The sequence below is a fragment of the Micromonospora sp. NPDC049201 genome (assembly GCF_055586805.1).
The window spans coordinates 1-225,043 of record NZ_JBVJHM010000011.1 but is presented as its reverse complement, the minus strand read 5'-3'; the positions used below and the strand labels follow the sequence as shown (position 1 = coordinate 225,043).

The 225,043-nt window shown below is 74.6% G+C and carries 208 protein-coding genes (1 of these 208 cut by a window edge); 91 read left to right on the top strand and 117 right to left on the bottom strand.

Going from position 1 to position 225,043, the window contains the following annotated elements; all coding sequences use genetic code 11:
* On the top strand, window positions 1-288 hold the 3' portion of the coding sequence (locus ACZ6O5_RS24180) for a hypothetical protein (protein WP_465980069.1). The gene continues 129 nt to the left of window position 1, outside the view; the window shows 288 of its 417 coding nt (coding positions 130-417); its start codon lies off the left edge, out of view; it ends in the stop codon at window positions 286-288.
* A 4-nt stretch (window positions 289-292) separates the two neighbouring features.
* Here ACZ6O5_RS24180 and ACZ6O5_RS24175 read toward each other — a convergent pair whose 3' ends face one another.
* Complete coding sequence (locus ACZ6O5_RS24175; protein WP_465980068.1) at window positions 293-472, bottom strand: hypothetical protein; 180 nt, start codon at window positions 470-472, stop codon at window positions 293-295.
* Window positions 473-733: 261 nt separating this feature from the next.
* Here ACZ6O5_RS24175 and ACZ6O5_RS24170 point away from each other — a divergent pair, with 261 nt between their 5' ends.
* The 7 genes from ACZ6O5_RS24170 to ACZ6O5_RS24140 are packed head-to-tail and all read left to right on the top strand — an operon-like array spanning window position 734 to window position 4,150.
* Window positions 734-1,393: an HNH endonuclease family protein gene (locus tag ACZ6O5_RS24170; protein WP_465980067.1), complete on the top strand. Its 660-nt coding sequence runs from the start codon at window positions 734-736 to the stop codon at window positions 1,391-1,393.
* 57 nt (window positions 1,394-1,450) lie between these two features.
* Window positions 1,451-2,005: a GNAT family N-acetyltransferase gene (locus ACZ6O5_RS24165; RefSeq protein WP_465980066.1), complete on the top strand. Its 555-nt coding sequence runs from the start codon at window positions 1,451-1,453 to the stop codon at window positions 2,003-2,005.
* Complete coding sequence (locus tag ACZ6O5_RS24160; RefSeq protein WP_465980065.1) at window positions 2,002-2,340, top strand: hypothetical protein; 339 nt, start codon at window positions 2,002-2,004, stop codon at window positions 2,338-2,340. The genes ACZ6O5_RS24165 and ACZ6O5_RS24160 overlap by 4 nt, the downstream gene beginning before the upstream one ends.
* Complete coding sequence (locus ACZ6O5_RS24155; RefSeq protein ID WP_465980064.1) at window positions 2,337-2,774, top strand: MerR family transcriptional regulator; 438 nt, start codon at window positions 2,337-2,339, stop codon at window positions 2,772-2,774. The genes ACZ6O5_RS24160 and ACZ6O5_RS24155 overlap by 4 nt, the downstream gene beginning before the upstream one ends.
* Complete coding sequence (locus ACZ6O5_RS24150; RefSeq protein ID WP_465980063.1) at window positions 2,758-2,880, top strand: hypothetical protein; 123 nt, start codon at window positions 2,758-2,760, stop codon at window positions 2,878-2,880. The genes ACZ6O5_RS24155 and ACZ6O5_RS24150 overlap by 17 nt, the downstream gene beginning before the upstream one ends.
* On the top strand, window positions 2,877-3,212 hold the full coding sequence (locus ACZ6O5_RS24145; RefSeq protein ID WP_465980062.1) for a YnfA family protein: 336 nt from the start codon (window positions 2,877-2,879) through the stop codon (window positions 3,210-3,212). Before ACZ6O5_RS24150 ends, ACZ6O5_RS24145 begins: the two co-directional genes overlap by 4 nt.
* Before the next feature lie 2 nt (window positions 3,213-3,214).
* On the top strand, window positions 3,215-4,150 hold the full coding sequence (locus tag ACZ6O5_RS24140; RefSeq protein ID WP_465980061.1) for an alpha/beta hydrolase family protein: 936 nt from the start codon (window positions 3,215-3,217) through the stop codon (window positions 4,148-4,150).
* A gap of 58 nt (window positions 4,151-4,208) precedes the next feature.
* Here ACZ6O5_RS24140 and ACZ6O5_RS24135 read toward each other — a convergent pair whose 3' ends face one another.
* Entirely contained in the window at window positions 4,209-5,012 is an 804-nt protein-coding gene (locus ACZ6O5_RS24135; protein ID WP_465980060.1) for an alpha/beta fold hydrolase, read from the bottom strand.
* Between the two features lie 30 nt (window positions 5,013-5,042).
* Window positions 5,043-5,744, bottom strand: a complete 702-nt coding sequence (locus ACZ6O5_RS24130) for a DUF4097 family beta strand repeat-containing protein (RefSeq protein WP_465980059.1) — start codon at window positions 5,742-5,744, stop codon at window positions 5,043-5,045.
* Window positions 5,745-5,939: 195 nt separating this feature from the next.
* Between ACZ6O5_RS24130 and ACZ6O5_RS24125 the strand changes: the two genes are divergently transcribed.
* Window positions 5,940-6,695 (top strand): helix-turn-helix domain-containing protein, encoded by a 756-nt coding sequence (locus ACZ6O5_RS24125; protein ID WP_465980058.1) that lies wholly within the window; start codon window positions 5,940-5,942, stop codon window positions 6,693-6,695.
* Between the two features lie 69 nt (window positions 6,696-6,764).
* Here ACZ6O5_RS24125 and ACZ6O5_RS24120 read toward each other — a convergent pair whose 3' ends face one another.
* From ACZ6O5_RS24120 to metH, 3 genes are all read right to left on the bottom strand, one after another.
* The gene (locus ACZ6O5_RS24120) at window positions 6,765-8,267 is read right to left on the bottom strand and encodes an FAD-binding oxidoreductase (RefSeq protein ID WP_465980057.1); all 1,503 of its coding nucleotides are present in this window, start codon (window positions 8,265-8,267) and stop codon (window positions 6,765-6,767) included.
* A gap of 122 nt (window positions 8,268-8,389) precedes the next feature.
* The gene (locus ACZ6O5_RS24115; protein WP_465980056.1) at window positions 8,390-8,860 is read right to left on the bottom strand and encodes a hypothetical protein; all 471 of its coding nucleotides are present in this window, start codon (window positions 8,858-8,860) and stop codon (window positions 8,390-8,392) included.
* Between the two features lie 95 nt (window positions 8,861-8,955).
* Window positions 8,956-12,459, bottom strand: coding sequence for a methionine synthase (gene metH, locus ACZ6O5_RS24110; protein WP_465980138.1), 3,504 nt, complete (start codon window positions 12,457-12,459; stop codon window positions 8,956-8,958).
* Between the two features lie 253 nt (window positions 12,460-12,712).
* Between metH and ACZ6O5_RS24105 the strand changes: the two genes are divergently transcribed.
* Both ACZ6O5_RS24105 and ACZ6O5_RS24100 read left to right on the top strand, forming a co-directional pair.
* Window positions 12,713-13,582, top strand: coding sequence for a PAC2 family protein (locus tag ACZ6O5_RS24105; RefSeq protein ID WP_030504102.1), 870 nt, complete (start codon window positions 12,713-12,715; stop codon window positions 13,580-13,582).
* A 114-nt stretch (window positions 13,583-13,696) separates the two neighbouring features.
* The gene (locus ACZ6O5_RS24100) at window positions 13,697-14,488 is read left to right on the top strand and encodes a GntR family transcriptional regulator (RefSeq protein WP_465980055.1); all 792 of its coding nucleotides are present in this window, start codon (window positions 13,697-13,699) and stop codon (window positions 14,486-14,488) included.
* A gap of 65 nt (window positions 14,489-14,553) precedes the next feature.
* Here ACZ6O5_RS24100 and mshC read toward each other — a convergent pair whose 3' ends face one another.
* From mshC to ACZ6O5_RS24080, 4 genes are all read right to left on the bottom strand, one after another.
* Window positions 14,554-15,792 (bottom strand): cysteine--1-D-myo-inosityl 2-amino-2-deoxy-alpha-D-glucopyranoside ligase, encoded by a 1,239-nt coding sequence (gene mshC / locus ACZ6O5_RS24095; RefSeq protein WP_465980054.1) that lies wholly within the window; start codon window positions 15,790-15,792, stop codon window positions 14,554-14,556.
* Between the two features lie 67 nt (window positions 15,793-15,859).
* Window positions 15,860-16,678, bottom strand: a complete 819-nt coding sequence (locus ACZ6O5_RS24090; protein WP_465980053.1) for an SCO1664 family protein — start codon at window positions 16,676-16,678, stop codon at window positions 15,860-15,862.
* Window positions 16,675-17,265, bottom strand: a complete 591-nt coding sequence (locus ACZ6O5_RS24085; RefSeq protein ID WP_405094023.1) for a DUF3090 domain-containing protein — start codon at window positions 17,263-17,265, stop codon at window positions 16,675-16,677. Before ACZ6O5_RS24085 ends, ACZ6O5_RS24090 begins: the two co-directional genes overlap by 4 nt.
* Window positions 17,266-17,361: 96 nt before the next feature.
* On the bottom strand, window positions 17,362-18,075 hold the full coding sequence (locus tag ACZ6O5_RS24080; protein ID WP_465980052.1) for a histidine phosphatase family protein: 714 nt from the start codon (window positions 18,073-18,075) through the stop codon (window positions 17,362-17,364).
* 410 nt (window positions 18,076-18,485) lie between these two features.
* On the opposite strand from ACZ6O5_RS24080, the gene ACZ6O5_RS24075 reads away from it, so the two are divergent.
* Window positions 18,486-19,067 carry a hypothetical protein gene (locus tag ACZ6O5_RS24075; protein WP_405094021.1) on the top strand — a complete coding sequence of 194 codons (582 nt, stop codon included), beginning with the start codon at window positions 18,486-18,488 and terminating at the stop codon, window positions 19,065-19,067.
* A 57-nt stretch (window positions 19,068-19,124) separates the two neighbouring features.
* Here the strand turns inward: ACZ6O5_RS24075 and ACZ6O5_RS24070 are convergent, their stop codons facing one another.
* Window positions 19,125-19,961 carry an undecaprenyl-diphosphate phosphatase gene (locus tag ACZ6O5_RS24070; protein ID WP_465980051.1) on the bottom strand — a complete coding sequence of 279 codons (837 nt, stop codon included), beginning with the start codon at window positions 19,959-19,961 and terminating at the stop codon, window positions 19,125-19,127.
* Entirely contained in the window at window positions 19,958-21,010 is a 1,053-nt protein-coding gene (locus tag ACZ6O5_RS24065; RefSeq protein ID WP_396774447.1) for an LLM class F420-dependent oxidoreductase, read from the bottom strand. Before ACZ6O5_RS24065 ends, ACZ6O5_RS24070 begins: the two co-directional genes overlap by 4 nt.
* A gap of 162 nt (window positions 21,011-21,172) precedes the next feature.
* On the opposite strand from ACZ6O5_RS24065, the gene ACZ6O5_RS24060 reads away from it, so the two are divergent.
* Together ACZ6O5_RS24060 and ACZ6O5_RS24055 are read left to right on the top strand one after the other, a co-directional pair.
* Window positions 21,173-22,144, top strand: coding sequence for an aldo/keto reductase (locus tag ACZ6O5_RS24060; RefSeq protein ID WP_107155557.1), 972 nt, complete (start codon window positions 21,173-21,175; stop codon window positions 22,142-22,144).
* An 81-nt stretch (window positions 22,145-22,225) separates the two neighbouring features.
* The gene (locus ACZ6O5_RS24055; protein ID WP_107155556.1) at window positions 22,226-22,417 is read left to right on the top strand and encodes a DUF5703 family protein; all 192 of its coding nucleotides are present in this window, start codon (window positions 22,226-22,228) and stop codon (window positions 22,415-22,417) included.
* Window positions 22,418-22,471: 54 nt separating this feature from the next.
* On the opposite strand, the gene ACZ6O5_RS24050 is transcribed toward ACZ6O5_RS24055, so the two are convergent.
* Together ACZ6O5_RS24050 and ACZ6O5_RS24045 are read right to left on the bottom strand one after the other, a co-directional pair.
* Window positions 22,472-23,125 carry a hypothetical protein gene (locus ACZ6O5_RS24050; RefSeq protein ID WP_107155555.1) on the bottom strand — a complete coding sequence of 218 codons (654 nt, stop codon included), beginning with the start codon at window positions 23,123-23,125 and terminating at the stop codon, window positions 22,472-22,474.
* A 61-nt stretch (window positions 23,126-23,186) separates the two neighbouring features.
* The gene (locus ACZ6O5_RS24045) at window positions 23,187-24,506 is read right to left on the bottom strand and encodes a M20/M25/M40 family metallo-hydrolase (protein ID WP_405094019.1); all 1,320 of its coding nucleotides are present in this window, start codon (window positions 24,504-24,506) and stop codon (window positions 23,187-23,189) included.
* A 132-nt stretch (window positions 24,507-24,638) separates the two neighbouring features.
* Here ACZ6O5_RS24045 and ACZ6O5_RS24040 point away from each other — a divergent pair, with 132 nt between their 5' ends.
* Genes ACZ6O5_RS24040 through ACZ6O5_RS24030 form a run of 3 tightly spaced genes read left to right on the top strand, consistent with a single transcriptional unit; the run spans window position 24,639 to window position 26,549 of the window.
* The gene (locus tag ACZ6O5_RS24040; protein ID WP_465980050.1) at window positions 24,639-25,256 is read left to right on the top strand and encodes a hemerythrin domain-containing protein; all 618 of its coding nucleotides are present in this window, start codon (window positions 24,639-24,641) and stop codon (window positions 25,254-25,256) included.
* A gap of 49 nt (window positions 25,257-25,305) precedes the next feature.
* Complete coding sequence (locus tag ACZ6O5_RS24035; protein ID WP_405094017.1) at window positions 25,306-26,292, top strand: LysR family transcriptional regulator; 987 nt, start codon at window positions 25,306-25,308, stop codon at window positions 26,290-26,292.
* Between the two features lie 20 nt (window positions 26,293-26,312).
* Complete coding sequence (locus ACZ6O5_RS24030) at window positions 26,313-26,549, top strand: hypothetical protein (RefSeq protein ID WP_405094016.1); 237 nt, start codon at window positions 26,313-26,315, stop codon at window positions 26,547-26,549.
* Window positions 26,550-26,601: 52 nt separating this feature from the next.
* On the opposite strand, the gene ACZ6O5_RS24025 is transcribed toward ACZ6O5_RS24030, so the two are convergent.
* From ACZ6O5_RS24025 to ACZ6O5_RS24015, 3 genes are read right to left on the bottom strand one after another with little or no spacing between them, the layout of a single operon-like run.
* Entirely contained in the window at window positions 26,602-26,952 is a 351-nt protein-coding gene (locus tag ACZ6O5_RS24025; RefSeq protein WP_405094225.1) for a DUF3140 domain-containing protein, read from the bottom strand.
* Window positions 26,952-27,125 carry a hypothetical protein gene (locus ACZ6O5_RS24020; protein ID WP_281940697.1) on the bottom strand — a complete coding sequence of 58 codons (174 nt, stop codon included), beginning with the start codon at window positions 27,123-27,125 and terminating at the stop codon, window positions 26,952-26,954. Before ACZ6O5_RS24020 ends, ACZ6O5_RS24025 begins: the two co-directional genes overlap by 1 nt.
* Before the next feature lie 30 nt (window positions 27,126-27,155).
* A complete protein-coding gene (locus tag ACZ6O5_RS24015) occupies window positions 27,156-29,708 on the bottom strand; it encodes an ATP-dependent Clp protease ATP-binding subunit (protein WP_465980049.1) in 2,553 nt (850 codons plus the stop codon).
* 113 nt (window positions 29,709-29,821) lie between these two features.
* Between ACZ6O5_RS24015 and ACZ6O5_RS24010 the strand changes: the two genes are divergently transcribed.
* The 5 genes from ACZ6O5_RS24010 to ACZ6O5_RS23990 all read left to right on the top strand — a co-directional run bounded on the left by ACZ6O5_RS24010 (window position 29,822) and on the right by ACZ6O5_RS23990 (window position 34,868).
* A complete protein-coding gene (locus tag ACZ6O5_RS24010) occupies window positions 29,822-30,199 on the top strand; it encodes a hypothetical protein (protein ID WP_465980048.1) in 378 nt (125 codons plus the stop codon).
* 186 nt (window positions 30,200-30,385) lie between these two features.
* Window positions 30,386-30,646: a hypothetical protein gene (locus ACZ6O5_RS24005; protein WP_030504016.1), complete on the top strand. Its 261-nt coding sequence runs from the start codon at window positions 30,386-30,388 to the stop codon at window positions 30,644-30,646.
* A 10-nt stretch (window positions 30,647-30,656) separates the two neighbouring features.
* Window positions 30,657-31,535 (top strand): hypothetical protein, encoded by an 879-nt coding sequence (locus ACZ6O5_RS24000; RefSeq protein WP_465980047.1) that lies wholly within the window; start codon window positions 30,657-30,659, stop codon window positions 31,533-31,535.
* Window positions 31,528-34,200, top strand: a complete 2,673-nt coding sequence (locus ACZ6O5_RS23995; RefSeq protein WP_465980046.1) for an FtsK/SpoIIIE domain-containing protein — start codon at window positions 31,528-31,530, stop codon at window positions 34,198-34,200. The genes ACZ6O5_RS24000 and ACZ6O5_RS23995 overlap by 8 nt, the downstream gene beginning before the upstream one ends.
* A complete protein-coding gene (locus ACZ6O5_RS23990; RefSeq protein ID WP_465980045.1) occupies window positions 34,197-34,868 on the top strand; it encodes a hypothetical protein in 672 nt (223 codons plus the stop codon). Before ACZ6O5_RS23995 ends, ACZ6O5_RS23990 begins: the two co-directional genes overlap by 4 nt.
* A 9-nt stretch (window positions 34,869-34,877) precedes the next feature.
* Here ACZ6O5_RS23990 and ACZ6O5_RS23985 read toward each other — a convergent pair whose 3' ends face one another.
* From ACZ6O5_RS23985 to ACZ6O5_RS23940, 10 genes are all read right to left on the bottom strand, one after another.
* On the bottom strand, window positions 34,878-36,155 hold the full coding sequence (locus ACZ6O5_RS23985) for a cupin domain-containing protein (protein WP_465980044.1): 1,278 nt from the start codon (window positions 36,153-36,155) through the stop codon (window positions 34,878-34,880).
* 3 nt (window positions 36,156-36,158) lie between these two features.
* The gene (locus tag ACZ6O5_RS23980) at window positions 36,159-36,461 is read right to left on the bottom strand and encodes a hypothetical protein (protein WP_107155543.1); all 303 of its coding nucleotides are present in this window, start codon (window positions 36,459-36,461) and stop codon (window positions 36,159-36,161) included.
* 196 nt (window positions 36,462-36,657) lie between these two features.
* Entirely contained in the window at window positions 36,658-37,086 is a 429-nt protein-coding gene (locus ACZ6O5_RS23975) for a DUF2267 domain-containing protein (RefSeq protein WP_405094010.1), read from the bottom strand.
* A 5-nt stretch (window positions 37,087-37,091) separates the two neighbouring features.
* Window positions 37,092-37,277, bottom strand: coding sequence for a hypothetical protein (locus ACZ6O5_RS23970; RefSeq protein WP_465980043.1), 186 nt, complete (start codon window positions 37,275-37,277; stop codon window positions 37,092-37,094).
* Between the two features lie 111 nt (window positions 37,278-37,388).
* Window positions 37,389-37,787 carry a TraR/DksA family transcriptional regulator gene (locus ACZ6O5_RS23965; protein ID WP_465980042.1) on the bottom strand — a complete coding sequence of 133 codons (399 nt, stop codon included), beginning with the start codon at window positions 37,785-37,787 and terminating at the stop codon, window positions 37,389-37,391.
* A 176-nt stretch (window positions 37,788-37,963) separates the two neighbouring features.
* The gene (locus ACZ6O5_RS23960) at window positions 37,964-38,593 is read right to left on the bottom strand and encodes a nucleoside/nucleotide kinase family protein (RefSeq protein WP_465980041.1); all 630 of its coding nucleotides are present in this window, start codon (window positions 38,591-38,593) and stop codon (window positions 37,964-37,966) included.
* A gap of 100 nt (window positions 38,594-38,693) precedes the next feature.
* Window positions 38,694-39,299, bottom strand: coding sequence for a winged helix-turn-helix domain-containing protein (locus ACZ6O5_RS23955; RefSeq protein ID WP_465980040.1), 606 nt, complete (start codon window positions 39,297-39,299; stop codon window positions 38,694-38,696).
* A gap of 290 nt (window positions 39,300-39,589) precedes the next feature.
* Window positions 39,590-40,171: a winged helix-turn-helix domain-containing protein gene (locus tag ACZ6O5_RS23950; RefSeq protein ID WP_465980039.1), complete on the bottom strand. Its 582-nt coding sequence runs from the start codon at window positions 40,169-40,171 to the stop codon at window positions 39,590-39,592.
* A gap of 52 nt (window positions 40,172-40,223) precedes the next feature.
* Window positions 40,224-40,718 (bottom strand): rhodanese-like domain-containing protein, encoded by a 495-nt coding sequence (locus tag ACZ6O5_RS23945; RefSeq protein ID WP_465980038.1) that lies wholly within the window; start codon window positions 40,716-40,718, stop codon window positions 40,224-40,226.
* A 47-nt stretch (window positions 40,719-40,765) separates the two neighbouring features.
* Window positions 40,766-41,218: a cysteine dioxygenase gene (locus ACZ6O5_RS23940; protein WP_465980037.1), complete on the bottom strand. Its 453-nt coding sequence runs from the start codon at window positions 41,216-41,218 to the stop codon at window positions 40,766-40,768.
* Window positions 41,219-41,383: 165 nt separating this feature from the next.
* Here ACZ6O5_RS23940 and ACZ6O5_RS23935 point away from each other — a divergent pair, with 165 nt between their 5' ends.
* Together ACZ6O5_RS23935 and ACZ6O5_RS23930 are read left to right on the top strand one after the other, a co-directional pair.
* Window positions 41,384-41,776 (top strand): ankyrin repeat domain-containing protein, encoded by a 393-nt coding sequence (locus tag ACZ6O5_RS23935; RefSeq protein WP_107155535.1) that lies wholly within the window; start codon window positions 41,384-41,386, stop codon window positions 41,774-41,776.
* A gap of 37 nt (window positions 41,777-41,813) precedes the next feature.
* Complete coding sequence (locus ACZ6O5_RS23930) at window positions 41,814-42,788, top strand: DUF3500 domain-containing protein (protein ID WP_465980036.1); 975 nt, start codon at window positions 41,814-41,816, stop codon at window positions 42,786-42,788.
* Here the strand turns inward: ACZ6O5_RS23930 and ACZ6O5_RS23925 are convergent.
* From ACZ6O5_RS23925 to ACZ6O5_RS23895, 7 genes are all read right to left on the bottom strand, one after another.
* Complete coding sequence (locus tag ACZ6O5_RS23925; protein ID WP_465980035.1) at window positions 42,766-43,527, bottom strand: class I SAM-dependent methyltransferase; 762 nt, start codon at window positions 43,525-43,527, stop codon at window positions 42,766-42,768. The genes ACZ6O5_RS23930 and ACZ6O5_RS23925 overlap by 23 nt on opposite strands.
* 350 nt (window positions 43,528-43,877) lie before the next feature.
* Window positions 43,878-44,375, bottom strand: a complete 498-nt coding sequence (locus ACZ6O5_RS23920; RefSeq protein WP_465980034.1) for a DUF2231 domain-containing protein — start codon at window positions 44,373-44,375, stop codon at window positions 43,878-43,880.
* Between the two features lie 76 nt (window positions 44,376-44,451).
* The gene (locus ACZ6O5_RS23915; protein ID WP_465980033.1) at window positions 44,452-45,192 is read right to left on the bottom strand and encodes a GAF and ANTAR domain-containing protein; all 741 of its coding nucleotides are present in this window, start codon (window positions 45,190-45,192) and stop codon (window positions 44,452-44,454) included.
* Window positions 45,193-45,376: 184 nt separating this feature from the next.
* Window positions 45,377-47,671 (bottom strand): accessory Sec system translocase SecA2, encoded by a 2,295-nt coding sequence (secA2, locus tag ACZ6O5_RS23910; RefSeq protein WP_465980032.1) that lies wholly within the window; start codon window positions 47,669-47,671, stop codon window positions 45,377-45,379.
* Window positions 47,672-47,780: 109 nt separating this feature from the next.
* Window positions 47,781-49,526 carry an ABC transporter ATP-binding protein gene (locus tag ACZ6O5_RS23905; RefSeq protein WP_465980031.1) on the bottom strand — a complete coding sequence of 582 codons (1,746 nt, stop codon included), beginning with the start codon at window positions 49,524-49,526 and terminating at the stop codon, window positions 47,781-47,783.
* Window positions 49,527-49,578: 52 nt separating this feature from the next.
* Window positions 49,579-50,667, bottom strand: a complete 1,089-nt coding sequence (locus ACZ6O5_RS23900; RefSeq protein ID WP_465980030.1) for a zinc-binding dehydrogenase — start codon at window positions 50,665-50,667, stop codon at window positions 49,579-49,581.
* Complete coding sequence (locus ACZ6O5_RS23895) at window positions 50,660-51,673, bottom strand: Gfo/Idh/MocA family protein (RefSeq protein WP_465980029.1); 1,014 nt, start codon at window positions 51,671-51,673, stop codon at window positions 50,660-50,662. Before ACZ6O5_RS23895 ends, ACZ6O5_RS23900 begins: the two co-directional genes overlap by 8 nt.
* 220 nt (window positions 51,674-51,893) lie before the next feature.
* Here ACZ6O5_RS23895 and ACZ6O5_RS23890 point away from each other — a divergent pair, with 220 nt between their 5' ends.
* The 5 genes from ACZ6O5_RS23890 to ctaD all read left to right on the top strand — a co-directional run bounded on the left by ACZ6O5_RS23890 (window position 51,894) and on the right by ctaD (window position 57,694).
* On the top strand, window positions 51,894-52,874 hold the full coding sequence (locus ACZ6O5_RS23890) for a glucosyl-3-phosphoglycerate synthase (RefSeq protein WP_465980137.1): 981 nt from the start codon (window positions 51,894-51,896) through the stop codon (window positions 52,872-52,874).
* 28 nt (window positions 52,875-52,902) lie between these two features.
* The gene (locus ACZ6O5_RS23885; protein ID WP_465980028.1) at window positions 52,903-54,057 is read left to right on the top strand and encodes a glycosyltransferase; all 1,155 of its coding nucleotides are present in this window, start codon (window positions 52,903-52,905) and stop codon (window positions 54,055-54,057) included.
* Between the two features lie 203 nt (window positions 54,058-54,260).
* Entirely contained in the window at window positions 54,261-54,716 is a 456-nt protein-coding gene (locus ACZ6O5_RS23880) for a DUF4383 domain-containing protein (RefSeq protein ID WP_465980136.1), read from the top strand.
* 154 nt (window positions 54,717-54,870) lie between these two features.
* Complete coding sequence (locus ACZ6O5_RS23875; RefSeq protein ID WP_465980027.1) at window positions 54,871-55,602, top strand: ATP-binding protein; 732 nt, start codon at window positions 54,871-54,873, stop codon at window positions 55,600-55,602.
* Between the two features lie 88 nt (window positions 55,603-55,690).
* Window positions 55,691-57,694, top strand: coding sequence for an aa3-type cytochrome oxidase subunit I (gene ctaD / locus ACZ6O5_RS23870; protein WP_465980026.1), 2,004 nt, complete (start codon window positions 55,691-55,693; stop codon window positions 57,692-57,694).
* Window positions 57,695-57,810: 116 nt separating this feature from the next.
* Here the strand turns inward: ctaD and ACZ6O5_RS23865 are convergent, their stop codons facing one another.
* Complete coding sequence (locus ACZ6O5_RS23865; RefSeq protein WP_281940650.1) at window positions 57,811-58,944, bottom strand: SigB/SigF/SigG family RNA polymerase sigma factor; 1,134 nt, start codon at window positions 58,942-58,944, stop codon at window positions 57,811-57,813.
* Window positions 58,945-59,199: 255 nt separating this feature from the next.
* The gene (locus tag ACZ6O5_RS23860) at window positions 59,200-60,615 is read right to left on the bottom strand and encodes a hypothetical protein (protein ID WP_465980025.1); all 1,416 of its coding nucleotides are present in this window, start codon (window positions 60,613-60,615) and stop codon (window positions 59,200-59,202) included.
* Window positions 60,616-60,776: 161 nt separating this feature from the next.
* On the opposite strand from ACZ6O5_RS23860, the gene ACZ6O5_RS23855 reads away from it, so the two are divergent.
* Window positions 60,777-60,986: a CDGSH iron-sulfur domain-containing protein gene (locus ACZ6O5_RS23855; RefSeq protein WP_281940646.1), complete on the top strand. Its 210-nt coding sequence runs from the start codon at window positions 60,777-60,779 to the stop codon at window positions 60,984-60,986.
* Between the two features lie 15 nt (window positions 60,987-61,001).
* Here ACZ6O5_RS23855 and ACZ6O5_RS23850 read toward each other — a convergent pair whose 3' ends face one another.
* Genes ACZ6O5_RS23850 through ACZ6O5_RS23840 form a run of 3 tightly spaced genes read right to left on the bottom strand, consistent with a single transcriptional unit; the run spans window position 61,002 to window position 64,969 of the window.
* Complete coding sequence (locus tag ACZ6O5_RS23850) at window positions 61,002-62,048, bottom strand: iron-containing redox enzyme family protein (RefSeq protein WP_465980024.1); 1,047 nt, start codon at window positions 62,046-62,048, stop codon at window positions 61,002-61,004.
* Between the two features lie 55 nt (window positions 62,049-62,103).
* Entirely contained in the window at window positions 62,104-63,852 is a 1,749-nt protein-coding gene (locus tag ACZ6O5_RS23845; RefSeq protein WP_465980023.1) for a thiamine pyrophosphate-binding protein, read from the bottom strand.
* Complete coding sequence (locus tag ACZ6O5_RS23840; protein WP_465980022.1) at window positions 63,845-64,969, bottom strand: baeRF2 domain-containing protein; 1,125 nt, start codon at window positions 64,967-64,969, stop codon at window positions 63,845-63,847. Before ACZ6O5_RS23840 ends, ACZ6O5_RS23845 begins: the two co-directional genes overlap by 8 nt.
* A gap of 143 nt (window positions 64,970-65,112) precedes the next feature.
* On the opposite strand from ACZ6O5_RS23840, the gene ACZ6O5_RS23835 reads away from it, so the two are divergent.
* On the top strand, window positions 65,113-65,661 hold the full coding sequence (locus ACZ6O5_RS23835) for a hypothetical protein (protein ID WP_396774382.1): 549 nt from the start codon (window positions 65,113-65,115) through the stop codon (window positions 65,659-65,661).
* 47 nt (window positions 65,662-65,708) lie between these two features.
* On the opposite strand, the gene ACZ6O5_RS23830 is transcribed toward ACZ6O5_RS23835, so the two are convergent.
* Complete coding sequence (locus ACZ6O5_RS23830; RefSeq protein WP_431931364.1) at window positions 65,709-66,050, bottom strand: DUF3817 domain-containing protein; 342 nt, start codon at window positions 66,048-66,050, stop codon at window positions 65,709-65,711.
* Between the two features lie 225 nt (window positions 66,051-66,275).
* Here ACZ6O5_RS23830 and ACZ6O5_RS23825 point away from each other — a divergent pair, with 225 nt between their 5' ends.
* Window positions 66,276-67,754 carry a glutamate-cysteine ligase family protein gene (locus ACZ6O5_RS23825; RefSeq protein ID WP_465980021.1) on the top strand — a complete coding sequence of 493 codons (1,479 nt, stop codon included), beginning with the start codon at window positions 66,276-66,278 and terminating at the stop codon, window positions 67,752-67,754.
* Between the two features lie 48 nt (window positions 67,755-67,802).
* Here ACZ6O5_RS23825 and ACZ6O5_RS23820 read toward each other — a convergent pair whose 3' ends face one another.
* The 8 genes from ACZ6O5_RS23820 to glgX all read right to left on the bottom strand — a co-directional run bounded on the left by ACZ6O5_RS23820 (window position 67,803) and on the right by glgX (window position 78,883).
* Window positions 67,803-68,699: a hypothetical protein gene (locus ACZ6O5_RS23820; protein WP_465980020.1), complete on the bottom strand. Its 897-nt coding sequence runs from the start codon at window positions 68,697-68,699 to the stop codon at window positions 67,803-67,805.
* Between the two features lie 155 nt (window positions 68,700-68,854).
* A complete protein-coding gene (locus ACZ6O5_RS23815) occupies window positions 68,855-69,964 on the bottom strand; it encodes an FAD-dependent oxidoreductase (RefSeq protein ID WP_465980019.1) in 1,110 nt (369 codons plus the stop codon).
* A gap of 77 nt (window positions 69,965-70,041) precedes the next feature.
* The gene (locus ACZ6O5_RS23810; RefSeq protein ID WP_465980018.1) at window positions 70,042-70,653 is read right to left on the bottom strand and encodes a DUF6518 family protein; all 612 of its coding nucleotides are present in this window, start codon (window positions 70,651-70,653) and stop codon (window positions 70,042-70,044) included.
* 25 nt (window positions 70,654-70,678) lie between these two features.
* Window positions 70,679-71,596: a class A beta-lactamase gene (bla, locus tag ACZ6O5_RS23805; protein WP_465980017.1), complete on the bottom strand. Its 918-nt coding sequence runs from the start codon at window positions 71,594-71,596 to the stop codon at window positions 70,679-70,681.
* Between the two features lie 44 nt (window positions 71,597-71,640).
* The gene (locus ACZ6O5_RS23800; RefSeq protein ID WP_465980016.1) at window positions 71,641-72,288 is read right to left on the bottom strand and encodes a maleylpyruvate isomerase family mycothiol-dependent enzyme; all 648 of its coding nucleotides are present in this window, start codon (window positions 72,286-72,288) and stop codon (window positions 71,641-71,643) included.
* A 441-nt stretch (window positions 72,289-72,729) separates the two neighbouring features.
* Window positions 72,730-74,463 (bottom strand): malto-oligosyltrehalose trehalohydrolase, encoded by a 1,734-nt coding sequence (gene treZ / locus ACZ6O5_RS23795; RefSeq protein ID WP_465980015.1) that lies wholly within the window; start codon window positions 74,461-74,463, stop codon window positions 72,730-72,732.
* Entirely contained in the window at window positions 74,460-76,760 is a 2,301-nt protein-coding gene (gene treY, locus ACZ6O5_RS23790; protein ID WP_465980014.1) for a malto-oligosyltrehalose synthase, read from the bottom strand. The genes treZ and treY overlap by 4 nt, the downstream gene beginning before the upstream one ends.
* 2 nt (window positions 76,761-76,762) lie before the next feature.
* A complete protein-coding gene (gene glgX / locus ACZ6O5_RS23785; protein WP_465980135.1) occupies window positions 76,763-78,883 on the bottom strand; it encodes a glycogen debranching protein GlgX in 2,121 nt (706 codons plus the stop codon).
* A gap of 293 nt (window positions 78,884-79,176) precedes the next feature.
* Between glgX and ACZ6O5_RS23780 the strand changes: the two genes are divergently transcribed.
* Window positions 79,177-80,574, top strand: a complete 1,398-nt coding sequence (locus ACZ6O5_RS23780) for a glycosyltransferase family 4 protein (RefSeq protein ID WP_465980013.1) — start codon at window positions 79,177-79,179, stop codon at window positions 80,572-80,574.
* A gap of 178 nt (window positions 80,575-80,752) precedes the next feature.
* Here the strand turns inward: ACZ6O5_RS23780 and ACZ6O5_RS23775 are convergent, their stop codons facing one another.
* The 4 genes from ACZ6O5_RS23775 to ACZ6O5_RS23760 all read right to left on the bottom strand — a co-directional run bounded on the left by ACZ6O5_RS23775 (window position 80,753) and on the right by ACZ6O5_RS23760 (window position 85,793).
* Window positions 80,753-82,036 carry a citrate synthase gene (locus tag ACZ6O5_RS23775; protein WP_465980012.1) on the bottom strand — a complete coding sequence of 428 codons (1,284 nt, stop codon included), beginning with the start codon at window positions 82,034-82,036 and terminating at the stop codon, window positions 80,753-80,755.
* A gap of 152 nt (window positions 82,037-82,188) precedes the next feature.
* Window positions 82,189-84,231, bottom strand: coding sequence for a sulfatase-like hydrolase/transferase (locus tag ACZ6O5_RS23770; RefSeq protein ID WP_465980011.1), 2,043 nt, complete (start codon window positions 84,229-84,231; stop codon window positions 82,189-82,191).
* The gene (locus ACZ6O5_RS23765; RefSeq protein ID WP_465980010.1) at window positions 84,224-85,639 is read right to left on the bottom strand and encodes a methyltransferase domain-containing protein; all 1,416 of its coding nucleotides are present in this window, start codon (window positions 85,637-85,639) and stop codon (window positions 84,224-84,226) included. Before ACZ6O5_RS23765 ends, ACZ6O5_RS23770 begins: the two co-directional genes overlap by 8 nt.
* A gap of 4 nt (window positions 85,640-85,643) precedes the next feature.
* Window positions 85,644-85,793: a hypothetical protein gene (locus ACZ6O5_RS23760; protein ID WP_281940615.1), complete on the bottom strand. Its 150-nt coding sequence runs from the start codon at window positions 85,791-85,793 to the stop codon at window positions 85,644-85,646.
* Window positions 85,794-85,973: 180 nt separating this feature from the next.
* On the opposite strand from ACZ6O5_RS23760, the gene ACZ6O5_RS23755 reads away from it, so the two are divergent.
* On the top strand, window positions 85,974-86,372 hold the full coding sequence (locus ACZ6O5_RS23755; protein WP_465980009.1) for a VOC family protein: 399 nt from the start codon (window positions 85,974-85,976) through the stop codon (window positions 86,370-86,372).
* Between the two features lie 121 nt (window positions 86,373-86,493).
* On the opposite strand, the gene ACZ6O5_RS23750 is transcribed toward ACZ6O5_RS23755, so the two are convergent.
* The 5 genes from ACZ6O5_RS23750 to ACZ6O5_RS23730 form a co-directional block, all read right to left on the bottom strand.
* Window positions 86,494-87,231 carry a helix-turn-helix domain-containing protein gene (locus tag ACZ6O5_RS23750; protein ID WP_465980134.1) on the bottom strand — a complete coding sequence of 246 codons (738 nt, stop codon included), beginning with the start codon at window positions 87,229-87,231 and terminating at the stop codon, window positions 86,494-86,496.
* A gap of 92 nt (window positions 87,232-87,323) precedes the next feature.
* Window positions 87,324-88,547 carry a dolichyl-phosphate beta-glucosyltransferase gene (locus ACZ6O5_RS23745; protein WP_465980008.1) on the bottom strand — a complete coding sequence of 408 codons (1,224 nt, stop codon included), beginning with the start codon at window positions 88,545-88,547 and terminating at the stop codon, window positions 87,324-87,326.
* Window positions 88,548-88,550: 3 nt separating this feature from the next.
* The gene (locus tag ACZ6O5_RS23740) at window positions 88,551-90,947 is read right to left on the bottom strand and encodes an ArnT family glycosyltransferase (protein WP_465980007.1); all 2,397 of its coding nucleotides are present in this window, start codon (window positions 90,945-90,947) and stop codon (window positions 88,551-88,553) included.
* 45 nt (window positions 90,948-90,992) lie between these two features.
* Window positions 90,993-92,486 (bottom strand): sensor histidine kinase, encoded by a 1,494-nt coding sequence (locus tag ACZ6O5_RS23735; RefSeq protein ID WP_465980006.1) that lies wholly within the window; start codon window positions 92,484-92,486, stop codon window positions 90,993-90,995.
* Complete coding sequence (locus ACZ6O5_RS23730) at window positions 92,464-93,204, bottom strand: response regulator transcription factor (RefSeq protein WP_107155650.1); 741 nt, start codon at window positions 93,202-93,204, stop codon at window positions 92,464-92,466. Before ACZ6O5_RS23730 ends, ACZ6O5_RS23735 begins: the two co-directional genes overlap by 23 nt.
* A 129-nt stretch (window positions 93,205-93,333) precedes the next feature.
* Here ACZ6O5_RS23730 and ACZ6O5_RS23725 point away from each other — a divergent pair, with 129 nt between their 5' ends.
* Both ACZ6O5_RS23725 and ACZ6O5_RS23720 read left to right on the top strand, forming a co-directional pair.
* On the top strand, window positions 93,334-94,227 hold the full coding sequence (locus ACZ6O5_RS23725) for an SDR family oxidoreductase (RefSeq protein WP_465980005.1): 894 nt from the start codon (window positions 93,334-93,336) through the stop codon (window positions 94,225-94,227).
* On the top strand, window positions 94,224-95,021 hold the full coding sequence (locus tag ACZ6O5_RS23720; protein WP_465980004.1) for an alpha/beta fold hydrolase: 798 nt from the start codon (window positions 94,224-94,226) through the stop codon (window positions 95,019-95,021). Before ACZ6O5_RS23725 ends, ACZ6O5_RS23720 begins: the two co-directional genes overlap by 4 nt.
* Before the next feature lie 35 nt (window positions 95,022-95,056).
* Here the strand turns inward: ACZ6O5_RS23720 and ACZ6O5_RS23715 are convergent, their stop codons facing one another.
* Window positions 95,057-95,272 (bottom strand): hypothetical protein, encoded by a 216-nt coding sequence (locus tag ACZ6O5_RS23715; protein WP_233219498.1) that lies wholly within the window; start codon window positions 95,270-95,272, stop codon window positions 95,057-95,059.
* A 143-nt stretch (window positions 95,273-95,415) separates the two neighbouring features.
* Between ACZ6O5_RS23715 and ACZ6O5_RS23710 the strand changes: the two genes are divergently transcribed.
* Window positions 95,416-96,363, top strand: coding sequence for a serine/threonine-protein kinase (locus ACZ6O5_RS23710; protein ID WP_465980003.1), 948 nt, complete (start codon window positions 95,416-95,418; stop codon window positions 96,361-96,363).
* Window positions 96,364-96,427: 64 nt separating this feature from the next.
* A complete protein-coding gene (locus ACZ6O5_RS23705) occupies window positions 96,428-96,856 on the top strand; it encodes an OsmC family protein (protein WP_465980002.1) in 429 nt (142 codons plus the stop codon).
* 10 nt (window positions 96,857-96,866) lie between these two features.
* On the opposite strand, the gene ACZ6O5_RS23700 is transcribed toward ACZ6O5_RS23705, so the two are convergent.
* Window positions 96,867-97,817 carry an endonuclease/exonuclease/phosphatase family protein gene (locus ACZ6O5_RS23700; protein ID WP_465980001.1) on the bottom strand — a complete coding sequence of 317 codons (951 nt, stop codon included), beginning with the start codon at window positions 97,815-97,817 and terminating at the stop codon, window positions 96,867-96,869.
* A gap of 353 nt (window positions 97,818-98,170) precedes the next feature.
* Between ACZ6O5_RS23700 and ACZ6O5_RS23695 the strand changes: the two genes are divergently transcribed.
* Window positions 98,171-99,007: a hypothetical protein gene (locus ACZ6O5_RS23695; protein ID WP_465980000.1), complete on the top strand. Its 837-nt coding sequence runs from the start codon at window positions 98,171-98,173 to the stop codon at window positions 99,005-99,007.
* Window positions 99,008-99,023: 16 nt separating this feature from the next.
* Here the strand turns inward: ACZ6O5_RS23695 and ACZ6O5_RS23690 are convergent, their stop codons facing one another.
* The 5 genes from ACZ6O5_RS23690 to ACZ6O5_RS23670 form a co-directional block, all read right to left on the bottom strand.
* Window positions 99,024-99,512 (bottom strand): ATPase, encoded by a 489-nt coding sequence (locus ACZ6O5_RS23690; RefSeq protein ID WP_465979999.1) that lies wholly within the window; start codon window positions 99,510-99,512, stop codon window positions 99,024-99,026.
* A gap of 121 nt (window positions 99,513-99,633) precedes the next feature.
* Window positions 99,634-100,080 (bottom strand): response regulator, encoded by a 447-nt coding sequence (locus ACZ6O5_RS23685; protein WP_281940593.1) that lies wholly within the window; start codon window positions 100,078-100,080, stop codon window positions 99,634-99,636.
* 70 nt (window positions 100,081-100,150) lie between these two features.
* A complete protein-coding gene (locus ACZ6O5_RS23680) occupies window positions 100,151-100,519 on the bottom strand; it encodes an STAS domain-containing protein (protein ID WP_465979998.1) in 369 nt (122 codons plus the stop codon).
* 55 nt (window positions 100,520-100,574) lie between these two features.
* Entirely contained in the window at window positions 100,575-101,627 is a 1,053-nt protein-coding gene (locus ACZ6O5_RS23675) for a cobalamin B12-binding domain-containing protein (RefSeq protein ID WP_465979997.1), read from the bottom strand.
* Window positions 101,624-103,387, bottom strand: coding sequence for a PP2C family protein-serine/threonine phosphatase (locus ACZ6O5_RS23670; protein WP_465979996.1), 1,764 nt, complete (start codon window positions 103,385-103,387; stop codon window positions 101,624-101,626). Before ACZ6O5_RS23670 ends, ACZ6O5_RS23675 begins: the two co-directional genes overlap by 4 nt.
* A 256-nt stretch (window positions 103,388-103,643) precedes the next feature.
* On the opposite strand from ACZ6O5_RS23670, the gene ACZ6O5_RS23665 reads away from it, so the two are divergent.
* Window positions 103,644-103,976 carry an STAS domain-containing protein gene (locus tag ACZ6O5_RS23665; protein ID WP_465979995.1) on the top strand — a complete coding sequence of 111 codons (333 nt, stop codon included), beginning with the start codon at window positions 103,644-103,646 and terminating at the stop codon, window positions 103,974-103,976.
* A gap of 43 nt (window positions 103,977-104,019) precedes the next feature.
* Window positions 104,020-104,367 (top strand): STAS domain-containing protein, encoded by a 348-nt coding sequence (locus tag ACZ6O5_RS23660; RefSeq protein WP_465979994.1) that lies wholly within the window; start codon window positions 104,020-104,022, stop codon window positions 104,365-104,367.
* 74 nt (window positions 104,368-104,441) lie between these two features.
* Here the strand turns inward: ACZ6O5_RS23660 and ACZ6O5_RS23655 are convergent, their stop codons facing one another.
* Window positions 104,442-104,756, bottom strand: coding sequence for a hypothetical protein (locus ACZ6O5_RS23655; protein ID WP_465979993.1), 315 nt, complete (start codon window positions 104,754-104,756; stop codon window positions 104,442-104,444).
* 184 nt (window positions 104,757-104,940) lie between these two features.
* On the opposite strand from ACZ6O5_RS23655, the gene ACZ6O5_RS23650 reads away from it, so the two are divergent.
* From ACZ6O5_RS23650 to ACZ6O5_RS23640, 3 genes are all read left to right on the top strand, one after another.
* Window positions 104,941-105,912: a DUF2267 domain-containing protein gene (locus tag ACZ6O5_RS23650; protein WP_465979992.1), complete on the top strand. Its 972-nt coding sequence runs from the start codon at window positions 104,941-104,943 to the stop codon at window positions 105,910-105,912.
* Between the two features lie 85 nt (window positions 105,913-105,997).
* Window positions 105,998-106,783: a spermidine synthase gene (locus ACZ6O5_RS23645; RefSeq protein ID WP_465979991.1), complete on the top strand. Its 786-nt coding sequence runs from the start codon at window positions 105,998-106,000 to the stop codon at window positions 106,781-106,783.
* A 41-nt stretch (window positions 106,784-106,824) separates the two neighbouring features.
* Complete coding sequence (locus tag ACZ6O5_RS23640; RefSeq protein ID WP_465979990.1) at window positions 106,825-107,985, top strand: AI-2E family transporter; 1,161 nt, start codon at window positions 106,825-106,827, stop codon at window positions 107,983-107,985.
* An 11-nt stretch (window positions 107,986-107,996) separates the two neighbouring features.
* Here ACZ6O5_RS23640 and ACZ6O5_RS23635 read toward each other — a convergent pair whose 3' ends face one another.
* Window positions 107,997-109,295, bottom strand: a complete 1,299-nt coding sequence (locus ACZ6O5_RS23635) for an NAD(P)/FAD-dependent oxidoreductase (protein ID WP_465979989.1) — start codon at window positions 109,293-109,295, stop codon at window positions 107,997-107,999.
* Window positions 109,296-109,395: 100 nt separating this feature from the next.
* On the opposite strand from ACZ6O5_RS23635, the gene ACZ6O5_RS23630 reads away from it, so the two are divergent.
* On the top strand, window positions 109,396-110,841 hold the full coding sequence (locus ACZ6O5_RS23630; RefSeq protein WP_465979988.1) for a M20/M25/M40 family metallo-hydrolase: 1,446 nt from the start codon (window positions 109,396-109,398) through the stop codon (window positions 110,839-110,841).
* 10 nt (window positions 110,842-110,851) lie between these two features.
* On the opposite strand, the gene ACZ6O5_RS23625 is transcribed toward ACZ6O5_RS23630, so the two are convergent.
* Window positions 110,852-111,379, bottom strand: coding sequence for a GNAT family N-acetyltransferase (locus ACZ6O5_RS23625; protein WP_465979987.1), 528 nt, complete (start codon window positions 111,377-111,379; stop codon window positions 110,852-110,854).
* A 235-nt stretch (window positions 111,380-111,614) separates the two neighbouring features.
* On the opposite strand from ACZ6O5_RS23625, the gene ACZ6O5_RS23620 reads away from it, so the two are divergent.
* Both ACZ6O5_RS23620 and ACZ6O5_RS23615 read left to right on the top strand, forming a co-directional pair.
* Window positions 111,615-112,271 (top strand): C39 family peptidase, encoded by a 657-nt coding sequence (locus ACZ6O5_RS23620; RefSeq protein WP_465979986.1) that lies wholly within the window; start codon window positions 111,615-111,617, stop codon window positions 112,269-112,271.
* Window positions 112,272-112,441: 170 nt separating this feature from the next.
* The gene (locus tag ACZ6O5_RS23615; RefSeq protein ID WP_465979985.1) at window positions 112,442-114,130 is read left to right on the top strand and encodes a glycosyltransferase; all 1,689 of its coding nucleotides are present in this window, start codon (window positions 112,442-112,444) and stop codon (window positions 114,128-114,130) included.
* A gap of 16 nt (window positions 114,131-114,146) precedes the next feature.
* On the opposite strand, the gene ACZ6O5_RS23610 is transcribed toward ACZ6O5_RS23615, so the two are convergent.
* The 4 genes from ACZ6O5_RS23610 to ACZ6O5_RS23595 form a co-directional block, all read right to left on the bottom strand.
* The gene (locus tag ACZ6O5_RS23610; RefSeq protein WP_107155648.1) at window positions 114,147-114,440 is read right to left on the bottom strand and encodes a DUF6510 family protein; all 294 of its coding nucleotides are present in this window, start codon (window positions 114,438-114,440) and stop codon (window positions 114,147-114,149) included.
* A gap of 17 nt (window positions 114,441-114,457) precedes the next feature.
* Entirely contained in the window at window positions 114,458-115,216 is a 759-nt protein-coding gene (locus tag ACZ6O5_RS23605) for a ferredoxin reductase (protein ID WP_465979984.1), read from the bottom strand.
* Between the two features lies 1 nt (window position 115,217).
* Window positions 115,218-115,808 (bottom strand): sulfite oxidase-like oxidoreductase, encoded by a 591-nt coding sequence (locus tag ACZ6O5_RS23600; protein ID WP_465980133.1) that lies wholly within the window; start codon window positions 115,806-115,808, stop codon window positions 115,218-115,220.
* Window positions 115,809-115,870: 62 nt separating this feature from the next.
* Window positions 115,871-116,905 (bottom strand): TerC family protein, encoded by a 1,035-nt coding sequence (locus ACZ6O5_RS23595; protein ID WP_425790052.1) that lies wholly within the window; start codon window positions 116,903-116,905, stop codon window positions 115,871-115,873.
* Window positions 116,906-117,150: 245 nt separating this feature from the next.
* Here ACZ6O5_RS23595 and ACZ6O5_RS23590 point away from each other — a divergent pair, with 245 nt between their 5' ends.
* Complete coding sequence (locus ACZ6O5_RS23590) at window positions 117,151-118,308, top strand: CaiB/BaiF CoA transferase family protein (RefSeq protein ID WP_465979983.1); 1,158 nt, start codon at window positions 117,151-117,153, stop codon at window positions 118,306-118,308.
* 370 nt (window positions 118,309-118,678) lie between these two features.
* On the opposite strand, the gene ACZ6O5_RS23585 is transcribed toward ACZ6O5_RS23590, so the two are convergent.
* Window positions 118,679-119,086: a DUF2267 domain-containing protein gene (locus ACZ6O5_RS23585; protein ID WP_465979982.1), complete on the bottom strand. Its 408-nt coding sequence runs from the start codon at window positions 119,084-119,086 to the stop codon at window positions 118,679-118,681.
* A gap of 142 nt (window positions 119,087-119,228) precedes the next feature.
* Here ACZ6O5_RS23585 and ACZ6O5_RS23580 point away from each other — a divergent pair, with 142 nt between their 5' ends.
* A complete protein-coding gene (locus tag ACZ6O5_RS23580) occupies window positions 119,229-119,498 on the top strand; it encodes a DUF2795 domain-containing protein (RefSeq protein ID WP_281940558.1) in 270 nt (89 codons plus the stop codon).
* Between the two features lie 282 nt (window positions 119,499-119,780).
* On the opposite strand, the gene ACZ6O5_RS23575 is transcribed toward ACZ6O5_RS23580, so the two are convergent.
* Window positions 119,781-120,752: a pirin family protein gene (locus ACZ6O5_RS23575; protein ID WP_465979981.1), complete on the bottom strand. Its 972-nt coding sequence runs from the start codon at window positions 120,750-120,752 to the stop codon at window positions 119,781-119,783.
* A 16-nt stretch (window positions 120,753-120,768) separates the two neighbouring features.
* A complete protein-coding gene (locus ACZ6O5_RS23570; protein WP_465979980.1) occupies window positions 120,769-121,614 on the bottom strand; it encodes a hypothetical protein in 846 nt (281 codons plus the stop codon).
* A gap of 219 nt (window positions 121,615-121,833) precedes the next feature.
* On the opposite strand from ACZ6O5_RS23570, the gene ACZ6O5_RS23565 reads away from it, so the two are divergent.
* Window positions 121,834-123,189, top strand: a complete 1,356-nt coding sequence (locus ACZ6O5_RS23565) for an alpha/beta hydrolase family protein (RefSeq protein ID WP_465979979.1) — start codon at window positions 121,834-121,836, stop codon at window positions 123,187-123,189.
* Here ACZ6O5_RS23565 and ACZ6O5_RS23560 read toward each other — a convergent pair.
* The 5 genes from ACZ6O5_RS23560 to ACZ6O5_RS23540 all read right to left on the bottom strand — a co-directional run bounded on the left by ACZ6O5_RS23560 (window position 123,174) and on the right by ACZ6O5_RS23540 (window position 127,727).
* Window positions 123,174-123,926: a DedA family protein gene (locus tag ACZ6O5_RS23560; protein ID WP_465979978.1), complete on the bottom strand. Its 753-nt coding sequence runs from the start codon at window positions 123,924-123,926 to the stop codon at window positions 123,174-123,176. The two genes, ACZ6O5_RS23565 and ACZ6O5_RS23560, sit on opposite strands and share 16 nt — an antisense overlap.
* Before the next feature lie 119 nt (window positions 123,927-124,045).
* The gene (locus ACZ6O5_RS23555) at window positions 124,046-125,464 is read right to left on the bottom strand and encodes a serine/threonine-protein kinase (protein ID WP_465979977.1); all 1,419 of its coding nucleotides are present in this window, start codon (window positions 125,462-125,464) and stop codon (window positions 124,046-124,048) included.
* Between the two features lie 72 nt (window positions 125,465-125,536).
* Window positions 125,537-126,382, bottom strand: coding sequence for an SAM-dependent methyltransferase (locus ACZ6O5_RS23550; protein ID WP_465979976.1), 846 nt, complete (start codon window positions 126,380-126,382; stop codon window positions 125,537-125,539).
* A 94-nt stretch (window positions 126,383-126,476) separates the two neighbouring features.
* Window positions 126,477-127,364, bottom strand: coding sequence for a helix-turn-helix domain-containing protein (locus ACZ6O5_RS23545; RefSeq protein WP_465979975.1), 888 nt, complete (start codon window positions 127,362-127,364; stop codon window positions 126,477-126,479).
* 105 nt (window positions 127,365-127,469) lie between these two features.
* Window positions 127,470-127,727, bottom strand: coding sequence for a DUF397 domain-containing protein (locus ACZ6O5_RS23540; RefSeq protein ID WP_281940544.1), 258 nt, complete (start codon window positions 127,725-127,727; stop codon window positions 127,470-127,472).
* 220 nt (window positions 127,728-127,947) lie between these two features.
* On the opposite strand from ACZ6O5_RS23540, the gene ACZ6O5_RS23535 reads away from it, so the two are divergent.
* Window positions 127,948-128,583, top strand: a complete 636-nt coding sequence (locus ACZ6O5_RS23535) for a GGDEF domain-containing protein (RefSeq protein ID WP_465979974.1) — start codon at window positions 127,948-127,950, stop codon at window positions 128,581-128,583.
* 59 nt (window positions 128,584-128,642) lie between these two features.
* Here the strand turns inward: ACZ6O5_RS23535 and ACZ6O5_RS23530 are convergent, their stop codons facing one another.
* On the bottom strand, window positions 128,643-129,137 hold the full coding sequence (locus ACZ6O5_RS23530; RefSeq protein ID WP_465979973.1) for a type II toxin-antitoxin system PemK/MazF family toxin: 495 nt from the start codon (window positions 129,135-129,137) through the stop codon (window positions 128,643-128,645).
* Between the two features lie 74 nt (window positions 129,138-129,211).
* On the opposite strand from ACZ6O5_RS23530, the gene ACZ6O5_RS23525 reads away from it, so the two are divergent.
* Complete coding sequence (locus ACZ6O5_RS23525) at window positions 129,212-129,808, top strand: DUF4291 domain-containing protein (protein ID WP_465979972.1); 597 nt, start codon at window positions 129,212-129,214, stop codon at window positions 129,806-129,808.
* 60 nt (window positions 129,809-129,868) lie between these two features.
* On the opposite strand, the gene ACZ6O5_RS23520 is transcribed toward ACZ6O5_RS23525, so the two are convergent.
* Entirely contained in the window at window positions 129,869-130,606 is a 738-nt protein-coding gene (locus ACZ6O5_RS23520) for a class I SAM-dependent methyltransferase (RefSeq protein ID WP_465979971.1), read from the bottom strand.
* A gap of 106 nt (window positions 130,607-130,712) precedes the next feature.
* On the opposite strand from ACZ6O5_RS23520, the gene ACZ6O5_RS23515 reads away from it, so the two are divergent.
* Genes ACZ6O5_RS23515 through ACZ6O5_RS23505 form a run of 3 tightly spaced genes read left to right on the top strand, consistent with a single transcriptional unit; the run spans window position 130,713 to window position 133,132 of the window.
* Entirely contained in the window at window positions 130,713-131,333 is a 621-nt protein-coding gene (locus tag ACZ6O5_RS23515; protein WP_465979970.1) for a hypothetical protein, read from the top strand.
* Window positions 131,334-131,359: 26 nt separating this feature from the next.
* A complete protein-coding gene (locus tag ACZ6O5_RS23510; RefSeq protein ID WP_465979969.1) occupies window positions 131,360-131,872 on the top strand; it encodes an NUDIX hydrolase in 513 nt (170 codons plus the stop codon).
* A gap of 42 nt (window positions 131,873-131,914) precedes the next feature.
* Window positions 131,915-133,132, top strand: coding sequence for a hypothetical protein (locus tag ACZ6O5_RS23505; RefSeq protein ID WP_465979968.1), 1,218 nt, complete (start codon window positions 131,915-131,917; stop codon window positions 133,130-133,132).
* Window positions 133,133-133,144: 12 nt separating this feature from the next.
* Here ACZ6O5_RS23505 and ACZ6O5_RS23500 read toward each other — a convergent pair whose 3' ends face one another.
* The gene (locus ACZ6O5_RS23500; protein WP_465979967.1) at window positions 133,145-133,909 is read right to left on the bottom strand and encodes an SDR family NAD(P)-dependent oxidoreductase; all 765 of its coding nucleotides are present in this window, start codon (window positions 133,907-133,909) and stop codon (window positions 133,145-133,147) included.
* A gap of 108 nt (window positions 133,910-134,017) precedes the next feature.
* On the opposite strand from ACZ6O5_RS23500, the gene ACZ6O5_RS23495 reads away from it, so the two are divergent.
* Window positions 134,018-134,572, top strand: coding sequence for a TetR/AcrR family transcriptional regulator (locus tag ACZ6O5_RS23495; protein WP_465979966.1), 555 nt, complete (start codon window positions 134,018-134,020; stop codon window positions 134,570-134,572).
* A 115-nt stretch (window positions 134,573-134,687) separates the two neighbouring features.
* Here ACZ6O5_RS23495 and ACZ6O5_RS23490 read toward each other — a convergent pair whose 3' ends face one another.
* Entirely contained in the window at window positions 134,688-134,975 is a 288-nt protein-coding gene (locus ACZ6O5_RS23490; protein WP_465979965.1) for a DUF2277 domain-containing protein, read from the bottom strand.
* 265 nt (window positions 134,976-135,240) lie between these two features.
* Between ACZ6O5_RS23490 and ACZ6O5_RS23485 the strand changes: the two genes are divergently transcribed.
* Window positions 135,241-135,993, top strand: a complete 753-nt coding sequence (locus tag ACZ6O5_RS23485; protein WP_465979964.1) for a GNAT family N-acetyltransferase — start codon at window positions 135,241-135,243, stop codon at window positions 135,991-135,993.
* A 93-nt stretch (window positions 135,994-136,086) separates the two neighbouring features.
* Here ACZ6O5_RS23485 and ACZ6O5_RS23480 read toward each other — a convergent pair whose 3' ends face one another.
* The 13 genes from ACZ6O5_RS23480 to ACZ6O5_RS23420 all read right to left on the bottom strand — a co-directional run bounded on the left by ACZ6O5_RS23480 (window position 136,087) and on the right by ACZ6O5_RS23420 (window position 168,077).
* Complete coding sequence (locus ACZ6O5_RS23480) at window positions 136,087-141,573, bottom strand: amino acid adenylation domain-containing protein (RefSeq protein ID WP_465979963.1); 5,487 nt, start codon at window positions 141,571-141,573, stop codon at window positions 136,087-136,089.
* A complete protein-coding gene (locus ACZ6O5_RS23475) occupies window positions 141,573-144,695 on the bottom strand; it encodes a non-ribosomal peptide synthetase (RefSeq protein WP_465979962.1) in 3,123 nt (1,040 codons plus the stop codon). Before ACZ6O5_RS23475 ends, ACZ6O5_RS23480 begins: the two co-directional genes overlap by 1 nt.
* Window positions 144,692-144,880, bottom strand: a complete 189-nt coding sequence (locus ACZ6O5_RS23470) for an MbtH family protein (protein ID WP_043324625.1) — start codon at window positions 144,878-144,880, stop codon at window positions 144,692-144,694. Before ACZ6O5_RS23470 ends, ACZ6O5_RS23475 begins: the two co-directional genes overlap by 4 nt.
* A 1-nt stretch (window position 144,881) precedes the next feature.
* The gene (locus tag ACZ6O5_RS23465; protein WP_465979961.1) at window positions 144,882-145,835 is read right to left on the bottom strand and encodes a TauD/TfdA family dioxygenase; all 954 of its coding nucleotides are present in this window, start codon (window positions 145,833-145,835) and stop codon (window positions 144,882-144,884) included.
* Window positions 145,836-145,868: 33 nt separating this feature from the next.
* Entirely contained in the window at window positions 145,869-151,331 is a 5,463-nt protein-coding gene (locus tag ACZ6O5_RS23460) for a type I polyketide synthase (RefSeq protein ID WP_465979960.1), read from the bottom strand.
* Window positions 151,332-151,363: 32 nt separating this feature from the next.
* The gene (locus tag ACZ6O5_RS23455; RefSeq protein WP_465979959.1) at window positions 151,364-154,876 is read right to left on the bottom strand and encodes an amino acid adenylation domain-containing protein; all 3,513 of its coding nucleotides are present in this window, start codon (window positions 154,874-154,876) and stop codon (window positions 151,364-151,366) included.
* Window positions 154,873-157,179 carry a lantibiotic dehydratase gene (locus ACZ6O5_RS23450; RefSeq protein WP_465979958.1) on the bottom strand — a complete coding sequence of 769 codons (2,307 nt, stop codon included), beginning with the start codon at window positions 157,177-157,179 and terminating at the stop codon, window positions 154,873-154,875. Before ACZ6O5_RS23450 ends, ACZ6O5_RS23455 begins: the two co-directional genes overlap by 4 nt.
* Window positions 157,176-160,418: a thioesterase domain-containing protein gene (locus ACZ6O5_RS23445; RefSeq protein WP_465979957.1), complete on the bottom strand. Its 3,243-nt coding sequence runs from the start codon at window positions 160,416-160,418 to the stop codon at window positions 157,176-157,178. Before ACZ6O5_RS23445 ends, ACZ6O5_RS23450 begins: the two co-directional genes overlap by 4 nt.
* Window positions 160,415-163,882 carry an AMP-binding protein gene (locus ACZ6O5_RS23440; RefSeq protein ID WP_465979956.1) on the bottom strand — a complete coding sequence of 1,156 codons (3,468 nt, stop codon included), beginning with the start codon at window positions 163,880-163,882 and terminating at the stop codon, window positions 160,415-160,417. The genes ACZ6O5_RS23445 and ACZ6O5_RS23440 overlap by 4 nt, the downstream gene beginning before the upstream one ends.
* 328 nt (window positions 163,883-164,210) lie before the next feature.
* On the bottom strand, window positions 164,211-164,603 hold the full coding sequence (locus tag ACZ6O5_RS23435; protein WP_107155450.1) for a DUF2267 domain-containing protein: 393 nt from the start codon (window positions 164,601-164,603) through the stop codon (window positions 164,211-164,213).
* A 276-nt stretch (window positions 164,604-164,879) separates the two neighbouring features.
* On the bottom strand, window positions 164,880-166,223 hold the full coding sequence (locus ACZ6O5_RS23430; RefSeq protein ID WP_465979955.1) for an MGH1-like glycoside hydrolase domain-containing protein: 1,344 nt from the start codon (window positions 166,221-166,223) through the stop codon (window positions 164,880-164,882).
* Entirely contained in the window at window positions 166,220-167,038 is an 819-nt protein-coding gene (locus ACZ6O5_RS23425) for a sugar phosphate isomerase/epimerase family protein (RefSeq protein WP_465979954.1), read from the bottom strand. The genes ACZ6O5_RS23430 and ACZ6O5_RS23425 overlap by 4 nt, the downstream gene beginning before the upstream one ends.
* Before the next feature lies 1 nt (window position 167,039).
* Entirely contained in the window at window positions 167,040-168,077 is a 1,038-nt protein-coding gene (locus tag ACZ6O5_RS23420) for a zinc-binding dehydrogenase (RefSeq protein ID WP_465979953.1), read from the bottom strand.
* A 122-nt stretch (window positions 168,078-168,199) separates the two neighbouring features.
* On the opposite strand from ACZ6O5_RS23420, the gene ACZ6O5_RS23415 reads away from it, so the two are divergent.
* From ACZ6O5_RS23415 to ACZ6O5_RS23395, 5 genes are read left to right on the top strand one after another with little or no spacing between them, the layout of a single operon-like run.
* The gene (locus ACZ6O5_RS23415) at window positions 168,200-169,591 is read left to right on the top strand and encodes an ABC transporter substrate-binding protein (protein ID WP_465979952.1); all 1,392 of its coding nucleotides are present in this window, start codon (window positions 168,200-168,202) and stop codon (window positions 169,589-169,591) included.
* The gene (locus ACZ6O5_RS23410; protein WP_465979951.1) at window positions 169,588-170,547 is read left to right on the top strand and encodes a carbohydrate ABC transporter permease; all 960 of its coding nucleotides are present in this window, start codon (window positions 169,588-169,590) and stop codon (window positions 170,545-170,547) included. The genes ACZ6O5_RS23415 and ACZ6O5_RS23410 overlap by 4 nt, the downstream gene beginning before the upstream one ends.
* Complete coding sequence (locus tag ACZ6O5_RS23405; protein ID WP_465979950.1) at window positions 170,547-171,413, top strand: carbohydrate ABC transporter permease; 867 nt, start codon at window positions 170,547-170,549, stop codon at window positions 171,411-171,413. Before ACZ6O5_RS23410 ends, ACZ6O5_RS23405 begins: the two co-directional genes overlap by 1 nt.
* A 30-nt stretch (window positions 171,414-171,443) precedes the next feature.
* The gene (locus ACZ6O5_RS23400) at window positions 171,444-172,046 is read left to right on the top strand and encodes a phosphoesterase PA-phosphatase (protein ID WP_465979949.1); all 603 of its coding nucleotides are present in this window, start codon (window positions 171,444-171,446) and stop codon (window positions 172,044-172,046) included.
* Window positions 172,047-172,070: 24 nt separating this feature from the next.
* Window positions 172,071-172,673, top strand: a complete 603-nt coding sequence (locus ACZ6O5_RS23395) for a class I SAM-dependent methyltransferase (protein ID WP_465979948.1) — start codon at window positions 172,071-172,073, stop codon at window positions 172,671-172,673.
* A gap of 101 nt (window positions 172,674-172,774) precedes the next feature.
* Here the strand turns inward: ACZ6O5_RS23395 and eccB are convergent, their stop codons facing one another.
* A complete protein-coding gene (gene eccB / locus ACZ6O5_RS23390; RefSeq protein ID WP_465979947.1) occupies window positions 172,775-174,157 on the bottom strand; it encodes a type VII secretion protein EccB in 1,383 nt (460 codons plus the stop codon).
* A gap of 264 nt (window positions 174,158-174,421) precedes the next feature.
* Between eccB and ACZ6O5_RS23385 the strand changes: the two genes are divergently transcribed.
* From ACZ6O5_RS23385 to ACZ6O5_RS23335, 11 genes are all read left to right on the top strand, one after another.
* A complete protein-coding gene (locus ACZ6O5_RS23385) occupies window positions 174,422-174,691 on the top strand; it encodes a metal-sensitive transcriptional regulator (RefSeq protein WP_281940493.1) in 270 nt (89 codons plus the stop codon).
* Between the two features lie 124 nt (window positions 174,692-174,815).
* Window positions 174,816-176,216 (top strand): rhodanese-like domain-containing protein, encoded by a 1,401-nt coding sequence (locus ACZ6O5_RS23380; protein ID WP_465979946.1) that lies wholly within the window; start codon window positions 174,816-174,818, stop codon window positions 176,214-176,216.
* A gap of 85 nt (window positions 176,217-176,301) precedes the next feature.
* The gene (locus ACZ6O5_RS23375) at window positions 176,302-176,895 is read left to right on the top strand and encodes a rhodanese-like domain-containing protein (protein WP_465979945.1); all 594 of its coding nucleotides are present in this window, start codon (window positions 176,302-176,304) and stop codon (window positions 176,893-176,895) included.
* A complete protein-coding gene (locus tag ACZ6O5_RS23370) occupies window positions 176,892-177,788 on the top strand; it encodes a sulfite exporter TauE/SafE family protein (RefSeq protein ID WP_465979944.1) in 897 nt (298 codons plus the stop codon). Before ACZ6O5_RS23375 ends, ACZ6O5_RS23370 begins: the two co-directional genes overlap by 4 nt.
* On the top strand, window positions 177,775-178,335 hold the full coding sequence (locus ACZ6O5_RS23365) for a class I SAM-dependent methyltransferase (protein WP_465979943.1): 561 nt from the start codon (window positions 177,775-177,777) through the stop codon (window positions 178,333-178,335). Before ACZ6O5_RS23370 ends, ACZ6O5_RS23365 begins: the two co-directional genes overlap by 14 nt.
* A 101-nt stretch (window positions 178,336-178,436) precedes the next feature.
* The gene (locus ACZ6O5_RS23360; protein ID WP_465979942.1) at window positions 178,437-179,147 is read left to right on the top strand and encodes a polyamine aminopropyltransferase; all 711 of its coding nucleotides are present in this window, start codon (window positions 178,437-178,439) and stop codon (window positions 179,145-179,147) included.
* Window positions 179,148-179,248: 101 nt separating this feature from the next.
* Complete coding sequence (locus ACZ6O5_RS23355) at window positions 179,249-179,428, top strand: hypothetical protein (RefSeq protein WP_281940483.1); 180 nt, start codon at window positions 179,249-179,251, stop codon at window positions 179,426-179,428.
* Window positions 179,429-179,518: 90 nt separating this feature from the next.
* Window positions 179,519-181,198: a long-chain-fatty-acid--CoA ligase gene (locus ACZ6O5_RS23350; protein ID WP_465979941.1), complete on the top strand. Its 1,680-nt coding sequence runs from the start codon at window positions 179,519-179,521 to the stop codon at window positions 181,196-181,198.
* Window positions 181,199-181,287: 89 nt separating this feature from the next.
* Window positions 181,288-181,734, top strand: coding sequence for a nuclear transport factor 2 family protein (locus tag ACZ6O5_RS23345; RefSeq protein WP_465979940.1), 447 nt, complete (start codon window positions 181,288-181,290; stop codon window positions 181,732-181,734).
* Window positions 181,731-181,961, top strand: coding sequence for a hypothetical protein (locus ACZ6O5_RS23340; protein WP_465979939.1), 231 nt, complete (start codon window positions 181,731-181,733; stop codon window positions 181,959-181,961). The genes ACZ6O5_RS23345 and ACZ6O5_RS23340 overlap by 4 nt, the downstream gene beginning before the upstream one ends.
* Window positions 181,962-182,056: 95 nt before the next feature.
* Window positions 182,057-183,148 carry a winged helix DNA-binding domain-containing protein gene (locus ACZ6O5_RS23335; protein ID WP_465979938.1) on the top strand — a complete coding sequence of 364 codons (1,092 nt, stop codon included), beginning with the start codon at window positions 182,057-182,059 and terminating at the stop codon, window positions 183,146-183,148.
* Window positions 183,149-183,169: 21 nt separating this feature from the next.
* On the opposite strand, the gene ACZ6O5_RS23330 is transcribed toward ACZ6O5_RS23335, so the two are convergent.
* The 3 genes from ACZ6O5_RS23330 to ACZ6O5_RS23320 are packed head-to-tail and all read right to left on the bottom strand — an operon-like array spanning window position 183,170 to window position 185,493.
* Window positions 183,170-183,850 (bottom strand): hypothetical protein, encoded by a 681-nt coding sequence (locus ACZ6O5_RS23330; protein ID WP_465979937.1) that lies wholly within the window; start codon window positions 183,848-183,850, stop codon window positions 183,170-183,172.
* Window positions 183,851-183,868: 18 nt separating this feature from the next.
* Window positions 183,869-184,507 (bottom strand): class I SAM-dependent DNA methyltransferase, encoded by a 639-nt coding sequence (locus ACZ6O5_RS23325; protein WP_465979936.1) that lies wholly within the window; start codon window positions 184,505-184,507, stop codon window positions 183,869-183,871.
* Between the two features lie 35 nt (window positions 184,508-184,542).
* The gene (locus tag ACZ6O5_RS23320) at window positions 184,543-185,493 is read right to left on the bottom strand and encodes a LysR family transcriptional regulator (RefSeq protein WP_465979935.1); all 951 of its coding nucleotides are present in this window, start codon (window positions 185,491-185,493) and stop codon (window positions 184,543-184,545) included.
* A 91-nt stretch (window positions 185,494-185,584) separates the two neighbouring features.
* Between ACZ6O5_RS23320 and ACZ6O5_RS23315 the strand changes: the two genes are divergently transcribed.
* Window positions 185,585-186,850 (top strand): MFS transporter, encoded by a 1,266-nt coding sequence (locus ACZ6O5_RS23315; RefSeq protein WP_465979934.1) that lies wholly within the window; start codon window positions 185,585-185,587, stop codon window positions 186,848-186,850.
* Here the strand turns inward: ACZ6O5_RS23315 and map are convergent.
* Window positions 186,783-187,601: a type I methionyl aminopeptidase gene (map, locus tag ACZ6O5_RS23310; RefSeq protein ID WP_107162430.1), complete on the bottom strand. Its 819-nt coding sequence runs from the start codon at window positions 187,599-187,601 to the stop codon at window positions 186,783-186,785. The two genes, ACZ6O5_RS23315 and map, sit on opposite strands and share 68 nt — an antisense overlap.
* 75 nt (window positions 187,602-187,676) lie before the next feature.
* Between map and ACZ6O5_RS23305 the strand changes: the two genes are divergently transcribed.
* Together ACZ6O5_RS23305 and ACZ6O5_RS23300 are read left to right on the top strand one after the other, a co-directional pair.
* Window positions 187,677-187,943, top strand: a complete 267-nt coding sequence (locus ACZ6O5_RS23305; protein WP_107162431.1) for a helix-turn-helix domain-containing protein — start codon at window positions 187,677-187,679, stop codon at window positions 187,941-187,943.
* A gap of 29 nt (window positions 187,944-187,972) precedes the next feature.
* On the top strand, window positions 187,973-188,977 hold the full coding sequence (locus ACZ6O5_RS23300) for a HEAT repeat domain-containing protein (protein WP_465979933.1): 1,005 nt from the start codon (window positions 187,973-187,975) through the stop codon (window positions 188,975-188,977).
* Window positions 188,978-189,032: 55 nt separating this feature from the next.
* On the opposite strand, the gene ACZ6O5_RS23295 is transcribed toward ACZ6O5_RS23300, so the two are convergent.
* The gene (locus ACZ6O5_RS23295) at window positions 189,033-189,638 is read right to left on the bottom strand and encodes a class I SAM-dependent DNA methyltransferase (protein WP_465979932.1); all 606 of its coding nucleotides are present in this window, start codon (window positions 189,636-189,638) and stop codon (window positions 189,033-189,035) included.
* Window positions 189,639-189,804: 166 nt separating this feature from the next.
* Here ACZ6O5_RS23295 and ACZ6O5_RS23290 point away from each other — a divergent pair, with 166 nt between their 5' ends.
* Window positions 189,805-190,410 carry a YdeI/OmpD-associated family protein gene (locus tag ACZ6O5_RS23290; protein WP_465979931.1) on the top strand — a complete coding sequence of 202 codons (606 nt, stop codon included), beginning with the start codon at window positions 189,805-189,807 and terminating at the stop codon, window positions 190,408-190,410.
* A gap of 106 nt (window positions 190,411-190,516) precedes the next feature.
* Here ACZ6O5_RS23290 and ACZ6O5_RS23285 read toward each other — a convergent pair whose 3' ends face one another.
* On the bottom strand, window positions 190,517-192,607 hold the full coding sequence (locus ACZ6O5_RS23285) for a BTAD domain-containing putative transcriptional regulator (RefSeq protein WP_465979930.1): 2,091 nt from the start codon (window positions 192,605-192,607) through the stop codon (window positions 190,517-190,519).
* Window positions 192,608-192,812: 205 nt separating this feature from the next.
* Between ACZ6O5_RS23285 and ACZ6O5_RS23280 the strand changes: the two genes are divergently transcribed.
* Window positions 192,813-193,460 (top strand): hypothetical protein, encoded by a 648-nt coding sequence (locus ACZ6O5_RS23280; RefSeq protein WP_465979929.1) that lies wholly within the window; start codon window positions 192,813-192,815, stop codon window positions 193,458-193,460.
* A gap of 91 nt (window positions 193,461-193,551) precedes the next feature.
* The gene (locus ACZ6O5_RS23275; protein ID WP_465979928.1) at window positions 193,552-195,186 is read left to right on the top strand and encodes a hypothetical protein; all 1,635 of its coding nucleotides are present in this window, start codon (window positions 193,552-193,554) and stop codon (window positions 195,184-195,186) included.
* 38 nt (window positions 195,187-195,224) lie between these two features.
* Here the strand turns inward: ACZ6O5_RS23275 and ACZ6O5_RS23270 are convergent, their stop codons facing one another.
* Window positions 195,225-196,127 (bottom strand): NAD(P)-dependent oxidoreductase, encoded by a 903-nt coding sequence (locus tag ACZ6O5_RS23270; protein ID WP_465979927.1) that lies wholly within the window; start codon window positions 196,125-196,127, stop codon window positions 195,225-195,227.
* Window positions 196,128-196,185: 58 nt separating this feature from the next.
* Between ACZ6O5_RS23270 and ACZ6O5_RS23265 the strand changes: the two genes are divergently transcribed.
* Complete coding sequence (locus ACZ6O5_RS23265; RefSeq protein ID WP_405093886.1) at window positions 196,186-196,545, top strand: MerR family transcriptional regulator; 360 nt, start codon at window positions 196,186-196,188, stop codon at window positions 196,543-196,545.
* A gap of 153 nt (window positions 196,546-196,698) precedes the next feature.
* Here the strand turns inward: ACZ6O5_RS23265 and ACZ6O5_RS23260 are convergent, their stop codons facing one another.
* Window positions 196,699-196,899: a hypothetical protein gene (locus ACZ6O5_RS23260; RefSeq protein ID WP_465979926.1), complete on the bottom strand. Its 201-nt coding sequence runs from the start codon at window positions 196,897-196,899 to the stop codon at window positions 196,699-196,701.
* Between the two features lie 68 nt (window positions 196,900-196,967).
* The gene (locus tag ACZ6O5_RS23255) at window positions 196,968-197,492 is read right to left on the bottom strand and encodes a TetR/AcrR family transcriptional regulator (protein ID WP_465979925.1); all 525 of its coding nucleotides are present in this window, start codon (window positions 197,490-197,492) and stop codon (window positions 196,968-196,970) included.
* A gap of 17 nt (window positions 197,493-197,509) precedes the next feature.
* Between ACZ6O5_RS23255 and ACZ6O5_RS23250 the strand changes: the two genes are divergently transcribed.
* Entirely contained in the window at window positions 197,510-198,049 is a 540-nt protein-coding gene (locus tag ACZ6O5_RS23250) for an alpha/beta fold hydrolase (RefSeq protein WP_465979924.1), read from the top strand.
* Between the two features lie 3 nt (window positions 198,050-198,052).
* On the opposite strand, the gene ACZ6O5_RS23245 is transcribed toward ACZ6O5_RS23250, so the two are convergent.
* The 7 genes from ACZ6O5_RS23245 to ACZ6O5_RS23215 form a co-directional block, all read right to left on the bottom strand.
* The gene (locus tag ACZ6O5_RS23245; RefSeq protein WP_465979923.1) at window positions 198,053-198,487 is read right to left on the bottom strand and encodes an NUDIX hydrolase; all 435 of its coding nucleotides are present in this window, start codon (window positions 198,485-198,487) and stop codon (window positions 198,053-198,055) included.
* 186 nt (window positions 198,488-198,673) lie between these two features.
* A complete protein-coding gene (locus ACZ6O5_RS23240) occupies window positions 198,674-200,485 on the bottom strand; it encodes an acyl-CoA dehydrogenase (RefSeq protein WP_465979922.1) in 1,812 nt (603 codons plus the stop codon).
* Between the two features lie 16 nt (window positions 200,486-200,501).
* A complete protein-coding gene (locus ACZ6O5_RS23235) occupies window positions 200,502-201,989 on the bottom strand; it encodes an ATP-binding protein (RefSeq protein ID WP_465979921.1) in 1,488 nt (495 codons plus the stop codon).
* A 67-nt stretch (window positions 201,990-202,056) separates the two neighbouring features.
* Window positions 202,057-203,232 carry an alanine--tRNA ligase-related protein gene (locus ACZ6O5_RS23230; RefSeq protein WP_465979920.1) on the bottom strand — a complete coding sequence of 392 codons (1,176 nt, stop codon included), beginning with the start codon at window positions 203,230-203,232 and terminating at the stop codon, window positions 202,057-202,059.
* A 277-nt stretch (window positions 203,233-203,509) separates the two neighbouring features.
* On the bottom strand, window positions 203,510-205,069 hold the full coding sequence (locus tag ACZ6O5_RS23225; protein ID WP_465980132.1) for a glycosyltransferase family 4 protein: 1,560 nt from the start codon (window positions 205,067-205,069) through the stop codon (window positions 203,510-203,512).
* 193 nt (window positions 205,070-205,262) lie between these two features.
* On the bottom strand, window positions 205,263-206,402 hold the full coding sequence (locus ACZ6O5_RS23220; protein WP_281940415.1) for a fatty acid desaturase family protein: 1,140 nt from the start codon (window positions 206,400-206,402) through the stop codon (window positions 205,263-205,265).
* Window positions 206,403-206,414: 12 nt separating this feature from the next.
* Window positions 206,415-207,506: a ferredoxin reductase gene (locus ACZ6O5_RS23215; protein ID WP_465979919.1), complete on the bottom strand. Its 1,092-nt coding sequence runs from the start codon at window positions 207,504-207,506 to the stop codon at window positions 206,415-206,417.
* A gap of 83 nt (window positions 207,507-207,589) precedes the next feature.
* Here ACZ6O5_RS23215 and ACZ6O5_RS23210 point away from each other — a divergent pair, with 83 nt between their 5' ends.
* Both ACZ6O5_RS23210 and ACZ6O5_RS23205 read left to right on the top strand, forming a co-directional pair.
* A complete protein-coding gene (locus tag ACZ6O5_RS23210) occupies window positions 207,590-208,819 on the top strand; it encodes a PucR family transcriptional regulator (protein WP_465979918.1) in 1,230 nt (409 codons plus the stop codon).
* Between the two features lie 135 nt (window positions 208,820-208,954).
* Window positions 208,955-209,962: an Acg family FMN-binding oxidoreductase gene (locus tag ACZ6O5_RS23205; protein WP_465979917.1), complete on the top strand. Its 1,008-nt coding sequence runs from the start codon at window positions 208,955-208,957 to the stop codon at window positions 209,960-209,962.
* A gap of 124 nt (window positions 209,963-210,086) precedes the next feature.
* On the opposite strand, the gene ACZ6O5_RS23200 is transcribed toward ACZ6O5_RS23205, so the two are convergent.
* Both ACZ6O5_RS23200 and ACZ6O5_RS23195 read right to left on the bottom strand, forming a co-directional pair.
* Window positions 210,087-212,957, bottom strand: a complete 2,871-nt coding sequence (locus ACZ6O5_RS23200) for an AfsR/SARP family transcriptional regulator (protein WP_465979916.1) — start codon at window positions 212,955-212,957, stop codon at window positions 210,087-210,089.
* A gap of 71 nt (window positions 212,958-213,028) precedes the next feature.
* A complete protein-coding gene (locus ACZ6O5_RS23195; protein WP_465979915.1) occupies window positions 213,029-214,126 on the bottom strand; it encodes a right-handed parallel beta-helix repeat-containing protein in 1,098 nt (365 codons plus the stop codon).
* Between the two features lie 421 nt (window positions 214,127-214,547).
* Here ACZ6O5_RS23195 and ACZ6O5_RS23190 point away from each other — a divergent pair, with 421 nt between their 5' ends.
* From ACZ6O5_RS23190 to ACZ6O5_RS23155, 8 genes are read left to right on the top strand one after another with little or no spacing between them, the layout of a single operon-like run.
* Window positions 214,548-215,861 carry a DegT/DnrJ/EryC1/StrS family aminotransferase gene (locus tag ACZ6O5_RS23190; protein WP_465979914.1) on the top strand — a complete coding sequence of 438 codons (1,314 nt, stop codon included), beginning with the start codon at window positions 214,548-214,550 and terminating at the stop codon, window positions 215,859-215,861.
* Entirely contained in the window at window positions 215,858-217,051 is a 1,194-nt protein-coding gene (locus tag ACZ6O5_RS23185; RefSeq protein WP_465979913.1) for an MFS transporter, read from the top strand. Before ACZ6O5_RS23190 ends, ACZ6O5_RS23185 begins: the two co-directional genes overlap by 4 nt.
* Window positions 217,048-218,070, top strand: coding sequence for a sulfotransferase (locus tag ACZ6O5_RS23180; RefSeq protein ID WP_465979912.1), 1,023 nt, complete (start codon window positions 217,048-217,050; stop codon window positions 218,068-218,070). The genes ACZ6O5_RS23185 and ACZ6O5_RS23180 overlap by 4 nt, the downstream gene beginning before the upstream one ends.
* 5 nt (window positions 218,071-218,075) lie before the next feature.
* Window positions 218,076-218,906, top strand: coding sequence for an SDR family NAD(P)-dependent oxidoreductase (locus ACZ6O5_RS23175; RefSeq protein WP_465979911.1), 831 nt, complete (start codon window positions 218,076-218,078; stop codon window positions 218,904-218,906).
* A gap of 30 nt (window positions 218,907-218,936) precedes the next feature.
* Complete coding sequence (locus ACZ6O5_RS23170) at window positions 218,937-219,776, top strand: methyltransferase domain-containing protein (RefSeq protein ID WP_465979910.1); 840 nt, start codon at window positions 218,937-218,939, stop codon at window positions 219,774-219,776.
* Window positions 219,777-219,790: 14 nt separating this feature from the next.
* Window positions 219,791-220,669 carry a family 3 encapsulin nanocompartment shell protein gene (locus ACZ6O5_RS23165; protein ID WP_107155420.1) on the top strand — a complete coding sequence of 293 codons (879 nt, stop codon included), beginning with the start codon at window positions 219,791-219,793 and terminating at the stop codon, window positions 220,667-220,669.
* A 12-nt stretch (window positions 220,670-220,681) separates the two neighbouring features.
* Window positions 220,682-221,959, top strand: coding sequence for an NAD(P)/FAD-dependent oxidoreductase (locus ACZ6O5_RS23160; protein WP_465979909.1), 1,278 nt, complete (start codon window positions 220,682-220,684; stop codon window positions 221,957-221,959).
* The gene (locus ACZ6O5_RS23155; protein WP_465979908.1) at window positions 221,959-222,657 is read left to right on the top strand and encodes an aspartate/glutamate racemase family protein; all 699 of its coding nucleotides are present in this window, start codon (window positions 221,959-221,961) and stop codon (window positions 222,655-222,657) included. Before ACZ6O5_RS23160 ends, ACZ6O5_RS23155 begins: the two co-directional genes overlap by 1 nt.
* A gap of 88 nt (window positions 222,658-222,745) precedes the next feature.
* On the opposite strand, the gene ACZ6O5_RS23150 is transcribed toward ACZ6O5_RS23155, so the two are convergent.
* Together ACZ6O5_RS23150 and ACZ6O5_RS23145 are read right to left on the bottom strand one after the other, a co-directional pair.
* Window positions 222,746-223,009, bottom strand: coding sequence for a YegP family protein (locus tag ACZ6O5_RS23150; RefSeq protein WP_405093859.1), 264 nt, complete (start codon window positions 223,007-223,009; stop codon window positions 222,746-222,748).
* A gap of 17 nt (window positions 223,010-223,026) precedes the next feature.
* Complete coding sequence (locus ACZ6O5_RS23145; RefSeq protein ID WP_465979907.1) at window positions 223,027-224,808, bottom strand: N-acetylglutaminylglutamine amidotransferase; 1,782 nt, start codon at window positions 224,806-224,808, stop codon at window positions 223,027-223,029.
* Window positions 224,809-225,043 lie beyond the last annotated feature (235 nt).

The window sequence follows — 225,043 nt, the reverse complement described above, 5'->3', positions numbered from 1 at the left end:
GAGGTGTTCGCCGCGCCCGTCGGCCAGGTGCGGGGGCGGTTGACCCGGCTGGGCACGCTGCTGCTGACCGTCGACGGCCGGCGGTACGACGTGGTCGGGCGGGGGTCGGACATCTCGCCGTCGCCCAGCCCCGACCAGCGGCGCGGGCTGGACGAGTTCTGGGCGCACCGGACGCCGCCCTCCGGCGACGGGCCGGGCTTCCTCGACCTGGCGTTCAACGGGGCCGCCGCGTTCCACACCCGGTCCTGGCGGGACGCGCTGGCCCGCGCGGGCGCGACGGTGCGCTGAGCGGCTAGTCGAGGCCGCGCATGATGTGCGGCTCGCCGTCGTCGTCGCCGAAGCAGCGGTGCAGGATCTGGGCGCGGGCCCACAGCTCCAGGCTGCTGGGCGGCCCGGCCGGCGTCGACCGGACCGGCGCGGCCAGGACGGGGACCTGGTCGGGCGGCACCTTCGAGGTCACCTCGTCGGTCATCTGGTGCCCCTTTCGTCGTACCCCAGGCTCGTCACCGGGCGTCTCGACCGCGTCAATCGGACGGCGCGGGCGTGGACGCGGCGCTGCCGCCTCTTCTGCGAAGGTAGCCCGCCGGGCCGGCCGGCACAGTCGAATTCGTGTCGTCCTCGGGTCGCGGCGCCGATGGTCAGGCGATGTTCACCGAGATCGACCTGGACCATGACGTCCACATCTGTCTATATGGGTGGGACAGTCGCGCCGTTCCCGTACGGATGGAGTCCCATGTCCCACAACCTGCGCGCCACGGCCATCAGCCTCGCCGCGATCCTGGCCGCCACCCTCGGCCTCGCCCAGCCCGCCCCCGCCGCCGGCTACTCCGCGTCGCTCACCACCGCGGTCGCCGGCCTGTCCGTCGCCACCGAGGTCCGCACCGGCTACAGCCGTGACCTGTTCCCGCACTGGATAGACGCCGACGGCGACGGCTGCCACACCCGCAACGAGGTGCTCTACGCCGAGGCCACCACGAAGCCCACCATCAGCGGCACCTGCACGCTCTCCGGCGGCCGGTGGTACTCCTACTACGACAACGCCACCTGGACGGCCACCGGCGACCTGGACATCGACCACATGGTCCCGCTCGCCGAGGCCTGGGACTCCGGCGCCCGGAACTGGTCCACCAGCCGCCGCCAGTCGTACGCGAACGACCTGGGTGACGCACGCGCCCTGGCCGCAGTGACCGACAACGTCAACCAGGCCAAGGGCGACCAGGACCCGGCCACCTGGCTGCCGCCGTACGCCTCGGCCCGCTGCCGCTACGTCGGCGAGTGGGTGGCCGTCAAGATCCGCTGGCGGCTCACCGTGGACAGCGCCGAGAAGAACGCGCTGACCAGTTGGGCGAACAACTGCCCGGCCGTCACCATCTCGGTCACCTACGCGTACTGACCGCCTCCGGCGTCCCGGGCCGGCGGCGGCCCGGGAACGCTGGAATGATGGCCGGCGATGGCGGAGCACGAGGAGCTGACCACCCCGCGGCTGACCCTGCGCCGCCCCGCCCCGGGCGACGTCGGCCTGGTCCACGCCCTGCACACCGACAGGCGCGCCTGCGCGCACAACCCCGCCGACCTGCTGCGCGACCGCGCCGAGGCGCGGGAACGCCTCCGGCGCTGGGACGCGCACTGGCGGCAGCGCGGCTTCGGCTACTGGGTGGTGTGTCGCGACGACCGGCGGCTCGGCTTCTGCGGCGTCAAGGTCATGCGGCTGCACGACCGCGACGTGCTCAACCTGTTCTACCGCCTGGACCCGGCCGCCTGGGGGGACGGCGTGGCGAGCGAGGCGGCCACCGCGGTCGTGGGCTGGGCCGCCACCCACCGACCCGGGTTGCCGGTGGTCGCCCGGGTCCGCCCGGAGAATGTCGCCTCCCGGCGGGTCGCCGAACGCGCCGGCCTGCGCCGGGCCGCCCACCTCGACACCCCCGGCGAGGACGGTCTCGACCTGATCTTCATCCTCGGGGACTTGCATCCGGTACCGGGGTACGGGCCTACCGTCGACGCGTGACCGACGAACCCGGTACCTCCTGGGTGCCCGACGCCTGCACCCTGCCGACCCCCGACCGGCCGCTGCGGCTGGCCGAGTTCGACAGGCTGTTCCGCGACGCCGTCCACGACGTCGACCGGCGCTCGGCCCGACACCTGCGGCTGCGCCTCGACACCACGGCCGAGCCGGCCCTCCGGGACCTGATCGCTCGCGAGTCCGCGTGCTGCTCGTTCTTCACGTTCGCGCTCACCCGGCCGGACGGCGGTGCGCTGACGCTCGACATCCGGGTGCCGCCCGCCCACGTCGACGTGCTCGACGCGCTCACCGAGCGGGCCGCGCCCGCGCCCCGACCGTGACGGACCTGCGCAGCGGCCAGCTCGCCGACGCGGTCGGGGTGAACGTGCAGACGCTGCGCTACTACGAACGCCGAGGACTGCTCGACGCGCCACGACGGTCGCCGGGCGGGCACCGGCTCTATCCCGCCGAGACCGTCACGCTGCTGCGGGTCGTCAAGACCGCCCAACGTCTCGGCTTCACCCTCGCCGAGGTCGCCGACCTGCTCGACGCCAGCCGGCACCGGCCCGGCCGCGACGCCGGCCTGCGGGCCCTCGCCCGGGAGAAACTCGCCGAGGTGGAACAGCGGCTGACGGACCTCACCGTCATCCGCGACACGCTGCGGGCCGCGATCTCGGCCGGCTGCGACGACCTGATCGCCTGCGCCGGCAGCTCCTGCTGCCCGCTGCCCTTCGTCGACCCCGCCGAGAGGACCGACCGTGCCGAACCCCGCTGACCGGCTGCGCCGTCTGCTGCCCACCAGCCTCACCGGGCTCGCCGGCGCGGCCTGCGCCGCGTGCTGCGCAGGCGGCAAGATCCCCACGGTACGGTCGGACCCATGACCGTCGCGCGATCCATCCTGCTGTTCCTGATCGCCGCGCTGGCCGAGATCGGCGGCGCCTGGCTGGTCTGGCAGGGCTGGCGGGAGAACCGCGGCCTGCTCTGGATCGCGGGCGGGATCATCGCGCTCGGCGTCTACGGCTTCGTCGCCACGTTCCAGCCCGACCCGAACTTCGGGCGCATTCTCGCCGCCTACGGCGGCGTCTTCGTCGCCGGGTCGCTCGCCTGGGGCATGCTCGTCGACAAGTTCCGGCCCGACCGCTACGACCTCACCGGCGCGGCCATCTGCCTGGTCGGCGTCGCGATCATCATGTACGCGCCGCGCACGAGCTGACCGTGCTGTTCGCCCCGGAGACGACGGAACTGTCCTTCCGCCACGGCGACGACGTGCTGGTCGGCGACCTGGTCCGGCCACCCTGGCCGGGGCCGTACCCGGCGGTGGTCTTCGTCGAGGGCTCCGGCCCGGGCGGGCGCGACCAACGCGAGTGGCAGACCCGGCTGGCCGCCGCCGGCTTCGCCAGCCTCGCCTACGACAAACCCGGCTCCGGCGCGTCCACCGGCGACTGGACCCGGCAGAGCCTGGCTGACCGGGCCGACGAGACCCTGGCCGGGGTGAACGCGCTGCGGGCACGGTCGGACGTGCACGCGGACGCCGTCGCGTTGATCGGCGGCAGCCAGGGTGGATGGGTGGCGCCGCTCGCCGCGTCCCGCTCCCCCGCCGCCGTCGCCGCGGTGGTGAGCGTGTCAGGTCCCGGCGTCGGCGTGGTGACGCAGGAGGAGTACCGGCTGGGTCACCAACTCACCGCGACGGGCGTCACCGCCGACGACGCCCGTCAGGCGCTGGCACTGTTCCACGAGCAGATCGATCGGGTTCGGGCCGGCGACGACCCGGCCGCTGTGCACGCCGCGCAGGCCCGCTGGCACGACGCGCCCTGGTACCCGCTGCTCGCCGGCACCTCGCCCGCCTCGATCGCCTTCCTCGCCGGCATCGCCGAACACGACCCGGAGCCGGCGCTCGCCGCCCTGCGCTGCCCGTTGCTGGCGATCTTCGGCGCCGACGACGTGCAGGTCCCGGTCGGGGCCAGCGTGCGCGCCCTCGACCGGATCCTCGTCGACGCCCGGCACACCGACCACACGATCGTGGTGTTCCCGGGTGCCGACCACGGTATCCGGGTCCGGGGTGCGCGGGCGCCCGGCTTCGACGAGCTGGTCGTGACCTGGCTTCAGCACCGGCTCTCCCACCGCCGTGGCAACTCCGCGCCGGACCGCTGACCATGACGGTGGCGGTGACCGCCGTCCGACTCGCCACCGCCACCGTCATGATCGCTCGTCACCGGTCGGTCGTCGCCACGTCGGCGAGGGCGGCGACCTCGCGGACGGCCGCGACGATGGCCGGGGCGTCCTTCCTGAGCAGCGCGCCGTGGTTGCTGGCGACCTTCGCGCTGATCCGGATGTTCGGGTTGCGGGCGGTCACCGCGTCGAGCCCGGCGCGGATCCGTTCCTGCTCGTCGCCGCGGCTGCCGAGAGACGTGCCCGACGCGACCACGTAACGCACCGGGACGGTGATCCGGTCGAGCACCGGGCCCAGTTCGCCTTCCCGGGACAGTCGGCCGAGCTCGATGTTGCTCTCGGCCTGCTGCGCGGCGCTCATCCGCGGGGTCAGGCCGGTGGGGCGCAGCAGCGGCGTGAACCAGCCCATCCGCTTGAACAGCTTTCGAATCCGCAGCTCCATCGCCTCGTCGAGCCAGTCGTAGGGGAACGCGCCGTCGACCAGGACCGCGCCCACCGTACGGTCGGGATTGCGCTCGGCCCAGTGCGCGCCGACGACAGCGCCGTAGGACCAGCCCACCAGCAGCGCCCGGTGCACGCCCCGAGCCGCGAGCACGGCGTCGACGTCGCGGACGGCGGCGGCGAAGGAGTAGTCCGCCGACCGCTGCGACCGGCCGCGGGCCCGTTCGTCGTAGGTGATGTGCCGCCAGCCGTCGCCCAGGTCGGCGATGACCCGCCGCCAGTAGCCCTGGGTGGCGAACTGGCCGTTGAGGTACAGCACGGGGACGCCGTCGCCGCCGGTGTCGGTGACCGCCAGGGCGGTGTCCTCGACGGGCACCTTCCCGGTCCACGCGTTCTTCATCATGATCCTGCTCCTGCCGTTGAGTGGGGTGCGTCAGAGGCTGCGGGCGGTGATGTCGCCGTGCGAGGTGGTGGCCCGGATGTCGAGCACGGGGGCGCCGTCGTTGCGCAGGGCGTTGCTGACGCGGCCGTGGTCGGTGCCGGCGTCGAGGCTGGCCGGGACACCGCTGGCGGCGGCGACGGTGATGTCGCCGGAGCGGGTGCGGAGCACGACCGTGCCGCGTACCGCCTCGGCGATCCGGATGTCGCCCCGCGCGGTGCTGATCTCCGCCGCGCCGGTGAGTCGGCCGATCTCGACGTCGCCGTCGGTCGCGGTCAGGTGCACGCTCGCGGCCTCGTCGATCTTCACCTGCCGGTACGCGCCGTCGACGGTGACGTCGCCGAGGCGGCCGACGCCGCGTACCTCGACGGCGCCGGAGGTGGCCTGGAGGTCGGAGCCGGCGGGCATCCGCACGGTGACCTCGACGGATCCGGGGGCGCCGATGATCCGGCCGGCGGGCTCGGGGACGTGGAGCCGCAGGACGCCGTCGGCGTAGCTGACGACCGCCTGCTCCGCGCTGCGGGCGTCGCGGCTGCGGGCGGCGTCCGCGGGTCGGACCTCGACGCTGGTGTCGGCGCGGTCCGCGGCGATGACCTGGATACGCCCGGCGGGGACGTCCAGGACGGCGGAGATGGGGGCGGGGGTGGCGAACGTCGGCACGGTGCTCTCCAGGGTTTCGGTGCTTGTTTCCAGCACCGGAAACGCTACGTTGCTTTCCGCATTGCGGCAACAAACTCGTTGCACCCACAGAGCGTTTATCCAGCTCAGACCGTTTCAATCATTGCAACAGGTCGCGGCGTAATGCAACGTGGCCGACAGCTTCCGTTGCAACAGCCTGGTGGTGAACGCTATGCTGCCCACCGAACGCGGGCCGGACGGGAGGAGTTCGACGTGCCGGGAAGCAGACTCACCCAGCAGGAGCGCCAGCGGATCGCGTCGGGGCTGGCCGAGAGCCTCGCCTACGCGGAGATCGCGCGGCGGCTCGATCGTCCGACCTCCACGATCACCCGGGAGGTGATGCGCAACGGCGGCCCCACCGCCTACCGCGCCGAGCTGGCCCACCGCGCCACCGAACGTCGCGCCCGGCGGCGCACGACCGCCGCCCCCCGAGGGCCGGAGTCACTCCCCCAGCCGCGAGGACGCGACGCCGAGGCCCTGACCGAGTACGAGGAGACGCTGACCACCGTCCTCCTGGCCTCGGGCCTGCCGACGATGGCTGCCCGGGTCCTGACCTGCCTGTTCACCAGCGACGAGGGCAGCCTCACCGCGGCCGACCTCACCCGGCACCTCCAGGTCAGCCCCGCCTCCGTCTCCAAGGCGATCGCCTTCCTCGCGGGGCAGAGCCTGGTCCGCCGGGAACGCGACGACAGCCGCCGGGAGCGCTACGTCGTCGACGACGACCTTTTTTACCAGGCGACGATCGCCAGCGCACGGGCCAACGACCAACTCGTCGCCGTCGCCCGCCAGGGCGTCGCCCTGCTCGGACCCGACACCCCAGCCGCCGCCCGACTGGAGAACATCGCCCGCTTCCTCGACTTCATCAGCGAGAACATCACCCGCGCCGCCGAACAGGCCCGCGACATCCTCCGCACCGCCCCCCGGGCGCCCGGGGAGGACCTGCCGGGCGGTGAGCCCGCGCGCGACTAGGGCCTGTTTCACAAGGCGGTCGAGCAGAGGCCGAGCCCGGGCGGCGATCCGGCCGGGCGCGGCCCCGGCTCAGCAGGACGCGGGCGGGATGCTCTGCTCGTACTGGAAGACGTTGTGCGGGTCGTACCACGCCTTGAGCCGGCGGAGGCGCTCCACGTTCGGCCCCCAGTACGCCGTCTCCCACTCCTGCATACCGATGTTCGGCACGTTGACGTAGGCGCCGTCCACGTAGGGCCGCAGCGCCTGGCTGAACTCGGCGATCCACGCCTGGGCCGCCGGGGTCAGGGCGTCGCCGCTGTCCGGCACTCCCCGGGTCCCCCAGCCGGCGCCCGGCTCGGAGTAGAAGATCGCGTCGCGGTGCGGGAACGCCGAGCCGCCGGCCGGCTGCTTCGCCTGCGCGCCGACTCCGAACGCCTGGGTGAAGAAGTTGCTGTCGTCGGTGGGCGCGACCGCCATGAACGAGCGGATGATCTCGATCGCCTCCGGCGGGAACGGCCGGCGGGTGAACTGGGAGAAGAACTTCCAGTTCGCCGGTTCGTCCTGGGTCGGGATCTGGAACCCGGCGTAGATGTCGCCCCAGCCGCCGATCTGCACCGTGACCTGCGGGGCGCCGACCGACAGGACCGGCGCCAGCAGCCTCCGCGCCTCCGCCTCGGTGCCCTCGGCGAGCACACCGAACAGCAGGATCTGCGACCTGTGGATCTCCAGTTGGGAGCCGAGGCGCACGTCGGTGAACGGCGCGGTGCGCTGCCACCGGTCGAAGACGCCCCCCAGGTCACCCAGGCCCGACCAGACCGCCTGAAGGTAGGCGACGCCGCGCAGCGGGGCCACCCGGTAGGTCAGCGAGGTGACGATGCCGAAGTTGCCGTTACCCGCCCCGCGCAGGGCCCAGAGCAGGTCCGCGTGGTTTCTCAGGTCCACCTCGACCGCCCTGGCACCGTTGGCGCCCGACGCGACGACGACCTCCGCCCCGATCAGGTTGTCGCAGGCCATGCCGAGCCAGCGGGTCAGGAAGCCGAAGCCACCCCCGAGGGTCGCGCCGGACAGGCCGACAGTCCCCTCCGTACCGGTCGTCACCGCGAGACCCTGCTGGGCGAGCGCGGTGACCGCCTCCAACTGGTTGAGCCCGGCGCCGACGCGCGCGGTGAGCGTGGCCGGGTTGATGTCGGCCGACTTCAGCTCACTGACGTCGATCACGATGCCGTTGTCCACGTTCGACCAGCCCTCAAGGCTGTGCCGGCCGCTGCGTACCCGCAGCGCGACGTCGTTCTGCCGCGACCAGGCGAGCGCGTTCACCACGTCCTGGGTGTTCTGCGCGAACACGATGACCAGCGGGTTGCGGACGAACAACTCGTCCCAGCCGAGACTCGCGGTCGGATAGTCGGGGTCGCCGAACCGCACGATGCGGCCGGTCAGCTGCGCCGGCGGGCACTCCGCCCAGACGGGCGCCCCGGAGCCGTCGGTGCCGGTGACCGCCTGGGCGGGCCCACCGAGCACAGCCGGGGCGACGACCGCTCCGGCGCCTACGGCGGCCGTCGCCTGGAGCAGCTTGCGACGTGAGATGTCATGCATGGTCGTGGCCTCTCGATCGGGTCGGCGTGCGCCCTCACGTTAGGACCGGACAGTTGCCCATATAACCGGAAGAGGATGTGAGAACCCTTCCGAGTGATGCCAATCTGGGACAGAATTCGACGTCAGGTGCCGAGGGCCTCGCGTACCGCGTCCAGGAAGGCCAGCCGCGGCTGCTCGAACAGGTCCCGCGGATCCTGCCCCTCCGGCATCCCCTCCCACACGGCGCCGTTGAGCACCAGGAAGTACGCCCGGGCGGCATCGTGCACCGGGATCGGGAACAGCAGGCGAATCATCCGCTCCGCGACCCAGAGCTGGTTCATCACCGACTGCGTCTGCGTCGGCCGCTCCTCGCCGTCCTCCCACCAGTCGGGGCGGGTGAACGCGCAGCGTTCGGCGTCGGCCCCCACCGTGACGAACCGCTCCACCAGCGCCAACCGCTCGGCCCGCCGGGCCTCCGCCCGGGCGAGATCCTGTTTACGCTCCTCGGTCCGGGCCGCCATCCGCTGGGTCGAATGCTGCACCAGATAGGAGAGCCCGCCGCCGATGGCCACACCGCCCAACGACGTCACCGCCGTCCACACCTCCACCGCCACGCACGCATGGTGCCCACCCGGGCCGACCATGTCCACTCAGGACGTCAGTGTCGGCCCACCTCGACGATGTGGGTGGACCAAGCGCTGAGCACGGGCTACTTGGCGTTGAAGTAGTTCGCCTCCGGGTGGTGGACCACGATCGCGTCGGTGGCCTGCTCCGGCACGAGCTGGAACTCCTCCGACAACTGCACGCCGATCCGCTCCGCGCCGAGCAACTGCACCACCTTCGCCCGGTCCTCCAGGTCCGGGCAGGCCGGATAGCCGAACGCGTACCGGCAGCCGCGGTAGTCGTTGCGCAGCAGGCCGGGCAGGTCGGCCGGGTCGTCGTCGGCGACTGTGCCGCCGCCCGGCAGCACCAGCTCCGACCGGACACGCCGGTGCCAGTACTCCGCCAGCGCCTCGGTGAGCTGCACCGACAGGCCGTGCACCTCCAGGTAGTCGCGGTACTCGTTCGCGGCGAACATCTTCGCCGTGTACTCGCTGATCGGCTGCCCCACGGTGACCAACTGCAACGCCACCACGTCCAACTGGTCGCCCTTCGGGCGGAAGAAGTCCGCCAGGCACAGCCGACGCTCCTGCCGCTGCCGGGGGAACGAGAACCGGGCCCGCTCGCTGTGCCCGTTCTCGTCCAGCACCACCAGGTCGTTGCCCTCGGCGTACGCCGGGAAGTAGCCGTACACCACGGCCGCCTCCAACACCTGGTCGGCGATCAGCCGATCCAGCCAGTACCGCAAGCGGGGCCGACCCTCGGTCTCCACCAGCTCCTCGTACGTCGGGCCGGTGCCGCCCCGGGCGCCGCGCAGCCCCCACTGCCCCAGGAACGTGGCCCGCTCGTCGAGCAGCGCCGCGTAGTCGGCCAACGGCAGACCCTTGACCACCCGGGTGCCGAGGAACGGCGGCGTGGGCACCGCCACCTGCACCGCCACGTCCGAGCGGACCGAGGCGTCGTCCAGCTCGGGCAACGCCTCACGCACCTGCGCGCGCTGCCGCTCCCGGCGCTCCCGGCGGGCCGCCAGCGCGGCCTCCCGCTCCGGATCCACCACCGGCGCGCCGCCCCGCTTCGCGGTCATCACCCGGTCCATCAGCGACAGACCCTCGAACGCGTCCCGGGCGTAGTGCACCTGACCCGGGTAGATCGACCTCAGGTCGTCCTCGACGTACGCCCGGGTCAGCGCCGCCCCGCCGAGCAGCACCGGCCAGCGCTCGGCGACGCCGCGCGACGCCATCTCGGCCAGGTTCTCCTTCATGATGACCGTGCTCTTGACCAGCAGCCCGGACATGCCGATGGCGTCGGCCCGGTGCTCCTCGGCCGCGTCGAGGATCGCGTTGATCGGCTGCTTGATGCCGATGTTGACCACGTCGTAGCCGTTGTTGGACAGGATGATGTCGACCAGGTTCTTGCCGATGTCGTGCACGTCGCCCTTCACGGTGGCGAGCACGATCCGGCCCTTGCCGTCGTCGTCGGCCTTCTCCATGTGCGGCTCCAGGTAGGCCACCGCGGTCTTCATCACCTCGGCGGACTGGAGCACGAACGGCAACTGCATCTGCCCCGAGCCGAACAGCTCGCCGACCACCTTCATGCCGTCCAGCAACAGGTCGTTGATGATGGACAGCGGCGTGCGCCCCTCGGCCATCGCGGTGTCCAGGTCGGCCTCCAGGCCGTTGCGCTCGCCGTCGATGATCCGCCGCTTGAGGCGCTCCTCCAACGGCAGCGCGGCCAGCTCCTCGGCCCGGGTGGCGCGCGCCGACGCGGCGTCGACGCCCTCGAACGCCTCGATGAACCGCTGCACCGGGTCGTAGCCCTCGCGGCGGCGGTCGTAGACCAGGTCCAGCGCCACCTCGCGCTGCTCGTCCGGGATCCGCGACATCGGCAGGATCTTGCTGGCGTGCACGATGGCCGAACTCAGACCGGCCTGGACGCACTCGTGCAGGAACACCGAGTTGAGCACCTGCCGGGCCGCCGGGTTGAGCCCGAACGAGACGTTCGAGATGCCGGCGGTGAAGTTCACCCCCGGGTACCGGGCGACGATCTCCCGGATCGCCTCGATCGTCTCGATGCCGTCGCGGCGCGTCTCCTCCTGCCCGGTGGCGATCGGGAACGTCAGCGCGTCGATGAGGATGTCCTCCCGGCGCATCCCCCAGCGGCCGGTCAGGTCGTCGATCAGCCGGCTGGCCACCCGGACCTTCCACTCCCGGGTACGCGCCTGGCCCTCCTCGTCGATGAGCAGCGCCACCACGGCGGCGCCGTGCTCCCGCACCACCGGCATGACCCGCGCGTAGCGGGAGTCGGGGCCGTCGCCGTCCTCGAAGTTGACGGAGTTGACCACACACCGGCCGCCGAGCATCTCCAGCCCCGCCTCGATCACCGCCGGCTCGGTGGAGTCCAGCACGATCGGCAGCGTGGACGCGGTGGCGAACCGGCCGGCCAGCTCCCGCATGTCCTGCGTGCCGTCCCGGCCGACGTAGTCGACGCAGAGGTCGAGCAGGTGCGAACCGTCGCGGGCCTGGTTGCGGGCGATCTCCACACAGGCCTGCCAGTCGCCGGCGAGCATCGCCTCGCGGAACGCCTTCGAGCCGTTGGCGTTGGTCCGCTCCCCCACCATCAGGACGCTGGCGTCCTGCGCGAACGGCACGTGGTGGTAGATCGAGGAGACACCCGCCTCCGGCTCCGGCGCCCGGGCCGAGGGGCGCCGCCCGCCGAGCCGCTCCACCAGCACCCGGATGTGCTCCGGCGTCGTGCCGCAGCAGCCGCCGATCAGGCCCACGCCGTAGTCGTCGACGAACTGCTCCAGCGCGTCGGCCATCTCCTCGGGGCCGAGCGGGAAGTACGCCCCGTCGGCGGTCAGCACCGGCAGGCCGGCGTTCGGCATGACGGACACCGGGATGCGCGAATGGCGGGACAGGTAGCGCAGGTGCTCGCCCATCTCGGCCGGGCCGGTGGAGCAGTTGAGGCCGATCAGGTCGACGCCGAGCGGCTCGATCGCGGTGAGCGCCGCGCCGATCTCGCTGCCCAGCAGCATGGTGCCGGTGGTCTCCACGGCCACCTGGCAGATGATCGGCACGTCCCGGCCGGCCGCGTCGCGGGCCCGCTTCGAGCCGACCACCGCGGCCTTGACCTGGAGCAGGTCCTGACAGGTCTCGATGATCAACGCGTCGGCCCCGCCGGCGATCAGACCGGCGGCGTTCTCCTGGTACGCGTCGCGCAGCGAGGCGTACGGCGCGTGCCCCAGCGTGGGCAGCTTGGTGCCGGGGCCCATCGAGCCGAGCACGAACCGGGGCCGCTCCGGCGTCGTGTACGCGTCGGCGGCCTCACGCGCGATCCGCGCGGCGGCCTCGGACAGCTCCCGGATGCGCTCGGCGATGCCGTACTCGGCGAGGTTCGGCAGGTTCGCGCCGAACGTGTTGGTCTCCACGCAGTCCGCGCCGGCCGCCAGGTACGCCTCGTGCACGCCACGGACCACGTCCGGCCGGGTGACGTTGAGGATCTCGTTGCAGCCCTCGAGGCCGTCGAAGTCGTCGATGGTGAGGTCGGCGGCCTGGAGCATCGTCCCCATGGCCCCGTCGGCGATGAGGATCCGGTCCGCCAGCAGGTCGCGCAACGAAGTAGCCACCCGGTCAGGGTAGTGCGCCGAGCGACGGCGCGGTCACTCCCATCACGCCATCTCACATAATGTCGGCCGGATCACCGCGTACCCTTTCATCCGGTTCGGCCGGGTGGTCCGGCCGAGTGACCGGCGCGGCCGACGGGCCGGCTCCAGCGGCGACACGTAGGCTGGCGGACGTGAAGGACATCAGGGACGCGACCGTGCGACGGGGCGGCACCGCTCCCGACGAGCAGGGTGAGGTGACGGCGTGACCGAGTTCGACGGGCTGCCGGTACTCCGCTCACCGGTCGCGATCGCGGCCTTCGAGGGCTGGAACGACGCCGCGGACGCCTCCACCGCCGCCGTGGAGCACCTCGAACAGGTCTGGCAGGCCCGGCAGGTGACCGAGTTGGACCCGGAGGACTTCTACGACTTCCAGGTGAGCCGGCCGACCATCACCATGGCCGACGGGGAGACCCGCCGGGTCGAGTGGCCCACCACCCGGTTCATGGTGGCCAGCCCGGAGGGCACCGAGCGGGACGTGGTGCTGATCCGCGGCATCGAGCCGAGCATGCGCTGGCGCACGTTCTGCGAGCAGGTGCTGGAGATCTGCCACAGTCTGGAGGTCGAGCGGGTGGTGCTGCTGGGCGCGTTGCTGGCCGACGTGCCGTACACCCGGCCGCTGCCGATCAGCGGCAGCGCCTCCGACGCCGACGCGGCCAAGCGCTACCAGCTCACCCCCACCCGCTACGACGGGCCGACCGGCATCGTCGGGGTGTTGCACGACGCGTGCACCCGCGCCGAGGTCGACGCGGTGTCGTTCTGGGTGCACGTGCCGCACTACGCCAACAACCCGCCCTGCCCGAAGGCGACACTGGCGCTGTTGCACCGCGTCGAGGAGGTGCTCGACCTGCCGGTGCCGATGGCCGACCTGGCCGAGGAGGCCGCCGAGTGGGAGCAGCGGGTGCGCAGCGCCGCCGAACAGGACGCCGAGCTCGGTGAGTACGTGCGTGAGCTGGAGGAACGCGTCGGCGACGCGGGCATCACGCCGTTGACCGGGGACGAGATCGCGCAGGAGTTCGAGAAGTACCTGCGTCGTCGGGGCGGTTCCGCCGGGCCCACCGCGGGTTCCTGGTAGCTGGTTCGTTCGAAGGCCGGGTCCCCCGTGGGCCCGGCCTTCTCGCGTGTTCGGGGTGGCGGTGTCACGTTCGCTAGGGCATCCTAGGAACCTAGCTGTTCTGAGGAGGCGGACATGCAGATCAACCCCGGCGCGGCCGAGTTCCCGCACCGGCAGATCGCCGCGCAGCTCAAGGACCGGGTGCGGCGCGGCGACTGGGCGCCGGGCGAGCGACTGCCGTCCATCCCGGCCATCGCCGAGCTGTTCGGCGTGGCCAAGCAGACCGTCCAGCGCGCCGTCGACCAGCTCCGGGTCGAGGGCATCCTGATCACCAAACCGGGCTCCGGCACGTACGTCCGGGGCACCCGCCGCCGACTCAACCGCCTGGCCCGGGGCCGGTACGGCGGCTTCCGCGGCTACCACACCGACCTGGCCGCCCGGTACCGCCAGCAGCTCGTCTCCGTCGGTCGCGCCGCCGCCCCGCCGGAGGTCGCCGACGCGTTCGGCGTCGCCGACGGCACCGAGCTACTCTGCCGGCGGCACCTGGTCCGCACCGAGGACTCCCCGGTCGAGGTCGGCGCGTCCTGGTTCCTGCCCGCCGACACCGCCGGCAGCTCACTGGAACGGGCCGAGGCGTTCGGCCGGCCGCTCTACCAGGAGGCCGAGGAGGCCACCGGCCGCCGCTACGTCACCGCGACGGACACCATCAGCGCCCGCCAGCCCAGCCGGGAGGAGGCGGAGATCCTCCAGATCCGCCCGGACACGCCGGTGCTGCACCTGCTGCACGTCGCGTACGACGAGCGGCGCAAACCGATCGAGGTCGCCCAGGCCACCTGGCCGGGCCCGATGACCACGCTCACCGAGGAGTACAAGATCCCCGCCCCGACCCCCGACCCCAGCCCCGACCCGGGCCTCGTCCTCGGCTGACCCGCCCGATGGGGTGGTGAGAAGGGGCCCTGTCTATACCGGAGGCGTTAACCGGGGGCCCCTCCTTACACGCGGATGCCGAGGAGGGCGTCGAGCGCGTCGGCGAACAGGGCGGGGGCGGACGGATCGTCGGGGGCGCCGGCCAGCGTCTGGGCGGCCCAGGTGTCGGCTGTGGCCAGCGCGCCCGGGGTGTCGAGGTCGTCGGCGAGGCGGGCGCGTAGCTCGGTCAGGAACGCCTCGCCCGACGGGCCGGACGGCGCGGCGGCGGCCCGCCGCCAGCGGTCCAGCCGCTCGTGCGCCTCGACCAGCAGCTCGTCGGTCCAGGACCGGTCGGTGCGGTAGTGGCCGGCGAGCAGGGCCAGCCGCACCGCCATCGGGTCGACCCGGTCGGCGCGCAGCCGGGACACGAAGACCAGGTTGCCCTTGGACTTCGACATCTTCTCGCCGTCCAGGCCGATCATGCCGGCGTGCACGTAGTGGTCGGCGAACGGCGTCGCGCCGGTCAGCCGCTCGGCGTGCGCCGCGGAGCACTCGTGGTGCGGGAAGATCAGGTCGTTGCCGCCGCCCTGCACGCAGATCCGGTCGCCGAGCAGGTTCAGCGCGATGACGGCGCACTCGATGTGCCAGCCGGGACGGCCCGGGCCGAGGTCGCCGCCGGGCCAGGACGGCTCGCCCTCGCGGGCGCCGCGCCACAGCAGCGGGTCGAGCGGGTCCCGCTTGCCGGCGCGGTCCGGGTCGCCGCCACGCTCCGGGAAGATCTCCCGCATCTGCGCCCGGGACAGGTTGGACTCGTAGCCGAACGTGCCGGTGGCGGAGATGTCGAAGTAGACGTCGCCGGTGCCGTCGTCGAGCCGGTAGGCCGCGCCGTCCTTGAGCAGCACGAGCACCCGGTCGGCGATGTCCGGGATCGACTCGACCGCGCCGACATAGTGCGCCGGCGGGATGATGCGCAGCGACTCCATGTCCTCGCGGAACAGCGCCGTCTCCCGCATGGCCAGGACCTTCCAGTCCTCGCCGTCGCGCTCGGCGCGCTCCAGCAGCGGGTCGTCGATGTCGGTGACGTTCTGCACGTACCGCACGGTCAGGCCGGCGTCGCGCCACATCCGCTGCACCAGATCGAACGTGATCATGGTGGCGGCGTGCCCGAGGTGGGTGGCGTCGTAGGGGGTGATGCCACAGACGTACAGGGTGGCGACGCCGTCGGGCCGGGAGGGGTGGACGCCCTGCCGCGCCGAGTCGTACAACCTCAGCGGCACGCCTTCACCGGGCAGCCGTGGCACCTCGTGTCCCGTCCAAGACTCCATGACCGCCAGCCTAACGATCCGTCAGGCGCTCGGGTGCCACCCCGTGGGTGATCAACACGACACCGGTTCACATCGGCGGCCAGGGCATGGCCGGCCACTCCTCCGGTGGCAGCGGGAACCGACCGTCGCCCCGCAGGCGCGCCACCCGGGCCGCGACCGCCGCGACCTCGCCGAGCGTGAGGTGCTCGGCCAGCTCCTCGCCGAGCGCGCCGTCGAGCTGGCCGGCCAGCGCGTCGAGCATCTCCACCGCGTCCGGTGGGAGCAGGCGACCCGCCCAGCCCCAGAGCACCGTGCGCAGTTTCTCCTCGACGTGGAAGCTGACGCCGTGGTCCACGCCGTAGATACGGTCGTCGGCGCCGACGAGCACGTGCCCGCCCTTGCGGTCGGCGTTGTTGATCACCGCGTCGAGCACGGCCAGCCGGGCCAGCCGCGGGTCGTCGGCGTGCGCCAGCGCGTACGCCGCCCCGTCGTCGTCGCGGGCCGCGGCGATCGGGAACCAGCGCGGCGGCACCGACCCGGCCGGGACGAAGCCGACGAGCGGCTCGGCGTCCGCCGGCTCGTCGATCCAGAGCTGGCAGGAGCCGGGGCCGAACGGGCCGTCGCGCAGCACGGTCGGCGGCACCAGGTCCCACCCGGTGGCCCGGGAGACCAGGTAGGCGGCCACCTCCCGGCCGGCGAGCGTGCCGTCCGGAAAATCCCAGAGCGGGCGCTCGCCACGGACCGGCTTGTAGACACAGTGCGCGGTGGTCTCGCCGAGCGCGACCGCGCCGCGCAGCGTGGCGTTGGAGGCGTCGACCAGCCGCCCTTCCAGGGTCAGCTCGCCGTCGGTCAGCAGCCGCAGCGCCTGCGCGGCGTCCTGTCGGGGTTGCAGTTCCGACGAGGTCACCGGTGATAGCCGTTGTGCCGGGGGCAGAGGTGACCGGCCGGGTCGAGCGGCTGGCCGCAGAGCGGGCAGGGCGGCCGGCCGGCGTTGACCACCCGCTTGGCGCGCTCGATGAACTCGCGGGTCGCCTCGGGGGTCAGCCGCACCCGGAGCCGGTCGAGGTCGTCGTCGGGCTCGTCCGGCTCCTCGTCGATCTCGACCTCGTCGGTCTCCGCGTCGCCCAGCTCGACCTCGGCCTCCGCCTCGCCCACGGCGATCGCCTCGATCACCACGGTGGCGGTGTCCACGTCGAACGCCAGGCCGAGCGTGCCGACCCGGAACTCCTCGTCGACCGGGGTGTCGAGCGGTTCGTTGTCGCCCAGCACCACCGGAGCGGCCTCCGGCAGCTTCACCCCGAACCGGCGTTGCGCCTCGGAGAGCAACTCCTCCAGCTTCTCGGCGAGCAGCGACACCTGGACCTTCTCCAGCGCGACGCTGACCAGCCGGCCGCCGCCACGCGCCTGGAGGAAGAAGGTGCGCTCCCCCGGCGGGCCGACCGTTCCGGCGACGAACCGCTCCGGCGGCTCGAACGCATGCACCTGGTGCGTCATACCCACGACCCTATCCGGAGCGCGGAAGCACCGCGCAGCCCACCGACGCCGAATCCGCCCAGAGCGCAACACGCCGGGCCGCCGCGGCCGGCCGGCTCACCGCGCCGCCCCCGCGCCGCCGCCCACCGCCGCGTCCGACTCGGTCGCCCGCACCGCCCGCCGGCGCCGCTTGCGCGGCGGCGGGACCAGCGTCGACAGGTCGCCGCCGGTGTCGTTGAGGCGCACCAGGAACGGCCGCAGCGGCGTGTAGCGGATCGCCGTGACCGACGCCGGGTCGGCCACGATCCGCTGAAAGAGATCCAGGTGTACGCCGAGCGCGTCGGCCACGATCGCCTTGATCACATCGCCGTGGCTGCACGCCAGCCAGACCGCCTCGGATCCGTGCTCCGCCGTGACGCGCGCGTCCCACGCCCGCACCGCCGCGACCGCCCGCGCGGACATCGCCGCCATCGACTCGCCCTCCGGGAAGGCGGCGGCGCTGGGGTGCTGCTGCACCACCGGCCAGAGCGGGTCCTTCGCCAGCTTCTTCAGCGCCTGCCCCTCCCAGGCGCCGTAGCCGCACTCGATCAGGCCCTCCTCGACCACCGGCTCGACGCCGGGCAACGCCAGGTCGAGGGTCTGCCGGCAGCGGATCAGCGGGCTGCTCACCACCGCCGCGAGCGGCAGCCCGGCGAGGCGCCCGCCGACGGCCGCGGCCTGGGCCCGGCCGGTGTCGTCCAGCTCGACCGGTTGCCGGCCGGCCAGGCCGCCGTCGGCGTTCGCGGTGGTCCGGCCGTGTCGCAAGAGCAGAAGGGTCGCCACGCTGACCACCCTAGGCCGTGCCCACCCCCGACAGCGGACCCGCCACCGCGCACCCCCACCCGACGTCGCCGCCGCGGTGATCATGAGGTTGACGGTGACGGAACGGACATCGCGCGCCGACAACCTCATGGTCACCGGGGCGGGCGGGCCGTTTGGGGTGGGTGTCCGGTTCGGGGGTGGTGGGTGACACCCGCCGGGCGGAATCGGCGGGGGGTGGGCGGCGTTGTAACCGGGTGAACGGCCGCGCAGCGATCCCGCCCCGGGGGAGCCCCGGGAATGACGGTGGGGCGCCGGTCGTTGCACCCGGTTCGGCAGCCACGACGAGGCCCCCGCCCCGTGGCCCGGCCGGATCCCCCGAGACGAGCGCCTGACGGTGCCACGCACCCCAGCCGGTGCGTCGACCCCCGAACGGAGCCCCCATGAACACCATGCTGCGCAAGAGCATCCTCGGTATCGCCGGTCTGACCGTCGCCGGTGGCCTGGCCGCCGGCCCGCTGAACCACCAGGACACCACGCCCACCCCGCGCGAGAGCGCCGTGGCTGTGCAGACGAAGCTCGACACCGCCGCGCTCATCCCGCACGGCGTGCAGGGCGCCCAGTCCCGCATCGACCTCGACGACGAGCAGACCGCCAACGTCAAGGCGATCATCGCCGCCACCAAGAAGGCCGGCATGGACGAGCGCGCCGCGGTCGTCTCCATCGCCACCGCCCTGCAGGAGTCGAAGCTGGAGAACCTCGGCCACCTCGGCGACCGCAACGACCACGACTCGCAGGGCCTGTTCCAGCAGCGCCCGTCCTCCGGGTGGGGCACGGTCGAGCAGATCACCGACCCCGAGTACGCCACCCTGGCCTTCCTCAAGGGCCTCAAGCAGGTCGACGGCTGGCAGGACATGCCGCTGACCCAGGCGGCGCAGACCGTCCAGGTCAGCGCCTACCCCGACCACTACGCGCAGTGGGAGCAGCAGGCCGCCGACCTCGTCGCCGAGCACTGGAACAGCTGACACCGCGAAGGCCGGCACCCCGGGCGGGGTGCCGGCCCTCGGCGTGTCCGGACCGGATCAGGTGGCGCTGATCGTGCCGGTGAGCAGCAGGCAGAGCACCAGCGTGCCGAGCGCCACCCGGTAGATCACGAAGAGGTAGAGCGTGTGGTGCGCGACATAGCGCAGCAGCCAGGCGATGGCCGCGTACCCGATGGCGAACGCGATCAGCGTGGCCACCGCCATCTGGGCCACGCTCGGCGCGGCGGTGCCCGGCGCGGACGGCTCGAAGACGTCCGGCAGGCTGAACACGCCGGAGATCACCACGGCGGGAATGGCCAGCAGGAACGAGTAGCGGGCCGCGGTCTCCCGGGTGAGGTTGAGGAAGAGACCGACGGTCAGCGTGCCACCGGACCGGGAGACGCCGGGGATGAGCGCCATCGCCTGCCCCAGCCCCATCGCCACGCCGTCACGCATCCGGAAGTTCTCCAGCGTGCGGGTCTGCCGCCCCCAGTACTCGGCGAACGCGAGCACCAGGGCGAAGAAGATCAACGTGAAGGAGATGAGGTAGAGGTTGCGGCCGGCGGTGCGGATCTGGTCCTTGAAGAGCAGCCCGAGGATCCCGATCGGGATCGTGCCGACGATGACGTACCAGCCCATCCGGTAGTCGAGGCTGGCGCGCACCGAACGGTCCACCAGGCCCAGGCACCAGGTCCGGACGATCCGCCAGATGTCCTTGAAGAAGTAGATCAGCACCGCGGCCTCGGTGCCGAGCTGGGTCACCGCGGTGAACGACGCGCCCGCGTCGCGGCCGAAGAAGATCGCCGAGGTGATCCGCAGGTGGCCGGAGGACGACACCGGCAGGAACTCCGTCAGCCCCTGGACGACGCCGAGGACGATGGCCTCGATCCAGGTCACTCGCCGACCCCGGACAGGTCGAGGGCCTCGGCCACGGTACGCAGCGTCTGCACGCCGCTGTCCCGGTCGGCCACGAACAGCGTCACCGACAGCGTGGTCACGCCGGCGGCGGCGTACTCCCGCATCCGCTCGGCGATGCGCTCCTTCGGGCCGAGCAGCGACGTCCGGTCGATGAACTCCATCGGCACCGCGGCGGCGGCGTCGCGCTGCCGCTTGGCCAGGTAGAGATCCTGCACCTCGCGGGCCGCGTCGCCGTAGCCCATCCGGGTGGCGAGCTGGTTGTAGAAGTTCTGCTTCCGGCTGCCCATCCCGCCCACGTAGAGCGCGGCGTACCAGCGGACCAGCTCGGCGCAGGTGGCCACGTCGTCGCCGACCACCACCGGCACGGACGGCACCACGTCGAAGCCGGCCAGCTCCTTGCCGGCGGCGGCCCGCCCGGCCCGGACCGAGGCGAGCTGCTCCTCGGCGAACTCCGGGGCGTAGAAGACGGCCAGCCAGCCGTCGGCGATCTCGCCGGCCAGCTCCAGGTTCTTCGGGCCGACCGCGGCCAGGTAGATCGGGATGTGCGCGCGCGGCGGATGGAAGCCCAGCCGCAGCGCCTTGCCCGGCCCGTCCGGCAGCGGCAGCGTGTAGTGCTCGCCGTCGTAGGCGACCTCCTTGCGGGCCACCGCGAGCTTGACGATGTCGACGTACTCCCGGGTGCGGGCCAGCGGCTTGGCGAACCGCACGCCGTGCCAGCCCTCGGAGACCTGCGGGCCGGAGACGCCCAGGCCGAGTCGGAACCGGCCGCCGGAGAGCGCGTCGATGGTGGTCGCGGTCATCGCGGTCATCGCCGGGGTCCGGGCCGGGATCTGCATGACCGCGGAGCCCAGGTCGATCCGCTCCGTCTGCCCGGCCATCCAGGCCAGCATGCTCGGCGAGTCGGAGCCGTACGCCTCCGCGGCCCACACCACCGAGTAGCCGAGGCGGTCCGCCTCCTGGGCGAGCGCCAGGTGGTCGGCGGGCGTGCTCCACGCCGTCTGGTATCCGAGGCTGAGCCCGAGTCGCATGATCCTCCCACCGTCCGCACCACAGGTCGCATCAGGTTACGCAATGCCGGTGGGGCCACCGACGACCGGCTCGCCCGAACACGTCACACCCGCCTGCGGTCGCGCGGGAAGTTGACTGCGGCGAGGATATCCGTGACGCCGGCTTCGAAATAAGGTTCACGCATGCAACAGCGACCGCTCGGCCGAAGCGGGCTGGCGGTTTCGCGGCTCGCGCTCGGCACCATGACCTGGGGACGGGACACCGACGCCGACGACGCGGCCGCCCAGCTGAAGAGCTACCTCGACGCGGGTGGCAACCTCGTCGACACCGCCGACGTGTTCGCCGACGGCGACGCCGAGTCGGTGATCGGCTCCCTGCTGGGCAGCCTGGTGGACCGCGACGAGCTGCTCATCGCCACCAAGGCGGGGCTGCGGCCGGGCAGCGGCCGACGCCGGGACGGCTCGCGCGGGCACCTGCTGCGCACGCTCGACGCGTCGCTGCGCCGGCTCGGCACCGACCACGTGGACCTGTGGCAGGCGCACGGGTACGACCCGGACACGCCGCTGGAGGAGACGCTCGCCGCGCTGGACCACGCGGTGTCCAGCGGCCGGGCCCGGTACGTCGGTGTGTCGAACTTCTCCGGCTGGCAGACCGCCCGGGCCGCCGCCTGGCAGGCCGCCTGGCCGGGGCGCGCCCCGGTGGTCGCCGCCCAGGTGGAGTATTCGCTCCTGGAGCGCGGCATCGAGCGCGAGGTGCTGCCGGCCTGCGCCGAGATGGGGCTGGGCGTGCTGCCCTGGTCGCCGCTGGGCCGGGGGGTGCTCACCGGCAAGTACCGCAACGGCCGCCCGGCGGACTCGCGGGCGGTGTCGCCGCACTTCGACCGGTTCGTCGGCAGGTACCTGGAGCCCCGCTGCTCCAGCATCGTGGAGGCGGTGGCGATCGCCGCCGGCGGGCTCGGCGTGTCGCCGCTGGAGGTGGCCCTGGCCTGGATCCGGGACCGGCCGGGCGTGACCGCGCCGATCCTCGGCGCGCGCACGGTCGGGCAGCTCCTCGGCGCGCTCCAGGTGGAACGGATGACGCTGCCAGACGAGATCGTCACGGCGTTGGACGACGTCTCCGCGGTGCCGATCGGGTATCCGGAGCGGGACGGCTGACCGGTCGCCGGCGGCGGCGGGGCGACCGGGGTCACCGTCCGGGGGTGGCGGAGCGCCGCCGGGCTGGGCAGCATGGATGCCATGGACTACGAGTACGCGCCGCTGCGGTTGCCTTCGAATGTCGATCGGTTGACCGCCGCGGCGCAACTGGCGATCCAGGCGGAGTTCTCCGGTTGGGAGTTGGCCCGGGTGCGGCTCTACCGGGACGGCACCCGGCAGGTGATGCTGCGACGCCGGGTGGTGAACAAGCCGCAGCCCGGCCTGTCGTACTGAGCCGGGCCGTCCCCGGGGCCGCGCCGTGCGGTGCGGCCCCGGGGCGAGCACGGCCTAGTGGGCGTGGTCGTGCTCCTCGTCGACCTCCAGGAACGGGTGCTCGTCGAGCCGGCCGACCAGCCGGTCGTCGACGGCCGGCTGGAACGGGCCGACCGGGTCGTCGTCGTCGAACGACTCCAGGTCGACCGGGGTGCCGACCTCGCTGACCATGACCACGCCGTCGAGCGGCTCCAGTTCCGGCACGTCGAGCGCGGACAGCGAGCCGTCGCCGCTCTGCAACAGCTCCAGGACCGCCTCGCCGACGCCCTCGACCGGCGCCGGCTCGTCCTCCTCCGGGGTGCCCTCCCGGCGGGCCGCCTCGGCGACCCGCAGCAGCGCCGCGACGCTGGGGACCCGGTAGTCGCGGCGCTGCCGCACCGAGATCACCCGGGGGTGCGGGTCGGTGGGCTCGCCGCCCTCGACCGCGCCGAAGCGCTCGTCGGCCTCGTCCGGGTCGATCGACTCGACGTCCCAGGGCGTCACCTCGCCGAACGCGTCGAGCAACTGCTCGTCGTAGGCGAAGGAGGCGTTGTTCAACGCGACGTACGCCTGCCAGACGGCGTCGTCGTCGATCCGGCCCTGGGCGGCCCGGACGGCGGCCAGGTGGGCGCGGGCCGCGTCGATCACCCGCTCGAGGGCGGCGTCCAGCTCACCGTGCTGGTCGGTCATGTGAGGCAGTCCCTTCGCGATGGGGGCAGGTTCCGCGCCGGCGGCGCCGCGGCGGGCGCGGTCAGCAGTTGCGGAGGAAGCGGTCGAGAACCCGCACGCCGAACTGTAGTCCGTCCAGCGGAACCCGCTCGTCGATGCCGTGGAACAGGCCGGAGAAATTGAGGTCGGCCGGCAGCCGCAGCGGCGCGAACCCGAAGCAGCGGATGCCGAGTTGCGAGAACGCCTTGGCGTCGGTGCCGCCGGAGAGCATGTACGGCACCGGGTGCGCGCCCGGGTCCTCGGCGCGCAGCGCGGCGGACATCTGCGCCACCAGGTCCCCGTCGAACGTGGTCTCCAGGGCCGGCTGGCGCTGCACGTACTCGATCGCGATGTCCGGCCCGACCAGCTCCCGCAACTGCCGTTCCAGCTCCTCGCTCTGCCCGGGCAGGCTGCGGCAGTCGATGGTGGCGGTGGCCCGGCCGGGGATGACGTTGTCCTTGTAGCCGGCGGCCAGTCGGGTCGGGTTGGCGGTGTTGCGGATCGTCGCGCCGATGATGTTCGCGATCGGGCCGAGCTTGGCGATCGCGGTCTCCGGGTCGTCCGGGTCGATCTCGATGCCGAGCACGTCGGAGACCTCGGCCAGGAACGCGCGTACGGTGTCGGTCATCACCACCGGGAAGCGGTGCCGGCCGATCCGGGCGACCGCCTCGGCGAGCGCGGTCACCGCGTTGTCGTCGTGCATCATCGAGCCGTGGCCGGGCCGCCCCCGGGCGTGCAGGCGCAGCCAGTCGATGCCCTTCTCGGCGGTCTCGATCAGGTAGAGCCGGCGCTGCTCGTCGACCGAGTAGGAGAAGCCGCCCACCTCGCCGATCGCCTCGGTGCAGCCGTCGAACAGGCCCCGGTGGCGCTGGGCCAGGAAGTGCGCGCCGTAGTCGCTGCCGGCCTCCTCGTCGGCGGTGAGGGCGAGCACGATGTCGCGGCGGGGCCGGACGCCGGCGCGCTGCCAGTCGCGCACCACGGCCAGCACCATGGCGTCGAAGTCCTTCATGTCGATCGCGCCGCGGCCCCACAGGTAGCCGTCGCGGATCTCGCCGGAGAACGGGTGCACCGACCACTCGTCGGGGTCGGCGGGCACCACGTCGAGGTGGCCGTGCACCAGCAGCGCGTCCCGGCCGGGCTCGGTGCCGGGGATGCGGGCGACCAGGTTGGCCCGCCCGGGCGCCGACTCGTGGATCTCGGCGGCCACGCCGACCTCGGCGAGCTTCTCCGCGACGTACTCCGCCGCGCGCCGCTCCCCCACGCTGGTGTCGTTGTCCCCGGTGTTGGTGGTGTCGATGCGCAGCAGGTCCCGGCAGAGGTCCACGACCTCGTCGGTGGGCTCGGGTGAGGCGGAGGTCGTCATCGCTTCCTTATACCAGTCGGACCGGTCGCGGCGGCCGGCGCGGTGCGGCCCGGTTTCGCCCGACGCGCGGCAGGGTAACGCCGAACATCGATTCCGGCCACCACGATTCCGGCCATCCACGAGGAGGGCACCATGACCGTCCCCCTGCCGCCGCTCCCACCCGCCGCCGACGACCGGTACCGGCCGGGTGGGCGGAGCCTGGCCGACCTCGTGGACGCCGAGCACCGCTCGCTGCTCGACCTGGCCGATCGGGTGACCGACGCCGGGCTGGACCCGGCCGGCCGCGCTCGGGTGCTGGACGTGCTGACCGCCGCGGTGTCGCGGCACCTCTCCGCCGAGGAGCAGTACCTCTTCCCCGCCGCCCGGGCCGCGGTGCCGGAGAGCGCCGAGCTGGTCACCCGGGAGATCGAGGCGGACGCCGCGCTGCTGACCGCGTTGAAGGGGCTGTCCGGTCCGGACGACGCGGCGCTGGCCGACGTGGCGGAGCGGGTCCGCCGGCACGTCAGCCGGGTGGCCGCGCTGGTCACGCCGCTGCGCGAGGTGGCCAGCGACGCCGAGTTGATCCGGTTGGGCAACCGGTGGGAGATCGCGGAGGAGGCGGCGCCCACCCGGCCGCACCCGGGCACCCCGGCCACGCCGCCGTGGAACAAGATCGTCGAGCCGGCGGTGGGGGTGCTGGACAAGGTGCGCGACGCGGTCAGCGGACGGCGGACCCGCCTGGCCGACCTGGAGCCCCGCCGGGAGGCCTGAGCCGATCCGCCCCTTCCCGGACACCCGTTCGTGGTCCTACCGTCACCCTATGAATCTGGAGCTGCGACACCTGCGGGTGGTCTGCGCGATCGCCGAGACGGGGAGCGTCACCAAGGCGGCGTCCCTGCTCGGGCTGGCCCAGCCGGCGCTGACCGCCCAGCTCCAGCGGATCGAGCGGGTCCTCGGCGGGCCGCTGTTCGAACGGGACCGCCGGGGCGCCCGGCCCACCGCGCTGGGTGAGCTGGTGCTGGACCGGGCCCGGGTGCTGCTGCCGGCGATGAAGGGCCTGCAGGACGAGGCGGCCCGGCTGGCCGGCGCGGGCGACCCGCTGCGCCGCTACCGGTTCGGCGGGGTGAACAGCCCGATCCTGGGCCGGCTGGTGCACCGGCTCGCCGCCGAGCGCTCCGACGCGCAGATCTCCACGTACGCGTCGTGGTCGGTGGACGAGCTGGCCCAGTTGGTGGCCGGCGGTCGGCTCGACTTCGCCCTGGCCGGGGTGTGCGGGGACGCCACGCCGTCGCCGGTGTTCGGGTTGAGCTGGCGGGAGGTGGCCGTCGACCCGGTCTTCGTGCTGCTGCCGCAGACCCATCCGCTGGCCGCCCGCGACGAGATCGACCTGCTCGACCTCCGCCGGGAGCAGTGGGTGGCCGCGCCGGGCGACGGCTGCTTCGGCGACTGCTTCGCCGCCGCGTGCGCGCGCGCCGGCTTCACCCCCCGCAAGGTGTACGAGGCGGACGTGCGGGCCGCGCTGGACCTGGTGGACGCGGGCACCGCGGTGGCGCTGTGCCAGGCCACCTTCCGTCCGGTGGCGGGGCTGGTGACCCGCCGGCTGGCCGGGGTGCCGCTGCGCTGGCGGCTGCTGTTCGGCTGGCATCCGGAGGCGCCGGCCGCGGTGGTGGCCGAGCCGGTGCTGGAGCAGGCGGTGGCGGCGTACACCGACGCGTTGGCCAACCATCCGGACTATCTGGGCTGGCTGTTGGGCCATCCGGACTTCGGCGTGCAGCCCACCGGCACGGGTGGGGTGCGAACCGCCTGAACGCGGGTATCACCGGCGGCATGACTGATCTGTATCCGGCGGCCGACCAGCGGGAACTGCTGCGTCAGGCGGCCGCCGCGCACACCGCCGCCGCCGCCGACGTCGAGGCGTTCCTGCGCCGGCTGCCCGAGGTGCCGGACCCGGCGGACGTCACCGAGTACGCCACCCTGCTCAGCCGGGAGGAGCGGGCGCGGACGGACCGGCAGGCCGCGGCCGACGCCGCCGGCCTGGAGCTGCCCAGCATGGAGTCCGAGTAGGCCGTACCCGGTCGGCCCGGGCGGGGTGTCCGCCCGGGCATCCGGCGACGGGTCAGCGTTCCACCAGCACGTCGTGACCGAGGTCGAGCAGCGCGTGCCGCCACTCGTCGTCGGCGGCGCCCCGGTCCGGCCGGTCGGCGGCGAGTTCCCGGATCCGGGTGATCGCCTCGCGCATCACCGCGATGTCCTCCGGAGTCAGGTCCACCTTGCGCTTGCGCAGCACGGCGAGGATCTGCCGGCCGGGTTCGGGCAGGTCCAGGTCGGGGTCCGGGCCGAACGCCTCCTCCCCCGACCCGCGGGTCAGCAGCCACTGCCGTAGCTGTTCGGAGGGAACGTTCACCTCGGCGTGGAAGTCGTCCCAGATGATCTCGACCTCGGGGTCGAGTCGCGCCTCGCGTACCATCACGCCTCCTCTCCCGGCGGCGGCCCGGACGGTTCCGGCTCGCCCTCGCCGCTCGGTGTCTGCGGGGTCAGTCCCTCCGGTGGCACCCGGACCCGGGACGGGTTCGCCGTCGGCGGCGCCTCGATCGGTTCACCGGCCGCGGCGTCCTCCCGGGTCTCCTCGGGTTCGGTCATGTCCGCCCTCCGATCCTTGCGCCCGTCCCCTCACCGGGGATGGGAGGTGGTGGCGGCCGAGTAGCCGCGCTCACCGGCGGACACGTCGAGGACGAGCTGGTCGTCGCGGGCGTCGACGGTGACCTTCTGCCCCGGCGAGATCTCGTTCTCCAGCAGCATCCGGGACAGCCGGTTGTCGAGTTCGCGCTGGATCACCCGGCGCAGCGGGCGGGCCCCGAACTCCGGCTGGTAGCCGTGCTCGGCGAGCCAGTCGACGCCGGCGGTGCTGATCTCGACCTGGATGTCCTGGGCGTGCAGCCGGCGGCGGGTCTCCTCCAGCAGCAGGCCGGTGATCTCCCGGAGCTGCTCGGCCTCCAGCCGCTGGAAGATGATCACCTCGTCGATCCGGTTGAGGAACTCCGGGCGGAAGTTCTCCTGGAGTCGGCGCATCAGCCGGTCCCGCAGCTCGGTGGACTCCTGCTCGCCCGGCTCGCCGGTGGCGAACCCGACCGTGCGCTGGGTGCCGGTGATCAGCTCGGAACCGAGGTTGCTGGTCATGATCAGGACGGTGTTCTTGAAGTTCACGGTCCGGCCCTGGCTGTCGGTGAGCCGGCCGTCGTCGAGCACCTGGAGCAGGATGTTGAACACATCGGGGTGCGCCTTCTCGATCTCGTCGAGCAGCACCACCGCGTACGGGCGGCGGCGGACCGCCTCGGTGAGCTGGCCGGCCTCCTCGTAGCCGACGTAGCCGGGCGGGGCGCCGACCAGCCGGCTGACGGTGTGCCGCTCCTGGAACTCGCTCATGTCCACCCGGACCATCCGGTCCGCCTCGCCGAACAGCGCCTCGGCGAGCGCGCGGGCCAGCTCGGTCTTGCCGACGCCGGTGGGGCCGAGGAACAGGAAGCTGCCCATCGGCCGGTTCGGGTCGGCCAGGCCGGTACGCGAGCGCCGGACCGCCTCGGCGACCGCGCCGACCGCGTCGTCCTGCCCGATCACCTTCTGGTGCAGGTGCCCCTCCAGGCGCAGCAGCCGGTCGCGTTCCTCCTCGGTGAGCTGGGTGACCGGGATGCCGGTGGCCCGGGACACCACCTCGGCGATCTCCTTCGGACCGACCTCCGGCACGTGGTTGGGCCCCTCGTCGCCGCGGGCGCGACGGATCTGGTCCTCCAGCTCGGCGAGCCTGTCGCGCAGCGAGGAGGCCCGCTCGTACTGCTCGTCGGAGACCGCCTGCTCCTTGTCCCGGCGCACCTCGTCGAGCTGCTGTTCCAGGTCCCGCACGTCGGAGGCGGGGGTGCGGGTGCGCAGCCGTACCCGGGCGCCGGCCTGGTCGATCAGGTCGATCGCCTTGTCCGGCAGGAACCGGTCGGTGACGTACCGGTCGGAGAGTTCGGCGGCGGCGACCAGCGCCTCGTCGGTGAAGCGGACCTGGTGGTGCGCCTCGTAGCGGTCGCGCAGGCCGCGCAGGATGGCGACGGTGTTCTCGACGTCCGGCTCGGGCACCAGCACCGGCTGGAAGCGGCGGGCCAGGGCGGCGTCCTTCTCGATGGTGCGCCGGTACTCGTCGAGCGTGGTCGCGCCGATCACCCGCAGCTCGCCGCGGGCGAGCGCCGGCTTGAGCATGTTGGACGCGTCCATCCCGCCCTCGCTGCCGGCGCCGCCGGCCCCGACCAGCGTGTGGATCTCGTCCAGGAAGATGATCAGCTCTTCGCGGTGGGCCCGGATCTCGTCGATCACCTTCTTCAGGCGTTCCTCGAAGTCGCCCCGGTAGCGGGTGCCGGCGACCAGGCCGGAGAGGTCGAGCTGGATGACCCGCTTGCCGATCAGGGTCTGCGGCACGTCGCCGTCGCAGATCCGCTCCGCGAGGCCCTCCACGATGGCGGTCTTGCCGACGCCGGCCTCACCGATCAGCACCGGGTTGTTCTTGGTGCGCCGGGACAGGATCTCCACCGCCTGCTCGATCTCGTCGGCCCGGCCGATCACCGGGTCGATCTGGTCCATCCGGGCCAGTTCGGTGAGGTCCTGGCCGTACTGGTCGAGGGTGGGCGTGCCGCGGTCCGGGCGCGGGCCGCCGGCGGCGCCGCGCTCGGCGCTGGCCGCCTGCAACGACTCCGGCTGGATCCGGCCGGCGGCCAGCATCCGGCCGGCCGGCGACTCCGGGTTGAGCGGCAACGCCATCAGGATGTGCTCGGGGCCGATGTAGTTCGCCCCCATGGCGCGGGAGAGCTGGTGGGCGTCGAGCAGCGCCCGTTTCGCGGCCGGGGTGAGCGACAGGTTCGGCGGCACCTCGCCGCCGGGCGCGCCCCCCTCGGCGCGTCCGCCCAGCGCGTTGACCAGCGCGTCCGGGTCGGCGCCGGCGCGGCGGACCAGGTCCCGCAGCGGCTCACGCTGCAACGCGGCCCAGAGCAGGTGGTCGGTGTCCAGGTCGTTGCTGTGCTTCTGGGCGGCCCGCCGGGCCGCGTCGGCCAGCATCTCCCGGGCGTCGGCGGTCATCAGGCGGGTGATGTCCACCCGGTGGGCCGGCCGGCGACCGCCCTCGCCCCGACCGAAGTACCGGGCCAGGAACTCGTCCCACGGGTCGTTGCCGAAGTCGCCGGGTCCCATCATGTTTCGTCCTCCGCAGTCGGTCGGCACGACCGGGACGCGGCACGCGCGGCACGGTCGGCGGTGGCTACCCGGCGGTGTGCGCGACAAACGCCCGCGGATGGCAGGCTGGGCGGATGGAGAGCAGACCGCTGCTGGTGGTGGACGGCGCGAACGTGGTGGGCTCCCGGCCGGACGGCTGGTGGCGCGACCGGGCCGGCGCGGCGGTGCGGCTGCGCGACGCGCTGGCCCCGCTGGCCGGCGCCGGCGTGCCGCCGGAGCTGCCGCCGCCGGTGCAGGTGGTGCTGGTGGTGGAGGGCGCGGCCCGGCACGTGACGCCGACGCCGGGGGTCGACGTGGTGTCCGCGGCCGGGTCCGGCGACGACACCGTGGTGGAGCTGGTCGCCGCCGCGCCGGAGCGCCGGCGGGTGGTGGTCACCGCGGACCGGGAGCTGCGGGCCCGGGTCAGCGCGCTGGGCGCGGAGGTACGCGGCCCGCGCTGGCTGGGCCGCTGACGCCCCGAGTCCCGTCAACGGGACCAGGCCGACCGCCGGCGGGACCGCCGACCCGGCCGCTGCCCGGCCTTCCCGCACGTCAGGGCCGCAATCGGACACCCGGGCAGGAACGGCGCGAGGGTGGATGTTCGCCCACCGGATGGGATGGGTTGTAATGGAGATCTCCCCTGCCCCCAGGAGGTCCTTGTGGCGAGCGTCGCCGAGCTGAAGGCCGCCATCGATGTCGCTCTCCAGCAGATCGGTGACGGCCAGACAGCGGTGCAGGCGGCCGGCGAGAAGCTGGCCGAGGCGCAGCAGACCCTGGCCGGCGCGCTGGAGGGCAGCGGCCACGAGACGGTCGAGGCGGCCCAGGCCTCGCTGACCCAGGCCAGCCAGGAGCTGGAGGAGTGCCTCGCCGCGACACTGGTGGCGGTGGAGCAGGCGCAGCTCTACGTCGCGACGCTCTGAAGGGCCGGCCGTGTCCATCGTCGAGGACATCGGCGCGCAGGTCCGCGCCGCCGCCGAGGAACTGCCGCTGGCGCAGCTCGCCGCCGCGCTGGAGAAGCTCGGCCAGGCGCAGGAACGGCTGCGCTGGGTGCGCCAGGAGTCGGCCGACCCGATGGGCGTGCCGGAGCTGACCGCCGCCACCGAGCACGCCGAGACCGCCGGCTACGCGCTGCGCGTGGCCCAGGAGCAGCTCAGCGCGTACCTGGCCGCGATCGGGCTGGCCGCCGACGGCGCGCCGGCCGCGACGTCGGGCGAGCGGCGGCCCCGGCACGACGCGCCACGCGGCGAGGCGACGCCCGCGCCCGGCCCGGCGCCCGACCCGGGCGAGCAGCCGGCGGTACGCCGCTGGTGGGCGGTCCGGGTGGCGGAGCTGACCGGCGGACGGGAGGGCGCGCCGGACGACCCGGACGAGCGCGTCGAGAACGCCCACGAGCTGCTGCGCCGGGTGGTGGTCGGCATCCGCTCCGGCGACCGGGACCGGCTGCACGCCGAACTGCGACGGGCCCACGCCGACGTCGGGCTGGGGCTGGCCGCGATCGCCCCGCCGATGCTGCGCGACCTGGCCGGCGAGCTGCTCGGCCACCCGCCCCGCGCGGACGACCTGGCCCGGCTGCGCCGCGAGTTGGACGGGCGGGTCCGCGACCTGCTGCCCGGGCTGCCGCCGCCGGTGCTGGACACGCTGCTCACCCGGATCTGCCGGATGCCCCCGCCGCGCCGCGACGACGGGCAGGAGCAGCCGCACGCGGCCGACCCGGCGGTCACCGCCGGGGTGCTCACCGGCGTACTGCTCGACCGGCTCGGCCGGGACCTGCCGAAGGACACCGAGGAACGGGAGCCGTCGCGTGGCTGACGTCCGCGCCCAACTGGTGACGCGGGTCCGGGGCATGCTCTCCGAGGCCCTGGGCGCCACCCGGAACCGGCTCACCGCCGCCGAGGCGGAGCTGGCCGCCGGCCGGGAACGGCTGGCCCGTACCCGGCGTGCCGCCGCGGCGGTGCCCGGCCGGGTCGGCGCGGCCCGCGACCGGCGGCTCGCCGAGATCGACGCCCGGCACACCGCCCGCCTGGCCGAGCTGGCGCGCCGCGCCGCCGCCGCGGCCCAGCGGGAGGCGCCGGGCGCGGCGTCCGCGCCCTGGGACCGGTGGACCGTCACCCCCGCCGGCCGGGCCGAGCGGCCGGGCGCGGTCCGGATCGGCACGGTACGCATCACCGGCGCCGAACCGGTGCCGGCGCTGGTCCCGCTGCTCGACGCCGGGCACGCGCACCTGGCCGGCGGCGACCGGGACGGCCTCGCCGCGGTGGTGCCCGCGCTGCTGCTGCGCTCCGTGGGCCGGGCCGACCCGGGCGCGGTCCGGCTGCACGGGTACGACCCGGAGCACCTGGGCGGCGGCCTGGCCGGGTTCGCGCCGCTGGGCACCGCCGGCCTGCTCACGTTCGTCGGCCCGGGTGGGCTGGGCCGGCTGCTGGACGACCTGGTGGAGCAGATCCGCCGGATCAACGCCACGGTGCTGGCCGGCGAGTACGCGTCCCTGCGGGAGCTGGCCGCCGCCACCGGCCGGCGCCCGGAGCCGTGGCGGGTGGCGGTGCTGCTCGGCGGCGACGAGCTGTCCCGGCACGAGCGCGGCCAGCTCGACCGGGTGGTCCGCACCGGGGCCGCGTGCGGGGTGCACCTGGTGGTCCGCGGCATCGACCTGCCCGACGACCCGACCGTCACCCGGATCGTGGTGGACCCGGACGACGCCCGCATCGCCGGGCTGCCGGTGGTGCTCGACGCCCCGCCACCGCCCACGCTGGTCACCGAGACCTGCCGGACGGTCGCCTCCCGGGTCGCCGCCGGCCCGCCGCCGACGCCGTTCACCGATCTGCTGCCCCCGCCGGACGACTACTGGCGGGAGGACTCGGCGCACGGGCTCACCGCGCCGATCGGCGAGGGCCCGCACGGGCGGCCGGTGCTGCTGACGCTCGGCGACTACCCGCCGCACGCGTTGATCGGCGGCCCGTCCGGCACCGGCAAGACGAACCTGATCTTCGCGTGGATCGGCGCGCTCGCCGCCCGCTACTCCCCCGCCGAGCTGGAGTTCTATCTGCTCGACTTCAAGGAGGGGGTGTCCTTCGCCCGGTTCGCCCAGGGTCGGCGCGACCCGAGCTGGCTGCCGCACATGCGGCTGGTCGGCATCAACGTCAACACCGACCGGGAGTTCGGCCTGGCGCTGCTGCGGTTCCTCGCCGAGGAGCTGCGCCGGCGGGCCGACGCGGCGAAGAAGCACGAGGTCACCAAGCTGGCCGAGCTGCGGGCGGTGGACCCGACCGGGCACTGGCCACGGATCGTCGCGGTGGTCGACGAGTTCCAGGCGCTGCTCGCCGGCCGGGACGTGGTCGCCCGGGAGGCCGCCGACCTGCTGGAGGACCTGGCCCGGCGGGGTCGCTCGCAGGGCATCCACCTGGTGCTCGCCTCCCAGGACGTCCGCGGCATCGAGGCGCTCTGGGGCCGGCCCGCGCTGGTCGCCCAGTTCACCCTCCGGATCGCGCTGCCGAAGGCGCTGCGCATCCTGGCCGAACGCAACGACGCCGCGCAGTCGCTGCCCCGACACCACGCCGTGGTCAACGCCGAGTCCGGCATGACCGAGGGCAACGAGGTGGCCCGCATCCCGTCGGCGAGCGACTGGGAGACCTGGAGCGAGCTGCAACACCGGCTGTGGCGGATGCGCCCGCAGGACGCCGCACCGGCCCGGCTCTTCGACGGCGACGCGATCCCCCGGCTGGCCGAGGCGCCGGACTTCCGTGCCCTGACCGCGCCGGAGCAGGGCGCGCCGCGCAGTCCGGTGGCGCTGCTCGGCGAGATCATCGACGTACAGTCGCGCTCGGCGGTGCTGCGGCTGCCCCGCGCGCCGGGCCGCAACCTGGCCGTGCTGGGCACCCGGGTGGACGAGGCGTGCGCGGTGCTCGACGCCGCCGCCCGCTCGTTGGCCCGGCAGTACCCGCCCGGCGCGGCCCGGTTCTCCATCGCCTGTCTCGACCCGGACGCCGACCCGGCCGCCCGCGCGCTCTACGAGGACCTGGCCGGCGACGCCTCCTGGTACGACGAGGAGACGGTCGCCGAGCTGATGGCGGAGGTGGGTGACGGGCTGGGCGCGCCGGGCACCCCGCGTACCCCGCACTTCCTGCTGCTGTACGCGGTGGACGCGGCGGCCGGCGCGCTGGCCGGCAAGGCCGGCGCCCGGAGCGGGCTGGAGCAGCTGCGCCGCATCCTGCACGACGGGCCGGAGCGGCGGACCCACGTGCTGGCCTGGTGGCGCGGCGTGGCCCGGATGCGGGCCGACCTGGGCGGCGCCGGCGCGCGCACGGACCAGATCGGCGCGTGGGTGGCGCTCGACGTGCAGGGCGGCGAGCTGGGCTCGTCGCTCTACCCGGGCAGCGGCGGGCCGGACTGGTATCCCCGACCGTGGCGCGGTCTCTACTTCGACCGCGCGGTGCACCGCACCGGACAGGTGATCATCCCTTATGGTCCCTCCCGATGAACGAACCGGTCTCCAGTGAGACGTACCCTGCCCAGATCCGCCGGCTCGCCGAGTTGACCGCCCGGGTGGCCGCCCAGCGGGCCGAGGCGCACACCTGGTACGCCCAACAGGTCGCCGCCGCCGACCGGGCGGTGGCCGAGGCGACCGATGAGGTCCGGCTCGCCGAGGCGGAGCTGGCCGACGCCCAGCGGATGGTGGACCGGGTGGACGGCGAGGTGACCCACCTGTGGGCGCAGCTACGGGCCCGGCTCGGCGGCGGCACGCGGCGCCTGGGCGACCCGCCCGGGCCGGTACGGGACGCCGCCGGTGACCCGGTGCCGCTGCTGCGCGGCGTACGCGAGCTGCTGGAGCGCACCGGGACGCCGGGCGAGTTGCCCGGCTCGGTGAACCCGCTGCTGATCGCGTGCGGGGTCGGCGGCGCGCTGGTGGCGTTCCTGCTGGGGACCGGGGCACGGGCGTTGGGCGCCGGCTCGGGCGGTGACCTGGCGGTCGGCCTGCCGGTGCTGGCGCTGGTGGTGACGCTGCTCGGCCCGCTGGTCGGCCTGGCGCCGGCCCGCCTGCTGGCCGACCGCCGGCACGCGGTGCTGACCCCCCGCCCGATGATCCTGGTGGCCGCCAGCGGCCTGGCCACCACGCTGCTCCTGCTGACGGTCACCTACACCCGCTGACCCCCCCGGTCAGGCGGGGGTCAGGACCGCTTCCTTGAGCAGACGGCGGGTGAGGACCAGGCGGTCGGCGTCGTCGTCCAGGCCGGGCAGGTCGCGCACCCGGGTGGGCGCGCCGGTGAGCAGCGCGCGCAGCGCCGGCTCGCAGGTGCCGGGCAGCGTGAGCGTGCGGTCGGTCAGGCGCAGCGCGACCGTGCCGGCGTCGGTCCGGGTGAGCTGCCAGCGCAGGCCGTCCCGGAGCGCGACCCGGCTGTCCGGGGCGAGCCGGGCCAGCGCCTCGGCCTGCGCGAGGGGACGGATCGGGGCCGGCCGGGCCGCCGGCCACACCCGTGACCGCAGCCGCGCGGCCACCGCCGCCGGATCGGCCCGCAGCAGCCAGTCGCGCAGCGCCTCGACGGTCTCGGTGAGTTCCGGCTCGATCGCGTCCGGGTCGGCCAGGTCGAGCCCGAACGGCAGGCCGGCGCGCAGCCGGGCGTCCTCGGCGGCCAGGGCCAGCAGCTCCTCCACCATGGCGTACCGGGTCAGCGCCCGGATGCCCACGGTCAGGTGCAGCGAGCTGGACTCCTGCGCCTGGGCGCTGTGCAGCCAGCCGCGCGGCAGGTAGAGCGCGTCACCCGGCTCCAGCACCACGTCCAGCGCGGGTCGGCCGTCGGCGGTGGCGGCGACCTCGTCGGCCCGGCCGCCCCACGGCTGGCGCTCCAGCGGGTCGGCGAGCACCGGCGGGTGGATGCGCCAGTGCTTGCGGCCGTCGACCTGGAGCACGAACACGTCGTGGGTGTCGTAGTGGGTGGCGAAGCCCTGGCTGCCGGCCGGCGTCAGGTAGGCGTTGACCTGCAACGGCTGGGCCAGCGCGGCACCCAGGTCGCGGGCCAGGTCGACGATCGCCGGCCAGGTGCGGTGCAGGCCCTGGAGCACCAGCGTGGCGCCGTCGGCGTAGAGCGCCAGCACCTCCTCGTCCAGCACCTGGTCGCCGATCTCGGCGCCGGCGCCACCGCCGCCGGTGTACCGCGCCGCCGGCACGAGCTGGCCGTCCTTGGCCACCCGCAGGAACGGGGTACGCAGGCCGCGGCGGCTGAGCAGCTCGTCGGCGTCGGCGGGGCTGAGCAGGTCGGTGAAGCCGTCCGGGTTGGGCAGTTCGGCGGCCCGGGACAGCAGCGGGCTGCGCCCCCAGTGGTCGGCGGCGAACTTGGCCGGCTCGACCGCCACGCAGCGGGCCAACGCCGCGGCGGCGGAGGACGAACCCGCCGGGTGGCCGTGGCCACCCGGCGGGTCGACGTGCGTCGTGCTCATCGGTCAGGCGCTGCCGTCGGCGCCACCGTCGTGCTGACCCGGGGTCGCACCGCCGTCGGCCGGACCCTCCGCGCCACCGTCCGCGCCACCGTCGTGCTGACCCGGAGTGGCACCGCCGTCGGCCGGGCCTTCTGCGCCACCGTCCGCGCCACCGTCGTGCTGACCCGGGGTCGCACCGCCGTCGGCCGGACCCTCCGCGCCACCGTCCGCGCCACCGTCGTGCTGACCCGGGGTCGCACCGCCGTCGGCCGGGCCCTCCAGGCCGCTGCCGCCGCTGGTCTGGATGTCGTCGTCGTTCAAAGCCATGGGTGCTCCCTCGGTGTGCCGCCCCGCGTGTTCCCGGGGTCCGTGTGCAGCGGGTGGTACCCCACGTCCGATCGTCTCTAACCCCACCGTAGACGCCCGAACCCGGGCGCACGGACGGTTCGCGTTCAAGGGCGTCGCCCCGGACGCCGACGGCCCGCCCCGCCGAGGGGGCGGGACGGACCGGGGTGGCGCCGGCTCAGGGAATGAGCTGAGCCAGGTCCCGCGGCATGGCGGACTTCACGTCCTGCCACTCGCCCTGCGTGACGTGCCGGCGCAGGGTGTCCAGCACCACCTGCACCACCCGCTGCGGGCCGCCCGACACGTCGTACGGGAAGCCCTGCCGGACCTCGTAGAGGAAGTCGTCGCGGTTGAGTTTGATCGGCACGTTCTCCGGCTGCCAGCCGTCGAAGTAGATGCCGCGCAGCAGCACCGGCAACTGCTGGGCGAACTCGGCGCTCTCCGGCACCGGCAACCGGTCGCGCAGCAGGTGCAGCACGGTGCGCAGCGCCGCGTACGACTGGTTGCGGCGCTCCGGCGGCCAGCCGTACGCCGACTCGATCTCCTTCAGGATCACGTTCGTCTTGTCCAGCGAGGACTCGAACGCGGACATCAACTGTTCAGCCATCCGGCTCACCCCCGGGTGTCGGTCTCCCAGCGTCGGTCGTCGGCGCGTCGCGGTGGGCCGCTGGGCCCCCGCCACAGCCGGGTCGGGCTGAACCGGCCGGGCCGCCCGCCCCGCTCCGGCGGCACGTCGGCGCTGCCGACCACGTGCAGGACGCCGCCGCGGCGTCGATCCGTCACCACCCGTACCGTCATGACCCCACCTCCTCGTCGGGGCGCGCGGGCCGGTGCGTCCGCGCGCACCGTCCATGCTGGGCGGCGGCCGGGTGAGCCGGCCTCACCCGGAGCGGGTGAGTGCGCGGAACGTCAGGCCGCGCGTCGCTCGCGGGTCTGCTTGCAGGCCACGCAGGAGGTGGCCGACGGGAAGATCTCCAGCCGCTCCACCGGGATCGGCGCGGCGCAGCCCTCGCAGAAGCCGTACGTGCCCTCGTCGAGCCGGGCCAACGCGCGCTCGAACTGGGCCCGTCGGTCCAGGATGGTGCGCAGCAGGGACTGGGCGGTGTCCCGCTCGGCGGTCTTGGTGCCGCTGTCGGCCTGGTCGTCGCCGGCGGTGTCGCCGACCTCGACCAGCCGCAGCACCTGACTCTGCATCACGGCCTGGTCGTACTCCGCGGTCAGCTCGTCGTACCGGGACCGCAGGGACTGCCGGATCTGGTCGACCTCCGCCTGGGAGCGGCCCGTGGCTGTCGTGTCGTGGACGAGCATCGCTGCCTGCCTTTCCTGCGGCTCGATCCGGCCCTGGCGGCGACGCCGACGGCCCGGCCCGAACGGGAACGCACGGGCGAGATCGCCCGTGCTCTGTGAGCCGGGCGATTACCCCTGCCCCCGACGGGCCAAACCGGAGATTTCCTGGCACTTTCCCGTGAGTTCGGACCGCCTGGTCAGGCCCGTTCCACGAGCGCCGGATGGCGCGGGTCGTCGGCGCGGACCACCACGTCGGCGAAGGAGGCCGGGTCGACCTCGTCGGCGTAGCGGGCGAACGCCGGCAGCGTCCAGCGCCACGCCGGGTCGGTGCGCCGGGCCAGCGCCGCCGGGGAGAGCACCAGGTGCACGGCGACGTCGAACGCCAGCGTGCCGCCGAGCAGCAACGCGCCACTGACCAGGACCACCCCGCCGGCCGGCAGATCCTGGTACGCGGCCCGGCTGGCCCGGTCCGCGTCGGCGTCCCAGAGCGACGGCAGCACCCGGCCGGTGCCGTCCGGGCCGGCCGGGTCGAGCACCTCGCGGCGCAGGCCCAGCTCGTCGAGCCACCCCTCGTAGTACGCGTCCGGGTTGGTGCGGCCCTGCTCCAGGCGGACCGAGGCGGGGCGGAGGAAGTCGGCGGCGCGGACGTGCAGGACCGGCCGGCCGGCGGCGCGCAGCGGGTCGACGAGCGCGGCGGCGAGCGCGTCCGGCCCGGCGGCGGGCGGCCCGTCGACAGCGACCCGTAACCGGCCCGACGCCTCGGTGCGGGCGAGGCGGCCGGTCAGCTCGGCGACGAGCCGGTCGGGGCTGATCGGGCGGACGCGCATCCGTCCATCCTGCCCGGCCGACGGCGTCGGTCCACCACCGGTTCGCGTCCGGACGGTCGGGGCTCCGTCCGGTGCGCGGTCGACGGCGGCGGCGCGGTGGTCAGCCGGTGCGGTCGATGGTCACCCGGGCGTCGTCGGCGAGCCGGTAGCCGACGCCGTAGACGGTGGTGACCAGCGGGACGTCCACCCCGACCTTGCCGCGCAGCCGGCGTACGTGCACGTCGACGGTGCGGACGCCGGCGTGCTCGTACCCCCAGACCGCGTTGAGCAGTTGCAGCCGGGTGAACACCCGGCGCGGATGGGCGACCAGGTGCAGCAGCAGGTCGAACTCCAGGCGGGTCAGCGGCAGCGGCTCGCCGTCGCGCAGCACCGACCGGGAGGACGCCAGGATGTGCAGCGTCGGGATGGTCGGGGCCAGCGGACGGGCCGGGCTGCGTCCGGCCGGCACGTCGGGCCGGCGGTCCGCGCCGGCGGGGCCGGTGCTGACCACCGCGTCGCCACCTTCGAGCAGCTCGCGGGCCGCGTCGAGGAGCCGGCGGGCGGCCGGGGTGAGCGACTCCTCGCCGGCCAGCGGGATGTTGAGGGTGACGGTGAGCACGGGGGTGGCGGCGTTGGCGGGGCGACGCTGGCCGCCGGGCGGACGGCCGGGGACCGCGGGTTGGGACGTATGCCATCCGGCGCGCGACGAGGCGGGGCTCACCGACATGGTCCTCCTTGGCTGGTCCGGGTATCTCCCCACGGCCCGGGACGCCGCTTCATCGATGCTTCCCGGCGCTTGTGCGAGGGTCAAGGGGCCACTGCGTTGCATGAATGTGACAATTGGCGAACACATCGGAGCCGAGTGCTCGCTCTGCGTACGAGGTCCGTTGATTACAGCAGAGCGACGACACGCGCCGGTACGGGGGGTCCCCGGCCGGTTCACAATGGCGGGTGCGACGGCGACGTGAACGCGGCGCACCCGGAATCCGGGTGCGCCGCGGGTCGGTCCGGGCCGGCTCAGGCGTCGCGGTCCACCTCGATCGGGGCGTCGTCGGCGAGCCGGTACCCGACGCCGTAGACGGTGGTCACCAGCGGCGTGTCCGGGCCGAACTTGGCCCGCAGACGCCGGATGTGGACGTCCACGGTGCGGGCCACCGCGTGCTCGTAGCCCCAGACGTTGCTGAGCAGTTGCAGCCGGGTGAAGACCCGGCGCGGGTGCTCGGCGAGGAAGAGCAGCAGGTCGAACTCGATCCGGGTCAGGCCGACCTCGACGCCGCCGTGCCGGACCCGTCGGGTGCCGGTGAGCACGCGTATCCCGCCCGGCCCGGTGGCCGGTGACGCCGGTGTCGGCTCGGCCGGTGCCGCGGGGACGCGACGCAGGTCGAGCACGGCCCGGTGCTCGTCCGGCCGGACCAGTCCCTCCCCGGAGGCGGCCAGCTCGTCCAGCAGGTCGGCCAGCCGGGCCAGGCCGGGCGTGAGCGGACCGGCGCTCAGGTCGAGCGTGATGGTCAGGGTCGGTGCGGTACGCGGCCGGGGCGCCGGCGCCCGGTCGGGGCGGCCGGTGCGGGCCGGACGGGTGTTGAGGGCGACGACGGACATGGGAGCCTCCTGTGCGGGCGGTCGCCCCGCCCCGCCGGGTGCGGCGGGACGGTCAGCGGAGCGCCCAGCCGGCGGTGACCGGGGGCGCGGTGGACGACGAGGGTCGGGGCGGCGGGGTGGGGCCGAGGGTCGGCAGGCCGGCGATGCGCCAGGCCGCGAAGCCACCGGCCACGTCGGTGGCGCGGTGCAGGCCGAGGTCCTGGAGGGCGGCGGCGGCCAGCGACGAGGTGTAGCCCTCCTGGCAGAGGACGACCACCGGTACGTCGTAGTCGACCGCCTGCGGCAGGCGGGCCGCGCACCGCGGGTCGAAGCGCCACTCCAGGACGTTGCGCTCGACGGTGAGCGCGCCGGGCACGGTGCCGTGTGCGGCCCGCTGGCCGGCCGGGCGGATGTCGACCAGCAGCGCGCCGCCCCGGTGGGCGAGGTGCGCCTGCTCGGGGTCGAGGCGACGCAGCCGGGCGCGGGCGGCGGCGAGGATCTCGTCGATGCCGCGCGACCCGGACGGAGGGACCGGACAGCTCTCGGCGGGGGCGGGGTTCTGCGCCATGGTGGCGTCCTTCCGTTCGGCGGGAATCGGGGGCGGGGTCGCCGGGCTCACCAGGCGACGCCGGCCTCGGCCACCTCGGCGACCCGGAGCTGGCCGGCGTCGAGGTGGTAGCGGGTCATCCGGCGCAGCGCCGGCCGGTAGACGTGCACGCTGACCGCCGGCTCGGTGGAGCGGTTGGTGACCTGGTGCACGTGCCGGGCGCCGAAGCGCCGGCCGGCGCCGGCGGCGAGGCGGTGCGGACGCAGCCGGCCACCGCTGACCGTCTCCTCGACGAGCACGCCGGCGACGACCAGGAAGGCGCCGGACGAACCACCGTGGTCGTGCAGGTCGGTGCCCTGTCCGGGCAGCCAGCTCAGCGCCCACACCTCGTACGCGGCGTCGGCGTGCAGCCGCGCGTACCACCGTTCGGACCGGTCGAAGCACAGCGGCACCGGCCAGCCGGCCGGGTCGACCCAACGGGCGGCGACGGTGAGCAGGTCGGTCGGGTCGGAGCTGGTCATCGGCGGAGCGTCCTCACGGTGCGGGGCGGAGCGTGCCCCCACACTTTAGACGGTAAACCCTATAGGTTTAGTAGGTAATACCACATGGCGGGACGCGGTCGGCGGAGCATCGCCGGCTGCGCGAGCTACCGGGCGGCGCCGGCCGCGACGCCCTAACCTGGGCGGGTGCCCGACGAACTGGACGCCGAGACCGTCGCCTTCGCCCACCGGATGTTCGACCTGGCCCGCGCCGGCGAGACCGCGGAACTGGCGGCCAACGTGGACGCGGGACTGCCGGTCAACCTGACCAACGCCAAGGGCGACACGCTGCTGATCCTGGCCGCCTACCATGCCCGGCCGGAGACCGTGGCCGCGTTGCTCGACCGTGGCGCCGACCCGGACCGGGTCAACGACCGGGGGCAGACCGCACTGGCCGCGGCCGTGTTCCGGCAGAACGCGGCAGCGGTCCGGGCGCTGCTCGACGCCGGCGCCGACCCGGACCACGGCGCCCCCTCGGCGGTGGAGACCGCCCGGTTCTTCACGCTGCCGGAGATGCTGACGCAGCTCGGGCGCGACTGAGCACCCGGTCCCGCCGCGCGGGGCGTATACAGGTGCGGTGGAGGATCCCGTACCCGAGCAGATGCGCACCGCGGCCACGGCGCTGCTGGCGGCGCTGGACGAGCCGGCCCGGCGACGCGCCCGGCACGAGTTCGACGACGAGCCGGCCCGCCGGTGGCTGGAGTACCGGCCCCGGCCCCGGCCCGGCGTCCCGGTCGCCGACCTCGACGTCGCCGCCCGCAAGGCCGCCCACCGGCTGCTCGCCACCGCGCTCAGCCCCGCCGCGTACGCGCAGGCCATGGCCGTGGTGGCGCTCGAAGAGGTGCTGGACCGGGCGGAGGGCTGGCGACGCGGCCGGCACAGCGGTGACTACTGGGTGGCGATCTTCGGCGACCCGGCCCGCGACGACCGCTGGGCGTGGCGGTTCGAGGGGCACCACCTGTCGGTGAGCATGACGGTCGCCGACGATCGGGTCTCCCCCGCCCCGATCTTCCTCGGCGCGAACCCGGCCACCGTGCGGCACGCCGGCCGCCCGGTCTCCCGGCCGCTGGGCCCGGAGGAGGATCTGGCCCGCGAGCTGCTGGACGCGCTCGGCCCCGGCGGGCGGGCCGCCGCGGTGATCGCCGAGGAGGCCCCGGCCGACATCATCAGCGCCACCCGGGCCACCGCGCCCGGCCGGCTCGACCCGCTCGGCGTGCCCCGGGGCCGGCTCGGGCCGACCGGGCGCGCGCTGCTCGACCGCCTGGTCGCGCTCTACCTCGACCGCCTCCCGGCCGACCTGGCCGCCCGGGAGGCGGCCCGGCTCGACGGCGGCGAGCTGCACTTCGCCTGGGCCGGGCCGGTGGAGCCGGGCCGGCGGCACTACTACCGGGTGCAGGGCGACGACCTGCTGATCGAGTACGACAACACCACCGACGACGGCAACCACGCGCACACCGTGCTGCGCCGCCCGGCCGGCGACTTCGGCGCCGACGTGCTGGCCGCGCACCACGCCGCCGCGCACCGACCGGTCAACGGCGACGCGCCTCGATGAGGAACCGCCGGGCGTGGGCCACGAACGGCCCCTCGGCCCGGATCCGCTCGTCCAGCCGGCGCAGCGCGGCCCGGTGCCGGCCGACGGTGAAGCCGGGCACGGTCCAGACCACCTTGCGCAGGAACCAGACCACCGCGCCGATGTCCTGGAAGACGGTACGCAGCGTGGCGGTCCGCAGGTCCACCACGGTCAGTCCGGCGGCCTCGGCGGCAGCGACCGCGTGCTCCGGGTGACGGTGCTCCGGTGGCGGCAGCGGCCCGAGGATCGCCTCACTGAGCTCCCGGACCGTGCCGGGGCCGATCTGCTGGGAGAGGAAGCTGCCGCCGGGGCGCAGCATCCGGGCCACCTCGTCCCACCGGGTGTCCACCGGGTGCCGGCTGACCACCAGGTCGAACGCCGCGTCGCGGAACGGCAGCGGCGGCCGGTCGCCGACCCGGACGACGTGACCACCGACGCGGCTCAGGTTGCGCCGGGCCACCGGCACGTTCGGCGGCCAGGCCTCGGTGGCGACCAGCAGCGGTGGCGGCGCGGACGCCGCCTCGGCCAGCACCTCGCCGCCGCCGGTGTCGATGTCCAGGGCGGCGTCGACGGCCGCCAGCCGGGCCCCGACGAGACGGGCGTAGCCCCACGGCGGGCGTTCCTCGGTGGCCCGCCCGGCCAGCCAGGAGAAGCCCCATCCCTCGACCGGCGCCGCTTCGGCCTCGGCGACCAGTTCGTCGAACCCGCGTTCGGTGACCATGGGCCCGAGCCTGCCGCCGATCGACGACGGCCGGCAACGCGATTTCCGTGCCCGGCTCCGATCTCCGACGGCCCGCCTGTTCGGATTCGCGCCGCCCACCGCCCACCGCCCACCGCCCACCGCCCACCGCCGACCGCCCGACGCCCGACGCCCGCAATCGGGACGGCGCTGCCGGCGGCGCGGTTGCACAGCCTCGCAGCCCCGGGAAAGACAAGACCCTGTGCACGGTATTCCTCCTGGTCATATTTATGACCAGGAGGAATACCGGTTTCGCCTCGTCCACTCTCCCCGCCGCGACACGCCCGGGAGCGCCCCACCGAAGCCTTGGAGGGGCGCGGGCTCGGCGGTGGTCAGAAGGGGCGCGGACGGACGATCTCGACGGTGGCGCCGGGGATCGTCTCCAGGCCGGTCGGCTCGGCGGCGCGGCCCCGGTCGGACTGCTGCATCAGCCGCGCGCCCAGGCCCACCCCGACCGCGCCCACCGCCAACGCCACCAACTCGGTGGCGAGCTGGCCACCGGTCGCGCCGCGCTGCGGCGCGTGCGCCCGGATCAGGCAGGTGAGCAGGAACATCGCCGCCATCACGGCGTTGACCAGGTTGAACGTGACGGCGGTCCGGTTGGCGCGGCCGATCCGCACGTCCCACAGGTCGACCAGCCCGGCGACCATGGCGAGCCCGGCGGCGACCAGCGCGGCGACCGCCGTCCAGTAACCCACCTCGCCGAGGAAGGCCGGACCGCCCGCCACGTCGGCCAGGTCGAACACCGCGGCGCTGACGAAGAGCCCGAACGGGAACGTCACCAGCATCGGTTGAATCGGGTGACCCTGCACCCGAAGTCGGCTCTCCATCGCGTCCTCCCCACGTCGGCGCGGCTCACCAGTCCAGGGTGCTACCCGACCCCCCGTGGGGCGAAACGACTGTCGGTCAGTTGTCCCGGGGACGGGAGACGGTGAGCACCAACCGCTCGGCCACCTCGCGCAGCGGGATGTCCAACGAGGCGGCGGCGCTGCGGAGCACGCCCAGCGCCTCCGCCGCGGGACAGCCGCGCTGCGTCATGATCACGCCGACGGCCTGCCCGATCACGCCCTCGGCCAGCAACGCGCCGTCGAGCTGGTCGGCCCGGGCCGCCGCCCGCTCACGGTCGCGGACCGCGGCGAGCAGCAGGCCGGCGTGCTCGGCGAGCAGCATCGCGGTGAGCTGGTGACTCGGCGTGAGCGCGCCGGGTGCCGACGCGTACAGGTTGATCGCGCCGATGACCTGCTCGTCCACGTCGACCGGCGCGGAGATCACGCCGTGCACGCCGAGCGCGCGGGCGCGGATGCTCCAGGTCGGCCAGCGCGACTCCTCCGCCGGCCCGCCCGCGGTGATCATCTCGCGGCGACGGATCGCGGTCAGGGCCGGCGTGTCCGGGCCGTGCCGCAGGTCGTCCAGCTCAGCGCACCGCGGGTCGGAGGCGGCCACCCCGGCGGGCTCGCCGGCGCGCAGCGCGGTGAAGCCGCAGCAGTCCACGCCGGGCACCGCGTCCCGGGCGATCCGGACCAGGCGGTCCAGCGCCTCGTCGAACTCCGCGACACCGATCAGGCCCGCGGTCAGCTCGCGCAGCAGCGCGGCGGTCTCCAGCACGCCCAGGTCGTCGGTCATGGGTAGACGGGTGTCGAGGTTCACCGCACCACGGCCCCCACCGCCCCCGCGTCCGCCCGCGCGGTGTTCCCGTCCGGCGCCGTTGCCTGTGCCATGTTCGTCCTCTCTTCGACGGAGCCTCGGCCTACTACCCCCGCCGACCGACCTCGAAACCGCGCAAAAGGGCCCCTTCCGGCCGTACCCAGCCGGAGGGGCCCTGCGCGCCGGGTCAGCGGGACCCGGAGATGAGCCGCCGGCCCACCGAGGCGATCAGCCGGTCCAGCTCCGAGCCGAACGGGTTGTCGTGCACCAGGTACGTCCAGGTGGCGCTCGGCCGCACCAGCTTCGACGCGTCCAGCTCCCACCCCTCGTCGAACTCGGTCTCCTCGAACGTGGCGATGGTGCGCGTCTCGATCTCCGGCATCAACGCGTTGAACGCCGGCACCGCGCTGCGGTGGAACTCGTCGAGCGGATCGAGCCGGCCCAGCGCCCGCAGGTGCACGCCCTCCCGCACCTCGGACAGCTCGGCCAGGTGCTCGGCCCAGAGCCGGTCCAGGTGGTAGAGCGCGATCGAACGGGACACCTCGGCGAGCAGGTCCTCGTCCATCTCGCCGGCCTTCTCCGGCACCCGCTCCAACAGCATCAGCGCGGCGATGTCGGTGGTCAGCAGCCGCTCCCGCCGCTCGGCGAGCGCCTTGCGCTGCTGCTCGATCACGTGGCTGTAGCGCCAGGTGTTGCGGTGGATCTCGTGGTTGACGCCCTCGGCGACCCGCTGGGCGTGCTCGACCGCGTAGTCCACCTGCGGGTCGGTGACCAGGCCGTCGGCGTTCATCCGGGGCGACGCCGGCACGGTGTCGCCGGCGTGCCGGACGACGAGGTCGTCCTCCAGGCTGACGAAGAAGACCGACCCGCCCGGGTCGCCCTGCCGGCCGGCCCGGCCACGGAGCTGGTCGTCGACCCGACGGCTGTCGTGCCGGCCGCTGCCGATCACGTAGAGGCCGCCCAGCTCGGCGACCCGCTCCTGGTCGGACTGGTCGCTGCCGCCGAGCCGGATGTCGACACCCCGGCCGGCCATCTGGGTGGAGACCGTCACCGCGCCGTACGCGCCGGCCTCGGCGATGATGCCGGCCTCCTCGTCGTCGTTCTTGGCGTTGAGCACCACGCACGGCACGTCGGCGGCGCGCAGCGCGGCGGCCAGCCCCTCGGACTCCTTCACGTCGAGCGTGCCGACCAGCACCGGACGCCCCGCTTGGTGGCAGCGCGTGATCTCGTCGACCAGCGCCTCCTCCTTCTCGGCGCGGGTGGCGTAGATCCGGTCCGGCTCGTCCTCCCGGACGCACGGGGTGTTCGGCGGGATCACCGCCACCTCGAGGCCGAAGAACTCCCGGAGCTGGTCGCCGACGAGCACCGCGGTCGCGGTCATCCCGCAGACGGTCGGATAGAGCGCGATGTACGCCTGCACGGTGACGGTGCCCAGCACCTCGCCCTCGGCGCTGGCGTCCAGCCCCTCCTTCGCCTCGACCGCGGCCTGGAGCCCGTCCGGCCAGCGGCGGCGCTGCGCGACCCGGCCGCGCATCTCGTCGATCAGCTCGACCGAGTCGTCCCGCACGATGTAGTCGACGTCGCGGTGCAGCAGCGCGTGCGCGTGCAGCGCCACGTTCACCGCGGAGAGCTGCCCGACGTGCTCCTCGTCGTACAGGTCGATGCCGCCGAGCTTCGCCTCGACCGTGGCCAGGCCGACCGAGGTGAAGGCGACGCTGCGGCCGTCCTCGGCCACCGTGTAGTGCTTGCCCTTGCGCAGGCCACGCACCAGCGCGGCGGCGGCGTGCACCGGGTCCTGCTCGCCGGGGACCGCGCCGGCGAGCACCATCGGCACCCGCGCCTCGTCGATCAGGATCGAGTCGGCCTCGTCCACGATCGCCGTCTTCAGCGGCGGCTGCACCCGCTCGGCCACGTCGGTGACGAGCTGGTCGCGCAGGTAGTCGAAGCCGGCCTCGCTGACCGACACGTAGGTGACGTCGCAGCGGTACGCGGCGCGGCGCTCCTCCGGGGTGGACGCCTCGTTGACCCACCCCACGGTGAGCCCGAGCAGCGTGTAGACCGGCTGCATCCACTCGGCGTCGCGGCGGGCCAGGTAGTCGTTGACGGTGAGCACGTGCACCGGGCCGTTGCCGAGCCGGACGTGCCCGTACGCGGCGACGGTCGCGGTGAGCGTCTTGCCCTCACCGGTGGCCATCTCGGCGACCTTGCCGGAGAGCAGCGCCATGGCGCCGAGCAGCTGCACGTCGTACGGGCGCTGGTCGAGCCCGCGGCGGGCCGCCTCGCGGCCGACCGCGCAGATCTCCTCGTACTTCTCGGCCCGGCCGGCGGCCTCGGTCAGCTCGGCGTCGGAGAGCTGCTCCAGCTCCGCCTCGCGGGACTCGATCGCCGGCAGCAGCTTCTCCAGCGGGGCCAGGTCGACCGTCGTCCCCGGGCGCTGGAGGAACCGGCGGAACCTGGTCTTGAACCGTTGCGACACACCCATGAGCCGCAACGGTACGCGAACCGCAGCCGATTGTGACCCCCGCCCACCGCCGGAGCCGGACCGTGTCCGGAAATCACCGACCCGACCGGTTCCCGACCGGGCGGGCGGATCAGGCCACGAGCAGTTGGTGGGCGGCCAGCTCCCGGTAGAGCGGGCTGCTGGTGGTCAACTCGTCGTGGGTGCCGACCGCCACCACCCGGCCGCCGTCGAGCACCACGATCTGGTCGGCGTCCACCACCGTGGAGAGCCGGTGCGCCACGATCAGCAGGGTGCGGCGCACCGCCACCGCGTCGATCGCCCGCCGCAGCGCCGCCTCGTTGCGGGCGTCGAGGTTGCTGGTCGGCTCGTCGAGCAGCAGCACCGGCGGCCCGGCCAGCAGCGCGCGGGCGATGGCCAGCCGCTGCCGCTCCCCACCGGAGAGCAGCACGCCGCCCTCCCCCACCTGCACGTCCAGCCCGTCCGCGGTCCGGTCGGCGAGGTGGCCCAGGTTGACCTCGTCGAGCACCGCGCGCAGCCGGTCGTCGGTGGCGCCGGGCGTGGAGATCAGCAGGTTGTCCCGCAGCGTGCCGGCGAGCACCGGCGCCTCCTGCTCCACGTAGCCGAGCCGGGCGCGCAGCGCGTCCCGGGGCAACTCCCGCACGTCCACGCCGTCCAGGCGGACCGCGCCCTCGCCCGCCTCGTAGAAGCGCTCGACGAGCGCCAGCAGGGTGGACTTGCCGGCGCCGGACGGGCCCACCAGGGCGGTGCGGGTGCCGGCCGGCACCGTGAAGCTCACCTCGTGCAGCACGGGCGGGCCACCGGGATAACCGAAGCCGACCCGGTCGAACTCCACCCGGGCCGGCGCGCCGGCGGCCGGCACGTCCACCCGCCCGGGCCGGTCGCCGGCGCTCTCGCCCGGCACGGTGAGGATCTCCTCGATCCGGGCCAGCGCGCCCAGCCCGCTCTGCAACTGGGTGTACGCGTGCACCGCCTGGCCCAGCGGCAGCACCAGGAAGAACAGGAACATCACGAACGCGACCAGGTCGCCCACGCTGATCGCCCCGGCCGCCACCCGCGCCCCGCCCACCGCCAGCACCAGCAGGAACGCGCCCTGCACGGTGACCGCGCTGACCGGTCCCACCACCGCCTGGGCGCGGGCCACCCGCTGCCCGGCGTCGTACGCCGCGGTCGCGCTGGCCACCACCGTGCCGGTCTCCCGTTCCTCGGCGCGGCTGGCCCGGATGGTCCGCGCCGCGGAGATGGCCCGTTCGACGGCCGAGGTCATCTCACCGACGCGTTCCTGGGCGCGGCGGGACAGCCCGCGCACCCGGCGGGCGACCGTGACGGCGAAGCCCACGCCGACCGCGACCGACGCCAGCGTCACGCCGAACAGCAGCGGGTCCAGCAGCACCATGGCGGTGCCGGCGCCGAGGACCATCACCGCCCCGGTGACGGTCTCGAAGAGGCCGGACGTGACCACCGCCCGAAGCAGCGTGGTGTCGGCACCCACCCGGGACAGCAGGTCGCCCGTGCGGCGCCGGTCGTACTCGGCGATCGGCAGGCGCAGCAGGTGGCCGGCGAGCCGCCGCCGGAGGCCCAGCACGAGCCCTTCGGCGGTGCGTTGCAACAGGTAGTCACGGAGCCCACCGAGCAGCGCGCCGACCAGCACCAGCGCGACAAGCGCCACCACCAGCGTGGTGGCCGGGCGGTCGGCGGTGATCCGGTCCAGCACGGTGCGGGTGAGCAGCGGTTGGGCCAGCGCGGCGGCGGCCCCGGTGAACGACAACGCGCCCACCGCGACGAGGGTGCCGCGGTGGGCGCGCAGGTAGGGCAGCAGAGCGGCGAGTCCCGGCGTCGGGCCGGCGTCGGCGGTCATGACCGAACGGTAGCCGGACACCGCACCGGGTTCGGTCGGGGTCGTGCCCCGGTCAGCCGGTCAGCACCACCTGGAGTTCCGAGCGGCGACGCTCGGCCAGGTCGGTGAGCAGCGCCGGCGCCTCGTCCAGCGGCACCACCGCGGAGACGAGATGCTTGCGGATCTGGTCGCCGTACTGGCGCAGCAGCTCCACCGTCTCCGCGGAGAGCCGCTCCCGGTCCCAGGTCGGGGCCAGCCCGCGCGGCACCCGGCCGATCTGCGCGCAGCGCAGCGACAGTCCGTTGTGGTGGAACTCCTCGCCGAGCCGGACCGCGTCCGCGCCGCCCTGGTAGAACGCCAGGTCGATCACCGTGCCCTGGGGCCGCAGCAGCCGCAGCGCGAGCTGCAACGCCCAGTCCTGGCCGCGGCACTGGAAGACCACGTCCGCGCCGCGGTCCCCGGCGGCGTGGTTCCACCGCGTCTTGAGCACCATGGCCGGGTCGTCCGCCTCCGGGTCGAGCGTCTCCAGGCCGAGCGCCTCGGCCACCTGCCGGCGGGCCGGGGTGGGGTCCACCACGACCACCGAGGCGGCCCCGTGGCGGCGCGCGAACAGCGCGGTGAGCAGCGCGACCACACCACTGCCGACCACCGCCACCCGGCGGCCCCGGACCCCGTCGCCAAGCGTCCGGACGTCGGTGCCGCACAGGTCGGCGGCGGCGTGCAGCAGACCGTTGGCGCAGATCGGCCCCATGTGCGCCACGTAGACGCCGAGCAGCGGATCGAGGTCGTCGGGCAGCGGCACGAACCGTTCGGCGACCGGATCGGCCACCCAGCCGCTGCGGTGCCCGTACGTCATCGCGCCGACCGTGCCCACCGCGACCGCCGGGGTACGACTCTCCACCACGCGGCCGACCTGCATGTAGCCGAGCCGGGTCACCGGGTACGGGGTGCTCGCCTCGCCCGGCTGGAACAGGCCGAGACCGGCGTTCCAGGTGACGTGCAGGTACGGGTTGGTGTCCTTGACGTAGCTCAGCTCGGTGCCGGCGGAGACGCCGCTGTAGAGCGTCTCCACCCGGAACGTGCCCTCGCGCAGCTCGGGCGCGTCCTGCTCGACCAGCTCGACCTGGCCGGGGCCGCTGACCACCACCACCCGGTCACGCATCGACGGTCACCCCCGCGTCGGCCACCGCGGCGGTGAGCCGGGCCGCCGGGCCGGTCGGCAGCGCCACCGGCCGGCCGGTCCGCGCCGACTCGGCCACCGCGAGCGCCAGCCGTTGGGTGCGCAGCGCCTCGGCGTACGGGACGCGCACGTCGTCGCCGACGCCCCGGACCGCGTCGACGAACGCCCGGTCCACAGCGACCCGCGCGTCGTCCGGGTCGGCGGGCACGTGCCGCTCGCCGTCGGCGTCCCGGATCGTCAGGCCGTCCTCGGCCAGCGACAGCGCCAGCCCGTCGGCGAGGATCTCCAGGCCGGCCCGGTGCTTCCAGGTGAGCACGCAGGCCGCGGCGAGCGTGCCGACCGCTCCGGAGGCGAACCGCAGCGTGGCCGCGGTCACCGAGTCGATGTCGGCGCCGTCGACCGGCGGCGGGGTGCCGTCGCCGTACGCGGTCACCTCGGTGACCTCGCCGACCAGCACCCGGATCAGGTCGAGCACGTGCGCGGCCTGCTCCACCACCGGACCACCGGACCGGTCCCGCCGTGCCCACCAGGCCACCGGCGGCACCTTGTCCAGCCAGGCCCCGTTGACCATCCGCACCGGACGGTCGGCGAGCAGCCGCCGGGCCTCCTCCACCACGCGCAGGTAGCGCCAGTGGTGGCCGACGCCGGTGCGCAGCCCGCGCTGCTCCACCAGCGCGGCGACCCGCTCGGCCGTCTCCAGGTCGACCGCGACCGGCTTCTCCACGAACATCGGCACGCCGGCGGCGATCACCGCCTCCTCGGCCGGGCCGTGCGCGAACGGCGGCACGCAGACGTACACCGCGTCCGGGCCGGCGGCGAGCAGTTCGGCCACGTCGGCGAAGACCCGGCCGCCGTACGTGCCGGCGAGCGCCTCGGCCGCCTCCGGCGCGACGTCCGTCACGCCGAGTAGTTCCACATCCTCGAAGCCCGTGAGCACCCGGGCGTGGCGTTGCGCCACCCCACCGGCCCCGACCAGTCCCACCCGCATCCTGCCGCCCTCTCGCCGTGACTGAAAGACTGCGGACAGCACTCCCCCCGGCGCTGACGCGGCAAACGCGACCGCGCGCGCAACGTGACGTTCATCCCCGTGATCACAGCGTTGGGCAGGATCGGTTAGCGCGGGTTCAGAACTGGGAAACACATACTTGCGATTCCGCAACCAATGGGGGGTGCCCGTGCGGGAATCAGATTCGATCGTCTCACCTGTGGTGGAGGCGTGGGCCACGTACCGCACCAGTGCGGCCGACGACTGGCCGGCCGACCGGCTGGTGCGGGCCAAGGGAAGCAGCCGGGTCAGCGTGGTGCTGCCGGCGCGTAACGAGGAGGCCACGGTCGGCGCGATCGTGTCGACCATCCGTGAGCACCTGATGGACCGCGTGCCGCTCGTCGACGAGCTGATCGTGGTGGACTCCCGGTCCACCGACCGGACCGCCCAGGTGGCCCGCGCGGCCGGCGCCGAGGTGGTGGGGCAGGACGCGATGACGCGCGGGCTGCCGCGGCTCACCGGCAAGGGCGACGCGCTGTGGGCCGGGCTGGCCGCGGCCGAGGGGGACGTGGTCGCGTTCGTCGACGCCGACCTGCGCGAGTTCCGGCCGCACTTCGTCACCGGCCTGCTCGGGCCGCTGCTCACCGACCCGAGCGTGGAGTTCGTCAAGGGCTTCTACCACCGGCCGCTGATCGGGGCCACCGGGGTCGAGCCCGACGGCGGCGGCCGGGTGACGGAGCTGATGGCCCGACCGCTGCTCAACCTGTTCTGGCCGGAACTGGCCGGCTTCGTGCAGCCGTTGGCCGGCGAGTACGCGGGCCGCCGCACCGTGCTGGAGCGGGTGCCGTTCGTCACCGGCTACGGCGTCGAGACGGCGATGCTCATCGACCTGCTGGAGCTGGTCGGGCTGGACGCGCTGGCCCAGGTCGACCTGGGCGAGCGCAAGCACCGGCACCAGGACACCGCCGCGCTGGGCCGGATGTCGGCGCAGATCATGCTGACCGCCTGGTCCCGGCTCCAGCGGCGCGGCTGGGCGGCGCCCGGGACGATGCCGACCCCGCTGCTCACCCAGTTCCGCCGGGGCGGCTCGGAGGCGCTGCCCAACCTGGACAGGGAGATCGTGGTCAACGACGTCTCGGTCGAGGAACGCCCGCCGCTGGCCCAGTTGCGGCACCGCGTCCCGCGCCGCCGGGTCGCCGCGTGAATCCGACAGCCGAGAGAAGAGGCAGCGCATGACGCTCACCGTGCTGATGAACGCCGGGCCGTGGCTGTCCGTGCCGCCGCCCGGGTACGGCGGGATCGAGAACGTGGTGGCCACGCTGGTGCCGGAGCTGCGCCGCCTCGGCGTACGGGTGGTGCTCGCCTCGGTGGAGAGCAGCACGCTGCCGGTCGACGAGAAGATCGCGGTCTTCCCGGACGGGCAGTTCCACGCGTTGCAGCGGCCGTACAACCAGGTCTGCGGCGTCTCCCAGGCGCACCTGGCGCACGTGGTGCGGGCGGTGCACGCCCGCGACGACATCGACCTGGTGCACGACCACGTGGAGGCGGTCGGGCTGGCCACGCTGGCCGCGATGGGCCCGGACGCGCCGCCGGTGCTGCACACCCTGCACTGGGACCTGGCCAAGCATCCGGAGCTGTACGGCAACCTCGACGGCGGGGACCGGGTGCGGGTCAACGGGGTGTCGGCCTCGCAGCTCGCCCGCGCTCCCCGCGCGCTGCGGGAGCACTCGGTCGGTCACGTGCACCTGTCCACCCCGCTGGCGGTCGACGCGGACTGCCGCCCGGCGACGCCCAAGGGCGACCACGTGGTGATCCTCGGTCGGATCAACCCGGGGAAGGGGCAGGACCTGGGCGCCCGACTGGCCCGGGAGGCCGGCTTCCGGCTGGTGCTGGCCGGCCCGGTCGGGCCGTACCACCGCCCGGAGGACCTGGCCGCGGCCGGCGACGAGGCGCGGCAGAACCCGGACGTGCGGTTCTTCCACGACCACGTCGCCCCGTACGTCGACGGTGACCGGGTGCGCTGGGTCGGCACGGTGGCCGGGCAGGAGCGCGACGACCTGGTCGCCTCCGCGCGCGCGTCGTTGTTCCCGCTGCGCTGGGAGGAGCCGGGCGGCACGGCGGTGGTCGAGTCCTTGTCGCTGGGCACGCCGGTGGTCGCCACCTCCCGGGGCTGCCTGCCGGAGCTGATCGAGCACGGCCGCACCGGCCTGCTCACCGCCGACGAGGACGAGCTGGGCGACCTGGTGCTCGCCGCCGGCCGGCTGGACGCCGACGAGTGCCGGCGCGAGGCGGCCGACCGGTTCACGCCGGCCCGGATGGCCGAACGTTACGTCGCGCTCTACGACCGGGTCCGACAGGGCGCCGCACGACCGTTGCAGCCCGCCTGATCGACGGCACCACCGCCGGCCCGACCGCCCTCTCCGCGGCCGGGCCGGCTTTTGCCGCCGGCAGGCCGGCGTGGCCCGGCGTTCGGCGCGGGTGGGTCGGCGTGAGCCAGCCTTCGGCGCGGGTGGGTCGGCGTTTGGCGCCGGTGGGCCGGGGAAACCGTCGGCTTCCCCGCGGTGGCGAGGAGGCCGGCGTGACGAACTCGATGGCGCACTCCCGGGCGCGGCGCAACCCGGCCGACGGCCGGGCGCCGGTGCGCCGGGCCGCCTCCGGCGTCGCGGTGCTCCTGCTGCTGCTCGGCGTGCTGGGCTTCGTGCCGGGCGTCACCAGTTCCTTCGCCGACCTGCGGTTCGCCGGGCCGGCGTCCGGCGCCCGGCTGCTCGGGCTGTTCCAGGTGTCGGTGGTGCAGAACGTCGTCCACCTGGCGTTCGGCGTCGCCGGCCTGCTGCTGTCCCGGACGGTCCCCGGCGCCCGTGCGTTCCTGCTCGGCGGCGGCGCGGTCTACCTGGTGCTCTGGCTGTTCGGTCTGGCCGTCGACCGGCGGAGCGAGGCGAACGTGCTGGCGGTGAACCGCGCCGACACCTGGCTGCACCTGCTGCTGGGCGCCGCCATGCTGGCGCTGGGCCTGCTCGCCCGCCGCCGCAACCACCACCACCGCTGACCCCACCCACCCCCGACGCCCCCACGCCCGCCAGGGCGGCGGGCTTCGGGGCGGGCCAGCGTGAGCTGCTACGGGGCGTGCCGGATGGCCGGTTTCGGTGGTTCGGACGGCGGGTACGTCGATAGCCTCCCGACGAGTTGGAAACGAGGGCCCGATGTCGACCCGGATCAGGTGCGAGGTCCGCGACGAGTCCCCGGTCACCGTCGTACGGCTGGCCGGGCTGCTCGACCTGGGCACGATGCGTGCGGTGCACGAGGTACTGGACCGCTGCCTCGCCACGCAACCGGACGCGCTCGTGGTCGACCTGGAGGAGATCGACGTCACCGACCCGCTGGCGCTGTCCGTGTTCGCGGCGGCGGCCCGACGGGCGGCCGACTGGCCGGCGGTGCCCATGGTGCTCTCCGCCCCGCCCCGGGAGACCGCCGCCTGGCTGAGCGAGACCACCGCCTGCCGGGTGGTGCCGGTGCGCCGGGACTGCGCGGAGGCGACGGCGCTGGCCGGCACCGCGGCGGCGCCCCGACTGCGGGCCCGGCTGGAGCCGGTCGCCGGGGCCTGCCGGCGGGCCCGGGAGCTGGTCACCGAGGCGTGCGGCCGGTGGAACGTGCCGGAGTTGGCCGGCCCGGCCTCGCTGGTGCTCAGCGAGCTGGTCGGCAACGTGGTCCGGCACGCCGGCACGCCGATGCACGTCACGCTGACGCTGCGCCGACCGTACCTGCGGGTGGCGGTGATGGACGGCAGCCCCGCCGAGGCGTACGCGGCGACCGACCGTGATCCCCGCGCGGAGGGCGGTCGGGGGCTGATGCTGGTGCGGGAGCTGACCCAGCGTTGGGGCAGCACGCCGGTCGGCGCCGGCAAGGTCGTCTGGGCCATGCTCCCGGCGAACTGACCGAATTCTCCGCTCTCGCCTGGTTTCATGGGCAGTGGGGACGGGTACGCGCGCCCGTCCTGTCTGTCGTCACCTGGGGTGAGATGCGATGCCCAAGCGAGTAGTCACGGATCCGGCACACGACCGGGGGCCGGCGATCCTCGCGCCGGCCCGGTTCGGCGGATATCCCGGCCCGGTCCGGGAGGCGGTGAAGGGCAACTCGCTGTGGCGGTTGCTGCGCTCCACCGACGCCAAGTTGATCGGCCTGCTCTACCTGGGCACGTCGTTCGCGTACTTCATCATCGGCGGCTTCATGGCGATGCTGATCCGCGCCGAGCTGGCCCGGCCGGGGATGCAACTGCTCTCCCCCGAGCAGTACAACCAGATGTTCACCATGCACGGCACGATCATGCTGCTGCTGTTCGCGACGCCGATGGTGTTCGGGTTCGGCAACTACCTGGTGCCGTTGCAGATCGGCGCGCCGGACGTGGCGTTCCCCCGGCTCAACGCGTTCGCGTACTGGCTCTACTTCTTCGGCGCGGCCATCACGGTGGGCGGGTTCTTCACGCCGCAGGGCTCGGCGGACTTCGGCTGGACCGCGTACACGCCGCTGAGCACCGCGCAGCACTCGCCGGGGGTGGGCGCCAACATGTGGGTGGTCGGGCTGGCCGTCTCCGGTCTGGGCACGATCCTCGGCGCGGTCAACATGATCACCACGATCCTGACCCTCCGCGCGCCCGGCATGACCATGTTCCGGATGCCGATCTTCACCTGGAACCTGCTGCTCACCAGCGTCCTGGTGATCTTCGTGTTCCCGCTGCTGGCCGCCGCGCTGTTCGCGCTCGCCTCGGACCGGATCCTGCACTCGCACGTCTACGATCCGACCACCGGCGGGCCGATGTTGTGGCAGCACCTGTTCTGGTTCTTCGGGCACCCCGAGGTCTACATCATCGCGCTGCCGTTCTTCGGCATCATCACCGAGATCATCCCGGTCTTCTCCCGCAAGCCGATCTTCGGCTACACCGGGCTGGTGCTCGCCACGCTCGCCATCACGGTGCTGTCGATGGCGGTCTGGGCGCACCACATGTTCGCCACCGGCCAGGTGCTGCTGCCGTTCTTCAGCATCCTGAGCTACCTGATCGCGGTGCCGACCGGGGTGAAGTTCTTCAACTGGATCGGCACCATGTGGAAGGGACAGCTCACGTTCGAGACACCGATGCTGTTCGCCGTCGGCTTCCTGGTCACGTTCCTGCTCGGTGGCCTGACCGGCGTGCTGCTGGCCAGCCCGCCGGTCGACTTCCACGTCACCGACTCGTACTTCGTGGTGGCGCACTTCCACTACGTGCTCTTCGGCACCATCGTGTTCGCCGCGTTCGGCGGCATCTACTTCTGGTTCCCGAAGATGACCGGCCGGCTCCTCGACGAGCGGCTGGGCAAGATGCACTTCTGGACCATGTTCCTCGGCTTCCACGCCACGTTCCTGGTGCAGCACTGGCTCGGCAACGAGGGCATGCCCCGCCGGTACGCCGACTACCTGCCCAGCGACGGCTTCACCGGGCTCAACGAGATCTCCACCGTCGGGTCGTTCGTGCTCGGCGCGTCCACGCTGTTCTTCGTCTACAACGTCTGGAAGTCCTGGCGGTACGGCGCGATGGTCACCGTGGACGACCCGTGGGGGTTCGGCAACTCGCTGGAGTGGGCGACCACCTGCCCGCCGCCGCTACGCAACTTCGACCGGATGCCCCGGATCCGCTCGGAGCGGCCGGCGTTCGACGCCAAGTACGGCCCGCTCGTCTCCGACCTCGGCCGCGACCTGCCGCAGCGGACCACCAAGCCGCCGCAGAGCCTGGCCGAGGAACTGCACCACGTCGCCCGGACGCCGGAGTCACCGGCCGCCGAGGGCGCGCACGGCGCCCGGGAGGCCGTCGAGTACCAGCCCGCGCCGCAGTCCGGCGCCCGGCCGGTGGACGTGCCGGAGCCCGAGGACGTACGCCGCCCCAGTTTCGAGGAGACCGACGAGCCGGAGGAGACGATCCTGGGCGCCCCGCGCGAGGACCAGCCGAACGACAGGTGGCGGCACCCGCGCGGCCACGGCGACACCCCCGACAACTGAAAGGAGGGGCCCCCTGCTAACGCCTCCGGCAGAGCAGGGGGCCCCGCTTAACACCACGTATGCCGCGCCACGTGCCGGCCCGTCGTCGACGGGCCGGCACGTGGCGGGTGAGCAGCTCAGTCGGCGGCGGGCAGGCCGGCGGCGGTGAGCGAGCGGCGTACCGCGGGCTGCACCCGGGTCAGCCGCAGCGGCACCCCGGTCCGGGCGGCGGCGTCCCGGCCGGCCATCAGCGCGGCGATCCCGCCGGCGTCGAAGCCGCCCGCGCCCACCAGGTCGACCACCACCTCGCGGGGCTGCCCGGTGACCGCCTCCAGCACCGCCCGGCGCAACTGGTCCGCGCCGGCCCGGTCCACCTCGCCGCCGACCTCGACGACCACCCGGTCGCCGTTCTGCCGCACCGAGATCCGGGACCTGGCCGGCTCCGCCTCGGCCGTGCCGTTCTGCCAGGGCGGCGGCGCGTCGGCGAGCATCGCCTGGCGCAGCCAGGTCAGCGCCCGGGACAGCAGCCGGGACACGTGCATCTGGGAGATGCCGAACCGGGCCGCGATCTCGGCCTGGGTCTGGTTGCCGTAGAAGCGCATGGCGAGGATCCGCCGCTCCCGCCAGGGCAGTCGGTGCAGCAGGCCGCTGACCGTGACCCGGTCGTCGACCGACTCCAGCGCGTTGTCGGACTCGCCGACCAGGTCGCCGAACTCGGCCGAGCTCTCGCCGCCGACCGGCGCGTTGAGCGAGGCCGGGCTGTAGCCGGCCGCCGACTCCAGCGCGGCGAGGATCTCCTCCTCCGGCGTCTCCAGCCGCTCGGCCAACTCGGCGACCGACGGGGCCCGGGACAGCTCGCTGGTCAGCGTCGCGGTCGCCTGCCCCACCTCGAGGATCAGGTCGCGCAGCCGGCGTGGCACGTGCACGCCCCAGGTGCGGTCGCGGAAGTGTCGCTTGATCTCACCGACGATGGTGATCGCCGCGTACGCGGTGAACGAGCCGCGCTCCGGGTCGTACCGGTCGACGGCGTTGACCAGGCCGAGGCGGGCGACCTGTTCCAGGTCCTCCAACGGCTCCCCGCGACCCCGGTACCGGCGGGCCAGCCGCCCGGCGAACGGCAACGCGAAGCGGACCAGGTCGTCCCGTGCCTCCTGCCGCCGCTCGGGTGGCAGCCCCTCGATCCGGGCCGCGTACGCGAGCGCCGCCGCGTCGAGGTCCTCCAGGCCCCGCTCGGTGGTCGGTGGGGTGGGTGTGGTGGTCTGTCCGAACATCCGCGCCTCCCTCGCCGAAGATCCCCCGCCCGGCCGGAACCGGTTGCGCGCGTGGTCGGGCCACGCCCCGGGTGAGGACGTTGGTTACGTGACGGATACGTCGGAAGCGGTGGCTGCCCGCCGCGCGGCGTCGTGGGCCGGGTCGCGGCGAGCGGTCTTCCCGCTCCGTAGGTACTCAATCACGGACCGTCGGTTCGCGAGGATGTTTCGCCAGGTTGGCCGGCGGGCCGTGCCCGTCGGCGTGGTGGCCCGCGCTCAGCAGACCAGCAGACCCTGGTGGGCGCCCGCGTCCCGGAGCGCGGTCAGCGCCTCCGCCATCGGCATCGACGGTGGCGCGGGCAGGTCGCAGGGCTGGTTGCGCAACACCTCCGTGGCACGTCGGGTCGGTACCGAGGTGACCGGGTATCCGCGGGCCGAGCCCCGGTCCAGGGCCCGCCGCCGGCGCCCGAAGCCGGCCACCGCCAGCCACTGGGACAGGCCGGCGAGCGCCGGCGAACGCAGTCCGGGCGGTTCCGGCAGCACGTCCACCGAGCTGAACGGCTCACTGCCGGCGAGCCACCACTCGGCGCCCTGCACCCGGCGCCGGGTGGCGTTCTCGCACCAGTAGGGCACCAGGCCGGCGCGCAGCACCTGTCCCGGGTCGAGCAGCCGGCCGCACTCCACCACCAGCCGGTCCCCGGTCTTGCCGGCCCGGCGCAGCCAGCGTCGGTAGAGGTCCGCGGTGGCCGCGCTCAGCGCGTCCGGCTGCGGCACGACCACCCGGTGCAGCGGGTGGCCCCACGTGTCGCCCCACTCCCGGGCGCCGTGCTCGAAACCGGACTCCACGCCGTGTTCGGCGAACGCCGCCGACGCCGTGACCTCCGGAGCGCGCCAGCGCGTCTCGTCGCCGCCGGCCGCGCGCAGCACGTGGCGCAGCGCCGGGGCGTCCGGGTGGAAGTCGACCGGGTCGAGGCCGCTGGCCGGGCAGCCGGCCTGGAAGCTGTGGCCGCCGCCGTCGTCCCGCACCGGCCACGTACGCGCGTCGTGCAACAGCAGCACCGGCGCGGCCGGCTCCAGCCGGTCGGCCAGGAACCGCGCGTACGCCTCGGGCAGGGTCCGCCAGCGGACCGCGAGCGTGACCGTGGCGCCGACCGCCACGCCCCGGCTGGCCGGGCAGTGCACCTGCCGCACGTGCACCCGGGGGTTGCCGGCGAGCAGCCGGCCGGCCAGCGCGGCACCGTGGTCGAGCGCGGCGTCCGGGCGGTCCACCGCGCCCCGGCCCCACTGCCCGGCGAGTTCGAAGCCGGCGGGCAGCCAGGGCACGCCGAGCGCCACCGCGAGGTGGGCCGCGGCACCGTGCGGCGAGCCGAGCACCGCCCCGGGCCAGCGCCGGTCCGGGTACTGGGCGACGAACCAGTCCGCCACCCGCTCGGCGTCGACGCGGGCGACCTGGGCGGCGGTGAGCGCCGCCCGACCGGCCGCGCGGCCGGCGGCGACGCGCCGTACCGCCTCCGGGGCCCCGCCGAGGCGGGACAGCGAGCCGGCGTGACCGAGGTCGCCGCAGTCGTCGCCGCGCAGCGCCCGGGCCGTCGCGGCGACCAGGGTCCGGGCCGCGCTGCCCGCCGCGACCGCCCGGTCACCGGGCAACGTGGTCCCGGCCGCCGGTCCGCGCTCGACTCGTTCGCTCACCACGCGGGCCGGCTTCCCGTCCGTCCTTGGTCTAAACGGGTCATCTCCCCACGCGCCGGACCAACCCCCGGTCGGGTGCCGTCGCGCCGCTCCCCCGCCGCCACGGGCGCAACGGCACGCCGGGTGCGGGTTTGGGCCGCGGCGGGACGGGCACTGCACCGCGCATGCCCGACGACCAGAGCGCCCCGGCGGCGACCATCACCCCGTACCGGGACGGACCGCTGCTGGTGCGCGGCGACTTCGCGCTTGTCACGCCGGAGGGCGAGCCGATCGAGGCGCGCCGGGGCACGGTGGCGCTGTGCCGCTGCGGCAAGAGCGCGATCAAGCCGTTCTGCGACGGCACCCACAAGGTCGCCGGCTTCCGCGCCCCCTGATCCACCGCGGATGGCTCAGGCGGCGGCCCGGGCGGCGGTGGCCGGCCGCAGCGACGAACGCCCCGCCGACCAGGCGGACAGCAGGTGGGTGGCGAAGCGACGGTCCAGCGCCAGCGCGGCGGCGGCCCCGAACAGCACGTCCCCGGCGAGCGCCGGCTCCGCGCGGACCAGCCCGCCACACAGGTCGTACGCGGCGATCTGCTCGTGCACCGCGTCCGCCTCGACGTGCTCGTCGTAGAAGCGGGTGGCGACCGCGTCGAAGCCCAGCCGGCGCAACCCGTTGCCGTACCGGCGGTTCGGTAGCGACGAGGTCATCTCGTACGCGGCCAGGTGGCCGAGCAACGCCCCGCGCAGCCGCCGGTGCAGCCCGAACAGCGACATCAGGTTGTTGAGCGCCAGTGTCACCGCCGGCACCCGGTCCAGGTGGGCGGCGTAGCCGGTGTCCAGGCCGAGCCGGTCCATCGTGGCGCGGAACAGCTCCGCGTGCATCCGGTCCAGCCGGCCGTTGCCGTACTCGTCCATCTGGATCTCGACGAGCGCCGCCTTCGCCGGGCCGCCGAGCCGGGGCAGCGCCCAGCTGTGCGGGTCGGCCTCCCGGAGGTGGTAGATCGAGCGGTGCGTGACGAACTCGCGGAACTGGGCCAGGTCGGCGCGGCGTTGCAGGGTGGCGGCGAGCGCGGGACCGTCGTCCGCGGCCACCACGTCGATCAGCGTCGCCGGCAGGGCGGCCGGGAGCACCGCCGGCAGTGGCCCGGCCAGCTCCCGCAGGGCCGCCTCGAACGGCCGCTCGGCCCGGGACCGCAGCGCCAGCAGGGACGGCTCCCACTCCCACTCGTCGGTCACGTCCCGCCACCCGCGGTAGTGCAGCTCGTAGCAGAGGAAGAGGGTGAGCTGGAGATCCTCGTCGGTCAGCGGCGCCGCCACCTCGCCGAACCGGTCGCCCAGCCCGGCCGGCAGCGCGGCGGGCGCTCCGCGCAGCGCGGTGAGCAGCGCGGCCGAGACCGGCCCGCGGGCCGCCGGCAGCGGGGCGGGACCGTGGCGACGATCGGTGGTGGTGGACAAGCGGGACCTCCCGGGACCGACGAATGCCTGGTCGCAGTGCCCCACCGGGGTCCGGCTAAACGAGGTCCTCGGCGGCGATGGCCTCGGTCTGGATCACCCGGTCCCGCACCCGCCGGGCCGCGTCGCCGTCCGTCATCAGGCCGCGCAGGTCGGCCAGCGCCGGCTCGGGCACGTTCAGCGGCACGGCCGGGTCCACCACCGCCTCCAGCACGCTGGGCCGGTCCGCGGCGAGCACCTCGTCCCAGGCCGGCCCGATCAGGTCCGGCCGGTCCACCCGGACGCCGTGCAGGCCGAGCAGCCGGGCCCAGCCGGCGTACGGCACCTCGGGTCGCCGGTCGCCCGGGGTACGCCCGCCGCCCACCCCGGACTGGTCGCGGTTGTTCAGCACCAGCACGACCAGCCGGGGATCGGGCCACTCCGTCCAGTGGTGCGCCACGGTGATCAGCTCGGCCAGGCCGTTGAGCTGCATCGCGCCGTCGCCGAGCAGCGCCAGCACCGGCTGGTCCGGACGGGCCAGCTTGGCCGCCACCGCGTACGGCAGCGCGCACCCCATCGAGCCGAGCGTGCCGCAGAGCCGGGCCTGCACCCCCGGCCGCAGGTCCAGGTGGCGGGCGTACCAGTAGATGACCGAGCCGACGTCGACGGCGACCGCCGCGCGCTGCGGCAGCCGGGCGGACAGCTCCCGGAGCACGAGCTGCGGGTTGAGCGGCTCGGCCGTGGCGGCGGCGCGGTCGGCGGCGACCACCCGCCAGCGGTCCACCGCGCTCTCCACCACGCCGCGCCACTGCGCGTGGGGCCGTTCCGGCACCCGGGCCAGCAGCGCCCGCAGCGTCTCGGCGGCGTCGCCGACCAGCGGCACGTCGACCGGGTAACGGGCGCCGATCCGCCGACCGTCGATGTCGATCTGGATGGTGCGCACCTGGCCGGGCAGCGGGAACCAGTCGGTCCACGGATCGTTCGTGCCGACCAGCAGCAGCGTGTCGCAGCCGCCCATGAGCTGGGCGGCGGCGGTGGTGCCGACCTCGCCCAGCACGCCGGTGTGGAACGGCAGCCGCTCGTCCAGCACCGGCTTGCCGAGCAGCGACGTGGCCACGCCCGCGCCGAGCCGGTCGGCGAGCGCGACGACCTCGCCGGCCGCGCCGTGCGCCCCCTGGCCGACCAGCACGGCCACCCGCTGGCCGGTGCTGAGCAGCGAGGCGGCGGCGTCCAGGTCGGCGTCGTGCGGCAGCACCCGGGCCAGCGGCTCGCCGGGCGTCGCGGTGATGACGCCGGCGGTCGGTGGCAGCCGGTCGGGCACGGGCGTCACCTGCAACGCCCGGGGCAGCACCACGCAGGTCGGGCTGCGGGTCGCCGCCGCGGTCCGGAACGCCTGGTCCAGCAGCGCCGTCACCTGGTCGGGCGTGCGGCCGTACCGGACGAACTGGTTGCACACGTCGCCGAAGAGGCGGCTCAGCCCGATCTCCTCGTGCGCCCCGCCGAGCGGGCCGCTGACGTCCTCGCCGATGATCGCCACCACCGGCTTGCTGTCCAGCTTCGCGTCGTAGAGGCCGTTGAGCAGGTGCACCGCGCTGGGCCCCTGGGTGGCCAGGCACACGCCGATCCCGCCGGTGAACTTGGCGTGGCCGGTGGCCATGAACGCGGCGGTCTCCTCGTGCCGGGCCGGCACGAACGCCGGATCGCCGCCGGCGTCGTCGAGCGCGGCCAGCAGCGGGTCGAGCGCCGCGCCGGGATAGCCGAAGACGCGCGGCACCCGCCAGGCCCGTAGCCGCTCGACCACCAGGTCGGCAACGGTACGGTCAGCCATCGTCCCGCCCCGGGGTGCCGGCGTCGACGTACCGCAGCACCGCGCCGACCCCGTCGGTCAGTTCCGGCGCCTCCTCCGGCGCGAGCACGGTCAGCTCCGCGTCGGTGCCGATCAGCGCGCGCAGCAGCGCGGCGTCGGCGCGTACCTTCTGCGGGTCGGACACCGACATGTCGGCCAGTTGCGCCGGGTCGGTGGCGATCTCGGTCGGCTCGGGGCCGACCCACAGCTCGCCGTCGGCGGACGCGTCGTCGACGATCAGCATGGTGTCGACCTGGTTGCGTTGCAGCGCGGCGACCACCGCGTCGAGCCCGGCGCCGACGTCCTCCTGCACGCCGAACCGGTCCAGCGCGGCGGCGATCCGCCGGTCGGCCACCTCGGCGACGGTCTGCACGGTGAGGTCGTCCATCAGCGTGTCCTCGGCGCCGCCGGCCCGGGAGCCGGCGTCGGTGCGGACCAGCACGTCCTGCCAGCGTTCCGGGAGCTGGGCGGCGATCATGCCGGTGGCCCGGATGTCGCCGGCCACCACGACCACGTCGGCGCCGACGCGGTCGGCCAGCTCGGCGGTGGCCGCGGCGGCGTCGCCGGCGTTGTGGTGCCAGGCCTCCATGGCGGCCCGCTGGTAGCGGGACTGCGACCAGCCGCCGGGCTGCGCCCGGCGCACCTGGCGGCTCTGCCGGCCCGTCACCTGGGCCCGCCGGGGCACCCCGCCGGCGCTGACCGCCATCGCGTCGGCGCCGGTGCGGTCGGCCAGCACCCGCACCCAGGCGACCTGCTCGCCGCGCTGGGCGACAAGCGGCATGGTGTGCGGCAGCGCGGCCCAGGTGGCCAGGTCGCGCGGCGGCGGCGCGGAGAGGTACTCGGTGAGCACCACCCGGCCCCGGCTGGCGAAGACCGCGATGCCGTAGTCGCCGGGCATCGGCTGGTGCCGGCGGACCACCTCCTCCACCGCCTCGACGGTGACCTGATCGGCGCCCTGGGCCAGCAGGTCCCCCTTCAGGGCCCGCCAGCGCAGGTCGACCTGTGGGCGCGAGTCGTGGGTGTCCCGGGAGGCGTCCAGGTACACCGAACACCAGGGCCCGGGACGGTCGTAGAGCGGGCGCAGGAAGGACAGCTGCATGCTCGACCCCTTTCCAGCTCGGCCGCACGCATACCCGCGCCCCGGCCGATGTCACCTTCCGGTCCGTCGGGCGTGACCGTTCGTTCATTCACGTCGTTCACCCTGAAGGGCCGATACCATCTGTGCACGGAACGGAACTCTCGGTGGTGAACATGGACACGGAGCTACACACCCGACGCGTCGTCCGTCCGACGGAGCGCATCGTCACCGGGCGGCTGGTCCGGCTGATGGAGGGGTATGCCCGCGAGGTGCGCGTGGGCCAGCCGGTGCTGGTCACGGTGTTGACCGCGGCGGGGGTGGTGGGGCTGCTGCTACGGGTGGTCCGCGCGTTGCTCAGCAGCGGCGGTGGCGGCGCGAAGCGCAGCTTCAAGGACCTGAAGAAGGGGCCCGAGTTCCTGGTCACCCCGGTCCGGGTGCGCGACGCCGCGGACCGGCTGGTCGAGGTCGAACTGCACGGCCACCTGCCGCAGAGCGCGCTGCACCCCGGGGATCACGTGCAGCTCACGCTGCGCCCGCAACGCGACGCGGACCTGCCGCCCCGGATCGAGCGGATTGTCAACCTGACCACCGGTCAGCTGCTCACCCCGCGTACCGCGACGCTCTGGTCGCACCTGGGTCCGGCGCTGCTGCTCCAGGCCACCCTCGGCCTGGTCCTGGTGCTCGGCGTAGCCGCCTGCTCCGCCCTGACGTGAAAGGAAGGGCCCCCTTTTAACGTCTGCGGTAGAGGCGGGGGCCCCTCTTAACCACCGACACCCGCGAGCGGACGCTCGGCGGGAGCGGGGGCGTCGAGCAGCCCGCGGCGGCGCGCCCAGCGCTCGAACAGCACGGTGGCGAACGGCGGCACCGCGCTGGCCAGCGCCAGCCCGGTCCACACCAGCGACCAGCGTCGCCGTCGGGCCACCACGAGGACCAGCAGCCCGTACGCGACGAAGAGCGCGCCGTGGATCGGGCCGAACACCTGCACGCCGAGTTCGTTGCGCGGCGGCCCGTACTTGACCGCCATGCCGGCCAGCAGCGCCGCCCAGGAGCACGCCTCGGCGATCGCCGCCCACACGAACGCCCGGATCCACCCGTCGCGCATCACTCAACTCCTCCTTCGTCGCGGCGGCCATGGTAGCCGGCCCGCCTGGCGGCCGACTGTCAACCGGGGCGCCCGCCTCTACGGCAGGCGTTAAGCGGGGGCCCGTCCTTTCCTCGGCCCGGATGAGTGGGGGTGGTTCGGGGTACAGAAAAGGTTCCTTAGACCTTTTCCTGACCCGTCACTCCGTGCGAGGTTGGGAAGACCAACGGTGACAAGGTGGTGACCATGGGCGAAGACGTCGGCGCACGCACCTTCAGCCGGGAGGATCGGGCCCGCTACCGGGAGAAGGTCCGGCGCTGTCTGGACGTCTTCGCCGAGATGCTGCGCGAGTCCCGGTTCGACGTGGAGCGGCCGATGACCGGCCTGGAGATCGAGCTGAACCTGGTCGACGAGCGCTTCGACCCGGCGATGCGCAACGCCGACGTGCTGGCGGCGATCGCCGACGAGGCGTTCCAGACCGAGCTGGGCCAGTTCAACGTGGAGATCAACGTGGCGCCGCGCCGGCTCACCGGCACCGGCACCGCCCAGTTCGAGGAGCACGTGCGGGCCAGCCTCAACGCCGCCGAGGAGAAGGCCCGGACGGTCGGCGCGCACATGGTGATGATCGGTGTCCTGCCGACGCTGCGCCCGGAGCACCTGACCGCCGACTCGCTCTCCGCCAACCCCCGGTACGCGTTGCTCAACGAGCAGATCTTCGCCGCCCGCGGTGAGGACCTGCCGATCGCGATCAGCGGGGTGGAGCGGCTGGCCACCACCGCCGACACCATCACGCCGGAGGCGGCCTGCACCAGCACCCAGTTCCACCTCCAGGTCAGCCCGGCGCAGTTCGCCGACTACTGGAACGCCGCCCAGGCGATCGCCGGCATCCAGGTGGCGCTCGGCGCGAACTCCCCGCTGTTCTTCGGCCGGGAGCTGTGGCGGGAGACCCGCATCCCGCTGTTCCAGCAGGCCACCGACACCCGGGCGGAAGAGATAAAAGCCCAGGGGGTACGCCCGCGGGTGTGGTTCGGGGAACGCTGGATCACCTCGGTGTTCGACCTGTTCGAGGAGAACGTGCGCTACTTCCCGGCGCTGCTGCCGGTGTGCGACCCGGAGGACCCGGCGGCGACGCTGGCCAGCGGCGGCGTGCCGAAACTCGCCGAGTTGCGCCTGCACAACGGCACCATCTACCGCTGGAACCGGCCGGTCTACGACGTGTCGCGCGGCCGTCCGCACCTGCGGGTGGAGAACCGGGTGCTGCCGGCCGGCCCGACCGTGCTGGACACGGTGGCCAACGGCGCCTTCTACTTCGGACTGGTCCGGGCGCTGGCTGAGTCGGACCGTCCGCTCTGGTCGCAGATGTCGTTCAGCGCCGCCGAGGAGAACTTCAACGCCTGCGCCCGGCACGGCATCGACGCCCAGGTGTTCTGGCCGGGCCTGGGCTACCTGCCGGTGACCGAGCTGGTGCTGCGGAGGCTGCTGCCGATGGCCCATCAGGGCCTGGACCGGTGGGGCCTCGACCCGGCCGAGCGGGACCGACTGCTCGGCATCGTCGAGCAGCGCTGCCTGACCGGCCGCAACGGCGCGACCTGGCAGGTGGAGACGCTGCACCGGTTGGAGTCCGCCGACCACCTGGACCGGCCGGCCGCGCTGCGCGAGGTGGTCCGCCACTACGTCGACCTGATGCACAGCAACCGCCCGGTGCACGAGTGGCCGATCCCCTGACCGGTCCGGGGCCGTCCCCCGGTCACCGGGGGACGGCCCGCAGGCGGCCTACGCGGTCGCGCAGATCGCGTACGACGTCAGGTTCCAGTTGCCGGCGAACGCGTCCTCCTCGTAGGCGCCGGACGTGACCGCGGTGGGCGGGGCGATGCTGCTGCCGTTGGGGCGGAAGTCGTCGACCACGCCCTCCCCGGTGACGCCGTTGAGTTCGTAGCCGGCGCCGGTGAGCACCTTGCCCGCCGGGCAGACCGCGACGGCGCTGCGGAAGTCGTTGGAGTTGGTCGCGGTGGTGATCGCCGCCCGGACCAGACCGGGCACCGGGTTGGCGCAGATCGCGTACCCGGTGAGGCTCCAGTTGCCGGCGAACGGGTCGGCCTCGTACGCCTCCACGGTGAGCGCGGTGGGCGCGGCGGCGACGCCACCGTTGGGCCGGAAGTCGTCCACCACCGCCTCGCCTGTCGCGCCGTTGAGTTCGTAGCCGGTGCCGGTGAGCACCTTGCCCAGCGGGCAGGACACGATGGCGCTGCGGAAGTCGTTGGAGTTGCTCGCGCTGGTCACCGTGGCCCGGACCAGACCGGGCACCGGGTTGGCGCAGATCGCGTACCCGGTGAGGCTCCAGTTGCCGGCGAACGGGTCGGCCTCGTACGCGCCGACCGTGACCGAGGTGGGCGCGGTGGCCGGTCCGCCGTTGGGTCGCAGGTCGTCCACGATCACCTCACCGCCGGCGCCGTTGAGTTCGTAGCCGGTGCCGGTGAGCACCTTGCCCGCCGGGCAGGTCGCGGTGACGGTCTTGAAGTCGGTCGAGTTGGTGGCGCTGACCGCGGAGATCCGCACCAGGCCGGGGACGGCGGCGGAGGCCGGGGTGGCGGGGGCGACCACCACGACCGCGGCGCCACCGAGGGCGAGGACGACCGTGGCGTGGCGCCAGCGTCTGATGTGCTCTGACATGGGCTGCTCCTGTTCCCTACCGGCCAGGCGCGTGGTGGGCGACGGGCCGGGCGTACCGGAATGACGCCATCACTTTAGGTAACAAGGCGAACAGGGCATATCCAAGATCTGACTACGTTGGGTAGTCGACACTCGCCGAGGGCTCGGGGCACCGGTCACGGCGCGGGGAACGACCGGTCGCCGAAGAGGACACCTCGGGCCGCCGCTCGTCCGAACGGCGTACGCAGGAGCGTGAACGCCGCCGACGCGACGGCCGGGGTACGCACCTGGGCCAGCCCGTGCCGCAGCGTCAACCTGCCCCGGAACCGGCTCCGCAGGCTCGCGCCGTCGTAGTGGCTCACGACGTCGCGCCGGCCCGTGCGCAGCGCCTCGTCGAGCACGACCGCCGCGTACGCCGACAACCGCAGGCACGGATCGAGGCCGCCGGCGGTGAGCGGGCTGACCGCGCCCGCCGCGTCGCCCACCAGCAGTCCGTCCGGGCAGCCGATGCGGCGCAGCACCCCACCGACCGGGATCGGCCCGCCCCGCCGTTCCACCTCGCCGGGCCGGCCACCGGCGGGCAACCCGGGAGCCGAGGCGGCGAACCGCCGCAGCGCGTGCCGCAGGCCACCGGGGAAGCGGTCGGCGTAGCCGGCGACGCCGACGTGGGCGTGCCGGCCGTCGTTGACCACCCAGGCCAGGTAGCCGGGCGCGAGCGTCGGATCGAGCACGCAGTGGAACGTGGGCGGCCCGTCGCCCGGGGCGACGGAGAAGACCTCCTCGGCGCCGACCAGAAGGTGCCGGTTGCGGTCCAGGCGCAGCTCCCGGGCCACTCGGGACCGGGCGCCGTCGGCGCCGACGACGAACCGGGCCCGGACCTCGACCGGGCCACCCGGAGCGGTCAGCACGTAGGCGTCCCCCCGGCGGCCGGCGAAACGGGTGCCGAGCGCGATCCGCACCCCGGCGGCGCGAGCGGCGCGAGCGGCGTCCGTGTAGAGGCCCGCCATGTCGCCCACCCGGTATTCGTCGCGCGCGCTGACCAGGGTCACCGGGCGACGCAGGCCGGGCGGGTAGAGCACCACCCGCCGGATGGGTGGCCCCAGGCGCTCCGCGGGCAGCGGAAAGTCGTCGAGCGTGCGCCGGACGAAGATCCCGGTCGTCCGGATCGCGCCGCTCAGGGCGGGCCGACGGTCGACCAGCAGCACGTCGTGCCCGCGCGCGGCGAGCAACGTGGCGGTGTGCAGCCCGGCCAGCCCGGCGCCGACGACAAGGACGTCGGCGCTCACTCGATCATCCATAGATCGAGTTTCGCTAGCTAGCTATCGAATGTCAATCGATGACGTGGTCGACGTCGAGGCCGGCCTCAGCCGGAGACGGCGACGAAGACCAGCGCGCCGAGCGCGGCCAGCGGCAACGCCACCGCCGCGGCGAGCAACCGGGTCCGGGCGGCGCGGGCGACGAGCAGGACCACGAGCGCGGCGAGCACGAGGTCGATGGCCACGTTCCACCAGGCACCGGGGTAGTAGCCGGTGCGGGCCCGGTCGGCGAAGCGCAGCGCCTCCTCGACGAACACGGCCGCCGGCAGCGCGGTCGCCACCACCCGCCGCCACCCGGACGACCGGGCCCAGACACCGGCGATGCCGAACACCACGCCCGCGAGCACCCCAAACGCCATCCACAGCAACGAGGTGGGCGCGGTGATCACGGCCAGGTCGTCACCCTGGAGCAGCGCCGCCGCGAGGTAGTAGCTGGGCACGGCGACGACCAGCAGGACCACGCCCGCCACGGCCGCCCGCAGCTCGCCCGCCCGGACCCACCAGCCGAGCGCGAACGCGGCGACCGCCCAGGTGGCGGTGGAGTTGCCGAGTTCGGCGAGCGGGTACGGCACCCTCGTGATCCAGACGAAGTCGAGGAAGCCGAGCAGAAACCCGGCGAGGGGGGCGACGAGCGCCAGGATGCGACGGGTGGGCGGCATGCCGGCGAGCATACTCGGTATGCAGTCAGCGCATCGCGGCCAGGGTCGCCGCCGCGGCACCGGCCACCAGCGCGTTGTCCGGCGACGCGTTCCGGTCGGCCCGGGTGGTGAGCACCGCCAGCACGATCGGCGCGGCGTCCGGCGGCCACACCACGGCGATGTCGTTTCGGGTGCCGTACCCGCCGGTGCCGCTCTTGTCCGCGACCCGCCAGCCGGCCGGTGCGCCGGCCCGGACCAGGCCCGCGCCGGTGGTGCTGCTCCGCATCCAGTCGAGCAGCACCGCCCGGTCCGGCGGCGGCAGCACGTCGCCCAGCGCGTACGCCCGCAGGGAACCTGCCAACGCGCGGGGGGTGCTGGTGTCGCGGACGTCGCCCGGCGCGGCCTCGTTGAGGTCCGGCTCCGTGCGGGCGGGGTCGGGGACCCGGTCGCCGACGCCGCGCAGCGCGCGCTCGAACCCGGCCGGGCCGCCGAGTTCGGCGAACACCAGGTTGCCGGCGGTGTTGTCGCTCCGCCGCACCGCCGCCTCGGCGACCGCCCGCAGCGTCATCCCGGACCCGACGTGCCGCTCGGTGACCGGCGAGTACGACACCAGGTCCGCCCGCCGGTAACGCACCACCCGGTCCAGGTCGGCGTCGGACGTGGCGGCCAGCAACGCGCCGGCCGCGAGCGCCTTGCACGTCGACGCGTACGCGAACCGTTCGTCGGCCCGGTGGGCCAGCGTGCGGCCGGTGCCGGTATCGACCGCGTAGACGCCGATCCGCGCCCCGAACCGCTGTTCCAGCGCGGCGAGTTCCCCGGGCACCGGAACCGGGGCACCCGTCGACGCGCCGGGAGCCGTGCCGGTGGCAGGAGCCGTGCCGGCGCGGGGCGCGGACGGGGTGGACGTGCAGCCGGCCAGGAGGACGATCGCGAGCACCGCCGCCGCCCGCTGGACGTGCTTCATGCGTGCTCCTCTCCACGCCGGCGCACCGGCGTCGTCGGCCGTCCTCAGGCGGGGGCGCACCGCTGACGCAGCGTGGGCACACCGGGCCCGGTCAGGTCATCGCAGTATGCCGCCCGGCCGGCCATCGCCATGGTCAGTGCCAGCGTGGTGCCGCTGACCAGTGGGCCGTCCCCGGTGACGAACGGTCCGTCGGTGGCCGCCACCCGCAGCCCCCGAATGGCGCTGCGTCCGCTCACGGTGAAGTCCCGACCGGCGAAGAAACGGGCGACCGGCGTCACGGCCTCGACCGGCGGCGTACGGCCGAGGCCGAGCGGTCGCCGGATGTCCTGGGCGTGCACGACCACCTCACCGAGCCACGCCTCGGTCGGGCCGAACGTGGACGTGGTGCTGCGGATGATCCGACGGAACCGGTCGAGTGTCTCCGCCGGGTCGGCGCCCCGGTGCTCGGCCAGGCGACGGTCGTTGTGCTTGTCGAAGTCGAAGCGCGCGCCCAGCACGCTGGCCACCCAGCGGGCCCGGCCGACGCTCGCCGCCGCGGTCAGGTGCGCGACCACCTGCTCCACCGTCCACCGGCCGCACAGCGAACGGTGCGCCCACCGCGCCGCGTCGAGCCCGGCCAGGTCGTCGGCGAGGGCGGCCCGCTCGGCGTGCGCGAGCGCCCACAACTCGCTTCGGGTGAGCGTGTCGGACATGAGCAACCTCCAGCGTCGGCCCCGTTCCCCACTCAGACCGCCCCCGCCCGACGAACTCATCGCCCCGCCCCCTCGCCGCCCTCGCCGCCGCCTCGCCCTCTCGCCTCGCCCTCTCGTCGATCTTGGAGTTGTGGTGCCAGGAAAAGCGTCGCATGTCGGCTTTGCGAACCACCACAACTCCAAGATCGGCGCGAAACCGTTCACCGGGTCGGGGCGGCGGTGCGCGTCTGGGCGTCACGCGCCCCCGCTTACCTCGCCGACGGCTCACCGCCGCCGGAATGCGCGGGCCGGACGGGAACCGGCCTCGGGCGAGGCGTCTGAGTCGAATCTGCTCTCAGCTCCAAAGGGCTGCGGGCGGCAAAGTCATGCCTCCCGCTGCCGCGAGCCGGGTCGGACCACGCTCGGGCGCGTGACCGCCAACGGGCACCACGCCGGCAGACGTCAGAGCGCGACGATCGCCGCGCTCTCCGCCGGCAGCTCGATGCCGCCGCGCATCACCGTGGCGCCCTCGGAGGAGGCGAGCAGCACCCGGCGGACCGCCCCGGGCAGGTTCACCCGCTGCGGTCGCTCCGCCAGGTTGGCCACCACCAACGTGTCGCCGCGTCGCATCACCAGGAACTGGTCGCCGTGGCGCACCTCGACCCGGTGCAGCCGCGGGTCGGACAGGTCCGGGCACGACTTGCGCAGCGCGATCAGCCGCCGGTGGAACTCGTACATCTCGCGGTGGTCGGGCTTGTCCAGCTCGGCCCAGTCCAGCCGGGACCGCAGGAACGTCTGCGGGTCCTGCGGGTCGGGCACGTCGTCGGTGGCCCATCCGTGGTCGGCGAACTCGCGTCGGCGGCCGGTGGCGACCGCGACCGCCAGCTCCGGCTCGGGGTGGCTGGTGAAGAACTGCCACGGCGTGGTCGCGGCCCACTCCTCCCCCATGAACAGCATCGGGGTGAACGGGGCGGTCATCAGCAGCGTGGCGCCGACCCGCAGCATCCCGGTCGAGAGCGTGGCGGAGATCCGGTCGCCGGTGGCCCGGTTGCCGATCTGGTCGTGGTTCTGCAGGTAGGCGACGAACCGGTGGCCGGGCGTGCGCTGCCGGTCGACCGGGCGGCCGTGGCTGCGGTTGCGGAAGCTGGACCAGGTGCCGGCGTGGAAGAACGCGCCGGTCAGCACGTCGGTGAGGCACTCCAGCGAACCGAAGTCGCCGTAGTAGCCCTGCCGCTCGCCGGTGAGCAGCGTGTGCAGCGCGTGGTGCGCGTCGTCGTTCCACTGGGCGTGCAGGCCGTAGCCGCCGGCCTCGCGCGGCGTGATCAGCGTCGGGTCGTTCAGGTCGGACTCGGCGATCAGCGACAGCGGCCGGCCCAGCGCGGTCGACAGCGACTCGACCTCGACCGCCACCTCCTCCAGCCAGTGGGTGGCCCGGCCGTCCGGCATCGCGTGCACGGCGTCCAGCCGCAGCCCGTCGACGTGGTAGTCACGCAGCCACATCAGCACGCTGTCGACGATGTGGCGGCGCACGCCGTCGGAGTGCGGGCCGTCCAGGTTGACCGTGCGGCCCCAGGTGTTGCTCTGCTCGGCGAGGTACGGCGCGAAGCGCGGCGCGTAGGCCCCGGAGGGCCCGAAATGGTTGTAGACGACGTCGAGGATCACCCCCAGCCCTCGGGCGTGAGCCGCGTCCACGAAGCGTTTCAGGCCGTCCGGCCCGCCGTAGGGCTCGTGCGGGGCGTACCAGCAGACGCCGTCGTAACCCCAGTTGTGCTCGCCGTTGAACGCGTTGACCGGCAGCAGCTCGACCAGGTCGACACCGAGCTCCACCAGGTGGTCGAGCCGGGCGATGGCCCCGTCGAACGTGCCCTCCGGGGTGAACGTGCCGATGTGCAGCTCGTACAGCACGCTGCCGGGCAACTGCCGGCCGGTCCACGCGCTGTCGGTCCAGGGGAACGCGGCGTGGTCGTACACCCGGCTGGGGCCGTGCACGCCGGCCGGCTGCCAGGCCGACCTCGGGTCCGGCAGCGCCTGCTCGTCGTCGTCGAGCAGGAACGCGTAGTCGGTGCCCGGCCCGGCGTCGGGCGCCTCGACCCGCCACCAGCCGTCCGGCCCGGCCCGCATGTCGTGGTCGGCCACGCCGGGCAGGCGCAACCGCACCCGGGCGGCCTCGGGCGCCCACACCGTGAACTCGGTCATGCGGCGGCCTCCGCTGGATCGGTGGGTGCGAGGAGGGCGACGGGACAGGTGCTCAACAGATCTTCCAGGAGCACCTCCCCACCACTGTAGACCCGACCGGTGAACACGTCGGTCACCGGATGAACGGGAAGTGACAACGTCGTGCCCCGCCAGCCGCCGTCGCGGGCCAGCCGCACCGGCAGCCGGGTGGCCACCGCGATCGCGCCGCCCCGGTCGAACGCCACCGCGTGCGCGGCGGCCGGGCCGCGCGCCGGCAGCGGCCGGTAGCCGGTGAACAGCTCCGGCCGGTCGCGGCGCAGCCGCAGCGTGCGGGAGACCACGAGCAGCTTGGCCGCGCCGTCCGCGGCCACCGTCGGCTGCCAGCCGGCGTCGAGCCGGGCCAGCAGCTCCCGGCGTACGGCGAAGTCGACCGGGCGGCGGTTGTCCGGGTCGACCAGGGAGTTCTCCCACAGCTCGGTGCCCTGGTAGGTGTCCGGCACGCCGGGCATGGCGAGCTGCACCAGCTTCTGCCCGAGCGCGTTGGACCAGCCGGCCGGCGTGATCTCGTCGACGAACGCGGTGATCTGGGCGTGCAGCTCCGGGTCGTCGTACATCCGGTCGACCAGGGCGTGCATCTCGTGCTCGAAGGTCGGGTCGGGGTCGGCCCAGCTCGTGCTGACCGACGCCTCCCGGGCGGCCTTCTCCGCGTACCCGTGCAGCCGGTCCCGGTCGAGCGGCCAGGCCCCGACGGCGGTCTGCCAGAGCAGGTGGGCCAGCGCCGGGTCGGCCAGCGGCGCCCGGGACATCCAGTCGGTGACCCGGTCGGCCCACCGGCCGGGCAGCTCGCTCAGCACCGCGAGCCGGGCGCGGACGTCCTCGCCGCGCTTGGTGTCGTGGGTGGAGAGCGCGGTCATGCTCGCCGGCCAGCGCACCTGGCGGGCGGCGGCGAACCGGTGCAGCTCGGCCGGCGGCACCCCGAAGTGGGCCGGGCTGCCGCCCACCTCGTTGAGCGCGACGAACCGGCTCCACCGGTAGTAGGCGGTGTCCTCCACGCCCTTGGCCATCACCGCGCCGGTCAACTGCGGGAACCGGGCGGCCAGCTCGTGACCGGGGTCCCGGAGCCGGGCGGTGACCTGGTCCAGCACGGCGGTCAGGTCGGGCCGGCGGCGGCCGGCCTCGCTGCGGGCGGCGGCCAGGTGCCGGGCCCCCTCCGGCGGATAGCCGCGGTAGACCGGGAAGCAGGCGGCCAGCTCCGCGAGGGCGTCGCGGACCTGCTCGCGGGGCAGCTCGGGCACGAGCGCGGCGAGCCGGGTCAGCTCGGCGGCGAGCAGCCGGGTGGCGGCCTCCAGCTTGGTGCCGTGGGTCAGGTCCTCCCAGGAGGTGTGCCGGCCGGTGAGCCGCCCGTCGAGCGCGGTGAAGTCCGGCTCGGCGGCCGGGTCGACGAAGAGACCGGACACGGCGGCCAGCGCGTCGTAGCCGGTGGTGCCGTCGACCGGCCAGTCCGGCAGGTCCTCGCCGTACTCCAGGATCTTCTCCACCACCAGCCAGCGTTGCGGCGCGGCGGCGCGCAACCGGGCCAGGTAGCCGGCCGGGTCGCGCAGCCCGTCCGGGTGGTCCACCCGGATGCCGTCGACGTCCCCGGCGTCGGACCAGCGCAGGATCTCCGCGTGGGTGGCGTCGAAGACCTCCGGGTCCTCCACCCGCAGGCCGGCCAGGTCGGAGACGGCGAAGAACCGGCGGTACGTCAGCTCGGTGTCGCCGCGCCGCCAGTCCACCAGCTCGTAGTGCTGCCGGTCGTGCACCTCCCGGGGCGTGCCGTCGCCGGTGCCGTCCGCGATCGGGAAGCGGTGCTCGTGGTAGCGCAGCTCCCCGTCGACCAGCTTCAGGTCGTCGAGCGCGTCGGGGGCTTCGGCGAGCACCGGCAGCAGCAGCCGGCCGCGGTCCCAGTCGATGTCGAACCAGGTCGCGTACGCCGAGTCCCGCCCGGCCCGCAGCACGTCCCACCAGGCCGGGTTGGCCGCCGGCCGGGCCACCCCGGCGTGGTTCGGCACGATGTCCACGACCAGGCCCAACCCGGCCGCGCGCAGCGCCCGGACCAGGCGTTGCCGGCCGGCCTCGCCGCCCAGCTCCGGGTTGACCGCCCGGTGGTCGACCACGTCGTAGCCGTGCTGCGAGCCGGGCGTGGCGGTGAGCAGCGGCGCGGTGTAGAGGTGGGTGACGCCGAGCGTGGCCAGGTAGTCGGTCAGCTCGGCGGTGGCGTCCAGGTCGAAGCCGGGCCGCACCTGGACGCGGTAGGTCGAACGGGGGGTGTCGGGCATGGTCAGGGCGTCCTCTCCAGGACCAGCAGCGAGCGGTCCGGCACGCACACCGTGCCGCCCGCCTCGACCACTGTGGTCTTCTCCGGATCCGGTTCCGCGGTGCTGATCACCAGCTCCCACCGGGGCCCGAACTCCTCCCCGGGCAGCGCGAAGTCCAACGCCGCGTCGTGCGCGTTGAACAGCAGCAGGAAGGAGCTGTCCCGGTGGCGCTGGCCGTACTGGCCGCGCTCCGGGATGCCGTCGCCGTTGACGAACAGGGCCACCGAGCGGCCGAAGTCGTTGCCCCAGTCCTCGCCGGTCATCTCCCGGCCGTCCGGGGTGTACCAGGCCAGGTCCGGCAGGCCGGAGCCGGCGGCCCGACCGCCGACCGGCAGCCCGGTGAAGAACCGTCGACGACGGAACACCTGGTGGCGGTTGCGGAACTCGGTGAGCCGCCGCACGAACGTGAGCAGCTCCTCGTCGGCCCGTGCCCAGTCCACCCAGGCCAGCTCGCTGTCCTGGCAGTAGGCGTTGTTGTTGCCGTGCTGGGTGCGGCCCAGCTCGTCGCCGTGGCCGAGCATCGGCACGCCCTGGGACAGGATCAGCGTGGCCAGGAAGTTGCGCCGCTGCCGCTCCCGCAGCGCGCGTACGCCCGCATCGTCGGTGTCCCCCTCGACGCCGCAGTTCCAGGAGCGGTTGTGGCTCTCCCCGTCCCGGTTCTCCTCGCCGTTGGCCTCGTTGTGCTTGTCGTTGTACGACACCAGGTCGGTGAGCGTGAACCCGTCGTGGCAGGTGACGAAGTTGATGCTGTGGAACGGGCGGCGGCCGTCGTCCTGGTAGAGGTCGGCGGAGCCGGAGATGCGGGACGCGAACTCGGCGAGCGTGGCCGGTTCGCCGCGCCAGAAGTCGCGGACCGTGTCGCGGTACTTTCCGTTCCACTCGGTCCACTGCGGCGGGAAGTTGCCCACCTGGTAGCCGCCGGGGCCGATGTCCCACGGCTCGGCGATCAGCTTGACCCGGCCGACCACCGGGTCCTGCTGCACCACCTCGAAGAACGTGGAGAGGCGGTCCACCTCGTAGAACTCGCGGGCCAGCGTGGCGGCCAGGTCGAACCGGAAGCCGTCGACGTGCATCTCGGTGACCCAGTAGCGCAGCGAATCCATGATCAGTTGCAGCGAGTGCGGGCTGCGCACGTTCAGGCTGTTGCCGGTGCCGGTGTAGTCGACGAAGTAGCGCCGGTCCTCCTCCGACAACCGGTAGTAGCTCGGCGTGTCGATGCCCTTGAAGCTCAGCGACGGCCCGAGGTGGTTGCCCTCGGCGGTGTGGTTGTAGACCACGTCGAGGATGACCTCGATGCCGGCGGCGTGCAGCGCCTTGACCATGCCGCGGAACTCCTGCACCTGCTGGCCGAGCCGGCCCAGCGCGGAGTAGCCGTGGTGCGGGGCGAAGAAGCCGATGGTGTTGTAGCCCCAGTAGTTGCGCAGCCCCAGGTCGGCCAGGCGGTGGTCGTGCACGAACTCGTGCACCGGCATCAGCTCGACCGCGGTCACCCCGAGTTGCTTGAAGTGCTCGATCATCACCGGCGAGGCGATCGCCGCGTACGTGCCGCGCAGCTCGTCCGGGATGTCCGGGTGGCGCATGGTCAGCCCGCGCACGTGCGCCTCGTAGATGACCGAGTGGTGGTACGGGGTGCGCGGCGGCTTGTCGTTGCCCCAGTCGAAGTACGGGTTCACCACCACCGACTTCGGCATGAACGGCGCCGAGTCGGTGGTGTTCATCCGGTCCGGGTCGCCGCCCACCTCGTAGTCGTAGACCGCCGGGTCCCAGGAGACCTCGCCGTCGACCGCCTTCGCGTACGGGTCGAGCAGCAGCTTGTGCGGGTTGCACCGCACCCCGTTGGCCGGGTCCCACCGGCCGTGCACCCGGAAGCCGTACCGCTGGCCGGGTTCGATGCCGGGAATGTAGGCGTGCCAGACGTACGCGTCGACCTCGCGCAGCTCGACCCGGCGCTCGGTGCCGATGTCCCACTCGTCGAACAGACAGAGCTCGACCCGCTCCGCCACCTCGGAGAAGATCGCGAAGTTGGTGCCCATCCCGTCATAGGTGGCGCCGAGGGGGTAGCTCTCGCCCGGCCAGACCTGCATGTCGCTCCTTCGGCCCATGATCGTCAGCGCGCCGGACGGGCGGCCGGCGCGCACGCCGTTGATGCCCCGCCGTACCCGCCGCCAATCCACCCGTTCGGACGGTAACCGAAAGGTTCTGGTGTCGTCCGTCACGATCGACCGTTTCGAGGTGCGGGTTCGCGCCGGATGGATTTTCCTGGACCGCAGACGCGCGCCCGCGCGTGTCCACCCGGCCGCTCGGCCATTCCCCACCACCGCCCCACCGCCGCCACCGATGCCGGCGTGTCCCACCCTGCATGGACGGAGAACGACACGTGACCACTCTGCGGGTCGGCGCGCCTACCGCCACCGCGACGGACCGGCTCCACCGGCCCACCCTCACCTCCCGCCCGACCGTGCCGCCGCAGTCCGGCGCCGCGCCCCGGAAGCGGCGCATCCTGATGCTGTCGTGGGAGTACCCGCCGGTGCTCGTCGGTGGCCTCGGCCGCCACGTGCACGCGCTCTCCGTCGCCCTGGCCGCCGCCGGGCACGAGGTCACCGTGGTCACCCGGCACGCCGAGGGCGCGCCGCTGGAGGAGTACGCCGACGGCGTGCGCGTCGTCCGCGCCGCCGAGGACCCGGTCACCTTCCCGCTCGCCACCGGGTCGCTGCTGGCCTGGACCATGGCGTTCAACCACACACTCACCCGGGCCGCGCTGCGCGCCGCCGAGTCCGGCGCGTACGACGTGATCCACGCCCACGACTGGCTGGTCGCGCACACCGCCATGACGCTGCGCGAGCACCTGGACGTGCCGCTGGTGACCACCATCCACGCCACCGAGGCGGGCCGGCACCAGGGCTGGCTGCCCGAGGAGATGAACCGCACCATCCACGGCGTCGAGCACTGGCTCGCCAGCGAGTCCGGTCGGGTGATCGTCTGCTCCGGCTACATGCGCGACGAGGTCGGCGCGCTGTTCGGCGTGGACGCGGCCCGGGTCGACGTGGTGCCCAACGGCGTCGAGCCGCACCGCTGGCGGGTGCCCGCCTCGGCGGTCGCCGCCGCCCGGACCCGCTTCGCCGCCGACGGGCCGCTTGTCACGTTCGCCGGTCGGCTGGTCTACGAGAAGGGCGTGCAGCACCTGCTCGCCGGGCTGCCCCGGCTGCGGGACCAGCACCCCGGGCTGCGCGCGGTGATCGTCGGCGACGGGCCGTACAAGGCGGAGCTGGAGGCCGAGGTACACCGGCTCGGGCTGGGCGACACGGTCAGCATGCCCGGGTTCCTCGGCGGCACCGACCTGCCCGCGGTGATGGCCGCCTCGGACTGCTTCGCGGTGCCCAGCATCTACGAGCCGTTCGGCATGGTCGCGCTGGAGGGCGCCGCCGCGGGCGCGCCGCTGGCGGTGTCGCGTACCGGTGGGCTGGCCGAGATCGTCGAGCCCGGCGTCACCGGGATGACGTTCGCCCCGCACGACCCGGACGGGCTGGCCGAGGCGGTGCACGCGCTGCTCTCCGACACCGACCGGGCCCGCGCGCTGGCCCGCCGGGCCCGCGCCATGGTGCACGAGCGGTACGGCTGGTCGGCGATCGCGTCCCGCACGGCCGCCGCGTACGCCGCCGCGATCGCCGGCGACCCGGCGTTCACCGCCGCCCGCACCGAGCAGCGGATGGCCGCCGGCCGCGCCCTCCCCGCCCTCCCCACCGGCAACCTCCTCACCGCCGCCGGCCTCCGGTGAAAGGAGGGGCCCCCGGTTAACGCCTGCGGTATAGAAGGGGCCCCTTCTCACCGCCCCGCGCCCCGGAGCACGGAAAAGGCCGCCGACCCGATCGGGTCGGCGGCCTTCGCGTCGGCCATCGTGTGAGAAGGGGCCCCATCTATGCCTGAGGCGCTAACAGGGGGCCCCTCCTTACGCGTCAGCGGTCGGCGGCGGGGATGTACGGCCGCTCCGGGGCGCCGGTGTAGATCTGCCGCGGGCGGCCGATCTTGGTCTCCGGGTCGTTGATCATCTCGCGCCACTGGGCGATCCAGCCGGGCAGCCGGCCCAGCGCGAACAGCACCGTGAACATCTTCGTCGGGAAGCCCATGGCCTTGTAGATCAGGCCGGTGTAGAAGTCCACGTTCGGGTAGAGCCGCCGGGAGACGAAGAAGTCGTCGGCGAGCGCGATCTCCTCCAGCTGCATCGCGAGGTCCAGCAGCGGGTCCGGCTTGGCCATCCGGCCGAGCACGTCCTGGGCGGCCTTCTTCACGATCGCGGCCCGCGGGTCGTAGTTCTTGTAGACCCGGTGGCCGAAGCCCATCAGCTTCACGCCGTCCTGCTTGTCCTTCACCTTCTGCACGAAGGTGCGGACGTCGCCGCCGTCGGCCTGGATCTTCTGGAGCATCTCCAGCACGGCCTGGTTGGCGCCACCGTGCAGCGGGCCGAACAGCGCGTTCACGCCGGCCGAGACGGAGGCGAACAGGTTGGCGTTGCTGGAGCCGACCAGCCGCACGGTCGAGGTGGAGCAGTTCTGCTCGTGGTCGGCGTGCAGGACGAACAGCATGTCCAGCACGCGGGCGACGACCGGGTCGACCTCGTACTGCTCGGCCGGCACGCCGAACGTCATCCGGAGGAAGTTCTCGACGTAGCCGAGCGAGTTGTCCGGGTACAGCAGCGGCTGGCCGATCGACTTCTTGTAGGCGTACGAGGCGATGGTGGGGACCTTCGCCATCAGCCGCACCATGGACATCTCGACGTGCTCGGAGTCGAACGGGTCCAGGCTGTCCTGGTAGAACGTCGAGATGGCGCTGACGGCCGAGGAGAGCACCGCCATCGGGTGCGCGTCCCGGGGGAAACCGTCGAAGAAACGACGCATCTCCTCGTGCAGCAGCGAGTGCCGCCGGATCCGCTCGCTGAACTCGGTGAGCTCCGTCTGGGACGGCAGCTCGCCGTAGATCAGCAGGTAGGAGACCTCCAGGAAGGAGGACTTCTCGGCCAGCTGGTCGATCGGGTAGCCGCGGTACCGCAGGATGCCCGCGTCACCGTCGATGTAGGTGATCGCGGACGAGCAGGACGCGGTGTTGACGAAACCGGGGTCGTACGTGGTCATCCCGGTTTCCTTGAGCAGCTTGCTCACCCCGATCCCGGCGGGGCCCTCGACCGCGGACTGCACCGGCATCGACAGCTGCCCACCGGGGTGGTCGAGCTTGACTTCCGTCATCTGTTCCTCGCTTCGCCGGCAAGATCTTCGTTGAATTGCCTTCGCTTCTACCGTAATCACGGTATGGGGGACAACGCTCGGCATGGTTTCGCAGGTGAGGTATGCGTCACTGATTCCCGAGTTGCCGGGGCGGAAACCGGCTGCGGGGCCGGTCAGGACAGATCGAGCCGCCGCGGCGTCCCGCCGGCGTCGAGGCGGTACAGGTCAAGGCGGTTGGCGCCGGCGGCGAAGATCCGGTCGTCGGGGAGGAACGCGGCGAACCGCCGGCCGCCGGCGTCCGGCGGCACCACCGGCACCACGGCGCCGACCGTGCCGTTGACCGCCACCGCGAGCCGGGTGCCGTCCGGCACGGTGTCGGGCACGGTCCCCCAGACCAGCGCCGGCAGCCCTCGCGCCGGGTCGACCGCGGCGAACGCCGCCCGGTTCGCGACCGTGGCCGTGCCGCCGGGGGGCGCGTCGGAGAGCCGCGTGCCGACCAACGGGTCGACGGCCGGCAGCGGCACCGGTGCGGGCACCCCGCCGGTGATCGTCACCGGCTGGCCGGGCCGGTCGTAGAAGCGCTTGTCGGCCCGCCCGCGCGGGGCGGCCCTCGCCGGGACGCCGTCCATCCGCCAGGACACCCGGACGTGGGTCTCGTCGGCGATGGTGGGCAGCAGGTCCACGTGCTCCCAGTTGCGGTCGTCGACCCGGCCGGCCCGCTGGCCGGGCTCCTTGACGAACATCGGCACCCAGGCCACCTCGTTCGCGGCGTGCGTGATGGCGTCCATCCCCCGGCCCTGCCAGCCCCGGCGGAAGCTCACCCCGTGGTCCGCGGTGACCAGCACCAGCGCCTGGTCGTAGAGGCCGGTGGCGCGCAGCGTGCGCAGCGTCTCGCCGATCAGCCGGTCGGTGTAGCCGAGCTGGGCCAGGTGCCGGGCGCGGGCCACGTCCACCCAGCCGGCGCCGTCGTTGGGCAGGTCCTCCGGCGCGTCGTAGTGCGCCCCGGACGGCAGGTACGCCCACGGTGAGTGCGGCATCAGCAGGTGCAGGAAGTGCAGCGTGGGGCGGTCGGCGGGACGCAGCCCGGCGAGGAACGAGGTGAACCGGGCCGGCTGGTTGTCGTCGAGCGTGTCCCAGCGGAACTTCGGGTCGTCGGGCACCGGTTCGGCGGCGTCCAGCCCGGCCTCGGCCGCGGTCTGCTCCCGGTACGAGTCCTCCGGGTCGACCCGGCTGTCCACCGGCGCGGTGAGCTGGCGCAGCAGCTTGCCGCTCTCCCGGGTCAGCACGCCGATCCCCTGCTGCGGGTTGGCCGGCTGCTCGCAGCGGCTGGGCGGGCAGAGCCGGGTGATGCTCTCCTCGGCCTTGATCTGGTAGAGGCCGCCGAGCGCGGTGAACAGGTTGTCCGGATACTGCGAGTAGTGCGGCGCCACGGCCCGGTCCGGGTAGCGGCCGGTGAGCATGGCCGGCAGGGCGTAGGGCGTCCAGCCGCTGACGCCGGTGGCGTTGCGGTACCACGTCGAGCCGGCGGCCAGCGCGGCGACGTTCGGGTAGCGGGCGGCGTCGATCCCCCCGTCCGGGCCGAGCAGCGACACCAGCGGCAGCTCGTCCAGCACGATCATGACCACCGGCGGGTGGCTGCCCGCGCCGGCCGTGCCGGCGGCGCCGCCGTCGCCGCGGGGCAGCACCACCGCCGAGGCCGGCGACGCGAACAGGAACAGCCCGACGAAGACCACCGGGCCGGCCGCGGCCACCCGCAGCACCCGGCGCAGCGCCCGCCACCGCCGGTGCGCGACCGCCGCGAGCGCGCCGGCCCCGCCGGCCACCACCAGCAGCGGTACGCCCCGAAGCGGCGTCAGGTGGCGGCCCACCTGGACCGCGAGCGCGGCGAGCAGCAGCCCGACCAGCACGGTGTGCACCGCTGCCCGGGTGACCCGGCCGCCGAGCAGCGCCAGGGCGCCGAGCGCCGCGAACGGCAGCGTGGGCGTCAGCGCGATGAGCGCGACCAGGAGCAGCACGTCGGCCCGGGAGGCGCGGTGGAACAGGAAGAAGTCGGGGCTGCGACCGAGCACGTCCAGCAGCGGCTGGGTGACCACGAGGCCGACCAGCGCCGACACCTCGGCCAGCCGGGCCGCCTCGGCCCGCCACGGGCCCCGCCGCCGGGGCGCGTCGGTGCCGGCCGGACGGTCCCGTGGTGGGGCGAGGGTGTCCTCAACCACCCACCACCACCTGGTAGAGCGTGCGGGTGCCGGACGGCAGCTCGGCGCGCGCCACCACCCGCCCGCGCCGGGCCAGCAGCGCCTCGAACGCGTCCCGCCGGTAGTCGGGGAAGAGACCGTCCGGCTTGTTGGCCAGCAGCCGGCGGGCCATCGGGTCGTCCGGGTGGACGAACTCCACCACCAGGCTGCCGCCGGGCTCGGTGAGCACGGCGAGCTGGTCGAGCACGTCGGGCAGCGGCACGTTCCGGCCGATCGCCAGGTGGTGCACCAGGGCCAGGGCGAGCACCAGGTCGGCGCGCGCCCGGTCGACGAACGCGGCCCGCTCGACGCCGCGCCAGCCGCCGCCCGGCGACGGGTCGGCCAGGTCCATCACCAGCGGCAGGATCCGCCTCTCGCCCTCGTCGCACAACGCGCGGTAGAGCGCGTCGACCACGCCCGGGTCCTGCTCGACGGCGACCACGTGGGCGGCGTGCCGGGCCGCGATGCGGGCGTACCGGCCGTCGTTGGCGCCCAGGTCCAACGCCGAGTGCGGGGCGGTGGCGGCCACCGCCCGGTCGACGAAGTCCTCCTTGGCCTGCCGGTCCGGCACCGAGTACGCGCAGGTGCGCTGGTAGTCCGCCCAGTGGCTGTCGCCGGGCCGGTGGTCGAGCCGGCGGACCAGTCGGGTCAGCCCGCGTACGGTGGCCAGGGCCAGCTCGCGGGAGAACCCGGCGGCGCGGAGCTGGGCGCGGACGTCGCTGCTGCTGGCGTCCGCGTGGCGGGCCTGCATCGCGCCGTGCAGGTGCACGTGGGTGGGCACCCCGGCCCGCCAGCGGCGGACGCCGGCGAACAGGCGGCGCATCTGGTCCGGCTCGACGCCGTCGATCCGGGCCCGCAGGAACGGCTGGAAGTCCAGCCCGAGGTGGGCCTGGATCAGCAGCGGGTAGAGCAGCGTCTGGCAGAACTGCCGGTAGCCGGCCCAGGGTTCGCCGTCGCGCAGCGCCTCGAACGAGCCGACGTCGATGAACACCGGCCGGGCGCCGCGCCACTGCACGTTGTAGGCCGACCCGTCCTTGGTGGTGAAGCCGGCCTCCAGCGCGGCGCGCAGCACGTCCAGGTGCAGCAGCGCCGCGTCGCGCAGCATCGCGTACGACCACTCGTAGGGGTGGGAGACGAACGGGATGCGGTCGTGCCGCAGCACCGCGGCCCAGGGCACGTCGACCGGGGTCGGGACGAGTTCCTCGGTGCCGACCAGGTGGCCGGCGGCGGTGAGGTCGCGGAAGAAGTCGCTGGCGGACAGCGCCCGCCAGTCCCGGGCGGACCGCTCGTCGAGGCCGCGCAGCACCTCGCCGGCCCGGTGGAAGACCCGGTTGCCGGGGTCGCGGAAGGAGCCGGGTTCGACACGGACGCCGGTGTCGGGAACCGTCATGCCGTCAGCCCCGGTCGGTGGGCTGGCGACGGAACCGGGTCACCAGGCGCCGCCAGTAGAGCTTGGCGGCCACGGCCACTCCGGCCACCCCGCCGACCACCGCCTGCACGATGAGACTGCCGGATCCCGCGTCCAGGTAGGCCAGGTGCGTCACGGCTGCTTTCCTTCCCTCGCCGGTCATCGGAGCACCGCCCGGAACGCGAGCTTTACTCCTCAACGCCGGGCTTGTCCCCTACGGTACGCGTCTGACCTGACACGCGCGGCCACACCGGGCACTCCTCCCCCGTCCGATCCGTTCAAGACGGGCCGGCCCGGGGCCGCCTACCGTGGTGGCATGACACCGCAGTTCGATCTCGTCGGGACCGTCGTCACCGACATGGCCCGCACTCTCGACTTCTACCGCCGGCTGGGGCTGCCGATCCCGGCCGGGGCCGAGACGGAACCGCACGTGGAGGTCGCCCTCCCCACCGGGGTACGGCTGGCCTGGGACACCGTCGACACCATCCGCGGCTTCCATCCCGGCTTCACACCGCCCACCGGCAGCCCGCGGATGAGCCTGGCCTTCCGCTGCGCCGACCCGGCCGAGGTGGACCGCTGGTACGCCGAACTGACCGCCGCCGGCCACCACGGGGAACTGCCGCCGTGGGACACGGTCTGGGGCCAGCGGTACGCGGTCCTGCACGATCCGGACGGCAACGGTGTGGACCTGTTCGCGCCGCTGCCGACCGACTGACCACACGCGCCCGCCGTCGCCGGACGACGGTGCGGCGACCCGGTCGGGCCGCGCGTCGGCGCGCTCCGGAACCGCCGCTCAGTCGGGAGGCGGGGTGAGCAGCACGCTCCGGAACCGCCGCTCAGTCGGGAGGCGGGGCGAGCAGCCGGGTCGGTGGGACTCCGGTCAGCTCGCGCACGTCGCGGGTGAGGTGGGCCTGGTCGGCGTACCCGGATCGCGCGGCGACCTCGGCGAGCGGCACGCCGCGCCGGGCCAGGTCCAGCGCGCGGCGCATGCGCAGGATGCGGGCCAGCGTCTTCGGGCCGTACCCGAAGAGGGCCCGGCTGCGCCGGTGCAGCGCCCGCGCGCCGAGGCCGACCTCGGCGGCGGTCGCCGCGACCGTGGCCCCGGCGGCCAGCCGGGCGGCCACGTGCGCGCCGAGCGGGTCGGGCCCACCGGCGGCCCGCAGCCGCGCCCGCGCCACCTCCTCCAGGATCGTGGCGCCGGCGTCCGACCAGTCGGCCGCGCACCGCGCACCGCCCGGGTCGATGGCCGCCCGGATCCGTTCGGCCGGTTCCACGGCGGCGCGGCCCCACAGGTCGGCGAGCGGGACGCGGCGGTCCCGCACCTCCTCGGCGGGCACCCCGAACACGGCCGGGCCGACGCCCGGCGGCAGGCGCAGCCCGATCCACCGCTCCCCCGGCGTCGAGCACGACACCTGGGCCACCCGGTCCGGCCCGGCCACCAGCAGCCCGGCCCGACTGGACCAGAGCAGGTCCAGACACCCGTCCGGCAGCACGCGGACCGGCCCGGCGCCGGACGAGACGCTCACCCACCGCACCGCCGCCGGAATCCCCACCGCCGCCCGTTCCCGGTACATCCGTCCACCCTGCCACCCACCGTCGATCATGAGGTTGGCGGCAGGCGTCGCGGCGTGTCGCGACCGCCAACTCATGATCGACGAGGTGCGGGTCAGGGGCGGTGGTGCAGCGCCAGCCGCAGCAGCAGGAAGCGCAGCGCGGTGGCGGTCAGGTTGGCCGCCACCAGGACGGCCAGCTCGACGGCGCGCGGCGGGACCGTGACGGCGTGCAGGACGGCCAGCGAGCCGCTGGTCAGGGCCAGGCCGAGCGCGAACGCGAGCAGCCCCTGGAGGTGGTGCCGGCCGGCGTGGCGGCGGCCGGTGACGCCGAACGTGAGCCGGCGGTTGGCCGCCGTGTTCGCCACCGCGGTCAGCAGCAGCGCCAGCAGGTTCGCCGGTTGCGCGCCGAGCGGGCCGCGGGCCAGCAGGAAGAGGAGCAGGTACGCGAGCGTGCTGGCCACCCCCACCGCGGCGAAGCGGACGAGCTGGCCGGGCAGCCCGACGGGCACCTGGGCCGGGGGCGCCGGCAGCGGCGCCCGGCCGAGCTGGGCGCGCAGCCGGGCCAGCGGCAACGCGCCGGTGACCAGCGCCCGGACCAGCCGCCCGATGCCGCGCAGGTCGGCCAGGGCGGTGGCGACGATGTCGACCCGGCTGTCCGGGTCGTCCACCCAGTCCACCGGCACCTCGTGGATCCGCAGCCCGGCCCGCTGGGCGAGCACCAGCAGCTCGGTGTCGAAGAACCAGCCGGTGTCCTGGACCAGCGGCAGCAGCTCGGCCGCCACGTCGGCGCGGATCGCCTTGAACCCGCACTGCGCGTCGGAGAAGCGCACCGCCAGCGTGCCGCGCAGCAGCAGGTTGTAGCCGCGGGAGATCACCTCCCGCTTGGCGCCCCGGACCACCCGGCTGGTGCGGGCCAGCCGGGTGCCGATGGCCAGGTCGGAGTGGCCGGACAGCAGCGGCGCGACGAGCGGCGGGAGCGCGGCCAGGTCGGTCGAGAGGTCCACGTCCAGGTACGCCAGCACCGGCGCCGGTGACACCGACCAGGCGGCCCGCAACGCCCGGCCCCGGCCCTTCTCCGCCAGGTGCAGCACACCGACCTCGGGCAGCTCGGCGGCGAGCGCCTCGGCCACCGCCAGGGTGCCGTCGGAGCTGGCGTTGTCGGCCACCGTGATCCGGAACGGGTACGGGAACTGGGCGGTCAGGTACGCGTGCAGCCGCCGGACGCAGGGGCCGAGGTCGACCTCCTCGTTGTAGACCGGGACCACCACATCCAGCACCGCGCCCTCGGCGGCGGGCCGGGCCTGCACGGCGGCCCGGGGCTCCGGCATGAGAGTCATGGATCAGCCCTGCTTTCCGCTGCTCAGGTCGTACACGGTCACCCCGTCGACGGTGGTCGCGGTGAAGTTCTCGGCGACCCAGGCGGCGATCTCGGCCGACGCGCTGCTGCCGCCGTTGGCCCGGAACCCGCCGCCGCCGAGGAACCAGTGGATCCGGCCGTCGGCCACGTACCGCTGGAACTCGGCGAGCGTCGGCGACGGGTCGCTGCCGTTGAAGCCGCCGATCGGCATCACCGGCTCGCCGGTGGCGAGCTGGTAGCCGGAGGCGTTGTTCGAGCCGATCGTGGCCGCGACCCAGGTGTAGCCCCCGGCGTCGGCCCTGAGCAGCGCCGTCATCTCGGCGCTCGGCTCGCGCGCGTCGAGCAGTCCACCCATGCCGCCACCGCGTTGCCCGCGCCCGCCGCGCTGACCGGTCCCGCCGTCCTGACCGGTCCCGCCGTTCGGTCCGGTCCCGCCGTTCGGTCCGGTCCCGCCGTTCGGTCCGGTCCCGCCGTTCGGTCCGCCGGTAGTGCCGGGTGCCTGGCCGCCGTCGGGGAAACCCGGGAACGCGCCGTTCTGGCCGCCCGGGAAACCCGGGAACTGACCGTTCCCGCCGCCCGGGAAGCCGGGGAACGCGCCGCCGGGGAACTCCCCGCCGCCCGGCATCCGCCCGCCGGGGAAGCCGCCCCGGCCGCCCGGCCCGAAGCCACCCACCACGTCAGGACCCGCGCTCGGGATCGAGCCGGTGTGCGGGGTCGCCGCGGTCTGCACCGCGTACGCGGCCGGACCGGCCACTCCCGCCGCCATCCCGAGCGCCGCCACCCCGGTCACCACCCCGCGCGTCCACCACCGGCCCGCCCGGCCCGCCCGGCCCGAGGTGACCAAGGAGTTCGCGTCATCGTGCGGCGCCCTGGCCGACCCGAAGTCCTTGGTCACCGGGAGGTCGAGGAGCGCCAGGAGGACGGCGGCGGTCAGGCCGGTCGCCAGCACGGTCGGGCGCAGCCAGGGCTGCCAGTCGGGGCTGCGGCCGAGCAGGCGCCAGGACCACCACGCGGTGACCGCCAACGCGCCGGCCAGCACCAGCGTGGCGGCGTATCCGCGCCAGCGGTTCCGGGCCGGGGCGTGGCCGGCCGGGGCGTGGCCGGCCGGGGCGTGGCCGGCCGGGGACCGGGTGGACGCCGTGCGGGCCCGCCAGAGCTGGGTGACCCCGATGCCGACCAGGGCGCCGACCGCGGGCGCCAGCGCGACCGTGTAGTAGGCGTGGAAGATGCCGGACATGAAGCTGAAGATCAACCCGGTGACCAGCAGCCAGCCGCCCCAGAGCAGCAGGCCGGCCCGCCGCCGGTCGGTACGCGCCGCCCGCCCGGCCAGCCACAGGCCGGCCACCAGCAGGATCAGCGCGGCCGGCAGCAGCCAGGAGATCTGCCCGCCGACCTCGGTGTCGAACATCCGCAGCAGACCCGTCTGGCCGGAGAACGGTCCACCGCCCCCACCGCCCGGCCGACCGCCCCCGCCGACGCTGCCCACCTCGTCGCCGGTGATCCGGCCCAGGCCGTTGTACCCGAGCGTCAGCTCCAGGATGCTGTTGTGCTGCGAGCCGCCGACGTACGGGCGGGCGCTCGCCGGCACCAGCTCCACGACCGCCACCCACCAGCCGGCGGAGACCAGCACCGCCAGCCCGGCCAGCAGCAGTTGCCGGATCCGCCGGCCGAGTCCGGTCGGGGCGGCCAGCAGGTAGACGACGGCGAACACCGGGATCACCAGGAACGCCTGGAGCATCTTGGTGAGGAAGCCGAGGCCGACCAGCACGCCGGCCAGCGCGAGCCACCGGGTGCTCGCGGTCTCCACCGCCCGGACCGTGGCGTACGCGGCGGCCAGCAGCAGGAACACCAGCAACGCGTCGGGGTTGTTGAACCGGTACATCAACGTGGCCACCGGCGTGAGCGCCAGCACCGCGCCGGCGAGCAGGCCGGCCGTCGGGCCGTACCAGCGGCGGACGGTCGCGTACAGCACGGCGACCGAGGCGACGCCGAGCAGCGCCTGCGGCACCAGGATCGACCAGCTGCTCAGCCCGAAGACGCGGACCGACAGCGCCATCAGCCAGAGCGCGGCCGGCGTCTTGTCCACGGTGATCGAGTTGGCCGCGTCCGAGGAGCCGTAGAAGAACGCCTGCCAGCTCTCCGAGCCGGCCTGCGCGGCGGCCGAGTAGAACGCGTTGCCCCAGCCGGAGGCGCCCAGTCCCCACAGGTAGAGCAGGCCGGTGGCGACCAACAGGCCGAACAGGGCCGGACGCGCCCAGCGCGGGTCGCGGCCGGGCGGCTCCGCCGCGGTCGGGGCCGACTCCGGTACGGGGGCGGGGGCTGGCCCGGTCGCGGACGGTCCACCCGTCGGCGCGGTCAGCAGGCTCTCGGTTCTGTCCATGCCGGCAAGCCTCGAAGGGCCCGCTGACCCACCCCCGTGAACGACCTATGCGTCCGCTGTGGATCCCGGCAGCCAGACGGTGAACGCGGTGTGGCCGGGGCGGCTGGCCACCTCGACCCGGCCGTGGTGGGCCTCCACCACGGCGGCGACGATGGCCAGCCCCAGGCCGGTGCTGCCGTGCGCGCGGGAGCGGGAGCTGTCGCCGCGGGCGAACCGTTCGAACACCTCCGGTTGCAGCTCGGCCGGGACGCCCGGCCCGTCGTCGGTGACCCGCAGCTCCACGCCGTCCGGGGCGGGGGACAGCCGGGTGGTGACGGTGGTGCCGGCCGGGGTGTGCACCCGCGCGTTGGCGAGCAGGTTCGTCAGCACCTGGTGCAGGCGGTGGCCGTCGCCGGTGACGGTGAGCGGCTCGTCCGGCAGGTCGAGCTGCCAGTGGTGCTCCGGGCCGGCCACGTGCGCGTCGCTGACCGCGTTCACCGCCATGGCGGTCAGGTCGACCGGCTCGGCGGCCAGCGGTCGGCCGGAGTCCAGCCGGGCGAGCAGCAGCAGGTCGTCCACGAGGCTGGTCATCCGGGTGCTCTCCGACTCGACCCGGCGCAACGCGTGCGCCACGTCCGGTGGCACCTCCTGCCGGCCGCGCCGGGCCACCTCCGCGTACCCCCGGATGGCGGCCAGCGGCGTCCGCAGCTCGTGGCTGGCGTCGGCGACGAACTGGCGCACCCGGGTCTCGCTGGCCTGCCGGGCGGCGAGCGCGGCGGCGACGTGGCCGAGCATCCGGTTGAGCGCGCCCCCGACCTGCCCGACCTCGGTGCGCGGGTCGGTGTCGGCGGCCGGCACCCGGACCGACAGCGCCACCTCGCCCCGGTCCAGCGGCAGCTCGGCGACCCGGGCCGCGGTGGCCGCGACCCGGTTCAGCGGCCGCAGCGTGCCCCGGACGATCAGCGCGCCGAGGCCGCCGGCGATGACCAGGCCGGCGCCGATCACCCCGGCCTGGGCGACGACCATCCACATGACCGTCTCGTCGACCTCGGACAGCGGGATGGCGAAGACGAGGACGTCGCCGTCGGGCATCTGCCGGGCCACCGCCCGGTAGTCACCGCGGCCGGCGAGCGCGACCGTGCGCGGCGCGTCGTCGGGGCGGAGTCGGGCCAGGGGCGCCACCTCCCCCACCGGCACCGCGGCCGGCTGCGTGGCCGACTGCCGGAACGCCAGGTCGACCTTTCCGTCGACGACCCGCGCCGCCACGGACTCGGCCGGGTAGCCGGGCGGGAACCCCGGACGGAAGGTGCTCGGTCGGTCCTGCGGCAGCTCGAACGGCGAGGGCTGCCGCACGTGCCGGCGGGACTCGCCGCCGGTGAGCTGGTCGTCGATCCGCCCGACCAGGAAGTGTCGCAGCGCGACCGTGGTCAGGCCGCCGATGCCGACGCTGACCAGCGCCAGCAGCGCCACCACGGAGAGCACCAGGCGGCGGCGCAGCGACCAGCCGGCCAGCCGGCGACGCAGCCGCCCGCCGTGGTCACTCCGCGGGCTTGAGGACATAGCCCGCGCCGCGCAGCGTATGGATCATGGGCGCGCGACCCGCGTCGATCTTCTTGCGCAGGTACGAGATGTACAGCTCGACCACGTTGGCCTGGCCGCCGAAGTCGTAGTTCCAGACCCGGTCGAGGATCTGCGCCTTGCTGAGCACCCGGCGCGGGTTGCGCATCAGGTAGCGCAGCAGCTCGAACTCGGTGGCGGTGAGCGTGATCAGGGCGTCGCCGCGGCGCACCTCGTGGCTGTCCTCGTCGAGGCTGAGGTCGCCGACGGTCAGCACCGCCTCCTCCCGGGCGGCGACCGCGAACCCGGAGCGGCGCAGCAGGGCGCGCAGCCGGGCGATCACCTCCTCCAGGCTGAACGGCTTGGTGACGTAGTCGTCGCCGCCGACGGTGAGCCCGGCGACGCGCTCCTCCACCGCGTCCCGGGCGGTCAGGAACAGCACCGGCACGCTCGGCGACTGCTCGCGCAGGCGACGCAGCACCTGGAAACCGTCCAGGTCGGGCAGCATCACGTCGAGCACCACGGCGTCCGGCCGGAACTGGCGGGCCGCGCTGATCGCCGCCATCCCGTTGCCGGCGGTGGTGACCTGCCAGCCCTCGTAGCGCAGGGCCATCGAGAGCAGGTCGGTGAGCGTCGGCTCATCGTCCACCACCAGCACGCGCACCGGCTCGCCGTCCGGTCGGCGCAGCTCGATCCGGCCCTGCGCGGCCTGCCCGTTCATGACCATGCTCCCCATCGTGGGCGCGCCGACTGTACCGGCACTGTCCCGTTCCTGTGTACCAGCTGTGCGGGGCTCCCGGTGGGTCGATCGAGGCTTCCCCGGCGGGCTACCCGGTGGTAACTTGCCGGCATGTCCATCGACGGTGGCCCCACCGGCCGGTTGGCCGGCCGGGTGGTGCTGGTGACCGGGGCGGCCCGGGGCATCGGCGCGCACACCGCCCGGCTCGCCGCGGCCCGGGGCGCACGGGTCTCGCTGGTCGGGCTGGAACCCGACCGGCTCGCCGCGCTCGCCGCCGAGCTGGGCCCCGGGCACGCCTGGTTCACCGCCGACGTCACCGACCAGGCCGCCCTCGTCCGGGCGGTCGACGGGACGGTCGCCGCGCTCGGCGGGATCGACGCGGTGGTGGCCAACGCCGGGGTGGCGAACCGGGGCACCATCGCCGTCGGCGACGTCGAGGCGCTGGTGCACACCGTCCAGGTCAACCTGGTGGGCGTGATGCGGACGGCGGCGGCGACGGTGCCGGCCCTGATCGACCGCGGCGGCTACCTGCTGATCGTCTCGTCGGCGGCGGCGTTCGCCGCGCTGCCGGGCATGGCCGCCTACTGCGCCTCCAAGGCCGGCGTCGAACACTTCGGCACCGCGATCCGGCTGGAGCTGGCGCACCGCGGGGTGGCCGTGGGCACCGCCCATCCGTCCTGGGTGGACACCGACCTGGTCCGGGAGGCGCGGGCCGACCTGCCGGCGTTCGACGCCGCACTGGCGAAACTGCCCTGGCCGATGCGGCGCACCACCACGGTGGCCGAGTGCGCCGAGGCGTTCGTCCGGGCGATCGAGCGCCGCAGCCGCCGCGTCTACGTGCCGCGGGCCGTCGGCGCGGTGCAGGCGGTGCGGTCGCTGCTGGTCAGCCCGCTGGCCGACCGCCTGGTGGGGCGCACCGCCCGGGTCACCGTGCCGTTGATCGAGGAGCAGGCCCGGGCGCTCGGCCGGGGTTTCGGGGTGAGCACGCCGCAGGTCCGGCCGTGACCGCCCCGGTGGAGGTGGTCTACGAGCGTCGCGGCGCCGGGCCGGCGCTGGTGCTGCTGCACGGCATCGGCCACCACGGCGGCGCCTGGCTGCCGGTGCTGGACCGGCTCGCCGGGACGCACGACGTGATCGCCGTCGACCTGCCCGGCTTCGGCCGCTCCCCGGTGCCCGCCGCCGGCCTGCCCGCCGACATGCCCGGGCTGGTGGCCGGCATGGTGGAACTCTTCGCCGCGCTCGGGCTGGACCGGCCGCACGTGGCCGGCAACAGCCTCGGTGGGGCCATCGCGCTGGAGCTGGCCGCCGTCGGCGCAGTCGCCTCGGCCACCGCGCTGTCGCCGGCCGGCTTCTGCACCGCACGCGAGCTGCGCTGGGCGCTCACCGTGCTCAGCCTGCACCGCAGCGCGGCCCGGCTGCCCGAGCCGGTGCTGCGTCACCTGTTCGCCGCGCCGGCGCTGCGGGCCCTGGCGATGGGCATGATCCTGGCCCGGCCGGACCGGTTGACGCCGGACGTGGCGCTCGCGGACGCCCGCGCGCTACGCCGGGCCCGCGCGTTCCGCGCCGTCGCCCGGGCCAGCCGGGGGTACGCGTTCGCCGGCACACCCGCCGTCCCGGTGACCGTGGCGTGGGGCACCCGGGACCGGATCCTGCCCTACCGACAGGCGGCGCTGGCCCGCACCCGACTGCCCGCCGCCCGGCACCTGGACCTGCCCGGCTGCGGACACGTGCCGATGCACGACGACCCGGAGCTGGTCGCCTCGGTCATCCTCGCCACCACCGGCGTCCGGCCGGGCTGAACCGTCCGCGTCGCCGCCTCCGCCACGTCGCCGCCTCACTCGGTGGCGCCGAACGGGTCGGTGCGCACGTAGCGCATCGTCCAGCCCTCCGGGCCGGCCCGGTCACCCCGCTCGTAGAGATGGTCCGCCACGTCGGTGGGCGGCTGCTCGGGGAGGCGCAGGATCCACCGGCGCGGCGGCGCGCCGTCCGGATCCGCCGGCAGGTCCCGGGCCACGTCGTCGGCCGGACCGCCGACGAACCGTACGCGCACCAGCGCCACCGCTCACTCTCCGTTCCGACGTCGACACTCCCGCTCGCGAAGCTACCCCGCCGGCCGGGCCGCTCCCGGCGGTTTGCACAGCTCGGAGCCCGGGTAGCGGGTCCGGGGGGACCGGACGAGACAGGGAGTGGTCGATGAGGACGCTGGGCGGGCGGTACGAGCTCGAACAGCGCGCGGCCGTGGGCGGCATGTCGGAGGTGTGGCGGGCACACGACCGGGTGCTGGACCGGACCGTCGCGATCAAGCTGATCTCGCCGGGGCTGGACGGCGACGCCGGTTCGGTGGAACGGATCCGGGCCGAGGCCCGCTCGGCGGCACGACTGGTCCACCCGAACGTGGCCAGCGTGCACGACTTCGGCACCGCCACGCTGCCGGACGGCCGGCCGGTGCCCTACATCGTGATGGAGCTGGCCGAGGGCGAGACGCTCGCCGCGCACCTGCGCGCCGGCCCGCTGGACTGGCGTATCGCGGTGCGGGTCTGTGCCGAGGTGTGCGCCGCGCTGGCCGCCGCGCACGGGCACGGCATCGTGCACCGGGACGTGAAGCCGGCGAACGTGATCCTCACCCCGTCCGGCGTGAAGGTGCTCGACTTCGGCATCGCCACCCCGGCCGGCGCGCCCGACCACACCCCGGAGGGAGTCGTGGTGGGCACCCCGGCGTACCTCGCCCCGGAGCAGCTCGACCGGCAGCCGGCCACCCCGGCCGCCGACATGTACGCGCTCGGCGTGCTGCTCTACTACTGCCTGAGCGGCCGGCTGCCGTACGACGCCGCCAGCACCAGCCAACTGCTCGGCGCCCGCCGCCACCTGCCGCCCCGGCCGCTGCCGGAGGTCCCCGGGCTGCCGGCCGAGGTGGCCGAGCTGTGCGAGCACTGCCTCGACTCCGACCCCGCCGCGCGACCGACCAGCCCGATGGCCGCGCTGCTGCTGGCCGAGGCGGTCGACGCCCGCATCTACGTGCCGATGACCGTGGTGCTGCCCCGGCAGCGGATCGGCGAGACCTCGCCGTGGACCGGGCGGGCCGCCGCCGAGGCGACCGAGGCGATGGCCCTGGACGCCGCCACGAGTGGGCGGATCCGCTGAGCGTACTGCGGTTTCGCCCGTCGGCGGCCGGGAACGCGGGCCGGTGAGTGACGGGAGGAACGCGATGCCGGATCCGAGTTCCTGGCTGGCCGAGACGGCCACGGCGACCGCGGCGGGCGGTCACGTACGCACCGACGACGGCGGTCTGTCCTCCGCCCTGGCGTCCCCGCTGGCGCCGCACTGCTCCGGCCTGACGCCGGAGCAGTTGTTGGCCGCCGCGTTCGCCTCCTGCCTGCACCACGCCGCGGTGGAGGCGGCCGGCGAGATCACCGACGAGGCGCACACCGTGCAGGTGACCGCCGAGGCGAAGCTGGGTCGCGACGACGACGGCCGCTACCGGGCCGACGTGCACGCCGAGATCTCCTCGGCCGGGCTCAGCCGGGACCAGTTGGCCAAGCTGGTCGCGTACGCCGACCGGCTCTGGCCGTTCTCCAGCGGTGACCCGAGCCGACACCGGCTCACGGTCACCCCGGCCGAGAACGGCCGCCACTGAACATTCCGACTCACCATCGGAAGCCGGCGGTCACCGCACGGTGGTCGGTGTCCGGCGTGTGCACCACGCCGGCGGCGGTCGGGGTGAGCCCCCGGTAGAGCACGTGGTCCGGGCGGGTCACCGGCACCTCCGCCGGCCAGGTGAAGCCGAAACCCTGCCCGGCCTCGGCCTGCGCGTCGCCGAGCAGTCGGGTCAGCGGGTCGAAGACCCGGTCGGTGGTGGCCGTGTTCAGGTCGCCGAGCACCACCAGCCGGTCGGCCGGGTCGGCGCGGACGGCGCGGGCCAGCGCCGCCACCGTCTCGTCGCGGGTGGTGGTGTGGCCGGCGCGGGCGGAGCCGAGGTGGACGACGTACACGGTCAGGTCGCCCTGCGGGGCGGCCACCACGGCGCGCAGCGCGCGGTCCCAGCCCAGGCCGGTGTCCACGCCGTGCGTCTCGCGGATCGGCCAGCGGCTCCACAGCGCCACGGTGGAGACCGCCGTCCGGTGCGGGTAGCGACCGGCCAGGGCGGGCGCGACCCGCTCCCCGTCGTCGACCTCCTGCAACCCGATCAGGTCCGGGGCGTCGGCGGCCAGCGCGCCGACGGTGGCGGCCGGGTCGGGGTTGCCGGCCCGCAGGTTCTGGCTGGCCACCCGCACCGCGGTCCCGTCGGCGCCGGCCGCCGGGGGCAGCCAGGCCCGGCCGAAGAGCCCGGCCCAGACCAGCGCCGGCACCAGCACGGCGAGCAGCGCGCGGCGGGAGCGGCGCAGCAGCGCCGCGAGCCCGAGCAGGGGTACGCCGAGACCGAGCAGCGGGGTGGCGCTGTCCACCAGGCTGCCCAGGCCGTGCACGTTGGGCACCGCCCGGTGCCCGACCAGGAGCACGGTGAGCAGCACGGCGCAGGAAACGATGATCAGGCCCCGCCGCCCCCGCCGGCCGGCGGGCTCACCGGCGGCCCGGTCGTCGACCATCTGCTCCGTCACCGTCGGAATCGTATCGAGCGCCCGGGCGACCGGTGCGCCGGATTCCGGTACCCGCACCGGCCCCGGGATGGTGGCGGGTGGGGACGGCCGGCCTCGGCGGGTCGGAGTCGATCACGTGGCCGGGCGACCGGCGGCTCCTCCCCCGATCGGAGGAGGTCGCCACGGCGCGACGCGCTGACGGCCGGGCGCCCGGATCGTCACGCCGAATCCGTCACGACCGACTTTACGGAGACAAGAGGTTCGACAGTTTGGTGATCCACTGACGGTTATGCGCTAGCGGATTCCGGCAAACTGTGGCGCATGCCACCAACCACCCCGATGGCAAGCGCCGAGAAGCTTTCTAGCCTCGGCGGGTGCATCCCGACCACCGCGCCCCCCAGTCATCGCCCGCGAACCGCCCGGTTGGCCGAACGATCGACCCGGCGTCGGCCGAACGGCGAGTGGGACGGCACCGCGCCCCGGAGTCACCCCGGCGCGGCGCGGCCCGCTCCGTCCCCGGCCGGATCGCGGTGGCCACCGGCGTCACCTGCTGCCTCGGCCTGATCGGCGTGGCCGGCGTCGGCGAGGCCGCCCCGCCGACCGTGGGAGTACGCGAGGCGCTCGCCGACCGGGTCACCGTCGAGCAGCGCGCCTCCCGCGACTTCACCCGGGCGGCGCCGCCCGCCGTCGCCCCGGCGTCGCCCGTCCCGGTCGCCACGCCGAGCCCGTCGCCGGCCCGGAAGAAGCCACCGCGGAAGGTGGTCCGCCCGAAGCACCCGCGTCCCGTCGCCGGCCTGGACCAGCGGCAGATGGACAACGCGAAGGCCATCGTCGACGTCGGCCGGGACATGCGCCTGCCACGTCGGGCGATGGTGGTGGCGGTGGCCACCGCCATGCAGGAGAGCGACCTGTACAACCTGGCCAGCGACGTGCTGCCCGAGTCGTTCGACCAGCCGCACCAGGGCAGCGGCTCCGACCACGACTCGGTCGGGCTGTTCCAGCAGCGCCCGAGCAGCGGGTGGGGCACGGTCGCCGAACTCATGCGGCCGGCGTACGCGGCCCGGGCGTTCTACGCCGCGCTGGCCGACGTGCCGGGCTGGGCGGACATGAGCGTCACCGGCGCGGCCCAGGCGGTGCAGATCTCCGCGTTCCCCGACGCGTACGCGAAGCACGAGAAGCGGGCCACCACGGTGGTGGCGGCGCTGTCCTGAGACCCGGAGCGTCGCCTCACCGGCCGGCGGCGGCGGTGGGGGTGTCGGCGGGCACGCGGGCGCCGGAGAGGATCTCGTCGACCCGGGCCTCGCGGCGGCGGCGGGCCAGCAGCGCGGCCTCGAACTCGCGGCGCGCCCGCAGCGCCTCCGCGTACGCCTCCTCCCGCACCCGGCGGGCCTCCTCGCGCGCGGCGTCCAGCTCGGCGCGCGCCCGGGCCACCAGTTCGGCGGCCTCCCGCTCGGCGGCCTCCCGCTCAGCGGCCTCCCGCTCATCGGCCGACGGATCGGCCGGGACGTCGGCGTCCGACGGGTCGGCCGGCGCGGCGCGGCGGCGCAGATAGTCGCAGAGGTGCCCGGCGTCCAGCCGGATCCGGTCCCACTCCCGACCCGCCCCCGCGACGCCCTCCGCACGCGCCGCCAGCCGGCGCAGCCGGAGATCCAGCTCGTCCAGGCAGGCATCCACCTGACGCCGGTCGTAACCGGCCTCCACCACCGAGAACCTCATGCTGTCGCCCCCCAGGCAGCCGCCGCGCGTCCCCCACCTGACGATCCTGCGGGGCGAGCCGGGCCGCCGGCGGCCGTTCACCGGAAATGTTCAGCATCCGGACACCGGGACGCGCGGGTCGTCAGGAGTGCTTGGGGAGCACGACCACCCGGCCGAAGAACTCGTCGATGCGGCGCACCACGTCGTTGAAGTCGTCCAGGTCGATCGGCTTGGTCACGTACGCGTTGGCCTGGAGCGTGTAGCTGCTCACCACGTCCGTGTCGGCGTTCGAGGTGGTCAGCACCACGATCGGGATGCTCCGGAGGTTCTCGTCCCGCTTGACCTCGCCGAGCACCTGCCGCCCGTCCATCCGGGGCATGTTGAGGTCGAGGAGGATGACGTCCGGTCGCTGCGCGCCGGTGTGCCGGCCCTCGCGACGGAGGAACTCCATCGCCTCCTCGCCGTCGGCGACCACGTCGATGACCTTCTCGACGTCCGACTCCTCGAGCGCCTCCTCGATCATCAGGACGTCACCCGGATCGTCGTCCACCACCAGGATGCGAACGGGGCTCGAACTGGGCTGACCCATGGGGCTACCTGCTTCGTCTCGGGGAGGGCACCGGCCGCGCGGCCGGACGCTGGCGGGGAAATCTATCCGATCAGGAGCCGGTCGAGGGCGTCGGGTCGGCCGTGTCGCGGTCGTGGCGCAGCACCTCGGCCAGCCCGGTCACCTGGAGCACCCGGGCCACCCGGCCGGTCGCCCCGGTGAGCCGAAGCCAGCCACCGTCGGCGGCGACGAGGTTGTCCCCACGGACGAAGGCGGCGATGCCCGTCGAGTCGCAGAACGTCAGCTCGGTGAGGTCGAGCAGCAACTCGCGGCGGCCGTCGGCGACCAGCCGGTCGATCTCGGCGGTCAGCTCCCCGGCCGTGCTCAGGTCCAGTTCACCGGCGAGCCGGAGGCAGGTGACGCGCTGGTCCCGCCAGGCGGACGTGACGGTGAACGTCACCGTGGCCCCTCTCGCTCCCACCGCAGGCGAATCCTTGCAGTGCAGCAAGTATAGGAGGCGTCCGGCCCGATCCGGATCAGCGGCCCGCCGTCGCCGCCACCCGGCCGCCCACCACGGCCCGCCCCCGCTCCAGGAAACCGGCCGCGCGGGGGAAGTCCCGCAGTTGCTGTCCATAGTGGTCGAGCGTGAGGCCGACCGCGCCCGCCGGCACTCCGCGGCTGACCAGGATCTCCACCAACCACTCGACGAACTCGGCGAACAGCGTCCCGTCGTCCACGTAGAGCGCGGCGGCCAGGAAGTCGACGATGTAGCCCAGGTCGCCCACGGTCGAGTCGAGCTGCGCCGGCGTGTAGTCGACCACCGCCGGCACCCGCTCGCGCAGGTCGGCGAGCGCGCTGTCGATCAGCTCGCCCCGCCGCTTGACCAGGCTGGCGTACTCGTCGTCGGCGAGGTGGTCCAGCCGTGCGGGCGGCGTCGCGCGCAGCGCCCGGTCGTCGGCGACCAGGTCGGCCGCGGCCGGTGCGTCCGGCGCCCACGCCACGCCGAGCACCCGTGCCCAGCGGCCGTCCGCGCCGAACCCGCGCCCGCCCACCACCACCGGCACGTCGGAGCGGCGGCACGCCTCGATCATCCGGTGGGCGTGCGGCAGCCGCATCGGCAGCGCGCAGGCCAGGGCCACCGCGTCGGCGTCGTACCGGTGCAGGTAGGACACCAGGTGCGCGGCCGGCACGCTGGCCCCGAGGAAGACCACCTGCCAGCCGCGCAGCCGCAGCACCTCGGCGACCAGCCGGGCCGGCAGCGCGTGCCACTCACCGTCCATGCAGGCCATCACGATCCGGCCGCGGGTCACCCGCGGATCGGCGTACGCGGCGACCGCCGCCACCACCCGCTCGCTGATGTGGGTGGCGGCGTGCTCCTGGGCCACGCTCCACTCGTTGCGCGCCCACCGCTCGCCCACCTCGGCCTGCGCCGGGGCGACCAGGTCGAGCAGCACCCGCTCGGCCGGCACGCCCGCCTCCAGCAGCCCTCGGGCGACCGCCACCGCACCCTGTTCGTCGGCCTCGGCCAGGCACTCCAGATAGCCGGCGAACGCGTGCGCCGGGCCGGCTGCGGTGGTCGTCGCGGTCACTCGGGCAGCCCTCTCGTCGGTTCGGCGCCCGTCGGGCCGGGCACCGCGTGCAGGTGACGGGGCGCGCGGCCGGCCGCACCGGTCGCCCGCAACGCCAGCACCGCGATGTCGTCGTGGTCGCCGTGGGCGAGCCAGTCGCAGGTCACCTGCTCGACCCGCTCGGCCAACGCCGGGGCGGGCATCCGGTGGCAGCCGGTCACGGCGGTGAGCAGCCGGTCCGCGCCGAACTGCTCGTCGCCGCGCCACCCGCCCCGCGCCTCGGTCACGCCGTCGCTGTAGAGCAGGCAGGTCTCGCCCGGCGCCAGGTGCACCGTGGCCTCGCCGATCCGCGGGTCCGGCACCACGCCGATCAGCATGCCGCTCAACGGCACCACCTCGACCTCGCCGGAGGCGCGCAACAGCAGCGGCGGCAGGTGGCCGCCCCCGGCCAGCGTCAGCGTCAGCCCGCCGTCGCGGTGCGGTCGGGCCGCCCCGAGCACCATGGTGGCGAACCGGCCCTGCCCGTGGGCCTGGGTGGTCTCCAGCAACGCGTCGTTGAGCAGCTTCAGCAACCGTCCCGGCTGGGTCTCCACCCGGTGCAACGCGTGCAGGCACTGGCGGAGCTGGCCGGTGAAGACGGCCGCCTCCACGCCCTTGCCCGACACGTCGCCGAGGAAGAAGACCGAGCCGCCGTCGGGCAGCCGGTGCGAGCCGTAGAAGTCGCCGCCGATGCGCAGTCCGGCCTGCGCCGGCCGGTACGCCGTGCCCCACTGCACGCCCGAGGCCGCCGCCGGCTCGACCGGCACCAGACTGGCCTGCAACGTGTCGGCTACCTCGGCCTGGTCGCGGTAGAGCATGGCGGTGGTCAGCGCCGCGCCGGCCCGGGCCGCGAACGCGCGCACCAGGTCGATGTCGGCCTCGTCGTACCAGCGCCCGGCCCGGCGGGCCACCAGCAGCACGCCGACCGGGGCGTCCCGGCCCGGCAGCGGCACCACCCGGGCGGTGGCGCCGGTCACGTCCAGGCCGGGCAGCCAGCCCGCCTCGACGGCCTGCTCGACGAGCCAGTCCAGCGCGTGCGGCTCGGTCCCGGTGAGACCGGCCTCGATGGCCGCGGGCAGCGCGGCGGCGGGCAGCACACCGCTGTCCACGACGGGCGCCTCCTCCTCGGCGCGTACCGCCCGCCACCAGCGGGCCCGGCCGGAACGCGGCGCCAGCACCAGCACCGCCACGTCGGCCGCCGTGGGCACCGCCAGGCGCGCGACCGCGGCGGCGGCCCGGTCGGGGTGCAACGGGTTGCCGAGCTTCTCGCCGACCACGGCGAGGAACAACGAGCGGGCCCGCTCGGCGAGCAGGGCGTCGGCCCGGCTGACGCTCTCGGTGACGTCCTCCACGTACCAGCAGCGCCGGGCGTGGGAGAGCGCGACCGGGCGCAGCCGCAGCCGGCGGCCGTGGTGGGTGAACTCGAACCGACCGTCGCCGCCCAGCGCCGCCACGCCGGAGGCGGCGAGCACCTCGCCCGGCACGACCTCGGGGACGAGCCGTTCCGCGACCGGGCTCACATGTCGCACCACGCCGTCGGCGTCGCAGACGATGAGTCCCTCGCGGAAGTGCTCCACGACCTCGGACCAGTCGGGGACGATCGACGCGTCGTGGTCGGGGGCCAGTGGTGGGAGGGCAGACGTCGTGGGAGCGTCGGCGGACCACACCCGGGCCCGGTCGGCACTCGGCGTGGGGATCCGTCCGTCGCCCGGGTCGGAACCCCTGACGTCGGCAGCAGTCACCAGCTAAGCCCACTCTCCTCGTCGACATCGGCGGAGCGCCGGAAGTGGCGCGTGTGGTCATATCTCCGCTCCCCACCCTACGCTGGTATGCCCGCGGCGCCACCCGACGACGGCTCCCGCCCGCGAGCACACGCCGAGCGCCCCGAGGGTGGGGTTGTTACGATCCGGGCGTCCCTGCCAGACCGGCAGCCTGCGGAAAGGCGTGATGGTGGTTCCTCAACGGAGAAAGCCCGAAGCGACGCCGCTGAGCATCTCCGTGGACCGTTCCGACCCGGGCGTCCCGGTCGTCCGCGTCGGCGGTGACCTGGCCTACGCCACCGCGACGCCGCTGCGTGCCGAGATCGACCGCCTGCTCGCCGCGCGTCCCGCCCGGCTGGTGCTGGACTTCGGCGACCTGATCTTCCTGGACAGCACCGGGCTGTCGGTGATCGTGCACGCCTGGCGCGAGGGGCAGCAGGCCGGCACCGGCATCGAACTCCGGGCGGTCCCGCGCTTCCTGGAGACCATCCTCGACATGACCGGCGTGACGGGTCTGCTGGACCGCCGGCCGGCCGAGGATCGGGCATCCGGTTCCACCGCGTCCGCCTGACCCCGGAGGTTTCCCGACCACCGGCGGCTGGGAACATGGACCTGTGCCCTCCCCGCTGTTGACCATCGAGGTGGACCGGCCCGACGCCGGCTCCGCCCAGCTCCGGCTGGCCGGCGAGCTGGACTTCGACACCGCGCCGGAACTCGTCGAGGCCGCCGCCGGGCTGCGCCGCGACGGCCACCAGGAGCTGTGGCTCGACTTCACCGACGTGACGCTCTGCGACTCCTCCGGCCTGAGCGCGCTGGTGCTGATCCACCGCGCCGGGACCGGCGCGATCCACCTGCGCGGCGTGAACGCGCAGATCCGACAGCTGCTGGACCGCACGGGCCTGGCCGAGCTGCTCACCGCCCCGCCCCGCACGGCAGCCGGTGACGCCCGCGAGGTGGGCTGACCGACCCGCGTCCCGCCCCGGGCAGGGGGCGGCCCCCGACCCTGGGACCAGGGGCCGGGGGCCTGGAGGAGGGCTCAGACGACGGGCGCCACCGCCGGCCGGCGGGAAGCACCCTCACGCGGCTCCCCCACCGCCGACGAGTCGGCGTCCTCCGGCACACCGGAATCAGGCGTCTGGAACAGGTAACGGACGAAATCTCCGGCCCCGTCGTCGTCCGCGCCGGGCCACTGCCCGACGCAGTCGACGCCGACCACCTCGCGTCCACCGCCGTCCGCGCCCTCCAGCAGCGCCCAGAGGGTCACCGGATAGCAGCGGGTGACCTCCGGGCCGACGCGCCAACGGGCGTACCAACCGGGACGAGCGGGGACGATCTCCACGATCCGTTTCATGACGACCTGCCCTTCCGCGTGCGTCGGAAGTTGTCCGGTCCGCCCCGATCGTGCGACGCCATCGGGTGACCGCCCCTCACCCGCAGCGAATGAAGCTCCTCGCCCCGCCGGACGTCGTTAGCTTCCCGGCAGCGCCGGGAAGGCGACCGGCGCAAGCGCAACCGACCAGGAACGAGGTGCGACGATGCGCAAGCAGATGGAGGGCGACAACCAGCGCCGCCGGGCCCTCGCCCGCCAGGCCCGGGAGCAGGGGCGGCGGCCCAGCCAGACCGGCGCCAGCCTGAGCGCGTCCAAGCAGGTCACCTCGCTGGACCAGCACGAGCGGTCCGGCCCGCCGCCGGCCGGTCGACACAAGCCGGACAGCACGCGGGGTGGGCCGGCGCCGCCCGCGGTCGGGGTGGCGGAGCGACCGCGACCGCTGCCGGACCCGCCGTCCGGCCGAGGTGTCACGCTGGGCTACCGGGACCTCGTCGACGACGTGAGCCGGCGCGCCGGCGTCGACTTCGCCGAGGCGAAGGTCGCGGCGGAGGCCACCGTGCTGGCCCTGGCCTGGGCGCTCGACGAGGCGGAGCGGGAACGGCTGCTCGCGGCCGTGCCGGTGAAGCTGCACGACGTGGTCCCGGTGGACGGCGTCGCACGGCGGCAGGACCTGCCGGGCTTCCTGGCCGAGGTCGGGCGGCGCAGCCGGCTCACCCCGGAACAGGCGCGCTACCAGGCGGAGGCGACCCTGGCCGCGCTCGCGGACGCGGACGCCGAACTGGTCGGGTCGTTGCGCGTACCCGACGGGTTGCGGGACCTGCTCGGACCGGCCGCCTACGGCGGCGGTCTGGTGGGCGCCAGCTCCGCCACCGCGCCGCTGACCGAGTCGGAGCTGCGCGACGCGCTCGCCACGCTGCCGTACTGGTCCAGTGACCGGCGCTCGCTGGTGCGCACCATCGAGTTGCCCGGCGGCAACCTGGACCGGGTGCTGGACCGGCTGGACCGGCTCCGGGCCGAGGGCGGGCGCGGCCCGCAGATCGGCCGGCCGGACCCGGACAACGCGGTGCTCACCGTCCGGACCCAGCAGACCGACGGCGTCACCACCGCGGACGTGGCCCTGGCCCACCGCGTCGACGACGCCATAGACGAGGCCGGCGCCGGCATGGCCGCCGGCTGACCCGAAGGAGGGGCCCCCGCTCAACGCCTCCGGTAGAGGCGGGGGCCCCGCTCGACACCGCACGCGCGCCGGTAGCGTGCCGACGGTGGAGAGCGACACCGAGGTGTTGGAGATCGTCGTCGACCCGGCCCGCCCCACCGGGCGTACGCTGCTCGCCGACGGGGTCGAACAGTCCTACGTGGACGTCGCCGACGCCCGTCACCTGCACTTCGAGTACGTGCGGCGGATCGCCACGGTGATCGACCTGAGCGCCCCGCCCGGGCAGCCGGTGACCGCCCTGCACCTGGGCGGCGGCGCGCTCACGGTGCCCCGCTGGCTGGCCGCCACCCGGCCCGGTTCGGCGCAGCGGGTGGTCGAACGCGATCCCGGCGTGGTCGAGCTGGTCCGCCGGAAGCTGCCGCCGCTGCCGCCCGAGGTGGTGGTCACGCTGGGCGACGCCCGCGACGCGGTCGCCGGGGCGCCGGACGCCGCCTACGACGTGGTGGTGGGCGACGTCTACCGGGCGGCCCGGATGCCCGCGCACGTGGCGGCCCTCGAGTTCGCCGCCGAGGTGGCCCGGGTGCTCCGCCCGGACGGCGTCTACCTGGTGAACCTGACCGACCTGCCGCCGCTGGCGCACACCAGGGCGCAGGTGGCCACGCTGCGTGCCGTCTTCGCCGAGGTGTGCCTGCTCACCGACCGGCGGATGCTGCGCGGCCGGCGCTACGGCAACGTGGTGCTCGCCGGCGTGCTCCGGCCGGGGCGGCTGCCGGTACGCCGGCTCGCCGCGCGGGTCGCCGGTGACCCGGTGCCCGGCACCGTGCTGCACGCGGCGGCACTCGACGCGTTCGCCGCGGACGCCCTGCCGGTCACCGACGCCGACCTGGGGTGAGCCCCGGGTTTCTCCACCGGCAGGGCGGGTAGCCGCGCCGGATGAGCGTCGCCGACGACCGGTCCACCGCCCGCCGGACGGTGATCGTGATCGGTCTGGTGCTGGCCACCGTGGTCGGGTTGACGCTGGTCTGGGCGACCCGTCGGGTGCTCGTCTGGGGCCTGGTCGCGGCGTTCCTCGCGGTCGCGCTCAAGCCGCTCGTCGACCGGCTGGAGCGTCGGGTGCACCGGCGGGCGCTGGCCACCCTGCTGGTCTTCCTGGCCACGTTCGTGCTGCTCGCGGCGTTGGGCACGGTGATCGTCCTGCCGCTGGTGGACGAGCTGGGCCGGCTCGCCGACCGGGTGCCGGAACTGGTGCACGACGCCCAGGCCGGGCGGGGACCGGTCGGCCGGCTGCTGGACCGCCTGCACCTGCTCCGGTACGCCGAACCCGGACAGTTGCGCCGCTACGGCTCCCGGCTCGGCGAGCCGACCGTCGGGCTGGTCCGGGGCGCGGCGCAGGCCGTCGCGGCGTTGGTCACGGTGGTGGTGCTGGCGTACCTGATGGTGCTGGAGGCGCCCCGGATCGTGGCGACGACGCTGCGGCTGGTCGGGGACGGCCCGGCCGAGCGGTTGCGGCGCATCGGGCGGGACTCCTCCCGGATCGTCACCGGCTACCTGAGCGGGAACCTGGTGATCAGCCTGATCTGCGGCGGCCTGACCTTCGTGGTGCTGCTCCTGCTCGGGGTGCCGTTCGCCGCGGTGATCGCGCTGGTGGTCGCCGTGTTCGACCTGATCCCGCTGGTCGGCGCCACGTTGGGCGCGATCGTCGCGGCCGGCGCGGGCTTCGCGAACTCCCCCACCGCCGGCGTCGTGGTGCTCGTCTTCTTCGTGGTCTACCAGCAGGTGGAGAACCATCTCCTGCAACCGGTGATCATGGCCCGCGCGGTCCGGCTGAACCCGTTGACCGTGCTGGTCAGCGTGCTGCTGGCGGCCGAGCTGGCCGGTCTGGTCGGCGCGCTGCTGGCGATCCCGGCGGCCGGCGTCGTGCAGGTGCTGCTGCGCGAGTTCGTCCCGGCCGGGCGGCTGGCACTGGGCACGCCGGCCGACGGTGCGGGCGCCGCCGAGGGCATGGCCCAGGCCGACGGTGCGCCGGGCGAGGACACGGAGCCGGCCGGCGGGCCGGGCCCCGTGGCGCGGGACCGGCCGCCGGCCGGCGGATGAGCTTCCGGATGTCAGGGCCGGCGGACCAGCTCCGGCGACTCGCTCTCCAGCGGCACCGCGTTGGCCGGCACGAGGCCGAGCTGCACGGCCGGCCGGGGCAGGGTCGCGTCGAGCGCCCAGTCCGCGGCGACGCGGGGCCTGTTGCCGGGCATCGCCAGCAGGTGGTAGCCGCGGGTGACCGCCTTGGCCGGCAGGCCGGACAGCGGCACGTGCAGCGGGTTGGCCGCCGCGTCCTTACCGCCCAGGTCCACCACCCAGCCCAGGTCGTGGTGCTTGTAGGACTTGCGGGTGCCCTGCCCGTACGAGGCGGCGATGTTGTGCGCGGCCAGCTTGCCCTGCCGCTGGGCGTGCTGCGCGGTCATCGCGCACACCTGCCCCGGGCGGGTCGGGTCCGGGACGGCGGCGGCGTCGCCGCAGGCGAACACCTCGGGGTACCCGGGGACGTTGAGGAACTCGTCCACCACCAACCGCCCCTTCTCGGTGCGCAGGCCCAGTTCGGCCACGAACGGGTCGGGGCGTACCCCGACGCACCAGATGAGGCTGCACGTGGGCACGTACTCGCCGTCGGTGAGCATCACGCCGTCCGGGGTGGCCTCGCCGACCGAGGTGCCCATCCGCACGTCCACGCCACGGCGGCGCAACACCCGGTCGGCGGTGACGGACATCCGCCGGTCCAGTTCGGGCAGCACGCGCGGGGCGACGTCGAGCAGCATCCAGCGGGGCCGGACGTTCAGGTGCGGGCGCTGGGCCACCAGCCGGTCGGTGAACAACTGGCCGTGCGCGGCGACCTCGGTGCCGGTGTAGCCGGCGCCGACCACCACGAACGTGGTGCGGGCCCGCTGCTCGGCCGGGTCGTCGGTCAACTCGGCCAGCTCGACCTGCCGGACCACGTGGTCGTGCAGGTAGAGCGCCTCGGGCAGGCCGCGGAAGCCGTGCGCGTACTCGGTCACCCCGGGGATGGGCAGCAGCTTGTTGACGCTGCCCACGGAGAGGATCAGCCGGTCGTACGCGAGCTGGCCGTGCTCGCCCTCGGCGGAGCGGTAGCCGACCCAGCGGTTCTGGAGATCCACCCGGTCGGCCTCGCCGACCACCACCCGGACGCCGTCGAGCGTGCCGGCGAGCGGCACCGAGATCCGGGTCGGCTCGACCACGCCGGCCGCGACCTCGGGCAGCAGCGGCAGGTAGAGGAAGTAGTCGGTCGTGTTCAGCAGGACGATCTCGGCCCGGTCGCGGGCCAGCCGGCGCAACGTCTTGGCCGCGTGGTACCCGGCGAACCCGGCCCCCACGATCACCACACGTGGTTTCGTCATGTCTGCTGCCGTTCCCGGGCAGACCTCCGACAAACGTCGTGACCACCCATCCACGGTGCCCGATATGGACATTCCTCCTGATCAACGCGAGGATGCCGGGATGGGAAACCACGAGACCGCCGAGGGCCGACCCACGAGGTCGAGCCGGCGTACCTTCCTCACCGCCTCGGCCGCGGCCACCGCCGCCGCCGTCGCGACGCCGCTCGCCGCGAGCCCGGCGGTAGCGGCGACCGACGCGCCGCGCGGTCCGGGGCGGCCGGCCCGGCCGCAGCCGCCGGACCGCGAGCTGACCGCGCTGCTGCGCGAGATCGACCGGGCCCGGATCGAGGCCACCGTCCGCCGCCTGGCCGCGTTCGGCACCCGGCACACGCTCTCCAGCCAGACCGATCCGGTACGCGGCATCGGCGCCGCCCGCGACTGGATCCACGCCCAACTGACCGGGTACGCCGCCGCCTCCGGCGGCCGGATGACCGTGGAACTCCAGTCGTACGTGCAGGAGCCCGCCTCCCGGATCCCGACCGCCACCACCATCACCAACGTGGTGGCCACGCTGCGCGGCGACGTCACGCCCGAGCGGGTGTACGTGATCACCGGCCACTACGACTCCCGCGCCACCGACGTGATGGACGCGGTCGGCGACGCGCCGGGCGCCGACGACGACGCGTCCGGCGTGGCCGTGGTGCTGGAGCTGGCCCGGGTGCTGGCGAGCCGGCGCACCGAGGCGACGATCGTGCTCGCCGCCGTCGCCGGCGAGGAGCAGGGCCTGTACGGCTCGGCGTACCTGGCCGGCCGGTTGAAGGCGGCCGGCGTGGACGTGCAGGGCATGTTCAGCAACGACATCGTCGGCAGCAGCACCGCCGACGACGGCACCCGTGACCCGCGGACCGTGCGGCTGTTCGCCGAGGGCGTGCCGACCGCCGAGACGCCGGCCGAGGCGAGCGTGCGGCAGTCCGTCGGCGGCGAGAACGACTCCCCGTCCCGGCAGCTCGCCCGGTTCGTCACCGACGTGGCGGACCACGGCGTGACCGGGACGGACGTCCGGGTGATCTACCGGCGGGACCGCTACCTGCGCGGCAGCGACCACATCTCGTTCCTGCGCGAGGGCTGGCCGGCCGGCCGGTTCACCGAGCCCGCCGAGGACTTCGCCCACCAGCACCAGGACGTCCGGGTGGTCGACGGCGTGCAGTACGGCGACCTGCCGGAGTTCTGCGACTTCGACTACATCACCCGGGTGGCCCGGGTGAACGGCGCGGCGCTGTGGTCGCTCGCCCAGGCCCCGGGCACGCCGAAGGGCGTCACCGTGGTCACCACGAACCTGACCAACGACACCACGCTGCGCTGGCAGCGCGGCCCCGAACCGGACCTGGCCGGCTACGAGGTGGTGTGGCGGGAGACCACGGCCGCCGAGTGGCAGAAGGTGCTGGCGGTCGGTGACGTCACCGAGGTGACGATCGACCTGTCCAAGGACAACGTGTTCTTCGGCGTACGCGCGGTGGACCGGGCCGGGCACCGCAGCCCGGTCGCGTTCCCGAAGCCGGGAAGCTGAGGGCCACCGGTCAGGGTGTCGGCGGGGCCGTGATCGCCCAGCGCTCGTGGTCCCGCCACGCGCCGTCCACGAACAGGTAGTCCGGGGAGAACCCCTCCAGCCGGAACCCGAGGCGGCGGGCCAGTCGCTTCGACGGCGCGTTGCCGGGCTGGATGTTCGCCTCCAACCGGTGCAGCCCGAGCGCGCCGAACGCGTGCGCGATCACCAGCCGCACCCCGGCCGAGGCGTGCCCGGTGCCCGCGTACGGGCGGAACGCGGCGTAGCCGAGGTATCCGCCGCGCAGCGCGCCCAGGACGATGCCGCCGATGTTCGCGTACCCGGCGATCGCACCGCTGGCCCGGTCGCAGAACAGGAAGCCGGAGGTGTCCTGCCGGCGGATCCGCCGCAGGTACGCGGCGTACTGTTCGGCGTCGTCAGGTGCGGTCAGCCACGGGTGGTGCAGGTCCCGGCTGCGCCGGGCGGCGGCCACGAACTCCGCCTCGTCGTCGGCCCGGGGGCGGCGGATCGCGACGCGGCCGTCACTACGCAGGTATCTCACGAGGCACCACTCTCACCCATCCCCCACCCACGCCCGCACCCCGTGTCTGATTTGTGGGCATATGGGGTGGCGGGGGTCACCGGTGCGGCGGAATCGGGGCCGGGAGGCGGGCGTTGTACCGGGCAGACCGCGGGCCACGCTCCCGCGCCGGCACCCTCGTCCGCCGGCCGGGCCTGTCCCGAGACGTCCCCCGCACGCGGTACCCGCCGCGTCTTCCCCCTGGGAGGCAACCATCATGGCTACCACCCTGCTGCGCAAGACCGTGCTGACCGCTGCCGGCATCGCCGCGACCGCCGGTGGCGTCGCCGGCCCCGCCATCGCCGCCCACGCCGCCCCCACCGGCCCGACCAGCGCCGTGGTGACGGACCGCAAGGGTCACGGTGAACGGGAACTGGACGTGCGTTACGAGGCCCAGCCCAACTTCTACTTCTGCGGCCCCGCCGCCGCCCGCAACGCGCTGTCCGTGCAGGGCAAGGACATCGACGTGCAGGCCATGGCCAAGGAGATGGGCACCACCGAGGCCGGCACCAACAGCATCAACGACATCACCCCCGTGCTGAACAAGGAGACCGGCGCCAAGGACGCCTACAGGTCGGTCGAGATCAGCACGCCCAAGGCCGACGACAAGCAGACCGACAAGCTGCGCGCCGACGTCGTCCGCACCGTCGACGCCGGCCGGGCCGTGGTCGCCAACATCGTCGGCACCGCCACCGACACCGACGGCAACACCCACTCCTTCGAGGGCGGCCACTACATCAGCGTCATCGGCTACCGCGACGACGGCAGGACCGTCACCATCGCCGACAGCGCCGACCCGAACATGGCCTCCTACCGGATGAGCATCGACAACCTCGCCGACTGGATCGCCACCCGCGGCTACAGCACCAGCTGAGCAACACCCGAGCGGGCCCGACCCCCACGCACCGGGGGCCGGGCCCGCTCGGCGTATCCAACGGCTGCCTGCCGGCCATCTGGCCGTCACGTCGGTGTCGTCACCCGGACCGGTCGCTCCACCACGCTCGGTCGCGTCGGACCAGCCGCGCGACCAACGGAGGATCAGCTGTGGCAGTCGAGGAGGCGCCGGACCGCCCACCGACCACCCGACCCGACGTGAGCGTGGTCGTGCCGGTCTACAACACCCTCCGCTACCTGCGGCCCTGCCTCGACTCGCTGCTGCGGCAGACCATCGGGCCCGACCGGATGGAGATCGTGGCGGTGGACGACGGGTCCACCGACGGCAGCGGTCGCCTGCTGGACCGGCTCGCCGCCCGGCACCCCGGCACGCTGCGGGTGGTCCACCAGGCCAACTCGGGCGGCCCGGCCGCGCCCTGCAACCGAGGGCTGGAGCTGGCCACCGGCCGGTACGTCTTCTTCCTCGGCTCGGACGACCGGCTCGGCCCCGAGGCGCTGGAACGACTGGTCGCCGCCGCCGACCGGTACGGCTCCGACGTGGTGCTCGGCAAGGTCGTCGGCGTCAACGGCCGGCACGTCTTCGCCGACGTGTTCGCCGCCGGCAACGCGGTCGACGTGAGCCTGTTCGACTCGGCGCTGCCCTGGTCGCTGGCGAACACCAAGCTGTTCCGCCGCGACCTCGTCGACCGGCTCGGGCTGCGGTTCCCCGAGGACATGCCGGTCCTCAGCGACCAGCCGTTCACGCTGGCGGCCTGCTGCCACGCCCGCCGGATCTCGGTGCTCGCCGACTACGACTACTACCACGCGGTACGCCGGCTGGACGCCCGCAACATCACCTACCACAGCCGGGTCGACCAGCGGCTGGTGAGCGTGGAGCGGTTGTTCGCGTTCGTCGCCGACCTGATCCCGGCCGGCGAGCGTCGGGACGCCGTGCTGAGCCGGCACGTCGGGCTGGAGCTGGCCCACCTGGTCGGCGACGACTTCCGCCGGCTGGACCGGGCCACCCAGGAACGGGTCCACGCGACGGTCCGTCGGCTGGTCGACCAGCATGTCACCGACCGGGTCCGCGACCGGCTCGACATCGAGGCCCGGCTGCGTCTGGGCGCGGTGACCGGCGGCGGCGTCGACGAGTTGCTGGCGGTCATCGCGCAGGACACCGACCGGGGCGTACCGGCGACGGTGGTGGCGGCCGGGCGGTGGCACGCCGGCTACCCGGGTGCCCCGGCGGCGTGGACCGACGTCACCGACGTCCGCGCCGACTGGCTGGCCCGGCTGGACACCGTCGAGGTGAGCTGGGTCGACGGGCGCACCGTGACGGTGACCGCGCGCAGCCCGTACCCCCGGTTCGCCGCGGAGGCCGGGCCGGTCCGGCTGGTGGCCGGCCCGGTCGCCGGGACCACCCGGCTGGACGCCACCGACCCGACCGGGCGGACCGTGCGCACCGACTTCCCGGTCGACCGGCTCCTCGCCGCCAGCGCGGCCAGCGGCCAACGGCATCCGGTCCGCGCCGACGTGGACGGCGGGCACGGCCGCGGCGGCGCGCCGGTCCGGGCGCCCCGACTGGCCGCCGGCCGGCCCCGGCTGCTGCGGCACGGCGCCCGGCTGTACGGGGTGGCCGCGACCGTCGACCCGCGCAACGGGCAGCTCGTCCTGTCGGTGGTGCCGGTGACCGTGGGGCAGCTCGTCAGTCGGGTACGACGTCGCCTCTCCGGCGCGACACGGCCGGCGGGCGCGCCGCCCCGCCCCGGGGTGGTCCCGGCGGGGAGCGTCCCCGAACGCGCGGGCCACCACGCCGAACCCGCGCCGGCGAAGCTGGACCACCTGACCGTCGCCTCCTGAGGCCGGCCCCGTCCGGTCAGGGGGCGGGGCGGAGGCGCTGCTCCAGCGGCATGGGAACCTGGAGGTACGTGGTGCCGCGCAGGTCCAGCCAGGCCCGCTCCGGGGCGCGGACCAGCCGCACCATCACGCCGGTGCACGCCGGGCACCGCCCGACCAGACCGGGGGCGTGCGAGTAGACGTGCAGGCCGGCCATCGGGCCGGTCATGCCGCAGGTGTCGCACCGCCCGGTGGTGGCGCTCAGGTCGACCGCGAGGAGTTCCCGCAGCGGTCCGTCGAGCATGTTGCCGTCCAGGTAGGACAGTTCCGTCATGCGCCCTCCTCGGGTCGTCAGCCGGTCGGGCCGAACCGTTCGGTCCGCACCCGCCGCGTCGGATGGCCGAGCCCCACCAGCAGGTCGGCCACGGTCTCCACGAATCCGGTCGGACCGCAGACGTAGCAGAGCGGCTCCAACGCCGGCGGCCAGCCGTGACTGTTCACGTCGGGCAGCCCGATCCGGTGCGGCTCGCCCCGCCAACCCTCGGACGCCCGCCGCGTGTAGACGTACGCGACGTCCAGGCCCTGGTCGTCGCGGGCCCGGCGGCGCAGCTCGTCGGCGTAGATCACGTCGTCCGCGGTCCGTACCGAGTAGATCAGCCGGAACGGCGTCCGGCTGCCGGCCGCCCGGCGGGCCCGGACCATCGCCATCAACGGCACCACCCCGGAACCGCCGGCCACCAGCAGCACCGGCGCGGTCTCGTCGGTCCGCCAGACGAACCAGCCGCCGACCGGGCCGCGGACCTCCACCGGGTCGCCCTCGGCGTACGTGTCGACCAGGTACGGCGACACCTCGCCGTCGGTCACCCGCTGCACGGTCACCTCGATCCGCCCGTCCTGCGCCGGGCCGGCGAGCGAGTACGAGCGGGCCGCCTGGTAGCCGTCGGCGGCGGTCAACCGCAGGTCGACGTGCTGACCGGGCAGGTGCCCGGGCCAACCGGGCACGTCCAGCACCAGTGTCTGGGCGGTCGCCGTCTCGACCCGCCGCTCGACCAGCCGGGCCACCCGCCAGGTCAGCGGCGCCGCCCGGCCGCCGGCGGTCGGCGCGGTCACCTCAGTCGCCCTGGTAGCGCTGCTCGCGCCACGGGTCGCCGTAGTCGTGGTAACCGGCCGTCTCCCAGAAACCGGGCCGGTCGTCGACGAGCAGCCGGATGCCGCGCACCCACTTGGCGGACTTCCACAGGTAGAGGTGCGGCACGAGCAGCCGGGCCGGGCCGCCGTGCTCGGCGGGTAGCGGGCGCCCGTCGTACGTGTGCACCACCCAGGCCCGCCCGCCGCGCAGGTCGTCCAGGGGCAGGTTGGTGGTGTAGCCGCCGTACGAGTGCGCCAGCGCGTAGCGCGCGTCGGTGTCCACGCCGTCGAGCAGCGTGTCCAGCGAGACGCCCTGCCAGGTGGTGCCGAGCTTGGACCAGCGGGTGACGCAGTGCAGGTCCACCGTCGGCGTGTCCTGCGGCAGGCGCATCAGCTCGTCCCAGGACCAGCGGTGTTCCGCGCCGGCCTCGCTGGTCAGCACGAACTCCCAGGTGTCGGGCGCCACGCGCGGCGTCGGGCCGGCGGAGAGCACCGGGAAGTCCTCGGTGAGGTACTGCCCCGGTGGCAGGTCCGGCGCGGACGAACGGGGCCGGCCCTGAAATCCCGGCGACACGATTCCCACCCGTCAGTCCTACCACCCCGGCCGCGACCGCACACCGCTTCCCGGGCAACGCGTCAGGCGGGGCCCCCGCCCTGCGTCTCGTGCACGACGGCGCGGTCGCCGTCGCCGCTGCCCCGGGTGGCGCGGAGGCTGGTGATGGTGACGATCACCAGGACTCCGATGATCACGCCGAGCGAGGCCAGCGTCGGGATCTCCGGCACGCCCTTCCAGATGCCGTGCGCCCAGTGCAGGCCGAGCTTGATCCCGATGAACGCCAGGATGACGGCGAGCCCGTAGCTGAGGTGCACCAGCCGGCTGAGCGCCGCGTGCAGCACGAAGTAGAGCGCGCGCAGGCCCAGCAGCGCGAACGCGTTGGTGGCGAAGACCAGGTACGGGTCCTCGGTGATGCCGTAGACGGCGGGCACCGAGTCGACCGCGAAGACGATGTCGGTGGCCAGCACCGCGACCACGACCAGTGCGAACGGGGTGAGCGCCCGCCGGCCGTGCTGCCGGATGGTCATCCGGGTGCCGTGGTATTCCTCGACCACCGGCATGACCTTGCGCAGCAGCCGCACGGACCGCATCTTGTTGATGTCGACCTCCTGCTCGTGCCCGGAGAGGGCGTCGCGCAGCAGCTTGACCGCGGTGGCGATCAGGATGAGCGCGAAGAGCAGGAAGGCGAAGTCGAGCGTCTGGAGGGCGGCGGCCCCGAGCGCGATGAAGATCGCGCGCAGCACCAGCGCGCCGGCGATGCCGTAGAGCAGCACCCGCTGGGCGAGCACGGCGGGCACCGCGAACGCGGCCAGCAGCAGCATGAAGACGAACAGGTTGTCGACCGAGAGCGACTTCTCGACCAGGTAACCGGTGAGGTACTCGACGCCCTGCTGGCTGCCGTAGCGGGACCAGATCCACGCGCCGAACGCCAGCGGCAGGGCGATGTAGAAGGCCGACCAGCCGAGCGCCTCCCGGATGGAGACCTCGTGCGGCTTGCGGGTGACCAGGAAGTCCAGCACCAGCAGCGCGAGCACACCGGCGATCGTCACCGCCCACAGCGTGGGCGTGCCCACCGACGACAGGCCGGCGGCGGACAGGTAGGACACTTCGGTCATGGGGCCTCCTCGAACACCGTGTCATGTTCGAGGTCTCCTTCACCCACGGTTTCGTGGGCAACCACCCGAGGCTCGCCCCCGGGGCTCGCCGTACTGACCGGAATGGTTCGTGGGAAGTACTCCCCTCGCGGGTCCAAGGCTAGGCCACCCGGAGCCGGACGCCAAGTCGAGGCCCGGATGATTGCCCTGGTCAACCGCTGTACGGGCGGTCGGGGCCGTGGCGTGCCGGGGCCCGGAGCCCTAGGGTGACGCGGGTGACCAACACCGGACCGCTGACCGGCGTACGGGTGATCGAGCTGGCCGGCATCGGCCCGGGGCCGTTCGCCGCCATGATGCTCGCCGACCTGGGCGCGGACGTGGTCCGGGTGGACCGGGTGGGCGGCGGCGGGTTCGGCGCGTTCCCCGGCGACCTGCTGAACCGCAACCGGCGCTCGATCGCGCTGGACCTCAAGCACCCGGACGGCCGGGAGGTGCTGCTGTCCCTGGTGGCCGGCGCGGACGCGCTGGTGGAGGGTTTCCGGCCGGGGGTGGCCGAGCGGCTCGGTCTCGGCCCGGAGGAGTGCCTCGCCGCCAACCCGCGCCTGGTGTACGGGCGGATGACCGGCTGGGGGCAGGACGGGCCGCTCGCCCGGACCGCCGGCCACGACATCGACTACCTGGCGCTGACCGGCGCGCTGCACGGGGTGGGCCGGGCCGGCGAGCGCCCGGTGCCGCCGATGAACCTGCTCGGCGACTTCGGCGGCGGCGGCATGATGCTGGCCCTGGGCGTGGTCGCGGCCGTGTACGCGGTCCGCGGCGGCGCGCCCGGCCAGGTGGTCGACGCGGCCATCGTGGACGGCGTCTCGGTGCTGGCCACCCAGATCCACGCGCTGCGCGGCCTCGGCCTGTGGCAGGACCCGCGGGGCGGGAACCTGCTCGACGGCGGCGCGCCGTTCTACGACACGTACGAGTGCGCCGACGGGCGCTACGTGGCGGTGGGCGCGTTGGAACCGCAGTTCTACGCCGAACTGGTCCGGCTCACCGGTTTCCCGCTGGACGGCGACGACGCGCCGGACCGCGACGACCCGGCGCACTGGCCGGCGTTGCGGGCGGCCTGGGCACGGCTGTTCCGGACCCGGACCCGGGACGATTGGGCGGAGCTGCTGGCCGGCACGGACGCCTGCGTGGCGCCGGTGCTCGACTGGGCGGAGGCGCCCCGGCATCCGCATCTGGCCGCCCGGGAGGTCTTCGTCGCGCCGGACGGCGTCGTGCAGCCGGCCCCGGCGCCACGCTTCTCGGCCACGCCGACCGCGGTCCGCCGCCCGCCGCCGCGACCGGGCGAGCACACCGACGAGGTGCTGGCCGACGCCGGCGTGGACGCCGCCCGGATCGCCGCGCTGCGCGACGCCGGCGCGGTCGGCTGAGCGCGCGCCGCGCGAACCGCGACGCCTCACTCTTCGCAACTGGCGCCCTGGTCACTCTCCGTTGCCTGCGGCACGGGCGGCAGGTGCAGCCGTTGGCCCCTTTGCTCTGCAGCCATCAGCGCACCGGGGCCGTGAGCTGGTCGCGAAGAGTTCACGCACGGCGGACGATCGAGCCGGCGTGGTTACTCCAGGTGTGGGATGCGCCCATGGCTGCAGAGCAAAGGCGGTTCCGGGTGACCGCGCCGGCCCGGCCGTCGTGACGGACGGTATCCACCTTCGACGCGGGCCGGATCCCGCGTGGGCCCACGCCGGCCATTGCCGGCCAACGCCGGCACCGGACGGCGCCACCACCCGCCGGCACCGGACGGCGTCAGCGTCGGCGGGTGGTGGCGGGCGCGAGCGCCGGCTCCACCAGGTCCCGGTAGTCCCGGGGCAACTGCACCACCACGTCGGCGAACTCGCCACCGCTGATCGCCTCGCGCAGCGTGGCGAACACCGCCCGCGTCGCGCCCCGGGCGGTGTTCTCGTCGCAGCCGGCCCGGCGGGCGACCCGGGCGACGAACTCGACCGCCCCGAACCGTTCGGCCGCCTCGGTGTGCGGCTGCGGGTTCAGCGCCCCCCGCAGCGGCTTCGGCAGTTGCGCGGCGAGGTCCAGCACCTCGCCGCCGGTCAGCCGCTCGGCCAGCGTCCCCAGCGTGGCGGCGGTGAGCGTCGCGGCCCGGTCCTCGGCGGCGCCGGTGCGTCCGGCGACCCGGGCCACGAACGTGTGGTGATCCATCGGTGGTACCCCCTTCGGTGCGCGCAGGGCGGCTACCCGGTCCGGCGCGACGGAAACGCGGGAGATCGGGGCGTGAGCCGCCGCGCTGCGGGTAACCGCCGCGCGGTCACGACCCCGACGACTGGCGCGAGGAGCCCGACCCATGGCGAGCTATTCGGACGTCCTTGAGTACCTGTCCGCGCTGGACTACCCGGCCGGGAAGAACGACGTCATCCGCGAGGCGGAACGGGAGGGCGCGCCGCCCGACGTGTTGCGGGCGTTGCGCGCGTTGCCGCCGGTGGACTACGCCAACGGCACCGAGGTGGCGCGGTCGGCCGGCATCGACGCGGCCCCCGAGGTGGGCCGGTCGCAGCGGGCCGCCCAGGCCCGGGACGACCATTCCCGCGTCTCGCAGCACGTGCGCCGCATCTGACCCCGTCCGGCGCCGCCCGGTCGCGTCGCGGCCGGGCGCGACGCCGTGCGTGGCGGCGCACCGGCGGCGGGGTCCGGCGACAGGCGGGCGCCCCGGGTCACGAACCGCGACCTGGGGCGCCACGCAACACCTGGCCCTGACGGTGCGCGCCCGAACCGGGTCGCGATCACCAGGCGGTGGATGTTCGCCCGAACCGGGCGGGCATCACTGCCACGATCATCATACGACGAGCCATCAGCCGAACGGGTGAGATTCGGGAAAGTGTGTCCGGCGGCACGTGCCTCAGCCGCGGACGCCGCCGCTGCGGTCGCGGGCCTTGAGCCGGGTGGTGGGCAGCGCGGGCGCGGGCAGCGGAGGGGCGGCGTCGTCGGCCACGGTGCCGAACCGGCGACCGGCCATCCAGTCCTCCCGCGCGGCGGCGACCTCCTCGTGCGAGCGACCGACGAAGTTCCACCACATCACCAGCGGCTCGTCGAACGGCGCGCCGCCGAGCAGCAGCAGCCGGCTGCCCGGCGCGGCGCGCACCGTCAGCGCCGTCCGGCCGGTGCCCAGGTAGAGCAGCGCCCCCGGGGCGAACGCCACGTCGTCGGCCTCGGCCGAGCCGGACATCGCCAGCAGCCCGTACTCGAAGTCGGGGCGCAACCGCAGCGTGGCCGCCGCCGGACCGCGCGCCTCGAGCTGCGCGCCGAGCAGCGGGGTGTGCGCGACGGCCGGTGAGCGTTCCCCGCCGAACTCCCCGACGAGCAGCGTCAGCTCCAGGTCGCCGTCGCGCCACCGGGGCAGCTCGGCGTGGTGGGCGAAGTCCGGGTCGCCGGCCCGGGCCGGGTCGGGCAGCGCGACCCAGAGCTGCACGCCGTGCATCAGCGGCGGGTGGACCAGCGGTGAGCGCTCCGAGTGGGCGATGCCCCGGCCCGAGGTCATCACGTTGAGCTGGCCGGGGCGGATCGGTTGCACGTTGCCGAGGCTGTCCCGGTGCAGGATCTCGCCGTCGAGCAGCCAGGTGACGGTCTGGAGGCCGGTGTGCGGGTGCGGCGGCACCTCCATGCCGGGCCGCTGCGTCACGTCGTCCGGGCCGAAGTGGTCGACGAAGCACCACGCGCCGACCATCCGCCGCTGCCGCTGCGGCAGCAGCCGACGCACCGTGGTGTAGCGGCCGAGCGGGACGTCGTGCCCGGGCAGCAGCACGCTGCCCGGGTCGGTGGCGCCGACGCCGGGTGGGAGCGTCTGCGCGGGCAGCGATTCGGCACGGTCCACCGCCCGAACTGTACGCTCAGTCCGCGGTGACGCTCACCGCGTTCGCGCCGGCCACCAGGTCGAGGTAGAGCCGGTCCGCCGCCCGGTCCCAGCCCGGTGAGCTGACCACGTCCCCGGCGGCGACGCCGGCGCGGCGCTCGTCGTACACGGCCAGCGAGCCGGCGCCGGACGCCACCCGCACCCGCGCCGGTGGCCCGCCCGGCACGGTCACCGTCAGGTCGCTGACCCCGCCGGTCATCCGCACGGTGAGCGTGCCGTCGAGCGGGGGCAACCGCAACCGGGTACGCGACGCGCCGCCGATCAGCTCGACCCCGGCGAGCCGGGCCGCGCCCAGGTCGAGCCGCTGCTCACGCACGCCGCCGACGAGTCGTACCCGCCAGGTCAGCCGGGCGTTGAGCACCACCTCGACGGCGGTCGGCCCGGCGCGGCCGTTCTCGACGATCCGCAGCCGGACCCGGTCGCCGTCCACCCGCGGGCGGGGCGTCACGCCGGCGTCGTCCGGCGCGCCGATCCGGTACAGGTCGTCGCCCAGGTCGGCGGCTCGCAGCGTGAAGCTGGTCAGGCCGTCGACCAGCTCGAAGTCGGCCCGCCTGCGGTCCCCGCGCGGCGCGGTGAGCGTCTCGGTGGCGGCCACCTCGGCGCCGCCGACACCGCCGACACCGTCGGAGCCACCCGGGTCGGCGGCCGGCGAGGGCGGCGGGCCGCCGGAGAAGACCACCCCGAGACGGGCCGGATTGGACAGCGTCACCGCGACCGCCACCGCGCCCAGCACGACCACCAGCACGGCGGCGGCGGACAGCCAGCGGGCGGCGCCGGACCACCGGGTGTCGGGCAGGTCGGCGTCGTCCCCGGATGCCGTCATGGTCGTCCCCTCTCGCCGGTCCCCACCGGGTCATACGTCTCCGTTTCCGCCACGGTTCATTCCGGCGGCCACTGTGGCGGGACGGGTCGACCGAGCGACCGGTCAGTGATTGACAGCCCTCGACCCCGGGCCTAGGTTCAGGTCGCTACCGGCCGGTAGGCATCCGTCCCGCCCCGCCGCCCCGCGCCCCGGGGCGGCACCCGTCCCCGGGGAGCAGCGATGCAGACCTCACCCACCCGCCGGCTGCTCGCCGCCGGCGCCGCACTCGCGCTCGCGCTCGGTCTGGTCGGCGCGGCGCCCGCGCACGCCGCCGGCCACGACGACGGCAGCCAGCCGCTGCCCGGCTACACCATCGTCAACCCGCCGCTGCCGCCGCTGGTCGTGGACGGCGCCGCCACCACCGTCCGGCAGGGCGTGCACGCGCACGCCGGCTACGTCGTCGAGGTCCCGGCGAAGTGGAACGGCGACCTGGTGATGTGGGCGCACGGCTACCGCGGCCAGGGCACCGAACTCTCCCCCGAGCCGCCCGCGTTCGACCTGCGGCAGCGCCTACTGTCCCAGGGATACGCCTGGGCGTCCTCCTCGTACGACCGCAACGGCTACGACGTCCGCTCCGGCGTGCTCGGCACCCGGGCCCTCGCCGACCTGTTCGCCCGCACCGTGCGACGGCCGCACCGGGTGCTCATCGCCGGCGTCTCCCTCGGCGGTCACGTCATCGGCCGCTCGCTGGAGCAGTACCCGGGCTACTACGCCGGCGCGCTGCCGATGTGCGGGGTGCTCGGCGACCAGGAGCTGTTCGACTACCTGCTGGACTACAACCTGGTCGCGCAGGCGCTGACCGGCGTGCGCGCCTACCCGCCGCCGGCCGACTACCTGACGAACGCGGTGCCCCGCATCCAGGTGGCGACCGGGCTGGCCGGCCTCACGCCCACCGGCCCGGACACCACCAACGCGCTCGGCAGGCAACTGCGCGCGGTCACCGTGGCCCGCTCCGGCGGCGTCCGGCCGGGCGCCGACGCGGCGTTCGCGGTGTGGAAGGACTTCCTGTTCGGCATCGCCACCACCAACGGCGGCGACTCCCCCGCCCAGCGACCCGGCCAGCTCGCCACGAACCTGTTCACCAGGTACGCCCCGAACCAGCCGGTGGACCTGAACGCCACCGTGCAGCGGGTCGCGCCGGAGAACCTCCGGCAGCGGCTCTCCCCCGGTCTGACCGAGGTGCCCCGGATCGCCGGCCGCCCCACCGTGCCGGTGCTCAGCCTGCACGGCCTCGGTGACCTCTTCGTGCCGTTCCGGATGGAGCAGGCGTACGCCCGCGACGTGGCCCGGCACGGCCGGTCCCGGCTGCTGGTGCAGCGGGCGGTGCGGAGCACGCAGCACTGCGAGTTCAGCCCCGCCGAGGCCGGCGCCGCCTGGGACGACCTGACCCGCTGGGTACGTACCGGCCAGCGTCCGGCCGGCGACCCGGTGACCGATCCCCGGGCGGTGGCGGCGCCGGGCTTCGGCTGCCGGTTCAGCGACCCGGCCGCCTGGGCCGCCGGCACCGGCACCCGCCGCCTCTACCCGGCCTGCTGATCGTCGTCGGCGCCGTACCAGCCGCCCCGGTAGACCGTGCCCGACCGGGGCGGCGCGTCCGGGGTGGACCGGCGGTTGCGGCGGACCCGGCTCACCACGAACCAGCCGACGCCGCCCACGACCGCCAGGATGACCACGTTCTGGAGCGTGCCGACGTACGCCTCGACCACGTGCCAGTTCTCGCCCAGCAGATAGCCGGCGAGCACGAACGCGGTGTTCCAGATCAGACTGCCCAGCGCGGTGAAGAGCAGGAACACCGGCACCGGCATCCGTTCCACGCCGGCCGGGATCGAGATCAGGCTCCGGAAGATCGGGATCATCCGGCCGAAGAACACGGCCTTGACGCCGTGCCGCAGGAACCACGCCTCGGTGCGGTCCACGTCCGCCAGCTTGATCAGCGGCAGCCGGCCGGCCAGGGCGCGCATCCGGTCCCGCCCGAGCGCCGCCCCGACGTAGTAGAGCGCCAGCGCGCCCAGCACCGACCCGAGCGTGGTCCAGGCGATCGCGCCGAACAGGCTCATCCGGCCCTGGCTGGCGGTGAACCCGGCCAGCGGCAGGATGACCTCGCTGGGAATGGGCGGGAACAGGTTCTCCAGCGCCACCGCGAGCCCGGCCCCGGGGCCGCCGAGCCGTTCCACCAGGCCGGTGACCCAGCCGACGGGTCCTTCGCCGGCCGGCTCCGCGGCCCGCGCGGCACTCACCCGGGGGCCGGCGAGCAGCTGTGCGTTTCCGATCATCCGACCACGGTACGGGGCGACCCGGCCGGCGACCACGGAAAGCGGCGCCGGTTACGGCCGGACCGCGGGTACCCGGCCGGACCGCGCTTGTCCGGCCGGACCGTCCGACGGCCGGCCGGTCAGCCGCCGCCACGCAACCGGTCGTAGGCGTCGAGCAGTCGGCGCAGCGCGGCGGCGGTCGCGCCGTCGAGCTTGTCGTCCTCGGCCGCGTCCTCGATCCGCTCGTGCAGGTCCTCGACCCGCTTGGCGCGGTCCCTGAGCTTGCCCCGGTTCAGTTCGGCGGCCTTCTTCCGCAGGTCGTCGGCGGTCTTGCGGTCGATCAGCCGGGCCGCCTCGGCGCGGTCCAGCAGATCGGTGAAGCGGTCCGCGAGCTGGCGGGCGGTGACCGGCTCGGCCGCCGCCGACGACGGCGGTACGCGCGTCGGCGCCGGGCGGGCGCTGCTCGACGCGGGCGCGGGCGGTGGGGCCACGGCCGGCGGCGTGGCGGCCCGCGGCGTCCCGGAACGGCTGTCGAAGACCAACGCGCCGACAAGCGCGAGCAGCAGCACCACCGCGCCGGCGACCAGCACGCCGGTGAGCCGGTTCGGCGGGACCTCCGGGCGGGGCGGCGGGACGGGGCGGGCCGCCCCGGAGGGCCGCCCGACCAGCGTGGCGGGGTGCGCCACCCGGGACACCGTGGGCAGGACCGCGGTCGGCGGGTCGACCGGACGGCCGGCGCCGAGCCGGTCGGCGACCCGGGCGGCGGTGGGTCGCCGGGCCGGGTCGAGCGCCAGGCAGGCCAGCACCAGGTCGGCGACGTCGGCGGGCAGCCCGGGCACCCGCAGCGGCGGCACCGGGGGTCGCCGGTCCCGCAGGTCCACCACGTCGTCCCAGGTCCGCACCGGCAGCGGGGGCCGGCCGGTGAGGCTGCGGTAGAGCAGCGCGCCGAGCGCGTACACGTCGCCGGCCGGGTGGGTGGGCCCGGGATCGAGTCGTTCCGGGGCGAAGTAGGCCGGGGTGCCGGCCAGCGGTTCCCCGACCGGCCCGGCGGCCGGCTGGAGCGGGCCGGCCGGCGCGGCGATGCCGAAGTCGAGCACCTTCGCGCCGGTCTCGGTGAGCATCACGTTGGCCGGCTTCACGTCCCGGTGCACCACGCCGATCCGGTGCGCGGCGGCCAGCGCGGCGGCCACCTGCCCGGCCGTCCGGAGCGCGTCAGGCCAGGCCAGCGGCCCGCCGGCCAGCCGGTCGGCAAGGGTCTGACCGGCGACCAGCTCCATCACCAGGTACGGCGTCACCCCGCCGGGCAGCGTGGCCTCGCCGTAGTCGTACACCTGGGTCACGTGCGGGTGGGTGAGCCGCGCGGCGGCGCGGGCCTCACGCTGGATGGTGGCGCGCAACTGCGGGTCGGCGGCGAGCCGGCCGGCGAGCGCCTTGACCGCGACCGGGCGGTGCAGCACCTCGTCGTCGGCGCGCCACACCTCGGACATCCCACCGAGCCCGATGCGCTCGCGCAGGACGTACCGGTCGTGCAGCCGGAGGTCGGGCGTGAACGGCGACATGATCCCCCAGTCTGCCCGGCCACCCCCGGGCCGCACCAACCCGCATCCGGCTCGTGCCGGGCGGCGCGTCGGTCAGGGCTTGCGGGCCACCCCGCCGTACATGCTGACGTCGGCCGCCGAGGGCCGCGGCTCGGGCTCGCCGTCGGCGCGCCACTCGGCCACCGAGCAGACGCCCGGCTCGACCATGTCGAGGCCGGCGAAGAAGCGCACGAACTCGTCCCGGCCACGCAGGTTGATGGTGCCGTGCGGGCCGCCCCGGGCCGCCGCCCTCGCCTCGTTCGCGAGCGGGACCGGCAGGTGGTCGTGGGTGGCGTGCGAGGCGACCAGGTAGCTGCCGGCCGGCAACGCGTCCAGCAGCCGGGCGACCGTGGCGTAGGGGTCGTCCAGGTCCGGCACGAAGTGCAGCACCGCGATGAGCATCAACGCGACCGGCTCGGACAGGTCCAGCGTGCGGCGCAGGTCGGGGTGGGCCAGGATCTTCTCCGGGTCGCGCAGGTCCGCGTCGAGGTAGGCGGTGGCGCCCTCGGGTGAGCTGGTGAGCAGCGCCCGGGCGTGGGCCAGCACGATCGGGTCGTTGTCGACGTAGACCACCCGGGCGCGCGGGTCGGCGGCCTGGGCCACCTCGTGCGTGTTGTCCGCGGTCGGGATGCCGGTGCCGATGTCGAGGAACTGCCGGATGCCCGCCTCGGCGGCCAGGTGCCGGACCGCGCGCCGCAGGAACCGCCGGTTCTCCAGCGCGCTGAGCCGGATCGTCGGGAAGGCGGCGGCCATCGCGTCGCCGGACTCCCGGTCGGCCTGGAAGTTGTCCTTGCCGCCGAGCCAGTAGTTGTACCGCCGGGCCGGGTGGGCCACCGAGGTGTCGATCCGGTCGGCCGGGTGGCCCGGCTCGGTCGCCGTGCCGCTCGTCTCGCTGGTCAAGGCCGCCTCCACGACTCGCACGCCACCGTTGTGGGGCGGACGTGCGTCCACTGTCTCCGGTCGCCGGTCATGGTATAGCCCGCCGGGGCGGGGGTCAGGCCGGGTAGAGCTCGTCGCGGACCCGGGCCAGCAGCTCCGGGGTGCGCTCCGGCGGCGCGGCCTCGACGCACAGCCGCTCCATCGCCTCGGCGTAGTAGTCGAGGTCGTCGCGCTTGTCGAGGTAGATGGCGCTTGTCAACTGCTCGATGTAGACGATGTCCGGCAGGTCCTCGTCGCCGAAGCGCAGGATGCTGAAGGCGCCGCTGGCGGCCGCGTGCCCGCCGGCGGTGAACGGGACGATCTGGAGCCGCACGTGCGGCGCGGTGGTCGCCTCGATCAGCGCGTCCAGCTGCTCGCGCATCACCGCGGCGCCGCCGATCGGCCGACGCAGCACCGCCTCGTCCAGCACCGCCCACAGCTGCGGCGGGTTGGCGCGACGCAGCAGCTCCTGGCGCTCCATCCGCAGGTCGACGCGTCGGTCCAGCTCCATCGGCGCGGCGCCGCGGTGCCCGAGCAGGATCACCTCCCGCGCGTACGCGGCGGTCTGGAGCAGGCCCGGCACGAACTGCACCTCGTACGTGCGGATCAGCGCGGCGGCGGCCTCCAGCCCGAGGTAGGACTGGAACCAGGCGGGCAGCACGTCACCGTAGCGGTGCCACCAGCCCGGGCTGTTCGCGTCCCGGGCCAGCTTGAGCAGCGCGGCGCGCTCGTCCGGCGCGGTGACGCCGTAGAGCGTGAGCAGGTCGGCGACATCGCGTTCCTTGAAGCCGACCCGGCCCAGCTCCATCCGGCTGATCTTGGACTCGGAGGAGCGGATCTCCCAGCCGGCGCCCTCCCGGCTGACCCCGGCGCCCTCCCGCAGGCGGCGCAGCTGCGCGCCGAGCAGCATGCGCAGCACCGTGGGACCACTTGTCGGTCCACCCTCGACGGGCACCGTGACCACCTGACCGCCCTCGCATCCCGGCTGCTCCCCGACCGGGTGCCCTCCCGGCCGACGAGTAAGCATGCCATGAACCGACAGTGAGGTGTACTCCTCCAGACGGCGGAATCAGTCCCGCCTACGGGACGGCGGGATCAGGTGGTCGAAGTCCCCGTCCCGGGCGCCGAGCACGAACGCCTCGATCTCGTCCACCGTGTAGATCAACGCCGGCCCGTCGGGATGGCGGGAGTTGCGTACCGCGATGCCGCTGCCGCCGGGCAGCTCGGCCAGCTCGACGCAGTTGCCGCTGGGATTGCTGCGGCGACTCTTCAACCACTGCATCGGCGGCAACTCGGTCACGGGTACGCCGTTCGGGGGCGATTGCATGGGCGTCCTTCGGGAAGAGCCAGCCGAGGCCGCGGGGAGGTGCGGTGGGTGGCGACGTCTGTCGACTGAGGTTTCGAATGCACGTGCATCTGCTATTGCATCTGCAATGGACAGCGAGCATGATAACCGAACTACGGTGTGCCGGGTCGCTCACTTTCGGTGACCTGAACCCGGCCCTCGGAAGCCGCTGAGCGCGGCCGGGGACTGGTGAGGAGGGCGCGTGCCGGATCCGATTACCGTCGCCTCCGGCATCTCCGCCGCCGGCGCGCTGCTCTCCGCCTGGCAGCTCCGCCGCCGGGCCGTACGCGCCGAGGCCGAGCTGGAACTGCTCCAAGCGGAGCTGGCCGCCGAGCGGCACGCCGCCAGCCACGACCCGCTCACCGGGCTGCCCAACCGCCGCGCCTTCTTCCGGCTGGCCGCCACCCTGCTCACCGATCCCGCCGGGCAGCCCCTGGTAGCGGTGGTGCTCGACCTGAACGGCTTCAAACAGATCAACGACCGCTACGGGCACGCCGCCGGGGACCAGGTGCTGGTCAGCGTGGCCCAACGACTGGCCGCCTTCGCCGGCAACAACCTGGTGGCCCGGCTCGGCGGTGACGAGTTCGCCGGCCTGCTGGCCAGCCCCACCGCCGACCGGCGCTGGATCGAGCACGCCACCCGCCGGCTCTGCGAGGCGCTGGCCGCGCCGATCCCGCTCGGCGGGCGCAGCATCCGGGTCACCGCCTCGGTCGGGCTCGCCCCGGTGCACGGCCCCGCCCAGCTCGCGGACGCGCTGTGCCGCGCCGACGCCGCCATGTACGAGGCGAAGACGCTCGGCGCCGTCCGCGCACCACGCCAACTCGTCGCCGAGCACTGACCCGCCCCACGGTCAGCGCCGGCCGGCCTCCGGACGGGCGTGGACTCCGGGCCGGTGGCTCAGCGCCAGCCGTAGCCGGTGCGCAGCGCCTGGCCGACCCGGTCGAACCGGGGCCGGTCCAGCACCGCGCCCTCCCGGCGGATGCTGTCCTCGCGCATGGTGAGCACCCGGTCCAGGCGCACCCAGCTCGGCCGTCGGTCCCGGTCCCACTCCCCCGGGCCGAGCGACAGCCAGTGCCGCTGGCCGTCCCGCTCGCCCTGACTGGACAGCATCAGCCCGAACAGTGTGCGGCTCTGCCGGCCCACCACCAGCACCGGCCGGTCCTTGCCCTGCCGGGGGTCGTCCTCGTAGGGCACCCAGGTCCAGACGATCTCCCCCGGGTCGGCCTGCCCGTCCGGCTCCGGCGCGTACGACAGCTCGCGGCGCTGCAACGCGCTGACCTGGCGCCGGCGCGCGACCTGGGCCGGGATCGGTCCACCCGGGCGGGCCGGCGCGGCGGCGCCCCCGGTGATCCGACCCAGCCGGGACGCCACGTTCCTCAACAGACCTGCCACGGCCCGCAGCCTAGCGGGTCGGCGCGCGGGGGAAACCGGTGGCGGCCCACCGCCCGGTTCGCCACCATGCAGCGGTGACCGTTCCCCGCCACCAGATCCGGGCCGCCTTCACCGACGGCACCGTCACCGTCTACCAGGCGTACCCGGCGGAGATCGCCGACCCGGCGCTGGCCGCCGGCCGGTTCGTGCCACCGTTCAAGCGGGAGCGGATGACCTGGATCAAGCCGTCGTTCCGCTGGATGATGTACCGCTGCGGCTGGGCGCTCAAGCCCGGCCAGGAACGGGTGCTCGCGGTCGAGATCAGCCGCGCCGGGTTCGAGTGGGCGCTTCGGCACGCCTGCCTCAGCGACCACGACCCGCGGCTGCACCCGGACCGGGACGCCTGGCGTCGGGCTCTGCGGGCCAGCCCGGTCCGCGTGCAGTGGGACCCGGAACGGTCGCTGCGGCTGGCCCCGCTGTCCCACCGGTCGGTGCAGGTGGGGCTCTCCGGCGAGGCGGTCCGGCGGTACGTCGACGAGTGGCTGGTCGGCCTCACCGACGTCACCGCGCTGGCCCGGTCGGTGCACGGCCGGCTCACCGCCGGCGACGAGGCCGGCGCGGCGGCGCTGCTCCCGCGGGAACGGCCGTACCCGTTGCCGCCGGAGGTGGCCCGGGTGATCGACGCCGACTGACCGTCCGGGCCGGGCCGGCGACACCCCGACGGCGGTCCGGGTGGCGGGCCCGGCGGACGGTCAGCCGGGGCGGCGGGCCAGGACGAGCGTGGTGCGCAGGTCCAGCAGGACCGTGCCGCCGAAGCCGTCGACCGCGGCGCCGACCGCGGCGCGGACCCGCTCGCGCAGCTCCGGCGGGCGGCGCAACTGCGGTGAGAACGTGTCGACGAGCCGCAGGTAGGCGGCGGTGTCCAGCGGCACCGACCGGCGGAACCGGGACAGTCGCAGGTCGGTGAAGCAGCCGCTGTCGGCGATGTCGTCGTGGAACCAGCCGTCGGCCCGGTCGCCCCGGTCGTCCGGGTCGGCGGCGGTGAACGCGGCCCGGATCGCCTCGGCCTGCGCCGCCTCGACGTAGGCGTAGCGGTGGCTGAGGACGGCGAGCGTGCCGCCGGGACGCAACGCGTCGTGCGCGCGCCGGTTGCGGGTGGCCGGGTCGAGCCAGTGCCAGGCCATCGCACAGGCCAGCACGTCGACGCCGCCGGCCGGCGGGGGCCACTGCTCGAAGCTCGCGGTCACCACGTGGACGCCCGGGAACCGCTCGGCGAGCACAGTGGCCATCCGCGCGTCCGGCTCGACGCAGGTCGTGGCCGCGCCGAGACCGAGCAGCACGGCGGTGGCCAGCCCGGTGCCGGCGCCGATCTCGACAAGGGTGCCGGGCGGGCCGCCGTGGTAGGCCCGGATCGCGTCCGCGAGCGCGGTCGGGTAGCCCGGTCGGGCCTCGTGGTACGTGCCGGCCGTCTCCCCGAACAGTTGCGACATGGCCGCCATCCTCCCAGATCCGGGCGGTGTCGGATGACCGTCACGCGCCACGCTCGGTCCACCCGCCTCCGGTCGCCACGATGGCAGAGGGGTGAGGGGGACGACCGTGGGTGCATTCCTTCAGGTGCTTGTCACGAAGATGGCCGAGGAGTTGCTGAAGCTGCTGCTCGGGTGGCTCGCCCCGACGGTGTTGCGGTCCGTGCCGCACCCGGCCCCGCCGGACTGTCCGCGCTGCGGTGGGTACGGCGTGGCACGGTGGGCGCCGCGGCGGGCCACGACGGTGTTCGTGCTCGGCGTGATCGTGTTCGGGTGGGGATTCACCGCGACCGTGTTCGGCGTACCCGTGGTCGTGCTGCTCGTCGCGGTCGGGGTGCGTACCGCGTGGGCGGGTGATCCGGCGGCGGCGCTGCCGGCCCTGGCCGCGCCGCTGGGCCTCGCGGTGTCCGGGGCGGTGATGCTCGCGGGCGCCGCCGCGATGGCCTGGTACCACAGCTTTCCGCCGCGGCTGTGCCGGCGCTGCCACGGCCGGTGGCCCCGGCGGGACCGGGCGGAGTACCTGCGGATGGTGCGGTCGGTGGTGTTCGCCTGCCGGTGCGGCCGGCGCCTGCGCGCGCCGGGACGGCCGCCCGGGGTGCGCGTGCGCTGTCCCCGTTGCGGCGCCGAACAGGCCGCGCCAACCGTGGCGACGCGGGTCACGAGGGTTCCCTTCCGCTCCCGGAAGCGCTGAGCGGGGCCCTGTCTACGCTGCCCGGCATGGAGTTGCCACACGATCTGCCGCTGTTCGAGCGCCGCGCCGTGCGGCTGGTGGTGCTCGACACCGCCGACCGGCTGCTGCTGTTCCACACCCGCGACCCGGAGCATCCCGACCTGGGCGTGTGGTGGGAACTGCCGGGCGGTGGGCTGGACCCGGGTGAGACGTACCGGGAGGCGGCGGTGCGCGAGCTGCGCGAGGAGACGGGCATCGTGGTCGCGCCGGGTGAGATCGGCGCGCCCACCTGGCGGCGGCGGGCCAGTTTCCGGCATCGGCAGCGTCGGCACCTCCAGGACGAGGTGGTGGTGCCGGTGCGGCTGCCCGGGCCGGGGCCGGACGTGGACGGCGCCCAGCGGATGGACTACGAGGTGGAGGACTACTTCGGATTCCGTTGGTGGTCGGTGGCCGAGGTGCTCGCGGAACGGCCACGCTGCTATCCCGGCCGACTGCCGGAGCTGCTGCCGACGTTCCTGGCCGGCGAGGAGATCGACGAGCCGTTCGAACTGTGGTCCTGAGCCGGCGTGCCGACGGGCGCATCAACCGGCAGAGTGGGACGGGTGAATCCACTCCACACCCCCCTGGCCCGGTACGCCGAGCGGCTGCACACCGCCGCCGGCGACACCCACCACGTCGCGTCGCCGCTGGGCGCGTGGCTGCTGCTGGCGCTCACCGGTCCGGCCGCCACCGGGCAGGCCCGGGCGACGCTCGGCGAGGCGCTCGGGGTCGACCCGGACGACGCCGCCGCGTCGGCCCGCGCGCTGCTGGCCGCGCCGCACCCGATGGTCGCCGCGGCCACCGCGCTGTGGGAGCGGACACCGTTCGAGGAGTTGACCCGGTGGCGGGCCGGCCTGCCCGAGCGGACCGAGCGCGGACCACTGCCCGACCAGACGGCGCTGGACGCGTGGGCCCGGGAACGCACCGGCGGCCTGGTGCGGCGGTTCCCGGTCGACGTCGCGCCGGAGACGCTGCTCGTCCTGGCCAGCGCGTTGGCCACCCGGGTGTCCTGGGCCGACCCGTTCGAGCTGGCGCCGGCCGGGGAGCTGGGCGCGGGCAGCGCATGGGCCGACCGGCTGCGGCAGGTGCTGCGGACGCCCCCGGTCGGGCACCGGTGCGCGGTGGTGGGCACCGAACGGGCCGGTGACGTCGCGGTGCACGTGGCGCCGGCGCGCGCGGGCGACGACGGCGCCGGGATGCTGGTGGTGTCCGTGGCCGCCGCGCCGCAGGTGCCGTCCGACGTGGTGCTGGCCGCCGCGCGGCAGGTGGCCGTGACCGTCGCCGACGTGCCGGACGGGCCGGTGCCCGGGCAGCGGTCGTTGTTCGACCTGCCGCTGGGCGAGAGCCCGCTCTGGACGGTGCGTGAGCAGCCGACCCGGACGTTCGCCCGGGACGGCCGGGAGGAGCGCGCCACCGCCGTGCTGCCGTGCTGGGCGGCGGAGAGCCGGCACGACCTGACGTCGGCCGGGTTCGGCTTCGACGCGGCGGCGCGGGCGCTGGGCGGACTGCTCGGGTTGGCCGAGCCGCCGTTCGCCGCGGCGCAGTCGGCGGTGGCCCGGTTCGGTCGCTACGGCTTCGAGGCCGCCGCGGTGACCGCGTTCGGGATGGTGGCCGGGCTGCCTCCGGAGGGCGTGGCCCGGGTCGCCGACCTGCGCTTCGGCCACCCGTACGCGGTGGTGGCGGTGGCCACGGACGCCGCCGGCGGCCCGTGGCACGCCCTGCCCGTCTACTCCGCGTGGATCACGGACCCGGCGGAGGTGCCCGCCGAGGAGGCCGCCTGACGCGGGCCCGGGTCAGGCACGCGGGCCCAGGAACAGGCCGCCACTCGCGTCGATGACCTGCCCGGTGACCCAGCGTGCCGCGTCGGAGGCGAGAAACACGACCACGTCGGCGACGTCACCGGGCTCGCCCAGCCGGTCGAGCGCCGTCATGCCGGCGATCAGCTCGACCAGGCCGGGGGTCGCGAACGCCGGCCCGTTGGTGGCGGTCCGGGTGGCGCCGGGCGCGACCGCGTTCACCGTGATGCCCCGCGCGCCGAGCTGGTTGGCCAGGGTCCGGGTCATCGTCTCGACCGCGCCCTTGGTCATGGCGAACGAGGTCTGGGTGGCGTTCGCCATCCGGGTCGCCACGGACGAGATCGTGACGATCCGGCCACCGTCCCGGAGCAGCGGCAGCGCGCGTTCGACGACGAAGTAGGGCGCGCGGACGTTGACCGCGAACAGGTGGTCGAAGGCGGCCCGGGTGGTGGCGCCCAGCGGGCCCGCGGGTGGCGCCGCGGCGTTGTTGACCAGGATGTCGAGCGGTCGCCCGGCCAGGACGGCTTCGACGCCCGCGAACAGCGTGTCGACGTCGCCCGCCACGCCGAGTTCCGCCCGGACGGCGTGCGCCGTGCCGCCGGCGCGGGTGATCTGCTCGACCGTCGCGTCGGCGCCGCCGCGGTCCGTGCCGAAGTGCGCCACGACGTCCGCTCCCCGCGCGGCCAGTCGGATCGCGACGGCCTGCCCGATGCCGCGCGACGCGCCGGTCACCAGCGCGGTCCGGCCGATCAGGTCAGTCATGATGTGAGTCGCTCCCAACATGGTAGTAACTATCAGTGCGATAGTGTCTATCACGTGGGAGAGCGGCAATCAACGTTGCGCGCGCAACGCCGAGCGGAGACGCAGCGCATGATCCAGGCGCATGCGGTGCGGTTGTTCGTCGAGCGCGGGTACGACGGCACGACGGTCAACGACGTCGCCGACGCGGCAGGCGTGTCCCCGATGACGGTCTACCGACACTTCCCCACGAAGGAGGATCTGGTCCTCGTGGACCAGAACGGCCCGCTGGTGGCGGCGCGGATCGCCGCCACGCCGGCCGGGCAGCCGCTCGTACGGCGTATCGGTCGCGCGCTCATCGACTCGACGCGGACGCTGATCAGGGAGGACGACCGGTTCCTACTGGCCCGCCTGCGCCTGATGATCTCGACGCCCGCGCTGCGGGCCCGGCACCTGGACAACCACCACGCGCTGCAACAGGCCATCGTGGCCGGCCTCGGGGACGAGGCCGGCGAACCGGAGGCGGCGTTCCGGGCCGCGGCGGCGGCCGGCGCGGCGCTGGCCGCCATGCACATCGCGCTGGTGCGGTGGGCGCAGGACGACGGCCGCGGCGACCTGCCCGACCTGATCGCGACCGCGCTGGCGGCGGCCTTCGGCGACGACACCCTCCGGACCGGCGACTCCTGACCAACGGCCTGGTCGACGGGACGCGGCTGGTCCGAGAGCGGCCTGAGCGCTCGCCCCGAGCCGCCCGTCGGAACGGCCACGCGTCCGGCGGGCCGCGACGCCCGACCGGGAGCCGTCAGCCGGAGGTCGCGGCCCGGGGCCCGTACCGCTCGGCGGCACGCGCCTTGGCTTTCGCGGCCTCCACCTCGCGATCCTTGGACGGCGCCGTGGTCACGAGGCTGTCCAGCAGGGTGCGGGTGGCCGCGGTGACGGCACGGACCGCCTCGTCGAACACCGCCTGGTTGGCCGCGGACGGCCGGGTGGCGCCGCTGACCTTGCGCACGTACTGCACGGCGGCGGCTTCGATCTCGTCATCGGTCGCGGGCGGCTCGAAGTTGTGGAGCACGCGAATGTTCCGGCACATGCCTCCACCATGCCAGGCCGCACCGACACCCGCACCGACCGAGGCTTGACAGGCCGCCGCCGGGTGCGGCACCGTTGCCCCGACCACGCGATCGGCGTGGCACTGCGCATGAGGGAATGACGCCTGTGATCCAGGTAGGCCGAGCGGCCGCCTGAGTGTCGACCGCGCGACGGATGACCCGTCGCGCCGTACGGCAACGGTTCGGCGGTCCGACGCATGTCCGCCCACCGTCGTTTCTCTCCTGCATCGAGGTGCTACGTTGATCATGGATGCTCGCGTCCAACAGAGCGTCGTCGCCACCCTGTCGGCACGCCCCGCGGCCCTGGAAGTGGGGCCGTTCGTGGTGGGTTTCGACCCGACCACGGTCAGCCCGCACATCAACTACGCCACGCCGCGTCCGGGCGAGGCCGTCAGCGCGGCCGACGTCACCGCGCTGATCGACGCCTTCCGGGCGGCGGGTCGTCGCCCCCGCCTGGAGTACGTCGCCAGTTGCGCCCCCGCCCTGGAGTCGCTGCTGCTCGCCGCCGGGTTCGTCCCGGAAGCCCGGCACACCTACCTGCTCTGTGTGCCGGACACCCTGCGGACACCACCCACGCCCGACGACGTCGCACTTGTCGAACCGGGCGACGACGGCCAGCGGGCCGCGCTGATCGGCGCGCAGAACGACGCCTTCGGCGAGGCCGCGACGGCCTCCGCCGCGGACGTCGCCCGGCTCCGGCGGCAGCAGGAGGCCGGCGGCGTGGCCGTCATGGCGGTCACCGGGTCCGGCGCCTGCGCGGGCGGCGGCGGGGCGGCCCGGCCCACCGACGGGGTGAGCGAGGTGGCCGGCATCGCCGTCCGCGAGCCCTACCGCCGCCGGGGACTGGCCGGCGCGATCACCGCCGAGGCGACCCGGCGGCTCTTCGCCGCGGGGGCCGAGGTCGCCTGGCTGGAGGCCGGCGGCCCGGAGTCGTGGCGGGTGTACCAGCGCGTCGGCTACCGGCCCGCCGGTGAGCGCCTCTACCTCGTCATGAACTGAACCCCCCGACGAGCAAGGAGTTCGCGTCGGCCCCGGGCTCGGGAACCGACGCGAACTCCTTGATCAACAGGGCGGGGCGGGAACAGGCCCCGGTCAGACCGGGACGGCCTCCCGGGTCTCCGCCTTGGCCGCCAGGCGCTTCTCCCGCTCCTGGGCGCCGATCAGGTCGTCCGGCAGGGAGTCCTCGACCTCCAGGTCGAAGCGACGCAGCAACCGGATCCCGAAGCCGCCCAGGGTGATCAGGATCAGGACCACCCCGAAGCAGACGTACGCGAAGCCGATGCCCCGGCCCGGACCGGTACCGATCACCTCGCCCACGCTGCCGGCCAGCGACCCGCCCGGGGCGAGCATCGGCTCGAACAGCGCGGTGGCGGCCGGCGCCAGCAACGCGAACCCGATCGGCAGCGTGGACCACGAGATGGTCTGGTTCAGGCTGAACACCCGACCGTGGAAACGCTGCGGCACCTTCACCTGGACGATCGTCGCGTAGATCGACTGCGCGGTGGTCATCGCCATGGCCAGCCAGCAGAAGCCCACACAGATCATCACGATCGAGGCGTCCAGCCCGATCAGCACGCAGCCGATCGCGGTGCCCAGGTTGCCGATCAGCACGCCGATCATCCGGCGCTTGCGCGGCCCGCCCCACAGCGACATCAGCACGCCGCCGAGCACCGCGCCCACCGCCTCGGCGAGCGCCACCTGCGCCACCTGCGTCGGGCTGCCGAACGACAGCACCAGCGGGGTGGTGAGCACCAGCGCCGGGGCCAGGAAGATGTTGCCCAGCGCGAAGTAGCCGAGCATCAGCCGGAACCCGCGGTGCTGCCACGAGTAGCGCATACCGTTCGCGATGGCCACCAGCAGCCGTTCCCGGGGCCGCCAGCCGAGCAGGTCCGGGAAGCGGACCACGGCCAGCGTGAGCACCGCGACCACGTAGCTGGCCACGTCGACGATCAGGATGCCCTTGAGTTCGATGGCGGCGAGCAGGCCGGCGGCGAACGCCGGCATGAGCAGCGTGGCCACGCCGGTGGAGAGCTGGGTGATGCCCATCGCGTGCCCGAGGTAGCGCTTCGGCACGAGCTGCGGCACCGCCGACTGGAACGCGATCCGTTGGAACGACCCGGCCACCGAACTGAACGCCACCAGCAGGTAGATGTGCCAGAGCACCAGGTTGTCGGTCCACAGCAGGGCGGCCAGCACCAGTTGCACCGAGCCGGCGACGGAACTGGCCAACATCATGATCCGGCGCCGGCTGACCCGGTCGACCAGCGCGCCGGCCACCGGCAGCATGAGCACGCCGCAGATCAGCGCCAACGCCCAGAGCAGACCGAGGTCGGCCACCGAGCCGGTGCGGTTGAACAGCCAGATCGGCAACGCGAACGCGGTCAGCGCCGAACCGGTGCTGGAGACGAGCTGCCCGATCGTGACCGCCAGGAACCGGCCCATGCTCGGCTTGACCGTGGTGGCCGGCTTGCCGGTGTCACCGACCCGGAGCATGTCGTGCACCGCCCAACCGGCGTCCTCGCCCCGGGCCTCCGGGTCCAGGCCGGTGAGGTCACCGGCCACCACCGCGGGATGGGTGCGGGTGACGATCTCGGCCAGCTCCTCGGCCCGGTACTTGAGGAAGAAGTGCCCGGCCTGGTCGAGCACGACCAGCCCGAGCGTGTCGCTGAGGAACTGCCACTCGGCGTACCGCTCGCGGTAGTAGTCGGTGACCGGGTCCTCGGAGCCGACCACCGAGATGATCGGCGCGCGCAGTTTCGTCGCCTGCCGGTCCAGCAGCCGGGTGAAGTACTCCTCCGAGGCGCGGGAGTCGGCCCGCATGTTGCTGATGATCCGGTCGGCCTGCTCCGGGTCCAGCTCGTCGGTGTCCACGCCCATCGACTTCAGCCAGCTCGCGTAGTGCTTGTTGCTGCGGAGCTGCTCCAGCCGGTTGCGCGCGGCGGCGAACGGGCCCTTCGGGCGGGCGAACGGGAACATCGCGCCGATGTAGACGGCGGCCAGGTCCCGGCCGGCCGCCTCCACCTTGCGGGCCACCTCGGCGACGATCGCGCTGCCCACGCCGCAGTGGCCGTAGAGCGCGATCGGGCCCTCGACCCGCTCCACGATCTCGTCCGCGACCCGGGTGGTCAGCTCGTCGAACGGCAGCGCGTCCTCGCTGAGACCGACGTCGTGGCCGGGGATGGCGAGCGACCACAGTCCGTACCCGGCCGGCAGCGCGTCCGCGAGCGGCTGGTAGACGATGGCGCTGCCGCCGCCGTACGGGACGCAGACGTACGTCAGCACCCGCTTGGCCACCGGGATCGGCTTGGTCAGCTCGTAGAGCAGCCGGCGCGGCCCCTCCTGGGTGGCGTCACCGGAGATGAACGCGGCCAGGTCCCGGATGGTGCGCTTCTGGAACAGGTCCATCACGCCGACCGCCCGGCCGCCCAGCTCCGCCTTGCGGATCTTGGCGACCACCTGGGTGGCGAGCATGGAGTGCCCGCCCAGGTCGAAGAAGTCGTCGTCGATGCCGAGCGTCTCCACGCCCAGCACCTCCGACCAGATCGCCGCGAGGGCCCGCTCGGTGTCGTCCCGCGGCTCGACGAGCGCCACCGACGCCTCGCGGGTGACCACCGGCGCGGGCAGCGCCTTGCGGTCGAGCTTGCCGTTCGGGGTCAGCGGCAGCGCGTCGAGCGTGACGAACGCGGCCGGCACCATGTACTCCGGCAGCGTGTCCTTGAGCGCCGCCTTCAGCGCGGCGTGCTCGGCCGCCCCCACCAGGTACGCGGTGAGCCGCTTGTCGCCCGGGCTGTCCTCGCGGACGATCACCGTGGCCTCGGTGACGTCGGGCTGCTCGCGCAGCGCGCTCTCGATCTCGCCCAGCTCGATGCGCAGGCCGCGCAGCTTGACCTGGTGGTCGATCCGGCCGAGGAACTCGATCACCCCGGCGCCGTCCGGCCCGACGACCCAGCGGGCCAGGTCGCCGGTGCGGTAGAGCCGGGCCCCCGGCTCGCCAGAGAACGGGTCGGGAACGAACTTCTCCGCGGTCAGCGCCGGCCGCCGGTGGTAGCCGCGGGCCAGGCCGACGCCACCGATGTGCAGCTCACCGGCGACGCCGACCGGGCACTGCGCCCCCGACGCGTCGAGCACGTGCAGCCGTAGGTTCGCGATCGGCGCGCCGATCGGCACGCTCGTCACCTGCGCCAGCCGCTCCGGCTCACACGCCCAGGAGGTGACGTCGATGGCCGCCTCGGTCGGGCCGTACAGGTTGTGCAGGCCGCACCAGGGCAGCCGGGCGGTGAAGTCGACCGCCGAGGTCAGCGGCAGCTCCTCGCCGGAGCAGATCACCCGCCGCAGCGCGGTGGCCGCCTCGACGCCCTCCTCGGCCAGGAACACCGTCAGCATCGACGGCACGAAGTGGGTGGTGGTGATCCGCTCGGACACCAGCAGGTCGCGCAGGTAGCCGGCGTCCTTGTGCCCGCCGGGCTTGGCCAGCACCAGCCGGGCGCCGGTGCGCAGCGGCCAGAAGAACTCCCAGACCGACACGTCGAAGCTGGCCGGCGTCTTCTGGAGCACCGCGTCGTCGGCGCCGAGACCGTAGGTCCGCTGCATCCAGTCGAGCCGGTTGACGATGCCCCGGTGGGTGTTCGGCACCCCCTTCGGGCGGCCGGTGGAACCGGAGGTGTAGATGACGTACGCCAGGTGTTGCGGCCCGGCCACCGGCGTCGGGTCGGTGACCGGCTGGTCGGCCCAGACCGTCGCGTCGTCGAGGTCGAGCACGGTGGCGGTGGTGGCCGGCAGCACGTCGCGCAGGTGCGACTGGACCAGCACCACCGGCGCGTCCGCGTCGGTGACCATGAAGGCCAGCCGGTCCGCCGGGTACTCCGGGTCCAGCGGCAGGTAGGCGCCGCCGGCCTTGAGCACGCCGAGCAGGCCGGCGACCAGCTCGACCGAGCGTTCCGCGCACACCCCGACCAGCGTCTCCGGGCCCACGCCGGCCGCGCGCAGCCGGTGCGCGATCCGGTTGGCCTCGGCGTTCAGCTCCGCGTACGTGCGGCTGGTCCCGTCGATGGTGACCGCGACCGCGTCCGGGGTGGTGGCGGCGCGCTCCTCGACCGGGCCGTGCAGCGTCTCGTCGCGGGGGAAGTCCGCCGCGGTGTCGTTCCAGCCGGCGAGCAGCTCCCGCTCGACGTCGGACAGCAGCGGCAGCCGGGACACCGGAGTGTCCGGCGCGGCGACGATCGCGTCCAGCAGCGCGGTCCACCGCCGGGCCATCCGCTCGACCGTGGCCCGGTCGAACAGGTCCGTGTTGAAGACCAGCTTGCCCCAGAGCCCATCGACGGTCTCCACCGCGTGCAGCTCGAAGTCGAACCGGGTGGCCTGCAACTCCATCGGGGTCCACTCGAACGTGACCTCGTCGGAGCGGGACACGCCGCGGAAGCGGCCCATCTCGTAGTTCTGGAGCACGAACATGGTCTGGAACACCGGCGAGCGACTCACGTCGCGCGGCAGGCCCAGCTCGTGCACCACCTTGGCGAACGGCACCTCGGCGTGCTCGAAACCGTCGAGCACGCTGCGCCGGGTGCGGGCCAGCAGCTCGGTGAAGGTCGGGTCGCCGGCCAGCTCGGCCCGCAGCGGCAGCATGTTGATGAACATGCCGACCACGTTCTCCAGCTCCGGCGCGGACCGGCCGGCCACCGACGCGCCGACCGCGAAGTCGTCCTGACCGGCGTGCCGGGCCAGCAGCACCTGGTACGCCGACAGCAGCGTCATGAACAGCGTGCCGCCGCTGTCCCGGGTGAGCGCGTTGAGCGCCTCGGTGGCCGCCGGGTCGAGCTGGAACTCGACGAAGTCGCCCCGGTAGGTCTGGGTGGCCGGGCGGGGCCGGTCCAGCGGCAGCTCCAGCGGCGTGATGCCGGCGAGGCGCTGCTTCCAGTAGTCGACGTGCGCCCGGGCCTGCGGACCGTCCAGCTCCTGGGCCTCCCAGACGGCGAAGTCGCCGTACTGGATCGGCAGGGCCGGCGGCTCACCGCCCCGGTACAGCGTGATCAGGTCGCGCAGCAGCACGTCCACCGACCAGCCGTCACCGACGATGTGGTGCTGGCCGAGGAACAGCACGTGGTCCGAGGCGGACAGCCGGATCAGCAGCGCGCGCAGCAGCGGGCCGTGCGCCAGGTCGAACGGCTCGGCCGCCGCCGCGTCGACGAGCGCCTGCGCGGCGGTCTCGTCGGCGGCCTCCACCACGGTCAGCGGCACGTCCGGGGTGTCGGCGACCACCACCGTGGGGCGGCCGTCGGCGTCGGCCGGGAATCGGGTGCGTTGCGACTCGTGCCGGGCGGCGAGCGCGGCCAGGGCCGCGCGCAGCGCGTCGACGTCGAGCGGTCCACGCACCCGCAGCGGCACCGCGATGTGGTACGCCGCCTCGCCCGGGGCGAGCTGGTCCATGAACCAGACCCGCTCCTGGGCGTAGGACAGCGGCACCGGCGCGCCGTCGGGCCGGGGGGTGATCCGGGCCGCGGGGGCGGACTGGCGGGCGCGCAACCGCTTGGCGATCAGCGCCTGCCGGGCCGCCTCGCGGGCCGGATCCTTCAGGTCGGTCATCAGTTGGTTCCCTCTTCCGCCGCGAGCAGCGCGGCGACCTCGGAGTCGGAGAGGCCGTCGAGTTCGGCGGCGATCCGCTGTTCGATCTGGCCGGCCAGGTCGGCCACCACGGGGCTGGAGAACAGCGCCCGCATGGGCAGGTCGACGTCCACCTCGGCGCGGATCCGGGCCATCGCCCGCATGCCGCGCAGCGAGTTGCCGCCGAGCGCGAAGAAGTCGTCAAGCGCGCCGACCTTCTCCACCTGGAGGATGTCGGCGTACACCTCGGCGACCAGCGCCTCGGCCTCGGTACGCGGGGCGACGTAGCTGTCCTCGGCCGGTTCGGTGGCCGCCGGGGCGGGCAGCGCGGCACGGTCCAGCTTGCCGTTGGGCGTCAACGGCAACGTGTCCAGCCGGACCAGGGCGGCCGGCACCAGGTGCGCCGGCAGCTCGCGGGCCAGCTCGGCGCGGACCGAGTCCTCATGGGCGGGCCCGACCAGGTAGCCGACCAGCATCGGCTCGCCACCGTCGGTGCGCACCGCCGCGGCGGCGGCCCGTACGTCCGGGTGGGCGAGCAGCGCGGCCTCGACCTCGCCCAGCTCGATCCGCATGCCCCGCACCTTGACCTGGTCGTCGCGGCGGCCCAGGTAGTCGAGCGTGCCGTCGGGACGCCAGCGGGCCAGGTCGCCGGTGGCGTACATGCGCGTGCCGGACGGGCCGTACGGACAGGGCAGGAAGCGCTCGGCGGTGAGGCCGGGCCGGTCGTGGTAGCCGCGGGCGAGCTGCGCGCCGGTGACGTACAGCTCGCCGACCACGCCCGGTGGGACCGGCTGGCCCGCGGCGTCGAGCAGCAGCGCGCCGGTGTTCCAGGTGGGCGTGCCGATCGGCACCGGGCCGGGCGGGACCGGTTCGCCGGGGGCGATCCGGGCCGCGACGCAGCCGACGGTGGCCTCGGTCGGGCCGTACTCGTTGACCACCGCCACGTCGGGGTGCGCGGACCGCCAGCCGGCGAGCTGCTCGCCGCTGAGCGCCTCGCCGCCGATCACCAGGTCGACCGTCGGCGACAGCTCGCCGTCGAGCAGCGGCAGGTGGCTCGGGGTGACCTTGAGGAAGGACGGCCGGCCACCGGCCCGCGCGGCCGGCGAGTCGATCGCGGCGAGCCGCACCGTGCCGCCGGCGGTGAGCGTGCCGAGCAGGCCGGTGACGGTGAGGTCGAACGAGACCGGCGAGTGCAGCAGCGCGGTGCCGGCCAGCCCCGGGTAGGTCGCCCGGGCCCAGGCCAGGTAGGCGGCGACCGCCCGGTGCTCGACCACCACGCCCTTCGGGCGGCCGGTGGAGCCGGAGGTGTACAGCACGTACGCCGGGTGCTCGGGGCGCAACGCGGCGACCCGGTCGGCGTCGGTGAGGTCGTCGCCGGGCTGGTCCGCGCCGATCTCCCCGTCGAGCACCAGCGCGTCGCCGGGTACCGACGCGGCGGTGTCCGCGGTGGCCACCACCAGTGCCGGAGCGGCGTCGGCCAGCAGGTAGGCGATCCGCCCGGCCGGGTACGCGGTGTCCACCGGCACGTACGCGGCGCCGGTCTTGAGCACCGCGAGCATCGCCACCACCAGCTCGCAGGAACGGGGCAGGGCGAGCGCGACCCGGGTCTCCGGGCCGGCGCCGCGCGCCACCAGCAGCCGGGCCAGCCGGTTCGCGGCGGTGTTCAGCTCGGCGTAGCTGAGCGTCACGCCGTCGCAGACCAACGCCGGCGCGTCCGGGGTGGCGGCGGCCTGCCGCTGCACCTCGTCGGTGACGGTGGCCGCCGGCAGGTCGTGCGCGGCGCCGGTCCCGGCGCGCAGCACCAGGTCCCGCTCGTCGTCGGTGAGCAGCGGCAGCGCGCCGACCGGGCGGTCCGGCTCGGCCACTCCGGCGGCGAGCAGCCGCACGTAGCGCCGCGTCACCGTCTCCGCGGTCGCCCGGTCGAACAGCGCGGTCCGGTAGACCAGGCGGCACTCCCCGGTGGTGATGTCGAACGCCAGGTCGTCCTTGGTGGTGCCCAGCTCGACCGGGTCGAGGCCGGAGTCCGGGATCCAGTTCAGCGCGGTCTGGAAGATCGGCTGCACGGACGGGTCGCGCTGCGGGTCCACCGCCTCGACGATCTTCTGGAACGGGGTCTGCCCGTGTTCCATGGCGTCGATCAGGCCGTTGCGCACCCGGCCGAGCAGGTCGGTGAAGGTCGGGTCGCCGGAGACGTCGCAGCGCAGCGCCACCGGGTTGACGAACATCCCGATCAGCGACGCCAGCTCCGGGTTGTCGCGGCCCGCGGTGGAGACGCCGACCACCACGTCGGTGTCGCCGGAGATCCGCGACAGCAGCGCCGCGAAGCCGGCCAGCAGCACCATGTACGGGGTGGCCTGCGCGCCGACCGCCAACGCGCCGACCCGGTCGAGCAGCCCGTCGGGCAGCGTGAACCGCACCTCGTCGCCGGCGAAGCCGAGCTGGGCCGGACGGGACCGGTCCAGCGGCAGGCCGGTGACGGCCGGGGCGCCGGCCAGGTGGCCGGTCCAGAACGCGAGCTGCCGGTCCAGTTCGTCGCCGGTGAGCTGCTGGCGCTGCCAGACCGCGAAGTCGGCGTACTGGATCGGCAGCTCCGGCACGGCGGGCTCGGCGCCGGTGCGCGCCGCCTCGCAGAACGCGGCCAGTTCGGCGTGGAACAGCACCGCCGAGTGGCTGTCGAAGACGGCGTGGTGCGCCACGAACGCCAGCGCCCAGGCGTCGTCGAGGCGGAACAGCCGGGCCCGCCACGGCGGCGGCGCGTCCAGCGGGATCGGGGTGCGGCCCAGCTCGGCGCGGAGCCGCTCGAACTCGGCCAGCCGCTCGCCGGCCGGCAGGTGACTCAGGTCGGTGGTGGGCAGCGGCACCGGCTCGTGGGCGCGCACCACCTGCACCAGCGCGCCGTCGTCGACGCGCAGGTGGGTACGGAGCGCCTCGTGCCGGGCCACCACCCGGTTGACCACGTCGCTCGCCGCCTCGGCGTCCACGTCGGCCGGGAAGGCCCACGGGATGGAGACGTTGAACACCGGCGAGCCGGCGTCGAGCTGGTTGGCCATCCACACCCGCTCCTGGGCGTACGAGGCCGGGAACGTCCACTCCCGCTGGCTCATGAGAGCGCCTCGCGTACCGAGCGGGGGCGCATGTCGGTCCAGACCTCGTCCACGTGGGCCAGGCACTCCTCGCGGCTGCCGGCGAAGCCGGTGTCGTGCCAGCCGGCGGGCAGCTCCCGGTCGGCCGACCAGATCGAGTACTGCTCCTCGTCGTTGCGGACGACCAGGAATCGGGATTCGGCCATGTCAGTTCGCTCCAGCGGTGTCGGGGGTGTACGCCTCGGCCATCGCCACGGCGATCTTGCGGGGGCCGGTGAACGGCTCCCGGCCGTGCGCGGCGGTCATGTTGTCGACCACCAGCACGTCGTCGCGCTGGTAGTCGAAGCGGACCGTGGCCGCCCGGTAGGCGGCCCGCAGGTGGTCCATGACGTCGGCGGGGATCTCGCCGCCGTCGCCGTAGTAGGTGTTCGACGGCAGCCCGTCGGCGCCGAACATGGCCAGCAGCCCCTCCTGGTAGTCCGCCGGCAGCGTGCTCAGGTGGAAGAAGGTGGCGTGGTTGAACCAGCGCGGCGTGTCCGAGCCGGGCCGGTAGTGCACCGCGTCGCGGACCGCGCGGGTACGCAGGCCGTCCGTGCCGACCCACTCCACGGTGATGCCGTTGGCCGCCGCGTACGCCTCCACCTCGGCGCGGCTCTCCGTGTTGAACACCTCCTGCCAGCGGGTGCCGAAGTCGCCGTGGAAGTTGCGCATCAGCATCCAGCGACGCCTGACGAACTCCTCCCGGACCGCGGGGTCGATCAGCTCGTACACCCGGCGCACGTCGGCCAGCGGGGTGGCGCCCCGGGTCTCCGGCGGGGTGACGCAGTAGAAGAACAACGTCAACGGCCACCGCGCCTGGTACGAGTTCTCGTTGTGCAGGAAGATCTCCTCGTCCGGCGGGTAGTCGGTCGAGGTGTAGACCCGGCCCTTGATGGAGTGCCGGGGCGAGGAACGCTCGGTGTAGGTCAGCGGCTCGCCGGCCAGCGCGCGCACGGCGGCGTCGAAGCCGTCCACGCCGCCGAGGTCGAAGCCGCGGAACAGCAGCCCGCCGCTGGCGACGAGCGTGTCCCGCAGCTCGGCGCGCCGGGCCGCGATCAGGTCGGTCAGCGCCCGGCCGTCGTTCTCGACGACCACCGGGAGCGTGGCGGTTGTCTCGCTCATGGTGCGGTGTCTCCTTGTTCCGTCGGGGGGATGTCAGCCGCGGGGCAGCCGCGGAATGGCCGGGATCGCCGCCGGGGCGGCCGGTTGGTCGGCGGGCGCCTCGGCGCGCAGCTCCTCGATCCGGGCCGCCAGGCCGGCCACGGTGGGGGTCTCGAAGAGGCTGCGCATCGGCAGCCGCACCCCGGTCGCCTTGCGCATCGCGGCGATGAGCTGCACGGCGACCAGCGAGTTGCCGCCGAGGGCGAAGAAGTCGTCGTCCACGCCGACGTCGGTGACGCCGAGGCCGTCCTGCCACACCTGGGCGACGGTCTTCTCCAGCTCGGTACGCGGGGCGGCCGAGCCGCCGCCGGTGGCGGCCGAGGCGACGACCGGGGCGTCGGTCTCCTCCGCCAGGCTGTCCGTGGTGACCCGGGCCGCCCGACGCCGGATGTCGGCGACCGTGCGGGTGGCGATCACCACCTGCGCGCCGAGGCCCGCGCCGAGGCTGCGGCGGAACGCCTCCGCGCCGTCGACCGGCCGGATGTCCTCGGTGACCGCGTCCGGCGCGTCGGCCGTCGCCGGCGCCTCGGCGAGGTTGCCGGTGACCGCGCTCTGGTCGACCCGGCGCAGCACGAAGTCGCTGATCGCGACCAGTTCCCGACCGTCCGGGTCACGCAGCGACAGGTCGGCGGCGACCACCTCGTCGGTGGCGGCCGGCCGGTGCCGCAGGTGACTGTGGAACGTCGCCGGCAGCGTCCCGCGCACCGTGATCCGGCCGTACGACAGCGGCAGGTACGTGCCGTCGCCCTGCCCCCGGCCGAACGCGGTGGCCACGTCGAGCAGCGCCGGGTGCAGCCCCCAGGACGGCAGGTCGGCCAGGGCCGCGGCGGGCGCCTCCACCCGGGCCAGCTCCTCGCCCTCGGCGAGGTGGTGCTCGGCCAGCGCCGCCCAGCGCGGCCCGAACGTGAGCATGCTGGTGCGGCCCCGGCCGAACGAGGCGTCGTCGTCGACCCGCCGGCCGGCCACCTCGGCCGGGGCGGCCGGCGGCGCGGGCTCGGTGGTCCAGCCGGCCGTGCCCCGCACGTGGGCGCGCAGCCGGCCGGCGGCGAGGCTGGCCACGGTGAAGTCCACGCCCTCCTCGGTCGGGGCCAGCTCCACCCGGTACTGCGCGACGGTGCCGTCCGGCACCGAGAACGGCTCCAGGAAGACCACGTCGCGCAGCTCCACCGCGGCGTCCGGGGCCGGCGCGGGCAGCGCGGCGACCACGGCGGCGCGCACCGACTCCAGGTGGGCGGTGCCGGGCACCACCGGCACCCCGCCGATCCGGTGCTCGTCGAGCAGCCAGTGGGTGTCGGCCGCGACCAGGCCGTGCAGCACGACGCCGTCCGGGCCGGTGACCATGGTGGTCAGCACCGGGTGGGTGACCGGGCTGGTCAGGGTGTCCCGACCGGCGGCCCGGAACGCGGCCGGCGCGGCCGTCTCCACGGCCATGCCGACCTCGGCCCAGCCGCCCCAGTTCTGCGACACCACCGGCGCGCGGAACCCGGCGCCGGAGCGCGCGAACGCGTCCAGCACGTTGTTCGCGGCGCAGTAGTCGACCTGACCGAAGCCGCCGATCACCGCCGTGATCGACGAGCAGAGCACCACGAAGTCCAGCGGCAGGTCGCCGAAGACCTGGGCCAGGGCCAGCGTGCCGGCCAGCTTCGGGGCGAGCACCCGCTCCGCCTCGGCCCGCTCCTTGACCTCGGCCATGCCGCCGCCGGGCAGGCCGGCGGCGTGCACGATGCCGTCCAGCCCGCCGAACCGGCGCTCCGCCTCCGCGCGGACCCGACGCAGGTCGTCCGCGTCGGTGACGTCCGCGGCGAGCACCAGCACCTCGGCGCCGGCCGCCTCCATCCGGCGGATCGCCGCGATGGCCCGGCCGGCCCGGTCGGCGCCGCCGTGCACCGCCAGGTGCGCGTCCCAGTCGTCGCGCTCGGGCAGACCGGAGCGGGCCAGCAGCACCAGCTTGGCGCGGGCCCGGCGGGCGAAGTCCTCGGCCAACGTGACGCCGATGCCGCCGAGCCCGCCGGTGATCAGGTAGCGGCCCTCCTCGCGCAGCACGCCCGGCTCGTCCTCGGCGGCCACGGTCACCTGCTCGTAGCCGCCCACCCAGCGCCGGTCGCGGCGCAGCGCCACCTCCGGGTGCTCCGGGTCGACCGGGCTGCGCAGCTCCACCGCCAGGGCGGCCACGCCGCGCGCCGCCGGGTCGGCGTCGAGCAGCCGGACGGTCAGGCCGGGCAGCTCGGCCGGCAGCACCCGGGCCAGACCGGCAAGCGCGGCGTGCTCCGGCCGGACCAGGTCGTCGCCGCGCACGTCGCCGATGCCGGCGGTGACCAGGTCGAGCCGGACGCCCGCCTCGTCGCCGGTCAGGCCGGCGCCGGCGAGCGCCTGCACCAGGTGCAGCGCGCCGAAGAAGCCGCGCTCCTGGGCGGCCCAGGCGGCGGCGATGTCGGTGCCGGCCGGCTCGCCGTCCAGCGCGAACGCGTGCACGATCCGCCGGGGCAGGTCCGCGCCGAGCGCGGCGACCAGTGCCTCGGCGTCCTCGCGGGCGCCGGGGCGCAGCCGGAAGCCGTTGGCGGTGGCGGCGAACACGCCGCCGACGCGTACCTCGACCGGGTCGTCGCCGGCGGCCCGCAACGCCGCGACGAGCGCCTCGCCGCGCGGGCCGTCGGCCAGCACCAGGCACCGGCCCAGCGGCTCGACGGTCCGGGCCGGCGCGGCCTGCCGCCACACCGGCACCGCGAACCACTCCGGCAGCGGGCGCGGGCCGGTCTCGGCCGGGGCCGCCGCCACCTGCTCCACCGGGTCCGGCTCGACCCAGTAGCGGCGACGCTCGAACGGGTACGTGGGCAGCGGCACCCGCCGCGCGTCGGGGTCGACGGCGAGCGTCACCGGCACGCCGGCACACCAGAGCGCGCCGGCGGTGCCGAGCAGCGTGGCCAGGTCACCGGTCGGCTCCCCCGGGCCGGGCAGGCTGCCCAGCGGGGTGAGCGCGCGCTGCGCCTCGCCGGCCTTCGCGACCTGCATCCGGGCCAGGTTGGCCAGTTGCCGGCCGGGGCCGCACTCGACGAGCGCCCAGGTGCCCTCGGCGAGCAGCGTGGCCACGCACGCGCCGAAGCGGACCGGCCGGCGCAGGTGCGCGGCCCAGTACGCCGGGTCGGTGGCCTCCGCCTCGGTGATCCAGGTGCCGGTCACGTTGGACACGAACGGCACCGCCGGCGCGCGCAGCGGCACGCTCGCCATCAACGCGGTGAACTCGTCCAGGATCGGGTCCATCATCGGCGAGTGGAACGCGTGCGAGGTGCGCAGCAGCTTCGACTTCTGCTTGCTGCCCAGGCTCTCCGCGAACGCCTCGACCAGCGCGGTCTCGCCGGCCACCACGCAGGTGCCGGGGCCGTTCACGGTCGCCACCGACAGACCCTCGGGCAGCCGCTCGGCCACCGCCGACTCGTCGAGCGTGACGGCCAGCATGGACCCGGCCGGCAGCGCGTGCATGAGCCGGCCCCGGGCGGCCACCACCTTCAGCGCGTCGGCCAGGTCGAGCACGCCGGCGAGCGTGGCGGCGACGTACTCGCCGATCGAGTGGCCGACCATCGCGGCCGGGGTGACGCCGGCGGCCCGCCAGGCGGCGGCGAGCGCGTACTCGACGGTGAACAGGGCCGGCTGGGTCCAGCGGGTCTCGGTGAGCTTCGTCGCCGCCTCCGGGTCCCGGCCCAGGATCAGGTCCCGGATGTCCAGGCCCAGCTCGGGGCGGAGCAGCTCGGCGCACTCGTCCACGGCGGCGGCGAACGCCGGGTCCTCGGCGTACAGCTCGGCGCCCATGCCGGCGTACTGCGCGCCCTGCCCGCTGAACAGGAACGCCACCCGGGGGGCCGGGCCGTCGGCGACGCCCCGGTGCGCCTTGCGCTTGTCGCGCAGCGCGGCGGCGGCGGTCTGCGGGTCGCCGGCGACCACGGCGGCGCGGTGGGCGTACCGCTGACGGCCGACGCGCAGCGTGTGCGCGACGTCGGCGAGCAGGTCGGGACCGCCGGCGGTGGCGCGCTCCAGGTGGTCGGCGAGGTCGCGCACGGCGGTGTCCAGCGCGGTCGGGGTCTTCGCCGACACCTGGAGCAGGTGCGCCGGACGCACCCGCCGCTCGGTCCGGTACGCGGCCGGCGCCTCCTCCAGCACCACGTGCGCGTTGGTGCCGCCGATGCCGAACGAGCTGACCCCGGCCCGGCGCGGCCCGCCGTCGGCGTCCCACTTGGTCAGCGTGTTCGCCACGTAGAACGGGGTGTCGGCGAAGTCGATGGCCGGGTTCGGCGACTCGTAGTTGATGGTCGGCGGGATCAGCCCGTGTTCCATGGCGAGCACCGTCTTGATCACGCTGACGATGCCGGAGGGCTGGCTGAGGTGGCCGATGTTCGACTTCACCGAGCCGATGCCGCACCAGCCCCGGTCGTCGGTGTCCTTGGTGTAGACGGCGGAGAGCGCGGCGACCTCGATCGGGTCGCCCAGTGCGGTGCCGGTGCCGTGCGCCTCGACGTAGCTGATGGTGCGCGGGTCGATCCCGGCCAGCCCGACGGCCTGGGCGACGGCCTCCATCTGCCCGTCGATGCTGGGGGCGGTGAAGCCGACCTTGCCGGCGCCGTCGTTGTTGATCGCGTTGCCGAGCACCACCGCGCGGATCGTGTCGCCGTCGGCGATCGCGTCGGAGAGCCGCTTGAGCAGCGTGACGCCGACGCCGCTGCCCCACACCGTGCCGTTGGCGTCGGCGTCGAACGGCCGGCACCGGCCGTCCGGCGAGGTGAAGCCGTCCATGCCCAGGTAACCGGCGTGCGGCAGCTCGATGTTGACGCCGCCGGCCAGCGCCATGTCGCACTCGCCGTTGCGCAGCGCCTCGCAGGCCAGGTGGAACGCGACGAGCGAGGTCGAGCAGGCGGTGTGCACGGTCATGCTCGGGCCGCGCAGGTCCAGCCGGTACGACACGTTGGTGGCCACGTAGTTCGGCGAGTTGCCGGTGGCGATGGAGACCGCACCGTGCGGGTTGCCGCCGACGCGCTTGTTGCGCAGCACGTAACGGTTGAGGTAGGTGGTGCCGCCGCTGCCGGCGTAGACGCCGACCGCGCCGTCGTAGCGACCCGGGTCGTAGCCGGCGTCCTGCAACGCGGTGTAGCAGGTCTCCAGGAACAGCCGGTGCTGCGGGTCGGTGGTCTCGGCCTCGCGGGCGGTCATCCCGAACAGGCCGGCGTCGAACTCGTCGTAGCCGTCGACGAGCGGGGCCCGGTTCACCCAGCTCGGGTCGTCGACCTCGTCGGCGCTGACGCCCCGGGCGAGCTGCTCCTCACGGGTCAGCTCGGTCGTCGACTCCACGCCGTCGACCAGGTTGCGCCAGAACTCGTCGACGTCGGCCGCGCCGGGCAGGCGGGCGGCCAGCCCGACGATCGCGATGGGCTCGATGCCGTCGTCGTCGGCGGCGGGAATATCGTTCTGCATGGGAGGTCCTTCATTCACAAGGGGTTGCGGCATCACGGCTGGTGCGGTCTGCGGGGTGGCGGGGTACGGCGGGCGCGGCCCCGCCGGGCGGCCGCGCGCATCGCGGCGCGGGCCAGCTCCGGCCGGTCGGCGGCGCCGTCGAGGCTGGCGGCGAGCGCCCGCACGGTCGGGTGGCGGAACAGGTCGAGCATGGTGATCGAGCGGCCGGTGGCCTCGACGAGCCGGGCGTGCACGGCGGCGAGCGCCATCGAGTGGCCGCCGATGTCGAAGAAGTTGTCCGTGACGCCGACCGTCTCCCGGTCGAGCACGTCCCGCCAGATGCCGGCGATCAGCTCCTCGGTCCCGGTGAGCGCGTCCGACCCGACCGGCAGCGGCGCCCGGGCCGGCTCAGCGGCGGCCACCGTCATCGCGCCCAGCGCGGCCACCCGGACCGCCGGGCGGGGCAGCTCGGGGGCCACCTCGCCGGCCGGCGCGTCCGGGTCGGCGGCGAGCGCGCCGACCAGGGCGGCCAGGTCGGCCAGCAGCGCGGTGATCCGGTCGCCGTCGAACAGGTCCGGGTTGTAGACCACCTCGACGCCGGCCCGCCCGTCCCGCTCCACCACGTAGACGGTCAGGTCGAACGGCGAGCCGGGCTTCGGCACCGGCACCGGCTCGACGGTCAGGTCGGCCAGCGCCAGCCGGGGCGGGACGAAGTTGAGCACGTTGAACAGCACCTGCACCAGCGGGGCGCGGGAGGTGTCCCGGCCGACGCCGAGCGCCTCGACGAGGCGTTCCAGCGGCGCGCCCGGATGCGCGGTGACCTCGTGCAGCTCGGCGGCGCACCGGTCGACCTGCGCGGCGAAGCTGCCGCCGGCGCGCACCCGCACCGGCACGGTGTCGATGAAGAAGCCGATCACCTCGTCGAACGCGGCCAGCCGCCGGTCCGCGACGATCGCGCCGAGCACGTGGTCGTCGCCGCCGGTGAGCCGGCGCAGCAGCTCACCGAAGCCGGCCAGCAGCACCGCCGCGACGGTCGTGCCGCGCCGGGCGGCCAGCTCGCGTACCGCCCGGTCGGCGGCGGCGTCCAGCCGGACCGCGGCCTCCGCGCCGGCGTACGTCTGCACGGCCGGGCGGGGCCGGTCGCGGGGCAGCTCCAGCACGGTCGGCGCGCCGGACAGGTGCCCGGTCCACCAGGCCAGGTCGGCCTCGCCCCGACGCCGGTCCCGTTCTTCCCGCCAGACCGCGTAGTCGGCGTACGTGGCGGACAGCGGCGGGCGGCCCGGCGTCGGCCGGCCGAGCGCGCGGGCGTACGCGGCGGCCAGCTCGTCGTAGAGCAGCGTCTCGGACCAGCCGTCGAAGACCGCGTGGTGCACGGTCACCGCCAGCACGTGCTCCTCGGCCGCGAGCCGGTAGGCGGTGACCTGCCAGGGTGGGCCGGTGGCCAGGTCGAACGCGTGCCCGGCGCCGGCCGTGAGCATGGTGGCCAGCTCGGTGTCCGGGTCGGCGGCGGTGGTCAGGTCGACCACCGGCACGGCCACGTCGGTCGGTTCCTCGCGGACCGCGTACGGCACGCCGCCCTGCTGCGGGATGCGCCAGCGCAGCACGTCGTGGCGCTCGGCGACGGCGCGTAGCGCGGCGCCGAGCGCGCCGGTGTCGAGCGGCCCGCGCAGCCGGTGCGCGACCGCGATGTTGTAGGGCGCGCTGGACGGCGCGAGCTGGTCCATGAACCACAGTCGCCGCTGCGGCGGCGACAGCGTGGGCGGGTTGCCGGTGGTCAGCTCGTCGCCGCCGGCCGGGTCGGCGGCCCGGACCCGGTCCACCAGCGCGGCGAACGTGCGGTCGGTGAACAACACCCGGGTGTCCACCTGCCGGCCGGTCTCCGCGCGCAGCGCGGCGACCAGCCGCATCGCGGCGATCGAGTTGCCGCCGGCGGCGAGGAAGTCGGCGTCCGGGGTGGGGGCCGCGCCGAGCAGCCGGGTCCAGACCCGCCGCACCGCCGCCGCCACCGGGTCGCCGCCGTCGGGCACGTCGTCAGGCACGTCGTGGGCCGGCGCGGCGGCCGTGGCCAGCTCGCGCAGCGCGGACCGGTCCAGCTTGCCGGTGACCGGGCTGGCCGGCAGCGCGGCCAGCCGCACCGTCCGGGCCGGCAGCATCGCGGTGGTCAGCCGCTGCTCGGCGTACGCCCGCAGCGCGTCGTCGTCCGGCGCGCCGGCCGGAGTGAGGAACGCGACCAGCTCGGTGCCGGCCGGGCCGGGCAGCGCCTCCACGGCGGCCCGCTCGACGCCGGGGTGATCGGCCAGCACCGCCTCGATCTCGCCCAGCTCGATGCGCTGGCCGCGCACCTTGACCTGCCGGTCGGCCCGGCCGAGGTAGACGATCCGGCCGTCCGGCGCCTGCCGGACCAGGTCCCCGGTGCGGTAGAGCCGCTCGCCGGGGGTCGCGCCGAACGCGTCGGGCACGAACCGCTCGGCGGTCAGGCCGGGCCGGTTCAGGTAGCCGTCGGCCAGGCCCGGCCCGCCGATCAGCAGCTCACCGGTCTCCCCCGGCGGCACCGGCCGCAGGTCGGCGTCGACCACGTACGCGCGGTGGTTGGCCAGCGGCCGGCCGATCGGCGCCGGGTCGACGTCGGCCGGGGTGAGGTCACCGAGGAGCACCAGCACGGTGGTCTCGGTCGGGCCGTAGCCGTTGAGGAACCGCCGGCCCGGCGCCCAGCGGGCGGCCAGTTCGGCCGGGACCGCCTCGCCGCCGCAGAGCAGCACCCGCCACGACGGCAGGTCCGCCGGGTCGAGCAGGGCCAGCACGGTGGGGGTGACGAACCCCCAGTTCACCTCGTGCGCGGCGACGAACCGGGCGAGCCGCACCGGGTCGGCCCGGTCGTCGGTGCCGAGCAGCTGCACCGTGCCGCCGAGGATCAGCGGCACGAACAGGTCCATGGTGGCCGCGTCGAAGCCGAGCGAGGCGATGCCGAGGCTGTGCGTGGTCGCGTCCGCGCCGGTCAGCGCCGTGACGCCGGTGACGAACTGGACCGCGTTGCGGTGCGTGGTGAGCACGCCCTTGGGGCGGCCGGTGGAGCCGGAGGTGAACAACACGTACGCCGGGTCGCCGGGGCGGGCCGGGCAGGGCGCGAGCGGGGCGGGACCGGACAGGCCGAGCGCCTCGACGCCGGGCTCGGCGCCGAACTCGGCCACCGCCGCGTCGCCGACCACCACCCGGATGTCCGCGTCGCGGACGATCTCCCGCAGCCGGTCACGCGGGCCGCCCGGCTCCAGCGGCACGTACGCGGCGCCGGCCAGCAGCACGCCGACCACGGTGACCACCAGGTCGGGGGTACGCGCGCCGCACACCCCGACCCGGTCGCCGCGGCCGACACCGTGCGCGCGCAGCGCGGCGGCCACCCCGGCGGCCCGGTCGACGAGCTGCCGGTAGGTGAGCCGGGTGTCCCACTGGCGCACCGCCACCGCGTCCGGGACGCGGGCCGCCCGGTCGGTGATCAGGTCGGCGAGGGTGGCGTCCGGCCAGGGCAGGTCGGGCCCGGAGACGGCGCTGACGGTCAGGGTGTGGGTCACCGGTGTGCTCCCAGGTGCTCGGCCGGATCGGTGATCTGGAGGCGGAGTTCGCTGACGTAGCCGCGGCCCCGGGCGTCGGGCACCCACGCCTCGTCGGGGGCCGGCAGCAGCTCGGAGACCACCACCGGCACGTCCGGGCCGGTGCGCAGCGCGGCGTCCACCATGGCGCAGAGCGACTGCGCGTACAGCGGGCCGGTCAGGTCCACGTAGCAGGGTTTGATCTCGGTGCCGATCTTGACGAACACCCGCTCGGGCAGGTCGGTGGCCGCCCGCCAACGGCGTACCGCCAGGTAGCGGGCGGTCTCGTCGGCGTGACCGCCGAGCCCGCACGCGCCGGCCGTGGTGCGCCAGGTGCGCCGCGCCACCACCAGCCGGTCGATGGTGATCCGGGGCGTGTGCGCCGCGGCGCCGAACAGCTTGAACGCGTCCAGCAGCAGCGAGCCGAGCAGCGTGGCGAAGACCTCCATCAGCGGCCAGCGGGCGCCGTCGGGGAAGACCGCGGTGAGCCGGTCACCGGCGCGCTCCACCAGGACCGCGGTAGCCGGGACCAGCCGGTCGGCGTCGGCGCCGTGCGCGGTGTCGATGCCGAGCTGGCGGTCCGCCGGGCCGGTCAGCGCGTACGTGGTGCGGGTGGTCCGCCGGGGGAAGCTCTCCGGCCAGAGCACCCGCAGCCGCACCGGGCCCAGGTCCGCGTCGAGGTCGGCGCGCAGCGCCGCCGGGTCGCTGTGGAACGGGCTGAGCACCGCGCTGTCGAACGCGACGGTGGCCGGGTGCAGCTCACCGAGCACGAGCAGGAAGTCGCCCCGCTCGACCGCCTCCGGGGACGCGGCGCTGAGCTGGACGTCCGGGTTGTGCAGCCGGGCCGACGGCCAGCCGGGCCCGGACGCCGGGAACAGCTCCGCCACCCGCCCGGCCAGGTCCGCCGCGCGGACCCGCAGCTCCGCCTGGTCGGCGGGCAGGTCACGCAGGTCGAACAGCTCGGCCCACCGGCGGGTGAGTTCCGCACCGGCCCGGGCGATCGGGCCGTCCGACGCGATCAGCGTGCCCTGGGCCAGCAGCCACAGGTCGGCCAGCCGCACCGGCTCGTCGCCGGTCGCCAGTTCCTCGTGCAGCTCGGTGAAGAGCCCGGCGCAGCGCTCGGCGACCTCGACGGTGAACCAGCGGGCCGTGCGCAGCACCACCGCGAGCGGCTCGGCGAGCGCATCGGTGACCGCGGCGCCGACCTGGAAGTCCAGGTCACGGGCGGTCTCCTCGTAGCAGATCGTGCGGCCGGCGTACATCTGTCCGCTGTTGCGGGTGGCCGGGCGGCCGGTGACGGCGGTGAACCCGGCGTTGAGCGCGGCGAGCGCGGCGCCGAGCCGGTCCGGGTCGCCGGCCGCGGCGGCCACCTCGTCGCGGGCGGCGCGGAGCCGGTCGAACTCGGCGGCCGTGGCGGCGCGCACCGGCTCGTCACCGATGGCGGCGATCCGCGCGGCGAGCACGTCCTCCGCGTCCGGGGCGACCGGCAGGTTCGCGCCCCAGCTCAACTGGCCGCGTTCCACCCACCGGTCGAGCAGCAGGTAGACGTCGTCGACGCCGTGCACCACGCCCTCGGCGCACAGCCGCTCGGCCAGCTCGACCGCCGGGGTACGCCCGTCGGCGGCGGCGAGCAGCCGGGCCTCCACCGGCGTCAGCGCGATCGGCGGGTGCAGCGGCCAGCGCAGCTCCCGCCCGACCACGGTCAGGTGCGGCTGCCGCGCCGGCGCCCACCAGCGGCGCACCGCCAGGTCGTCGGCGAGCCGGTCGGCGTACGCGATGAGCGCCCACGCCTCGAAGAACACCCGGCGGCGGCGCACCAGCGCGGCGCCCGGCACGGTCCGTACGCCGGGCACGGCCGGGTCGAACGTGCCCCAGCAGACCGGGCCGAAGAAGCCGATGGTCTCCGCCTTGCCGCAGTAGCGCTGCCAGTAGCGCAACAGGCTCAGCTCCCGCTTGCGCCGGCGCACGTTGCGCACCTGCGGGTCGGTGCGCAACAGGCCGTCCAACGCGATGAGCATGTCCGGGTTCTGCCAGGTGACCGCCTCGCGCAGCAGCGGGTCGGCGGCGAGTTCGCCGGCCACCGCGGAGGACTCGGCGAACGCCTCACCCAGCGTCTTGTCGAACACCTCGGCGCTGCTCACGCCCGCCAGCAGCGCGTCCGCGGCGACCGCGCACCCGGGCGCGGCGAACCGGTCCAGACCGGCGGCCGGGAACCCGGCGGTCCGCAGCACCACGTCCCGCCACACCGACCAGCCGGTCGTGCCCAGGGGCAGCAGATGGCTCATCGCGCGTCCTCCACTCCGCTGTCGGTGCCGAGCGCTCCGGTGTCGGTGAGGTGCAGGCGCAGCTCGCTGAAGTAGCGGCGCCCCGCGCCGTCGGGCACCCACGCCTGCTCCGGGCCGGGCAGCATCTCGCTGACCGTGAGCGACACGTCGTCGCCGCCGTCGACCCGGGCGGCGCGCACCAGCGCGCAGAGCATCCCGGCGAACCCCGGCGCGGCCAGGTCCACGAAGCACGGCTTGGTCTCCGTGCCGAGCTTGACGTAGACCCGCTCGGGCAGCCCGAGCCGGCGACGCCAGTCGCGCACGGCCAGGAACCGCTGCCGTTCGCCGGTGACGGCGGCCAGGCCGCTCTCCCCGACCGTGGTCCGCCAGGTCTGCCGCGCCACCACCAGCCGGTCCACCGTGATCCGCGGCGTGTACGGCGCGGCGGCGACAAGTTTGAAGCCGTCCACGGCGTGCGCGCTGAACGGCTCGGCGAAGATCTCCGCGAGCGGCCAGCGCTGCCCGTCCGAGGCGGTGGCGACCAGTTCGCCGGCCACGTCGTCGACGGTGAGGTCCACCGTGGGCAGCACCCGGGCCGGGTCCGCGCCGGGCGCGTCGAGGAAGGCGAGCTGCCGGTCGGTCGGGCCGGTAAGCGACTCGGCGGTGCGGCTGGTGCGGCGCGGCCAGTCGGCCGGGAACAGCAGCCGGACCCGCCGCTCACCGAGGTCCGCCGCCAGCGCGTCGCGCAGCCGCTCGACGTCCGGGTGCGACGGCGTGAAGACCGCGCAGTCGAACGAGGACCAGGCGGCGTGCAGTTCGCCGAGCACCACGGTGTAGTCGCCGCGCCGCAGCGCCGCCTCGTCGGTGGCGCAGATCTGCAGGTCGGGGCTGTGCATGGCGGCGTTCGACCAGGTCGGCCGGGTGCCGGGGAAGACCGCGTCGATCTTCTCGGCCAGGTCGGCCGCGCGCAGCCGCACGTCGGTGGTGCCGGCGGGCAGCGTGTCCAGGCCGAACAGGCCGGCCCACCGGGCGGCGAAGTCGGCGGCGACCGCGTCGACCGGCCGTTCGCCGCCGCCCCAGAACAGGCCCTGGGCCAGGAACCACAGGTCGGCCAGCGCCACCGGGCCGCCGGACTCGGCGCGCAGCTCGTCGTGGAGGCCGCGCAGCACCGCCAGGTAGGCGTCGGCGAGCGCGTTGGCCAGCCAGCGGGCGGCGCGCAGCAGCACGTCGAGCGGGGCGGCCAGTTCGGCCAGCAGCGGGGCGCCGAAGACCACGTCCAGATCGCGGGCGGTGTCCTCGTAGCAGATGGTGCGGCCGGCGTACATCTGGCCGGCGCGGCGCACCGCCGGCAGGCCGGTCAGCTCGGTGAACGTGGCGTCGAGGGCGTCCAGCGCGGCGCGCAGCGAGTCCGGGTCGCCGGCCGCCGTGGCCACCGCGTCGCGGGCGGCGCACAGCCGGTCGAAGCCGGCGCGGGCGGCGGCGCGGGCCGGCTCGTCACCGATCGCCGCGATCCGCTCGGCCAGCACCCGCTCGGCGTCCGGGCTCACCGGCAGCGCCGCGTCCCAGGTGATCAGCTCCCGCTCCACCAGCCGGTCGAGCAGCGCGTAGCCGTCCTCGGGCCGGCGCAGCCCGATCGCCGGGTCGGCGACCAGGGCGGCGGCGTGGCGGCGGCCGTCGGCGGCCCGCAGCAGCGCCGCCTCGACCGGGGTCAGCGTCAGCGGCGGGCGGCCGGGCCGGAGCACGTCCCGATCCCGGATCGCCAGGTGCGGCCGGAGCATCGGCGGCCACCAGCGGCGGACCGCCAGGTCCGCGCCGAGCCGGTCGGCGTACGCGGCCAGCGCCCAGGACTCGAACCACACCCACCGTCGCCCGGTCAGCCCTTCACCGGGGTTGACCAGGGCAACCTCCGGCTGGTCGGGGTCGACGGTGACCCAGCAGGCCGGCCCGAAGAACCCGACCGTCTCGTTCTTGCCGCAGTAGCGCTGCCAGTACTTCAGCAGCGCCCGCTCCCGGTCGCGTCGCCGCACGTTGCGGGGCGCGTCGGGGCCGCCACGCGCCAGCCCGTCCAACGCGATCAGGGCGCCCCGGTTCTGCCAGGTGACCGCCTCGCGCAGCAGCGGGTCGGCGGCCAACGCGCTGAGCCGCGCGGCGCCGGCGCGCACCGCCTCGTCGAACTCCGTGTCGAACCGTTCCTCGCCGGTGCCGGTGGCCAGCAGCGCGTCGGCGGCGGCGGCGGCCCGGGGCGCGCTCAGCGCCACCAGCCCGTCGGCGGGGAAACCGGTGGTCCGCAGCATCGCGTCGCGCCACACGGACCATCCGGTGTCCCCGAGCGGCACCCGGTGCGCACCGCCGGCGGTCCCGCGGCCGACGGCGCGCACCGGGCCCGGACCCGCGTCCGGGGTTCCGGCGCGGGCGGTCGAGGTGCCGGGCCCGGCGGCAGCGACGCCGGGCGCGGTGGTCGAGGTGCCGACAGCGGTGGTCAGGCCACCGGGCGCTGTCGTCGCGGCACCGGGTGCGGCGGTCGTGACGCCGGGCGCGGCGGCCAGGTCGGCCCGGATCAGCGCGGCCATCTCGGCGAGCCGGTCGTGCAGGAAGAAGTGCCCGCCGGACAGCTCGTGCATGGTGAACCCGGCCGCCGTGTGCTCGCCCCAGCCGGCGGTCTGGGCGCGGGTGACCGCGGCGTCCGCGTCACCGCCGAACGCGACGATCGGCACCGGCAGCGGATCCTCCGGGACGTGGCGGTAGTCGTCGACCCGGCCGAAGTCGGCGCGCAGCAGCGGCAGCATCAGCTCCAGCAGCTCCGGGTGGTTGAACGCCTCGGCGGGAAGGCCGCCACCGTCGCTGAGGCGGCGCAGCAGCTCGTCGTCGCTGACCCGGGACAGCCCGATGAAGCCACCCGGCTCGGTGACGTGCGGCGCGCGGGCGCCGCCGACGTAGAGCCGCAGCGGCAGCGGACGGCCGGTACGGCGCAGCTCGCGGACCACCTCGAACCCGAGCCGGCCGCCCATCGAGTGGCCGTAGATCGCGTACGGGCGGTCGGCCCGGGCGGCGATGGCGTCGGTGACCTCGGCGACGGTGAAGTGCGGGGCCTCGCTGATCCGCTTCTCCCGGCCGGGCAACTGCACCGGCAGCACCTCGACGTCGGGGCCGAACGCGGCCGGCCAGTGCCGGAACGCGCTGGCGCCCGCGCCGGCGTACGGCAGGCAGAACAACTGCACCGGCGCCTCGGGGCGGCTTCCGGTGGAGGCGAACCAGTTCACCGCGGACCTCTCTGCACGGGGTCGATCCAGTGCCGGCGGCGCTGGAACGGATAGGTGGGCAGCCCGGTACGCCGGACCGTGCCCTCGGGGTGCAGGGCGTCCCAGTCGATGTCGTGGCCGGCCACCCAGTCGGCGGCCGTCTCGCGCAGCGGCCCGGCGTCACCGGCGAGCCGGGCGTCGGTGTCGAGCAGCACGTCCAGCGCGGACAACGCGGCGGGCAGGTCGGCGGCGACCACCGCCGCCCGGTGCGCGAACGGCCGGCGGCCGAGCGCCAGCGTGGCGGCCACCTCGGGCAGCGCCGGCGCGGTGCCGGCCAGGTGGGTGCGCAACCGGACCAGCGCGGCCCGCAACGCCGCCGGCGTACGCGCGGAGACCGGCAGCAGCCACGGCCCCTCCCCCGGCGGTTCGGCCGGCTCGACCGGCGGCGGCTGTTCCACCACCACGTGCGCGTTCGTGCCGCCCAGGCCGAACGCGCTCACTCCGGCCACCCGGCGTCCGCCGTCCGGCCAGTCCCGGGCCTTGGTGGGCACGTAGAACGGGCCGGCGGCGAGGTCGATCTCCGGGTGCGGGCGGGTGAAGTGCAGGTTCGGCGGGATCACGCCGTGCCGGACGGCCAGCACGGTCTTGATCAGCCCGGCGACGCCGGCGGCGGCATCGAGGTGGCCGATGTTCGTCTTCACCGAGCCGAGCGCGCACGTCTCGGCCGGCGCGGCGCCGGCGTACACCTCGTGCAGCGCGGCCACCTCGATGGCGTCACCCAGCGGCGTGCCGCTGCCGTGCCCCTCGACGAGGCGGACCTCGCCCGGGGCGACCTCGGCGGTGGCGAGCGCGTTGGCCACGGCGGCGGCCTGCCCGGCCGGGCCGGGCACCGCGAAACCGGCCCGGTCCGGGCCGTCGTTGGTGACCGCCCACCCGGGCAGGATCGCGTAGATCCGGTCGCCGTCGGCCTGCGCGTCGGCGAGCCGGCGCAACGCGACGACGCCCGCGCCGGAGCCGAACCCGGAGCCCTCCGCGGCCTCGTCGAAGGCACGGCACCGGCCGTCGGGGGAGGCGAGCCCGCCCGGCGTGGCCCGGTGCCGGGGCCACATGACCGTGGAGCCGCCGGCCAGCGCCAGGTCGCACTGGTAGTCGGCGAGGCTCTGCGCGGCGAGGCAGACCGCGACCAACGAGCTGGAGCAGGCGCTCTGCACAGCCAGCGCCGGCCCGGTCAGGCCGAGCCGGTAGGCGACCTGGCCGGGCAGGTGGTCGGGGAACTGCCGGCCGACGAGCCGCGCCTCCCAGTCGTCCGGGTCGACGTCGCCGACCACCGCCGGGTTGTCCATCAGATGGAACAGGAAGTACCGGTTGGCGGAGGTGGCCGCGTAGACGCCGACCAGCCCGGGGAAGCGCTGCGGATCGTGCCCGGCGTCCTCCAGCGCCTCCCACGCGGTCTCCAGGAAGAGCCGGTGCTGCGGATCGGTGCGGGCGGCCTCGTCGGCGCCGAAGGAGAAGAACTCGGCGTCGAAGTCGGCCACCCCGTCGAGCCGGCCGGCGGCGCGGACGTGCCGGGGGTCGGCGCGCAGCCGGGACCCGATGCCGAGCGCGGCCAGCTCCTCGTCGGTGTGGTCGTGCACCGAGTCGACCCCGGTGCACAGGTTCCACCAGAACGTCGCCACGTCCGGCGCGCCGGGGAACCGGCCGGCGATCCCGACCACGGCGATCTCGTCGCCGGTGTACTCGCGGGACGCGCTGACCGGCGCGGCGGGCGCGGGCAGCACCGGGGCGCGGACCGCCTCCGGCGGCGCGTCGAGCAGCGCCGCCTGGGTGGCCACGGTCGGGTGGTCGAACAGGCGCAGCATCGGCAGCCGGACGCCGAACCGCTCGGCGATCTGCTGCTGCACCCGGCCCAGCAGCAGCGACTGCCCGCCCACGTCGAAGAAGCTGTCGGTGCGGCCGACCGCCGGGCGGCCCAGCACCGCGCACCAGATGTCGTGCACGACGCGTTCGGTGTCGGTGGCCGGCGCCGCCCCGGCGGGCACCTCGACGACCGGGTCGGGCAGCGCCCGCTCGTCGACCTTCCCGCTGACGGTGAGCGGGAACTCGTCCACCACGACCACCGCGCGCGGCACGGCGTAGTCGGGCAGCGCGGCGGCGAGCGCCGCGCGCAGCGCCGCCGGGTCGGGGCGGGCGCCGGCCGGGCGGGCGTACGCGAGCAGCTCGCCGTCGCGGGCGATGGCGCGGACCCCGGCGACGCCGGGCTGGGCGGCGAGCACGGTCTCGATCTCGGTCAGCTCCACCCGGTGCCCGCGCACCTTGACCTGCCGGTCGAGCCGGCCCAGGCAGACCAGTTCCCCGCCGGGCAGCCGCGCGCCGAGGTCGCCGGTGCGGTACGAGCGCGTCCCGTCGGCGTCCGTGGCGAACCGGTCGCTGTCCTGGTTGAGGTAGCCGGGGGCGAGGTGCCGGCTGCGGACCACGATCTCGCCGGTGCCCGGGTCGAGGTCGAGGCGGTAGCCGGGGAACGCGTGGCCGACCGGCAGCGGCCCGACCCTGGCCGGGTCCACCTCGGACAGCGGCAGCACGTGCCGGGCGGCGAACGTCATCTCGGTGGCGCCGTAGCCGTTGACCAGCACGCAGTCGCCGGCGAAGCGGTCCCGGCCGCGGGCCGCGTCGGCCCAGGTCGCCTGTTCCCCGCCGAGCAGCACCGCGCGCACGGTGGCCAGCCGCCGGTCGTCGAGCGTGTCGAGCAGGAAGCGGTAGACGGTCGGCGTGCAGTGCAGCACGGTGACGCCGTGCCGGTCGAGCTGCTCCACCGCGTACGCGAGGCCGTGCCGGCGCAGGTCGACCGGGACGACGGCGGCGCCGGTGAGCAGCGCCGGGTAGAGGTCCGGGATGGCGGCGTCGAAGCTGAACGAGGCGAGCAGGCTGAGCCGGTCGGCCGGGCCGACGGCGAGCGCGTCGATCTGGTTGTCGACGACGTGGACCAGGTTGCGGTGGGTCTGCCCGACCGCCTTGGGCACGCCGGTGGAGCCGGAGGTGAACAGCACGTACGCCAGCGCGTCCGGGTCGACCGGCACCGGGCGCAGCGGGGCCGGCGGCACGTCGTCCAGGGGCACCACGGCACGACCGTCGGCCACCGTCAGGGCCAGCTCGCGGTGCTCGGCGGCGCAGGCCACGGCGGTGACGTCGGCGGCGGCGACCATGTGTCGCAGCCGGGCGACCGGGAAACCCGGGTCCAGCGGCACGTACGCGCAGCCGGCGGCCAGCGTGCCGAGCAGCGCGGCGACGGTCGGCGCGCCGTGCGCGGTGAGCAGCGCGATGCGGTCGCCGGGCCGGAAACCGGCGGCGACGAGCACGGCAGCGTACCCCCCGGCCGTCTCGGCCAACTCGGCGTAACCGACCTCGTGGGTCTCGCCGAGCAGGGCCGGACGGCCACCGTGGACCGCTGCGACCGCGCTGAAACGATTGATGATCATCGTCTCTGCCATCAGGAAACGGAATGTGCTCCACTGACGGCGGGCGCGCAGCAGCAATCGACGAATGTGACCATTGATCCCCCCCAGGACTTCACATTGGAAGCAGAATAAAGCTCAATCTCTCGACCGGAAGAGGATCGATCCGGGTCGAGCCGAAGGGGGGACGACCCCTGGTACCTCGGACGGAGGAATTCGTCCGATCATCCCTCTAGCGCGTAGACGATTTTCAGCGTAGATGGCTACTCGCGAGTTATTTTACGGTGAAAGTACTTCTGGGCGGTTAAATCTTCGCCTTATGGGCGACCGCGCCGCAGCTCGACCCGGGTTGCGGGGAGCGTGCTCAGACATCGTACGGCGGACGCGGAAGCGGGTCCACCATCGCGTCGAACCCCCGGGGTAGCTGCGCCACCAGATCCTGGAACTCGCCGACCGTGACCGTCTCCCGAAGCGTGGCGAGCACCGCCCGCGTCCCCACCTCGGCCAGCGCCGGATCCACCGCGGCCCGATCGGCCACCCGGTAGAGGAAGTCCACCGCGGCCCCGGTCGCCGGCGGCCCGGCCGTCGCGAGGTACCCCCCGACGTCGTCGGGGAGCTGGGCGGCCAGGTCGGCCGACTCGTCGGCGGTGATCCGCTCGGCGAGGGTCTGCAACACCGCGCGGGAGATCGTCGCCGCGTCGTCGGTGGGCAGCTCGGCACGACGCGCCACCGCGTCGACGAACAGCGGAAACCGCATTCCGCCTCCCCTGGCAGCCGGTCGCCGACCTCGCGGGAGACCCCCGCCCCGCCGGCCCCCGCGAGTACCCACCCCCCACCCCCACAAACCCCGCACCCCCACCCCCACCCCCACCCCCACCCCCACCCCCACCCCCACCCGCGATCTTGCACTTGCCGCCCCGACAAAAGCCACCGATCCGACGTCTCACGGGTCACAACTGCACGATCGCCGAGGAGGGGCCGGCGGCAGCGGCCCCGGGGCGACGCCACCGGGTCGGCGGCCGGACCGCACCGGTCAGCCCTCGGCGAGCACGTCCAGCACCAGCGCGGCGGTCCAACTGAACGCCGGCGAGCCGAGGCCGACGCCGGTGTCCGGGTGGAAGTACTCGTGGCAGCCGGCGCCGTCGACCAGGTCGAGCAGGGAGTCCCGCAGCCCGGCGGCCAGGTCGACCCGGCGGTGGGTCCGCAGGCCCTGCCAGAGCAGCCAGCCGGTGTTCACCCAGCTCGGCCCGCGCCAGTACCGCAGCGGTTCGAAGTCCGCCGCGGTGCGGTCGTACGTGGGCAGCGGCCGGTCCATCCGGGCCGCCAGGCCGAACCGGGACGAGCACGCCTCGGCCAGCACGGCCCGTACCTGCGGTTCCGGCAGGTCGGGCAGGGCCAGCGGCAGCAGCCCGAGCACGGTACGGGGGCCGACGAGCCGGTCGGTGCGGACGTCACGCGGGCGGAACGTGCCGGTGACCGGGTCCCAGAGGCGGCTCACCAGCGCCTCGGTGAGGCGGGCGGCCCGGTCCCGGTGCGGGCACGGGTCGGCGCCGACGACCGTCGCGATCCGGGCCAGCGCGTACTCGGCGACCCCGAGCGCGGCGTTGACCAGCGGGCACTCCACCAGGAACGGGTGCCGCCCGAGCAGCCCCTCGTCCCGGTAGCGGCCGGCCCGGTAGCTGTCCACGAGCGCGACGTACCGCGCGTAGTCCAGGTCGGTGGGGCGGTGCGTGGCGTCGGCGTGCGCGGTGTCGTGCCGGCGGTACGCGCGCATCACCGCCTCGTCGGCCGGCACCGCGGCCAGCGGGGTGTCCCAGGCGGGGCTGTTGTCCAGGCCGGACTCCCACGGGTGCACGATGGCGGCCAGGCCGCCGCCGCCGACGTTCCGCCGCCCGGTCAGGTAGCGCTGCTGGGCGACCAGCCGCGGATAGAGCCGGCGCAGCGCGGCCACCGACGCGTCGGAGGGGGCGCGGCGGTGCACCAGCCAGGCGGCCGGCGCGTGCACCGGCGGCTGGACGATGCCGGAGGTGGCCACCGCCGGCGCCCCCTCGGCGCACGCCGAGTCCCAGAACGTCGGCCCGGGGAAGTACGGGCCGAGGTGCGGCGCCGGGTTGAACACGATGTGCGGCACCCGCCCGTCGACCCACTGGGCGGCGAACAGCGTGCGCAGCTCACGCCAGGCCCGGTCCGGTCGTACGTGCGCCAGCCCGACCGCGATGAACGCCGAGTCCCAGCTCCACTGGTGCGGGTAGAGCGTGCGGGACGGGACGGTGTGGTCGTGTTCCCAGTTGGCGTCCAACGTGGCCAGCGCGAGCCGACGCAGCCGGGCGTCCCGTTCCGCGCCCGCCCGTACGCCGGCCGCCAGGCTGCCGGTCACGCGGCGGCCCGCCGGGGCCGGGCGGAGGTCAGCACGGCGGCGGCCTGGCGCAGCGCGGCGACCGGCTCACCGCGCAGCCGGCACTCCAGCGCCAGCCAGCCGGGGTAGCCGATCCCGGCGAGCGTGTCCCGCAGCGCGGCCCAGTCCAGGTGCCCGGCGCCGGGCTGGTGCCGGTTGGAGTCGCTGACCTGCACGTGCCCGAGGTACGGCGCGGCGGCGCGCAGCGCGGCGCACGGGTCGTCCTCCTCGATGTTCATGTGGTAGGTGTCGGCGACCACCCGTACCGCGGGCGACCCGACCGCACGGCACAGCTCGACCGCCTGGTCGAGCCGGTTGACCATGTGGTCCTCGTACCGGTTGAGCGGTTCCAGGAAGAGGGTGACCCCTTCGGACCGGGCGTGCTCGCCCAGCTCGCCCAGGGCGTCGACGAGCACCCGCCGGTCGGCCTCGGGCGACCGGGGCGGCTCGTGCGGCGGCAGCCGGCGGGAGAACATGCCCCAGGCGGCCGGCGTCATCGCGCCGACGCCGCCCAGCTCGGCGATGACGGAGAGCTGGGAACGCAGGTTGCGCACCGCGTCCCGGGAGCGGGCCGGGTCGAAGTCGCCGATGAAGTGGTCCATCTCGACGCAGACGGTCGGCGTCACCACCCCGGCGGCGCGGGCCCGGCGCAGCTCCGGCAGCCGCCGGGCGAACGCCAGGTCCCCCCGCCCGCGCAGCTCGATGCCCCGGTAGCCGAGGGAGACGGCGAGAGCGTACTTGTCGATCAGGTCGGCGCCGGGGAGCAACTGCTCCTGGCAGGCCAGCGGAATGTCCATGTCAGAACCTCAGCACCACTTGGAGGACGTCAGCGTCACCGCGGTCGAGCAACGCCAGCGCGTCGGCCACCGCGCCCGCGTCGACGACGTGGCTCACCAGCGGCAGCGGGTCGACGCTGCCCTCCGCCACCAGGTCCATGAAGGTGTGCGCGATCCGCGTCCCGGACCACCGGCCGGCCGTGCCGGGAGCCGGGTCGGGGCCGGAGACCTGGGCGGCCACCAGCTGGATCCGGTTGTGGTGGAACTCCTCGCCGAGTTCCAGCCCGTGGGCGTACCCCTGGTAGAAGCCGGCCGCGACGACGCGGCCGGCGTGCGCGGTGGCCCGGATCGCCTCGTGCAGCGCCGGGTACGCCCCGGACAGTTCCAGGCAGACGTCGGCGCCGCGACCGTCGGTGGCCGCGCGCAGCGCGGTGGCGGCCGAGTCGTCGGCGGCGTCGACGACCCGGCGGGCGCCGAGGCGGGTGGCGTGCGCGAGTCGTCCGGGCATCCGGTCGACGGCCACCACCCGGCTGCCGGACAGCACCGCGAGCCGGGTGCCGAGCAGCCCGATCACGCCCTGGCCGAAGACGCCGACCCAGTCGCCGAGGTGCAGGTCACCGGCGAGCACCGCGGTCAGCGCGATGGCGCCGGGACGGGCGAAGACGGCGGCGAGCGGGTCGAGGCCGGGGGCGAGCGGGTGCGTCGCGGCGGCGGCGAGCACGGCCTCCGCGCGGTGCCCCCAGATGCCCCAGACGAGCTGGCCGGCGCGGCGGTCGGCGACGTCGGGGGCGACCTCGACGATCTCGCCGACCTCCTCGTAGCCGAAGCCCACCACCGGGTACGCGGGCGCGGCCTGCCGGGGCACGAACATCCGGGCGGTGGCGTCCCAGTCCTTATGGAGGCGGGGGTTGCTGCCCCGGTAGAGGGTCAGCTCGGTGCCGGCGGAGATGCCGGAGTAGCAGGTGCGGACGCGGACCTGACCCGGGCCGAGCCGGTCCGGGGGGCAGGGCTCCAGACGAACGGTCCGGGGCCCGGCGAGCGAGACAACCCAGTTGGCCATGGCGTCGCTCCGAGGAAAGTGCCGGCCTCAATGCTAACCCAAAAAATGGGCATATGTGATTAGATTGATGAATCTGCGGGTATTGATGGCGTGCCGTGTATTTTCGAGAAGGAGTGCCGCCGATGCCATCACCCTCCACACGGCTGCTCGCGTCGAGCCTGATCCTGGCACTGGCCGGGGTCGGCACGACCGCCTGCAGCGACGACGAGCAGAAATCCGACAGTTCCCAGATCACCGTCTGGAGCCTGGAGGACGTGGCCGACCGGGTCACCGCCACCAAGGCGATCATCGCCGACTACACCGCGAAGACCGGCGTGAAGGTCAACCTGGTCACCGTCAACGAGGACCAGTTCCCGTCGCTGATCGCGTCCAGCGCCGCCGCCGGCGACCTGCCCGACGTGGTCGGCTCGGTGTCGCTCGCCGGCGTCCGCACGCTCGCCGCCAACGAGCTGCTGGAGCCGGACGCCAACAAGGCCGTGGTGGACAAGCTCGGGCGGGACACGTTCTCCCCCCGCGCGCTGGAACTGACCAGCGACGGCGGCACCCAGCTCGCGGTGCCCAGCGACGGCTGGGGCCAACTGCTGGTCTACCGCAAGGACCTGTTCGACGCCGCCGGCCTGCCCGCCCCCGACACGTACGAGAAGATCGCCGCCGCGGCGGCGAAGCTGAACACCGGCGGCGTCGCCGGCATCACCGCGGCGACCGCCCCCGGCGACGTGTTCACCCAGCAGACCTTCGAGCACCTCGCGCTGGCCAACAACTGCCAGCTCACCGACGACGCCGGCAAGGTCACGCTCGACTCGCCGGAGTGCGTGGAGGCGTTCCGCTTCTACGGCGACCTGATGCGGAACAACTCGGTGAAGGGCGCGCAGGACGTCGACACCACCCGGGCCACCTACTTCGCCGGCAGGGCGGCCATGCTGGTCTGGTCGCCGTTCGTCCTCGACGAGCTGGCCGGCCTGCGCAACGACGCGCGGCCCACCTGCCCGCAGTGCCAGTCCGACCCGGCGTGGCTGGCGAAGAACAGCGGCTTCGTCACCGCGATCAAGGGCCCGAACGGCACCGAGCCGGCCCAGTACGGCGAGGTCAGCTCCTGGACGGTGCTCGACGGCGCGGCCGACCCGGCGACGTCCTTCGTGGAGTACATGCTCTCCGACGGCTACCCGCGCTGGTTCGGCATGTCCCCCGAGGGGCGGTTCCCGGTGCGCACCGGCACGCCGCAGGACAAGCAGAAGTTCCGCACGCTGTGGAACACCAGCCCGGCCGGGGTGGACACCAAGAAGCCGCTCTCCGACGTCTACGGCGACGACGTGCTGGCCACGCTGCGCAAGAGCCCGGACACGTTCCAGCGCTGGGGGTTGACCCAGGGCCAGGGCAAGCTGGTCGGCGCCATCCTCGGCGAGCTGCCGGTGCCCAAGGCGCTCGCGGACGTGGTCGGCGGCAAGTCCGACGCCCGGGCCGCCGCCGAGCGGGCCAAGAAGGACGTCGAGGCCATCGCCAAGGGCGTCAATTGACCACCGTCGCGCCGGAGGCCGGCCGCTCCCCCACCCCGGAGCGGCCCCGCCGGCCCGGCCGCCGCCCGCTGACGCTGCGCCGCCGGGAGTCCCGCGCCGGGCTCGCGCTGGTCGCGCCGACGCTGCTCGTCGTGCTCGCGGTGATCGGCATACCCATCGTCTGGACCGTGGTGCTGGCCTTCCAGCGGGTACGCCTGGCGACGCTGCGCAAGACCGGCCTGTTCGGCGAGCTGACGCTGGACAACATCGACCGGGTGCTGCACACCCCCGGGTTCGCCGACACGCTCTGGACCACCGTGGTCTACAGCGTCGGCGGCACCGCCGGGTCGATCGTGGTCGGCCTGGTCGCGGCGGTGGCCGTCCGGGGGCCGTTCCGGGGCCGTACGCTGGTGCGCGCGTCGATGCTGCTGCCGTACGTGGCGCCGGTGGTCGCCATGACGTTCGTCTGGCAGGTGATGCTCGACCCGCAGCTCGGCATCGTCAACGACTGGGGACGGCGCTTCCTCGGCTGGGACGCCCCGGTGGCGTTCCTGTCCCAGGAGTCCACCGCGCTGTGGACGGTGATCGCGTTCGAGGCGTGGCGCTACTTCCCGTTCGCGTTCCTGTTCCTGCTGGCCCGGCTCCAGGCCGTGCCGGCGGAGCTGGAGGAGGCCGCCCGGGTCGACGGCGCCACCCCGACCCAGCGCTTCCGGCACATCCTGCTGCCGCAGCTGATGCCCGTGATCGCGTTGCTCGGCGTGCTGCGGTTCATCATGACGTTCAACAAGTTCGACGACGTCTACCTGCTCACCGGCGGCTCGGCCGGCACCGAGGTGGTCAGCGTCCGGGTCTACCAGTTCCTCACCGCGCGTACCGACATCGGCGCGGCCGCCGCCCAGGCGGTCGTGCTGGCCGTGGTGCTGCTCGTGTTCGTGGCCATCTATCTGCGCTTCTTCGGCGCGAAACGGGAGGCGTGATGGACCGGGACCGGATCGAGACGGTCAGCCTGCGCTGGCTGCGCCGGCTGGTGATCGCCGGCTTCCTGCTGGTCACACTGCTGCCGTTCTGGTACATGCTGGTGCTGTCGGTACGCCCGATCGAGCGCCTGCTGCTCGACCCCGGCTCGCTCTGGGTGCCGTTCGGCGAGCTGACCGTCGCCACGTACGCCGAGGTGTTGAAGTCGGTGGGGAGCGGCGGCCAGGGTTTCCTCACGTTCATCCGCAACAGCGGCCTGGTGGCGCTGGCCGCGACCGCGCTCACCCTGGTGGTCGCCATCCCCGGCGCGTACGCGGTCTCCCGGCTGCGGTTCTTCGGCCGCCGGCAGGTCAGCGCGTTGTTCCTGGCGGTCTACCTGTTCCCGTCGATCGTCATCGCGATCCCGTTGTTCGTGGTGTTCAGCCGCGCCGGGCTGCGGGGGTCGTTGTTCGGGCTGGTGCTGGTCTACATCTCGCAGACGCTGCCGGTCTCGGTCTACATGCTCAAGAACTACTTCGAGACCATTCCGGTGAGCCTGGAGGAGTCGGCGGCGATCGACGGCGCCGGCCGGCTCGGCATCATCCGCCGGGTCAGTCTGCCGCTCGCCGCGCCGTCGGTGATGGCGGTCGCGCTCTACGACTTCATGATCGCCTGGAACGAGTTCCTGTTCGCGCTGCTGTTCCTGGTCGACCGGCCGGACCGGTGGACCGTCTCGTTGGGGCTGTCGTTGCTCGCCGACGGCGTCGAGGTGCCCAAGACGGTGCTGATGGCCGGCTCGGTCATCCTCACCCTGCCGATCGTGGTGCTCTTCTTCGCCGGCGAACGGCTGCTCACCGAGGGCCTCACCAGTGGGGCCGAGAAGGGCTGAGCAGGGGCGGCGGCGTGCCAGGATGACCCGGTGCGATCACCACGGGAGCGCCCGGCCGGCGCGCGGCTGGCCCGGCTGCTCACCGAGGTGTTCGCACCGGGCGTCCTGGTGACCGCGTTGCCGCTGGTGGCCGCCGCCCGGGTCAGCCGCTCCCCGGCCCAGTTCCTGCTCTGGGGCGGCACCGCGCTGCTGTGCTGCGCGCTCATCCCGGTCGGGGTGATCGTCCACGGCGTACGCCGGGGTCGGCTCACCGACCGGCACGTCGGCGACCACCGGCAGCGGGCCCGGCCGCTGTCGATCGGTCTGGCCTCGGTGGCGGTCGGGTTGCTGCTGCTGGCGGCGTTGGACGCGCCGGCCGAGCTGTTCGCGGTGCTCGTGGTCATCTTCGTGGTGGGCGCGGCCTGCACGCTCGTCAACCACTGGTGGAAGCTGAGCATCCACGCGGCGGTGGCCGCCGCCACGGTGACCGTGCTGGTGCTGCTGTTCGGGCCGGTGGCGCACCTGGGCTGGCCGCTGGCGGCGGCGGTCGGCTGGTCCCGGGTGCGGCTGCGCGACCACACCGGGCCGCAGGTGCTGGCCGGCGCCGCGCTCGCCGCGCCGCTGGCCGCCGCCACGTTCCTCGCGCTGACCTGAACAAGATCAGTTACGGTTGGGCCCATGAGCAAGCCGACCCGCTGGGTGACCGACACCAGGCCCGGCCACTCGCAGTGGTATGTCGACCGGTTCCGCCGCCTCGCCGCCGAGGGGGCGGACCTGGCCGGCGAGGCCCGCCTGGTGGACGCGCTGGTACCGCCCGGCGCGCGGATCCTCGACGCCGGCTGCGGCACCGGCCGGGTCGCCGCCGTGCTGGCCGACCGCGGCCACACCGTCGTCGGTGTCGACGCCGACCCGACGCTTGTCGAGGCCGCCCGCGCCGACCACCCTGGCCCCCGGTTCCTGGTCGCCGACCTGGCCGAGCTGGACCTGCCCGCACAGGGCGAGCCCGAGCCGTTCGACGCGGCCGTGGTGGCCGGCAACGTGATGACCTTCGTCGCCCCCGGCACCGAGCGCGCCGTGCTGGCCCGGATCGCCGCGCACGTGCGTCCCGACGGCGTGGTGGTGGTCGGCTTCGGCACCGATCGGGGTTACCCGGTCGCCGAGCTGGACGCCGACGCGGTCGCCGCCGGCCTGCGCCGGGAGCACCGCTTCGCCACCTGGGACCTGCGTCCCTGGCAGGACGACGCCGGGTTCGCGGTGACCGTGCTGCGCCGCCCGGCCTGAGCCGGCCGCCCGGCCCGGACCGCACCGGCCTCGGTCACGCCCGGCCTCGGTCACGCCGACCTGACTCGCGCCGGGCTCGGCTGTGCGCGAGCCGCGCCCGGTCAGGCCGGGGCGGCCACGGCGCGGGCCGCTGCCGGATCGAGCGGGCTGCCGGCCGGCAGCAGGTCCACCAGGCTCGCCGGCAGCCGCACCGGCCGCACCCCGGAGTAGCCGAGCATGCCCGGCACGTCCGCGCCGGCCAGCGCGTACCGCCGGCCCAGGTCGGTGACCACGCACACCGTGCCGCCGGTCGCGCCCGGGGCGGCCACCGCCTCCACCAGCGCGCCGCGCCCCGGCTCCACCACGACCTGGTCGGCGAGCCCACCCCGACCCCCGGCGGTACGCGTGGCGGCGGCCGGGTCCGGTGCGGTGACGCCGAGCCGGATCTCGCGTACGCCGGTGTCGTCACCGGCCCGCGCGCAGAGCGCGCCCGGATCGGCGGTGGCGAGCCGGGGCGGCACGGCGGGCGGCGCGTCGGGCCCGGCCGGCACCAGGTCGGGCAACTTCGGCAGGGCCGCGAACCGGCCGAGCGTGATCGGCGCCGGCTCGCCCTGCCCGGTGCGGGCCAGCAGCAGCGCGGCCTGCAACTCGGTGATGCCGGCCAGCCCGTCGCGCGCCACCACCGCGTACTGCCGGCCGCCGCCGGAGTTGCGCACCAGGTAGACGTCGCCGACGGTGGCGTCGGGGACCCGCGCCGAGGGAGCGCCGAGCGCGCCCACCGGCGGTGGGACCAGGTCGGCGCCGGCCGGCACGGTGTTGAGCAGCGCCGCCGCGACCGGGACGGCCCGTTCCCGGGTGGCGGCCAGCGCGGCGAGCACCCGGTCGGTGTCGCGCAGCAGGTAGCGCCGGTCGTGCCAGAGCAGGTGCAGGCCGCCGTCCGGGTGGCGGACCAGCAGGCCCTGGTCGCCGAGCGTCCGCCCACCGGTCGCGGCCCGCCCGATCAGCAGCGCCGAGCGGGCCTCCGGCCGGCCCGCCTCCACGGTCACCGACGAGCAGAGCGTCCAGCCGTCGCCGACCAGCCGGTTCGGCGCGGGCAGCGAATCCGGCGCGTCGGCGATGCCGAGCGGCAGCCCACGGGGCACCCCGTCGATGGCCCGGCGGGTGACCAGCACGGTCTTCGGCCGCTCCGCCCCGATGATCAGCAGGGCCGAGGCGTAGTTGAGCACCGGGTGCAGCTTCTCGTCGCGGTAGACGAACCGGGCGCCGGACTCCTTCTCCACGATCACCGCACCGGTGTCCCGCCAGGAGCTGCCGCCGCCGGTGAACAGGCCGTACAACGCCACCCCGCCGAGCGCGATCACCGCGACCAGCACGCTGGCCAGGCCGGCGCCGGCCAACCGGCGGAACGGCGACTGCGCCGGATCGGTCTCCCGCATCACCAGCGCGGCGACCGCCCGCTGCACGGTGAACTGGTACGAGTGCAGCTGGTCCTGCCGCGACGCCATCGGGCCCTCCACCGGGATAGTCGCCGCACAGGATAAGCGCTCCGTCGATCCCCCGCCCACCCTGCGTTGCCCCCACCCCGCCCCGCCCCCACCCCACCCCCGTCCCCGCCCCACGGAGTTGACCAAGGAGTTCGGGTCCGGGACCGCCGCCCGCGTGACGCAAACCCCTTGATCACCGGGAAGGGGGGTGGTCGGAGCCCGGGGGCGGTGGGGCGGTGGCGGGTGGGGTACCCCCGGGGGTATGGTGGGCGCAGGAGGTGGGACGTGAAGCTTCGACCCGAGATGACAAGTGACGCGCTGACCCGACTCAAGCGGGCCCGGGGGCAGCTCAACGCCGTGATCGAGATGATGGAGAACGGCGAGGACTGCCGCGCCGCGCTGACCCAGCTCGCCGCCGTCTCCAAGGCCATCGACCGGGCCGGCTTCAAGATCATCGCCTCCGGCATGCGCCACTGCGGCGCCGCCCGCCGGGCGGGCGAGGAGCCGGAGATGACCGAGGAGGAGCTGGAGAAGCTCTTCCTCGCCCTGGCCTGACGCACCGACTTCCGCCCGCGCCGCCTGATCGCGACGCGGGCGGGTAATCCGCGCCCGGAACCGGGCCGGAGTCTGCCTCCCACATACCCCCCGGGGTATGCGGGACGAGGAGAGGAGAACGCACGTGAGCACCGAGGTGACAGTCATCGCGACGTCCTCGCTCGGCGACCGCAGCTATCTGGCGTCCGACGGCCGGGTGGCGGTCGTGGTCGACCCGCAGCGCGACATCGACCGCGTCCTGCACCTGGCCGGCGCGCGGGGGGTGCGGATCACCCACGTGGTGGAGACGCACCTGCACAACGACTACGTCTCCGGTGGCCTGGAGCTGGCCCGGATCACCGGCGCCCACTACCTGGTGGCCGCCGCCGACGAGGTCGGCTTCGACCGGATGCCGGTGACCGACGGCGACGTGGTGCCGGTGTCGGACGGCCTGCGGCTGCGGGTGGTCGGCACCCCCGGCCACACCTTCCACCACCTGTCGTACGTGCTGGACGAGGCGGGCGACGGCGGCTGGACCCCGGTCGGCGTGTTCACCGGCGGGTCGCTGCTGTTCGGCACCACCGGCCGCACCGACCTGCTCGGCCAGCGGCACGCCCACGAGCTGGCCCACCACCAGCACGCCTCCGCCCGCAAGCTGGTCGACCTGCTGCCCGACGGCGCGCAGGTGTGGCCCACGCACGGCTTCGGCAGCTTCTGCTCGGCCAGCCAGGCCGACGCCCCGGAGTCCACCATCGGCCGGGAGAAGGCGGCCAACCCGGTGCTGCGGCTGGCCGCCGACCGGTTCGTCACCGAGACGCTCGCCGGCCTGGACGCCTACCCGGCCTACTACGCGCACATGGGCGTGGCCAACGCCGCCGGCCCCGCCCCGGTCGACCTCACGCCGGTGGCCCGCGCCGACGCCGGTGAGCTGCGCCGCCGGATCGCCGCCGGCGAGTGGGTGGTCGACCTGCGGCACCGCAAGGCGTACGCGGCCTCGCACCTGGCCGGCACCGTCAGTCTGGGCCTGGACGGGCCGATGTCGACGTGGCTCGGCTGGCTGATCGAGTGGGGCGTGCCGATCACGCTCCTGGCGGAGACGCCGGAGCAGGTCGCCGACGCCCAGCGGGAGCTGGTCCGGATCGGCATCGACCGGCCGGCCGCGCAGGCCACCGGCGACCCCGTGCGGTGGGCCGGCAACCGTACGGAGTTGCGCGAGCTGACCGTGGCCGACTTCGCGGCGCTGGCCGCCGCGCAGGCCGGCGACACCCCGGCCGGACTGCCCGCCCCGCAGGTCGTGCTCGACGTCCGGATGACCAACGAGTGGCGGGCCGGGCACGTCGACGGCGCGGTGCACGTCCCCCTGCCCGACCTGCCCGGCCGACTCACCGACGTACCCGCCGGGACGGTCTGGGTGCACTGCGGCTCCGGCTACCGGGCCACCGCCGCCGCGTCCCTGCTGGCCAACGCCGGCCGCGACGTGGTGCTGATCGACGACGCGTTCGGCCGCGCCGAGTCCGCCGGCGTCCGGATCGCCCCGGCCGGCTGACCCTCCCCGCCACCCCGCCCGGCCGGCGCGCGACGCGCCGGCCGGCGACGACCCCTGCCCGCAGAGCCACCGAAGGAGAACAGACATGACCACCACCAACCCGTCGACCGTCGACGCGGCGACGCTGGGCGAGCTGATCGCCGCCGGCCGCGCGCCCCGGCTGCTGGACGTCCGCACCCCCGGCGAGTTCGAGGCCACGCACATCCCCGGCGCCTACAACGTGCCGCTGGACCTGCTCCGGGAGCACCGCGCGGAGCTGCGCGCCCACCTCGACGAGGACGTGGTGCTGATCTGCCGCTCCGGTGCCCGCGCCGGCCAGGCGGAGCGGGCGCTGGCCACCGTCGGCCTGCCCAACCTCCGGGTGCTCGACGGCGGCATGCTGGCCTGGCAGGCCGCGAGCGCCCCGGTCGTCCAGGGCCGGCCGCGCTGGGAGCTGGAGCGTCAGGTCCGCCTGGTCGCCGGTTCGATCGTGCTGGCCGGCGTGCTCGGCTCGGTGTTCGTGCCGGGCCTGAAGTGGGTCGCGGGCGCCATCGGCGCCGGTCTCACCGTCGCGGCGGTCTCGAACACCTGCGCCATGGGCATGCTGCTCGGCCGGCTGCCGTACAACCGGGGCGCGAGCTGCGACCTGGACACCGTCGTCGGCCGGCTCCGCGACGACGCGGTCGGGCGGCGGTCGTGACCGCGCTGGTGCTCACGCTGGCCGGCGCGGTGCTGATCGGCGTGAGCCTGGGCCTGCTCGGCGGCGGCGGGTCGATCCTCGCCGTGCCGTTGCTGGTCTACGTCGCCGGCCTGCCCACCAAGGAGGCCATCGCCACCTCGCTGCTCGTCGTGGGCGCCACCAGCGCGGTCGGCGTGCTGCCGCACGCCCGCGCCCGCCGGGTCCGCTGGCGCACCGGGCTGATCTTCGGCGTGGCCGGCATGACCGGCGCGTACGCCGGCGGCCGGCTGGCCGGGTTCGTCCCGGCGGGCGTGCTGCTCACCGCGTTCGCGCTGATGATGCTCGCCACCGCGGCGGCGATGATCCGGGGCCGACGCCCGGTCGAGGGGCGGCCCACGCCGCGCGAGCTGCCGACGCTGCGGGTGATCCTCGACGGCGTGGTCGTCGGGCTGGTCACCGGCCTGGTCGGCGCCGGCGGCGGGTTCCTGGTCGTGCCCGCGCTGGCGCTGCTCGGCGGCCTGCCGATGCCGGTGGCGGTGGGCACGTCGCTGGTGGTCATCGCGATGAAGTCGTTCGCCGGCCTGGCCGGCTACCTGTCCAGCGTGCGGATCGACTGGACGCTGGCCGCGGCCGTCACCGTCGCCGCGATCGTCGGCAGCCTGCTCGGTGGGCGGCTCGCCGGCCGGATCCCGGAGCACGTGCTCCGCCTGTCGTTCGGCTGGTTCGTGGTGGCGATGGGCGGGTTCGTGCTGGCCCGGCAGTTGCCGCCGCTCGCGGGACTCGGGCTGGTCATTCTTGTCGCAGCCGGTACGGTCACGGTGGCGGTGTGGGGCCGCCGAAGGAGGGGACACAGCGGACAGCAGCGCCTGGGACGAGCGGTACGCCAACGCGTCGGGACTGGTGTGGAGCGCTGAGCCCAACCGTTTCGTGGTCGAGTCGGTGTCCGGGCTGAGTCCCGGCTCCGCGCTGGACGTCGCCGCCGGCGAGGGGCGCAACGCGGTGTGGCTGGCCGGGCAGGGCTGGCGGGTCAACGCGGTCGACTTCTCGGCCGTGGCCGTCGAGCGGGGGCGTGAGCTGGCCGCCGCGCGGGGCGTCACGGTCGACTGGCGGGTCGCCGACGTGACCGCGTACCGGCCGGTGCCGGGCAGCTACGACCTGGTGCTGATCAGCTATCTGCACCTGCCCGCCGCCGAGTTCGCCGGGGTGCTCGCGGCGGCCCGGTCGGCGCTGCGCCCGGGCGGCACGCTGGTGGTGGTCGGTCACGACCTGGCCAACCTCGACGCCGGCACCGGCGGTCCGCAGGACGCGAGCGTGCTGCTCACCCCGGAGGCGGTGGTCGACGGGCTGGCCGGGCTGCGCATCGGGCGCGCCGAGACGGCCCGCCGGCCGGTGCCGACCGCCGACGGCGGCACGGTCGACGCGCTGGACACCGTGGTGGTGGCCACCCGACCCGCCGACTGAGGCGGACCCGCCGACCGAGGCGGCCGGACCGGCCCGTTCCCGCCGGCCGGGTCGCGGGCGGCCGGTAGCATCCGGGAACGGATCGGCGGAGGGGACACCGGGTGGGCACGCGTTTCGAGGAACTGGCCTGGCGAGAGACGCCGATCGGGGAGATCAGCCTGCGCCGGCGTCGCGACCCGGCGCTGGACGCCGACGTGTACGAGGTGAAGCTCGGCGACGAGTACCTCATGTCCAGCGCGTTCCCCGTCGCGGAGATCGAGCTGGCCCGGCTGGGGCTGGCCCCGCTGCCCGGGGAGACGCTGGACGTGGTGGTCGGCGGGCTCGGGCTCGGCTACACCGCGCGCACCGCGCTGGCCGACCCCCGGGTGCGCTCGATGCTGGTGGTCGAGGCGATCGAGGACGTGATCGACTGGCACCGGCGGGAGCTGTTGCCGTTCGCCGCCGGGCTGGCCGCGGATCCGCGTACCCGGTTCGTGCGGGCCGACTTCTTCGCGGCGGTGGCCGGCGGCGGCTTCGACCCGGACGAGCCCGGGCGGCGGTTCCACGCGGTGCTGCTCGACGTGGACCACTCCCCCCGCCATGTGCTGCACCCCGACCACGCGCCGTTCTACACGGTCGACGGGCTGCGCCGGCTGGCCGCGCTGCTGCACCCGGAGGGCGTCTTCGCGCTCTGGTCGAACGACCCGCCGGATCCGGCGTTCCAGCGCACGCTGACCGAGGTGTTCCCGACCTCGGTGGCGCACGTCGTCCGGTTTCCGAACCCGTTGCAGGGGCGGGAGGCGGCGAACACCGTCTACGTGGCCCGGCGCTGACCGTCCGCCGGCGGTAGGTCCGGCCGGGCATGCCGGGCCGGGTATGTCCGGCCGGGATGTGGGAAAGCGCGCGGCCGACCGGAGGAGACGGGAGGCACGACATGCGCGCGTTGCTCTGGGTGGTCGGCGTGGTCGCCGGCGTGCTCATCCTGCTCGGGCTGCTGCTGGAGGCGGTCCGCTGGCTCATCATCATCGGCGTGGTCGCGCTGGCCGCGGTCGTCATCTTCGCGATCGTGAAGACCCGGCGAATAGCGCACCGGCACTCGGCGTCGCACCGCTGATGTGACGAACCCGGCAACCTACGCCAACGTAGGTTACCGGCCGGTTAAGTTAGGCTGGGGCCGTCATCCGCGCAGCGAGGAGAGACGGCGATGGACGCGACCGACCGGCGGCCCTGGACCCGCAGCTACGCGCCGGGCGTGCCGGCCGAGGTCCCGGAACCGGACGGCTCCCTCGTCGACCTGCTCACCGACGCGGCCGGCCGGTTCGGCCCCCGGGTGGCGCTCGACTTCTACGGCGCCACCAGCACCTTCACCGAACTCGCCGACCAGGTGGCCCGCGCCGCCGAGGCGCTGCGCCGACTCGGCGTCCGACCCGGTGACCGGGTGGCGCTGGTGCTGCCGAACTGCCCGCAGCACGTGGTCGCCTTCTACGCGGTGCTGCGCCTCGGCGCGGTGGTCGTCGAACACAACCCGCTCTACACCGCCGACGAGCTGGACCGGCAGCTCACCGACCACGGCGCCACCGTCGCGATCGCGTGGGACAAGGTCGCGCCGCTGGTGGCGGGCCGCGGCGCCGTGCGTACCGTGGTCTCGGTCGACCTGACCGCGGCGCTGCCCCGGCTCAAGCGGTGGGCCCTGCGGTTGCCGCTGCCGAAGGTCCGGGCCGCCCGCGCGGCCATGACCGGCCCCGCGCCCGGCGCGCGCGCCTGGTCGGAGTTGGTCGCCGCCGCCGAACCGCTGCCCGCCGCGCATCCCGGCCCGGGCGTCGACGACGTGGCGCTGCTCCAGTACACCGGCGGCACCACCGGCGTGCCGAAGGGCGCCATGCTCACCCACCGCAACCTGCGGGCCAACGCCGCGCAGGGCCGGGCCTGGGTGCCCGGCCTGCGCGACGGCGCGGAGACCGTGTACGCGGTGCTGCCGCTGTTCCACGCCTACGGCCTGACGCTCTGCCTCACCTTCGCCGTCGGCATCGGGGCGACGCTGGTGCTGTTCCCCCGCTTCGACGCCGACCAGGTGCTCGACGCGGCCCGCCGCCGCCCGCCGACGTTCCTGCCCGCCGTGCCGCCGGTCTACGCGCGGCTGGCCACCGCCGCCCGCGAGCGCGGCGTCGACCTCACCTCGATCCGGTACGCCATCTCCGGCGCGATGGCGTTGCCGCCGGCCACCGTGGAGCTGTGGGAGTCGGTGACCGGCGGGCTGCTGGTCGAGGGCTACGGCATGACCGAGACGTCCCCGATCACGCTGGGCAACCCGGTCGCGCCGGCCCGCCGGCCCGGCACGGTCGGGGTGCCGTTCCCGTCCACCGACGTGCGCATCGTCGACCCCGAGGACCCGGGCCGCGACCGCGCCCCCGGGGAGGCCGGCGAGCTGCTGGTACGCGGCCCGCAGGTGTTCTCCGGCTACTGGAACCGGCCCGACGAGACGGCGAAGGTGCTGCTGCCCGGCGGCTGGCTGCGCACCGGCGACATCGTCACCATGGACGCCGACGGCTTCGTGGCAGTGGTCGACCGGATCAAGGAACTCATCATCACCGGCGGCTTCAACGTCTACCCGTCCGAGGTGGAGGACGCGCTGCGCCGCGTCCCCGGCGTGGTCGAGGCCGCCGCCGTCGGCGTGCCCACCGCCGACGGCGAGGAGGTCGTCGCGGCGGTGGTGCTCGACGCCGCCGTGGCCGGCACCCCGGAGGCGATCCGCACCGCCTGCCGCGCCCACCTGGCCGGCTACAAGGTGCCCCGCCGGGTCGTGGTGGTCGAGGACCTGCCCCGCTCCCAGATCGGCAAGATCCTGCGCCGCGAGGTCCGCGACCGGCTCCTCGCCGACGGCTGACGTCCTGGCCGGCGCGACGTCGTCGACCGACGTTCTGCCCAGCGCGAAGTCACCGGCCGCAACCGGTCCGCGCGGGCCACACTCGGGGGATGACGACCCTCGGATCCGACCCGGCACAGGCCCGGCTCACGGCGCTCTACGCGGCGTTCAACGAACGCGACGTGCCGACCCTGCTGGCGGCCCTGACGCCGGACGTCTCCTGGCCCAACGGCTGGGAGGGTGGGGTGCTCCGGGGCCGGGCCGAGGTGGGCGACTACTGGCGGCGGCAGTGGGCCGAACTCGACCCGTCGGTGACGCCGACCGCCTTCACGGTGGAGCCCGACGGCCGGGTCGCCGTGTCGGTCCGCCAGGTGGTGCGGGACCGGGCCGGAGTCGAGCTGGCGGACCACACCGTCACGCACGTCTACCACCTCGTCGACGGCCTGGTGGCCGAGATGGAGATCCGTGGTGCGGCCGGGACACATGTCACGTCGGCGGCAGGGCCGCGCGCTGTGCCGTTTGGCGCGCCGGCTCCGGGGGTAGACGGCGGTCCATGATGGATTCACGGGGCAAGGCGGTCGGGCGTTACCTCCTGCGGCTCGTCGGCGGGGTGTCGGTGATCATCGGTCTGCTCATGGCGTTCAGCAGCCTCACCGACGGCAACCTCGTCGGCATCGTGCTCAGCGCCGTGCTCATCGGCGGCGGGGTGTTCGCGCTCAAGCGTTCGGGCGGTCCGCGCGAGACCGCGACCGCCGCGCCGGTCACCGGCCGACGCGCGCACTGAACCGGCCGCCCGCCGATCGGGCGGCCCGGTGGTGGTCGCACCGACACCGGCCGCGTCTCGCGACCGGTGTCGGTGCCGGCGCCTAGGCTGGGGTGATGGTCGACCGGCGTCAGGTGACGAGCTTCCGCGTACGGGCCCAGCAACTCGACCGCGTCGAGGGCGCGCTCGTCGACACCGCCGTGCTCGACCTGGGCGTGCAGGACACCGGCCCGGACGGCGCCCGGTGGGCGCTGGCCCTGCGCGGGGTCGACGCGTCGGCGCTCTCCGACGACGAGGTGGTCCTGCTGTGGACCATGCGTGGTGCGCCCCACCTCTACCGCCGCGCCGACGTCGGCCGGGTGGCCGCCGCAGTCGAGCCGTTCACCGACGCCGACGCCGGCAAGCGCATCTACGACGCCGCCAAGCCGTTGAAGGCGGCCGGCATCGGCATCGTCGCCGCGCTCGACGAGGTGGCCGGGCGGATGCGCGCGATCGTCACCGAGCCGACCGTCAAGGGCGACGTCTCGGCCCGCCTCGCCGCGCTGCTCCCCGAGCCCTACCTGCGGTTCTGCCGGCCGTGCCAGGCCACCCACCTCTACGAGATGCCGTTCCGGCTGGCCGCCGTGCGGGCCGGGCTGGAGCTGACGCCCGGCACGTCACCACCGGTGCTGCGCCGCATCCCGGCGTTCCACCGGGCGGCGGACCCCGGTGACCGGTTCGACCTGGTCCGCGCCTACCTCCGGCTGCTCGGCCCGGCCACGCCGAAGCACGTGGCCGACTACCTCGACGCCCCGGTCAAGGACGTGCGGGCGCGCTGGCCGCAGGACGCCGTCGAGGTGCCGGTCGACGGCGAGACGCGCTGGCTCCTGGCCGAGGACGAGACGGCAACGGCGACGGCCGGGGGCACGGTGACCCGCCTGCTCGGCCCGTACGACCTGTTCCTCCAGGCGAAGGACCGGGCGACGCTGGTGCCGGACCCGGCCCGGGCCAAGGAGTTGTGGCCGGTGCTGGGCCGTCCCGGCGCCGTCCTGGTCGACGGTGACCTGGTCGGCACCTGGCGGCCCCGCAAGTCCGGCGCGAAGCTGACGGTCGTCGTCCAGCCGTGGCAGAAGCTCCCCGACAGCCGGCGCCGGGCGGTCGTCGAGCAGGCCGAACGCCTCGCCGCGCACCGCTCGGCCGCGCTCGCCGGGGTCGAGTTCGCCGACTGACCGGAGCGATGGCGCCTGTCGTCAGGCGAAGCACTCGATCGTCGCGGGCACCAGGCCGTGCCGGCGGACCACGTCGCTGAGCCGGCGCAGCAGCGGACGCAGCGCGTCCCGGTGCGCCGGCTCGGCGGTCACGTCCAGGCACCACGCCACCCCGCCGCCGACGCGGCGCAGGTCCCAGCGGAAGGTGGTGCCGTCGACGCGCAGTCGCCCGGTGCCGGCGACCCCCGGCCCGGTGCCGGCCGACAGCCGCAGGGCCGCCCCGAGGCCGGCCAGCCGCCCGTTGTCGAGTTCACCGGCGAACAGCACCCGCCACACCGGCGGCCCGCCGCCGAGCCGCAGCGGCGCCACGGTCGCCAGCGGCACGTCGTCCCGGAAGTGACCGCGCAGCACGTCCTCGCCCGGCAGCGTCCCGCCGCCCGACCGGAGGTACGCCGCCTCGGCGTCGGCCCGGGTGACGGCCCGCAGCCGGGCCCGGACGCCGGGGTCCGCGCGGACCGCGCGGGCGAACGCGGCGGAACTCCACCAGCCGCCGTCCGCCGGGGTCCAACCGGCGGTCCGCAGGCGCGTCGCCGAGAGGTCGTCGGCGAGCACGAACTCCTCGACCAGCAGCCCGAGCGGCGCGACCGGCGCACCGGCCGGGCAGAGCAGGTAGTAGTCGAACGCGGACGTGACGGCGGACGACGTCACCGAGGTGGCGGACACCAGGGCACGGTACCGCCGTCACCGGTGGGCGAAGACGAACCCGCCCTCGACACCCGGGGCCGGACGGTGCGTCAGCTCCGCCTCGACGGTGAAGCCGGCGGCGTCCAGCCAGGCCGCGACCCGCTCGGGTGGGCGGCGGTGCACGTGGACGCGCATCGGCAGGCCGCCGTACCCCTCGGTCTTGAGCCGGCTGCCGTCGCCGGCGTGGAACCCGAGCAGCACGACGCCGCCGGGCCGCAGCACGCGGCGGAACTCACCGAGGACCGTGGGCACCTCGTCGTCGGGGACGTGGATCAGCGAGAACCAGGCGAGCAGCCCGGTCAGGCACTCGTCGGCCAGGTCGAGACGGGTCATGGAGCCCACCTCGAAGCGCAGCCCGGGGTGCTCCCGCCGGGCCACCTCGATCATGCCCGGTGACAGGTCGACGCCGAACGCGTCCAGGCCGAGCCCGTGCAGATGGCCGGTGATCCGGCCGGGGCCGCAGCCGACGTCGGCGACCGGCCCGCTGCCCCGGGCCCGCGCCAGCTCGGTGAAGAGCGCCAGGATGCCCCGCTGGAACGGTTCCTCGGCGAGCGCGTCCCGCAGCAGGTCGGCGTAGCTGGCCGCGACCGTGTCGTAGGAGACGCGGGTGTCGGCGAGCCAGTCGGAGACGTCCACGGGCCGCAGGGTAACCGGCGCCCGCCGGGGCCGGGTCAGCGCCGGGCCGCCGCCGGGGTGACGGCGGCCCAGGACGGTCGCCACACCGGGTCGGGCGGCGGGGTCAGGGTCGCGAGATGGTCGACGATCGCCCGGAGACCCGGGTGCGGGTTCGTCGTGGGCAGCATCAGCGAGATCGGGTACGCGAGCGTCGGGTTCCGGATCGGGATGCGGCGCAGGTCGTGGCTCGCCGGCCACAGGTACCTGTCGCGCGCGCCGACCACTGTGGCCACGTCGGCGGCGTCGGCCAGCGTGTCGAGGAGCACCTCGTCGCCGAAGTTCGGGCCGGCCGCGTCGATGCGGAGGTCGAAGGCGGTGGCGAGCTGGTCGTAGAACTCCGACCATTCGCTGTGCGCCACGATGCCGGGCACCCAGATGCGCAGCCCGCGCAGGTGAGCCGGGGTGAGGGTGCGCGCGGCGGCGAGTGGGTGCCGGGGACCGACGAGCAGTTCCAGCGGCGAGTCGAACGCGTGGACCATCCGGACGTCGGGCGGCAACGTGGCCGGGTCGGTGACGGAGCGGAACGCGGCGTCCAGGTCGCCGGCCCGGACGGCGGCGGCCACCCGGTGCGGGTCGTCGACCCGGAGCGTGACCACGTCCAGGCGGGTGTCGGGGTGGGCGCGCCAGTAGTCGTGCAGGACGACGGCCTGTGCGCTGCGCAGGCCGAGCACGTCGACGCGGAGGGCCCGGGAGCCGGGCCGGAGCGCGGCGACGGCCCGGTCGGCGTTCGCCACGATGCCGCGGGCGTGCGGGAGGAACACCCGACCGTCGGGGGTCAGATCGACCCCACGGGCGGTCCGGGTGAACAGGCGGACCGCCAGCTCACGTTCCAGCGCGGCGACCCGCTTGGAGACGGCCTGCTGGGTGACGCCCAGCTCGTCGGCGGCATGTTGGAACTGCCCGACGTCGGCGGCCCGGACGAACGATCGCACTGCCTCGGAGTCCACCGGCTCAGCCTATGGCCGTCCAACCGCTGGTTGTGGCTCGCCCGGGCGCGGTTGTTTGATCACGCGCGCCGGCGACCGGTCTGATGCGGCGGTGGCCCGGGATCAGGACTTCAACCGGCTGTGGTCGGCGTACGCGGTCAGCACGTACGGCACGTGGCTCGCGTTCGGCGCGTTCCCGCTGCTCGCGGTGCGGGAGCTGCACTCGTCGGCGTTCGCGGTGTCGCTGCTGGAGGCGGCCGGCCTCGCGGTCGCGGCGGTGGTGGCGTTTCCGCTCGGGCCGTGGGTGGAGCACCGGCCGAAGCGCCCGGTGATGATCGGGACGGATCTGGTCCGGTTCGCCGCGCTGGCGAGCGTGCCGGTCGCGTACGTGCTCGGGGTGTTGACCTTCGGCCACCTGCTGGTCGTCGCGGTGCTCTGCGGGAGCGCGGGGATCGCGTTCACGGCCGCGTCCGGCGCGTACCTGAAGCATCTCGTGCCCGCCGACCGACTGCTGGTCGCGAACGGTCGCCTGGAGGGCACGGCCTGGGTGGCGACGGCGGCCGGCCCGCCGCTGGGCGGCGCGCTGGTCGGGTTGCTCGGCCCGGTCGTCACCGTCGCCGCCGACGCGCTGAGCTACCTGTTGTCGGCGCTCGCGGTCCACCGGATCTCCGGCGGCGACGTGGCGACGGCCCGGGCGGCGACGCCACGCGGCGCGGATCTGCTCGGCGGATGGCGGTTCCTCCGCCGCGATCCAATCCTGCGGCGACTGTTCCTCAACTCGGTGCTGGTCGGCGGCCTGATCACGGCCACCGTCCCGTTGCTGGCCGTGCTCCTGCTCGGTGAGTACGCGTTCCCGGCCTGGCAGTACGGTCTCGCGTTCGGAGTGCCGGCGCTGGGCGGCTTCGTGGGCGCGCGCCTCTCCGCCCGCCTGGTACGGCGGTACGGCGGGCAGCGGGTGCTGGCCGTCAGCGGTTGGCTGCGGTCGGTCTTCCCGCTCGGGCTGGCGTTCGTCCGCCCCGGCGTCGGCGGGCTCGTCACCGTGATCGTGGTCGAGGGCCTGCTGATCGTGGCGATGGGCGTGTTCAACCCGATCTACGCCACCGAGCGGCTGCGGCGGACCCCCACCGACCACGCGGCCCGGGTGCTCGGCGCGTGGAGCGTCGGCAGCCGGCTCACGTCGGCCACGCTGACGGTGGTGTGGGGCGGCCTCGCCGCGCTCACCGGCCCGCTCGCCGCGATCACCGTCTCCGGCGTCCTGCTGCTCGGCACCCCGCTGCTGCTGCCGGGCGGAACTTCCGTCCGGGGCCGGCTCAGGAGGCGGCGGCGGGTTTCCGGGTGGGGTCGCCCGGCGTGGCGGCGTCGGTGGGACGGCGGGTGAGGACCTGCGGGCCGGAGTCGGTGACGGCGACGGTGTGTTCCGAGTGGGCGGTGCGGGAGCCGTCGGCGGAGCGGATCGTCCAGCCGTCGTCGTCGACCCTGATCTTGTCGGTGGTGCGGCACAGCCAGGGTTCGATCGCGATGGTGAGGCCGGGGGTGAGCTTCATGCCCCGGCGGGCGCGACCGCTGTTGGCCACGTGCGGGGCCTCGTGCATGGTGCGGCCGATGCCGTGGCCGCCGAACTCGCCGTTGACACCGTAGCCGTAGGCGTGGGCGACCTCGCCGATCGCGGCGGAGACGTCGCCCAGGCGACCGCCGGGCCGGGCGGCGGCGATGCCGGCCTCCAGCGCGACCTCGGTGGCCTCGATCAGCTTCAGGTCGGCCGGGTCGGGGGTGCCGACGACGAACGAGAGCGCGGAGTCGGCGACCCAGCCGTCGATGCCGACCGCCATGTCGATGCTGAGCAGGTCGCCGTCGCGCAGCACGTAGTCGTGCGGCAGGCCGTGCAGCACCGCGTCGTTGACCGACAGGCACAGCACGTTGCGAAACGGGCCCCGGCCGAACGACGGGGCGTAGTCCCAGTAGCAGGACTCGGCGCCGCGCTCGGCGATCCGGCGGCGGGCGTGGTGCTCGATGTCCATCAGGTTGACGCCGACCGCGGCGACGCCCTTCAGCTCGGCGAGCAGTTCGCCGACGAACTGGCCGGTCACCGCCATCCGGCCGATCTCCTCGGCGGACTTGAGCTCGATCACGACAGCCTCCCTCTCCCGGTCCGGTATTTTTATACCACGCCCGCCACGGGCGTCCCGAGGGGATATCCTGCTGCCATGGTTCGCCAGCCACTCACCGCCGAACAGATCGCCGCCGGCCGACGCCTCGGCGTCGCCCTGCGATCCGCGCGAGCCGGCCGCAGCCTCGGCGAGGTGGCCCTGGCGGCCGGCATCTCCCCGGAGACGCTCCGCAAGATCGAGGCGGGCCGGCTGCCCGCTCCGGCGTTCGGCACGGTGGTCTGCCTCAGTCAGGCCCTCGACGTCCCGCTCGCCGAGCTGGCCGACACCTGGCTCGCCGACACGCCCGTCCGCCAGGCGTCCTGACCACCCGGCCCGCGCCGACGGAGGTCCGCGTGACGCTGGCCGATCTGCTGCGCATCGTCGACGACGACCCGGACGACGCCGACGGCAGCCGGGACGACGATCCGTGGCCGCTCCTGCGGGAGCTGGCCGCGGCGGGCGACCCTGCCACCGCGGCATCGGCCCGGACCGAGCTGGAACGCTACGTGCACGAGCGCAACGGGTACGGCCGGAATCTGATGGCCCACCTGCTGGCCCGGCTGTCCGGTGCCGATGTGCTCCCCCGCTTACTGCGGCTCTACGCCGACGCGCTGCGCGACGATGACGACGACGGCGAACAGTTGGGGATGACGGTGGGCCTGGCCACCCGCGCGGACCCGCCCGCCTGTCGGGCGGTCGTCCTGCCGCTGCTCGACGACGGCGACCCGCACCTCCGGCGGGCCGCGTTGGAGACGCTCGGGCACGTGTTCGAGGCGCCGGATCTGGAGCCGCTGCGCGAGGCGGCGGCCGACCCCGACCCGGCGATCCGGCGGGCGGCGCTCGGCGCGCTGCCGGCGGTCCACCTCGACCCGCGGGCGTACGCGCTGGTCGTCACCGCGCTGCGGGACCCGGACGTCTGGGTCCGCGATCAGGCCGTGCTGCTGCTGGCCTGGTCCGCCCCGCCGGCGGTGGTGGACCATCTGGTCGAGTTGACGGCGGACCCGGCCTGGCCGGTCCGGACCGTGCTGGGCGAGGCGATCGGCCGCCGCGCCGCGCACTCCGACCGCGTCCCGGTGGCGGCAGCCGCGCTGGGCGTGCTCCTCGACGATCCCGAGTCGTCGGTACGCGCCGCAGCGGTGCGTGGCCTCGGCCTGCTCGGCGTGCCGCCGGACGCGCTGCGGTCCCGGGTCGACGATCCGGACTGGTGGGTGCGGGCGGCCGTCGCCGGCGTCCTCGCCGCCGCGCTGCCACGCTGGCCACCGGCCCGACCGCTGCTCGCCCGCCTGAGCGAGGACTCCGACCCGACCGTACGGGCGACGGCGTCGGCGGCGCTCCGGAACCCGGGGCCGGCGTCCTGACGGCGGGTGGTGCGTCGGTTGGGGCGGGCGGCACCCAGCCGACGACGGGCGGCTCTCAGCCGGCGGCGACCGCCGCGACGGCGGCGTGCGGCCGGCGGCCGGCGTCGCCGGGCCGGTGCAGGCGCTCCACCTCGGTGAAGCCGGCGCGGGCCAGCCGCTCGGCGAACGCGTCGACCGGCCAGCGGTAGGCGGTGACGACCTTGTGGTCGAACGTCGCGACCTCGTCGCCGACGAAGATCCCGAGCACCACGGTCGCGCCCGGCGCGGCCACCCGACGGAATTCGGCGAGCACCCGGTCCAGGTCGGGCGGGGGCAGGTGGATCACCGAGCCCCAGGCCAGGATGCCGGCGACAGACTGGTCGGCGACCGGGAGATCCGCCATCGACCCGAGCAGGTAGCGACCGGTCGGATGGGCGGCCCGCGCGTGGGCGATGAACTCGCCGACGATGTCGACCCCGACGGCGTCGGCGCCGTGGGCGCGGAGGAAGTCGGTGAGGTGGCCGGGCCCGCAGCCCAGGTCGAGCACCGGGCCGGGCCGGCCGGTCAGATGCCGCCGGAGGAACGCGAGATCGTCGGCGTGCACCTGGCCACCCGTGCCGAACAACGCGATGTAGCGGTCCGCCATGGCCGCGTACGCCCGGCGGACCTGTTCGGTCGTCATGCGCCGACCCTACGGGCCGGGCCGGGACGTCGGCACCGACCCGGCGGAGTGCGGCGTCCCGCCTCGACGTGGCCCGGCGGGGACGGTTGCCCGGCCGGCACCGCGAGGTCAGCGGACCAGGTCGGCGGTGATCTCGTGTGTCATACCGAGGGGTTAGCCTTCCGTCATGCCGGGCACCGAGCTGGAAGAGTTGGTCGTCGCGGACGCCGAGGCGCTGCGGGCGTGGTTGTCGGCCCACCATGCCACCTCACCCGGCGTCTGGCTCGCCCTGACCCGCAAGGGCGGCACGGTCACCACGCTGACCTGGCAGCAGGCGGTCGACGAGGCGTTGTGCTTCGGCTGGATCGACGGGCAGGCCCGCAAGCGCGACCAGGAGAGCTCCTGGATCCGGTTCACCCCCCGCCGGCCCCGCAGCATCTGGTCCCGGCGCAACGTCGAGCACGTGGCCCGGCTGGAGGCGGCGGGGCGGATGCAGCCGGCGGGCCGGGCCGCGGTGGAGGCCGCGAAGGCGGACGGGCGCTGGGCCGCCGCCTACGCCCCACCCTCGGAGGCCAAGGTGCCGGCCGACCTGCTCGCCGCCGTCGCCGCCGACCCGGCCGCCCAGGCCATGTTCGACGTCCTCACCAGCACCAACCGGTTCGCGCTCATCCACCGGCTGAACGCGGTCAAACGGGCCGAGACCCGGGAGCGGAAGATCCGCGAGTTCGTCGCCATGCTGGCCCGCCACGAGACGCCCCATCCGCAGAAGGCCAGGCCCCCGGAAGCGCCCTGACCGGCCGCCCGGGTGCCGGCACGCCGCGTCGCACGCGTTCCGGTGGGCGGCTCCGCGCCGGCGCGGACGGTCCGCGACCAGGACACGACACCAGGAACGGGTGTCGTCAGGGGGTGCCGGTCGGGCGGCGTCCCGCCCCGCCGGCGACCGCCGCGTCCGGGCGTGAGCCGATGCGCTCGTAGAGCCCGGCCGCCGTCTGCCGGTCACCGCGCAGGAGGGCGCGGGCCGCGTCGCGCCACGGGGTCGGCGGGATCGCGTCCAGCGCGGTCGACGCCAGGCCGCAGAACCGCATGGCGTACGGCAGCGCCACGCCGACCTCGGGTGGCAGGAAGCTGACCACGGCGGCGAGGGCCTGCTCCACCAGGTCGGCCACGACACGCACAGGGCGGCCCCGCCGGGCGGCGAGCGCGGCGGCGAGCGCCGGCGCGGTGACGGCGGCCTCGGGCTGGGTGGCCCGCCCGAGACGGTCGAACATCCGGTCGACGGTCCGGGCGGCGCCGTCCAGGTCACCGGCGATCATCCGCAGACGGGCCTGGAGGCAGAGGCAGCGGTCGGTGAGGAAGTGGTCGTCGTCCACGTCGAGCCAGCGTCGTACCCGGCGGTCGGCGGTGCCCGGGTCACCGGCCCAGAACTCCTGCCAGGCCCGGGTGGCGTCCAGGTAGCGCAGGTCCAGTGCGGAGCCGCGCAGCCGGGCGACCCCGTCGGCGCGGGCCAGCGTCCGACGGTGCTCGGCGAGGTCACCGAGCCCGGCCACCATGTCCATCACGTTGACGAGAAACGAGACGGGGACCCAGCCGGCGGTCTGGTCGTGCAGGGCCACGGCCGACCGGTGGTCGGCGAGGGCGCCGGGGTCCCCGAGCTGCATCCGGGCGAGCCCTCGGTTGTGGAGCAGACGGACGTGCTCCCATCCGGTCGCGCGGTGCCGGCCGTCCCGCAGGGTGGCGTCGGCCAGGCGCAGCGCCTCGGCTGGTTCGCCGGTCACCGCGAGCAGGCCCACCGCCGAGGCCACCAGGGACGCCGGCGGGGGGCCATCGGGCAGCGTCGCCATCAGTCCTCGGGCCCGGGTCAACGACCGCCGGACCACGTCGTACCGGCTCCCGCACCAGGCGATCCGGGCCAGGGTCAGCTCGGCCTCGGCGATCCCGAGCCGGTCACCGTCGGCGGTGAGCAGGCGCAGCGCCTCACCGGCCTCGTGGCTGCCGGCGCCGACGGCGGATCGCAACCGGGCGGCGGCGAGCCGGAGCAGGAGCCGGGGGCGCTCCGGGTCGTCGGGGCCGGTGCCGGTCACGAGCAGCCGCAGCGAATCGGCGGCCTGCGCGTGCCCGCCCATCTGTTCGGCGAAGGCGGCGGCCCGTAACAGGACGTACCGACTGTCGGTGGTCTGCGCGGCGGCGGTCGTCGCCGGCACACCGGCGACGTCGAGGGACGGGTCGTGGCGCAGCACCGCCCGGTGCAGCTCGGTCAGGTGGGGCGACGGTTCCAGGCCGGTCGTTTCGTTCTTCCACGACCGGTACGCCCGGAAACACTCCGTCGCCTCCACCTGGCGGCCACCTCGGTAGAGCGCGATCATGAGATGTTCGCGTAGGCGTTCCCGGGCCGGATAGCGGTCGACGGCCTCGCGGATCTCGGCGACCACGTCGGCGTGCCGGCCGAGGGCGAGTTCGGCGTCGAAGAGCGCCTCCAGGGCCCGCTGCCGCAGCTCGACCAGTTCCCGGATCTCCGGCCACTGCCGCACGTGCGGATAGGACTCCCCGAACGGGTCGCCGGCCCAGAGCGCCATCGCCTGCCGCAGCAGTGCCGCACCGGGACCGGGGCGGCCCTCGCCGACCAGTCGCACGGCGCGCTCGACCCGGATCCGGAACTCCCGCACGTCGATGGTGAGCGCCTCGCTCCGCAGGGCGTAGCCGTCGTCGTGGGTGACCACCCACCCGTCCGGCTCCAGGAGCCGCCGCAGGCGGTGCACCTGCACGTGGAGGGCGGGCTTCGCGTCGGCGGCGGACCGGTCGGGCGCGACGGCGGCGACGATCCGGGACAGGCCGACCGGTTCCGGGGCGTGCAGCACCAGCAGCCCCAGCAGGAGGCGTCGCTGTCGTCCCGGCACCGGCAGCGGACGGCCGTCGCGGACCCAGCGGACGCCGCCGAGCAGGAACGCCGACTGCCCGGCCGGCACGGCGGTCGATGGTGGATCAGCCGGCACGGTGCCATCGTGCGGGACCGGTGGCCGGTTCGCAACGGGTGGGTCCGGCACCCCCGGACCGGGCGCCACTTACCCGGCGCTTACCTGCTTGGACGGGGTCTTGTCCGCCGCGGCGACGTCTCATCAGACTCTCCTGGCCGGCTCCACACCGGCACCGCCTGTCGATCCCCCGACCCTCGCGGTCCGGCAGAGAAAAGGACAACCCATGAGATCCATTCGTACGCCGGGCCGTGCGCGGCGCCTCGCCCTGCTGGTGACGGCCGTGCTCGGCGCAACCGCCCTGACCGCGACCCCCGCCACCGCCTCGACCGGTTCGGTGGTGAACCCACCGAGCTGCTGGACGGTGGAGGACATCGACGGCTCCTACTACCAGTGCTACCGCCACGGGCAGGCCTGGCAGACCAACAGCAGCGACCCGCAGGTCCTCGGCGCGCGCGGCGCCTGGCAGAGCACGGAGGTGACCTACTCGCCGAACAACACCCGCCCCTCGCACGACGTCGTGGTGGGTTCCACCAGCCAGGTGTGGGAGCAGACCGGCGAGGTGTGGGAGCGGATGCGGCTGACCCAGACGTTCAAGGCGCTGAACTCATCCGGGGTGACCCTCTCGGTGGGCTGGAACGGCGTGGACGTCGGCACCTCGGAGCCGTCCACGGTCACGTCCAACCAGGTGGTGCTGTCGATGACCCGCCAGTATCCGCTGAAGGACGGCTCGATGACCCGTCGCGCGTTGCTCGGCTTCCCGCACAACCGGCTCACCTACAAGGTGGAGCAGGTCAGCAGCAGCACCATCGAGTACCCGTCAACGAACCGGTCCTACCGGCTGGCGACCCAGCTCCGGTTGAGCGACTACTGACCGGTTCCGCTCCCGACACCGGGTCCGGTCCGCCGCCACGTGGGGACCGGACCCGGTCCGCCCGCGCACCCGAGGACAGGAGTCATCCCGAATGATCGGCACCCGCGCGTGCATCCGCCCGGCGGTCAGCGCGTTGCTGCTGGCGTTGCTCGCCGGCTGCACCTCGGGGGCGGTGACCCCGAGGCCGCCCGACCCGGGCGGGGTCGACGCCCGGTGGCGGGAGCGGGCCGCCGTGCGGGTCACCGACCTGGTCTATCCGGCGGCGGCGTACCCGGTGGTCGGCGGGCCGGTCGACCCCGAGCCCGCGCTCTACGCCGACGCCGTCCGCATCCTGGCCGGTGCCGGGGAACTCACCCCGCAGCAGCACGACCGCGCCGTCACGCTGCTCACCGGCTGGTGGCCGGCGAAGCCCGCCCGGGACGAGGACGGGTTCACCTGGCTGGCGCTGGCCCGGGCGCTGGGCGCCCTCGACGCCATGGACCGGCTCCCCGCCGACCGGCAGGCTCCCATGCTGGCCTGGGTGCGCTCGACGATGACCGCCCCCGGCGGCCGGCCCCGGCAGATCATGGTCGCCGCGCGACTCGCCCGGCACGTGCTCGACGCCGGCGGTGGCCAGCCGGACCTGCCGGGCCTGCTGACGCAGGCTGCCGCCCGGCTGTCCTGCGACCGCGGCACCACTGTGGACGAGGCGGTCACCGCCGCCGTCGTGGCGACGGCCGCGAAGCGGCCGTGCACGGTGCCCGCCCCGGTACGCGCCGCCGCCGCGGCCCAGTTGGCCGAAGCCGGTGACGAACCGAGCCGACAGCTCGGCGCGGTCGCCCGGGTCGCCCCCCTGGCCGGCGTGGCGGCCGTGGACCGGGCCGCCCTCGCCGCACCGGCGCGGCGGGTCCTGCGCACGCTGGGTCAGCCCCGCTACGACCGGGGCGGCGCCCTCGGGCAGTCGGCGGTGGTCACCGTGGTCGACGCGATGGTCTCCGCCGGCGTCGAACCCGCCCTGCCGGCGAACCAAATCGGGACGCTGCGCCGGATCGTCCGCTCGGAGTCCCGCCTGGCCGACGGCATCGCCCAGGGCGACCCGCTGGACACCGCCCTCGCCGTGGACCTGCTGCGCCGCCTCGGCGGCCCCGCTCCGGGCCCGGTCACCTGGCGGGTGGAGTTCACCCTGCTGGACCGGACGATCCTGGCGCTGGCCTACGACCGCCGGCAGCTTCCCGCCGTGGCGCAGGCCACCGCCATGGTCGACGCGCAGCCGCCGTCGATCATGGCGGTGGGCTACCTCGCCGCCGCGTACCCCGGGTTCTGCCCGAAGCGGGCCGCGGAACTGCGCCGCACCCTGGCCACCGCGACGGACCTGGCGCAGCAGGACGGCCCCCGGCTGATGCACACCGCGCTGCTGGTGGCCACCACCGCGGGCTGCGGCGGGGCCGACCAGCGGCGGCTGACCGGCGCACTGGTCGAGGCGCTCGACCGGCCCGACCCCTCGCCGGCCCTCGACGGGACCATCGTCGACACCTGGTACCGCGCCGAGGCCGGCTGCCTGCTCGGCCAGCCCACCCGCTACCTGCCGGAGCGGGCGGCGCTGCGGGCGGCCATCGCCCGGGACGTCGGCCTGGACCTGATCCGGCCCACCACCACGATCGCCCACCTCTACGCCGCGGTGCGCCTGACCGACCTGGTCGAGCGGCCCGCTGCCTGCGACTCGCCCTGGTGGAGCGCCCGCGGCTAGGACCGCCCCCGGCCGGCTCCGCACGCCACCGCCACCGGTCAGCCCGCTTCGAGGGATCCGGCGAGATGCTGGGCGAGCCGGGCGTAGCTGTCCCCGCCGTGGCCGGCCGCGACCGCCCGGTCGATGATGCGGTGGACGGCCTCCAGCGGGGCGGCGTCGATGCCGTGCACCGCGGCGGCGGCCCGCACGTGCGACAGCGCGGAGGCCGCCGACGCGACACTGGAGACGTCGGCCGGAAACTCGCCGGCGGCAAGCTGAGCGGCGAACCGGTCGGTGAGATCGGGCAGCAGGCCGCCGATCTCCTTGGCGAAGCGGGCGAATGCGGCCGGTGCGATGCCCTCGGCGACGGCCAGGGCGAAGGCGTGCGCGAGCCCACCGACGGACATGGCGAACAGGTCGAGCAGCGCCGTCTCGTACGCCGCCGCGCCGCCGACGTCGTCGCCGAGGTGGATGCCGGTGCCGCCGAACGCCTCCAGCAGAGCTCGGTGCCGCTGGTAGAGCGCGTGCCGGCCGCTGTAGAGGATCGTCGCGGCGGGTGTGCCGATCGTGGGCGCCGGGGTCAGGATGGCGCCGTCCAGGTAGTCGACGCCACGCCGTGCGGCGAGGTCGGCCATGGCGCGAGCTTCTGCGGCGTGCCCGCTGCTCAGGTTGACCAGCGTGCCTCCGGGTCGATCGGTGAGGTCGGACGTGCTCGCGCGGACCGCGGCATAGTCGATCATGCAGGCGATCGTGACCGGGGCCCCCCGTACCGCGTCGCCCACCGAGGGCGCGAGCACGGCTCCCCGCGCCACGAGCGGGTCGGCCCGGTCCGGCGTACGGTTCCACACCACCGTCGGGTGCCCGGCGGCGAGCGCGGCGGTGGCGAGTGCCCGGCCCATCGGGCCGAGGCCCAGAACGGCGACGGTGGACCGCTGGTCGATGGGGATGTCATGGTCTGTCACAGCAGCGACGGTAAACCTTCACGTTGACGTGAAGGTCAAGTCCTGTTTGGCTCCGGACATGCGGATCAGCGAACTGGCCCGGCAGACCGGCACCACCCCCCGCGCCCTGCGCTACTACGAGGAACAGGGGCTGCTGCGGCCCGACCGGCACGCAAGCGGGTACCGGGACTACGACGAACAGGCCGTCCGCGTCGTGGGGCACATCCAACTGCTGCTCTCCGCCGGCCTGGGCACCACCGCCATCGCCGAGATCCTGCCCTGCATCCCCGACGACCGGACGGTGCTGGCGCCCACCTGCCCCGAACTTCTCGATGCCCTGGCCGAGGAACGCCACCGCCTCACCGGGTCCATCGAGAAGCTCACGACGGCACGCGCCATCCTGGACCGCATCATCCAGGGCGCCCCCGACCGTCACTGACCGCGGTCAGGACCCGATCCGGACGGGCCGGCACGGTCAGGTCGCCCGCCGGCCCGGCGCGACCCGGGACGCGGGTGCCGAACTGAGGACGCCCGGGGCGCCACCCGACCACGGACGGCACCCCGGTCACTGGCTGGGGCAGGAACAACGGGCTCAGGCGTCGGCGGCGACCGCCAGGTTGAACCGGTCGAGTGCCTCCTTCTTCTCCGGCGGAAGTTCGTCGATGTTGATCGGCTCGTCAGCGTTCGTGTCGCCGTGCAGGTTGTCGCCCGCCACCAGGGCCTTGACGATGGCGTCCGCCTCGTCGGTCGTGAAACCCGCGTCGGTCAGGATGTGCGTGGGAAGTTCAGCCATGCGTCGGCAGTACCCCGCGCTCCGCGTCTTCTACCCGCGCCGCGCGGCGTTTCCGGGTCTGGGTACCCCTATCTCTCCGGAATGCGGGCGGCGGCTGCGGCGACGGTGGCCAGATCCTCGCCCGAGAAGCCGGCGCGGCTCAGCACCGCCAGGGACTTGTTCGTCGCCAGCGTGCACAGCGCCAGCTCCGCCGCGGTGTGCTCATCCGCGCCGGCGGCTCGCAACGACTGCTCCAGCATCGCCCGCAGACTGTCGATCATGGCGCGGACCGTCGCCTGCCCCGCCGCGTCCAGGGCCGGGAACTGCGCCGCCGACATGGTGAGCAGGCAGCCGTCCGGGACGGTCGGGTCGGCGATGCGGTTCAGGGTGACCTGGAGGTAGGCGGCCACGACCGCGCTCGGGGCCGGGTGGGGGCCGGCAAGCGCCTGCTCGTACCGCGGGTGATAGGTCTGCGCGTACCGGTGCAGGCTTTTTCGGAACAGGGTGCTCTTGTCGCCGAAGGTGCCGTAGAGCGAGCTGCGGCCCAGGCCGGTGCCCTCGGTCAGGCGGTCGATCGAGGTCTCCGAATAGCCCCAGCGCCAGAAGACGTCCATCGCACGCCGTAGCGCGGGTGGGTCGACTCGCCGTCGTCGAAGCCGTGATCCCCGGCGTCGTGCCGTCCCCGCCGGCCTTCAGCCCGGCCGCGGTCAACCAGAAGCTCTGGCAGTTCGGCTTCAACCGGCTCACCGACCTCAACGAGGAACTCATCCGGGGGCGGGAGCGGCTCTTCTTCGGCTGGCAGTTCGCCACCAAGGCCGCCACCCCGACCACGATCCCCGCGTACGCCGTCGACGTCTACGTCGACGCGATCACCGCGGATCCGCGCGCGCTGCGGGCGAGCTTCGCGTACTACCGGGCGCTGGACGAGACGATCGCGCAGAAAGAGCGGCGCAGCAGGACCCGCCTGACCCTGCCGGTGCTCGCCGTCGGCGGCGCGCTGTGGAGCGGCGCCGGTGCCGCCCAGACGATGCGGTCGGCGGCCGACGACGTCACCGGCGTGGTCCTCGACGACTGCGGCCACTACCCGGCCGAGGAACAGCCGGCGCGGTTCACCGAGATCCTGGCGGACTTCCTCGACGGCAAGCCGCTGGCAGGCGTACGGCACGGCTGACGGTCAGTCGAACAACCGGCCGACGAGGGCGGCCTGGCCGGACTGCAGGACGTGCGCCGACCGCAACGGGATCCAGAAGCACTCGAACCGGGTGGGCTCCCGCTCGCCGTCGTGGTCCTCCCGGCTCGCCCACCGCTCGGGCGTCGCCTCGTGCAGTGCCAGCTCGAAGACGTGCCGACGCTGGATCTCGAAGCGAAGCGGGCTGATGTCGTACTCGATCACTCCCAGCTCGCGCACGACGGTGAAGGCCCGCAGCCCGGTCTCCTCGCGGGCCTCCCGGAGCGCGGCGTCCACCGGGTCCTCCCCCGCGCGGACGCTGCCGCCCGGCACCTGGAGACCCACCTCCTCGTAGCTGAAATCGGTGTGCCGGAAGACGAGCAACCGCCCCTCCCGCACCACGTAGCAGAGCGCCTTGGTGACCATCACCTTCTCGGGCATGGTGCCAGCCCTCTCCACCACTCACCGCAGCCACCCAGGGGACGACTCTCCTTGCGAGCGATATGACACCAAGTCATAAATATGACAGGACGGTATATCGCTCTCCACCCCACGTCCCCGGGGGAACGTCACGCAACGTGACGCCGGAAGGGGGGCGTCCGGACCGGCACCCTACCCGCCTGCGAGTCAGAACCAGCTCTCCCGCATGTCCAGTGTGGTGCGGTCCAGGCTCTCCAACAGGTCGAACTGCGCGACCACCTTCGGCAGCTCCCACCGGAAGAAGTACCGCGCCGCCGCCCGCTTCCCCGCGAAGAACTCGCCCTCCGGCGACCCCAGCGCCTCCACCGCCAGCACCTGCTCCAGCCACATCCAGGCGATCACCACGTGCCCGACCGCCTCCAGATAGACCGAGGCGTTCGCCAGCGCCAGCTCCGGGTCGCCCGTCGCCCACAGCCGCCGGGTCACCACCGCGATCCGGTCCACCGCCGTCCCGAGCCGCCCCGCCATCTCGGCGGCCGGCCCGTCCGCCTTCCAGGCCCGGTTCACCGTGGCGCGCATGGTCTCCAGCAGCAGTTCCAGCGCCGCGCCGTCGCGCATGGTGACCTTGCGGCCGAGCAGGTCGAGCGCCTGGATGCCGTGGGTGCCCTCGTGGATGGCGTTGAGCCGGTTGTCCCGCCAGTGCTGCTCGACGTCGTAGTCGCGGGTGTAGCCGTACCCGCCGTGCACCTGGATGGCCAGGTCGTTCGCGGCCAGGCACCACTGGGACGGCCAGCTCTTGGCGATCGGGGTGAGCAGTTCCAGCAGCAGGTGCGCCCGCTCCCGGTCCGCCCGGTCGGGCGCGGTCTTCTCCTCGTCGAGCAGCCGTCCGCAGTAGAGGACCAGCGCGAGCGCGCCCTCCACGTAGCTCTTCTGGGCCAGCAGCATCCGGCGTACGTCGGGGTGGGCGACGATCGGCACCTGCGGCGCGGTGGGGTCCTTGTCGGCGACCGGCCGGCCCTGCGGCCGTTGCCGGGCGTACGCGACGGACTTCAGGTAGCCGGTGTAGCCGAGCGCGGTGGCACCGGCCCCGATGCCGATGCGCGCCTCGTTCATCATGTGGAACATCAACGCCAGCCCTCGGTGCGGCTGGCCGACCAGGTAGCCGACCGCGCCGGCCCGTCCGTACGGGCGGTGCACGCCCTCGCCGAAGTTGAGCAGCGTGTTGGTGGTGCCCCGGTAGCCGAGCTTGTGGTTGAGCCCGACCAGCACCACGTCGTTGCGTGGGCCGAGCGAGCCGTCGTCGTCCAGCAGCACCTTCGGCACGATGAACAGGGACAGGCCCTTCACGCCGGGCGGCCCGCCGGGGATGCGGGCGAGCACCAGGTGGACGATGTTCTCGGCGAGTTCGTGGTCCCCGGCGGAGATCCACATCTTGGTGCCGGTGAGCCGGTAGGTGCCGTCGTCCTGCGGCTCGGCGCGGGTGGTGAGGTCGGCCAGCGAGCTGCCGGCCTGCGGCTCGGACAGGCACATGGTGCCGAAGAACCGGCCCTCCACCATCGGCCGAACCCAGGTGTCGACCTGTTCCGGACCGGCGTGGGCGAGCAGCAGGTTGGCGTTGCCGAGCGTGAGGAACGGGTACGCCGAGGTGCCCACGTTGGCGGCCTGGAACCACGCGAACGCGGCGGCGGCCACCGCGTGCGGGAGCTGCATGCCGCCCACCGACTCGTCCAGGGTGGCGGCGAACAGCCCGGTCTCGGCGAACGCGTCCAGCGCGGCCTTGACCTGGGGAATGGTGCGCACGTGCCCACCCTCGACGGTGGGTTCGGCGGTGTCGGCGGCGCGGTTGTGCGGGGCGAACCGTTCGGCGGCGACCCGCGCGGCGAGGTCGAGCACCGCGTCGAACGTCTCCCGGGAGTGCTCGGCGTAGCGGGGCCGCTCGGTCAGCCGGATCACGTCCAGCCAGTCGTGCAGCAGGAACGCCAGGTCGCGGCGGGACAACAGCAGGTCGGACGAGGACACGAGCGACTCCTTCCGGTCAGCCGCGCCGCAGCCCGGCGACGGCCTCCCGCAGGTCATCCTGGCCGATCGGGGCCGGCGGCGCACCCTCCGCGGCCTCCCGCAGCGCCTTGGCGAGTTGCACCCGGCGCAGCACCTCGCGCAGGTCCGCGCCGGTGAGCCCGGCCGTGTCGGCGGCCAGCGCGGCCGGGTCGAGGTCGTCGGCGAACATCCGGAAGCCGGGCCGCTCGTGCCGGTCGATCAGCTCGCGGATCATCTTGGTGAGGATCTCCGCGCGGCCGGTGTCGTCCGGCGCCGGAATGGCGATCTTCAGGTCGAAGCGGCCGGAGCGGATCAGCGAGGCGTCGACGCGCTGCGGGAAGTTGGTGGTGGCCACCACGATGACGTCCGGGTTCTCCTCGAACAGCGTGTTCATCTCCTGCTTGAAGATGCCGGCGACGGCGTTGACCGCCTGGCTGGCCGCGTCGCCGCCGGCGCCCGCGTAGCTGATGATCGAGTCGAACTCGTCGAAGAGCATCACGGTGGGCCGGCGGTAGCGGCGGGCGTCGCGGAAGATGCGCTTGATGTTGCGCTCGGAGCCGCCGAGGTACTTGTCCAGGATCTCCGGCGTGCGGATCTCCACGAAGTCCGCGCCGACCTCGTTGGCGAGCGCCCGGGCCAGCATGGTCTTGCCGGTGCCCGGCGGGCCGTACATCAGGATGCCCTGCGGCCGGCGCGCGCCCCAGCGGGCCATCGCCGCCGGGTGCCGGAACGACACCGCGACCTCGCGGAACCGGGCCACCACGTCGGCCAGGCCGCCGACCTGGTCGAGCGTCACCGTCTCGCTGCGCGGCGCGGCCACCGTCGCGCCGCGCGGCGCCACGACCGGTCGCCGCCCCACCCGGTACGTCCGCCCGCGCAGCACCGTCGGCTCCAGGGTGTCCCCGGTCAGTTCGCGGACGGCCTGGAGCAGCACGCCGAGCACCACGCGCAGGTGCTCCGGTCCCGCCTCGGCGCTGGGCACGTCGACGCGGATGCGTACCGTGCCGTTGTCCTGCTCGACGCGGGGGCGCACGCCGGCTTCCTCGGCCGCGCGCAGCACGGCCCGGCCGGCCGGATCGCGCGGCGGCGTGGCCAGCGCGGTGCCGGCCGGTCGCAGCCCCAGGCGGCGGGTCGCCTCGGCGGCGGCCCGGCCCACCGCGGCGGCCGGGCCGTCGACGGCGCGGGCGGCGAGCCGCTCGGCGAGCAGCAGGCCGACCGGGCCGGCCAGGCCGAGGGCGAGCAGGCCGGCCGGGGCGGCCTCCACCCGCAGGTACGCCTCGAAGCGGTGCACCGGCTGCCCGTCGACGGTGTCGGCGCGCAGGGTGCAGCGGACCTCCCGCACCGGGGCGGGGAAGTCGGTCCCGGCCAGCAGCTCCACCGGCCCGTCCTGGGCGGCGGCCAGCAGCCCAGCCGGGTCGGCGATGCGCACCTCGGCGCCGAGCAGCGGCACCGACTCCTCGTCCGGCCGCACGTCGTACCCGGTCATGGGGCCTCTTCCCTCGCGGCGATGTCTGCACCGAGTCTGGCACCGGTCGGGCCGGGCGGCCAACCGCTCAGCCGGCGTCGGCGAGCAGCGCGTCGACCAGGTCGCGGGGCAGCCCGTGGGTGTCGTGCAGCCAGTGGTAGTCGGGTTCGGTCAACGGGCCGCGCGCCCGGACCCGCGCCACCAGCGGCCGGCCGCGCCGCAGCAGCCCCCGGAACCGGCGCTCCTCGTCGCGCAGCACCGCCCGCAGCGGGCCCGGCTCGACCGGCTGGCGGAACCGGCGCGGCGTGTCGTCGTATCCGGTCAGCGGCAGCTCGTCCAGGCTCCGCGTCGGGTCGTCGCGCCACAGCACGGTCAACGCGCGGCGCAGCAGCCGCCGCAGCACGTACCCGCGGCCGGTGTTGCCCGGACGTACCCCGTCGCCCAGCACGACCACCGCGGACCGCAGGTGGTCGGCGACCACGCGCAGGTCCGCGTCGCGCAGGCCCCACCGGTCGCGGACCGCGCCCACCCACGGGCGCAGCCCGTCGCCGGTGAACACGGACCGGTCGCCGCGCAGCACCATCTCCAGCCGTTCCAGGCCCATGCCGGTGTCGATGCTGGACACCGGCAGCGGCGTGAGCCGGCCGTCGGGGTGCCGGTGGTGTCGCATCTGCACGTGGTTCCACACCTCCACCCAGCGGCCGTCGCCGCTCGGGGTGCCGGTGGGCGGGCCGTCACCGGTCCACACGAAGATCTCCGAGTCCGGGCCGCACGGGCCGGTCGGGCCGTTGGACCACCAGTTGTCCGCGCCGAGCGCCTCCACCGGCACACCGAGCGCGGTCCAGGTGTCCCGCGCCGTCTCGTCCGGCCCGAGTCCGTGCTCGTCCCCGCCGAAGACCGTCGCGTGCAGCTTTCCCGGCGCGATGCCGTAGCCGTCGGTGAGCAGGTCGAAGCCCCAGCGCAGGCTGGTCGCGATGTCGTAGTCGCCGAGCGACCAGGAGCCGAGCATCTGGAACACGGTCAGGTGGGTCCGGTCGCCCACCTCGTCCAGGTCGGTGGTGCGCAGGCACCGCTGCACGTTGACCAGGCGGCGTCCGCCGGGGTGCGGGCGCCCCAGCAGGTACGGCGTGAGCGGGTGCATGCCGGACGTGGTGAACAGCACCGGGTCGCCGGGCGGCGGCACCAGGGAACTCTCCGGCGCGTCGGAGTGGCCGAGGCGATGGTAGTGCTCTACGAAGGTACGGATGATCTCGTCGGGTGTCATGGCGGGTGCCTTCCGGGTACGGGCGACCGGACGGCCCACCCGACGGTGGCCGTGACACACGACGACGCCGGCGGACCGTCTCCGGTCGCCGGCGTGGGATGGGGCAGGTCAGGCGGCGGCAACCGGCGAGCGGGAAGCTCGCGCGGCCGCGGCGGTGAGAGATCGCCAACCCTGCATGCCGTCCACGCTACCCCACACCCACCCTCGCTTCGCGCTGATTCACGGAAGGCGTGGCTGTCGGCGGCCGGATGGCCACGCTTTCCGTGAATCAGCGCGCTCAGGGCAGCGGGGTGGGGGTGGGGGTGGGGGTGGGGGTGGGGGTTAGTAGGTGGTGGTAGAGGGTGGTGAGGCGTGCGGCCTGGGCCTCCCAGGTCCAGGTGGACAGCGGCGAGTCCGGGCCGTCGTAGGCGGCGCGGTAGCGGGCCGGGTCGGCGAGCACCGCCCGGACCGCGCGGGCCAGGTCGGCGGCGTCCCGGGCGCGGAACACCTCCCCCTGACCGGTGTCCCGGACCGTGTCGGCCATGGTGCGGACGTCGCTCACCACGATCGGCAGCCGCGCGTGCGCGTACTCGAAGAACTTGGTGATCAGCGCGATCTCGTGGTTGGGCCAGTGGTGCAGCGGGATGAGCCCGACGTCGGCGGCGGCGAGGAACGCGACGAGCTGCCGGTGCGGCACGTACGGCAGCACGTGCACCCGGTCGGCCACGCCGTGCCGGGCGGCACGCGCCACGACCTGCCGGACGTAGCCGGCGGCCGGGTCGGCGACGACCAGGGCCAGGTGTACGCCGGGCAGCCGGGGCAGCGCCTCGACCACGGTGTCCACGCCGCGCTGGACGGCCATCGCCCCGCTGTAGACCAGCAGCGGGGTGCCGGCGGCCAGGCCGCAGCGGGCCCGGAGGTCAGGTGCCTCCCGGTCGCCCGCCTCGCCCGGGACGGGCCCGGTCCCGGTGACCGACGCGCGCACGGCCCCCGGCCCGAACCCGACAGTGGTGGCCGGCCCGGCGGCAGTGACCGGCTCGGCGGCGATAACCGACCCGGCGGCGGTGGCCGGCTCGGCGGCGATAACCGACCCGGCGGCGGCGACCGGCTCGGCGGCGGTGACCGGCGCGTTGAGGACGACGGTCGGGCGTTCGGGCAGGGCGTGGTCGCGGACCAGCAGGTCGGCGAGCGTGTCGGAGACGGTGACGACCGCGTCGGCGTGGCCCACGTACTCGCGGACGTAGCCGAGGTGGGCGGGCAGCCAGCGGGCGTTGTCGCGGCGGGGCCGGGCACCGGGCAGCCACTCGTGGGCGTCCCAGACCAGCTTCACGGCGCGGCCCCGGGCGCGGGCGCGGTCGACCGCGCGGGCGGCCACGCCGAGCATCCGGAAGTCGTGCGCGTGGATCAGGTCCGGGCGCAGCGCGTCGACGACCGGGCCGGCGACCCGCTCGTAGTCCCACAGGCCCGGCTCCAGCCGACGCCAGGCCCGGTCACCGAGCCGGGCCGCCCAGTAGCGGACCTGGAGGTGCTCCACGGGCCGGCGGGCCAGCCGGGCGGCGCGCAGCGGCAGACCGCCCCGGGCCACCAGCCGCCGCCGCAGACCGGACATCCCGCCCACCGGCCGAGGCAGGCCGTCGCGCGGACCGGGTGCGCCGTCGCCCGGGTCACCGACGGCCGGTCGGGAGTCGCGGGGGGCGTCGAGCGGCAGCACGCGTACCTCGGCGTCGCCGAGCCGCCAGCGACGCTCGGCGTCGACCCGGGCGCAGCCGAGCAGCGTGACGTCCCAGCCGGCGTCGGCGGCGGACCGGGCGGCCTTCTGCACCCGCGAGTCACCCTCGACCGCGTTGTCGACAAGCATCACCACCCGCCGGCCGGCGGCCGGCGGCGTCGCGGCGTCGTACGGCATCAACGACCACACCCCCTCAGCTCGACGGCGCGAGTGTACGGGGGCCGGCGACCGGCCCGAAGCCCACGGAAGCCGCGCTGAGCTGGGCGGACACCGGTTGTGCAGGTGCCGGCGGGCGGGAATTCACCCGCCGTGCACCGGGCGGTCAGGCCGCGCCGGAGGGGACCAGCGGGCCCGGGGCGACCGGCTGCCGGCGGTCACGCCGGTTGGGCAGCGACAGGCGGATCACCTTCCACCAGGCGGAGGCGACCTGCTTGGGCAGCGGGCCGGTGGTGTACCGCAGGCCGTACCTGTCGAACAGCGCCCGCACCTGCGGGGCGATCTCCTGGTAACGGTTGCTCGGCAGGTCCGGGAAGAGGTGGTGCTCGATCTGGAACGACAGGTTCCCGGTCATGATGTGCAGCAGGCGGGGGCCGCTGATGTTGGCCGAGCCGAGCATCTGCCGCAGGTACCACTCGCCGCGCGTCTCGCCCTCGATGGAGGTCTTCTCGAACGTCTCCACGCCGCTCGGGAAGTGCCCGCACATGATCACCGAGTGGCTCCACACGTTGCGGATCAGGTTCGCGGTGAACGTGGCGGCGAGCGTGGACAGGAACGACGGTCCGGAGAGCAGCGGGTGCACCACGTAGTCCTTGAGCACCTGCTTGCGGATCTTGCGGCCGACCGCCTTCGCCTTGGCCCGGAACGCCGGCTCCTTGAGCCGCTTCTGCTTGAGGTGGTCGCCCAGCTCCATGTCGTACGCGGCGATGCCGTACTCGAAGAAGGCGGCGTTGAGCAGGTTCCACACCGGCTGGCCCAGGTGCATCGGGTGCCACGGCTGGTCCTCGTCCACGCGCATGATGCCGTACCCGAGGTCGTTGTCCTTGCCGACGACGTTGGTGAAGCGGTGGTGCAGTTCGTTGTGCGACTGCTTCCACTGGTCGGCCGGGGAGACGTGGTCCCAGTCCCAGGTGGTCGAGTGGATCTTCGGGTCGCGCATCCAGTCCCACTGGCCGTGCAGGACGTTGTGCCCGATCTCCATGTTGTCGAGGATCTTGGCGATGGTGAGGCCGGCCGTGCCGACGATCCAGGCCGGCGGGAACAGCGAGAACAGCAGCACCGCGCGACTGCTGATCTCCAGCGTCCGCTGGGTCTTGATCACCTTGCGGATGTAGCGGGCGTCCCGCTCCCCCCGGTCGGCGATGACCCGGTCCCGGATCGCGTCCAGTTCCTTGCCGATGATCTCGATGTCCTCGGCGCTCAGGTGGGCGATCGGGTTGTCGGCCTTCTTCTGGATCACGGTCACGTCGGTGGCTCCTCAGAGTTCGATGTCGCAGGTACCGGCGGCCGCCGAGATACAGGTCTGGATCCGCACGCCGTCTCCCGGCACGGCCGTGGTGACGTCGCCGTTGCGCAGGTCGCGTACCGCGCCCTGCCGCAGCGGCACGACACAGCCGTAGCAGATCCCCATCCGGCAGCCCGAGGGCATGAGCACCCCCGCGTTCTCCCCCGCGTCGAGCAGGGTGGTGGCGCCGTCGGCCTCGACGGTCACCCCCGCCCCGGTGAAGGTCACCGTGCCGCCGTCGCCCGGCGTAACCACCGTAGGACGGAACCGCTCGGTGTGCAGACGTTCGATGACGCCGTTCGACGTCCAGTACCCCTCGACGGCGTCGAGCATGCCGATCGGGCCGCAGGCCCAGGTGTGCCGCTGCGCGTGGTCGGGTACGAGGTCGTCCAGCTCGGCCACGTCGAGCAGGCCGGAGGTGTCGGTGTGTCGCTCGACCAGCCGCACCGCGCCACGGTCGGCCAGCGCCCGCAGCTCCGCGCCGAAGATGACGTCGTCGCGGGTGGGCGCCGAGTGCACCAGCACCACGTCGGCCCGTTCGGTGAGTCCGGCCCGCAGCATCCCCATGACCGGGGTGATGCCGCTGCCGGCGGTGAGGAACAGCACCCGCTCGGGCGTCGCGGTGGGCAGCACGAAGTCGCCCTGCGCCTGGTCGAGCTGGACGATCGTGCCGGGCCGGATCCGGCGGACCAGGTGGTTGCTGACCTTGCCGTCCGGGATCGCCTTGACCGTCACGCTGATCCGGCCGTCCGCCGCGCCCGGCGCCGAGGTGACCGAGTACGCGCGCCACTGGCGTACGCCGTCGACGTCCACGCCGAGGCGCACGTACTGCCCCGGCAGGTGGCCCTGCCAGCCGCGACCCGGCTGGATCACCAGCGTCGCCGCGTCGCGGGTCTCCGGGCGGACCGCGACGATCCGGCCGCGCAGCGGGGCGCCCGCGCGCAGCGGCGCGATCATGTCGAGGTAGTCGCCCGGCAGCAGTGGGGTGGTGACCGTGCCGGCCAGCCGCAGCAGCCTGTCCCGGAAGGATGCCTTCTGGGGGCGGCGGGGCGCAGTTGTGGTCATATGACCAGCGTGACCGCGGGATCGCATAACATCTTGACCAGCAAAGGTGAAAAGGTCACAGGTTTTTGTTCGAAGGGAACAACATGACGCAGGAGACCGGGACCGGGACGCGGGCCGCCCATCTCGATCTCGACGCCGGCGTCGCGGCGCTGCTGCGCGACCGGCTGCCCATGGTCGCCGAGCGGACGGTCAGCGCGATCACCGCCGAGGTGACGGACTACTCCGGCGCGCTCACCGACACCATGCGGGAGAAGATCGAGAACGCGGTACGCATCGCGCTCGGCACGTTCCTCCAGCTCATCGAGGGTACCCAGGCGTTCGACCCGAGCACTCCCCTGGCCCCCGCGCTGGAGGCAGCGTACGCGCTGGGCAGCGGCGAGGCGCGCGCCGGGCGAAGCATGGACGCGCTGCTGGCCGCGTACCGGGTGGGCGCCCGGGTGGCCTGGCGGGAGGTCTCCACCACCACGGTCCGCAGCGGGCTGGCCGCCGAGACGGTGGCCGAGTTCGCCGAGCTAATGTTCGCGTACATCGACGAGCTGTCCGCGGCCAGCGTGGCCGGGCACGCCGACGAACTGGCCAGCGCCGGCCGGGTCCGCCGCCGCGACCTGGAACGGCTCACCCAGCAGTTGCTCGCCGGTGAGCCGGAGGAGTCGCTGCGGCGCAGCGCGGAACGGGCCGACTGGCCGCCGCCCCAGACGCTGACCGTGGTGCTGCTGCCCCGCCGGCACCTGCGCGCGGTGCTCGCCCTGCTCGGCCCGCAGACGTTGGAGAGCGGCGAGGACCTGCCCGGCATGAACCCGGCCGAGGAGTTGGCGGTGCTGCTGGTGCCGGACGCGCACGGCGGACGACGACGTCAGCTCGTCCGGCTGCTGCACGGGCACCGGGCGGTGCTCGGGCCGGCCCGGCCCTGGCACCGGGTCGCCGCGTCCTACCAGCGGGCCACCCGGGCGCTCACGCTCGGCCTCGGCGAGCCGGACGCCGGGCCTGTCGACACCGAGTGTCACCTTTCCGCGTTGCTGCTCAGCATGGACCCGGAAGCGCTTGCCGACCTGCGCACCCAGGCACTCGCGCCGCTCGCCGCGCTGCCCCCGGCCACCGCGCACCGGCTCGCCGAGACGCTGCGGTCCTGGCTGCTGCACCAGGGGCGGCGCGACGACGTGGCGGCGGACCTGTTCGTGCACCCGCAGACCGTCCGCTACCGGATGGGCAAGCTCCGCGAGCTGTTCGGCGACCGCCTGCACGACCCCGCCACCATCCTCGACCTGACCATCGCCCTCGCCGTCCCCCCGACGCAAGGACGGGCCCCCGCCTAACGCCTCCGGTAGAGCAGGGGCCCCCTGTTAACACTCGGGACGCGGGGTCCCGGCCGGTCGGGCCCTCCGACCCTGTCCCGGGGGGTACGGCGGCCGGCAGCCTCGGAAGGGGACGAGCAACGAGGAGGCGCCGCCATGGACCGGTCATCGACGCGTACCGAACAGAACCCGACGGTACGGGTGCTGGAGGCGGCGGCCCGGCAGTCCCTGCACGCTCCCTCGGTGTTCAACACCCAGCCCTGGCGTTGGCGGGTCACCGCTGACGCGCTGGAGCTGCGCACGGACCCGGGCCGGCAGCTCGCGCACACCGACCCGGACGGTCGACTGCTGTTCCTGAGCTGCGGCGCGGCGCTGCACCACGCCCGCGTCTCGCTCGCCGCCGCCGGCTGGACGGTCGACGTCGGGCGGCTGCCGGACCGGGCCGACCCGACGCTGCTCGCCCGGCTGCGCACCACCGGCCCGGCCGCCCTGGGCGTGCCGGCCGGCCGGCTGGTCGACGCGATCCCGCGCCGCCGCACCGACCGGCGCGCGTACGGCGACCGCCCGGTCCCCGAACCGGTGCTGGCCCGGCTCGGGGACGCGGTCGAGGCCGAGGGCGCGCACCTGCACGTGGTCCGCCCGGACCAGATGCCGATGCTGGCGGTCTCCACCGGCCGCGCCGCCGACGCCGAGCTGGCCGACCCGGCGTACCGGGAGGAGTTACGCCGCTGGACCAACCGCCCGGCGGGCAGCGGCGACGGCGTGCCCACCGCCACCGCGGTCCGGCCCGCGCCACGGCGGGTGCCGCTGCGTGACCACGCTCCCGGTGGGGCGGCCGGGCTGACCGCCGGCGCGGACTTCGACCGGGGCGCGGCGTACCTGATCCTGTTCGGTGAGCGCGACGATCCGGCGGCCTGGCTGCGCGGCGGCGAGGCGCTGTCGGCGCTGCTGCTCACCGCCACCGCCGAGGGCCTGGCCAGCGCGCCGCTCAGCGACGCGATCGAGCTGGCCTGGCCGCGCCGGATGATGCGTGACCTGCTCGCCGGCATCGGCGAGCCCTACCTGGTGGTACGCGTCGGCTGGGGACCGGACGCCGACCTGCCACCGGCCCCGCGCCGCGCGCCGGCCGACGTCATCGAGGTGGTGGGCCCTACCCGGGCGTGAGGCAGCGCCTCATCCGGCCAGCCACGGTCCGCGTGCCGGGCCGGCGGGCCGTCCCGACCATCCACTCGTGTCGGCGTCGGGCGGCACACCCGGAGTGCCGGACGTGGCCACGTCCGGCACACGGTCACCGGGACAGCAGCGCGGCTACCCGCTCCGCATCCGGATGGCCGCCCGCGAGCAGGATGTCCAGCGCCTGCCGCCAGGCCCGCCGCGCGGCGTCCGATCGTCCGGTGGCCTCCAGAACAGCCCCGAGCCGCCGCAGGCAGACCCCCTCGTTCATCCGGTCGCCCAGGTCGCGGTAGAGCGCGATGGCCTGCCGGTAGCAGTTCACCGCCTGGTGTGCGTCGACGTGTCGGTAGGCGTGTCCGAGGGTGTCCCACACGCTGGCCTCGCCCATTCGGTCGCCGGCCCGCCGCAGGCGGCGCAGGGCCTGCCTGCCGTGGGCGACCGCCCGCTCGTGCGCGCCGAGCTGGGCGAGACACCAGGCAACCGAGTTGAGCGCATAACTCTCGCCGCGGTCGTGCCCGGCCTCACGGAACAGTTTCAGGGCCTGCTCGTCGTGCCGGAGCGCTTCGGCCAGCTCTCCCTGCACCTCGGCCAGCCAGCCCAGGCTGCGGTAGGTGAACGCCTGGCCCACTCGGTCGCCGAGGTCACGGTACCGCGCAAGTGCCTGCCGGTAGTCCTCCGTCGCGTCGTCGAACCGGCGCAGTTCGACACACGGAGCGCCGTGCAACCGGTACGCCTCCGCCGCGGTGGCCGGGTCACCGGACCGGAGAGCCGCGGTCACCCCGACCCGGCAGACCCGCTCCCAGTCGTGCCGGTGGCCCCGCCGTGGCAGGAAGTTCGCCATGGCCCAGACCAGTTGCCAGGCCGGCTCGTCGAACCCGGCGGCGACGGCCTGTTCCAGCACCGCCATCAGCCCGGCGTGCTCGGCGGTGAACCAGGCCAGCGCCGTTGGCCGGTCGGCGAAGGCGAGCACCGTCACTCCGGAGGTCGGCGGCGTCACCGACAGCGGATCGCGGTTCGGCCACAGCAGCCGGTCGGCGCCGAGCGCGGTGTGCAGGTAGTGGTCGAGGAGGCGACCCAACGCCGCCCGCCGCCCGGCACTGCCCTCCGGTGGTCCCAGTTCGTTCGCGTAGGCGCGGAGCAGGTCGTGGCAGGCATACCGGCCCGGCAGGTGTTCGGTGACGAGGTGCGCGGTGGCCAGCTCGCGCAGCGGCGACCGCACCTCGTCGACAGCACGTCCGGCGAGACTGGCCATGGCCTCGGCGCGCAGGTCCGGACCGGCCGGCAGGCCCAGAAGCCGGAACAGCCGGTCCGCCGCCTCGGTGAGACCCCGGCGCGACCAGGAGAGCACGGTACGGACGTCCGTTCTCGTGTCGCCGATGGTGAAGGCGTCGAGGTCCGGTCCGCCCCGGTCGGCGCGCAGCTCCGCGGCGAGCGATTCGAGCGGGAAATCCGGATGGATGGCGGCCCGGGCCGCCACGACGGCCAACGCCAGCGGGAGCCGGGCACACGACTCGACGATCTCGTGCACGGCGGCGGCCTGGCCGGCCAGACGCTCGGCACCCACGCGGCGGGCCAGGAACTGCCGGGCCTCGGCCTGTGCCAACAGTTCGAGCCGGATCGGACGGGCTCCCTCGACAGCGATCAGGCCGGGAAGCTGGCTCCGGCTGACCGCGATCACGGCGCAGCCCGGCACCCCCGGGATCAGGGGGTGTACCTGCGCGGTGTCGCTGATGTTGTCCAGCACCACCAGGACCCGCCGGTCAGCCAGAAGCGACCGGTAGAGCGCCGCCTGCGCCGGGACGGTCACCGGGATCCGCGCCGGCGGCACGGCGAGCGCGTCCAGGAAGACACGTACCGCTTCGCCCGGGTCCATCGCCAGCCCGGTGGGATCGAAGCCGCGGAGGTCGACGTACAGCTGGCCGTCCGGGAAATCAGCGGAGACCAGATGCGCCAGGCGCAACGCGAAGAACGTCTTTCCCACCCCGGCCGGCCCCGAGACCAGCACCGTCGCCGGCTGCCGGCGGGGCCTGTCGAGCAGCCGACGGGCGGTGGTCAGCTCGTCGGCGCGGCCGACGAAGTGCGGCGGATCGGGCGGCAGCAACGAGGGACGGACCAGCTTCGGCGATGGGGCCACCGCCGTCCCGACGAGCAGCCGGCGATGCAGTACGTCACGGTGGAGTTCCGCCAACTCCGGCGCGTCCAGGCCCCGTTCCCGCAACAGGCGCAGTCCTTCCCGGCACACCTCCGCGGCCTCGTCGACCCGACTGCCGGCGAACAGCGCCCTGGCGAGCAGTCGCCGCGCCGCCTCGTCGTAGGGATCACCGACGACGAGGCCGGTCAGCTCGTCGATCGCCTCGGCCCACCGGCCGAGCGCCGACAGGGCCTCGGCGTGACCACGCCGCGCCGTGCGTCGTACGGAGTCGAGCCGGGCGACGCGCGCCAGGGCGAAGGGACGGTCGGCCACCTCCGCGAACGCCGGGCCGCGCCAGAGCGCCAACGCCTCCGCCAACAGGGCGGCGGCCCGCTCGATCAGGTCGGACTCGTCGGCGGCCAGCAGGCGGCGTGCCTCGGCGCAGCGCCTCTCGAAGCGGTCGGCGTCGAGCACGTCCGGCCGCAGGTCGAGCCGGTACGCCGACCCGGCGCCGACGCCGGTGGTGACCAGGATCGGCGGTTGTTGCGGGTCGGCCGCCTGGGCGAGCGCCCGCCGCAGGTGCGAGACGTGGCTGCGGAGGGTGATCCGAGCCGCCGCCGGTGCCGGGTCGCCCCAGAGCAGTTCGACGATCCGGTCCGCCGGCACCGTGGACCCGGCCTCCACGAGCAGCACCGCCAGCAGTTCCACCAGCTTCGGACCGAGCTTGACGGGTCGGCGGTCGCGCTCCACCCGGATCGGCCCGAGCACGTTGATCCGCAGCACCCCGAGACCACGCTCCGCCCTGCCCGAGCCTCCCCGACCCAGACAATTATATCGGCGTCGGCGAATGCTCATGGTGCGCGCGGCGCGGTGGTGAGCGGGGACGAGGCCCCTGCCCCGTCCCCGCTCACCTCGCCCCGCGTCGCTCACCAGGGGCGGGAGCTCACATAGGTGTTGCCACCGCCGAAGGTGACCGGATCGCTCGCGCAACCGCCGAGGTTCGCGTTCGTGGCGTCGTCGTGGCCCCACAGCCGGACCCGAACCGGGTCGATGCCGCCCTGCGGATCCTCGTTCCACGCGTCTCCGTTGTAGGAGTGGTCACCCACCTTGTTGTTCTTGAAGACGTTGCCCACACCGCAGTCCTCGCTGCCGAACCGCCAGTCGCTGATGATGGCGTACGCGCCGGCCCGCCAGAACATGTTCCCGTCGGCCACGTTGTTCTTGCTGTTGTGGCGGGTCCGGATCGGATCGCCGGTGACGTAGCCGAACCGGTTGCCGGAGACGGTGCTCGAATTGGTGTAGTTGGCCAGGTAGACCCCGTGGATGGCGGCCGGGCTGTCGTCGTTCGCGAGGTAGTAGAAGCGGTTTCCCTCGATCCGGGTGCCGGTCGAGTTCGTCACGTGGACGCCGCCGTAACCGGTGCCGGTGCCGGCGGCGTTGTAGCGGTCCCCCAGGTACTGGAACGTGTTTCCGCGGACGACGACGCCCTCGGCCCGGTCCCCCGGCTGCCCGGCGATCCTGATGCCGCCGTTGCGGAAGTACTGGAACGTGTAGCCGTCCACCACCACGCCGCCGTCGGCGGAGGTGAGCGTCATGCCGTACCCGGCGGCGGTCGCGCCGACGTCGTCCCCCGTGGCCGACGTCGACCCGACCACCGGCCGCATCCGCGATCCGTCGAGCACCACCGCGCCGGTCCCCGGGATGGTGGAGAAGGTGACCGTGCCGCCGCGCGGGGCGTAGCCCCACCGAATCGTGGACGTGAGATGGTGGACGCCGCCCCGCAGAAGGACACGGGCGTCACGCGCACCGCCGGCCCGCAGCACCGACTCGGCCTCGGCGACCGAACTCACCGCCCGCTCAGGAGTGCTCCCGTCCCGGTTCTGACCGCCACCGAGGGCGGCCGACGCCGTCGGGTCCACGTAGACGGTCACCTGGCGTTCCGGCACCGCCTGAGCCGGACCGGCCGGCAGGGCGACCGCCACCGCAGCCGCCAACACCGCCGGCACCGCACTGATCTTCCGCATGCCCCCTCCTCACCTTTGCCGTACATCGACGCCTTCAGCATGCGGACGGGGTGTGGAAACGGCGTGGAAGGCGGCGGGGCGTGGGCCGCACGGCAGGGCCGGGCAACCACGGGCGGTTCACCCTGGCAGGTGGACCGGGCCGTCGCGACGCCCGCCACAAGGAACAATTCCTTATTGTCCACTGTCACTGTCAGCAACCCTTGTGCACATTCCCAATCGCATGTTGACGGCCGCCAGTCCGGGGGCAATCATGATGGTCACTGGATCCACCTAACGCCAATGTCGGATCTGGTGGCTTTTCCCACCCCTCGACGGGATCGCGCCGGACGCGAGATTCCGCCGGGCGACCCTGCCCGGCGCGCGCTCGGTAAATCCTATCGAAGGAATAGGAAATCCACCGCTCGCCTCGAGGAGTCCGCCGGTGAACGGGAACAACGACGCTCCCGCGGCGAGCCGGCCCAGGCCGGCCTCGCACAGCGCTGAGCTGGAAGAACCGCTCGCACTGCACGGCGGCCGGCCGGTGCGGGACACGCCGTGGCCCACCTACGACAAGGGCGCGGTATTCGTGCATCCCGACGACGAGGACGCCGCAATTCGGGCCATTCGCAGTCATCTCTACTTCCGATACGACCATCGCGCGCAGAAAGAAACCGAATGCGGGCGGTTCGAGGACGAACTGTGCCATTATTTCGGCACCCGGCACGCCCTCGCCGTTTCCAGCGGCACGGCCGCACTTGCCCTCGCCCTGATGGGCGCCGGGGTGCCGGCCGGGTCATTGGTCGCCTGTCCCGGATTCACTTTCGTCGCCACTCCGAGCGCCATTGTGCTGGCCGGGTGCCGGCCATTACTGGTGGAGGTCGACGACGACCTGCGGATGGACCTCGACGACCTGCGCCGCCGCTGGCGACCGGACATCCGGGCCATCATGGTCGTCCACATGCGTGGCTTCGCCGCCGACGTCGAGGCCCTGGCCGCCTTCGCCGCCGAGATGGGCGTGCCGCTCATCGAGGACGCCGTGCCGGCGCTCGGCGCCGAACTCAACGGCCGCAAGCTCGGCACGTTCGGCGCCGCCGGGGCGTTCAGCACCCAGTCCGACAAGGCGCTCAACTGCGGCGAGGGCGGCTTCCTGATCACCGACGACAGCACGCTGTTCGCCCGGGCGGTCGCGCTGTCCGGGGCGTACGAGGGGCGGCTGCGCCGGCACTTCCCGGACGGCGAACCGCCGCTCACCGGCCTGGACCTGCCGCTGCTCAGCCTCCGGATGGACGAGATCCGGGCGGCCCTGCTGCGCGCCGAGCTGACCCGGCTGCCGCAGCGGCTGACCCTGTTCCACCACAACTACGCGCACGTCTCGCAGGCCCTGGCCGACCTGCCCGGCATCACGGCGCGGCGGCCGGTCGCGCCCGGGGCGTACCTCGGGGAGGCGTTCGTGTTCCGCGTGCCCGGCGGCGACGCCGGCTGGTTCGCCCGGGCGCTGCGGGCCGAGGGGATCGACGCGCGCAACATCGGCGCGGACGACGACCTGAACGTCCGCGCGTTCTGGAACTGGCGCTTCCTCTACGACACCGCGGACCCGGGACAGATCCGGGCGACGCTGCCGCGCACCGCGCGACTGCTCACCGAGACCGTCGACGTGCCGCTGTCGTCGAACCTCACCCCGGACGACTGCGACGACCTGATCCGCGCGGTCCGCAAGGTGGCCGCCGCCCGCGAGACCGTGTTGGCCCGGCCGTGACCGGGGCGCCCCTGACCGACGCCGGCACCGAGGAGAAGCCGCTGCCCCGGCGGGCGCTGGTCGGGCTGCTCGGCGGGCTCTTCGCCGGCTACCTGGGGTTGACCGCGGTCATCCCGGTGCTGCCCGGCTTCCTGCGCGAGCGGCACGGCGCCGGCGACCTCACCGTCGGCGTGGTGGTCACGGTGACCGCGGTGACCGCGCTGCTGGTCCGTCCGGTCGCCGGCGCGCTCGCCGACCGGTACGGCCACCGCACCGTGATGCTGGCCGGCGCGCTCGTGGTGGCCGCCGGCGGCCTGCTCTACCTGGCCCCGCTGGGCGTGCCGGCGTTGGTGGTGGTCCGGCTGCTGCTCGGCGCCGGCGAGGCGGCGTTGTTCACCGCCGGGGCGGTGTGGATCGTCCAGCTCGCCCCGCGCCACCGGCGCGGCCAGCTCATCGGCCTGTACGGGGTGAGCATGTGGGGCGGCATCTCCGCCGGCACGTTCCTCGGCGCGACCGTGCAGCAGGCCGGCTATCCGGCGGTGTGGGTGCTCAGCGCCGCCGCGCCGGCGGCCGGTGCCGTGCTCGTCGCACTGGTGCCCGCGCCGCCGCGTACCGCGCCGGCGGCCAAGGGCGGCGGCCTGCTGCTGCGCCCCGCGCTGCTGCCCGGCGTGGCGCTGACGTTCGGCGCCGCCGGGTACGCCGGCCTGGCCGCGTTCGTGGTACTGCACCTGGACGCCCGCGGCATCGGGCACGGCGTGGTGGTGCTGAGCTGTTTCAGCGCCGTCTACGCCGGCACCCGCCTGGTCATCGGGCACCTGCCAGACCGGCTCGGCCCCCGGCGGGTGGCCACCTGGTGCGGGGTGGGCGAGGCGGTCGGCCTGCTGGTCATCGCGGTCGCCCCGAACCTGCCCGTCGCGGTGGTCGGCAGCGTGGTGATGGGCGTGGGGTTCTCGCTGCTGCACCCGTCGCTGGCGCTGATGGTGATGAACCGCACCGATCCGGCGCGGCAGGGCGCGGCGATCGGCGCGTACACGTCGTTCTGGGACCTCGGTCTGGCGGTGTGGGGGCCGGCGACCGGGCTGGTCGCCGCCGGCTTCGGCTACCCGGCGGTGTTCGTCGCCGGCGCGGCCGGCGCGGCGGTGGCCGCCGCGATGGCCCTGCGCATCGGCCGGCCGGCGGTCACGGAAACCCCGACGGAGGTTCCGGCATGAGCGAACGCACCGAGCGCAGCGAGGGCCGTGAGCGCATGCCCAGCCAGCACCGCATGAGCGCTCCCGTGGCCGTGCTCAGCGTCACCGGCTGGTGCCGCAACGGCAGCACCATCATCGGCAACGTCCTCGGCGAGGTGCCCGGCGTGGCGCACGTCGGCGAACTGCACTTCCTGTGGAAGAACTCGACCGGGCGCGGCGTCAACGACCGGTGCGGCTGCGGCGAGGCGCTGACCGCCTGCCCGCTGTGGTCGGCGGTGCTGCCGGTCGGCCGCCCGGCCGGCGTGTCGGCCGAGGCGCACGCCGCCGAGGTGATCCGGCGGCAACGCGCCCGGCTGCGGACCCGGCACACCTGGCGGGTGCTGCGCCGGGGCGCGCCCGACGCGGACACCCGCGCGCACGCCGACCTGCTCGGCGCGGTCTACCGGGAGGTGGCCGCGCGCACCGGGGCCCGGGTGATCGTGGACAGCACCAAGATCCCGGGCGAGTCGGCCCTGCTGCCGCACGTGCCCGGCGTCGAACCGTACTGGCTGCACCTGGTCCGCGACCCGCGCGCGGTGGCCCACTCGTGGCGGGAGCCGAAGGAGTACGTCTACGCCATGTCGGCGGCGCGCAGCACCGCGTACTGGCACGGGTTCAACCTGGCCTCGGCGGCGATCAACCGCCGGCATCCCGGCCGGTCGATGCTGCTGCGGTACGAGGACTTCGCCGCCGACCCGGCCGGCACGGTCGACGCGCTGCTGCGACTGGTCGGCGCCGACCCGGCCGGCAACCCGGTCCGCGACCGCACCGTCGAGCTGCGCGGCAACCACACCGTCACCGGCAACCCGGACCGGTTCCGGACCGGCCCGACGGTCATCCGGGACACCGACGACGGGTGGCGGCGGACACTGACCGGCCGGCAACGGCTGGCCGTGGCGGCGCTGGCCTGGCCGTTGTCCACCCGCTACGGCTACCGGTCCGGTGGAACGGCCCGGACGCATCCCGGCGCGGTGGCCCGCGTCGGCGAGACGGAGAGGTGACGGACGTGGATCTGGGGCTCAAGGGTCGGGTGGCGCTGGTCGCCGGCGGCACCAGCGGCATCGGGTTGGCCTGCGCGAAGGAGTTCGCCGCCGAGGGCGCGCACGTGGCGGTCTGCGGCCGGGACCCGGCACGCCTGGCCGCGGCCGAACGGGAACTGGCGTCGGTGGCCACCGGACGGGTCAGCGCGACCGCCGTGGACCTCACCGACACGGCCGCCGCCGCCCGCTGGGTCGACGACGTCGCCGCCGACCTGGGCGGGACGCACGTGCTGCTGGTCAGCGGCGGCAGCCCGCCGGTCGGCACCGCCGCCGGGTTCGGCGTCGAGGACTACCGGGCCGCCGTCGAGCGGGTGCTGCTGCCCGCGGTCGCGGTGTCGACGGCCGCGCTGCCGCACATGCGCGCCGCCGGCTGGGGCCGGCTGCTGCTGGTCGCCTCCGAGACCGCCTGCGTGCCGATCGGCCCGCTGGTGCTGTCCGGGGTGACCCGGGCGGCGCTGGTCCGCTTCGCACAGGGGCTCGCCGTCGACGTGGGCCGCGACGGCATCACCGTGAACGTGCTCGCGCCCGGCAGTGTGCGTACCCCGCCGATGGAACGCGCGGCGGCGCGGCTGGCCGGCGCGGACGGTGACGTGGAGGCGCGGCTGGCCGCGATGGGTCACCACAGCGCGCTCGGCCGGCTGGCCAACCCCGAGGAGGTGGCCGCGATGGCCGCGTTCCTGGCCAGCGAGCGGGCGTCGTACGTGACCGCCGGTGTGCACCTGATCGACGGCGGCGCCGCCGCCACCGGCCCCGACCTGCCCCACCTGACCGGCGTCCGCAAGGACACCTACGCCTGATCCACCCGACCGCCGCACGAGGGAGTGCCCATGTCGACGACCAGCCAGTTCACCGAGCGGGACGTCTCCGAGTTCTTCGACCAGACCACGCAGACGTACCTCAGTTTCTGGGACAGCGAGGGCGTGCTGCACACCGGCTACTTCGCCGGGGACGACGACACCGACTACCATGCGGCGGCGGATCGGACCTCGGACATCCTCGCCGACGACGCCGGCATCGACGCCTCCTCGAACGTGCTCGACGTCGGGTGCGGCTGCGGCAACTTCCTGCTGCGGCTGGCCGGACGCACCGGCTGCCGGGGCGAGGGGCTGGACCTGAGCATCGAGCGGGTGCGCTTCGCCGAGCAGCGGCGCGCCGAGCGGGGCACCGGGCTGGACGTCCGGTTCCGGCACGGCTCGGCCACCGCCATGCCGTACGCCGACGGCACGTTCACGCACGTGGTCAGCCAGGACGCGCTGTTCCTGGTGCCGGAGAAGCCGCGCAGCCACGCCGAGATGTTCCGGGTGCTCGCGCCGGGCGGGGTGCTGGCGGTCTCCGACTTCCTCCAGCCGACCGAGCGGATCGGCGAGGCGGCCCGCCGCCACGTCTACGACCGGGTGCGCTGGAACGGCGGCTACTCGCTGGACGGCTACCGCGAGGCGCTGACCGAGGCCGGGTTCGTGGACGTGGTGGCCCGCAGCCTGGACGGGCACATCCGGCAGACGTACCGGGTGCTGGGCCGCACCGCCCGGGAACGGGCGGCCGGCACGGCGGACGAGGCGGCGCGGACCTGGATCCTCGGCTTCGCCGAGTCGTGCGACGAGATCCAGGCGGCGATCGACCGGGGCGAGTTCGGCTGGGGCATGTTCGTCGCCCGCAAGCCGGCCTGAGGAGAGGGCGACACATGCAGCAGCGGACCGACACCGTGAAGCGGACCATCGCCGAGGTGGTCGCCGAACGGAAGACCCAGATGTCGCCCGGCGCGACGTTCGTCGAGGCGTTCGCCAAGGACGGCTTCGACACCAGCGTCGACTACGACGTCACGATCACCGACTCGCTGACCAGTTCCCGGCGCAAGCCCCGCTACCCGTCCCGGAACATGCTGAAGGTGGTGGACCTGTCCCGGGACCCGCAGGACTTCTACTGGCACGAGAGCCCACCCCGACCGGACGACCCGGCGGTCGACGGCGCGGACCTGCGCCGGGAGGCGGCCAACCACTTCCACCGCTCCCCCATCCCGCCGCTGCTCACCACCACCGCGTGGGTGCAGGTGCCGGACACGCTGTGGGAGGACCCGGTCAGTTTCGCCCAGTTCATCGACTACCGGCTGGTGGTGCGGCTGGCCACCGCCGAGAACCACACCATCCTGCGCGGCGAGGGCGGGCTGCTGGCCATGCCGGACCTGGGCCGGCTCACCGACCCGGGGCCGTTCGCCTCGACCATCCTGTCCGCCTGCAACGAGGTCGAGCAGATGGGCAGCACCGCCGACGGGCTGATCATCAACCCGGCCGACTACTACCGGCTGCTCGGCAGCGGCACGCTGATGCGGGACGTGGAGGAGAACGGCGTCTTCATCGTGCGTACCCGGCTGGTCGACCCGGGCACCGCGATCGTCGGCGACTTCGGCCACGGCGCGTTGCTGTTCGACGCCGGCCGGTCCACGATCGGGTTCGCCGAGCCGCCGCCGGGCACGTTCGCCGAGCCGGGGGTGGCGTTGCGCGCCGAGATCTGGGAACGGGTCGTGGTCAACCTGCCCACCTGCTTCTTCGTCGTGACGATCTGACCGGCGGCGACGATGACGACGCCCGCCCGCGCCGACCCCGACGTCCTGGTCATCGGCGCGGGCATGGTCGGGCTGTGCTGTGCCTGGTTCCTGCGCCGCGCCGGCCACACCGTGACGGTGGTCGACCGGGGCGAGGTCGGGGACGCGGCGGCCTGCTCGGCGGGGAACACCGGCTTCGTCGGCACCCAGGGCTCGGCGCCGCTGGCCGAGCCGGGGGTGCCGGCCAAGGGCGTCCGCTGGCTGTTCAGCCCGGAGAGCCCGTTCTCGGTCCGGCCCCGGCTGGACGCCGCGCTGCTGGCCTGGCTGTGGCAGTTCCGCCGGCACTGCACCGAGCGGCACGCCCGCGCCGGCTTCGAGACGCTGCTCGCGCTCAAGCAACGCAGCCTGGCGCTGCTGCGCGAGATGTGCGCCGAGGACGAGCTGGCCGGCACGCTCACCGAACGCGGCATGATCCTGGCCTGCCACACCGAGCAGGGGTACGCGCAGGCGCGCCGCACGATCCGCGCGGCGACCGCCCGCGGGGTGCCGCTGCGCGACCTGGGCCGGGCGGAGCTGGCCCGGCTGGAGCCGGGTGTCGACTTCGCGGTGGCCGGCGCGCTGCTCAACGAGGAGGGCGCGGCGCTGCGCATCCCGGCGTTCCTGGTCGGTCTCGCCGAGGCGCTGCGGGCCCGCGGCGTGGAGATCGTCACCCGCGCCGAGGTACGCGGCTTCGAGACGACCGGCCGGCGGGTGCGGACGGTGCGGACCGCCCGGGGCGACCTGCGCCCGAGCGAGGTGGTGGTGGCCGCCGGGGTGTGGTCGACGGCGTGCGCCCGGATGCTCGGCGTCGGGCTGACGCTGCAACCGGCCAAGGGCTACACCGTCACACTCCCGGCCGGGCCGGGCACGCCCACCCGGCCGGTGCTGCTCAGCGAGGGCAAGGTCGCGGTGATGCCGCTGGGTGACCGGGTACGCGTCGGCGGCACGCTGGAGCTGTCCGGGCTGGACGCCTCGATCTCGCCGCGCCGGGTGGACGGCATCCTGCGTACCGCCCGGCGTTACCTGCCGGCGCTGGACACCGACCGGCGGCTGGACGTGTGGAGCGGGCTGCGCCCGTGCACCCCGGACAGCCTCCCGCTGATCGGCCGGGCCGGCGACTACGACAACGTCAGCGTGGCCACCGGCCACGGCCACATCGGGATGGGGCTGGCCCCGGCCGGCGGTGAGCTGCTCGCCCAGCTCGTCACCGGCGTGGAACCGTCCCTGCCGGCGCGGACGTTCGCGCTGGACCGCTTCCGGAGGGGGAGCTGATGGGCGACCGGCCGGAGATCGGGGTGCTCTGCCTCGACACCAGCTTCGACAAGATCCCCGGGCACATCCGCAACCCGGCCACGTTCGACTTCCCGGTGCGCTACCGGGTGGTGGCGGGCGCCACGCCGCGGCGGCTGGTCCGCGACGCCGACCCGACGCTGCTGGAGCCGTTCGTCGACGCGGCCCGGGACCTCCAGGCCGCCGGCGTCGCCGGCATCACCGGGGCGTGCGGGTTCCTGGTGCTGTTCCAGACCGAGCTGGCCGCCGCGGTGGACGTGCCGCTGTGGTCGTCGAGCCTGGTGCAGCTGCCGATGGTGCACCGGATGGTCGGGCGTACCGTCGGGCTGCTGGTCGCCGACGAGGCGGCGCTGACGCCACGGCACCTGGCGGCGGTCGACGCGGCGGACGTGCCGGTCGCGGTCACCGGCATGGCCGGGCAGCCGGAGTTCCGCGAGGTGATGCTCCAGGGGCGGCGGGACGCGCTCGACGTGGACCGGCTGGCCGCCGAGGTGGACGACCGGATCGACGCGCTGGCCCGTGCCCACCCCGACCTGGGCGCGCTGGTGATCGAGTGCACCGACCTGGTGCCGTTCGCCCACCGCATCCAGGCACGCCTGCGCGTGCCGGTCTTCGACATCGTCACCCTCACCACCATGGCCCACGCCGCCCTGACCCGCCGCCCGTACCCGCCGTCCTAGGCGTCCGCCCTGTTTCACGGAAAGAGTGGCTGTCGGGGCCCGAACAACCACTCTTTCCGTGAATCAGGGCGGGATGAGGCGCGGGCGGTCAGACCGGGGGGATGCCGGAGCGGCCGATGGCCGACATGTCGCCGCCGCCGATCTCGCTGGTGGCGGTGGGTGGGGGCGGGGTCGTGGGCTCGGTGCGGTCCTCGATGTTGGCGTCGCCCAGGCCGTGCATCAGCTCCCCGATGGCGGCCAGCGCCGAGCCCTTGTCCGGGCAGGGGCGGCCGGTCGCGAGCACCTGGCCGTCGCCGCCCAGCACCGTGAACCCGACCCGGCCGTCGGTCTCGCTCTCGATGACGAACTTCACCGCGTTCCTCCCGCCGCTCAGACCCCGTGCGACTGCAACCACAGCTCCAGCAGGCCCAGTTGCCACAGCTTGTTGCTGCCGGCGGCGGCCTGCGCCCGGTCCGGCTCGGCGAGCAGCTCGTCGACGTAGGCCCGGCGGAACAGGCCACGCCGGCGGGCCTCGGGCGCGTCGAGCGCCTCGATCACCAACTCCCGCACCGGGCCGTCGACGTTGCGCAGCGCCGGCACCGGGAAGTAACCCTTGGGCCGGTCGATGACCTCGGCCGGCAGCACCTGCCGGGCCACGTCCTTGAGCACGCCCTTGCCGCCCCCTGCCAGTTTGTGCTCGGGCGGGCAGGCGGCGGCGAGCGTCACCAGGTCCTGGTCGAGGAAGGGCGTGCGCACCTCCAGCCCCCAGGCCATGCTCATGCTGTCGACCCGTTTGACCGGGTCGTCGGGGAGCATCAGGTGGGTGTCCAGGCGCAGCACCGCGTCCACCGCGGTCCGCGCGCCCGGCGCGGCCAGTTCCGCGGCGACCAGCTCGCCGCTGACGTCGGCGTCGCAGGCGTACGCCGGGTCGACCACCCGGTTCAGCTCGGCGTGGTCCCGGTCGAAGAACGCGGCGGTGAACTCGGCCGCGGCGTCGGCGCGGGCCGTCCGCGCGAGCCGGTGGTGGTAGCCGTAGCCGGCGAACACCTCGTCGGCGCCCTGCCCGGACTGCGCCACCTTCACGTGTCGGGCGACCTGCTCGGAGAGCAGGTGGAAGGCCACCACGTCGTGGCTGCCCATCGGTTCGGTCATGGCCGCCACGGTGGCGCGCACGGCCGGGCCGAGGTCGCCGTCGGCGAGGCGGATGCGGTGGTGGACGGTGTCGAAGGTGCGGGCGACCAGGTCGGAGTAGTGGAACTCGTCGCCGGACTCGTCGCCCCGGCTGTCGAAGCCGATGCTGAACGTCTGGAGGTGCTGTTGCCCGGCCCCGTCGAGCAGCGCCACGATCATGCTGGAGTCGAGGCCGCCGGAGAGCAGCACCCCGACCGGCACGTCGGCGACCAGCCGACGGCGTACCGCGGTGCGCAGCGCGTCCCCGATCGCGGCCCGCCAGTCGCCGGCGTCCATCCCGTCGTGGGCCGGGTCGCGCTGGTACTCGGGCCGCCAGTAGACGTGCTCGCGGGCGCTCCCGTCGGCCTCCACCACCCGGACGGTGGCCGGCGGGAGCTTCCGCACGCCGCGCAGGATGGTGTGCGGCGCCGGCACGATCGAGTGCCAGGACAGGTAGTGGTGCAGCGCGACCGGGTCGATGCCGGTGTCCACGTCGCCGGCGGCCAGCAGGGCCGGGAGGGTGGAGGCGAACCGCAGCCGGCCGGGTGACTCGGCGAGGTAGAGCGGCTTGATGCCCAGCCGGTCCCGGGCCAGCACGAGGTGGCGGCGCCGCCGGTCCACCAGTGCGACGGCGAACATGCCGACCAGGTGGTCGACGAACCGTTCACCCCACTGGGCGTACGCGACCAGGATCACCTCGGTGTCGCTCGTCGATCGGAAGGTGTGCCCGGCCGCCCGCAGCTCGTCGCGCAGCTCGGGATAGTTGTAGACGCAACCGTTGAAGACCAGGGCGAGCCCGAGGTCGTCCCGGACCATCGGCTGGTCGCCGGTCTCGGTCAGGTCGATCACGGTCAACCGGCGGTGCCCCAGGGTCACCCAGCCGTCGTTCCACCGCCCCTGGCCGTCGGGGCCGCGGGAGCGCATGGCCTCGGTCATCCGGGTCACCGCGCCCGCGTCGGGGGTGGCCCCGTCGAACCGGGCCTCACCGCTGATCCCGCACATGTCGGCGACTACCCGGCGTGTGACCAAGGAAACCCGGGATGGGCGGTTGGCGGGCCGGGGACGACGAGCCGTCGTACGGTGGCGGTACGGGCCATGTCCCCGGGCGGTCCGGCCACGGGACGTGGCCATGATCAACAATGCTGCCAGGAGGACGTGTGTTCGCCAATTCCGAGGAACTCCTGCGATACCTCAGCAACGAGGACGTGAAGTTCGTCGACGTACGTTTCTGTGACCT

Coding starts and splice junctions, on each gene's coding strand:
- ACZ6O5_RS23755 (WP_465980009.1), top strand. CDS start 85,974: ATGACACCGCAGTTCGATCTCGTCGGGACCGTCGTCACCGACATGGCC.
- ACZ6O5_RS23350 (WP_465979941.1), top strand. CDS start 179,519: ATGGACGCGACCGACCGGCGGCCCTGGACCCGCAGCTACGCGCCGGGC.
- ACZ6O5_RS23990 (WP_465980045.1), top strand. CDS start 34,197: ATGAACGAACCGGTCTCCAGTGAGACGTACCCTGCCCAGATCCGCCGG.
- ACZ6O5_RS24050 (WP_107155555.1), bottom strand. CDS start 23,125: ATGACCGACCAGCACGGTGAGCTGGACGCCGCCCTCGAGCGGGTGATC.
- ACZ6O5_RS23730 (WP_107155650.1), bottom strand. CDS start 93,204: ATGAACGGGCAGGCCGCGCAGGGCCGGATCGAGCTGCGCCGACCGGAC.
- ACZ6O5_RS23490 (WP_465979965.1), bottom strand. CDS start 134,975: ATGTGCCGGAACATTCGCGTGCTCCACAACTTCGAGCCGCCCGCGACC.
- ACZ6O5_RS23180 (WP_465979912.1), top strand. CDS start 217,048: ATGAGCGAACGCACCGAGCGCAGCGAGGGCCGTGAGCGCATGCCCAGC.
- ACZ6O5_RS23395 (WP_465979948.1), top strand. CDS start 172,071: ATGAGCAAGCCGACCCGCTGGGTGACCGACACCAGGCCCGGCCACTCG.
- ACZ6O5_RS24040 (WP_465980050.1), top strand. CDS start 24,639: ATGACCGTCCCCCTGCCGCCGCTCCCACCCGCCGCCGACGACCGGTAC.
- ACZ6O5_RS23460 (WP_465979960.1), bottom strand. CDS start 151,331: ATGCAGAACGATATTCCCGCCGCCGACGACGACGGCATCGAGCCCATC.
- ACZ6O5_RS23920 (WP_465980034.1), bottom strand. CDS start 44,375: ATGGAGAGCCGACTTCGGGTGCAGGGTCACCCGATTCAACCGATGCTG.
- ACZ6O5_RS23925 (WP_465980035.1), bottom strand. CDS start 43,527: ATGGTCACCGAACGCGGGTTCGACGAACTGGTCGCCGAGGCCGAAGCG.
- treY (WP_465980014.1), bottom strand. CDS start 76,760: ATGCCCGACACCCCCCGTTCGACCTACCGCGTCCAGGTGCGGCCCGGC.
- ACZ6O5_RS24025 (WP_405094225.1), bottom strand. CDS start 26,952: ATGGTACGCGAGGCGCGACTCGACCCCGAGGTCGAGATCATCTGGGAC.
- ACZ6O5_RS23195 (WP_465979915.1), bottom strand. CDS start 214,126: ATGCGGAAGATCAGTGCGGTGCCGGCGGTGTTGGCGGCTGCGGTGGCG.
- ACZ6O5_RS23875 (WP_465980027.1), top strand. CDS start 54,871: ATGTCGACCCGGATCAGGTGCGAGGTCCGCGACGAGTCCCCGGTCACC.
- ACZ6O5_RS23750 (WP_465980134.1), bottom strand. CDS start 87,231: ATGTACCGGGAACGGGCGGCGGTGGGGATTCCGGCGGCGGTGCGGTGG.
- ACZ6O5_RS23950 (WP_465980039.1), bottom strand. CDS start 40,171: ATGTCCGTCGTCGCCCTCAACACCCGTCCGGCCCGCACCGGCCGCCCC.
- ACZ6O5_RS23710 (WP_465980003.1), top strand. CDS start 95,416: ATGAGGACGCTGGGCGGGCGGTACGAGCTCGAACAGCGCGCGGCCGTG.
- ACZ6O5_RS23485 (WP_465979964.1), top strand. CDS start 135,241: ATGGATGCTCGCGTCCAACAGAGCGTCGTCGCCACCCTGTCGGCACGC.
- ACZ6O5_RS23425 (WP_465979954.1), bottom strand. CDS start 167,038: ATGGACATTCCGCTGGCCTGCCAGGAGCAGTTGCTCCCCGGCGCCGAC.
- ACZ6O5_RS23690 (WP_465979999.1), bottom strand. CDS start 99,512: ATGAGGTTCTCGGTGGTGGAGGCCGGTTACGACCGGCGTCAGGTGGAT.
- ACZ6O5_RS23210 (WP_465979918.1), top strand. CDS start 207,590: ATGACGCAGGAGACCGGGACCGGGACGCGGGCCGCCCATCTCGATCTC.
- ACZ6O5_RS23810 (WP_465980018.1), bottom strand. CDS start 70,653: ATGCCGCCCACCCGTCGCATCCTGGCGCTCGTCGCCCCCCTCGCCGGG.
- ACZ6O5_RS23640 (WP_465979990.1), top strand. CDS start 106,825: ATGAGCGTCGCCGACGACCGGTCCACCGCCCGCCGGACGGTGATCGTG.
- ACZ6O5_RS24020 (WP_281940697.1), bottom strand. CDS start 27,125: ATGACCGAACCCGAGGAGACCCGGGAGGACGCCGCGGCCGGTGAACCG.
- ACZ6O5_RS23230 (WP_465979920.1), bottom strand. CDS start 203,232: ATGACACCCGACGAGATCATCCGTACCTTCGTAGAGCACTACCATCGC.
- ACZ6O5_RS23375 (WP_465979945.1), top strand. CDS start 176,302: ATGACCACCACCAACCCGTCGACCGTCGACGCGGCGACGCTGGGCGAG.
- ACZ6O5_RS23945 (WP_465980038.1), bottom strand. CDS start 40,718: ATGGCGCAGAACCCCGCCCCCGCCGAGAGCTGTCCGGTCCCTCCGTCC.
- ACZ6O5_RS23235 (WP_465979921.1), bottom strand. CDS start 201,989: ATGACCGGGTACGACGTGCGGCCGGACGAGGAGTCGGTGCCGCTGCTC.
- ACZ6O5_RS23475 (WP_465979962.1), bottom strand. CDS start 144,695: ATGAGCCAGCGGGAGTGGACGTTCCCGGCCTCGTACGCCCAGGAGCGG.
- ACZ6O5_RS23500 (WP_465979967.1), bottom strand. CDS start 133,909: ATGACTGACCTGATCGGCCGGACCGCGCTGGTGACCGGCGCGTCGCGC.
- ACZ6O5_RS24045 (WP_405094019.1), bottom strand. CDS start 24,506: ATGACGACCTCCGCCTCACCCGAGCCCACCGACGAGGTCGTGGACCTC.
- ACZ6O5_RS23630 (WP_465979988.1), top strand. CDS start 109,396: ATGGGAAACCACGAGACCGCCGAGGGCCGACCCACGAGGTCGAGCCGG.
- ACZ6O5_RS24100 (WP_465980055.1), top strand. CDS start 13,697: ATGCAGATCAACCCCGGCGCGGCCGAGTTCCCGCACCGGCAGATCGCC.
- treZ (WP_465980015.1), bottom strand. CDS start 74,463: ATGACCGAGTTCACGGTGTGGGCGCCCGAGGCCGCCCGGGTGCGGTTG.
- ACZ6O5_RS23155 (WP_465979908.1), top strand. CDS start 221,959: ATGGGCGACCGGCCGGAGATCGGGGTGCTCTGCCTCGACACCAGCTTC.
- ACZ6O5_RS23420 (WP_465979953.1), bottom strand. CDS start 168,077: ATGGCCAACTGGGTTGTCTCGCTCGCCGGGCCCCGGACCGTTCGTCTG.
- ACZ6O5_RS23580 (WP_281940558.1), top strand. CDS start 119,229: ATGGCGAGCTATTCGGACGTCCTTGAGTACCTGTCCGCGCTGGACTAC.
- ACZ6O5_RS24060 (WP_107155557.1), top strand. CDS start 21,173: ATGCAACAGCGACCGCTCGGCCGAAGCGGGCTGGCGGTTTCGCGGCTC.
- ACZ6O5_RS23215 (WP_465979919.1), bottom strand. CDS start 207,506: ATGACCACAACTGCGCCCCGCCGCCCCCAGAAGGCATCCTTCCGGGAC.
- ACZ6O5_RS23940 (WP_465980037.1), bottom strand. CDS start 41,218: ATGACCAGCTCCGACCCGACCGACCTGCTCACCGTCGCCGCCCGTTGG.
- secA2 (WP_465980032.1), bottom strand. CDS start 47,671: ATGGGTGTGTCGCAACGGTTCAAGACCAGGTTCCGCCGGTTCCTCCAG.
- ACZ6O5_RS23265 (WP_405093886.1), top strand. CDS start 196,186: ATGCGGATCAGCGAACTGGCCCGGCAGACCGGCACCACCCCCCGCGCC.
- ACZ6O5_RS24165 (WP_465980066.1), top strand. CDS start 1,451: ATGGCGGAGCACGAGGAGCTGACCACCCCGCGGCTGACCCTGCGCCGC.
- ACZ6O5_RS23260 (WP_465979926.1), bottom strand. CDS start 196,899: ATGGCTGAACTTCCCACGCACATCCTGACCGACGCGGGTTTCACGACC.
- ACZ6O5_RS23555 (WP_465979977.1), bottom strand. CDS start 125,464: ATGTCGCCGTTCACGCCCGACCTCCGGCTGCACGACCGGTACGTCCTG.
- ACZ6O5_RS23900 (WP_465980030.1), bottom strand. CDS start 50,667: ATGCGTGACCGGGTGGTGGTGGTCAGCGGCCCCGGCCAGGTCGAGCTG.
- ACZ6O5_RS23970 (WP_465980043.1), bottom strand. CDS start 37,277: ATGACGGTACGGGTGGTGACGGATCGACGCCGCGGCGGCGTCCTGCAC.
- ACZ6O5_RS23345 (WP_465979940.1), top strand. CDS start 181,288: ATGACGACCCTCGGATCCGACCCGGCACAGGCCCGGCTCACGGCGCTC.
- ACZ6O5_RS23620 (WP_465979986.1), top strand. CDS start 111,615: ATGGCTACCACCCTGCTGCGCAAGACCGTGCTGACCGCTGCCGGCATC.
- ACZ6O5_RS23340 (WP_465979939.1), top strand. CDS start 181,731: ATGATGGATTCACGGGGCAAGGCGGTCGGGCGTTACCTCCTGCGGCTC.
- ACZ6O5_RS23980 (WP_107155543.1), bottom strand. CDS start 36,461: ATGGCTTTGAACGACGACGACATCCAGACCAGCGGCGGCAGCGGCCTG.
- ACZ6O5_RS23145 (WP_465979907.1), bottom strand. CDS start 224,808: ATGTGCGGGATCAGCGGTGAGGCCCGGTTCGACGGGGCCACCCCCGAC.
- ACZ6O5_RS23570 (WP_465979980.1), bottom strand. CDS start 121,614: ATGACGGCATCCGGGGACGACGCCGACCTGCCCGACACCCGGTGGTCC.
- ACZ6O5_RS23200 (WP_465979916.1), bottom strand. CDS start 212,957: ATGAGCATTCGCCGACGCCGATATAATTGTCTGGGTCGGGGAGGCTCG.
- ACZ6O5_RS23880 (WP_465980136.1), top strand. CDS start 54,261: ATGGCGCACTCCCGGGCGCGGCGCAACCCGGCCGACGGCCGGGCGCCG.
- glgX (WP_465980135.1), bottom strand. CDS start 78,883: ATGCAGGTCTGGCCGGGCGAGAGCTACCCCCTCGGCGCCACCTATGAC.
- ACZ6O5_RS23740 (WP_465980007.1), bottom strand. CDS start 90,947: ATGGACAGAACCGAGAGCCTGCTGACCGCGCCGACGGGTGGACCGTCC.
- eccB (WP_465979947.1), bottom strand. CDS start 174,157: ATGGCGTCGCGGCAGGACCAGCTGCACTCGTACCAGTTCACCGTGCAG.
- ACZ6O5_RS24075 (WP_405094021.1), top strand. CDS start 18,486: ATGAACACCATGCTGCGCAAGAGCATCCTCGGTATCGCCGGTCTGACC.
- ACZ6O5_RS23725 (WP_465980005.1), top strand. CDS start 93,334: ATGTCCATCGACGGTGGCCCCACCGGCCGGTTGGCCGGCCGGGTGGTG.
- ACZ6O5_RS24170 (WP_465980067.1), top strand. CDS start 734: ATGTCCCACAACCTGCGCGCCACGGCCATCAGCCTCGCCGCGATCCTG.
- ACZ6O5_RS24065 (WP_396774447.1), bottom strand. CDS start 21,010: ATGCGACTCGGGCTCAGCCTCGGATACCAGACGGCGTGGAGCACGCCC.
- ACZ6O5_RS23820 (WP_465980020.1), bottom strand. CDS start 68,699: ATGTCAGAGCACATCAGACGCTGGCGCCACGCCACGGTCGTCCTCGCC.
- mshC (WP_465980054.1), bottom strand. CDS start 15,792: ATGGAGTCTTGGACGGGACACGAGGTGCCACGGCTGCCCGGTGAAGGC.
- ACZ6O5_RS23830 (WP_431931364.1), bottom strand. CDS start 66,050: ATGCGCGACGGGTGGATCCGGGCGTTCGTGTGGGCGGCGATCGCCGAG.
- ACZ6O5_RS23560 (WP_465979978.1), bottom strand. CDS start 123,926: ATGATCGGAAACGCACAGCTGCTCGCCGGCCCCCGGGTGAGTGCCGCG.
- ACZ6O5_RS23800 (WP_465980016.1), bottom strand. CDS start 72,288: ATGTCCGACACGCTCACCCGAAGCGAGTTGTGGGCGCTCGCGCACGCC.
- ACZ6O5_RS23440 (WP_465979956.1), bottom strand. CDS start 163,882: ATGGCAGAGACGATGATCATCAATCGTTTCAGCGCGGTCGCAGCGGTC.
- ACZ6O5_RS23280 (WP_465979929.1), top strand. CDS start 192,813: ATGAGATCCATTCGTACGCCGGGCCGTGCGCGGCGCCTCGCCCTGCTG.
- ACZ6O5_RS23225 (WP_465980132.1), bottom strand. CDS start 205,069: ATGCTTGTCGACAACGCGGTCGAGGGTGACTCGCGGGTGCAGAAGGCC.
- ACZ6O5_RS23635 (WP_465979989.1), bottom strand. CDS start 109,295: ATGACGAAACCACGTGTGGTGATCGTGGGGGCCGGGTTCGCCGGGTAC.
- ACZ6O5_RS23960 (WP_465980041.1), bottom strand. CDS start 38,593: ATGCGCGTCCGCCCGATCAGCCCCGACCGGCTCGTCGCCGAGCTGACC.
- ACZ6O5_RS23985 (WP_465980044.1), bottom strand. CDS start 36,155: ATGAGCACGACGCACGTCGACCCGCCGGGTGGCCACGGCCACCCGGCG.
- ACZ6O5_RS23205 (WP_465979917.1), top strand. CDS start 208,955: ATGGACCGGTCATCGACGCGTACCGAACAGAACCCGACGGTACGGGTG.
- ACZ6O5_RS24175 (WP_465980068.1), bottom strand. CDS start 472: ATGACCGACGAGGTGACCTCGAAGGTGCCGCCCGACCAGGTCCCCGTC.
- ACZ6O5_RS23415 (WP_465979952.1), top strand. CDS start 168,200: ATGCCATCACCCTCCACACGGCTGCTCGCGTCGAGCCTGATCCTGGCA.
- ACZ6O5_RS23470 (WP_043324625.1), bottom strand. CDS start 144,880: ATGGCCGAATCCCGATTCCTGGTCGTCCGCAACGACGAGGAGCAGTAC.
- ACZ6O5_RS23295 (WP_465979932.1), bottom strand. CDS start 189,638: ATGACGACCGAACAGGTCCGCCGGGCGTACGCGGCCATGGCGGACCGC.
- ACZ6O5_RS23480 (WP_465979963.1), bottom strand. CDS start 141,573: ATGACCGACCTGAAGGATCCGGCCCGCGAGGCGGCCCGGCAGGCGCTG.
- ACZ6O5_RS23895 (WP_465980029.1), bottom strand. CDS start 51,673: ATGCGGGTGGGACTGGTCGGGGCCGGTGGGGTGGCGCAACGCCACGCC.
- ACZ6O5_RS23865 (WP_281940650.1), bottom strand. CDS start 58,944: ATGTTCGGACAGACCACCACACCCACCCCACCGACCACCGAGCGGGGC.
- ACZ6O5_RS23170 (WP_465979910.1), top strand. CDS start 218,937: ATGTCGACGACCAGCCAGTTCACCGAGCGGGACGTCTCCGAGTTCTTC.
- ACZ6O5_RS23885 (WP_465980028.1), top strand. CDS start 52,903: ATGACGCTCACCGTGCTGATGAACGCCGGGCCGTGGCTGTCCGTGCCG.
- ACZ6O5_RS23825 (WP_465980021.1), top strand. CDS start 66,276: ATGGGCGAAGACGTCGGCGCACGCACCTTCAGCCGGGAGGATCGGGCC.
- ACZ6O5_RS24120 (WP_465980057.1), bottom strand. CDS start 8,267: ATGCATGACATCTCACGTCGCAAGCTGCTCCAGGCGACGGCCGCCGTA.
- ACZ6O5_RS23655 (WP_465979993.1), bottom strand. CDS start 104,756: ATGAAACGGATCGTGGAGATCGTCCCCGCTCGTCCCGGTTGGTACGCC.
- ACZ6O5_RS23450 (WP_465979958.1), bottom strand. CDS start 157,179: ATGAGCCATCTGCTGCCCCTGGGCACGACCGGCTGGTCGGTGTGGCGG.
- ACZ6O5_RS23685 (WP_281940593.1), bottom strand. CDS start 100,080: ATGGGTCAGCCCAGTTCGAGCCCCGTTCGCATCCTGGTGGTGGACGAC.
- ACZ6O5_RS23510 (WP_465979969.1), top strand. CDS start 131,360: ATGGAGTTGCCACACGATCTGCCGCTGTTCGAGCGCCGCGCCGTGCGG.
- ACZ6O5_RS24030 (WP_405094016.1), top strand. CDS start 26,313: ATGACTGATCTGTATCCGGCGGCCGACCAGCGGGAACTGCTGCGTCAG.
- ACZ6O5_RS23650 (WP_465979992.1), top strand. CDS start 104,941: ATGCGCAAGCAGATGGAGGGCGACAACCAGCGCCGCCGGGCCCTCGCC.
- ACZ6O5_RS23245 (WP_465979923.1), bottom strand. CDS start 198,487: ATGCCCGAGAAGGTGATGGTCACCAAGGCGCTCTGCTACGTGGTGCGG.
- ACZ6O5_RS23855 (WP_281940646.1), top strand. CDS start 60,777: ATGCCCGACGACCAGAGCGCCCCGGCGGCGACCATCACCCCGTACCGG.
- ACZ6O5_RS24015 (WP_465980049.1), bottom strand. CDS start 29,708: ATGATGGGACCCGGCGACTTCGGCAACGACCCGTGGGACGAGTTCCTG.
- ACZ6O5_RS23745 (WP_465980008.1), bottom strand. CDS start 88,547: ATGACTCTCATGCCGGAGCCCCGGGCCGCCGTGCAGGCCCGGCCCGCC.
- ACZ6O5_RS23840 (WP_465980022.1), bottom strand. CDS start 64,969: ATGCAGCTGTCCTTCCTGCGCCCGCTCTACGACCGTCCCGGGCCCTGG.
- ACZ6O5_RS23735 (WP_465980006.1), bottom strand. CDS start 92,486: ATGTCCTCAAGCCCGCGGAGTGACCACGGCGGGCGGCTGCGTCGCCGG.
- ctaD (WP_465980026.1), top strand. CDS start 55,691: ATGCCCAAGCGAGTAGTCACGGATCCGGCACACGACCGGGGGCCGGCG.
- ACZ6O5_RS23290 (WP_465979931.1), top strand. CDS start 189,805: ATGCCGGGCACCGAGCTGGAAGAGTTGGTCGTCGCGGACGCCGAGGCG.
- ACZ6O5_RS23335 (WP_465979938.1), top strand. CDS start 182,057: ATGGTCGACCGGCGTCAGGTGACGAGCTTCCGCGTACGGGCCCAGCAA.
- ACZ6O5_RS23585 (WP_465979982.1), bottom strand. CDS start 119,086: ATGGATCACCACACGTTCGTGGCCCGGGTCGCCGGACGCACCGGCGCC.
- ACZ6O5_RS23845 (WP_465980023.1), bottom strand. CDS start 63,852: ATGGCTGACCGTACCGTTGCCGACCTGGTGGTCGAGCGGCTACGGGCC.
- ACZ6O5_RS23565 (WP_465979979.1), top strand. CDS start 121,834: ATGCAGACCTCACCCACCCGCCGGCTGCTCGCCGCCGGCGCCGCACTC.
- ACZ6O5_RS23595 (WP_425790052.1), bottom strand. CDS start 116,905: ATGACCGAAGTGTCCTACCTGTCCGCCGCCGGCCTGTCGTCGGTGGGC.
- ACZ6O5_RS23275 (WP_465979928.1), top strand. CDS start 193,552: ATGATCGGCACCCGCGCGTGCATCCGCCCGGCGGTCAGCGCGTTGCTG.
- bla (WP_465980017.1), bottom strand. CDS start 71,596: ATGAAGCACGTCCAGCGGGCGGCGGCGGTGCTCGCGATCGTCCTCCTG.
- ACZ6O5_RS23465 (WP_465979961.1), bottom strand. CDS start 145,835: ATGAGCGAGACAACCGCCACGCTCCCGGTGGTCGTCGAGAACGACGGC.
- ACZ6O5_RS23355 (WP_281940483.1), top strand. CDS start 179,249: ATGCGCGCGTTGCTCTGGGTGGTCGGCGTGGTCGCCGGCGTGCTCATC.
- ACZ6O5_RS24035 (WP_405094017.1), top strand. CDS start 25,306: ATGAATCTGGAGCTGCGACACCTGCGGGTGGTCTGCGCGATCGCCGAG.
- ACZ6O5_RS24010 (WP_465980048.1), top strand. CDS start 29,822: ATGGAGAGCAGACCGCTGCTGGTGGTGGACGGCGCGAACGTGGTGGGC.
- ACZ6O5_RS23775 (WP_465980012.1), bottom strand. CDS start 82,036: ATGACGGAAGTCAAGCTCGACCACCCCGGTGGGCAGCTGTCGATGCCG.
- ACZ6O5_RS23405 (WP_465979950.1), top strand. CDS start 170,547: ATGGACCGGGACCGGATCGAGACGGTCAGCCTGCGCTGGCTGCGCCGG.
- ACZ6O5_RS23610 (WP_107155648.1), bottom strand. CDS start 114,440: ATGACGGAACTGTCCTACCTGGACGGCAACATGCTCGACGGACCGCTG.
- ACZ6O5_RS23965 (WP_465980042.1), bottom strand. CDS start 37,787: ATGCTCGTCCACGACACGACAGCCACGGGCCGCTCCCAGGCGGAGGTC.
- ACZ6O5_RS24145 (WP_465980062.1), top strand. CDS start 2,877: ATGACCGTCGCGCGATCCATCCTGCTGTTCCTGATCGCCGCGCTGGCC.
- ACZ6O5_RS23435 (WP_107155450.1), bottom strand. CDS start 164,603: ATGCGGTTTCCGCTGTTCGTCGACGCGGTGGCGCGTCGTGCCGAGCTG.
- ACZ6O5_RS23955 (WP_465980040.1), bottom strand. CDS start 39,299: ATGTCGGTGAGCCCCGCCTCGTCGCGCGCCGGATGGCATACGTCCCAA.
- ACZ6O5_RS24085 (WP_405094023.1), bottom strand. CDS start 17,265: ATGACGCACCAGGTGCATGCGTTCGAGCCGCCGGAGCGGTTCGTCGCC.
- ACZ6O5_RS23255 (WP_465979925.1), bottom strand. CDS start 197,492: ATGGACGTCTTCTGGCGCTGGGGCTATTCGGAGACCTCGATCGACCGC.
- ACZ6O5_RS23705 (WP_465980002.1), top strand. CDS start 96,428: ATGCCGGATCCGAGTTCCTGGCTGGCCGAGACGGCCACGGCGACCGCG.
- ACZ6O5_RS23905 (WP_465980031.1), bottom strand. CDS start 49,526: ATGACCGCCGACGCCGGCCCGACGCCGGGACTCGCCGCTCTGCTGCCC.
- ACZ6O5_RS23975 (WP_405094010.1), bottom strand. CDS start 37,086: ATGGCTGAACAGTTGATGTCCGCGTTCGAGTCCTCGCTGGACAAGACG.
- ACZ6O5_RS24055 (WP_107155556.1), top strand. CDS start 22,226: ATGGACTACGAGTACGCGCCGCTGCGGTTGCCTTCGAATGTCGATCGG.
- ACZ6O5_RS23495 (WP_465979966.1), top strand. CDS start 134,018: ATGATCCAGGCGCATGCGGTGCGGTTGTTCGTCGAGCGCGGGTACGAC.
- ACZ6O5_RS23540 (WP_281940544.1), bottom strand. CDS start 127,727: ATGCAATCGCCCCCGAACGGCGTACCCGTGACCGAGTTGCCGCCGATG.
- ACZ6O5_RS24135 (WP_465980060.1), bottom strand. CDS start 5,012: ATGATGAAGAACGCGTGGACCGGGAAGGTGCCCGTCGAGGACACCGCC.
- ACZ6O5_RS23520 (WP_465979971.1), bottom strand. CDS start 130,606: ATGTCGCAACTGTTCGGGGAGACGGCCGGCACGTACCACGAGGCCCGA.
- ACZ6O5_RS23160 (WP_465979909.1), top strand. CDS start 220,682: ATGACGACGCCCGCCCGCGCCGACCCCGACGTCCTGGTCATCGGCGCG.
- ACZ6O5_RS23305 (WP_107162431.1), top strand. CDS start 187,677: ATGGTTCGCCAGCCACTCACCGCCGAACAGATCGCCGCCGGCCGACGC.
- ACZ6O5_RS23165 (WP_107155420.1), top strand. CDS start 219,791: ATGCAGCAGCGGACCGACACCGTGAAGCGGACCATCGCCGAGGTGGTC.
- ACZ6O5_RS23765 (WP_465980010.1), bottom strand. CDS start 85,639: ATGACGGTTCCCGACACCGGCGTCCGTGTCGAACCCGGCTCCTTCCGC.